General features: G+C 72.7%; 160 protein-coding genes, 1 tRNA gene and 4 pseudogenes (1 of these 165 running past the window's edge). 96 read left to right on the top strand and 69 right to left on the bottom strand.

Going from position 1 to position 187,166, the window contains the following annotated elements; translation table 11 throughout:
• Positions 1-1,409: 1,409 nt before the first annotated feature.
• Positions 1,410-2,504 (bottom strand): DUF5925 domain-containing protein, encoded by a 1,095-nt coding sequence (locus ABZX40_RS01805; protein ID WP_355748262.1) that lies wholly within the window; start codon positions 2,502-2,504, stop codon positions 1,410-1,412.
• Positions 2,505-2,580: 76 nt separating this feature from the next.
• Here ABZX40_RS01805 and ABZX40_RS01800 point away from each other — a divergent pair, with 76 nt between their 5' ends.
• The gene (locus tag ABZX40_RS01800) at positions 2,581-3,987 is read left to right on the top strand and encodes a xylan 1,4-beta-xylosidase (RefSeq protein WP_355748259.1); all 1,407 of its coding nucleotides are present in this window, start codon (positions 2,581-2,583) and stop codon (positions 3,985-3,987) included.
• 28 nt (positions 3,988-4,015) lie between these two features.
• On the opposite strand, the gene ABZX40_RS01795 is transcribed toward ABZX40_RS01800, so the two are convergent.
• The 7 genes from ABZX40_RS01795 to ABZX40_RS01765 all read right to left on the bottom strand — a co-directional run bounded on the left by ABZX40_RS01795 (position 4,016) and on the right by ABZX40_RS01765 (position 14,228).
• On the bottom strand, positions 4,016-7,888 hold the full coding sequence (locus ABZX40_RS01795) for a polysaccharide biosynthesis C-terminal domain-containing protein (protein WP_356162401.1): 3,873 nt from the start codon (positions 7,886-7,888) through the stop codon (positions 4,016-4,018).
• Between the two features lie 145 nt (positions 7,889-8,033).
• Complete coding sequence (locus ABZX40_RS01790) at positions 8,034-8,807, bottom strand: polysaccharide deacetylase family protein (protein ID WP_355745866.1); 774 nt, start codon at positions 8,805-8,807, stop codon at positions 8,034-8,036.
• A 19-nt stretch (positions 8,808-8,826) separates the two neighbouring features.
• Positions 8,827-9,993: a glycosyltransferase family 2 protein gene (locus tag ABZX40_RS01785; protein ID WP_355745845.1), complete on the bottom strand. Its 1,167-nt coding sequence runs from the start codon at positions 9,991-9,993 to the stop codon at positions 8,827-8,829.
• A complete protein-coding gene (locus ABZX40_RS01780) occupies positions 9,990-10,931 on the bottom strand; it encodes a glycosyltransferase family 2 protein (protein ID WP_355745842.1) in 942 nt (313 codons plus the stop codon). The genes ABZX40_RS01785 and ABZX40_RS01780 overlap by 4 nt, the downstream gene beginning before the upstream one ends.
• A gap of 364 nt (positions 10,932-11,295) precedes the next feature.
• Positions 11,296-12,387, bottom strand: coding sequence for a GNAT family N-acetyltransferase (locus tag ABZX40_RS01775; protein WP_355745839.1), 1,092 nt, complete (start codon positions 12,385-12,387; stop codon positions 11,296-11,298).
• 1 nt (position 12,388) lies between these two features.
• Complete coding sequence (locus ABZX40_RS01770; protein ID WP_355745836.1) at positions 12,389-12,769, bottom strand: hypothetical protein; 381 nt, start codon at positions 12,767-12,769, stop codon at positions 12,389-12,391.
• 253 nt (positions 12,770-13,022) lie between these two features.
• Positions 13,023-14,228: a S8 family peptidase gene (locus tag ABZX40_RS01765; protein ID WP_355745834.1), complete on the bottom strand. Its 1,206-nt coding sequence runs from the start codon at positions 14,226-14,228 to the stop codon at positions 13,023-13,025.
• 329 nt (positions 14,229-14,557) lie between these two features.
• Between ABZX40_RS01765 and ABZX40_RS01760 the strand changes: the two genes are divergently transcribed.
• Positions 14,558-15,361 carry an SGNH/GDSL hydrolase family protein gene (locus ABZX40_RS01760; RefSeq protein ID WP_355745831.1) on the top strand — a complete coding sequence of 268 codons (804 nt, stop codon included), beginning with the start codon at positions 14,558-14,560 and terminating at the stop codon, positions 15,359-15,361.
• Between the two features lie 19 nt (positions 15,362-15,380).
• On the opposite strand, the gene ABZX40_RS01755 is transcribed toward ABZX40_RS01760, so the two are convergent.
• Positions 15,381-17,009, bottom strand: coding sequence for a serine/threonine-protein kinase (locus ABZX40_RS01755; RefSeq protein WP_355745828.1), 1,629 nt, complete (start codon positions 17,007-17,009; stop codon positions 15,381-15,383).
• A 232-nt stretch (positions 17,010-17,241) separates the two neighbouring features.
• On the opposite strand from ABZX40_RS01755, the gene sigK reads away from it, so the two are divergent.
• From sigK to ABZX40_RS01740, 3 genes are all read left to right on the top strand, one after another.
• On the top strand, positions 17,242-17,790 hold the full coding sequence (gene sigK, locus ABZX40_RS01750; protein ID WP_355745863.1) for an ECF RNA polymerase sigma factor SigK: 549 nt from the start codon (positions 17,242-17,244) through the stop codon (positions 17,788-17,790).
• Positions 17,787-18,581: an anti-sigma factor gene (locus tag ABZX40_RS01745; RefSeq protein ID WP_355745825.1), complete on the top strand. Its 795-nt coding sequence runs from the start codon at positions 17,787-17,789 to the stop codon at positions 18,579-18,581. The genes sigK and ABZX40_RS01745 overlap by 4 nt, the downstream gene beginning before the upstream one ends.
• Before the next feature lie 126 nt (positions 18,582-18,707).
• Positions 18,708-18,977 carry a hypothetical protein gene (locus ABZX40_RS01740; RefSeq protein WP_355745822.1) on the top strand — a complete coding sequence of 90 codons (270 nt, stop codon included), beginning with the start codon at positions 18,708-18,710 and terminating at the stop codon, positions 18,975-18,977.
• 627 nt (positions 18,978-19,604) lie between these two features.
• Here ABZX40_RS01740 and ABZX40_RS01735 read toward each other — a convergent pair.
• The 3 genes from ABZX40_RS01735 to hmgA form a co-directional block, all read right to left on the bottom strand.
• Positions 19,605-20,786 (bottom strand): type ISP restriction/modification enzyme, encoded by a 1,182-nt coding sequence (locus ABZX40_RS01735; protein WP_355745819.1) that lies wholly within the window; start codon positions 20,784-20,786, stop codon positions 19,605-19,607.
• A 415-nt stretch (positions 20,787-21,201) separates the two neighbouring features.
• Positions 21,202-21,948: a GntR family transcriptional regulator gene (locus tag ABZX40_RS01730; RefSeq protein WP_355745816.1), complete on the bottom strand. Its 747-nt coding sequence runs from the start codon at positions 21,946-21,948 to the stop codon at positions 21,202-21,204.
• A gap of 27 nt (positions 21,949-21,975) precedes the next feature.
• Complete coding sequence (gene hmgA / locus ABZX40_RS01725; protein ID WP_355745813.1) at positions 21,976-23,292, bottom strand: homogentisate 1,2-dioxygenase; 1,317 nt, start codon at positions 23,290-23,292, stop codon at positions 21,976-21,978.
• Between the two features lie 341 nt (positions 23,293-23,633).
• On the opposite strand from hmgA, the gene ABZX40_RS01720 reads away from it, so the two are divergent.
• The 7 genes from ABZX40_RS01720 to ABZX40_RS01690 all read left to right on the top strand — a co-directional run bounded on the left by ABZX40_RS01720 (position 23,634) and on the right by ABZX40_RS01690 (position 31,372).
• On the top strand, positions 23,634-24,164 hold the full coding sequence (locus ABZX40_RS01720) for a hypothetical protein (RefSeq protein ID WP_355745810.1): 531 nt from the start codon (positions 23,634-23,636) through the stop codon (positions 24,162-24,164).
• A gap of 216 nt (positions 24,165-24,380) precedes the next feature.
• Positions 24,381-25,010 (top strand): TetR/AcrR family transcriptional regulator, encoded by a 630-nt coding sequence (locus tag ABZX40_RS01715; RefSeq protein ID WP_355745807.1) that lies wholly within the window; start codon positions 24,381-24,383, stop codon positions 25,008-25,010.
• A 220-nt stretch (positions 25,011-25,230) separates the two neighbouring features.
• Positions 25,231-26,667 carry a citrate:proton symporter gene (locus tag ABZX40_RS01710; RefSeq protein WP_355745804.1) on the top strand — a complete coding sequence of 479 codons (1,437 nt, stop codon included), beginning with the start codon at positions 25,231-25,233 and terminating at the stop codon, positions 26,665-26,667.
• A gap of 46 nt (positions 26,668-26,713) precedes the next feature.
• On the top strand, positions 26,714-27,991 hold the full coding sequence (locus tag ABZX40_RS01705) for an MFS transporter (RefSeq protein ID WP_355745860.1): 1,278 nt from the start codon (positions 26,714-26,716) through the stop codon (positions 27,989-27,991).
• A gap of 46 nt (positions 27,992-28,037) precedes the next feature.
• The gene (locus ABZX40_RS01700; protein WP_355745801.1) at positions 28,038-28,562 is read left to right on the top strand and encodes a DUF3574 domain-containing protein; all 525 of its coding nucleotides are present in this window, start codon (positions 28,038-28,040) and stop codon (positions 28,560-28,562) included.
• A 216-nt stretch (positions 28,563-28,778) separates the two neighbouring features.
• Positions 28,779-30,167: an aldehyde dehydrogenase family protein gene (locus tag ABZX40_RS01695; protein ID WP_355745857.1), complete on the top strand. Its 1,389-nt coding sequence runs from the start codon at positions 28,779-28,781 to the stop codon at positions 30,165-30,167.
• Between the two features lie 113 nt (positions 30,168-30,280).
• Positions 30,281-31,372 (top strand): Zn-dependent alcohol dehydrogenase, encoded by a 1,092-nt coding sequence (locus ABZX40_RS01690; protein WP_355745798.1) that lies wholly within the window; start codon positions 30,281-30,283, stop codon positions 31,370-31,372.
• 34 nt (positions 31,373-31,406) lie between these two features.
• On the opposite strand, the gene ABZX40_RS01685 is transcribed toward ABZX40_RS01690, so the two are convergent.
• The 3 genes and pseudogenes from ABZX40_RS01685 to ABZX40_RS01675 form a co-directional block, all read right to left on the bottom strand.
• Positions 31,407-32,453: a DMT family transporter gene (locus tag ABZX40_RS01685; RefSeq protein ID WP_355745795.1), complete on the bottom strand. Its 1,047-nt coding sequence runs from the start codon at positions 32,451-32,453 to the stop codon at positions 31,407-31,409.
• 102 nt (positions 32,454-32,555) lie between these two features.
• Positions 32,556-33,108, bottom strand: a pseudogene (locus tag ABZX40_RS01680) (metalloregulator ArsR/SmtB family transcription factor).
• A gap of 89 nt (positions 33,109-33,197) precedes the next feature.
• The gene (locus ABZX40_RS01675; protein WP_355745792.1) at positions 33,198-33,938 is read right to left on the bottom strand and encodes a TetR/AcrR family transcriptional regulator; all 741 of its coding nucleotides are present in this window, start codon (positions 33,936-33,938) and stop codon (positions 33,198-33,200) included.
• 111 nt (positions 33,939-34,049) lie between these two features.
• Here ABZX40_RS01675 and ABZX40_RS01670 point away from each other — a divergent pair, with 111 nt between their 5' ends.
• Positions 34,050-34,337: a YiaA/YiaB family inner membrane protein gene (locus ABZX40_RS01670; RefSeq protein WP_355745790.1), complete on the top strand. Its 288-nt coding sequence runs from the start codon at positions 34,050-34,052 to the stop codon at positions 34,335-34,337.
• Between the two features lie 85 nt (positions 34,338-34,422).
• Entirely contained in the window at positions 34,423-35,064 is a 642-nt protein-coding gene (locus tag ABZX40_RS01665; RefSeq protein ID WP_355745787.1) for a TetR/AcrR family transcriptional regulator, read from the top strand.
• A 101-nt stretch (positions 35,065-35,165) separates the two neighbouring features.
• Here the strand turns inward: ABZX40_RS01665 and ABZX40_RS01660 are convergent, their stop codons facing one another.
• The gene (locus ABZX40_RS01660; RefSeq protein WP_355745784.1) at positions 35,166-35,627 is read right to left on the bottom strand and encodes a MaoC family dehydratase; all 462 of its coding nucleotides are present in this window, start codon (positions 35,625-35,627) and stop codon (positions 35,166-35,168) included.
• A 107-nt stretch (positions 35,628-35,734) separates the two neighbouring features.
• Between ABZX40_RS01660 and soxR the strand changes: the two genes are divergently transcribed.
• Positions 35,735-36,196 (top strand): redox-sensitive transcriptional activator SoxR, encoded by a 462-nt coding sequence (gene soxR, locus ABZX40_RS01655; RefSeq protein WP_355745782.1) that lies wholly within the window; start codon positions 35,735-35,737, stop codon positions 36,194-36,196.
• Positions 36,197-36,448: 252 nt separating this feature from the next.
• Here soxR and ABZX40_RS01650 read toward each other — a convergent pair whose 3' ends face one another.
• Positions 36,449-37,180, bottom strand: a complete 732-nt coding sequence (locus tag ABZX40_RS01650) for a 3-keto-5-aminohexanoate cleavage protein (protein ID WP_355745779.1) — start codon at positions 37,178-37,180, stop codon at positions 36,449-36,451.
• A 35-nt stretch (positions 37,181-37,215) separates the two neighbouring features.
• On the bottom strand, positions 37,216-37,818 hold the full coding sequence (locus ABZX40_RS01645) for a hypothetical protein (protein ID WP_355745776.1): 603 nt from the start codon (positions 37,816-37,818) through the stop codon (positions 37,216-37,218).
• A gap of 248 nt (positions 37,819-38,066) precedes the next feature.
• Between ABZX40_RS01645 and ABZX40_RS01640 the strand changes: the two genes are divergently transcribed.
• Complete coding sequence (locus tag ABZX40_RS01640; RefSeq protein WP_355745773.1) at positions 38,067-40,865, top strand: penicillin acylase family protein; 2,799 nt, start codon at positions 38,067-38,069, stop codon at positions 40,863-40,865.
• 91 nt (positions 40,866-40,956) lie between these two features.
• Here the strand turns inward: ABZX40_RS01640 and ABZX40_RS01635 are convergent, their stop codons facing one another.
• Entirely contained in the window at positions 40,957-42,192 is a 1,236-nt protein-coding gene (locus tag ABZX40_RS01635; RefSeq protein WP_355745770.1) for a DUF1343 domain-containing protein, read from the bottom strand.
• 380 nt (positions 42,193-42,572) lie between these two features.
• Here ABZX40_RS01635 and ABZX40_RS01630 point away from each other — a divergent pair, with 380 nt between their 5' ends.
• Both ABZX40_RS01630 and ABZX40_RS01625 read left to right on the top strand, forming a co-directional pair.
• A complete protein-coding gene (locus ABZX40_RS01630; RefSeq protein ID WP_355745767.1) occupies positions 42,573-43,337 on the top strand; it encodes an SDR family oxidoreductase in 765 nt (254 codons plus the stop codon).
• Positions 43,338-43,449: 112 nt separating this feature from the next.
• Entirely contained in the window at positions 43,450-44,043 is a 594-nt protein-coding gene (locus ABZX40_RS01625) for a TetR/AcrR family transcriptional regulator (protein ID WP_355745764.1), read from the top strand.
• 15 nt (positions 44,044-44,058) lie between these two features.
• Here the strand turns inward: ABZX40_RS01625 and ABZX40_RS01620 are convergent, their stop codons facing one another.
• The 7 genes from ABZX40_RS01620 to ABZX40_RS01590 all read right to left on the bottom strand — a co-directional run bounded on the left by ABZX40_RS01620 (position 44,059) and on the right by ABZX40_RS01590 (position 49,275).
• Positions 44,059-45,273, bottom strand: coding sequence for an acyl-CoA dehydrogenase family protein (locus ABZX40_RS01620; protein ID WP_355745761.1), 1,215 nt, complete (start codon positions 45,271-45,273; stop codon positions 44,059-44,061).
• A 6-nt stretch (positions 45,274-45,279) separates the two neighbouring features.
• Entirely contained in the window at positions 45,280-46,311 is a 1,032-nt protein-coding gene (locus ABZX40_RS01615) for a phosphotransferase family protein (RefSeq protein WP_355745758.1), read from the bottom strand.
• A 196-nt stretch (positions 46,312-46,507) separates the two neighbouring features.
• Positions 46,508-46,804 carry a hypothetical protein gene (locus ABZX40_RS01610; protein WP_355745755.1) on the bottom strand — a complete coding sequence of 99 codons (297 nt, stop codon included), beginning with the start codon at positions 46,802-46,804 and terminating at the stop codon, positions 46,508-46,510.
• Between the two features lie 181 nt (positions 46,805-46,985).
• Complete coding sequence (locus ABZX40_RS01605) at positions 46,986-47,312, bottom strand: DUF202 domain-containing protein (protein WP_355745752.1); 327 nt, start codon at positions 47,310-47,312, stop codon at positions 46,986-46,988.
• A gap of 7 nt (positions 47,313-47,319) precedes the next feature.
• Positions 47,320-47,712 (bottom strand): DUF202 domain-containing protein, encoded by a 393-nt coding sequence (locus tag ABZX40_RS01600; RefSeq protein ID WP_355745749.1) that lies wholly within the window; start codon positions 47,710-47,712, stop codon positions 47,320-47,322.
• A gap of 38 nt (positions 47,713-47,750) precedes the next feature.
• Positions 47,751-48,320, bottom strand: a complete 570-nt coding sequence (locus ABZX40_RS01595) for an NUDIX domain-containing protein (protein ID WP_355745746.1) — start codon at positions 48,318-48,320, stop codon at positions 47,751-47,753.
• A gap of 46 nt (positions 48,321-48,366) precedes the next feature.
• On the bottom strand, positions 48,367-49,275 hold the full coding sequence (locus ABZX40_RS01590; protein WP_355745743.1) for a DMT family transporter: 909 nt from the start codon (positions 49,273-49,275) through the stop codon (positions 48,367-48,369).
• A gap of 507 nt (positions 49,276-49,782) precedes the next feature.
• Between ABZX40_RS01590 and ABZX40_RS01585 the strand changes: the two genes are divergently transcribed.
• The 5 genes and pseudogenes from ABZX40_RS01585 (at position 49,783) to ABZX40_RS01565 (ending at position 53,618) form a co-directional block, all read left to right on the top strand.
• Positions 49,783-50,733: a hypothetical protein gene (locus ABZX40_RS01585; RefSeq protein ID WP_355745740.1), complete on the top strand. Its 951-nt coding sequence runs from the start codon at positions 49,783-49,785 to the stop codon at positions 50,731-50,733.
• Positions 50,730-50,861 (top strand): hypothetical protein, encoded by a 132-nt coding sequence (locus ABZX40_RS01580; RefSeq protein WP_355745737.1) that lies wholly within the window; start codon positions 50,730-50,732, stop codon positions 50,859-50,861. Before ABZX40_RS01585 ends, ABZX40_RS01580 begins: the two co-directional genes overlap by 4 nt.
• 47 nt (positions 50,862-50,908) lie before the next feature.
• Positions 50,909-52,459: an APC family permease gene (locus tag ABZX40_RS01575; RefSeq protein WP_355745734.1), complete on the top strand. Its 1,551-nt coding sequence runs from the start codon at positions 50,909-50,911 to the stop codon at positions 52,457-52,459.
• 86 nt (positions 52,460-52,545) lie between these two features.
• Positions 52,546-53,136 (top strand): annotated as a pseudogene (locus ABZX40_RS01570) (molybdopterin-dependent oxidoreductase).
• Positions 53,120-53,618: pseudogene (locus ABZX40_RS01565) on the top strand (formate dehydrogenase). Before ABZX40_RS01570 ends, ABZX40_RS01565 begins: the two co-directional pseudogenes overlap by 17 nt.
• A gap of 70 nt (positions 53,619-53,688) precedes the next feature.
• Here the strand turns inward: ABZX40_RS01565 and ABZX40_RS01560 are convergent.
• Complete coding sequence (locus ABZX40_RS01560) at positions 53,689-55,044, bottom strand: hypothetical protein (protein WP_355745731.1); 1,356 nt, start codon at positions 55,042-55,044, stop codon at positions 53,689-53,691.
• A 150-nt stretch (positions 55,045-55,194) separates the two neighbouring features.
• On the opposite strand from ABZX40_RS01560, the gene ABZX40_RS01555 reads away from it, so the two are divergent.
• Entirely contained in the window at positions 55,195-55,530 is a 336-nt protein-coding gene (locus tag ABZX40_RS01555; protein ID WP_355745728.1) for a hypothetical protein, read from the top strand.
• A gap of 257 nt (positions 55,531-55,787) precedes the next feature.
• On the opposite strand, the gene ABZX40_RS01550 is transcribed toward ABZX40_RS01555, so the two are convergent.
• Together ABZX40_RS01550 and ABZX40_RS01545 are read right to left on the bottom strand one after the other, a co-directional pair.
• On the bottom strand, positions 55,788-57,185 hold the full coding sequence (locus tag ABZX40_RS01550; protein WP_355745725.1) for a gluconate:H+ symporter: 1,398 nt from the start codon (positions 57,183-57,185) through the stop codon (positions 55,788-55,790).
• Positions 57,186-57,260: 75 nt separating this feature from the next.
• Entirely contained in the window at positions 57,261-57,788 is a 528-nt protein-coding gene (locus tag ABZX40_RS01545; RefSeq protein WP_355745723.1) for a gluconokinase, read from the bottom strand.
• A gap of 120 nt (positions 57,789-57,908) precedes the next feature.
• Here ABZX40_RS01545 and ABZX40_RS01540 point away from each other — a divergent pair, with 120 nt between their 5' ends.
• Positions 57,909-58,610 (top strand): FadR/GntR family transcriptional regulator, encoded by a 702-nt coding sequence (locus ABZX40_RS01540; protein ID WP_355745720.1) that lies wholly within the window; start codon positions 57,909-57,911, stop codon positions 58,608-58,610.
• Between the two features lie 355 nt (positions 58,611-58,965).
• On the opposite strand, the gene ABZX40_RS01535 is transcribed toward ABZX40_RS01540, so the two are convergent.
• The 4 genes from ABZX40_RS01535 to ABZX40_RS01520 all read right to left on the bottom strand — a co-directional run bounded on the left by ABZX40_RS01535 (position 58,966) and on the right by ABZX40_RS01520 (position 65,348).
• The gene (locus ABZX40_RS01535; RefSeq protein ID WP_355745854.1) at positions 58,966-59,406 is read right to left on the bottom strand and encodes a YchJ family protein; all 441 of its coding nucleotides are present in this window, start codon (positions 59,404-59,406) and stop codon (positions 58,966-58,968) included.
• A 214-nt stretch (positions 59,407-59,620) separates the two neighbouring features.
• Positions 59,621-61,003 (bottom strand): M1 family metallopeptidase, encoded by a 1,383-nt coding sequence (locus tag ABZX40_RS01530; protein WP_355745717.1) that lies wholly within the window; start codon positions 61,001-61,003, stop codon positions 59,621-59,623.
• An 88-nt stretch (positions 61,004-61,091) separates the two neighbouring features.
• Positions 61,092-64,958: a Pls/PosA family non-ribosomal peptide synthetase gene (locus tag ABZX40_RS01525; protein WP_355745714.1), complete on the bottom strand. Its 3,867-nt coding sequence runs from the start codon at positions 64,956-64,958 to the stop codon at positions 61,092-61,094.
• Positions 64,959-65,260: 302 nt separating this feature from the next.
• Positions 65,261-65,348 (bottom strand) — tRNA-Leu (locus tag ABZX40_RS01520).
• 194 nt (positions 65,349-65,542) lie between these two features.
• Between ABZX40_RS01520 and ABZX40_RS01515 the strand changes: the two genes are divergently transcribed.
• From ABZX40_RS01515 to ABZX40_RS01505, 3 genes are all read left to right on the top strand, one after another.
• Entirely contained in the window at positions 65,543-66,868 is a 1,326-nt protein-coding gene (locus tag ABZX40_RS01515; protein WP_355745711.1) for a M20/M25/M40 family metallo-hydrolase, read from the top strand.
• A gap of 150 nt (positions 66,869-67,018) precedes the next feature.
• A complete protein-coding gene (chpH, locus tag ABZX40_RS01510; RefSeq protein WP_355745708.1) occupies positions 67,019-67,252 on the top strand; it encodes a chaplin ChpH in 234 nt (77 codons plus the stop codon).
• Positions 67,253-67,376: 124 nt separating this feature from the next.
• Complete coding sequence (locus ABZX40_RS01505; protein WP_355745705.1) at positions 67,377-68,315, top strand: chaplin; 939 nt, start codon at positions 67,377-67,379, stop codon at positions 68,313-68,315.
• Between the two features lie 67 nt (positions 68,316-68,382).
• Here the strand turns inward: ABZX40_RS01505 and ABZX40_RS01500 are convergent, their stop codons facing one another.
• Positions 68,383-68,571 carry a DUF5703 family protein gene (locus ABZX40_RS01500; RefSeq protein WP_355745702.1) on the bottom strand — a complete coding sequence of 63 codons (189 nt, stop codon included), beginning with the start codon at positions 68,569-68,571 and terminating at the stop codon, positions 68,383-68,385.
• Between the two features lie 47 nt (positions 68,572-68,618).
• Between ABZX40_RS01500 and ABZX40_RS01495 the strand changes: the two genes are divergently transcribed.
• Complete coding sequence (locus ABZX40_RS01495) at positions 68,619-69,341, top strand: hypothetical protein (protein WP_355745700.1); 723 nt, start codon at positions 68,619-68,621, stop codon at positions 69,339-69,341.
• Between the two features lie 77 nt (positions 69,342-69,418).
• Here the strand turns inward: ABZX40_RS01495 and ABZX40_RS01490 are convergent, their stop codons facing one another.
• Complete coding sequence (locus tag ABZX40_RS01490) at positions 69,419-71,830, bottom strand: helix-hairpin-helix domain-containing protein (RefSeq protein WP_355745851.1); 2,412 nt, start codon at positions 71,828-71,830, stop codon at positions 69,419-69,421.
• Positions 71,831-72,033: 203 nt separating this feature from the next.
• Positions 72,034-73,017 (bottom strand): aldo/keto reductase, encoded by a 984-nt coding sequence (locus ABZX40_RS01485; protein ID WP_355745697.1) that lies wholly within the window; start codon positions 73,015-73,017, stop codon positions 72,034-72,036.
• Positions 73,018-73,200: 183 nt separating this feature from the next.
• Between ABZX40_RS01485 and ABZX40_RS01480 the strand changes: the two genes are divergently transcribed.
• Together ABZX40_RS01480 and ABZX40_RS01475 are read left to right on the top strand one after the other, a co-directional pair.
• Positions 73,201-74,256: an LLM class F420-dependent oxidoreductase gene (locus ABZX40_RS01480; RefSeq protein WP_355745695.1), complete on the top strand. Its 1,056-nt coding sequence runs from the start codon at positions 73,201-73,203 to the stop codon at positions 74,254-74,256.
• 229 nt (positions 74,257-74,485) lie between these two features.
• Positions 74,486-75,274 (top strand): ferritin-like domain-containing protein, encoded by a 789-nt coding sequence (locus ABZX40_RS01475; RefSeq protein WP_355745692.1) that lies wholly within the window; start codon positions 74,486-74,488, stop codon positions 75,272-75,274.
• An 82-nt stretch (positions 75,275-75,356) separates the two neighbouring features.
• On the opposite strand, the gene corA is transcribed toward ABZX40_RS01475, so the two are convergent.
• On the bottom strand, positions 75,357-76,352 hold the full coding sequence (gene corA, locus ABZX40_RS01470; protein ID WP_355745689.1) for a magnesium/cobalt transporter CorA: 996 nt from the start codon (positions 76,350-76,352) through the stop codon (positions 75,357-75,359).
• Between the two features lie 61 nt (positions 76,353-76,413).
• On the opposite strand from corA, the gene ABZX40_RS01465 reads away from it, so the two are divergent.
• The 4 genes from ABZX40_RS01465 to mshC all read left to right on the top strand — a co-directional run bounded on the left by ABZX40_RS01465 (position 76,414) and on the right by mshC (position 80,054).
• The gene (locus ABZX40_RS01465) at positions 76,414-77,100 is read left to right on the top strand and encodes a histidine phosphatase family protein (RefSeq protein ID WP_355745686.1); all 687 of its coding nucleotides are present in this window, start codon (positions 76,414-76,416) and stop codon (positions 77,098-77,100) included.
• Between the two features lie 109 nt (positions 77,101-77,209).
• Positions 77,210-77,800, top strand: a complete 591-nt coding sequence (locus ABZX40_RS01460) for a DUF3090 domain-containing protein (RefSeq protein ID WP_355745683.1) — start codon at positions 77,210-77,212, stop codon at positions 77,798-77,800.
• Positions 77,764-78,582, top strand: a complete 819-nt coding sequence (locus tag ABZX40_RS01455) for an SCO1664 family protein (RefSeq protein WP_355745680.1) — start codon at positions 77,764-77,766, stop codon at positions 78,580-78,582. Before ABZX40_RS01460 ends, ABZX40_RS01455 begins: the two co-directional genes overlap by 37 nt.
• Before the next feature lie 242 nt (positions 78,583-78,824).
• Positions 78,825-80,054 carry a cysteine--1-D-myo-inosityl 2-amino-2-deoxy-alpha-D-glucopyranoside ligase gene (gene mshC, locus ABZX40_RS01450; RefSeq protein WP_355745677.1) on the top strand — a complete coding sequence of 410 codons (1,230 nt, stop codon included), beginning with the start codon at positions 78,825-78,827 and terminating at the stop codon, positions 80,052-80,054.
• Between the two features lie 79 nt (positions 80,055-80,133).
• Here mshC and ABZX40_RS01445 read toward each other — a convergent pair whose 3' ends face one another.
• From ABZX40_RS01445 to ABZX40_RS01410, 8 genes are all read right to left on the bottom strand, one after another.
• Positions 80,134-81,063, bottom strand: a complete 930-nt coding sequence (locus tag ABZX40_RS01445; RefSeq protein WP_355745674.1) for a PAC2 family protein — start codon at positions 81,061-81,063, stop codon at positions 80,134-80,136.
• Between the two features lie 178 nt (positions 81,064-81,241).
• Positions 81,242-81,913 carry a FadR/GntR family transcriptional regulator gene (locus tag ABZX40_RS01440; RefSeq protein WP_355745672.1) on the bottom strand — a complete coding sequence of 224 codons (672 nt, stop codon included), beginning with the start codon at positions 81,911-81,913 and terminating at the stop codon, positions 81,242-81,244.
• Positions 81,914-82,055: 142 nt separating this feature from the next.
• A complete protein-coding gene (locus ABZX40_RS01435; RefSeq protein WP_355745669.1) occupies positions 82,056-82,814 on the bottom strand; it encodes a purine-nucleoside phosphorylase in 759 nt (252 codons plus the stop codon).
• 93 nt (positions 82,815-82,907) lie between these two features.
• The gene (locus ABZX40_RS01430) at positions 82,908-83,360 is read right to left on the bottom strand and encodes a phospholipase (RefSeq protein ID WP_355745666.1); all 453 of its coding nucleotides are present in this window, start codon (positions 83,358-83,360) and stop codon (positions 82,908-82,910) included.
• Between the two features lie 363 nt (positions 83,361-83,723).
• On the bottom strand, positions 83,724-85,349 hold the full coding sequence (locus tag ABZX40_RS01425) for a glycerol-3-phosphate dehydrogenase/oxidase (RefSeq protein ID WP_355745848.1): 1,626 nt from the start codon (positions 85,347-85,349) through the stop codon (positions 83,724-83,726).
• A 304-nt stretch (positions 85,350-85,653) separates the two neighbouring features.
• On the bottom strand, positions 85,654-87,192 hold the full coding sequence (glpK, locus tag ABZX40_RS01420; protein ID WP_355745663.1) for a glycerol kinase GlpK: 1,539 nt from the start codon (positions 87,190-87,192) through the stop codon (positions 85,654-85,656).
• Between the two features lie 197 nt (positions 87,193-87,389).
• On the bottom strand, positions 87,390-88,181 hold the full coding sequence (locus tag ABZX40_RS01415; RefSeq protein WP_355745660.1) for an MIP/aquaporin family protein: 792 nt from the start codon (positions 88,179-88,181) through the stop codon (positions 87,390-87,392).
• A 339-nt stretch (positions 88,182-88,520) separates the two neighbouring features.
• Positions 88,521-89,285, bottom strand: a complete 765-nt coding sequence (locus ABZX40_RS01410) for an IclR family transcriptional regulator (protein ID WP_355745657.1) — start codon at positions 89,283-89,285, stop codon at positions 88,521-88,523.
• Positions 89,286-89,883: 598 nt separating this feature from the next.
• Here ABZX40_RS01410 and metH point away from each other — a divergent pair.
• From metH to ABZX40_RS01390, 4 genes are all read left to right on the top strand, one after another.
• Positions 89,884-93,396: a methionine synthase gene (gene metH / locus ABZX40_RS01405; protein WP_355745654.1), complete on the top strand. Its 3,513-nt coding sequence runs from the start codon at positions 89,884-89,886 to the stop codon at positions 93,394-93,396.
• A 128-nt stretch (positions 93,397-93,524) separates the two neighbouring features.
• Positions 93,525-94,220, top strand: coding sequence for an HAD family phosphatase (locus ABZX40_RS01400; RefSeq protein WP_355745651.1), 696 nt, complete (start codon positions 93,525-93,527; stop codon positions 94,218-94,220).
• 504 nt (positions 94,221-94,724) lie between these two features.
• Positions 94,725-96,329: an ABC transporter substrate-binding protein gene (locus ABZX40_RS01395; protein ID WP_355745648.1), complete on the top strand. Its 1,605-nt coding sequence runs from the start codon at positions 94,725-94,727 to the stop codon at positions 96,327-96,329.
• 67 nt (positions 96,330-96,396) lie between these two features.
• Positions 96,397-97,977 carry an ABC transporter substrate-binding protein gene (locus ABZX40_RS01390; RefSeq protein WP_355745645.1) on the top strand — a complete coding sequence of 527 codons (1,581 nt, stop codon included), beginning with the start codon at positions 96,397-96,399 and terminating at the stop codon, positions 97,975-97,977.
• Positions 97,978-98,098: 121 nt separating this feature from the next.
• On the opposite strand, the gene ABZX40_RS01385 is transcribed toward ABZX40_RS01390, so the two are convergent.
• Positions 98,099-98,770 (bottom strand): response regulator transcription factor, encoded by a 672-nt coding sequence (locus tag ABZX40_RS01385; protein ID WP_189560445.1) that lies wholly within the window; start codon positions 98,768-98,770, stop codon positions 98,099-98,101.
• 129 nt (positions 98,771-98,899) lie between these two features.
• Positions 98,900-99,859 carry a RecB family exonuclease gene (locus ABZX40_RS01380; RefSeq protein ID WP_355745642.1) on the bottom strand — a complete coding sequence of 320 codons (960 nt, stop codon included), beginning with the start codon at positions 99,857-99,859 and terminating at the stop codon, positions 98,900-98,902.
• Positions 99,860-100,042: 183 nt separating this feature from the next.
• Here ABZX40_RS01380 and ABZX40_RS01375 point away from each other — a divergent pair, with 183 nt between their 5' ends.
• From ABZX40_RS01375 to prcA, 9 genes and pseudogenes are all read left to right on the top strand, one after another.
• The gene (locus ABZX40_RS01375) at positions 100,043-101,953 is read left to right on the top strand and encodes a site-2 protease family protein (RefSeq protein WP_355745639.1); all 1,911 of its coding nucleotides are present in this window, start codon (positions 100,043-100,045) and stop codon (positions 101,951-101,953) included.
• 82 nt (positions 101,954-102,035) lie between these two features.
• Positions 102,036-102,941 carry a tRNA (adenine-N1)-methyltransferase gene (locus ABZX40_RS01370; protein WP_355745637.1) on the top strand — a complete coding sequence of 302 codons (906 nt, stop codon included), beginning with the start codon at positions 102,036-102,038 and terminating at the stop codon, positions 102,939-102,941.
• Between the two features lie 282 nt (positions 102,942-103,223).
• Entirely contained in the window at positions 103,224-103,805 is a 582-nt protein-coding gene (locus ABZX40_RS01365; RefSeq protein ID WP_355745634.1) for a hypothetical protein, read from the top strand.
• 512 nt (positions 103,806-104,317) lie between these two features.
• On the top strand, positions 104,318-106,084 hold the full coding sequence (gene arc, locus ABZX40_RS01360; RefSeq protein ID WP_355745631.1) for a proteasome ATPase: 1,767 nt from the start codon (positions 104,318-104,320) through the stop codon (positions 106,082-106,084).
• A 233-nt stretch (positions 106,085-106,317) separates the two neighbouring features.
• The gene (gene dop / locus ABZX40_RS01355; RefSeq protein WP_355745628.1) at positions 106,318-107,829 is read left to right on the top strand and encodes a depupylase/deamidase Dop; all 1,512 of its coding nucleotides are present in this window, start codon (positions 106,318-106,320) and stop codon (positions 107,827-107,829) included.
• Between the two features lie 189 nt (positions 107,830-108,018).
• Positions 108,019-108,237, top strand: a complete 219-nt coding sequence (locus ABZX40_RS01350) for a ubiquitin-like protein Pup (RefSeq protein WP_355745625.1) — start codon at positions 108,019-108,021, stop codon at positions 108,235-108,237.
• A gap of 154 nt (positions 108,238-108,391) precedes the next feature.
• Positions 108,392-108,586 (top strand): annotated as a pseudogene (locus ABZX40_RS01345) (endonuclease VII domain-containing protein); the annotation flags it as partial.
• A complete protein-coding gene (gene prcB, locus ABZX40_RS01340) occupies positions 108,538-109,383 on the top strand; it encodes a proteasome subunit beta (protein WP_355745622.1) in 846 nt (281 codons plus the stop codon). The pseudogene ABZX40_RS01345 and the gene prcB, both read left to right, overlap by 49 nt.
• Positions 109,384-109,443: 60 nt before the next feature.
• Entirely contained in the window at positions 109,444-110,223 is a 780-nt protein-coding gene (prcA, locus tag ABZX40_RS01335; protein ID WP_355745619.1) for a proteasome subunit alpha, read from the top strand.
• Between the two features lie 69 nt (positions 110,224-110,292).
• On the opposite strand, the gene ABZX40_RS01330 is transcribed toward prcA, so the two are convergent.
• A complete protein-coding gene (locus ABZX40_RS01330; protein WP_355745616.1) occupies positions 110,293-111,321 on the bottom strand; it encodes a LacI family DNA-binding transcriptional regulator in 1,029 nt (342 codons plus the stop codon).
• Positions 111,322-111,432: 111 nt separating this feature from the next.
• Between ABZX40_RS01330 and ABZX40_RS01325 the strand changes: the two genes are divergently transcribed.
• The 12 genes from ABZX40_RS01325 to ABZX40_RS01270 all read left to right on the top strand — a co-directional run bounded on the left by ABZX40_RS01325 (position 111,433) and on the right by ABZX40_RS01270 (position 124,073).
• Complete coding sequence (locus ABZX40_RS01325; protein WP_355745613.1) at positions 111,433-112,692, top strand: MFS transporter; 1,260 nt, start codon at positions 111,433-111,435, stop codon at positions 112,690-112,692.
• A 9-nt stretch (positions 112,693-112,701) separates the two neighbouring features.
• Complete coding sequence (pafA, locus tag ABZX40_RS01320) at positions 112,702-114,063, top strand: Pup--protein ligase (protein ID WP_135334215.1); 1,362 nt, start codon at positions 112,702-112,704, stop codon at positions 114,061-114,063.
• A gap of 218 nt (positions 114,064-114,281) precedes the next feature.
• Positions 114,282-115,283: an FKBP-type peptidyl-prolyl cis-trans isomerase gene (locus tag ABZX40_RS01315; protein ID WP_355745610.1), complete on the top strand. Its 1,002-nt coding sequence runs from the start codon at positions 114,282-114,284 to the stop codon at positions 115,281-115,283.
• 113 nt (positions 115,284-115,396) lie between these two features.
• On the top strand, positions 115,397-115,768 hold the full coding sequence (locus ABZX40_RS01310) for an FKBP-type peptidyl-prolyl cis-trans isomerase (RefSeq protein ID WP_355745607.1): 372 nt from the start codon (positions 115,397-115,399) through the stop codon (positions 115,766-115,768).
• Between the two features lie 169 nt (positions 115,769-115,937).
• Positions 115,938-116,891: a WYL domain-containing protein gene (locus ABZX40_RS01305; protein ID WP_355745604.1), complete on the top strand. Its 954-nt coding sequence runs from the start codon at positions 115,938-115,940 to the stop codon at positions 116,889-116,891.
• A 27-nt stretch (positions 116,892-116,918) separates the two neighbouring features.
• Positions 116,919-117,920, top strand: coding sequence for a WYL domain-containing protein (locus ABZX40_RS01300; RefSeq protein WP_356008897.1), 1,002 nt, complete (start codon positions 116,919-116,921; stop codon positions 117,918-117,920).
• A 226-nt stretch (positions 117,921-118,146) separates the two neighbouring features.
• A complete protein-coding gene (locus ABZX40_RS01295) occupies positions 118,147-118,440 on the top strand; it encodes a hypothetical protein (protein WP_355732745.1) in 294 nt (97 codons plus the stop codon).
• A 47-nt stretch (positions 118,441-118,487) separates the two neighbouring features.
• On the top strand, positions 118,488-118,682 hold the full coding sequence (locus ABZX40_RS01290; RefSeq protein ID WP_355732748.1) for a hypothetical protein: 195 nt from the start codon (positions 118,488-118,490) through the stop codon (positions 118,680-118,682).
• Between the two features lie 291 nt (positions 118,683-118,973).
• The gene (gene tatA, locus ABZX40_RS01285; RefSeq protein WP_355732751.1) at positions 118,974-119,261 is read left to right on the top strand and encodes a Sec-independent protein translocase subunit TatA; all 288 of its coding nucleotides are present in this window, start codon (positions 118,974-118,976) and stop codon (positions 119,259-119,261) included.
• A 47-nt stretch (positions 119,262-119,308) separates the two neighbouring features.
• Positions 119,309-120,253 carry a twin-arginine translocase subunit TatC gene (gene tatC / locus ABZX40_RS01280; RefSeq protein WP_355732753.1) on the top strand — a complete coding sequence of 315 codons (945 nt, stop codon included), beginning with the start codon at positions 119,309-119,311 and terminating at the stop codon, positions 120,251-120,253.
• 31 nt (positions 120,254-120,284) lie between these two features.
• A complete protein-coding gene (locus tag ABZX40_RS01275) occupies positions 120,285-121,175 on the top strand; it encodes a diacylglycerol kinase (RefSeq protein ID WP_355732756.1) in 891 nt (296 codons plus the stop codon).
• Between the two features lie 48 nt (positions 121,176-121,223).
• A complete protein-coding gene (locus ABZX40_RS01270) occupies positions 121,224-124,073 on the top strand; it encodes a DEAD/DEAH box helicase (protein WP_355732759.1) in 2,850 nt (949 codons plus the stop codon).
• A 266-nt stretch (positions 124,074-124,339) separates the two neighbouring features.
• On the opposite strand, the gene atzF is transcribed toward ABZX40_RS01270, so the two are convergent.
• Genes atzF through ABZX40_RS01250 form a run of 4 tightly spaced genes read right to left on the bottom strand, consistent with a single transcriptional unit; the run spans position 124,340 to position 131,119 of the window.
• Positions 124,340-126,025 carry an allophanate hydrolase gene (gene atzF, locus ABZX40_RS01265; protein ID WP_355732762.1) on the bottom strand — a complete coding sequence of 562 codons (1,686 nt, stop codon included), beginning with the start codon at positions 126,023-126,025 and terminating at the stop codon, positions 124,340-124,342.
• Between the two features lie 32 nt (positions 126,026-126,057).
• A complete protein-coding gene (locus tag ABZX40_RS01260; RefSeq protein WP_355732764.1) occupies positions 126,058-129,630 on the bottom strand; it encodes a 5-oxoprolinase/urea amidolyase family protein in 3,573 nt (1,190 codons plus the stop codon).
• Positions 129,627-130,298, bottom strand: a complete 672-nt coding sequence (locus ABZX40_RS01255; RefSeq protein ID WP_355732766.1) for an urea amidolyase associated protein UAAP2 — start codon at positions 130,296-130,298, stop codon at positions 129,627-129,629. Before ABZX40_RS01255 ends, ABZX40_RS01260 begins: the two co-directional genes overlap by 4 nt.
• Positions 130,295-131,119, bottom strand: a complete 825-nt coding sequence (locus ABZX40_RS01250) for an urea amidolyase associated protein UAAP1 (RefSeq protein WP_355732768.1) — start codon at positions 131,117-131,119, stop codon at positions 130,295-130,297. Before ABZX40_RS01250 ends, ABZX40_RS01255 begins: the two co-directional genes overlap by 4 nt.
• A gap of 443 nt (positions 131,120-131,562) precedes the next feature.
• Here ABZX40_RS01250 and ABZX40_RS01245 point away from each other — a divergent pair, with 443 nt between their 5' ends.
• The 6 genes from ABZX40_RS01245 (at position 131,563) to ABZX40_RS01220 (ending at position 137,220) form a co-directional block, all read left to right on the top strand.
• Positions 131,563-132,192 (top strand): TetR/AcrR family transcriptional regulator, encoded by a 630-nt coding sequence (locus tag ABZX40_RS01245; RefSeq protein ID WP_355732771.1) that lies wholly within the window; start codon positions 131,563-131,565, stop codon positions 132,190-132,192.
• Positions 132,193-132,539: 347 nt separating this feature from the next.
• The gene (locus tag ABZX40_RS01240; protein ID WP_355732774.1) at positions 132,540-134,189 is read left to right on the top strand and encodes an ATP-binding protein; all 1,650 of its coding nucleotides are present in this window, start codon (positions 132,540-132,542) and stop codon (positions 134,187-134,189) included.
• Positions 134,186-134,593 (top strand): roadblock/LC7 domain-containing protein, encoded by a 408-nt coding sequence (locus tag ABZX40_RS01235; protein WP_355732777.1) that lies wholly within the window; start codon positions 134,186-134,188, stop codon positions 134,591-134,593. Before ABZX40_RS01240 ends, ABZX40_RS01235 begins: the two co-directional genes overlap by 4 nt.
• Positions 134,590-135,084 carry a DUF742 domain-containing protein gene (locus ABZX40_RS01230; protein WP_355732780.1) on the top strand — a complete coding sequence of 165 codons (495 nt, stop codon included), beginning with the start codon at positions 134,590-134,592 and terminating at the stop codon, positions 135,082-135,084. The genes ABZX40_RS01235 and ABZX40_RS01230 overlap by 4 nt, the downstream gene beginning before the upstream one ends.
• Positions 135,065-135,685 (top strand): ATP/GTP-binding protein, encoded by a 621-nt coding sequence (locus ABZX40_RS01225; RefSeq protein ID WP_355732783.1) that lies wholly within the window; start codon positions 135,065-135,067, stop codon positions 135,683-135,685. Before ABZX40_RS01230 ends, ABZX40_RS01225 begins: the two co-directional genes overlap by 20 nt.
• Before the next feature lie 29 nt (positions 135,686-135,714).
• Positions 135,715-137,220, top strand: a complete 1,506-nt coding sequence (locus tag ABZX40_RS01220) for a cytochrome P450 (protein ID WP_355732785.1) — start codon at positions 135,715-135,717, stop codon at positions 137,218-137,220.
• Here the strand turns inward: ABZX40_RS01220 and ABZX40_RS01215 are convergent.
• The 4 genes from ABZX40_RS01215 to ABZX40_RS01200 form a co-directional block, all read right to left on the bottom strand.
• Complete coding sequence (locus ABZX40_RS01215) at positions 137,217-138,167, bottom strand: pseudouridine synthase (RefSeq protein ID WP_355732788.1); 951 nt, start codon at positions 138,165-138,167, stop codon at positions 137,217-137,219. The genes ABZX40_RS01220 and ABZX40_RS01215 overlap by 4 nt on opposite strands.
• A gap of 6 nt (positions 138,168-138,173) precedes the next feature.
• Complete coding sequence (locus ABZX40_RS01210) at positions 138,174-139,733, bottom strand: amino acid permease (protein WP_355732790.1); 1,560 nt, start codon at positions 139,731-139,733, stop codon at positions 138,174-138,176.
• A gap of 284 nt (positions 139,734-140,017) precedes the next feature.
• Positions 140,018-140,878: a siderophore-interacting protein gene (locus ABZX40_RS01205; RefSeq protein ID WP_355732792.1), complete on the bottom strand. Its 861-nt coding sequence runs from the start codon at positions 140,876-140,878 to the stop codon at positions 140,018-140,020.
• A 200-nt stretch (positions 140,879-141,078) separates the two neighbouring features.
• Positions 141,079-142,014 carry a 5'-3' exonuclease gene (locus ABZX40_RS01200; RefSeq protein ID WP_355733323.1) on the bottom strand — a complete coding sequence of 312 codons (936 nt, stop codon included), beginning with the start codon at positions 142,012-142,014 and terminating at the stop codon, positions 141,079-141,081.
• A 357-nt stretch (positions 142,015-142,371) separates the two neighbouring features.
• On the opposite strand from ABZX40_RS01200, the gene ABZX40_RS01195 reads away from it, so the two are divergent.
• The 4 genes from ABZX40_RS01195 to ABZX40_RS01180 all read left to right on the top strand — a co-directional run bounded on the left by ABZX40_RS01195 (position 142,372) and on the right by ABZX40_RS01180 (position 147,854).
• Complete coding sequence (locus ABZX40_RS01195; protein WP_355732794.1) at positions 142,372-143,466, top strand: glycine betaine/L-proline ABC transporter ATP-binding protein; 1,095 nt, start codon at positions 142,372-142,374, stop codon at positions 143,464-143,466.
• Positions 143,459-146,086, top strand: a complete 2,628-nt coding sequence (locus ABZX40_RS01190) for an ABC transporter permease/substrate binding protein (protein ID WP_355732797.1) — start codon at positions 143,459-143,461, stop codon at positions 146,084-146,086. The genes ABZX40_RS01195 and ABZX40_RS01190 overlap by 8 nt, the downstream gene beginning before the upstream one ends.
• Before the next feature lie 461 nt (positions 146,087-146,547).
• Positions 146,548-147,111 (top strand): XRE family transcriptional regulator, encoded by a 564-nt coding sequence (locus ABZX40_RS01185; RefSeq protein WP_355732799.1) that lies wholly within the window; start codon positions 146,548-146,550, stop codon positions 147,109-147,111.
• Between the two features lie 23 nt (positions 147,112-147,134).
• Complete coding sequence (locus ABZX40_RS01180) at positions 147,135-147,854, top strand: helical backbone metal receptor (protein ID WP_355733325.1); 720 nt, start codon at positions 147,135-147,137, stop codon at positions 147,852-147,854.
• Positions 147,855-147,932: 78 nt separating this feature from the next.
• Here the strand turns inward: ABZX40_RS01180 and ABZX40_RS01175 are convergent, their stop codons facing one another.
• Positions 147,933-149,045, bottom strand: coding sequence for a TDT family transporter (locus ABZX40_RS01175; protein ID WP_355732802.1), 1,113 nt, complete (start codon positions 149,043-149,045; stop codon positions 147,933-147,935).
• A gap of 71 nt (positions 149,046-149,116) precedes the next feature.
• On the opposite strand from ABZX40_RS01175, the gene ABZX40_RS01170 reads away from it, so the two are divergent.
• Positions 149,117-150,133 (top strand): LysR family transcriptional regulator, encoded by a 1,017-nt coding sequence (locus ABZX40_RS01170; RefSeq protein WP_355732805.1) that lies wholly within the window; start codon positions 149,117-149,119, stop codon positions 150,131-150,133.
• Positions 150,134-150,171: 38 nt separating this feature from the next.
• Here ABZX40_RS01170 and ABZX40_RS01165 read toward each other — a convergent pair whose 3' ends face one another.
• Together ABZX40_RS01165 and ABZX40_RS01160 are read right to left on the bottom strand one after the other, a co-directional pair.
• The gene (locus tag ABZX40_RS01165) at positions 150,172-150,897 is read right to left on the bottom strand and encodes a gamma-glutamyl-gamma-aminobutyrate hydrolase family protein (RefSeq protein WP_355732808.1); all 726 of its coding nucleotides are present in this window, start codon (positions 150,895-150,897) and stop codon (positions 150,172-150,174) included.
• 101 nt (positions 150,898-150,998) lie between these two features.
• Positions 150,999-151,733 carry an FCD domain-containing protein gene (locus tag ABZX40_RS01160; protein WP_355732810.1) on the bottom strand — a complete coding sequence of 245 codons (735 nt, stop codon included), beginning with the start codon at positions 151,731-151,733 and terminating at the stop codon, positions 150,999-151,001.
• A 245-nt stretch (positions 151,734-151,978) separates the two neighbouring features.
• Here ABZX40_RS01160 and ABZX40_RS01155 point away from each other — a divergent pair, with 245 nt between their 5' ends.
• From ABZX40_RS01155 to ABZX40_RS01140, 4 genes are read left to right on the top strand one after another with little or no spacing between them, the layout of a single operon-like run.
• On the top strand, positions 151,979-153,349 hold the full coding sequence (locus tag ABZX40_RS01155) for a glutamine synthetase family protein (RefSeq protein WP_355732812.1): 1,371 nt from the start codon (positions 151,979-151,981) through the stop codon (positions 153,347-153,349).
• Positions 153,350-153,356: 7 nt separating this feature from the next.
• The gene (locus ABZX40_RS01150; RefSeq protein WP_355732814.1) at positions 153,357-154,745 is read left to right on the top strand and encodes an aldehyde dehydrogenase family protein; all 1,389 of its coding nucleotides are present in this window, start codon (positions 153,357-153,359) and stop codon (positions 154,743-154,745) included.
• Entirely contained in the window at positions 154,742-155,560 is an 819-nt protein-coding gene (locus ABZX40_RS01145; RefSeq protein ID WP_355732817.1) for a 3-oxoacyl-ACP reductase, read from the top strand. Before ABZX40_RS01150 ends, ABZX40_RS01145 begins: the two co-directional genes overlap by 4 nt.
• A 37-nt stretch (positions 155,561-155,597) precedes the next feature.
• Positions 155,598-156,530 carry a DUF2510 domain-containing protein gene (locus tag ABZX40_RS01140; protein WP_355733327.1) on the top strand — a complete coding sequence of 311 codons (933 nt, stop codon included), beginning with the start codon at positions 155,598-155,600 and terminating at the stop codon, positions 156,528-156,530.
• A 5-nt stretch (positions 156,531-156,535) separates the two neighbouring features.
• On the opposite strand, the gene ABZX40_RS01135 is transcribed toward ABZX40_RS01140, so the two are convergent.
• Complete coding sequence (locus ABZX40_RS01135; RefSeq protein WP_355732820.1) at positions 156,536-157,738, bottom strand: amino acid deaminase/aldolase; 1,203 nt, start codon at positions 157,736-157,738, stop codon at positions 156,536-156,538.
• A 135-nt stretch (positions 157,739-157,873) separates the two neighbouring features.
• Here ABZX40_RS01135 and ABZX40_RS01130 point away from each other — a divergent pair, with 135 nt between their 5' ends.
• A complete protein-coding gene (locus ABZX40_RS01130) occupies positions 157,874-159,298 on the top strand; it encodes a hypothetical protein (RefSeq protein WP_355732823.1) in 1,425 nt (474 codons plus the stop codon).
• Positions 159,295-160,470 (top strand): type VII secretion-associated serine protease mycosin, encoded by a 1,176-nt coding sequence (gene mycP / locus ABZX40_RS01125; protein ID WP_355732826.1) that lies wholly within the window; start codon positions 159,295-159,297, stop codon positions 160,468-160,470. The genes ABZX40_RS01130 and mycP overlap by 4 nt, the downstream gene beginning before the upstream one ends.
• Before the next feature lie 28 nt (positions 160,471-160,498).
• On the opposite strand, the gene ABZX40_RS01120 is transcribed toward mycP, so the two are convergent.
• A complete protein-coding gene (locus tag ABZX40_RS01120) occupies positions 160,499-161,431 on the bottom strand; it encodes a serine hydrolase (RefSeq protein WP_355732829.1) in 933 nt (310 codons plus the stop codon).
• 162 nt (positions 161,432-161,593) lie between these two features.
• Between ABZX40_RS01120 and ABZX40_RS01115 the strand changes: the two genes are divergently transcribed.
• The gene (locus tag ABZX40_RS01115) at positions 161,594-162,376 is read left to right on the top strand and encodes an SseB family protein (protein ID WP_355732832.1); all 783 of its coding nucleotides are present in this window, start codon (positions 161,594-161,596) and stop codon (positions 162,374-162,376) included.
• Here the strand turns inward: ABZX40_RS01115 and ABZX40_RS01110 are convergent.
• Positions 162,367-162,714, bottom strand: coding sequence for a DUF1844 domain-containing protein (locus ABZX40_RS01110; RefSeq protein WP_355732834.1), 348 nt, complete (start codon positions 162,712-162,714; stop codon positions 162,367-162,369). The genes ABZX40_RS01115 and ABZX40_RS01110 overlap by 10 nt on opposite strands.
• A gap of 384 nt (positions 162,715-163,098) precedes the next feature.
• On the opposite strand from ABZX40_RS01110, the gene infC reads away from it, so the two are divergent.
• The 10 genes from infC to ABZX40_RS01060 all read left to right on the top strand — a co-directional run bounded on the left by infC (position 163,099) and on the right by ABZX40_RS01060 (position 174,324).
• The gene (gene infC / locus ABZX40_RS01105; protein WP_355733330.1) at positions 163,099-163,758 is read left to right on the top strand and encodes a translation initiation factor IF-3; all 660 of its coding nucleotides are present in this window, start codon (positions 163,099-163,101) and stop codon (positions 163,756-163,758) included.
• Between the two features lie 108 nt (positions 163,759-163,866).
• On the top strand, positions 163,867-164,061 hold the full coding sequence (gene rpmI, locus ABZX40_RS01100) for a 50S ribosomal protein L35 (RefSeq protein ID WP_055574739.1): 195 nt from the start codon (positions 163,867-163,869) through the stop codon (positions 164,059-164,061).
• Positions 164,062-164,161: 100 nt separating this feature from the next.
• Positions 164,162-164,545, top strand: coding sequence for a 50S ribosomal protein L20 (rplT, locus tag ABZX40_RS01095; RefSeq protein WP_355732837.1), 384 nt, complete (start codon positions 164,162-164,164; stop codon positions 164,543-164,545).
• 279 nt (positions 164,546-164,824) lie between these two features.
• The gene (locus ABZX40_RS01090) at positions 164,825-165,679 is read left to right on the top strand and encodes an RNA methyltransferase (RefSeq protein WP_355732839.1); all 855 of its coding nucleotides are present in this window, start codon (positions 164,825-164,827) and stop codon (positions 165,677-165,679) included.
• Between the two features lie 53 nt (positions 165,680-165,732).
• Complete coding sequence (locus ABZX40_RS01085) at positions 165,733-166,872, top strand: PAS domain-containing sensor histidine kinase (protein WP_355732842.1); 1,140 nt, start codon at positions 165,733-165,735, stop codon at positions 166,870-166,872.
• Between the two features lie 137 nt (positions 166,873-167,009).
• Positions 167,010-168,131 (top strand): phenylalanine--tRNA ligase subunit alpha, encoded by a 1,122-nt coding sequence (pheS, locus tag ABZX40_RS01080; RefSeq protein ID WP_355732845.1) that lies wholly within the window; start codon positions 167,010-167,012, stop codon positions 168,129-168,131.
• Positions 168,131-170,671 carry a phenylalanine--tRNA ligase subunit beta gene (gene pheT / locus ABZX40_RS01075; protein ID WP_355732848.1) on the top strand — a complete coding sequence of 847 codons (2,541 nt, stop codon included), beginning with the start codon at positions 168,131-168,133 and terminating at the stop codon, positions 170,669-170,671. The genes pheS and pheT overlap by 1 nt, the downstream gene beginning before the upstream one ends.
• Positions 170,672-170,918: 247 nt before the next feature.
• The gene (locus ABZX40_RS01070; protein WP_355732850.1) at positions 170,919-171,944 is read left to right on the top strand and encodes a PP2C family protein-serine/threonine phosphatase; all 1,026 of its coding nucleotides are present in this window, start codon (positions 170,919-170,921) and stop codon (positions 171,942-171,944) included.
• A gap of 327 nt (positions 171,945-172,271) precedes the next feature.
• Positions 172,272-173,612: a transcriptional regulator gene (locus ABZX40_RS01065; protein ID WP_355732853.1), complete on the top strand. Its 1,341-nt coding sequence runs from the start codon at positions 172,272-172,274 to the stop codon at positions 173,610-173,612.
• A gap of 166 nt (positions 173,613-173,778) precedes the next feature.
• The gene (locus tag ABZX40_RS01060) at positions 173,779-174,324 is read left to right on the top strand and encodes an NUDIX domain-containing protein (RefSeq protein ID WP_355732854.1); all 546 of its coding nucleotides are present in this window, start codon (positions 173,779-173,781) and stop codon (positions 174,322-174,324) included.
• Positions 174,325-174,441: 117 nt separating this feature from the next.
• Here ABZX40_RS01060 and ABZX40_RS01055 read toward each other — a convergent pair whose 3' ends face one another.
• Positions 174,442-175,302 (bottom strand): 3-hydroxybutyryl-CoA dehydrogenase, encoded by an 861-nt coding sequence (locus tag ABZX40_RS01055; protein WP_355732856.1) that lies wholly within the window; start codon positions 175,300-175,302, stop codon positions 174,442-174,444.
• Positions 175,303-175,499: 197 nt separating this feature from the next.
• Here ABZX40_RS01055 and ABZX40_RS01050 point away from each other — a divergent pair, with 197 nt between their 5' ends.
• Positions 175,500-176,738 (top strand): family 10 glycosylhydrolase, encoded by a 1,239-nt coding sequence (locus ABZX40_RS01050; protein ID WP_355732859.1) that lies wholly within the window; start codon positions 175,500-175,502, stop codon positions 176,736-176,738.
• A 636-nt stretch (positions 176,739-177,374) separates the two neighbouring features.
• On the opposite strand, the gene ABZX40_RS01045 is transcribed toward ABZX40_RS01050, so the two are convergent.
• A complete protein-coding gene (locus ABZX40_RS01045; protein ID WP_355732862.1) occupies positions 177,375-177,575 on the bottom strand; it encodes a DUF1918 domain-containing protein in 201 nt (66 codons plus the stop codon).
• A 155-nt stretch (positions 177,576-177,730) separates the two neighbouring features.
• Positions 177,731-178,645 carry a DMT family transporter gene (locus ABZX40_RS01040; protein ID WP_355732864.1) on the bottom strand — a complete coding sequence of 305 codons (915 nt, stop codon included), beginning with the start codon at positions 178,643-178,645 and terminating at the stop codon, positions 177,731-177,733.
• Here ABZX40_RS01040 and ABZX40_RS01035 point away from each other — a divergent pair.
• From ABZX40_RS01035 to ABZX40_RS01025, 3 genes are all read left to right on the top strand, one after another.
• Positions 178,644-180,125, top strand: coding sequence for a PLP-dependent aminotransferase family protein (locus tag ABZX40_RS01035; RefSeq protein ID WP_355732866.1), 1,482 nt, complete (start codon positions 178,644-178,646; stop codon positions 180,123-180,125). The genes ABZX40_RS01040 and ABZX40_RS01035 overlap by 2 nt on opposite strands.
• A gap of 10 nt (positions 180,126-180,135) precedes the next feature.
• Complete coding sequence (locus tag ABZX40_RS01030; protein ID WP_355732869.1) at positions 180,136-180,579, top strand: GNAT family N-acetyltransferase; 444 nt, start codon at positions 180,136-180,138, stop codon at positions 180,577-180,579.
• A 219-nt stretch (positions 180,580-180,798) separates the two neighbouring features.
• On the top strand, positions 180,799-181,392 hold the full coding sequence (locus tag ABZX40_RS01025) for a histidine phosphatase family protein (protein WP_355732872.1): 594 nt from the start codon (positions 180,799-180,801) through the stop codon (positions 181,390-181,392).
• Here the strand turns inward: ABZX40_RS01025 and ABZX40_RS01020 are convergent.
• The 4 genes from ABZX40_RS01020 to ABZX40_RS01005 all read right to left on the bottom strand — a co-directional run bounded on the left by ABZX40_RS01020 (position 181,389) and on the right by ABZX40_RS01005 (position 183,448).
• On the bottom strand, positions 181,389-181,850 hold the full coding sequence (locus ABZX40_RS01020; protein WP_355732874.1) for a DUF6314 family protein: 462 nt from the start codon (positions 181,848-181,850) through the stop codon (positions 181,389-181,391). The genes ABZX40_RS01025 and ABZX40_RS01020 overlap by 4 nt on opposite strands.
• A gap of 17 nt (positions 181,851-181,867) precedes the next feature.
• Complete coding sequence (locus ABZX40_RS01015) at positions 181,868-182,242, bottom strand: DUF1801 domain-containing protein (RefSeq protein ID WP_355732876.1); 375 nt, start codon at positions 182,240-182,242, stop codon at positions 181,868-181,870.
• 85 nt (positions 182,243-182,327) lie between these two features.
• Positions 182,328-182,705 carry an SRPBCC domain-containing protein gene (locus tag ABZX40_RS01010; protein WP_355732878.1) on the bottom strand — a complete coding sequence of 126 codons (378 nt, stop codon included), beginning with the start codon at positions 182,703-182,705 and terminating at the stop codon, positions 182,328-182,330.
• Positions 182,706-182,746: 41 nt separating this feature from the next.
• Positions 182,747-183,448, bottom strand: a complete 702-nt coding sequence (locus tag ABZX40_RS01005; protein WP_355732881.1) for an SMI1/KNR4 family protein — start codon at positions 183,446-183,448, stop codon at positions 182,747-182,749.
• Between the two features lie 216 nt (positions 183,449-183,664).
• Between ABZX40_RS01005 and argC the strand changes: the two genes are divergently transcribed.
• The 4 genes from argC to ABZX40_RS00985 all read left to right on the top strand — a co-directional run.
• Positions 183,665-184,693 (top strand): N-acetyl-gamma-glutamyl-phosphate reductase, encoded by a 1,029-nt coding sequence (gene argC / locus ABZX40_RS01000; RefSeq protein ID WP_355732884.1) that lies wholly within the window; start codon positions 183,665-183,667, stop codon positions 184,691-184,693.
• Between the two features lie 88 nt (positions 184,694-184,781).
• A complete protein-coding gene (gene argJ, locus ABZX40_RS00995) occupies positions 184,782-185,933 on the top strand; it encodes a bifunctional glutamate N-acetyltransferase/amino-acid acetyltransferase ArgJ (RefSeq protein ID WP_355732887.1) in 1,152 nt (383 codons plus the stop codon).
• Positions 185,930-186,838, top strand: coding sequence for an acetylglutamate kinase (argB, locus tag ABZX40_RS00990; RefSeq protein ID WP_355732889.1), 909 nt, complete (start codon positions 185,930-185,932; stop codon positions 186,836-186,838). The genes argJ and argB overlap by 4 nt, the downstream gene beginning before the upstream one ends.
• Positions 186,835-187,166 carry the 5' end (the start) of an acetylornithine transaminase gene (locus tag ABZX40_RS00985; protein ID WP_355732892.1) on the top strand. The gene runs 868 nt beyond the window's last position, so the window shows 332 of its 1,200 coding nt (coding positions 1-332); it begins with the start codon at positions 186,835-186,837; its stop codon lies off the right edge, out of view. Before argB ends, ABZX40_RS00985 begins: the two co-directional genes overlap by 4 nt.

Below are 187,166 nucleotides of genomic sequence, written 5' to 3'. Positions count from 1 at the left end.
TTTCGCCTCACCTGGGGTGCCCGGATCCGGCGGGGGTGATCCGCCCGGCCTGGGGTGACCGGCGCTGTCGGGGGTGATCCGCCCCGGTTGATCCGCGCTGGCGGGGATGGCTCCTCGGCCTGGGGTGTTTCGCCTCACCTGGGGTGCCCGGATCCGGCGGGGGTGATCCGCCCGGCCTGGGGTGACCGGCGCTGTCGGGGGTGATCCGCCCCGGTTGATCCGCTCTGGCGGGGATGGCTCCTCGGCCTGGGGTGCTTCGCCTCGCCTGGGGGTGCCTGGACCCGGCGGGGGGATCCGCCCGGCCTGGGGTGACCGGCGCTGCCGGGGGTGATCCGCCCCGGTTGATCCGCGCTGGCGGGGATGGCTCCTCGACCTGGGGCGTTTCGCCTCACCTGGGGGTGCCCGGATCCGGCGGGGGTGATCCGCCCGGCCTGGGGTGGCCCGCGCTGTCGGGGGTGATCCGCGCTGTCGGGGGTGATCCGCCCCGGTTGATCCGCCCTGGCGGGGGTGCCTCCTCGACCTGGGGTGCTTCGCCTCACTGGGGTTCCCCGACCCGGCGGGGTGATCCGCCCTGGAGGGGGGTGCCTCCCCGACCCGGGGTGCTTCGCCTCACCTGAGATGCCACGACCCGGCCGGGGGCGATCCGCCCCGCCAGGGGATGAACCGCCCCGGCCCGGGTGCCTCCCCGCCCCGAGCTGATCCGCCGCACCTGGGTTCCCCCACTCGGGGCGACCCGTCCCACCCGGGGTGCCCCGTCCATGCTGGGGTGCCCCGCCCTGTCACGGCCGCCCCGCCCCGCCCCACCCCGGCTGATCCGACCCACCCGGAGTCCCTCGACCCGGGATGACCCGCCCCACTCTGGGCGACCCGCTTCACCTCGGCCGATCTACCCCACCCAGGGTGGCTCGACGCGGGGCGCCCCCACCCGGCGTGACCCACCCCGGGGCGACTGCCCCACCCGGGGTGACTCGCCCCGGGGCGCCCCCACTCGGCGTGACCCAACTCCGCGTGCCCCGCCCCGCCTGAGTCGATCCGCCCCCCACGGGTGATCCGCCTGGCCCGAAACGCCCCACCCTGCCCGGGGTGCCTCACCCCGGCTGATCCGCCCTCAGGCCGCCCCTACCCTGGCTGATCCGCCCTCAGGCCGCCCCTACCCTGGCTGATCCGCCCCCGGGCCGCCCCCACCCGGCGTGACCAAACCCGGGGCGACCGCCCCACCCCACGTGCTCCACCCCGCCTGCCCACCCCGAGTGTCCGCCCGGCTGTCCCACCCCGCCTGCCCCCGCGGAGCGACTCGCGCAGCGACTCGCCCCCCGCAGGGCGCCCCCGCAGGGCCCCCCGCAGGGCGCCCCCCCGCAGGCCCCCCCCGCGAAGCACCCCGCCCCGCCCCCGCCCCCCGGAGCACCCCCCTACAAATACAACCCCGCCTCCGTCCCACCCCGAGGTTCCGGCAAGGACGTCGGAGACGTGCCCCGGCGCAGGGCGTACAGCTCTGCCAGGGTCGCGCCCTCGCGGCCTACGCCCTCCTCCGTGCCCAGCCAGGTGACCGCCTCCGGGCGGGTCAGCGCGCCGACCTCGATGCGGGCGAGGCAGCGGCCGGGGCGGACCACGGCGGGGTGGAGCCGTTCCAGGTCCTCGTTGGTGGTGACGCCGACCAGGACATTGCGGCCCTGGCCGAGCAGGCCGTCCGTGAGGTTCAGCAGGCGGGACAGGGCCTGGCCCGCCGTGTGCTTGGCCTCGCCGCGGATCAGTTCGTCGCAGTCCTCCAGGAGCAGCAGCCGCCAGCGGCCCTTGCCCGTGGAGTCGTCCTCGCCGATCGCGATGTCCATCAGATAGCCGACGTCGGAGAAGAGCCGCTCCGGGTCCAGTACGCAGTCCACCTGGCACCAGTCCCGCCAGGACCGGGCCAGCGTGCGCAGCGCGGAGGTCTTGCCGGTGCCCGGCGGGCCGTGCAGCAGGAGCAGCCGCCCGGCGATGTCCTCGGGGGTGGTCTTCATCAGCGTGCCCATCGCGTCCGCGACCGGCGCGGTGTAGTTGGCCCGCACCTCGTCCCAGGTGCCGGCCGCGATCTGCCGGGTCGTGCGGTACGGGCCGCGCCGGGGCGACATGTACCAGAAGCCCATCGTCACGTTCTCCGGCTGCGGCTCGGGCTCGTCGGCCGCCCCGTCCGTGGCCTCCTCCAGCACCTTCGCGGCGAGTTCGGCGGTGGTCGCGGTCACCGTGACATCGGCGCCCCGGTTCCAGCGGGAGATCAGCAGCGTCCAGCCGTCGCCCTCGGCGAGGGTCGCGCTGCGGTCGTCGTCGCGGGACAGGCGCAGCACCCGCGCGCCCGGGGGCAGCAGGGTCGCGCCGGCGCGTACGCGCTCGATGTTCGCCGCGTGCGCGTACGGCTGCTCGCCGGTCGCGAAACGACCGAGGAACAGCAGGTCGACGACGTCGGACGGGGAGTCGGAGTCGTCGACGTTGAGCCGGAGCGGCGGGACGTCGTGCGGGAGGTCGGACATGCCGCCATGATCGGGCACGCGCGCCCCGAGTGCACCCCGTTTCCACCGGGTGGTCGCACGGCTACTGTTGCCCTCGATGGCACGTCATGGGGGGAATCCGGGGGTACGGCGGTGGCGGCTCGCCGCACTGCTCGGCGTCGGCGCCGCGACGCTCGCCCTGGTGCTCACCCTGGTCAACACCCTGTCCGGCGGCGGTGGTTCACCGTCCGGCACCACCCCCGACGGCGACCAGGTGCACGGCACCCCCGCCACCCCCGACGACAGCGGACCGGATGTCGGCTGGGGCTTCACCCACACGCAGTTCAGCGCCGACGAGGGCGACCCGGCCGCCGTGTCCCGGGTCACCGAGCGGCTCACCGGCACCGCGCTGCCGCAGAACCAGCACATCATGGGCTGGGGCGCCGACAACCCCGAGCCGTCCAAGGGCCGGTACGACTTCGCCGCCCTGGACCGCCGGATCGACTTCGCCCGGGAGAGCGGCGCCACCCCCGTGATCACCCTGTGCTGCGCGCCCGACTGGATGAAGGGCGGCGAGTCCGGCACCACCGACTGGACCGCCCTGGAGACCGCCCCCGAACCCGGGCACTTCGCCGACTTCGCCGCCCTCGCCGCGACCGTCGCCGAGCGCTACCCCGATGTACGCCACTTCATCGTCTGGAACGAGTTCAAGGGCTTCTGGAACGACACCGCGGCCCGCTGGGACTACGAGGGCTACACCCGGCTCTACAACCTGGTGTACGCGGCGCTCAAACAGGTCAACGAGGACATCCTGGTCGGCGGGCCCTATCTCGTCATGGACAGCGTCGACCCCCGCCAGACCGAGCTGGCCTCACCCACCCTCAAGGGCCCCTGGGGCGCCGCCGACCAGCGGGTCCTGGACGCCTTCGACTACTGGAACGAGCACCGGGCGGGCGCCGACTTCGTGGTCGTCGACGGCTCCAGCTACACCCGGGACGACGAGCTGCTGCCGGACGAGTTCGCCGCCACCGACAAGTTCACCGCCGTCAGCCGGTGGGTGCGCGACCGCACCGGGGAGCTGCCGCTGTGGTGGGCCGAGTACTACGTCGAGCCCGCCGACTCCCACGACGACCGCGAGGGCTGGTCCGAGCCCCACCGGACGGCCGTCCACGCCAGTGGTCTGATCGCGCTCGCCCGGGGCGGCACCACCACCGGCTTCTACTGGAACCCGCAGCGCCGCACCGGCCCCGACTGCCCCGGCTGCCTCTGGACCCCCACCGACACCGCCGACGGCGGCGCGGCCCTGCCGATGTACGGCCTGCTGGCCCGCTTCTCCGCCGCCTTCCCGCCCGGCACCCGCTACGAGGACGTCCCCGTCACCGCCGGTGATCCGGCCGGGGTCCGGGTGCTCGCCTCCGCGGACACCCTCCTCGTCGTCAACACCCGCGACCGCCGGACCACCGCCGAGGTCGACGGCGCACGGCTCGGCCTGGCAGCGTACGAGGTGCGCTGGCTGGAGCGCTGAGCCCCACCCGGCGCACACCGCCCTCACCTCACCTCATCGTCAGGAACCGCTGCACCAGCGACGCGAAGAACACCGCCAGCAGCGGCAGCGAGAACCAGAAGCTGCCCTGGAGCAGCCGCAGCTGCCGCACACTCGGCCGCATCGCCACCCGCGCCACCTCACGCCCCGCGAGCAGCACGATCAGCGCCACCGCGGCCAGCGCCCCGACCACCGACCACGGCGTCCAGGTCACCCGCGGCCCGGCCGGGCCGGGATCGGCGCGCGGCACCGGATCGGACGGCTGCTCCCGCAGCGCGTAGAGGGTGACGTCCCCGTTCACGAACGGCTTGGTCAGCTCCGGCCGCCGGTCCAGGTTCTCGATCAGCCGCGCCTCCCACGCCACCGGATAGCCCGAGTCCATCGTCAGATAGGTGACCTGACCCCGGTTCACCATCAGATACGCGTTCGGCCCCGCGTCCCTGAGCGCCTTGACCAGGCCGGACACCAGCACCGGATCGGGCGGCGCGAGCGTCGGCACATACTCCACCTTCTCCATGTCCCGCGCCCCCCACGGCATCGCGGGCGTGACATTGTCGACCACGTCGTTGCTCAGCCACAGCAGCCGCAGCGTCGGATCGTCGTGCGCGTAGACGTACTCCATCGCGGCGACCTCGCCCGGCCGGATCCGTTCGAACGGCTCATTGCCCCAGCGGGCCACCAGGAAGCCGCCCATCAGCACCAGCCCGGCCAGCAGCGCGGCCAGCGGCGCCAGACTCACCCCGTCCGCCGCCCGCTCCTTCGCGGTCGCGCCGGTGCGCGGGAACAGGGCGAGCGCGGCGAGCAGGGCCGCGCCGGGCAGCGCGAACATGAACACCCGCAGTGCCATCTCCCCGCCGTAGGACTGCATGCCGAAGCCGAGGAACGGGACGAAGGTGAGGACCGGCAGGACGCGTTCGCGGTAGCGGTGGAAGCGGCGCCGCCACCAGCCCCAGCAGGCGACCGCCATCACCCCGCCGGCCAGCAGCACCCGTACGTACAGCACCAGGGTGTGGGTGGAGGAGCCGCCCTCGATCCGGCCGGAGACCGACGAGGAGACATTGCCGCCGACCCCGCCGATCCCGCCGAAGAGTTCCTCGAAGTGCCCCGACCAGTACGGCTCGGCCAGGAAGCCGATCCAGGCCGCGACCATCACCGTGCACAGCACCGGCAGCCCGCGCAGCTCCGACCGGCCGATCAACACCAGCACCGCCAGCACCCCGAGCATCACGAACGGGGTCAGCTGATGCGCCGGGACACTCGCCGCGAACAGGCCGATCACCACCAGCAGCAGCACCGTGCGCTGTCGCCGGTCCGCCGGTTCCACCTCCGTCTCGCCCGGCCGCACCCGGCCCCAGATGACATGCGGGGCCCGGAACCACACCAGCAGCAGCGCCACGAACACCAGATAGAGCAGATAGGTGAAGCCCTGCGGCGAGAAGTAGTCCTGGCCGACCCAGCCGCTCAAGCCGAACACCCAGATCCCGGTCCAGCGCGCCCTCCAGCCCGCCCGCAGCGCCCGGGTCAGCAGGAACATCGGCGCCAGGTACAGCAGTTGCATCGTCAGCGGCCACCAGCGGATCACCTCGGTGAGGTCGTCCACCCCGCACGCCTGCGCCACGAACGCCGCCGCCGCGAAGAACCCCGGCCAGCTCCATCGCGCGTCCAGATCGGGTACGGCCGTACCGGTCCGGTCGATGTAGTCCAGGAAGCCGAGATGCTGCCACGCCGTCGCGAACCGCGGCTCGGTCTCGATCACCGCGGGCAGCGCGTGCAGCGACACGACGGTGGCCAGCAGCGTCACCAGCAGCAGCGCCCGGTGCTCCCGGTGCAGCCAGAGCAGCGAGGTGAACACCACGACCAGCAGGGCCGCGCCCACCAGGGTGGGCACCGGCAGCACCGAGATCAGCCCCAGCCCGCCCATCGCGTCGAGATCGCTCTCGCCCAGCCGCGCGGCCGGCACCCAGTACAGCAGCAGGGCGGCGGCCAGCAGAGCGCCGAGGGCCGCGCCGACGCGGGTGGGGAGCAGCGGGCGGGGACGCCGACGCCGGGGCGGGCCCTTCTCGGCCGACGCGGACGCCCCGGGTGTCTCCGGCGCCCCGGACGGGACAGAAGCCCCCGGTGCCCCCGGCGTCTCCACCGCCCCGGACGGGACACGAGCCCCCGGCGTCTCCGCCGCCCCGGCCGCCACAGCCGCCCCCACCGCCCACGCCGGTCTCCGCACCACCGGCACCCCCGCCGACGCCGCCCCCGGCCCCGGCCGCACCACCGGCACCCCCGCCGACGCCCCCACCGACCCCGCCCCCGACCCCGGCCGCACCACCGGCACCCCCGCCGACCCCGCCCCCGGCCCCGACCGCACCACCGGCACCCCCGCCGCCGCCCTCACCGACCCCGACCCCGGCCGCACCACCGGCACCCCCGCCGACGCCGCCCCCGGCCGCACCACCGGCACCCCCGCCGACGCCGCCCCCGGCCCCGGCCGGACGTCCGGCCGTCGCTCCACATGGTCGAAGTCGGCCGGGATGCCCAGCGCGAGCGTGTCGGCGTCCCGCGCCCAGGCGGGGCCCCGCCGCCGGTCACGCGGCCCCGCCCGCCCGGCGCCCAGGTCGGCGAGGTCGCCGTCGGACGCCACCGCGTCCCCCGCCCCGCTGCCACTGCCGCCGCTGCCGCCGCCGTCGCCCGGCGTCGCCCGGATCGTCCGGTACAGCCGGGGCGCGGCGAGGGCGACGATCACCGCGAGGCTGCTGATCTCGGCGACCCCGGCGCCCACCAGACCCATCCTCGGCAGCAGCACCAGCGTCAGCCCCAGCACCAACGCGCACAGCAGCCCCTGGAGCCAGGCCAGCCCGGCGGTCCGGCTCTGCGCCCGCAGCACCGCGAAGTAGGTCTCCATCACCACCCGCAGCACCGCACCCACCGCGAACCAGCGCAGCAGCCCGGTCGCCGCGTCCGCGTACCCGGCGCCGAACACCGACAGGATCCAGGGCGCCCCGGCGAACAGCACGGCGGCGACCGGCAGCATGATCCGGGCCATCCGCCGCAGCGCCGCCCGGGTGTTGGCGGCGAGCCGCGCCGGGTCGTGCGAGCCCTCCACGGTGAGCGAGGCGCCCATGTTGATGGCGAGCAGATTGACCGTGCCGCCGATGGTGGTGGTGATGTAGAAGTACGCGTTGTCGGCCGAGGCGACCTGCGCGGCGACGATCACCGGCACCAGATAGACCACGGCCAGCGAGAACAGCGACCCGGTGTAGTCCCCGGCCAGGAAGCGGCCCACCTCCCGCAGGGACGGCGGCCCCTGCCGTCCCTCGGTGGCCCGCACATGGCGCGGCACCAGCCGCCGGAACACCAGCCAGCCCAGCGGCAGCACCGAGAACGCGGTGGCCACCACCCAGGACACGAACACCCCGGCGGTGGGCACCGCCACCGCGAACGCCACCAGCAGCCCCAGCTTCACCGCCGAGAACACGGTGTTGCCGACCGGCACCCAGGTCGCGCTGCGCAGCCCGGTCAGCACCCCGTCCTGAAGGGTGAGCAGATTCCAGGCGACGACCGCCACCACGAAGAACAGCGCGGGCAGCGGCCCGTCCAGAAAGCGGTACGACGGACCCCACAGGTCCAGCGTCAGCAGGAACCCCCCGGCCGCCACCGCCACGATCAGCGAACTGCCCGCGTAGGTGCGGAAGATCAGCCGCCCGGTGCTGCCCCCGGCGATCGGGATGAACCGGGCCAGCGCCCCGGTGAGGGTCACCGCGGTCAGCCCGGCCAGCAGCTTCATCGCGGCGATGGCGGCCGAGCCCTGCCCGACCGAGGACTCGTCGTAGTAGCGGGCCGCGGCCAGCCAGAAGCTCAGGCCCAGCACCGCGGAGATCCCGGTGTTGAGCATCAGGGCGTAGGCGTTGCGCAGCAGCGGGCTGCCGCCCCCGGAGCGGCCGAGACCGGGCAGCCGCAGCCGGCGCGGCGGTGTTCCCGTCGCCGTCCCGGCGGTGCCGCCGGTCCCGGTGCTCTCGGTGGTGGTCGTCGTGGTCGTGTCAGACACGGATTCGGGTGGCCTTCCGGCGGACCTGGCGGGCGCGGCGGACCAGGGCGTACCCCTTGGTCAGGGCGCGGTCCCGGGCGAAGGTGCGGGCGATGGCACGGCCGCTGAGCAGCCGCTCGAACTCCTCGGCCCCGGTCCCGCGCCGCACGGTCACCCGGTGCAGCGCGTACGGGCCCTGCCGCCGGGCGGCGAGCGCGTTGCCGACGGCGAGCGCCTGGGCGTACCCGGAGGCCCGCACCTCCTCGCGCACCCGCCGGTCGGAGTAGCCGTACGGGTAGGCGAAGGAGGCGGGCCGGGCGCCGAGTTCGACGGCGACGACCTCCCGGCAGCGGGTCAGTTCGGCGCGCAGGGCGTCGTCGTCGAGCTGGTCGAGCTGGGGGTGGCTGTGGCTGTGGCCGCCGATCTCGACCCCGGCGGCGGCCAGCGCCCGGACCTGCTTCCAGTCGAGCATGGTGTCCGGCCCGCCCCCGGTGTCGTAGGGGCCGCGCAGCCAGCCGGTGGAGACGAACAGGGTGGCGGCGAAGCCGTGCCGGACGAGCACCGGCAGGGCGTGCCGGTGCACCCCCTCGTAGCCGTCGTCGAAGGTGATCAGCACCGGCCGGGGCGGCAGCGGGCGGCCCTCGCGCCACCGGCCGGCGAGTTCGGCGGTGGTCAGCGGGGTCATGCCCAGCCCGGCCACCAGCCCCATCTGCGCGGCGAACGCCTCCGGCGCCACCGACAGCGCGTGGGTGCTCTCGCTGGGCTCGGCGGCGACGGAGTGGTACATGAGGATCGGGACGCGCACCTCAGCCACGACAGCCGCCCCCCTCGGCCTCGGGTCTCTCCTTCGGGCTCCCGGCCGTGCCTATCGCGTCCGTCCCGTTCATCGGGCCCCCCTCGGCCTCGGGTCTCTCCTCTGGGCTCCCGGCCGTGCCCATCGCGTCCGTCCCGTTCATCGGGCCCCCCTCGATCCGCCCCGCCTCGAACGCCGTCCCCCCGCGCCGGGCGCGGACGCTGCCGACGACGTACCCACCGGCCGCGGTCAGCACGCCCGCGACGATCGCGCCCGCGCGCCCGGCGCCGCCCGGCCGGGCCAGCACCGCGTCCCGCAGCCCGCGCGCCACCCCGGACGGCAGCACCCGGGTGGCGTACCGGCGTTCGGACTCCAGCCCCTTGGCGGCGCCGACACTGCGCGCCACCAGCGCCTTCGACAGGCCCTCGGCGTAGGTGCGGGTGCGGAAGTAGCCGAACCGCTCGCGCACCCCGGGCACCCGGTGGTGGATCACCGCCCGGTCGTCCAGGAGCAGCACCGCCTCCGGCACGGCGTGCGCCAGCCGGATGCACAGTTCCGTCTCCTCGCAGCCCAGCGGGCGTCTGTCGCCGTCGCGGCCGATGCCGGTGGCGAAGCCGCCCGCCGCGTCGAACGCGGTACGGCGGAACGAGGCGTTGCCGCCGAGGACATTGCGCACCCGGGCGACCCCGCCGGGCTGGCCCCGGTAGGTGCAGCCCACCACCCAGTCGAACTCCTCCGGGAACCAGACCGGGCGCCGCCCGGACGCCCAGAGCGGCTCGGTGCGCCCGCCGACCGCCATCACCCGGGGGTCGGCGTAGTGCGCGGCGAAGCTGGCCAGCCAGTCCCGCTCGGCGACGGCGTCGTCGTCCAGGAAGGCGATCACCTCGCCCCGGGCGGCGGCGATCCCGGTGTTGCGGCCCGCCGACAGCCCGCGCGGACCGGCGTTGGCGAGCACCCGCACCCCACCGGCCTCCCGGTGCTCCCGGGCCAGCCGCTCCAGGAGCCCCGGGTTGTGGTCCACGACCAGCAGCGTCTCCAGCGCGGGCCGGGACTGCGCCCGTACCGAGGCGACCGCCGCGCGGATGTCCTCCCAGCGGTCCTCGGTGTAGACGCAGATCACCACGGAGATCACGACGGGAGCCGGGTCCACGACCGCGCCGGGGCCGCCGGGACCGCTCAAGACGCCTCTCCCCGGATCGCGTCGAGCATCGGCGAGGGGCGGCGGACGGCCCGGCGGCGCAGCGCCCGCCGGTTGGAGCGCTCCGCCAGGATCACTCTGAGCACCCGCAGCCCGTCCCGGACGGCCCGCAGATTGCTGGTGCCGTGGATGCGCAGATACTCGTGGCTGGGGATCTCCTGGACCTTCAGACCCGCCTTGACCACCCGGATGTTCATCAGGGTCTCCACCTCGAAGCCGGTGCAGTCGAGGTCGATCCGGTCGAGGCAGTGCCGCCAGAACGCGTTGTATCCGTAGCAGAGATCGGTGTAGCGGGCGCCGAACTTCCCGTTGACGACCGCGCACAGCGCGCGGTTGCCGAGGCGGCGGACAAAGGTCATGTCGTCGGTGCCGCCGCCGTTGGCGAACCGGGAGCCCTTGGCGAAGTCGGCGCCGGAGACCAGCGCGGAGACATACGAGACGATCTCGCCGCCGTCGGCCGAGCCGTCCGCGTCGACCATCACGATGATGTCGCCGGTGCACGCCTCGAACCCGCTGATCAGCGCGTCCCCCTTGCCCTTGCCGCGCTGCTCGACCACCCGCACCCCGGGCCACAGCTCCCGGGCCACGTCGACGGTGGCGTCGGTGGAGTTGCCGTCGACCAGGACCACCTCATGGATCCAGCCGGGCAGGGACTTGAAGACATAGGGGAGGTTCTCCGCCTCGTTCATGGCGGGGATCACCACACTCACCGGTGGGGTGATCGCCAGATGGGAGGAGATCGGCCGGTAGGCGCGAGCGGCGGAGACGCCCTGCGCGGCGGCGGTCGCGGTGGCGTGCGGGGTGGCGGTCGTGGTGGTGTGCGCGGTGGCGGTCGTGGTGGCGTGCGGGACGGCCGTGGTGGTGGCCCTCGTTATGGATGGATCGTCACCCGTGCTCAGCGGGTGCAGTACAGAACTCATGGGTCCGGTCCCTCTCGTCCGGTGGACCGCCCGCCCCCGGGCAGCCCGGCTCTGTATCCGGTTCGAAAGGGGGGTTCTCACCCAGGGCACAGCGCGGCTGACGCTCCGTGACCCCGGGTGAGCTGGCGGAACGCCGGATGCCCCATGGATGAACAGCATGGCCGCAGCCGGTCGCGCGGCTCGGCCCGGTGACCGTGACGGCCCCCGGACACGGCACCCCCCTGCCGCGCTCCCGCTCCGGTATCTCCCGGGGGCCCTGAGCCCTCCCCTGGATCCCGGGGTGATGGTCCGGTGCGGGTGAGTTGTACGACGGTATTGGTGATTGAGTATTTATGGAAGACCTACACCAGGTCTCACCTTTGGCTTACTTTGACCTGATCTTTCCCAGCCGCTTCAGCAGACGATCGGCGGGTTCGAACAGCTCCGGCCGGGTCACCACCGCGTTGCGCAGTGCCCGCACCGGCGCACGCCGGGCCCGATGTCCGACCGCCACCGGGTGACGCCGGGTCACCCACCCCTCCGACACCTGGATGTCCCGGGTCTTCAGGGAGTCCTTGTACTGCTTCTGGCCCCGGCCGAGGTCCAGCTGGGCGATCCCCTCGGCCGCCGCCCCTTCCGCCATCCGCAGATGCAGCACCAGCCCCGGCGAGTACCTCGCGAACGCCGGGTCGTACGCCGGGAACCAGCAGGCCAGCACCTGCCCGGTCCGCGGCCCGAAGTGCGCGGCGACCGGCCGGTCCCCGGCGTAGAGCACCGAGAGGAGCCCGCCGAAGGGCGCCGAGCGGGTGTGGAAGAGCTGCTGCACCAGCCGGATGATCCACTCCTGGGTGAACCGGTCGCTGCGGCCGGTCCTGCGGTACTGCGCCGACTTCCACGCCATCAGCGTGCGCAGCACCGCCGGATCGCGCTCGTCATGGACGTACTGCACCCCGCCCGCCTCCCGCCCGAGCTTGCGCTCCTTGGCGAGGGTGGAGCGGGTGAACTTCGGCGACCGGTCCCTCAGCCCCGCCAGATACGCGTCGAAGCCCTGGTCCAGATCGATGACCGGGGACGGGTGGACGCCGGAGACCTGGGTCTCGAACGGCCGCTGGCCCGCCACCAGATGGTCGTACTCGAACACCGCGAGCCCGCAGGCCCGCAGCAGTTCCCGGGCGTCCCAGGTGAACCCCGGCCGGTGCACCACGCCCTGCGCGTCGGACACCCCGAGCCCGATGGCCCGGCCGACGCCCGCCGCCGTGCGCTGGAACGGGAAGTAGGCGACCGGCTCGCCGCCGTCGCGGACCACCGCGATGCGCACCCCCCGTCTGCACCGGCCGACCGCGAGCGCGAACTCGGGGGCGAGGAACGGATTGGCCAGCTCCACCGAGCCGTGCAGCGGCGCCTGCGCCTGGAGCGCGGTCCAGGCCGCGCGGTCGGCGGCGGTCAGCTCACCCGGGCGGTACACATCGATGTCCACGTCAGGATTCCCGTCCTCTCACCGCGCGGATCCGTCTGCGCCGGACCATCAGCACCAGCAGCAGGGTGCCGGCGCCGAACGCCGAGACGGCCGCGGTCCCCCCGGCCGCCGACCAGCGGTGCAGGGCCAGCATCGTCTGGGCGATCAGCATGTCGACGACGACCGCGCCCGCCAGCGAGGCGACCACCCGGGCGAACGGATCGAGCCCGGACAGCGCGGCGCCGATCGCCGCGGCCGGGGCGGCGAGCAGGAAGAACAGCGTGAACGGCGCGCGCAGGGGGGAATCGGAGCCGGTGAGCGCCAGTGCGGCACCGATCACCGCGACGGCGGTGGCGGCACCGGCGAGCAGCGGCGACAGGTCCCTCCCCGGCCCTGATGCCACGGTTGCGGCCGATGCGTCTGCTGTATCTGCTATGTCTGTTGCGGTCGTCTCGCTGTGTAAGCCCTGCATTGGCGACTTTGCCCCCCGAAGCGCCGGATGCCGGGCTTCAATGTCGCGCAGCGCTCGGGCGGCCGTCAAGATGCGGAGCCCGGTCACCGGGGCGTGCGGGAGCGGGCTCCCCGAGGCGGCGTGAGCCGCTCCGGGGAACCCGCCGGTCATACCGGGCGCACGGGGCGCATCGCCCCGGCCCCGCTTACGGGACGATCTTCAGCAGCCGGTTCGGGGACCCGGTGCCGGGGTTGGTCACCGTGCTCGGGGTGGAGCCGTTCACCAGCGCCGTGGCCACCTGGGCGGGCGTGGAGCCGGGGTGGCCGGCGAGGTAGATCGCCGCGGCGCCCGCCACATGCGGGGTCGCCATCGACGTACCGGAGATGGTGCTGGTCGCCGTGTCGCTGGTGTGCCAGCCGGCCGTGATGGCGGAGCCGGGGGCGAAGAGGTCCAGCACCGTGCCGTAGTTGGAGTAGCTGGCGCGGGCGTCGGTGCTGGTGGTGGCGCCGACCGTGATGCCCTCGGTGACCCGCGCGGGCGAGTAGGACCCGGCGTTGAGGTTGCTGTTGCCCGCCGCGATGGCGTAGGTGACGCCGGACGCGATGGAGTTGCGCACGGCGGTGTCCAGGGTGGTGGAGGCGCCGCCGCCCAGCGACAGGTTGGCGACCGAGGGGCCGGAGTGGTTCCGGGTCACCCAGTCGACGCCCGCGATGACCCCGGCGGTGGTGCCGGAGCCGCCGTTGTCCAGCACCCGCACCGCGACGATCCGGGCGGCCTTGGCCACGCCGTAGGTGGTGCCCGCGATGGTGGTCGCCACATGAGTGCCGTGGCCGTTGCCGTCCGCGGCGACGGTGTCGCCGTCGATCGCGTCGTAGCCATAGCTGGCCCGCCCGGCGATCTGCTGGTGGGTGATCCGCACACCGGTGTCGATGACGTACGCGGTGACACCGCCGCCCGCGCTGTCCGGGTAGGTGTAGGTGCCGTTCAGCGGCAGCGAGGTCTGGTCGATCCGGTCCAGGCCCCAGGGGGCGTTGGTCTGGGTGGCGTCGACCTTCACGGTCTGGTTCTGCTCGACGGCGGCCACCGACGGGTCGGCGGCGAGTCTGGCGGCCTCGTCGGCGGAGAGGGTGGCGGTGTAGCCGTTCAGCGCGGAGCCGAACGTCTTGTCGACCTTGCCGCCGTACTCGCCGATCAGGCCCTTGCCGGTGCTGGAGGACGCCTTGAAGCCCGCGTCCTTCTTCAGGGTGACGATGTAGCTGTCCTTGACGGCGGTGGGGGAGCCGGCCGCGAGGACCGTGCCCTTGGCCGGGGCGGCCTGGGCCGGTATCGCGGTGAGCCCGCCGACGAGGGCCGCGGTGGTCATGGTGGTGATCGCGGCGAGCTTCACCTTGGTGCTGCGCAGGTGTGCCATGACGAGGGTGTCCTCCTGTTGGCGGCGCGCGCGCCCCTGTTGGGGGCGCACGGCTGTGGGGGGCGCGCGCGTCTTCGCGCGCACAACCCTGGAACGTTGCGTTCCGCTCCGGGGGCTGCGGTACAGCCTGTGCCAACCATCCCCGTAGATCAAGGGTGTTGAGTACCCGTCAACAAACGTGACATGAGCACGTAATCAAGCGGTGAAGAGCTGTCAGGAGTTGTGGTGGATCTCGGGTGAATGTCTGGAATTCTTGGCATGCACACTTCCAGTCAACGCGCGTAGTTGGTATGCCTGTTGCAGCAGAGATCCTGCTAAAGGGAGGTTCCATGAGACGTTCCCGACTTGTCGTACTCGTCAGCTCGTTCCTCCTCGCCGTCGGCGCCGCCCTCACCGGGGCGACCGCGGCGCAGGGCGCCGAAGCAGCCGCGACCGGCTATGTGGCGCTCGGCGACTCCTACTCCTCCGGGGTCGGCGCCGGCAGCTACATCGGCTCCAGCGGCGACTGCAAGCGCAGCACCAAGGCGTACCCGTCCCTGTGGGCCGCCGCCAACTCACCCTCGTCGTTCAACTTCACCGCCTGCTCGGGCGCCCGAACGGATGAAGTTCTGGCGAGTCAGCTCACCCCGCTCAGCGCCTCCACCGGCCTCGTCACGCTCAGCGTCGGCGGCAACGACGCCGGCTTCGCCGATGTCATGACGACCTGTGTGCTCCAGTCCGACAGCGCCTGCATCTCCCGGATCAACACCGCGCGGGCGTACGTCACCTCCACCCTCCCCGGCAAGCTCGACACCGTGTACTCCACGATCCGCTCCAAGGCCCCCGCCGCCCAGGTCGTGGTCCTCGGCTACCCCCGCTTCTATCTGCTCGGCCAGTCCTGCCTGGGCCTGTCGGAGACCAAGCGCAAGGCCGTCAACGACGCCTCCGACCTCCTCAACAGCACCATCGCCAAGCGCGTCGCCGATCACGGCTTCACCTGGGCCGATGTCCGCACCACCTTCACCGGCCACGAGATCTGCTCCGGCAACTCCTGGCTGCACAGCGTCAACTGGCTCAATGTCGGCGAGTCCTACCACCCCACCGCGGCCGGCCAGTCCGGCGGCTACCTCCCGGTCCTGAACAGCGCGACCTGACCCTCCGCCACGTCCTCCCTCAGGACGTCGGTGCGGCAGTGGCGGAGGCCCCGTCCGACGGGGTCTCCGCCCCACAGGTCACCGAGAACTCCACCGCGTTCGAGGTCACCTCCACCGGCTCCCGCACCTGAACCCCCAGCGCGTTGCGATACGTCCCGCTCTCGTCGTACGTCGTCACCGTCACGCCCGCCCGCAGGGTGCGCTCCCCGCCCGCCGGGAACGACAGCGTCCGCCAGCCCTCGTCGGTGACCTCGCCGTCCCGCGCCACCCACCGGTACTCCACCTCGGCCGGCAGCCGCCCCACGGTGAACTCCGCCGTGAACACCGGCGCCGCGTCCCGCCCCGGCGGACAGGCACCCGCGTAGTCGGTGTGCGCCCCGCTCACCGTCACGGCCACCGACTGCGGCGGCGCCGAACTGCCCGACCCGCTCGCGGACTCCTCCTCCGGCGGCGGCGCACCCCCGCCGGACGGCTCGTCCTCCTCGCTCGGCGTGTCCGACGCCCGCGCCGAGGCCGCCGGGCTGTCCCCACCGGTACCGCCCGAGCCGCCCCCGCTCCCGCCCCCGTCCAGCAGGGCGTACATCAGCCCGCCGACGGCCAGCGCGAGCACGGCGATCCCGGCGACCAGGAAGGCGAGCGCACGGCGGTCCCGGGTGGGGCCGGGGCCGGCGGTGGCGGAGGTGGGGCCGATGTGCGTGGGCCCGGTCGGCGTCGGATCCGGGAGCGGCGGCACGGCGGCGACCGTCGGTGCCGTGGACGACGACCGGACGGGGTCCGCCCGGGGCGTGCCGCCCGCGCCCACCAGCCGCAGATCCCGCTCCGCGCGCTCCGCCGTCAGCCGCTCGGCCGGGTCCTTGCGCAGCAGCCCCTCGATCACCGGCGCCAGCGCACCCGCCCGGCGCGGCGGCGGCAACTCCTCGTCCACGACCGCCCGCAGCGTGCTCAGCGGGGTGTCCTGACGGAACGGCGTGACCCCCTCCACCGCCGCGTACAGCAGCACCCCCAGCGACCACAGGTCCGACTCCGGCCCCGGCGTGCGGCCCAGCGCCCGCTCCGGCGCCAGGAACTCCGGCGACCCCACGACCTCACCGGTCATGGTCAGCGCCGAACTGCCCTCCACCGTCGCGATCCCGAAGTCCGTCAGCACCACCCGGCCGTCGTTGGACAGCAGCACATTGCCGGGCTTCACATCCCGGTGCAGCACCCCCGCCCCGTGCGCCGCGCGCAGCGCCGCCAGCACCTCCGCCCCGATCAGCGCGGCCCGCTGCGGCGGTATCGGCCCCTCCGCCTGAAGCGTCTCGGCCAGCGACACCCCGCGGACCAGCTCCATCACGATCCACGGGCGGCCCTCCTCGGTGGCGACGTCGTACACCGTCACCACATTCCGGTGCGCCACCCGGGCCGCCGCCCACGCCTCGCGCTCCAGCCGGGCGTACATCCGCCCCACGTCCGGGGCCGGCAGCCCCGCCGGGGCCCGTACCTCCTTGACGGCGACCTCCCGGTGCAGCACCTCGTCCCGGGCCCGCCACACCGTCCCCATGCCGCCCTCACCCAGCGGTGACAGCAGCCGGTACCGGTCCGCGACCACCCGCTCACCGCCCGGCTGTCCGGACACCGGCGCACCCCCTTCGGTCGTCCGCCGTGCCATGCCAGATTTCTCCCCAAAATTAGCTCAGCCCACCGCGGATGAGGCCCCCCTGAACACCGGTCCGCCACCCCGCACCGCCCCCGCGCTCCCGATTGCCCCCGCCTCCGCCCGCGTTTTCGCCCCGCCGATCCGTATCCGTCTCCGGAGGTGCGCGGTGCGGAAACCGGATGTACGCGGACGACGACGGCCCGAGGGCTGCGGCCGGGCGGAGCCGAGGACGAGGGGGGACGGGCTGGCGGCGGACACCTTGCTCCTCAAGGTGGCGGCCGGTGACCAGCGCGCCTTCGAGGACCTGTACCACCTGGTGTCCGGACCGGTGTACGGCCTGGTGAAACGGGTGGTACGGGACGCCGCGCAGGCGGAGGAGGTGGCCCAGGAGGTGCTGCTCGAACTCTGGTGCTCCGCCGCCCGGTTCGACCCCTCGCGCGGCTCCGCCCTGTCCTGGATCCTCACCGTCGCCCACCGCCGGGCCGTCGACCGGGTGCGCAGCGCCCGCGCCGCCGGGGAGCGCGAGCGGCGCGACGCCCAGCGCTCGGCGGCGGCACCCGCCTTCGACCAGGTCGCCGAGGAGGTCGAGGCCGGACTGGAACGGGAACTCGTGCGCCGCTGCCTGGACCGGCTCACCGACCTCCAGCGCCAGTCCGTCACCCTCGCCTACTACGACGGCCACACCTACCGCGAGGTCGCCGAACGGCTGTCGCTACCGCTCGGCACCGTCAAGACCCGGATGCGCGACGGCCTGACCCGGCTGCGCCAGTGCCTCGGGGACGGTACCCCGTGAGCGCGCTGGACCGGCTGCCGCGCCGCACGGCCCCCCACTCGCTCGCCGCGCCCTACGCCCTGGACGCCCTCGACCCCGGCGAACGCCGCCGCTTCGAGCGGCATCTGAACGGCTGCGCCCGCTGCGCCGCCGAGGTGCGGGCGCTCACCGAGGCCACCGTCCGGCTCGCCCGGACCACCACCGAACCGGCGCCCGAGGCGCTGCGCGCCCGCGTCCTGGCCGCCGTACGAAGCACTCCGCAGGAGCCCGCACCGGCGCACACCCCGTCGCTGCCGTCCTACGTCTGGGGGACCCGGCCACCCCCGGAGCGATCCCGCCGCCCGCTGCTGATGCCCTTCACCACGGCGACCGCCGCCGCGACCCTGATCGTCGCCGGGCTGTTCGCGGTGCAGGCCGGACGCGCCCAGGACCGGCTGGACGCCGAGCGGGCGCAGACACGTGAGATCGCCCACGTTCTGGCCGCCCCGGACGCCCGCGCCGCCGTCGGCCGGGACGCCGGGGGCCGGGGGATCGGGGTGATCGCCTCCGCCACCGAGGGGCGCGCGGTGGTGACCTTGAGCGGTTACGGCGCTCCCCTCAGCGGGCGAGTGCATCAACTGTGGCTGATGCGCCCCGACGCACCACCACGCTCCCTGGGCCTGTTCAGCGCCGACACGCCCCTCACCGCCTCCGGCCTGGACCCCACCGCCTCGTCACTCGCCGTGACCGTCGAACCGGACGGCGGCTCTCCGCACCCCACCGGCCAGCCCATTGTCCAACTCGCCCTGAAATCGGTTGGATTCGGAGAGTAATCAGAGCGTGTACGTCAACACCCTTATGGGAAAGGTGAATCCTGTGACCGCGATACACGAGTGCCCCGAGGGGGCGATAGGGTTAGCCTGCCTGGGCCGGGTGGACTCGTACGGGTGGGGAGTGACATGGATCAGATAACAGTGCGCAGCAGGGCAAGGGTCCCTGCGATCACCTGCGGGAGCAGCGCGACCAGTTCGCGCCTCGACCGCCACCTGTCGGTGCTGGCGGGTCCCGCCGTGCCACAGCGAGAGACAGCCGAGGCCACCTCGCTGATGCGGGAGCTGACCGCGCGTGACACCACGCAGGACCAGACCTCCCGGGGCGCCCGTGTCCGGCGCGTCTCGCTCTTCGCACCTCTGCGCCGACTGCGCCGCTCCCTGTTCGGCGGACGCTGAGCACCCCCGGCGTCCGCCCGGACGTCCCCCGCTCGCCCTCGTCCCTTCCGGTCTGACGCCCCCCGACTCCCCACGGGCGGCGTCAGCGGCGTATCACCCTCCCTCTTCCGGCTTCCCTCCCTGTTCAGCAGAGATCGTGCAGTGCTGTGGTCAGCGATCAGCGGTCCGCGATCAGCGCGCTGGCTGAGCTGAACAGACCCAGCGTCTCCTTGTACTCCCCGTACTCCTCGTCCTCCGTGTGCTCCTCGTCATGGGTGAGCAGTCCCGGCAGCATCCCCGCCCGGGTGGCCGCGGGACGACGGAACGGCGGCAGCGGTCCGATCCAGCCCCCAGGGCCATCCCCTACCCGGTCACGGCCGAGCCGGAGTCGCCATGTCCACCCGGGTGGTCGGCATCTGCGCCGGGAACGAGACCGCCGCTGCCGAGCGCACCTGGGCGATGCCCTGGACGCAGGATGAGGAGAGCGACGCCGGGCGGATGGCCCACCGGGGTGGGCAGATGGCCCCGTCGGTGCCTGTGCCCGGCTCGTGCGGCGGCGTGCGCCGGGCGGAGCGGGCCGGTCGGCCCGGAGGCGGTGTTTCGAGCAGGCCCTCGCTCGCCGGGCGTTGCGGGTGGTCCTGAGGCCGCTCAGATCAGGGCGAGCTGCCCCTGGGGGCCCTCCTCGGGGGTGTCCAGGACCGTTGCCGGGCGGCGGGCCGACGCCGGGACCGGCAGGACGCCCGCCGCGCGCAGTTCGGCGGCCGTGACGGGGGAGGACGCGGGTGCGTCGGGCAGCGGCGGGAGTTCGGCGAGAAGTGCCAGGACCGTGATCAGTTCCAGCAGCTCCGATGTCCAGGTCTGCGGCCAGGTCGCGGGGCGGATCGCGGCCAGGGTGCCCGGCTCCGGTTCACCCGTCCGGGCGAGGAACCACTCCTCCAGCACCCGCACCCCGCCCGCCTCGAAGTCCCAGGCGTCCACCGGTACCGGCGAGATCCGGCCCTCCCCGAGGTACAGCGCCTCCTCCTCGCGGTCGTAGCGCAGCTCACCGGGGCGGTCGGGCAGCGGGGCGCGGACGTACGGGCGGCGTCCGCCGGGGAGTTTGGGGCGCTCGCCGTCCCGGCGCATCAGCCACAGCGCGCGGCGGCCCGACGCCACGCCGAGCGCCCAGCGCGCGGGGTCCGCGGTGAGCGGGACGGTGAGATCGGCGCGGACCGCGCTCAGGATCCAGGCCAGCACGTCCAGCGGCTCCGGGGCCTGCGCCGCGCCGCCGAGCCGTGCACCCAGATACTCCGTCAGGCCCGGCGCCAGATTGGGCTCCCGGCCGCCGGGGCGGCGGAAGAGGGGGCGCACCCGGCCGGGGCGGAGCAAGGGGAACAGGGTGGTCGCCAGCAGCCGCGGGCCGGGGCCGCCGGGAGTCTCGGTGACGAAGACCTGGCGGTCGTCGGCGACCCGCCACAGCTCCGGGCGGGCCGCGTCGAGCAGTCGCTGATCCGGGATCAGCCACTGCTCGTCGAAGGGCGCGGCCAGGGCGCGGACGGGTTCCGGGCAGGGGCCCTCGGCGCGGGCGAGGGGCTCGGTGCCGGTGGCTCCGCCGGGGTGGCCGGGGAGCTGTCCCACCGCGGAGTGCGGGGTGCGGGCGCGGGTGGGCTCGAACAGGGCCTCGCGGTCCGGGCCCCGCGCCTTGAGCAGCGCGTCCCAACGGGCCTTGAGGGATGCCGGGTCGGGGGCCGCCGGCCAGCCCCGCCCCAGGCGCGGCGGTGCGACGGACCACGGCATGAGGTCCGCGAGCGGCGGAGCGTCGTCGGCGGCGTCGTGCGGCACGCTCCGCATCGTACGACGGGGGGAGGGGTGGGGGTGGGGCGGTTCGGGGTGGGGGTGGTTGGGGGTGGTGGGGTGTGGTGGGGTGCGGGGCGGTGGTCGCTTTTTGCGCAGTTCCCCGCGCCCCTGGAGGGTGGGGGAGGGCTGGGGCTGGGGGTTGGGTGCGGGTGTGTGGGGGTTGATCGCGCAGTTCCCCGCGCCCCTGACTCGGCACCCTGGGCCCCCGCCGAAGCCTGCGCCCCACCGAACCTGGCACCCACGGATCCGGGTACGCACCGAACCCTGCGCCCCGCGCGAACCTGGCGCCCCGCGCGAACCTGGCGCCCCGCGCGAACCTGGCGCCCCGCGCGAACCTGGCGCCCCGCGCGAACCTGGCGCCCCGCGCGAACCCGGCGCCCCGCGCGAACCCGGCTGACCCCCGTAGGGGCTACGTGGCGTCGAGGGTTACCGAGAAGGAGAAGCGGTCGCCCCGGTAGTGGATGACGGCTACGTCCAGGGGGCGGCCGGTGGTGTCGTAGGTGATGCCGGTGTAGTGCAGGATCGGGCTGAGGAGGGGGACGCGGAGGAGGCGGGCCGTCTCCGGGTCCGCCAGCCGGGCCTGGACGGTGTCGGTGATGCGGCTGATGTCCGCGCCGACCGCATCCCGCAGCACCTTGGTCATGGGCTGGCGGATCAGTTCCTCGGGGTCGATCCGGGCGGCGATCTCGGGGCGGACGTAGTTGCGGGCGTGGTTGGTGGGCTCGCCGGTCTTCTCGTCGCTGCGCAGCCGGTGGTACGTCATCGCCTCCGGCAGACCGGGGAAGTACTCGGCGAACTCGGCCGGCACCGGCACCGGCCCGTGCTCCAGCAGTTCCGCCGTCATCCCGGACTGCTGGGCCACGATGGCGTCCACCGAGCCCAGCAGCCGGACCGGGGCACGGGTCGCGTCCGGTTCGATGAAGGTGCCCCGGCGCCGGTGCCGGGTGATCAGGCCCTCGTCCTCCAGTTCCTTCAGCGCCTGCCGCATGGTGAGCACGCTGACGCCGTAGTGCTCGGCCAGTTGCTCCTCGGTGGGCAGCCGCAGCGGGTCCCGGGCCGAGCGGCCGAGTATGGAGGCGCGCAGCGACTGCGACACCTGGTACCACAGCGGCAGCTTGCGGTTGAGGACGATCGAGTCTGGGGCGAAGGAACTCACGGGCCTATCCGTACCGGTCGTACGCGATCAGTGCAACGGGCGGAAGTGGCGTTCGAGGCCCTGCCACACCTCGTCGTAGCCCTGCTGGAGGTGGTCGGCGCCCGCGGCCTGCGGGGTGAGGGTCACCGGCCAGCGGGTCTCGAACATGAACGCCAGCCCGTCATCGATCTTCTGCGGCCTCAGCTCGGCCGCGCTCGCCCGGTCGAAGGTCTCCCGGTCCGGGCCGTGCGCCGACATCATGTTGTGCAGCGAGCCGCCGCCCGGCACGAACCCCTCCGCCTTGGCGTCGTAGGCGCCGTCGATCAGGCCCATGTACTCGCTCATCACATTGCGGTGGAAGTACGGCGGCCGGAAGGTGTCCTCGCCGACCAGCCAGCGCGGCGCGAAGACCACGAAGTCGACCCCCGCGAGTCCCGGGGTGTCGGACGGCGAGGTCAGCACCGTGAAGATCGACGGGTCCGGGTGGTCGTACGAGATGGAGCCGATGACATTGAAGCGGCGCAGATCGTATACGTACGGGGTGAGGTTGCCGTGCCAGGCGACGACATCGAGGGGGGAGTGGTCGTAGGTCGCGGTCCAGAGGTTGCCGCAGTACTTGTTGACCACCTCCACCGGGCCCTCGACATCCTCGTACGCGGCGACCGGGGCCAGGAAGTCGCGGGCGTTCGCCAGGCCGTTGGCGCCGATCGGGCCCAGGTCGGGGAGGATGAACGGGGAGCCGTAGTTCTCGCAGATGTAGCCGCGCGCCGAGTCGTCCAGCAGTTCCACCCGGAAGCGGACCCCGCGCGGGATCAGCGCGACCTGGCCCGGCTCGGCGTGCAGCAGCCCGAACTCGGTGCGCAGCAGCAGCCCGCCGTGCTCGGGGACGATCAGCAGCTCGCCGTCCGCATCGCTGAACACCCGCTCCATCGATGCGGTGGCGTGGTAGAGGTGCACGGCCATACCGGTGCGCTGGGTGACATCGCCGTTGCCGCCCAGCGTCCACAGTCCGGCCACGAAGTCCGTCCCGGCCTCCGGCGCGGGCAGCGGGTTCCAGCGCAGCCGGTTGGGGTCGGGCGGGGTCTGGGTGAAGGGGGCGGTGCGCAGCGCCCCGTTGCGGGTGCGGGTGAAGGCGGGGTGGGCGGCCGACGGGCGGATCCGGTACAGCCAGGAGCGGCGGTTGTGGGCCCGGGGCTCGGTGAAGGCGGTGCCGCTGAGCTGCTCCGGGTAGAGCCCGAGCGGGGCCCGCTGGGGCGAGTTGCGGCCGACGGGCAGCGCGCCGGGCGCCGCCTCCGAACTGTGCTCGTTCCCGAACCCGGAGAGATAGGCCAGCGATTCGGCCGTCTTGCGCGCGTCCGCACTCATGTTCCCAGCTCCTTGGCAGCCCTGCGTTCCTGATGCGAGCATCTATTCCTATAGTGAAGCATAGGAATAGATCTCACCATAGGAAGAAGGGGTGGGTGGGCGCAAGAGGCAGGAGGGGGAGGGAGGGGGGAGGAGAGGGGGGACGGGGAGGGGGAGGGAGGTTGGGGGCGTGGTGGCGTTCGGGGGTTCCTTCGGGCGGATGTCGCCGGTGCCTACCGGGGGGCTACGCCTGCCGTAGGGGGGTGGCGGGCCGGATGTCCTCTGAAGGGACTACGGCCGGGCGGGGGAACCCGCCCACAGGTGGATTCAAGGTGTCGCACCGCTGTTCTACGCTCGCCCGTATGACGTGGAGACGGGGGGCTTGCGCGGTGCTCGCGGTCGGTGTCCTGCTGCTGGCCGGAGCCGCCGGCTGCGACTCCGGCGGTGGCTCCGGCGGTGACCAGGAGCGCGCCACCGACCGGACGTATCCGGTGGGCAAGGTGCTGGAGGACACCGACGAGGACGGCTCGCATCTGCGGGAGATCGACCGGGGCGACGCCCCCGAGGTCGGCATCGAGGTGCAGCCGGTCGGCGAGGGACAGGGCTGGGAGGTTCGGCTGACCGTCACCGGCTTCACCTTCTCGCCGGTCGGCACGGAGCCGGAGGCCGTCGCCGGGCGCGGGGTGGCCCGGCTGTTCATCGACGGCCGCCCGGTCGTCGATCTGCGCACCCCCCGCCACCGTCTGGCCGCCGGTCTGATGGACCGCGGCACCCACCACATCACCGTCCGGCTCTACGCCGACGACGGCACCGCCTGGGCCGACGACGGCGACCCGGTGGAGTCCACCGCCGATGTCACGGTCTCCGAACCTGGGCCCGGAGTGTCGCCGTAGGGGCGGGGGCGGGGGCGGCGAGGTTCTGCCGGGCCGGGTGGTGTCCGGTTCCGGGGGCAGGCCATGGCGGATGGCGGGCGGCTCCGGGCCCGTGGTGCCGGGTGCCAGGTGCCGGGAGTCAGGAATCAGGTGCCGGGAGTCAGGAGTGTGGCCCCGGGGGCGTCCGGTCCGGCTCCGGAGGAGGCCCGCTTCACCCCGGACCGGTGGGGAGGCATCATGATGCCCGTGCCTGATGCGACGACCACGCTCCGCCGCGCCCCCGTGCAGCGGCGCAGCGCCGAGCGGCTGACCCGGATCCTCGACGCCTGCGCCGCTCTCCTCGACGAGGTGGGCTACGACGCCCTGAGCACCCGGGCCGTCGCCCAGCGCGCCGGAGTCCCCATCGGGTCGGTCTACCGCTTCTTCGGCAACAAGCGCGCGATGGCCGACGCCCTCGCCCAGCGCAATCTGGAGCGGTACACCGAGCGGGTGCGCAGACGGCTCGACGCCCTGGACGGCGGCGGCTGGCGGCGGGCGCTGGACGCCGTACTGGACGAGTACCTCGCCATGAAGCGCACCGCGCCCGGGTTCTCCCTGGTGGACTTCGGCAATCAGATCCCCGTCGGCTCCCGCCACGACGAACCCAACCACCGGGTCGCCGACCGGCTCACCGAACTCCTCGCCGGTCACCTCGGCCGCCGCCCCGACGACCGCCTCCGCCGTACCTTCCTGGTCGCCGTCGAGACCGCCGACACCCTGGTCCATCTGGCCTTCCGCGTCGACCCCAAGGGCGACGCCGGGATCATCGAGGAGATGCGGGAACTGCTGCGGGCGTATCTGGGGCGGGTGCTCGACGGATCCGAGTGACCCGGGACCGCCCCGGCTGACCCGAGGCCGACCTGGCTGAACTGAGACCGTCCCGGTTGCTCCGAGACCGCCCCGGCTGACCTGAGCAAAGCTGTGACCTGGAGTTTTGCGCTTATTGCTCGCACGTCAACATCTTGTTAACGCGGATCGGGCGGACCTAACGTCATCGCACCGCCGGCCCTGGTGGGAGTTCAAGGGCGAACGTTAGGTATCCACACATATGCTGACCATCCTCGGCTTCGCCATGATCGCGACCTTCCTGGTCCTGATCATGCTGAAGAAGATGTCGCCCATCGCGGCGCTCGTGCTGATCCCCGCGCTCTTCTGCGTGTTCGTCGGCAAGGGCGCCGAACTGGGCGACTACGTCATCGACGGTGTCTCCAGTCTCGCGCCCACGGCGGCGATGCTGATGTTCGCCATCGTCTACTTCGGACTGATGATCGACGTCGGGCTCTTCGACCCGGTCGTCAAGGCCATCCTGAAGTTCGCCAAGGCCGACCCCATGCGGATCGTCGTCGGTACGGCCCTGCTCGCCGCGATCGTGTCGCTGGACGGCGACGGCTCCACCACCTTCATGATCACCGTCTCGGCGATGTACCCGCTCTACAAGCGGCTGAAGATGAGCCTGGTCGTGATGACCGGTGTCGCCGCCACCGCCAACGGCGTGATGAACACCCTCCCCTGGGGCGGCCCCACCGCCCGCGCCGCCACCGCGCTCAAGCTGGACGCCAGCGACATCTTCGTCCCGATGATCCCGGCCCTCGCCGTCGGCCTGCTCTTCGTGATCGTCCTCTCGTACTTCCTCGGACTGCGCGAGCGCAAGCGGCTCGGGGTGCTCACCCTGGACGAGGTCCTCCAGGACCCGGTGGACGAGAAGGAGACGGTGCTCGTGGGCTCCGGTGCCGGTGCCGGTGCCGGCAGTGGCTCCGGCTCTGGGTCCGGGTCCGGGAAGGCCGATCTCCGCAAGGCCGGGAGCGCGGGCGCCGCCGATGCCGATGCCGACGATGACGACGACTTCCAAGGGCTCGACCCCAACCGCCCCACCCTGCGTCCCAAGCTCCTCTGGTTCAACGTGCTGCTCACCGCGACGCTGCTGACCGCCATGATCATGGAGCTGCTGCCGATCCCGGTGCTGTTCCTGCTCGGCGCCGCGCTCGCGCTCACCGTGAACTTCCCCCGCATCCCCGACCAGAGGGCGCGGCTCGCCGCCCACGCCGACAACGTCCTCAACGTCTCCGGCATGGTCTTCGCCGCGGCCGTCTTCACCGGCGTCCTCCAGGGCACCGGCATGGTCGACTCCATGGCGAACTGGCTGGTCGACATCATCCCCGCCGGCATGGGCCCGCACATGGGCATCGTCGCCGGACTGCTCAGCCTGCCGCTCACCTACTTCATGTCCAACGACGGCTTCTACTTCGGTGTCCTGCCGGTCCTCGCCGAGGCGGGCGCGGCCCATGGCGTCAGCCCGGTCGAGATGGCCCGCGCCTCCCTCGTCGGTCAGCCCCTGCACATGTCCAGCCCGCTGGTCCCGGCCGTCTACGTGCTCGTCGGCATGGCGAAGGTCGACTTCGGCGACCACACCCGGTTCGTGGTGAAGTGGGCGGCCCTCACCTCCCTGGTGGTGCTCGGATCCGCCATCCTGTTCGGCATCATCTGAGCCGCCCCGGCGCCCCGGCGCCCCGGAGGAGGACCGTTCCGTGCGTGTGAGGCCCGGCGGTAACCGCGGCTGGCTGCTTCGGCTCGTCATCGCCTTCACCTTCGCCCAGGCGGCGGTGTCGATGGCCCGGCCCGCCGTCTCCTACCGGGCCCTCGCCCTCGGCGCCGACGAACGGGCCGTCGGGATCATCGCCGGGGCCTACGCCCTGCTCCCGCTGTTCGCCGCCGTCCCCCTGGGCCGCCGTACCGATCACGGGCGGTGCGCCCCGCTGCTGCCCGCCGGGGTCGTCCTGATCGCGGCGGGCTGTGTGCTCGGCGGACGCGCGGACTCCCTGGCGGCGATGGCGGTGTGGAGCGGGGTCATGGGCCTCGGCCATCTCGCCTTCGTCATCGGCGCCCAGTCCCTGGTGGCCCGCCGGTCCGCCCCGCACGAACAGGACCGCAACTTCGGCCACTTCACCATCGGCGCCTCCCTCGGCCAACTCATCGGCCCGATCGCCGCGGGCGCGCTGATCGGCGGCCACGGCGACCTGGCCGCCACCAGCGCCCTCGCCCTGCTGGTCGCGGGCGCGGGCGCCGCCGCGGCCTTCACCTCCCTGTGGCGGATAGAGGACCGTACGGTCCTCGGGGCCCGCGCCCGGAGCGGCGACCGGGTGCCGGTGCGGCGCATCCTGGGCGCCCGGGGCGTCCCGGCGGGCATCCTGATCAGCCTCTCCGTGCTCTCCGCGACCGATGTCCTCACCGCCTACCTCCCGGTGGTCGGCGAGGAGCGGGGCATCGCGCCCTCCGTCGTCGGGCTGCTGCTCAGTCTCCGCGCGGCGGCCACCATCGCCTGCCGCCTCGTCCTCACCCCGCTGCTCCGGCTGGGCCGCACCCTCCTGCTCACCTCCACCTGTCTGCTCGCCGCGCTGCTCTGCGCCGGGATCGCGCTGCCGATGCCGGTGTGGGCGCTGGCCGTGCTGCTGGCCGCGCTGGGCTTCTGCCTCGGCGTCGGACAGCCGCTGTCCATGACGACGGTCGTCCGGGCGGCCCCCGAGGGCGCCCGCTCCACCGCCCTCGCCCTCCGGCTCACCGGCAACCGCCTCGGCCAGGTCGCCGCGCCCGCCGGAGCCGGTCTGGTCGCCGGGGTGGCGGGCGTCGCCGCGCCGTTCGTGCTGCTGGGCGGACTGCTTCTGCTGTCGGCCGGGGTGGCGCTCCGCTCCCCGGCGCGCGAACCGGCCCCCGCCCCCGCCGACCGGACCCGGCGGAGCCTGACCGGGCGGAGCCCGACCCGAGGGAAGCCGACCCTGCGGAAGCCGACCCGGCGGAGGCCGACCGGGCGGTGACGCAGCCCCAACTCCCGTACCTGACCGGTGAGGGTAGGTGAGGGGCATGACACTCCAGCCGACCCGCCCCCGGGCCGCCCTCGTCACCGTCGCCGCGCTGCTCGCGGTGGCCGCCCCCACCGCCGCCACCGCCGCCTACGCCACCCTCGACGGCTCCCCGGGCCCCACGGCCCCGGTGCCCGCCGCGCCGGGTCCCACCGCGCCCGGTTCCACCACCCCTGTGCCCGCCGCCCCGGTGCGCGGTGAACCGTTCGCCGAGACCCGGCTGTACTTCGGCACCGTGCGCTCCGGCGGACCGGCGGTCACCGACCGGCAGTTCCTGGCGTTCATCGACCACGAGGTCACCCCGTCCTTCCCCGACGGCCTCACCGTGCAGAGCGGCCGGGGCCAGTGGCGGGACGTCACCGGCACGATCGTGAAGGAGCGGTCGTACGAGTTGCTGCTGCTGTACCCGGTCACCGCGGCGGTCACCGCCGACCGGGCGATCGAGGAGATCCGCCGCGACTACGAGAAGCGGTTCGGGCAGGAGTCGGTGGGGCGGGTGGACGACCGGGTGACCGCGGACTTCTGAGCCCCCGGAACCCGGGCGCTCCGAGGCATGGGTCACGTGCCGCCGACGGCCCTGGCGTGGCAAAACTATCGCCGCTAGTTTGAGCGGTGGCGCGGCGCCGGGTGACGCCGCCGGTTCGGGAGGCGGAACATGCGCGGCACGGCCCAGGGTGGGACGGACGGGACGGACGGGACGTGCGGGAGGGACGGCAGGGACCAGATGGACGGGATGGACGGGATGGACGGGACGGACGGGCTGTATATCGACGGCGGCTGGCGTCCGGCCGTCGGAACCGGACTCATCGATGTGGTGAACCCGGCCGACGAGCAACTCCTCGCCCGGGTCCCGGCGGGCGGCGTCGAGGATGTCGACACCGCCGTCCGGGCCGCCCGCGCAGCGCTCCCGGTCTGGGCGGCGACCCCGCCCGCCGCGCGCGCCGCCCGGCTCGCCGCGCTGGTCGATGCCCTCACCGCCCGTCAGGACGAGATCGCCGCGACCGTCACCGCCGAACTGGGCGCCCCGCCCGCCTTCGCCCGGTCGGTCCACACCGCCATGCCGATCACGGTCGCCGCCTCGTACGCCGAACTGGCCGCCACCCACTCCTTCGAGGAGAAGGCCGGTACCTCGGTGGTGCATCTGGAGCCGGTCGGGGTGGTCGGCGCGATCACTCCCTGGAACTACCCACTGCACCAGATCGTCGCCAAGGTGGCCCCCGCGCTGGCGGCGGGCTGCACGGTGGTGCTCAAGCCCGCCGAGGACACCCCGCTCACCGCCCGGCTGTTCGCGGCGGCGGTCCACGAGGCGGGGGTACCGGCCGGGGTGTTCAACCTGGTCACCGGGCTCGGCCCGGTCGCCGGGCAGGCGCTGGCCGAGCATCCGGGCGTCGATCTGGTCTCCTTCACCGGCTCCACCGCCGTCGGCCGTACCATCGGCGCCGTCGCGGGCGCGGCGGTCAAGAAGGTGGCGCTGGAACTGGGCGGCAAGTCCGCCAATGTGATCCTGCCGAGCGCCGATCTCGCCCGCGCGGTCAACGTCGGGGTCGCCAACGTCATGGCCAACTCCGGCCAGACGTGCAGCGCCTGGACCCGGATGCTGGTCCACCGCGACCGGTACGACGAGGCCGTCGCTCTCGCCGCCACGGCCGCCGCCAAGTACCCCGAGCGCATCGGCCCGCTGGTCAGCGCCCGGCAGCGGGAGCGGGTGCGCGGCTATATCCGGCAGGGCGTCGCCGAGGGGGCCAGGCTGGTCGCCGGTGGCCCGGAGGCACCCCGCGAGCGCGGCTTCTACGTGAGCCCCACCGTCTTCGCCGAGGTCACCCCGGAGATGACCATCGCCCAGGAGGAGATCTTCGGCCCGGTCCTGTCCATCCTGCGCTACGAGGACGAGGCCGACGCGCTGCGGATCGCCAACGGCACGGTGTACGGGCTGGCCGGTGCCGTCTGGGCGGGCGAGGAGACCGAGGCCGTCGCCTTCGCCCGGCGCATGGACACCGGGCAGGTCGACATCAACGGCGGCCGGTTCAATCCGCTGGCCCCGTTCGGCGGGTACAAGCAGTCCGGGGTGGGGCGGGAACTGGGCGTCCACGGTCTCGCGGAGTACCTCATGACGAAGTCGCTCCAGTTCTGAGCGCCGCCCTCCGACACCGGCCCGATAGCCCCGATAGCCCCGATAGCCCCGATAGCCCCGAGAATCCCGAGAGCCCTGAGAGTCCCGATAGCCCCAAGAGAGAGACACCCCTCATGACCGTACGGACCGTCCGTGCCGCCGTGCTGCCCGCCGTCGGTGCCCCGCTGGAGATCACCGGGGTCGAACTGCCCGAGCCTGGCCCCGGCCGGGTCCGGGTGCGGCTCGCCGCCGCCGGGGTGTGCCACTCGGATCTGTCGCTGTCCGACGGCACCCTGCGCATCCCGGTCCCGGCGATCCTCGGCCATGAGGGCGCCGGCACGGTGGAGTCGGTGGGGGAGGGCGTCACCGACCTCGCCCCCGGTGACCCGGTGGTCCTCAACTGGGCCCCGTCCTGCGGGAGTTGCCCGGCGTGCGGGCGGGGCGAGGTGTGGCTGTGCGGCAACGCGATGAACGGCGCGGCCGGTGTCCACGCCCGCACGCTCTCCGGCACCGCCCTGCATCCCGGCCTGAACGTGGCCGCGTTCGCCGAGGAGACCGTCGTCCCCCGCTCCTGCGTCCTGCCGCTGCCCGAGGGCATCCCCCTCACCGACGCGGCCCTGCTCGGCTGCGCGGTCCTGACCGGCTACGGGGCCGTCCACCACGCGGCGAAGGTGGCGCCCGGCGAGACGGTCGCCGTGTTCGGCGCGGGCGGGGTGGGGCTGGCCGCGCTCCAGGCGGCGCGGATCGCGGGCGCGGCCCGGATCGTCGCGGTGGATGTCTCCCCGGCGAAGGAGGAACTGGCACGGGCGGCGGGCGCGACCGACTACGTGACCGCCTCGGAGCGCACCGCCCGCGAGATCCGCGCCCTGACCGGCGGGGAGGGCGTGGACGTGGCGGTGGAGTGCGTGGGGCGGGCGGTCAGCATCCGCACCGCCTGGGAGTCCACCCGGCGCGGCGGCCGGACCACGGTCGTCGGCATCGGCGGCACCGATGAGCGGGTCACCTTCCACGCCCTGGAACTCTTCCACTGGGGCCGCACCCTCTCCGGCTGCGTCTACGGCAACTGCGATCCCCGTACCGACCTGCCGGTCCTCGCCGACCATGTCCGCGCGGGCCGCCTGGACCTGTCGTCGCTGGTCACCGATCGCATCGGCCTGGAGGACATCCCGGCCGCGTTCGACGCGATGCTGGCGGGCCGGGGCGGGCGGGCGGTGGTGACGTTCTGAGGGGGGCCGGAGCCTCCGGCGGCGGACCGGGCTCTCACGGCCGCAGTGACTCCTTCGCGGCGGCGCCCGGTCCCGTCGCCGTATCGGCTGCGCTTCCCTGGTCTGGTTCCGTCGCCGTATCGGCCGCGCTTCCCCGGCCCGGTCCCGTCGCCGTATCGGCCGCCCTCCCCCCGGCCCCGGCCCGCGACCGCGACACCGCCACCCCCAGCAGACACAGCCCCCCGCCCATCAGCGTGAGCACCCCCGGTACCTCGCCCAGCGTCAGCCACGACATCAGCACCACCAGCGCGGGCACCGCGTACGTCGTCGCGCCCATCCGGCTCGCCGTGGTCCGCGACAGGGCGTACGCCCAGGTGGTGAAGGCCAGCGCGGTCGGGAAGAGACCGAGATACACCATGTTGAGGGTGGCCGACAGCGGGGCGTGCGCGGCCTCCGTCACCAGTTGCCAGGAGAACGGCAGACACAGCACCGTCCCCACCGCGCACCCGAACGCCGTCACCTGGAGCACGCTCGCATGCCCCAGCGCCGGTTTCTGCGCGACCACCCCGCCCGCGTAGGCCACCGCCGCGATCAGGCACAGCGCCACCCCCAGCACCGACGACCCGCCCCCGCCCGACATCGACAGCCCCACGGTCACCGCCCCCGCGAACGACACCGCGAGCCCCGCCACCAGCCGCGGCGGCATCGGATCGCCGAGCAGCCGGGCGCCGAGCAGCGCGATCAGCAGCGGCCCGGTGTTCACCACCAGCGCGGCGGTCCCGGCGTCGACCTGCTGCTCGGCCCAGTTCAGGACGACCATGTAGACCCCGAACCACAGCACCCCGGATATCGCGATGCCGGGCCACGCCGCCCGTGGCGGCCACCCCTCCCGCCGGACGAGGCACCAGGCGCCCAGCGCGAGGGTGCCCGCCGCCAGCCGGCCCAGCGCCAGCGCGCCCGGCGAGTACACCTCGCCCGCGCTGCGGATCGACACGAACGCGGAGGCCCACAGCACGACGGTGACCACGGCGGCGGCGGTGGCGGGCACACCGGCCCGACGGTGGACGGCCCGACCAGGGCTGTCAGGGGTGTGGCTCATCATGCTCCTGAGCGTAGGGACGGGTGCGGGGGAGGCGCTCGCGGTTTTCGGACGGCGGGGCGAGGAAGGGTGGTGGCGGCGTGGGGCCCCTGGTGGCGGCGTGGGTCAGCGCAGGGCGGCCGGGTCGATGCCGAGGAGCCCGGAGAGCGCCCGCGCCCCGCGCGGGGTGACCCGTACGGCCCGGCCCGAGCCGATCCGTTCGCACCAGCCCGTCTCCAGGGCGTGGCCGCACAGCGCGGCGCCCGCGACCCCGCCGAGGTGGGGTCGGCGTTCGGTCCAGTCGAGGCAGGCGCGGGCGAGGGGGCGCCGCCCGGTGCGGGGGAGCGCGATCCCGGCCGCGCCGAACCACTCCACCCCGCACCCGCGCGGCCAGATCCTCCACGACCTGGGCGATCCCGGGGTCGGCCAGCCGCACATACCGGTGCCGCCCCTGCCGCTCCTCGGCCAGCAGTCCGGCGGCCACCAGTTTTCCCAGATGCCCGCTCAGGGTGGAGGCCGCGACCCCGGCGTGCCGGGCCAGTTCCCCGGCGGTCCAGGCCCGCCCGTCGAGCAGCGTGAGCAGCACGCTCGCCCGGGTCTCATCGGCGATCAGCGCGGCGAACGCGGCGAGGCCCGGGGCACGGGGATCCCTGGCGGATCCGGAACGGGTGGTGGACATGACTCCAGGGTGCGGCACGGATGGTTCGGCGCCCACCGAAGTGTCGACGTACCGGCCCGGTCCGGCCCGGTCCGGTCCGGTCCCCGATCTCAGGGACGACCGGGACGACCGGAAGTACCAGGACGATCGGAAGTACCAGGACGACCGGGGCGCCCGGCGACCTGCTCGGGCACCCGATCGCCGTCCCTGCCGCCGCCGCCACCGACCGTCTCGAAGCGCAGCGCCAGCCCGTCCAGCAGGGCGTTCAGGCCCGCCTCGAACGCCCGCTCGTCCACCGTCTCCTGCCGCTCCGCCAGCAGATGCGCCTGCCCCAGATGCGGATAGGCGTCGGGGTCGTACGCGCTCTCCTCGTCCACGAAGCCCCCGGCGAAGGATCCCAGGGCCGCGCCCATGATGAAGTACCGCATCACCGCGCCCACCGAGGTGGCGTGCGCCGGGGGCCAGCCCGCGGCGACCATCGCCCCGTAGACCACGTCCGCCAGGCGCAGCGAGGCCGGGCGGCGGCCGGGGCCCTTGGCCAGCACCGGCACGATGTTGGGGTGGTCCCGCAGGGCGCCCCGGTAGGAGAGCGCCCAGTCGTGCAGCGCGGTCCGCCAGCCGCGGCCGTCCTCGAACATCGACAGATCGACCTGTGCACTGACCGAGTCGGCGACCGCCTCCAGGATCTCGTCCTTGGTGCGGAAGTGGTTGTAGAGGGACGGCCCGCTCACCCCGAGTTCGGCGGCCAGCCGCCGGGTGGAGACCGCCGCGAGCCCCTCCGCGTCCACCAGGTCCCGCGCGGTCGCGACGATCCGTCCGGTGCTCAGCAGAGGCTTACGGGGTCGGGCCATGGCGCACATAGTAGGGCGGGGGCACGCGAGCACGGCGGCGCGCGGACCTGAGTATCCGACTGAGTACGGCGACGGATGTGGCCGGCGCCACATTCGCCGAGTCTGTTCCCCATGAGTGACTCACCCGTCAAGCCGCACAACACGGCGGCGTTCCACGGTCAGGCCGTCGTCTCCTTCGCGCTCGCCCTCGGGGCCACCGCCGTCGGCATCTTCCAGTTGGAGGCCGACCCCTGGGTCCGGGCCTTCCTGGGCATCGCCGTTCTCTATCTCGTCACCTCCGCCTTCACCCTCGCCAAGGTGGTCCGCGACCGCCAGGAGGCCGGGCAGATCGTCAGCCGGGTCGACCAGGCCCGGCTGGAGAAGCTGCTCGCCGAGCACGACCCCTTCGAGAAGCTCTGATCCGGCCGCCTCGCCCACCTGCTAAGCGCTCGCTCACCTTCGGTTGTATGGTGGTGCCCCGGTCGGCGAGAGGGGCGAGGAAGCGATGAGTACGGCGGAGGAGACGGCCGGCGGCGAGCACGAGTCGTGGGCCGAGGTCACGCCCGACGCGGCCCGGCGGCTGCTGATCGCCGCGGTGGACGCCTTCGCCGAGCGCGGCTACCACGCCACCACCACCCGGGACATCGCCGGCCGCGCCGGGATGAGCCCGGCCGCGCTCTACATCCACTACAAGACCAAGGAAGAACTGCTCCACCGGATCAGCCGGATCGGCCATGAGAAGGCCCTCGACATCCTGCGCACCGCCGCGCGCGGCGACGGCACCGCGGGTGACCGGCTGGCCGACGCGGTCGCCTCCTTCGTCCGCTGGCACGCCGGACACCGTACGACGGCACGGGTCGTGCAGTACGAGCTGGACTCCCTCGGGCCGGACGCCCGCGCGGAGATCGTCGCCCTGCGGCGGCAGTGCGACGCCGAGGTCCGCGGGATCATCGAGGACGGCATCGCCTCGGGCGAGTTCGACGTCCTCGACGTCCGGGGCACGACCCTGGCGGTGCTGTCCCTGTGCATCGACGTGGCCCGCTGGTTCAGCGTGCGGGGGCCCTGGACGCCGGACGAGGTGGGGGCGATGTATGCGGGGCTGGTGTTGCGGATGGTGGGGGTCGGGGGGCCCAAGGGGCAGGGGTGAGCGGCGGGGCTCGGAGGGCAGGAGCGGGGCTCGGTGGGGATGGCGTGGGGCTCGGTGGGGATCGCGTCGGGCTCGGTGGTGGTGGCGCGGGTCCAGCGGCCTCAGAGGTAGTAGCGCGACACCGATTCCGCCACGCACACCGGCTTGTCCCCGCCCTCGCGCTCGACCGTGAAGACGATCGCCACCTGGACGCCGCCCGGCACCTCGTCCACCGCCGAGATCGCGGCCGTGGAGCGCAGCCGGGAGCCGACCGGGACGGGGGAGGGGAAACGGACCTTGTTGGTGCCGTAGTTGACGCCCATCGTCACCCCCTCCACGGCTATCAGCTGCGGCGCGAACAGGGGCAGCAGCGCGAGGGTGAGATAGCCGTGCGCGATCGTCGTCCCGAAGGGGCCTGCCGCCGCTTGTGCCGGGTCCACGTGGATCCACTGATGGTCGCCGGTCGCCTCGGCGAACAGATCGATCCGCTGCTGGTCGATCTCGATCCAGTCGGTGTGCCCCAGCCGCTCGCCCACCGCGGCCCTCAGCTCGTCCACGGAGGTGAAGATCCTCGGCTCCGCCATGTCCCGGCCTCCCGTTCGATCGGTCTAAGCAACTGCTTAGCATGGTCGGGTGGGGTGCCGATGTCAACGGGCCGGTGGGCACGGGGCGCATGGGTAGGGTTGCGGTGATGCCGCAGATTCCAGAGAACGTTCATGAACTCACCGTCGGGCAGTTGTCGGCGCGGAGTGGCGCCGCAGTGTCCGCGCTGCACTTCTACGAGTCCAAGGGGCTGATCAGCAGTCGCCGGACATCGGGCAATCAGCGCCGCTACTCACGGGACGCGCTGCGCCGGGTCGCCTTCGTACGGGCCGCGCAGCGGGTCGGCATTCCGCTCGCCACGATCCGGGAGGCGCTGGCGGAGCTGCCGGAGGAGCGGACGCCTACGCGGGAGGACTGGGCGCGGTTGTCCCAGGCGTGGCGGTCGGAGCTGGAGGAGAGGATCCGGCAGTTGAATCGGCTGCGGGATCATCTGGCCGATTGCATCGGGTGCGGGTGTCTTTCGCTGGAGAGCTGTGTGCTGTCCAATCCGGATGATGCGTTCGGGCAGGAGCGGTCGGGGTCGAGGCTGCTGGTGGAGCGGCGGCGGTAGCCTCCGGCGGCGGTGGTTGTCGGGTGCGGGTGGGTGGGCGGCTGGTCGCGCAGTTCCCCGCGCCCCTAAAAAGGATGCGCAGTTCCCCGCGCCCCTATAAGAGATGCGCAGTTCCCCGCGCCCCCAAAAGGATGCGCCGTTCCCCGCGCCCCTGAAAAAGATGCGCAGTTCCCCGCGCCCCCAAAAGGATGCGCAGTTCCCCGCGCCCCTAAGATCATCCGCCGCCGAGCCATTCCCCCTCCCCCCGCGCGACTAAAAGCCCAACGCCCCCCTCACCAGCTCCTCGTTCGACAGCGCCCGCCCCCCGCCCGGCAGGGTCAACGTGTCCTCCAGGCCGATTCGGGAATGGAGGCCCAGTGTTCGGGCCAGGTGGAGGATGGGCCAGGCGCCCTTGTCCTTGCCGTGGAGGAGGATCGGGCGGGTGGGGGTCGGGGCGATGCGGGTGAGCAGGGTGTGCGCGGTGTGTTCCGGGGTGTCCTGGTCCGTCACCTCCGCCAGGATTCTTGAGACCCGGTCACGCAGGGGGGAGCGGGCGAAGCGGGCCGGGCCCTCCGTGTCCGACCGCAGAACCGCCTCCACGCCCACGCCCCGCTCCAGCAGCGCCGTCGCGATCTCCTCCGCGGCCGGTTCGTGCCAGTCGACCGAGGCGTGGTCCGGCAGGACCGTCCAGGAGCGCACCCGGTCCAGGCGCGCGGCGGCGTCGGGCTCCGCCCAGGCGCCCGTGGTCACCCCGACCGGCACCCGCACCCGCGCCCGGATCGCCTCCAGCACCGGTGCCAGCACCCGTGGGGACAGGGAGCCCCGGCCGCACGGTGTCCGGGGATGGACATGGAGGTCCGTCGCCCCGGCCGCCACCGCCGCCGCGGCCGATTCGGCCAGCGCGTCCGGGGTCAGCGGGATCATCGCGCCGTCGGCCGCACCCCGGGTGCCGTTCAGGGCGGCGGAGAGCGGAAGGTCGGCAGTGGTCTTGCGGGGGTGCGGCATCCCCGGCGCACCCCCGAGGTCTCCTCGGCCATCGGTCACGCGGACATGAGCAGGTGTCCGCGTCGCGCGTACGCGATCGCCTCGGCGGTCAGGACCGGGCGCGGGACCAGGATTCCGCAGTCCACGCAGACCGGCCCGGAGGACGGTTCGTGATCGAGTTCGTACTTCCAGATCAGGCGCTCGCCGTCGCAGACCGGGCACTCGGCGCCCGGCTCGCGCTCCAGCGCCGCGATCAGCCGGCGCAGCACCTCCGCCAGGGGCTCATCGGGGTGCACCCGGGGGTCGTCGCACCAGGCGACTCCGAAGCCGCCCCAGGTCAGCCGGTGCCAGTCGTCCACGCTGCCCGGTCGGCGCAGCCCGTCGTACTTCTCCTTCTTGCGGCGCTCGGCGAACCCGGTCTCGTAGGACAGCCAGACCGCGCGCGCCGCCTCCAGTTCCTCCAGCGCGGCCACGAGCCGCACCGGGTCGGGGGAGCGGTCCTCGGGGTCGAACCCGGCCCGCGCGCACAGATGGTCCCAGGTCGCTCTGTGCCCATAAGGGGCGAACCGCTCAAGGCACTTGCGCAGCGAGTAGCGCCGTAGTGCCAGATCGCATCGAGGGTCGCGCACCTGTCTTGCCAGACTCCGGAAACCGGCCATCGCCCTGCACCTCCGTCACATCTGCACCTGTACTTCGGTCACCGCGGCGTCGTCGTCGTACGGACGTCGCCGAATAGACGTATCGCCCCGCGATTCGGCTCCCTTCCGGCTGCCCCCGATTTCCCGGCGGCCACCCAGAGGCCCGGAGGAGCACGAGGAGAGCCCCTGGAACTTGACGCATGTTCACCTTTTAACCGGGCACTAACCGCCGGTAACGTCCGGCCCCATCCCCGTCGGGAGGAGCCGCCATGTCACGGCGCACCCCACGCACCGCGCTCGTCAGACTGAGAACTCCCCACACTCCCCGTGGGTTCCTGAAGACCGCTTCCGTATGCGTCCTGATGGCCGGGCTGCTGGCCCCGCTGTCCCCGGCCGCCTCGGCCGCCACCCCCACGGCGGCCGATGCGGCGGCGGTCGCGGACCACTGCGGATCCCAGTGCTCGGACATCCTGCCGCCCGGCCAGAACGGCAACGCCACCCTCGCCCAGATCCTGCTGAACCAGGCGTTCGGCACCCAGCCGGAACACGCCGAGGACCAGCTCGGGCCCTATGCGAAGCTCGCCACCGGCTATCAGTCGCTGACCGACTCGACGCTCAACACCTTCTTCAACGACGCCTCCTTCGGCGTCCCCGCCGACCAGGTCGCCTCCACCCTCAAGCCCGCCGGGCGCACCGACGTCACCATCGTCCGGGACAAGAAGACCGGTGTGCCGCACATCACGGGCACCACCCGCTACGGCACCGAGTTCGGCGCCGGTTATGCCGCCGCCCAGGACCGTCTCTGGCTGATGGACCTGTTCCGGCATGTCGGCCGGGGCCGGCTCACCCCCTTCGCCGGGGGAGCCCCCGACAACCAGGGCCTGGAGCAGACGTTCTGGCGCAACGCCCCCTACACCGAGGCCGACCTCCAGGCGCAGATCGACCGCGCCGCCGCCACCAACGGCGAACGGGGCCGTCAGGCCCTCGCCGATGTCAACGCCTACGTCGACGGCATCAACGCCTATATCGCCGCCTCCGACAGCGGTCGCTACTTCCCCGGCGAGTACGTCCTCACCGGCCACAAGGACTCGATCACCAACGCCGGCACCATCGAGCGCTTCAAGTCCACCGACCTGGTCGCCCTCGCCTCGGTGATCGGCTCCCTCTTCGGCGCCGGAGGCGGCGGCGAGGTCACCAACGCCCTCTCCCTGCTCGCCGCCCAGCAGAAGTACGGGGTGCAGAAGGGCACCGAGGTCTGGGAGTCCTTCCGGATGCGCAACGACCCCGAGGCCGTCCTCACCGTCCACGACGGCAGCTTCCCCTACGGCACCAGGCCTGCGAACCCGCAGGGCGCCGCCCTCCCCGACCCCGGCTCGGTCACCCGCGAACCCCTGGTCCACGACCGCACCGGCAGCGCCGCCACCGCGGCGGCCACCCGCACCTCCGCCGACGCCGCCGCGACCGCCGTCAGCTCCGCCCGGCGCGGGATGTCCAACGCCCTCGTCGTCAGCGGTGACCACACCGCGAGCGGCCACCCCATCGCCGTCTTCGGGCCGCAGACCGGCTACTTCGCGCCACAGCTGCTGATGCTCCAGGAGATCCAGGGCCCGGGGCTGAGCGCCCGCGGCGCCACCTTCGCCGGGCTCGGCATGTACGTCCTGCTCGGCCGGGGCCAGGACTACGCCTGGAGCGCCACCACCTCCGGCCAGGACATCATCGACACCTACGCCGTCGAACTGTGCCAGGACGACCACCACTACCTCCTCCGGGGCGTCTGCACGCCCATGGAGAAGATCGAGCGGAAGAACGCCTGGAAGCCCACCGTCGCCGACTCCACCGCGGCCGGCTCCTACACCATGCGGGTCTGGCGGACCGCGTACGGTCCCGTCGAGTACCGGGCCACCGTCGGCGGGAAGAAGGTCGCCTACACCACCCTGCGTTCGTCGTTCCTCAACGAGGCCGAGTCGATCATCGGTTTCCAGATGCTGAACGACCCGGGGTACGTGACCGGCCCGGAGACCTTCCAGCAGGCCACCCAGCACATCAACTTCACCTTCAACTGGTTCTACGCCGACTCCGAGCGCACCGCCTACTACAACAGCGGCGACAACCCGGTCCGGGCCACCGGCGTCGACCCCGAGTTCCCGGTCTGGGCCCGGCAGGCGTACGAGTGGCGCGGCTGGGACCCGGCGACCAACGCCGCCGATTACACCCCGCCCGCCCAGCACCCCAACTCCCTCGACCAGGACTACTACATCTCCTGGAACAACAAACAGGCCCAGGACTACGCCGCCGCGCCCTGGGGCAACGGCTCGGTGCACCGCGGGAATCTGCTGGACGACCGGGTGAAACGGCTGGTCCAGCAGGGCGGGGTGACCCGCTCGGCACTGGTGAGGGCGATGGCCGACGCCGGGCTCGCCGATCTGCGCGCCGAGCAGGTCCTCCCCGAACTGCTGAGGGTCCTCACCAGCAGCCCGGTCACCGACCCGGCCGCCGCCTCGGCGGTGACCAGACTCCAGGCGTGGGCCGCGGCGGGCGGCAGACGCACCGAGACCTCGGCGGGCTCCAGGACCTACGCCCACGCCGACGCCATCCGGATCCTCGACGCCTGGTGGCCGCTGCTGGTCAAAGCCCAGTTCGAACCCGGCCTCGGCACCGATCTGTACACCGCGATCACCGCCAACCTCCCCGTCGACGAGTCCCCGTCCGCCGCCCACGGCCCGACCGGCGCCCATGCCGGAAGCGCCTTCCAGTACGGCTGGTGGAGCTATGTCGACAAAGATCTGCGGTCGGTCCTCGGCGACACCGTCCGGGGCCCGCTCGGCGACACATACTGCGGCGGCGGCTCCCTCGGCGCCTGCCGGGACGCCCTGATCACCAGCCTCACCCAGGCCGCCGCCAGGACCCCCGCCCAGGTCTACCCCGGCGACACCCTGTGCGCGGCCGGGGACCAGTGGTGCGCCGACTCGCTCAACCAGCGCGCCCTCGGCGGCATCAAGCACCCCCACATCAGCTGGCAGAACCGGCCCACCTACCAGCAGGTCGTGGAGTTCACCTCCCACCGCTGACGACCGGGTCCCGGCGGGTACCGGCCACACTCGGGCCGGTATCTGCCGGTATCTGCCGGTCACCCACCTCCGCCCCGCCCGCCCCGCCTCCTCACCGATACAGCAGATACCGCGCCCGCGTCCGCCGGAACGCCGCCAGGTCGTCCTGCCAGGCCGCCACCACCTCGCCGGTCCCCGCCCCCGCGTCGATCATCGTGCGGACCAGGGTGGAGCCGGTGAGCGTGTCGATCCAGTTGTTCTCCAGCCAGCGGAAGTCGCTCCAGCTCCGCCGCGCGGTGACCAGCAGCCCGATCCCGGTCCGTACGGGGTCGTAGGCCCGCCGGTCGTGGACATGGACCTGGACCCCGCCGACGGTCTTGTTCGGGAACTTGGAGAAGGTCGGCGTGAAGTACGCCTCCCGGAAGCGGACGCCCGGCAGCCCGAGTTCATTCGCGGCGGCGGCCCAGCGTCCGTCCACGCCCTCCGCGCCGAGCAGTTCGAAGGGCCGGGTGGTGCCGCGCCCCTCGGAGAGGTTCGTGCCCTCGAACAGACAGGTCCCCGCGTAGACCAGCGCGGTGTCCGGCGTCGGCATGTTCGGGCTCGGCGGCACCCAGGGCAGCCCCGAGGCATCGTAGAAGTCCGACCGGCGCCAGCCGCTCATCCGGACGACGTCCAGCGGCACCGGCGCGGGCAGGAACTCCCCGTTGAACAGCCGGGCCAGCTCGCCCACGGTCATCCCGTGCGCCTGCGCGATCGGCTGCCGCCCGACGAAACTCGCGTGCGCCGGCTTCAGCACCGGGCCGTACGCGCCGCGCCCGGTGACCGGGTTCGGCCGGTCCAGCACCACGACCCGCTTCCCGGCCAGGGCCGCCGCCTCCATGCAGTCGAACAGCGTCCAGATATAGGTGTAGAAGCGGGCGCCGACATCCTGGATGTCGAAGACGACCGTGTCCACACCGGACGCGGTGAAGACATCGGCGAGGGGCCGTCCCCGCTTGCCGTAGGTGTCGTACACCGGCAGACCGGTCGCCGGGTCGTCGTGGCGGCCCTCGGAGCCACCGGCCTGGGCGGTGCCGCGGAAGCCGTGCTCCGGGCCGAAGACGGCGACGAGGTCCACCCGTTCATCGGCGTGCATGACATCCACGAGGTGCCGGACGTCCCGGGTCACCCCGGTGGGATTGGTGACGATCCCCACCCGGGCGCCGCCGAGCGGGGCGTACCCGTCGTCGGAGAGGCGCTCGAAACCGGTGCGCAGGGACGGGGTGCGGTGCGCGGCGGACGCGGTGGGGGCGGTGAGGGCGAGAGCGGCGGTCGTTCCGGCCAGGATCGTGCGTCTCGTTGGGGGCATGAGGGGACGGTAGGGGTTTCCCGGGGCGGTGGGGAGGGTGCGGAGGGCGGCGACCGGGTGTGTCGGCGGGGCGGGGGCGGTGGCTGCCCGGTGCCGAGCAGGGTGGCTGCCCGGTGCCGAGGGCGGTTGCTCTCCGATCCGGAGCGAGGTTGTTGTCCGGTCCCGAGCGGGGGTCGTTCCTGGTCCCGAGCGAGGTTGCTGCCCGGTGCCGAGCGCGGTTGCTGTCCGGTCCCGAGCGGGGGTCGTTTCCCGGTCCCGAACGCGGTCGTTCCCCGGTCCCGAGCGAGGGTCGTTCCCCCGCCCGGAGTCCCCTTCCTCCCCCCATACCGACCGGTTAGTCTGGAGCCGTGGGGGCCCGGAGCGGTAGGGACTGGAGGGCGATGGTGGTCAGCGTGCGGGGTGCCGGAGTGGTCGTCACGGGGGCGGGCGGTGGGATCGGGGCCGCGCTCGCCCGGCGGTTCGCCCGGGAGGGAGCCCGGGTCGTCGTCAACGACCTCGACGCCGCGAGGGCCGGGGCCGTGGCCCGGGAGACCGGCGGGACCGTGCTCCTCGGGGACGCCTCCATGATCGCGGACGCCGCCCTGGACGCCCTCGACGGCCGGGTCGACATCTACTGCGCCAACGCAGGTCTCGGCTCCGGCGGCTCCGAGACCGCCGAGGACGAGGTGTGGGACGCCGCCTGGGACGTCAATGTGATGGCCCATGTCCGCGCCGCGCGGGCGCTGCTGCCGGGCTGGCTGGAGCGGGGCGAGGGACGGTTCGTGTCGACCGTGTCCGCCGCCGGGCTGCTCACCATGATCGGCGCCGCCCCCTACAGCGTCACCAAGCACGGCGCCTACGCCTTCGCCGAGTGGCTGTCGCTGACGTACCGGCACCGCGGGGTGAAGGTGCACGCCGTCTGCCCGCAGGGCGTGCGGACCGACATGCTGGACGCGACCGGCAGCGCCGGCGATCTGGTGCTCCGGCCGACCGCGATCGAGCCCGAGGACGTGGCCGACGCGCTGTTCGCGGGCATGGCCGAGGAGCGGTTCCTGATCCTGCCGCACCCCGAGGTCGCCGCCTACTACCGGGCCCGCTCCACCGACCCGGACCACTGGCTGACCGGCATGAACCACCTCCAGCGGAAGTGGGAGGCGGCGGACTGAGCCCGGTCCCGCCCGACACGCCGGACCGGGCGGGTGGGAGGATCCTCCGTCGGGAGGTGTGCTCCTGTTCGCGGGACCGACGGCGAACCCTCATGGAAGGCAGGTGGCGGAAGTGCCCAGAACGACGGACGGGGACGGGGCGCCCGTCCCCCAGCGGCTGCTGGCCGCCGCCACCCGGCTCTTCGCCGAGCAGGGCTACGACCGCACCTCGGTGCAGGAGATCGTGGAGGCCGCGGGCGTCACCAAGGGCGCCCTCTACCACTACTTCGGCTCCAAGGACGATCTGCTGCACGAGGTGTACGCGCGCGTGCTGCGCGTCCAGCAGGAGCGTCTCGACGCCTTCGCCGACGCCGATGAGCCGGTGGCGAAGCGGCTGCGGGACGCGGCGGCGGACGTGGTGGTCACCACCATCGAGAACCTCGACGACGCCATGATCTTCTTCCGCTCCATGCACCATCTCGGCCCGGAGAAGAACAAGCAGGTCCGCGCCGAGCGCCGCCGCTACCACGAACGCTTCCGCGCGCTCATCGAGGAGGGCCAGCGCGAGGGCGTCTTCTCCGACGCGACCCCCGCCGACCTCGTCGTGGACTACCACTTCGGGTCCGTCCACCATCTCTCCACCTGGTACCGCCCCGACGGACCGCTCAGCCCCCAGCAGGTCGCCGACCACCTGGCCGATCTGCTGCTGAGGGCGCTGCGCCCCTGACCCGTACGGGCCGTCTCACAGGTACCGCTTCAGCTCCCGCCGCGCCAGCGACCGCTGGTGCACCTCGTCCGGCCCGTCCGCGATCATCAGCGTGCGCGCGGCGGCGTACAGCTCCGCCAGCGGGAAGTCCTGACTCACCCCGCCCGCCCCGTGCAACTGGATCGCCCGGTCCAGGATCGCGACCACCGCGCGGGGCGTGGCGATCTTGATCGCCTGGATCTCGGTGTGGGCGCCCCGGTTGCCGACGGTGTCCATCAGCCAGGCCGTCTTCAGCACCAGCAGCCGCAGCTGCTCGACGGTCACCCGCGCGTCCGCGATCCAGTTCTGCACCACGCCCTGCTGCCCCAGCGCCTTGCCGAACGCCGTACGGGACACCGCCCGGCGGCACATCAGCTCGATCGCCCGTTCCGCCATGCCGATCAGTCGCATGCAGTGGTGGATCCGGCCGGGGCCGAGCCGGGCCTGCGCGATGGCGAAGCCGCCGCCCTCCTCGCCGATCAGGGCCGACGCCGGGACCCGCACCCGGTCGAGGAGCACCTCGGCATGGCCGCCGTGGGAGTGGTCCTCGTAGCCGAAGACCCGCATCGCGCGGCGGACGGTCACCCCGGGGGTGTCGCGGGGGACCAGGATCATGGACTGCTGGCGGCGGGGGTCCGGGCCGTCGGGGTCGGTCTTGCCCATCACGATGAAGAGGGCGCAGTCCGGGTTCATCGCGCCGGAGATGTACCACTTGCGGCCCGTGATGACGTAGTGGTCGCCCTCGCGTTCGATCCGGGTGGTGATGTTGGTGGCGTCGGCGGAGGCCACCTCCGGTTCGGTCATCGCGAACGCCGAGCGGATCTCCCCGGCGAGCAGCGGCTCCAGCCACCGCTTCCGCTGCTCCTCGGTCCCGAACTGCGCCAGCACCTCCATGTTCCCGGTGTCGGGGGCGGCACAGTTGGTCGCGATCGGCGCGAGATGCGGGGAGCGGCCGGTGATCTCGGCCAGCGGGGCGTACTGGAGGTTGGTCAGCCCGGCGCCCTGGGCGGCGTCCGGCAGGAACAGATTCCACAGGCCCCGCCGCCGGGCCTCCGTCTTCAGCTCCGCCACCACGGCCGGGGTGTCCCAGGGCGAGGCGAGGGCGGCCCGCTGCTCCTCGGCGACCGGCTCGGCCGGGTACACGTACTCGTCCATGAAGGCGAGCAGGGCGGAGCGCAGCTCCTCGGTGCGGGCGTCGAACGCGAAGTCCATGCCGGTTCAGCCTTCCTGGAGGTCACGCAGCGTGGTCAGGCCGTGCTCGATGAAGACAGGGACCAGATCACCGATCCGGTCGAAGCCGGGCCCGACGGTCCGGCCGAGCGTGTAGCGGTAGTGGATGCCCTCCAGGATCACCGCGAGCTTGAACCAGGCGAAGGCCGTGTACCAGGCCACCGCCGACACCTCCCGCCCCGAGCGGGCCGCGTACCGCTCGATCAGCTCGGCGGGCGCGGGATGACCGGCGGCCTCGGCGGTGGTGGAGACCGGCGAGCCGGGGGTGCCGAGCGGGATGCCGTACATCACCAGCAGTCCCAGATCGGTCAGCGGATCGCCGAGGGTGGACATCTCCCAGTCCAGCACGGCCGCGATCCGGTCGGAGTCGTCCAGCAGGACGTTGTCGAGCCGGTAGTCGCCGTGGATCACGGTCGGGGCGGGGGAGCGGGGCAGGGCGCGGCCCAGCGCCGTGTGCAGCTCGTCGATCCCGGCCAGGTCGCGGTTGCGGGAGGCGTCGAGCTGCTTGCCCCAGCGACGCAGCTGCCGGTCCAGGAACCCGTCCGGCCGCCCGAAGTCACCGAGGCCGACCTCCGCCGGATCCACCGCGTGCAGCTCGACCAGCGTGTCGACCAGCCCCAGCACGGCCGCCCGGGTCCGCTCCGGCCCCAGCGGGGCGAGCTGTTCGGCGGTGCGGTACGGGGTGCCGGGCACCTGCTCCATCACATAGAACGGCGCCCCGAGCACCTCCTCGTCCTCGCACAGCAGCAGCGTCCCCGGCACCGGCACGGCGGTCGGGTGCAGGGCGCTGATCACCCGGTGCTCGCGCCGCATGTCGTGCGCGGTGGCCAGGACATGGCCGAGCGGCGGACGCCGGACGACCCAGCGGCCGGTGCCGTCGGTGACGGTGTAGGTGAGGTTGGAACGGCCGCCCTCGATCAGCCGGGCCGTCAGCGGTCCGGCCACCAGACCGGGCCGCTCGCGATCGAGGAGTCCGCGCAGCCGTTCGGGATCGAGACCGGGCGGGTGATCGGCAGCCATCGTCGCTCCTACGGACGCGCGAACAGGACGTGACCATGATGCCGACCGGTCGGTATGCCGTCCAGGCGCCCGGGAGGGATCGTTGTCTGAGCCACCTTAGGGGGTGGGGTTCGATCACGTCAGTGGTCCGATGCCGGGTCGGGTGCCGGGTCCGGTGCCGGGTCGGGTGCCGGGTCCGATATCGGGTCCGGTGCCGTCAGTGGTCGTCCCAGTGGTCGCCGTGGGCGGCGTGCCGGTGGCCGTCGTGGAGGTAGTCGATGTGATCGCCGTGCAGCACCGAGGCATGGCCGCAGTTCGCGCCGTGCCGGTGCTCGTGCCCGGCGTGGGCGGTGTGCCCGGCGGCCTCGCACTCGTCCCAGTGGCCGTCGTGCGCGCGGTGCAGATGCCCGTCGTGCGCGTAGTCGACGTGATCGCCGTGCGGTACGGCGGTGTGGCCGCACTCGGGGCCGTGGGTGTGGGTGTGGGTGGTGTGTTCGAGGTGTGTGGTGCTCATGGAAGCGAGCATATGGGGCATATCTCTCATATGCCTTGCGGTGTCGTGCTGGGAGGCGGCGTGGTCCTTCAGGGCGGGCCCGCAGAACGGGCCTACCGAACGCCCTTTCGGAGCGGCCTTCGGAACGCCCCTTCAGAACGCCCCTTCAGAACGCCCCTTCAGAACGGCCTTCGGAACGCCCTCAGAACACGATCGCCGCCGCCGCGCACACCGCCAGGAACACCGTGCACAGCGTTGCCGCCGCGGCCTGCCGGGGTGGCAGCGCGGCCGGGCGGGCGCTGGCCGTGAGGGCGCGTATCCGCCGGTGGGCGATCAGCAGAAAGCCCAGCCAGAGCAGACAGCATGCGGCGCACACCAGCGCCGACGCGGGCGACAGACCACCCCGTACCGTGGTCCGCACCGCGAGAATGGCGGTGACCGTGCCGGCGAGGGTGGTGCGCCGCCAGGCCAGCCGGGTCCGCTCCGGCTGGAGCCCGGGATCGCGTACGGGCGCGGCCTCGGCGCTCACCGTCGCCTCACCCCTCCCAGCCGAACACCACGACCACCACCATGCCGAGCGCCACCACCGCGATGACCAGGCTCAGCAGCGCCGGGAACCGGGAGACCGGAAGATCCTCGCCGCGCCGCATCGCCCGCTCGCAGCGCACCCAGTGGTTGACCGCCCGCAGCGAGCACAGGACACCGGCCGCGAGCAGCGCCAGCGCCAGCGCGACCCGGACCGCCCAGCGCAGATCGGGCAGGAACTGGTCCACCGCGAACCCGCCGCCGATCAGCGCCAGCGCGGTCCGCAGCCAGGCCAGGAAGGTGCGCTCGTTCGCCAGGGAGAACCGGTAGTCGGGGGTGGCGCCCTCCGCGCTGACCCGCTCGGGGGCGAACCACAACCGGACGTTCCGCACGAAGTCGCTCACCTGACCGACCCTAGCCGTCAGCTGTGATCCCGGTGCGGTCAGCCTCGTCCCGCCGGGCGATCCCGCAGCAGCGTGTACGCGGCGAGGCCGTCCGGCACCCACTCCCAGGCACCGTCCCCGCCGAGCCGCCGCTCGATCTCGCTCTCGGGCAGGAAGGCGTGCCAGGCCACCTCCTCGGCCTGGGGCCGCACCGGCAGCGCGCAGCGCACCTCGTACACCGCCGACCACCAGCTCCGCCCGGCCCCGTCGTCGTAGAGGAACGTGAACAGATACGACGGGTCCGGCAGCCCCGTCACCCCCAGCTCCTCCTCGGCCTCGCGCAGCGCCGCCTCGTCATAGGACTCGCCCGCGCCGACCACCCCGCCGACGAACATGTCGTAGAGGGCGGGGAACACCAGCTTGGTCGCCGTCCGCCGATGCACGAAGATCCGCCCGGAACCATCCCTGACCCGCACGAACACACAGCGATGTCGGAGCCCGCGGGCATAGACCACGCCCCGGGGGGACCGGCCGATCACCCGGTCGTGCTCGTCGACCACATCGAGGATCTCGTCGGCCGGGTCGCCCGGCCGATGGCCCGGGTCGTCGCTGCGGGCTGGGTCGCTCATGGGGGTATCCAAGCAGCCGGGCGGCGCCCCTTCGCTCGGGAGGCGGTCAGCTCGGGCGGACCGGCTGGAGCCGTCCCATCGTCGCCGTCGTGGCCGCCGTCGCCCCCCGGGGCATCGCCGGGTGCATGCCCAGCAGGACGATGCCCGCCACCACCGCGGCCAGGCCCGCCGCCTCCCAGGCCAGGGCGCCGGTGTCGGTGCGCAGCCGGTCGCCCAGGAACCCGACGCCGCAGATGATCCCGGCGATGGGCTGGGCGGCGGTCAGCGCGGGCAGCGAACTGCGCAGGGACCCGGTCTCGAACGCGCTCTGCACCAGGATCAGCCCGGTGATCCCGAGCGCCAGCACGGCGTACGGCTGCCAGCCGGTGAGCACCTCCAGGATCCCGCCCGCACCGAAACGCTGTCCGCTGACCCGGGTCAGCGCGTCCTGCACGCCGTAGAGGAGGCCCGCCGCCAGGGCGAGCAGCATCGGGGCGTAGCCCAGCCGGGAGCGCTTGGCGTACCCGGTGAGCAGGATCGCCAGCCCCACCATCACGCCGATGATCAGCCAGTGCCGTACCGGATCCACCACCGCCGTACCGCCGTGCGGCTGGCCGGCGACGATGAAGGTGGTCACCCCGCCCGCCAGCAGGGCGAGCCCGGCCCAGCCCTGGCGGCCCAGCGGCTGCTTGGTCTGACGCCGGGACAGCGCGAGGGCGAACAGCAGGTTCGTCGCCAGCAGGGGTTCCACCAGGGACAGCTGGCCCTGGCCCAGTGCGATGGCGCCGAGCACCATGCCCGCGGCCATCAGCGCGATACCGCCGAGCCAGCGCGGCACCCGCATCAGATCGAGCAGCAGCCGCGGGGAGAGGAAGTCGCCGAGCGGCGCCCGCTGCGCCGCGTTCTGCTGGAGGACGAAGCCGAAGCCCAGACAGCACGCGGCACTCACGGCGAGAACCAGAACCAGAACCGACACGCTGTACCTCGGGATCATCCGGCCGGAAACACATGGTGCGGTACGGCCGACTGTAGGGGACCGGGGGCGTCGCTGCCCCCGGGGAGCGCCCGAACGCGAGCGGCCGGGGGCAGTGGGGACACTGCGGCGGCGGCCGGCCGCGGGCGCGGGATGCGTACTCGCCATGGTCCGGCGCCGCATCCGTGATCGCTATGACCTACGCCACATTCGAACCCGGTATCCGGAGCGCCACGCTCCGCTACACCGTCGACTGGCGGACACTTCCGCGCACGCATGGCCGAGAATCGCCGGTGTGACTTAACGCACAACATCCGAGGTGCATCACGGCCCGCGTGCGGCGATCTCCACGAAGTCGGCACAACTGTCTCTCTCTTCCCACGAGTTGACGCGTGTCACGGCCGGATCGCACTTGACGCTGAGCGTTGGCTGCCGGTTTGCTGTCCGTGATCGGCCGATAGCACGCCGACCACGCCGACCACCCGCATCGTCGCTGAGGAAGTTCCCGCGGTGTCCCCACCCCCGCCTCCCCTCGGTCGAGGCCGCAGGCGAGCGGCCCAGGCCCACGACGCGGCTCTCGACGACACCGAACTCAGTGCCGCGCGTGCCGCGTTGGCTCAAGGTCGCTGGCAGGCGGTCCGTTCCCTGCTGGTGCGCACCGCCGACGACTGGGACCGCCGGGGCCACCGGGTCACCGTCCTCGGCGCCGAGTCGTACACCGCCGCCTGGGCGGTCGAGTGGCAGCTCGCCGAGCCCGAGTCCGCCGACGCCGCCGTGCTCCTCGCGTTCGCCCAGGTGCACCGGGCGCTGCGAGGCAAGCAGAAGCCGGATCGGGCCCGCGAGGCATGCGCCGCCGCCGCCCGCCGCGCCCCCGCCGACCCCACCCCCTGGCTCGGTCTGCTGCTGCTGGAGCGCTCGCTCGGCGCCGAGGAGGACGTGGTCCGGCTCTTCGACGAGATCCGGCACCGCCACCCCGATCACCACCACGCCCACCATCTGCTGGTGGCGCGGCTCGCCGAGCGGCTGACCGAGGCAGGCGCCGACCCGCTGCACGAGGTGTACGACTTCGCCAACTGGGCCGCCGAGCAGGCCCCCGCCGACTCCCCGCTCGCCATCCTCCCGGTGGTCGCGCACGCCGAGCGGTTCCGGGTGCTGGCCGCCGCGGGCCTGCTGCCGACCGACCCGCCCGCCTCCGGGCACTGGGACGGACGCCGGGCCCGGCAGGTGATGAAGGCCGCGTTCGACTGGTGGCTGGAGTGGGAGCACGAGGAGCATCCGCGCCGTCTGATCGACCTCAACTTCCTCGCCCACGCCAAGTACTGCGAGGGCCGCTCCGCGGAGGCCGCCGCCCTCTTCCACCGCATCGGCGACCGCTTCACACCCCAGCCGTGGTCCTACCCGGACCGCGACCCCTCCACCGCGTTCCGCTCGGCCCGCGACGGCGCGCTCGGCACGACGTGAGCACGCCGAGGCACCCGCACGATCCGCTCCGCACGCTCCGCCTGCACGATCCGCATGATCTGTACCGCCTGCACGACCCGCACGACCTGTACGTCCCGCACCGCCTGCACGACCCGTACTGCCCCTAGAGCACCCAGAGCCCCGCACCTCACCGCGCCGAAAGGACCCGCTCCCCATGAGCACCGGCAGTCCCCGCACGAGCAGACCGGCCGCCTCCTCCGACGGCATCAGCACCTTCAAGGGCCAGGAACGCGCACTGCGCGCCGACCGGCTCGGTACGGGGGGCCTGCTGCTCTCCGTCCTCGCCGCGACCGGCCCCATCATGGTGGTCGCCGGTGTCATGCCCACCACATACGCGGTGATGGGCATCGTCGGACAGCCCCTGCTCTTCGTGCTCCTCGGCGTGGTCCTGGTCCTGTTCGGCATCGGGTACGCCGAGATGAGCCGCCATGTCCACAACGCGGGCGCGTTCTACGCCTATATCTCGCGCGGCCTCGGCGGCACCGCCGGAGCGAGCGCCGCGATGGTCGCCCTGGTCGCCTACAACGCCCTCCAGGCCGGTATCTACGGCATCTTCGGCTTCGAGGTCGCCGGACTGCTCGGCACCTACGCCGACATCACCGTCTCCTGGTGGGTGCCCGCGCTGGCGGCGCTCGCGGTGGTCGGCGTGCTCGGCTGGCTGAAGATCGACGTCAACGCCAAGGTGCTGGGCGTTCTGCTGATCATCGAGGTCGTCCTCGTCGTCATCTTCGACATCGCCGCCCTCGGCGACCCCGGCCCGCAGGGCCTGTCGCTCGGCGCGTTCAACCCCGACACCCTGACCGGCGCGGGCGTCGGCACCGCCCTGTGCTTCTGCATCGCCGCCTTCCTCGGCTTCGAGCAGGCCCCGGTGTACGCGGAGGAGACCAGCAGGCCGCACATCCTGGTGCCCCGGGTGATGATCCTGGCCGTCGCCGGGACCGCCGTCTTCTTCGCCTTCAGCAGCTGGGCCCTCACGGTCGCCACCGGCCCGGACCACATCGTGCCCACCGCCCAGGAGCAGAGCGCCGGACTGCTGTTCTTCCTCACCGAGGCCCGGCTCGGCGAGACCTTCACCGACGTCATGCACATCCTCTTCGTGACCGGTATGTTCGCCGCGCTGCTCAGCTTCCACAATGTCGTCGCCCGGTACGCCTTCGCCATGGGCCGCGAGGGACTGCTGCCGTCCGCCTTCGGCCGCACCACCGGCTCCAGCGGCGCCCCCGGCACCGGCTCGCTGCTCCAGACCGCCATCTCCGCGATCATCGTGATCGCCTTCGCGGTCACCGACGACAAGCCGAACGGCGACCCGACCGCGCCGGTCCTGCACCTGTTCACCTGGTTCGGGAACGTCGGCGCGCTCGGCGTGATCGTGCTGATGGCCGCCGCGTCCCTCTCCGTGGTGGTGTTCTTCGTCCGGCGCGGCGCCGCGGGCACCCAGGGCTGGCGGCTGGTCACCTCCTCCCTCGCGGGCATCGCGCTGGTGGTGATCGCCGGGTACACGGTCAAGGACTTCGACGTCCTGGTCGGCACCGGCCCCGGCTCCTCGCTGAGCTGGGTGCTCCCCGGCGTCATCGGCCTCGCCGTCCTCGGCGGTCTGGTCCAGGGCCTGATCATGCGGGCCCGCAAGCCGGAGGCCCACGCCCGGATCGGCCTGGGCAACGAGGCGTTCCAACTGGAGAAGGCGGCCGAGTCCCGGTCCGAGTGACGGCCCGCGCCGCTCCGCCGCCCCGGATGACGGAAGCCTGACGGCACCCCGCGAACCCTGGCCCGTACGGGTTCGCGGGTGCTCGAATGGCAGCCGCGACCACTCCCGGCTCCCCCCGGCCACCCGTACCCCCACCGGGCCCCCGGGGCGCCCCCGTCGGCCGCCGCGTCCTCCTGGGCACCCTCGGTCCGGGCGCCCTCGGGGTGCTCACCGCCCCTGCGCTCCAGCGGGGCCTGGAGCCCTTCCTCGCGGACGCCTCCGACAAGGACCCCACCTCCCCAACGGCGGCGGCTTCCGCTCCTACTCGGTCGCCGCGCCCGTTCCCCGCCTCACCGTCGACGGCCTGGTCGACCGCCCCACCACCCTCACCCTCGCCGCCCTGCGCGCCCTGCCGCAGACCCGCCTGGTCCGCGACGTCCAGTGCGTCACCGACTGGCGCGTCCCCGCCACCGCCTTCGAGGGCGTACGGCTGTCCCGGCTGCTGGACGCCGTCGGGGTCCGCCCGACCGCCCGCGCGGTCCGCTTCACCTGCTTCGACGGCACGTACACCGAGAAATGGCTCTCCGGCATCACCCTCACCGAGGACGTCGAGCCCGGGTACTGGGAGGGAACGCGGCTACGACATCGACGCCTGGGCGGGCCGCTCCAACGGGCGTGACGATGTCCCCACGAGCTGACGCCCCGCCCGCCCAGGGCCGCGTCCGGCGCTTCACCCGCGCCGAGCGCTGGATCCACCGCGCCACCGCCGCGCTGATGGGCGTCTGCGTACTCACCGCCGCATGCCTGTACCTCCCCGAACTCGCCCAACTCCACGGCCGCCGCGCCCTGGTGGTCCGGCTGCACCAGTGGTCCGGCCTCGCGCTGCCGGTCCCGGCCCTGGCCGGACTCGCCTCCCGCGCCTTCCGCGCCGACCTGGGCCGCCGGAGCGACGCTGGTCATGCTGGGCACGGGGCTGGTGATGTGGTTCACCGGCCTGACACCGCTGCGCCGGCGCACCGCCGCGACCTTCGTCCACGACTGGCTGGCCCTGACCCTCGGCATCGTCCTGGCCGGCCACATCGGCATGGCCCTCGCCGACCCGGAGGCCCGCCGGGGGATGCGGACGGGATCGGTGAGCCGGGAGTGGGCGGAGCGGGAGCATGGGGCGTGGGAGGGGTGAGGCGAGGGGGTGAGATGAGGTGAAGGGGTGAGGTAAACAGGCAGCGGTGCGGAGGGACGGCTCATCGCCCTCACTTCATCACCGGTTCTCCTGCCCAGGCATCGGGTACGTCCGGCGCCGCAAGGATCTCCGGCACTTCAACCCGCCACCGCTCCGGCACCCCCGTCGACCGCAGCGCAGGCAGCGCAGGCAGCGCAGGCAGCGCAGGTAGCCCAGACAGCCCAGGGACCCCAGGCAGCTCCGGCACTCCCGGCGCCTCCGGCCCCGGCACCGCAGGCCCAGGCGCCCCCGGTGCCAACCCCACCGGCGGCTCCCGACCCGGCTCGGGCACCGGCACCTCCCCGGGCGACCCGCCCGGCGATTCACCTGGCGATTCCCCAGGCGATCCGCCCGGCGTCCCACCCGGGTTCTGCGACCCCGGCGTGGACCCAGGCCCCGCCGGTACCACCCCGAACGCGTCCTCCAGCACGGCCTCCTCACCCCCGTACCGCACGGTGACGCTCACCGTCCGGGGGAGGCCCGCCAGTCCCGCCGGCACCGCCACCGACACCCCGGGTGCCGCCCCGCGTCGGCTCTCCGGGATCACGGGGACGGTCTGACCGTCCACCAGCACCTCCCCGCCGACCGCGAGTTCGGCGACGTCGAAGAACACCCCGCGCAGTGCGATCCGCACCCGTTCCCCGGGCCGTGCCGTGGCCGCCGTGGTGCCCGTGTCCACGCCGGTGATGCCGAAGGCGCAGGCGGGGGGCGCCTCGGCGGTGGAGCCGAGCACCGCGCTCTGTCCCGGGTGGCGGTGCTCGAACTCCAGCAGCCCGTCGAGCACGGCGAGGGCGGCCCGCCCCTTGCAACTGCGCGCCTCGTCCCCGACCGCGTCCCGTGCCCGCCGGGCCGCCTCCCAGTGACCGTCCCGCCCCTGCACGGCCAGACACGCCGAGGCGAGTCCGCGCAGCACCTGCCATTCGGGGTCGTCCGTCGCCACGGGCACGGCGGTCAGCGCCTCACCGCAGCGGCCGGGGTCGCGCAGGATGTCGTAGACCCGCGCCGGGTCGGCGGTCCGGTCGGCGTCGGGGGAGTCGGGGCCCGGCGGCAGCCAGCGCAGCCGTACGGTTCCCGGGCGTTCGGTGGGGGAGGGGAGGACGGGGCCGGGGGAGGTGGCCGGGGGCCGGGTGGCCGTCGGCGGGGTTCCGGTGGCGGTGCCGCCGACGCCCCCGGCGGGTGAGGACAGCAGGGGAGGGTGTTCCGGCACCGGCGCCGGGGTGACCGTACCGCCGACCGACCCCGAGGACGGTCCGGCGATCATGGGTCTGCCGGGCTGGTCCGGCGGGCCGAGGGCGTCGCGCCCGCCGCCCGTGAACGCGACGGCGACGATCGCCACCGCCCCCGCTACCAGCCACCCCGAGACACGTGTCCCCAGGGAAACCGTCATGACGCCCCCCGCTGTGATGACCTCCGGCGGCCGATCGGGGCCGACCGAAGCCGTCCCATCATCATCCAGGCCGGGTCATCAGAAAAGCCACGCGGGGATCAAGTCCGTACCGATATCGGTACGAGGCACCGCGGAGGAACCCCGGCGACGATGCCCGAGTCCCGGCCAGCCGCCGAGGTCCAGGAACCCCCACGCCGCGCCGACCCGCGCCGGGTCCCCCGCCCGTACGGGTACGACCGCGCCGCCGATCTCGGTGCCGAGGCGGAACGCGCGCCCCGCAGCTCGATCTTCCGCCCGGCGACGGCATTTCCGGCGCACGCCGACGGCTCGGTGTCCGGTGTCCCGGCGTGCGCCGACGGCCCGGTGTCCAGCTTCCCGTCGTATGCCGACCGCCCGGCGCCCAGTGTCCCGGCGACCGCCGACCACCCCGCGAACGGACTCCCCACGCACGCCAACCACCCGCCTCCGCCGGACCGTCCACCCTGACCCGGGTCTCGCCCCTGCCGACGCGAGCGAACTCCAGTGCCCCGACCGGTACCCCGGCCCCGGATCACCGGCCATCACCCGACCCGCACCCCCGCCCGCCCCGGCGAGAAGACCGACGAACGCGCCCTGCACAGACGGGCGGCGGAAGGGCCTGGCCGATCGCGGGCACGGTCGCCGTCGCGATCGCCCCCGGCGCGAGCCGCCCGCCCCCTCCCCCCTCCCACCCCAGCCTCCGCCGGGTGCCGCCCCGCTACCCGCTACATCAGCAAGGACAGCAGCAGCACGAACGCCCCGGCGACCACCGAGATGATCGTCTCCATCACCGACCAGGTCTTGATGGTCTGGCCGACATCCAGCCCGAAGTACTCCTTGACCAGCCAGAACCCGGCGTCGTTGACATGGCTGAAGAACAGCGACCCGGCGCCGATGGCCAGCACCAGCAGCGCGGTCTCCCCGGTGGACATCCCGGCCGCGAGCGGCGCGACCAGCCCGGCCGCCGAGACGGTCGCCACCGTCGCCGAACCGGTCGCCAGCCGGATCACCACGGCGATCAGCCAGGCCAGCAGCAGCGTCGGGATCGCCCAGTCCTCGGATATCTCCAGGATCATCTGACCGACCCCGGAGTCGATCAGCGTCTGCTTGAACCCGCCGCCCGCGCCGACGATCAGCAGGATGCCCGCGATCGGCGCGAGCCCCTTCTCCACCAGCCCCGACACCCGCTCCCGGGCGAACCCGGCGGGCCGCAGCAGGGTGAAGATGCCCACCAGCACGGCGGCCAGCAGCGCGATCATCGGTGAGCCGACGACGTCGAAGACCCGCTGGGTGGCGTTCTCGGGGTCGTCGATGACGATGTCGACCAGGGCCTTGGACAGCATCAGGATGACCGGCAGCAGGATGGTGATCAGCGTCGCGCCGAAGCCCGGCCGCTTCTCCAGCGTCTCGGACGGCCGGTCGGGGATCATCCGCTCGGGCGCCGGGACATCCACCCAGCGCGCCGCGTACCGGGAGAACAGCGGTCCGGCGATGATCACCGTCGGGATCGCCACCAGCACACCGAGGGCCAGGGTGACGCCCAGATCGGCGTCCACGGCGTCGATCGCGACCAGCGGGCCGGGATGCGGCGGCACCAGGCCGTGCATCACGGAGAGCCCGGCGAGGGCGGGGATGCCGATCCGCATCAGCGAGTAGTTGCCGCGCTTGGCGACCATCAGCACGACCGGGATCAGCAGCACCACACCGACCTCGAAGAACAGCGGCAGCCCGATCACCGAGGCGATCAGCACCATCGTCCAGGGCATCGACCGGCCGCCGGTCCGCGCCAGGATCGTGTCGACGATCTCGTCGGCGCCGCCGGAGTCGGCGAGCATCTTGCCCAGGATCGCGCCGAGCGCGATCAGCACGCCGACGCCCGCGACCGTGGTGCCGAGCCCGGCGGTGAAGGACGCGATGACCTTGTCCAGCGGCGCCCCGGCGAACGCGCCGAGCGCCAGCGAGCCGAGGGTCAGGGCCAGAAAGGCGTGCAGCTTGAACTTGGTGATGAGCAGGACGATGACGGCGATACCGGCCAGCACGGCGATGCCCAGCTGGGCATGGCCGGCCGAGGTGATCGGCTCGACGCTGTCCGCTGCCAGCATCTCGACGCTGAGTCTGGTCACGGGGGATTTCCCTTGCAGAGACGGGGACGGGGGAGAGAGAAGGGGGAGAAAGGAGCGGGAGGAGGAAAGACCAGGTCAGCCGATGGCGTCGGTCACGCCGGTCAGGCCAGCCAGCAGACGTACCGCCCGCCCGGTGATCTCCTCCGGCGTGCCGGAGACATCGACGTCGACCCCGCTCTCGTCCGCCTGGAGCGGTTCGAGCGTGGCGAACTGCGAGTCCAGCAGCGCGGCCGGCATGAAGTGCCCCTGCCGGTGCGCCATCCGGTCCTCGATGAGGGGCCGGGCGCCCGTGAGATGGACGAAGACCAGCCCCGGAGCGGCGGCCCGCAGCCGGTCCCGGTAGACCCGCTTCAGCGCCGAACTGCTCACCACTCCGCCGAGCCCGGTCCGGCCGTCCGCCCAGGCGCCGATCGCGTCGAGCCAGGGCCACCGGTCGTCATCGGTGAGCGGGGTGCCGGCCGACATCTTGGCGATGTTGGCCTCGGGGTGGAACGCGTCGCCCTCGGCGTACGGGACGCCGAGCCGGGCGGCGAGCAGGGGACCGATCGTGGTCTTGCCGGTGCCCGCGACGCCCATGACCACGACGACGTGGGGGGTGTTCATCGCTGCCTCGCTGTCTGTTGATGTCACGACACTGAAACCTATTAGGTAAGACAAATTCAAGAGTCTGTGATGAATAAGTCTGACTTTTTCCGAGGGTGATCCGCCCCGTACGCTGAGTGCATGAGCACAGCGGGCCGGGGGCTGCACGGCCGGGTACTGGACACCCTCGGCCCCGAGATCACAGCGGGCCGATACCCCCCGGGAAGCGTGCTGCGCACGGATGAACTCGCCCAGCGCTTCGATGTCTCGCGCTCGGTGATGCGCGAGGCGGTCCGGGTCCTGGAGTCCATGCACCTGGTCGAGTCCCGCCGCCGCGTCGGCGTCACGGTCCGCCCGGAGGCGGAGTGGAACGTCTACGACCCGCAGGTCATCCGCTGGCGGCTGGCCGGCGCCGGCCGCCCCCGCCAGCTCCGCTCCCTGACCGTGCTGCGCTCGGCCGTGGAGCCGGTCGCCGCCGGGCTCGCCGCCCAGCACGCCACGCCCGAGCAGTGCGCCGAACTCACCGAGTGCGCCCTCGGGATGGTCGCCAACTCACGCGGCCAGCGGCTGGAGCGGTACCTGTTCCACGACGTGGCCTTCCACCGGGTGATCCTCACCGCGTCCGGCAACGAGATGTTCGCCCGGCTCGGCGATGTCGTAGCCGAGGTGCTGACCGGCCGCACGCAGCACGACGTGATGTTCGACGACCCCGACCCCGCCGCCGTCACCCTGCATGTCCAGGTCGCCGAGGCGGTCCGCGAGGGCGACGCCACCCGCGCCGAGCACCTCACCCGCGAGATCACGGTCGGCGCCCTCCAGGAACTGGACATCCTGGCCCCCTGAACGGCACCGGTGCGGCGCGTGCCGGGCCCCTCAGCCCACCCGTGGTGCCGGGCGCAGCCCAGACCACACCTCGCCCCGGACCCCGCGCTCGTGCCCTGCGCCGGGCCAGCCCTTCAGCCCGTGCCCTGTGCTGGGCGCCCTCAGTCGGCGCCTTGTCCCGGGCCCGGAGCCCGTGCCCCGGGCTACCTTCCCCCAGCCCGTTCTCCGGGCTACCTCCGCAGCCCGTGCCCCGAGCCACCCCCTCAGCCCGTGCCCTGTACGGGGCGCCCCCAGCCGGTGCCTTGTGCCGGGCTCGCGCCGCCCGCGCGCTGTGCCAGGCGCCTCAGCCCACGCCCTGAGGCCACCGCGCGCCCCCTCAGCCCGCCGGGAACTCCCCGTCCACGTACACCCACGCCCCGTCCACCCGCTCGAACCGGCTCCGCTCCCGCAGCGCGCCGCCCCGGTACGACGCCCGGAACTCCACGACCCCGGTGCGGTGGAAGGCGCTGCCGTCGGCGGTCGCCAGGATCTCCAGCCCGGTCCAGCGCGTCCCGGCATCGAGGTCCAGGGACGCGGGCCGGGTCCGCGGATGCCAGGTCCGCAGCAGATACCCCGCGTCCCCTCGGACGAAGGCGCAGTACCGCGACCGCATCAGCGCCTCGGCGGTCGGCGCGGCGGCACTCCCCGAGTGGAACCGCCCGCAGCACTCCCCGTACGCCGCCGGAAGCCCGCACGGACACCCCGCGGCCCGCCCGCCCGGCCCCGCACCCGCCGGACTCCTGACCGGCCCCGCACCCCCCGCCGCGCGGCTGCCCACACCCTCCGCCGTACGCCCGCCCGCACCCGGTGCCGCCGTACGCCGCTCCTTGCGCCCGCTCACGAGACCCACCTCCTACGCCCGCTCACATGACCCTCCTCCTGACCCCGCACCCGCAGCGCACCCCCGGTCCCCACGCCCCTCAAGCCGCACCCCTCCCGCCCCCTCAAGCCACACCCCTTCCCACGCCCTCAAGCCGCACCCCCCCGCCCCCTCAAACCCCCGACCCCCCACCCGGCGGATAAGGCGGACGCGCCGGTACCCCTGGTGCCCGGTGGGCCGGCAGCGGTGGCAGAGCCGTCCCGTACACCCACGCCCCGAACAGCTCGTCCAGCGGCTCGCCGGTGAAGCGCGCGGCGTGGGACGCGAACATGGCCGTCGTCGCGGAGCCGTTGCGGTGCTGTGCGGTCCAGCCGCGCAGCATCCGGAAGAACGCCTCGTCGCCCAGCGCGCAGCGCAGCGCGTGCACCGCGAGTCCGCCGCGCTCGTAGAGCCGGTCGTCGAACATCAGCTTGCGGCCCGGATCGGCCAGTCGCAGATCCTGCCGCAGCCCCGCCAGCATCCGGTGCGCGACGGCGGCGAGCTGCTGCGCGGAGCGCCCCCCGGACCGCTCCGACCACAGCCACTCCGCGTATTTGGCGAGGCCCTCGTTCAGCCAGATGTGCCGCCAGTCGGCGATGGAGACGCTGTTGCCGAACCACTGGTGGGCCAGCTCGTGCGCCACCAGCCGCTCCGCGCCCCGCGCCCCGTCGACATGGTTCGCGCCGAACAGCGACAGCCCCTGCGCCTCCACCGGGACGTCCAGCTCCTCCTCCGTCACCACGACCGCGTACTCGTCGAACGGATACGGCCCGAACAGCTCCTGGAACAGCTCCATCATCTGCGGCTGCCGGGCGAAGTCCCGGGAGAAGCGCGGCAGCAGCTGCGCCGGGATGTGCCCGTGCTGCGGCACCCCGCCGGGGCCCGGATCGCCCAGCAGCACCGTCTGGTACTTGCCGATCGACAGCCCCACCAGATAGCTGGAGGTCGGCGCCGCCTGCTCGTACACCCAGGTCGTGGTGGACGCCTTCGCCGTCCGGGTCAGCAGCCGCCCGCCCGCCACCACCGAGTACACCGAGGGCGTGGTGATGGAGATCTGGTACGACGCCTTGTCCGCGGGCCGGTCGTTGCAGGGGTACCAGGACGGCGCCCCCACCGGCTGGCTGGCCACCAGCGCCCCGTCGGTCAGCTCCTCGAACCCGATGCCGCCCCAGGGGCTGTGCACCGGCTTGGGATTGCCCGACCAGTGCACCTCGACGGTGAACGCGGCCCCCGCCCGGATCGCCTTGGGCGGCTTGATCCGCAGCCGCCCGCCGCGATGCGTGTAGTGGGGCTGGCGCCCGTCCACCCGCACCCGCCCGATCTTGAAGTCGGCCAGATTGAGCTGGAAGTCATGGAGCGGCGCCGGGCCCGCTATCGCGTTGATCCGGGCCGTGCCCGCCAGCCGGTTCGGCCCCGGCCGGTAGTCCACGGCGAGTTCGTAGCGGTGCACCCGGAAGCGGGCGTCACCGTTGCCCGGGAAGTACGGATCCGGAACCGCCGCCTGCTGAACTGCCACTGCCCCGCCTGCTCCCTGCCCTGTGCCCGTACCAGTGCCCGTACTGCCCGTACGGCACGACCGCTCGCCGAGACCCGTCCGAAGGACCCTAGCGGCGCCATGCCTCGATCGGGTTGCCCAGCCAGCGGGTGTCGTCGGGGAGGGACTCCGCCGCCATCACCAGCGACGCGGGACCCAGGGTGGTACGGGCCCCGACGATGCTGCCGGGCAGAACGATTCCGCCAGGACCCAGCGTCGCGCCCTCACGGAGAACCACAGTATCCGTCCGCAAGATCCGGTCGTGGAAGAGGTGAGTCTGGAGCACACAGCCCCGATTGACCGTCGAGGCGTCCCCCAGCGTCACCAGATCCGCCTCCGGCAGCCAGTACGACTCCAGCCACACGCCCTTGCCGATCCGCGCCCCCAGCCCGCGCATCCACACCGTCAGCACCGGCGTCCCCGGCACCGACCCCGCCAGCCACGGCACGCCCAGCACCTCCACGAACGTGTCCGCCAGCTCGTTGCGCCACACGAAGGAGCTCCACAGCGGATGCTCCCCGGCCCGGTGCCGCCCCACCAGCAGCCACTTCGCCGCCACCGTCACCGCGCACGCCAGCACCCCGGCTCCCAGCAGCACCGGCCCGGCCAGCAGCCACGCCCAGCCGCCCAGCGCGCTCAGCGCCGCCACGGTCAGCACCGCGAGACCGGCCGAGCACAGCACCGGCAGGATCCGGCACAGCTCCACCAGCCCCCGCGCCCACAGCAGCCCCGCGGACGGGTCATAGGTGCGGCTCTGCTCCCCGTCGGCCGCGCTGCGCGGCAGCTTCACCGGCGGCAGCCCCAGATACGAGGTCCCCTTCTTCGCCTTCTTCGGCGTCGCCGACAGCACCCCCACCAGCCCGCCGTCCGGCACGGTCCGCCCCGGCGCGGTCATCCCCGAGTTCCCCAGGAACGCCCGCCGCCCGATCTCCGCCCGCCCGATCCTGATCCAGCCCCCACCCAGCTCGTACGGGGCGGTCAGGGTGTCGTCGGCCAGGAACGCGCCCTCGCCGACCGTCGTCAGACTCGGCAGCGCCAGCACCGTGGACACCTCGGCGCCCTTGCCGATCCGCATGCCGAGCAGCCGCAGCCACACCGGGGTGACCAGCCCCGCGTACAGCGGGAACAGCGTCTCGCGCGAGCGGTCCATCAGCTGCGTCACGGTCCACGCCTGCCAGCCGATCCGGCTGTGCGTCGGATGGGTGCCCTCCCGCAGGCCCAGGCTCAGCACCCGCACTCCGGCCAGGATCAGCAGCGCGTACGCCGCCCCGAACGCCAGCGTCGCCGGCACCAGCGCCTGCGCCGCCCCCACCAGCGCCGCGCCCAGCCCCGTCCCCGGCGTCACGAACACCCGCGCCACCAGCAGCGCCGCGAGCCCCGCCAGCACCGGCAGCAGCGTCAGCGCCACCCCGGTCACCCCGTACATGACCCGCCAGTACGCGCCCCGCTGCGGGCGCTCCTTCGGCCAGTTCCGCTTGGCCTTGCCCAGCTTCACCGCCGGGGAGCCCGCCCAGCGCTGCCCGGTCGGGACCGTCCCGCCGACCGCGGAGCCGGGCGCCACCTCGGCCCGCTTGCCGACCCGCGCCCCCGGCGACAGCACGCTCCGGGTCCCGACGACCGCGTGCGCCCCGACCTTCACGGTCCCGATCCGCAGCCGGTCGCCGTCCAGCCAGTACCCGGAGAGATCCACCTCGGACTCCACCGCCGCACCCCGGCCCAGCTTCAGCAGCCCGGTCACCGGCGGCAGCGAGTGCAGATCCGCGTCCTCGCCCACCTTCGTGCCCAGCGCCCGCGCGTACCGCAGCAGCCACGCCCCGGTCAGCCCGGTCGCCCCGCTGAACTCGGCCAGCCGCTCCGCCGCCCACAGCCGCAGATGCACACCCCCGCCGCGCGGATACCGCCCCGGCTGCACCCCGCGCAGCAGCAGCCGCGCCCCGCCCGCCGCGACCGCGATCCGCCCCGGCGGCGTGAAGAGCACCAGCACCCCCGCGATCACCGCCCACCAGGGAGCCGTGGGCAGCCAGCCGTACCCGCCCAGCACATTGCCGACCGCCGCCAGCACCACCGTCCAGCGCAGCCCCAGCAGCCCGAACAGCGGCACCAGCGCCAGCGACTGCACGACCTGCGCCCGCACCGGCACCGGTGCGATCTTCCGCGCCGTCGCGTCCTCCTGCGCCGACTCCTCCAGATACCGGGCCAGCTTGCGCAGCACCGGCCGCTGATAGATGTCCAGCACGGCCGCGCTCGGATAGCGGGTGCGCAGCCGGGTGGTGAGCTGGGCGGCGGCCAGACTGCCGCCCCCGATGGCGAAGAAGTCGTCGTCCGCGCCGGTCACCGGCGCCCCCAGCACCGCCGTCCACTGCTCGGCGAGCCATGCCTGCGTCCCGTACAGCTCCTCGGCCGGACCACCGCCCGTCACCCCCTCCAACGGCCACGGCAGCGCGTTCCGGTCCACCTTCCCGGACGTCCGGGTCGGCAGCGCCGCCACCGGCGCCAGCAGCGGCACCAGCGCCGCCGGCAGCGCCGCCCGCAGCTTCTCCACGGCCGCCGCCCGGTCCCACCCGTCCTGGGTGACCACATACCCGACGAGCAGCTGATTCCCGCTCCGCGCGGTCCGTACGGCGGCGGCGCCCCCCGCGACCCCGGGCAGCGCCTGGAGCGCGGCGTCGACCTCCCCCAGCTCGATCCGCCGCCCGCCCAGCTTGATCTGCTCATCGGCCCGCCCGAGGAACACCAGCCCCTCGGCGTCGGCCCGCACCAGATCCCCGCTCCGGTACGCCCGCTCCCAGCCCAGCGACTCCAGCGGCGCGTACTTCTCCGCGTCCTTCCCGGCATCCAGATACCGGGCGAGCCCCACCCCCCCGATCACCAGCTCCCCGCTCCCCCCCATCCCCACGGGCACCCCACCCTCATCCACCACAGCCAGCTCCCACCCCTTGAGCGGCAGCCCGATCCGCACGGGCCCCTCCCCGCTCATCAGCGCCGCACACGCCACCACGGTCGCCTCGGTCGGCCCATAGGTGTTCCAGACCTCCCGCCCCTCCGTCACCAGCCGCTGCGCCAGCTCCGGCGGACACGCCTCCCCACCGAAGATCAGCAGCCGGACGTCGTCCAGCGTCTCCGGCTCCCACAGCGCCGCCAGCGTCGGCACCGTCGACACCACGGTGATGTCCTGCTCGACCAGCCAGGGCCCCAGGTCGGCGCCGCTGCGCACCTGCGCGCGCGGCACCGGCACCAGACAGGCCCCGTACCGCCACGCCAGCCACATCTCCTCGCAGGACGCGTCGAACGCCACCGACAGCCCCGCCATCACCCGGTCCCCGGGCCCGATCGGCTCCTCGGCCAGGAACAGCGCCGCCTCCGCGTCCACGAACGCGGCGGCACTGCGATGGGTGACCGCGACGCCCTTCGGCTTCCCGGTCGACCCGGAGGTGAAGATGATCCAGGCGTCGTCCTCGGTCCCCGGCCGCGCGGCGGGCTCCTCGCTGCGCCCCTCGACGGTCAGCGCGTGCCCCGCGCCGATCACCGCCCGCACCCCGGCCTCCCCGAACACCAGCTCGGCCCGCTCATCGGGATCCTCGGCGTCCACCGGCACATAGGCGGCCCCCACCGCCAGCACCCCCAGAATCGCCACATACAACTCATTCGTCCCGGACGGCACCCGCACCCCGACCCGGTCGCCGTGCCCGACCCCGGCCCGCTCCAGCCCGGCCCGCAGCCGCCCCACCTCCACGGCGAGCGCCCGGTAGCTCAGCCGCACGCTCCCGTCGTCCAGCGCCGGCTCGTCCGGATACGACCGTACGGAGGCGTCGAAGATGTCGACGAGCGTGCGCGGCGGGGCGGGCTGGCCGCCGGAGAATCGTGCCGTGTCGCCGAACCGCTCGCGGATCTCTTCGTCGAGCAGGCCGAGAGCGTCGCTCTCGTGAATGGCTGCCATCGGGTCCTCGCGTCTCGATCCCGGAAGCCTCCGGGGCGCTGGACGGTCCGCAGGTCTGCCTGGGTTGTCCGGCTCCAGCTCCGTAACAAGCCGGAAACTTTAGTACGACGCTAGTTTCGTCATCCCCCACCGGCCACCCGACGAGGCCGTACGGCCCCGGAACCGCCCCCTCACCACACCGGTGACCTCGGGATCTTCCACACAGCGAGAGATCCCCCACACAGCGCGTGAAACCGGACAGAAGCCCCCCGACGCCCCTGCCCGGACATGCAAAAGACCCCTGATCGCTCAGGGGTCTCGACTGGTGTCCGAGGGGGGACTTGAACCCCCACGCCCGATAAAGGGCACTAGCACCTCAAGCTAGCGCGTCTGCCATTCCGCCACCCGGACAAGGTGTTTGTCGCGCGGGTTTTCCCCGTGGCGACGACGTAAACATTACCAGGCTTTCGAGTCCGTCCGATCACCCCCCGGCGGGCTCCGGCTCCCGTGAACGACGGATGACGGACGGGGTCCGCTCTTGGGGCCGGGGCCGGTCGGAGAGAGGATGTGGGGGGACTGCCAGCAGCGACAGCGGGAGGAACAGCGTGAGCCAGACGGGCACCGCGGGCGGCGTCAGGGGCGAGGACGAGGTCGTCGACCTCTGCCGCGACCTGATCCGGATCGACACCAGCAACTACGGCGACCACTCCGGGCCGGGTGAGCGGGCGGCGGCCGAGTATGTCGCCGAGCAGCTCGCCGAGGTCGGGCTCGAACCGAAGATCTTCGAGTCCCACAAGGGGCGGGCCTCCACGGTCGCCCGGATCGAGGGCGAGGACCCGTCCCGGCCCGCGCTGCTGATCCACGGCCACACCGATGTCGTCCCCGCCAACGCGGACGACTGGACCCATGACCCCTTCTCCGGCGAGATCGCCGACGGCTGTGTCTGGGGCCGCGGGGCGGTCGACATGAAGGACATGGACGCGATGACCCTCGCGGTCGTCCGCGACCGGCTGCGCAGCGGCCGCAAACCGCCCCGGGACATCGTGCTCGCCTTCCTCGCCGACGAGGAGGCCGGCGGCACCTACGGCGCCCGCTTCCTGGTCGACAAGCACCCCGACCTCTTCGAGGGCGTCACCGAGGCGATCGGCGAGGTCGGCGGCTTCTCCTTCACCGTCAACGAGAAGCTGCGGCTCTATCTGGTGGAGACCGCCCAGAAGGGCATGCACTGGATGCGCCTGACCGTGGACGGCACCGCCGGGCACGGCTCGATGACCAACGACGACAACGCCATCACCGAGCTGTGCGAGGCCGTCGGCCGTCTCGGCCGCCACACCTGGCCGGTCCGCGTCACCAAGACCGTACGGTCCTTCCTGGACGAGCTGTCCGACGCGCTCGGCACCGAACTCGACCCCGAGAACATGGACGAGACCCTCGCCAAGCTCGGCGGCATCGCCAAGATGGTCGGCGCCACCCTGCGCAACTCGGCGGCCCCCACCATGCTCGGCGCCGGCTACAAGGTGAACGTCATCCCCGGCCAGGCCACCGCCCATGTCGACGGCCGCTTCCTGCCCGGCTACGAGGAGGAGTTCCTCGCCGACCTCGACCGCATCCTCGGCCCACGCGTGCGCCGCGAGGACGTGCACGGCGACAAGGCGCTGGAGACCGACTTCGACGGCAAGCTGGTCGACGCCATGCAGCTCGCCCTCGGCGCCGAGGACCCGATCGCCCGCGCGGTCCCCTACATGCTCTCCGGCGGCACCGACGCCAAGTCCTTCGACGACCTCGGCATCCGCTGCTTCGGCTTCGCCCCGCTGAAGCTGCCCCCGGAGCTGGACTTCGCGGGCATGTTCCACGGTGTGGACGAGCGGGTCCCGGTGGAGGGCCTCAAGTTCGGCGTCCGGGTCCTGGACCGTTTCATCGACGCGTCCTGACCCCGCGCCCGGCCCCCGGATTCGTCCTTGTGTACGGCTCTCACCGGGACGAGTGAATGCGCTCATCAGGTCGTAGCCCTAATGCGCGCCCCTCGTTACTGGTGTTGCGATCCGCGGTACGGGATCGCTTTTTGCCAACAAGGAGGAACAATGATCAAGAAGGTCGTCGCCGCTGCGGCTGCCACCAGTGGGCTGGTTCTCGCGGGCGCGGGCCTGGCCGTCGCCGATTCCGGTGCCCAGGGTGCCGCGGTGCACTCCCCGGGTGTCGTTTCCGGCAACGTGATCCAGGTGCCGGTGCACGTCCCGGTGAACGTCTGCGGCAACACGATCTCGGTGATCGGGCTGCTGAACCCCGCCTTCGGCAACACCTGCATCAACAAGTGACGTCGTGCCTCGCCCGATGAGGGTCTGAGCCTTCGGCCCCGGAGCGCCCGCCGCGCTCCGGGGCCGATCGTTCTTCCACCGCTTCTCAGACGCTTCTCAGATGTCGAAGGCAGGAACTTCAGCAATGCGACAGGTCACCCGCAAGGGTCTGATGACCATGGCCGCCGCGACCGGTGTGATCGCCGCCGCGGGCGGCACGGCCCACGCCGACTCCGGGGCGTACGGCTCCGCGGCCGGCTCACCCGGCGTGCTCTCCGGGAACTCGGTGCAGGCGCCGGTGCACGCGCCGGTCAATGTCTGCGGCAACACGATCTCCGTGATCGGGCTGCTCAACCCGGCGATGGGCAACACCTGCGCCAACGCCGGCCAGGGCGCGGGGCACTCCGCCGGCTCGGGGAAGGCCGGCGGCTCCCACACCCGGGGCACCGCCACCGACTCACCCGGCGTCGCCTCCGGCAACCATGTCGAGGCCCCGGTGCACGCCCCGGTCAACGTCTGCGGCAACACCGTGGACGTCATCGGCATCGCCAACCCCGCGACCGGCAACGACTGCGGCAACGCGGGGGGCGACGGGGACGGGGGGTACGGCGAACAGCCGGGGAATCCGGGCAACCCCGGGAATCCGGGTGAGCCGGGGAATCCGGGTGAGCCCGGTAACCCGGGTGAGCCCGGCAATCCGGGGAACCCCGGTGAGCCTGGTAATCCGGGGAACCCGGGTGAGCCGGGCAACCCCGGTAATCCTGGTAATCCCGGTAACCCGGGCAACCCTGGAAATCCGGGGAACCCCGGAAACCCCGGAAACCCGGGTGAGCCCGGTAACCCCGGTACGCCGGGTACCCCCGGAAACCCGGTGGAGCCGCCCTCCACCCCGGCCGCTCCCGGTGAAGGCCCGCACGGGAACCCCGTGAACTGGCCCGGCACCCGGTCCGCCGTCCAGCCGCACGCCGCCGCCCAGCTCGCCCGGACCGGCGGTTCGCTGCCGCTGGGGGCCGCCACCTCGCTGGCCGCCGGTGCGCTGCTCGCGGGCGCGGTGATCTACCGCCGGGCGCGCAGCTCGGCATAACGAGCCGCCGCAACCCGGCGGCGTGGAGCGGGCCCCGTCTCGGCGGGGCCCGTTCGCCGTTCGTGGGTTACCAGGTCGCGCGGACCTGGCGGATGATCCGGCGCCGCAGCCGCACCCGCCGGCTGCCGTCGCGCAGCAGGCTCAGACGGTACAACTCCCAGTGCCCGTACTCGGCGTGGTCGGTCAGCAGACGTGCCGTTTCCCTGCGGGAGACCCCGCGCGGCACGTACACGTCGACAAATTCGTATTCCGGCATCGCATCTATTGTGCGGGCTGGGGCCCGGTACGGATAGCGTCTGCACTATGTCTGATGCTGCGCAGCCCACCGCTGCCGAGGTACGTGCCGCCGCCGAGGCGGTCAAGACCGCGCTCGACCGCCACCTGGCCGCGGTCGAACGCCGGTCCGAGGAGGACGACCAGGCCGTCTACGAGGCGTTCAACGAGCTGGCCGCGGCGGCGGAGGCGTACGACGAGCTGCTCTATGACCGTTATGACGAGGTCACGCCCTTCGAGATCCCCGGCGCGGAGGACACCCTGCCGCCCTACACCGGCCCCGAGGAGCCGAACGCGCTGAGCGTGCTGATCCGCCGGGACTACGCGGTGGTGGAGCCGCAGCGGCTGCTGGCGCAGGCCCAGCGGATCGAGGCGGTGGACCAGGAGGACGGCGCGGCGGACGACCGGGCGGCGAGCACCCTGCACGGGGCGCTGGGGGTGCTGTTCGGGGAGTACGAACCGGACGAGATCGCCTCCCGGCACAAGGAGTTCGGGCTGGAGGAGGGCGACTCCACGCTGTGGGTGACCGCGGCGGACGAGTCGGCCGACCCGGGGGAGTGGCTGGACGCCCCGTTCGACCAGGTGGATCCGCAGCGGGTGGTGTGCCGCTTCGATGTCAGCTCGGTCTTCGACGAGGCCGACGACGAGGGCGACGACGAGGGCGGCGAGGATCTCGACGACGTCGACGAGGTGGAGCTGCACACCCTGGACGAGGACGAGGATCTGGAGCCTTTGGACGCCGACCGGCGTTAGGCATCGGCGGCCGGTGGGTCCGCGGCGGTGGCGGGGAGGGGTTCCTCCCGGCCACCGCCGTTCTCGTTCGCGAGAGGTCAGTCGGCCGTCGGGATCTGGGGGCGGAGCAGGGCCGGGAGCCGGGTGGTGCGGGGCTTCGCGGTGACTTCCGCGACGGCTCTGGGAAGCGCCTGCTCCACCCCGTGCACCACGGACAGATGGCGGTCGGCGCGGCCGAACGCCGTGTAGATCCAGGGCCTGGTGAGGGTCTGCGCGGCATCGCCGGGGAGGACGACGACCGCCGCCCGCCAGCGGGACCCCACGGCCTGGTGGGCGGTCAGCGCCCAGCCGTGCCGCACCGACCGGGCGACCCGGTCCTGGGGGACGACGATCCGCTCGCCCGCGCAGGACAGATGCAGTCCGGCGCCGTCCGCCGTGACCACCGTGCCCGGTTCCGCCCGGCCGGGGGCGGGGGAGTGGACGATCCGGTCGCCGGGGTCGAAGCCGCCGAAGCGGCCGGGGCCGGGATTGAGCCGCTCCTTGAGGGCGGCGTTGAGCGCCCGGGTACCGGCGGCGCCGCCATGGCCCGGGGTGACGACCACCGTCTCCTCGGCGGGCACGCCGATCGCGCGGGGCACGGAGTCGGCGACCAGCTGGACCGTGCGGTGCACGGCCTCGCCCGCGTCCCGGACCGGCACGATGACGATCTCCTTGCCGGGTGCCTCGACCTGGTTCAGCTCCCCGGCGCCGATGCCCGAGACCAGCTCGCCCAGCGGGCCGGGGTCCGGGCGGCGGGAGGCGATCTGCGGGCAGTGCCGGGCGGCCAGCAGATCGGCGAAGACCCGGCCGGGGCCCGCCGACCACAGCACCGCCGGGTCACCGGCCAGCACCAGCCGGGCCCCGTCCGGCAGCGACTCGGTGAGCAGCGCGGCGCCCTCCACGTCCAGTTGCGGGGCGTCCAGCACGATCAGCAGATCCAGATCGAGCGCGCCGTCCGGGTCGCGCCCGGGACCGTGGGCGCCGGAGAGCAGCGCGGCGACGGTGGTGACGCCCTCGGGGTCACCACCGCCGGACTCCGCCACCCGCGCGGCGAAGCGCTCCCGGCCGACCGGGGTGTGGGCCGCCGCCCAGACGCGCAGGCCGAGGGTGCGCGCGGCGGTCAGCAGCGCGGCCGGTTCGGCGAGGGACGCCTCGGCGCCGGTGTGCAGCACCAGGGCGTGCCCGGCGACCGCGCGGATCAGGTCGGTGGCGGCCCCCTCGGTGGCGACGGCCGCCCGCTCCCAGTCGTCCGCCGAGCCGTCCTGCTTGGGGACCGAGGTGATCAGCCGGGCCAGTCCGTCGGCGAGGCTCTCCTCGGCGAGGGCGTACCGCTCCAGGCCCACCAGCACCCGCACCGGGCGCTCCTCCTCTTCGCCCTCCTCGCCGTCCGGCGCGGGCGGGGGCGGGGGTGCGCCGGGTTCGTCCAGGGCGTCCTGGAAGACCAGGGCCTCGCCCTCGGCGAGGGTGCTCTGCACGGCCTCGTCGGGGTCGGGCACCCCGTACCGGGTCAGGGCGGTGAGCAGGGCGGGCAGGTCCAGGGCGGTGTGCCCGGCGAGCGCCGCCTGCTCCAGCAGCCAGCAGACCACCGCCCGGCCGCGCCGCTCGTCGTCGGGGCGGCCGTCGGCGCCCAGCAGCGCCCGCGCGAAGCCGTCCGCCTGCTCGGGCCGCACCCCGGCGACCCGCAGCAGCCGCCAGGGGTCCTCGCGCAGCAGCGCGGGCGCGTCCTCGCCGAGCGCCTCCGCGGTCTGCGCGGCGAGCGACCCGGGTGCGCCGCCGTCGGCCAGCACCTGTCCGACGGCCGCGACCGCGTCGGGCGTGGGGCCCGCGGGCCGCTCGGCGCGCACGGGTTCGGGGCGGCGGACCGGTGCGGGCGCGGGGGCCCGGCGGCGCGGGGCGGGTTCGGGGTCGGCGAACGCGGTCGCGGTGGGCTTCTGGCCGCTCTCCACCGCCCGGACCGCCGCGAGCAGTTCGGCGGCCGTACCGCTGAGCTTGGCCCCGGCGTCGATGGGCCCGGCCTTCTCGGCCTTGCGCCGCTCGATCCGCTCCCGCTCCAGCTCCTGGGCGGCGAGCTCGGCCGCCGCCTCGGAACGCGCGCGGGTGTCGGTGCCGTCGTCTTGTACGGCGGCGGCCTCCTTGCCGTCCTCAGCGGTGGCGGCTTCCTCGGAGCGTCCGCCACCGTCTCCGCCGTCCTCCGAGGCAGCGGCCCCCTCGGAGTGCCCGCCGGTGGCCTCGTCGTCCTCCGTGATCGCGGCCTTCCCGGAGGGCTCGCTCGTGTCCGTGCCGTGCTTGGCGGCGGCAGCCTCCCCGGTGCGTCCGCCACCGTCCCCGCCGTCCTCCGAGGCAGCGGCCCCCTCGGAGCCCCCGCCGGTGGCCTCGTCGTCCTCCGCGATCGCGGCCTTCCCGGAGCCCCCGCCGGTGGCCTCGCTGTCCTCCGTGATCGCGGCCTCCCCGGAGGGCTCGCTCGTGTCCATGCCGTGCTCGGCGGCGGCAGCCTCCCCGGTGCGCTCGCCACTGTCCCCGCCGTTCTCCGCGGCAGCGGCCCCCTCGGTGCGCCCCCCGGGGTCCCCTCCGGCCCCCGCCGTGGCAGTCTTCCCGGAGCCCCCGCCCGTGTTCTCGCCGGTCTCCGCGGGGGCGGACTTCTCCGGGGTTTCCCGGGTGCTCTCCGGCTCCGTGCTCACAGCGTGCTCCAGTCGTGATCGGGATAGCGGTGCACGGGCGCCGACACATCGTCGAGCGCCCGGCAGATCTCGTCAGGAAGACTAAGCGCCTCCACTGACAACGCGGCGCTGAGCTGCTGCGCGTTGCGCGTGCCGACGATCGGGGCGGTCACCCCGGGCCGGTCCCGGACCCAGGCCAGGGCGATCTGGAGCGGGGTCACCGCGAGCCCGTCCGCGGCCGTGGCCACCGCGTCCACGATCCGGCTCGCGGTGTCGTCGAGATACGGCTCCACGAACGGGGCCAGATGCTCCGACGCGCCCCGCGAGTCCGGGGGCAGGCCGTCGCGGTACTTGCCGGTGAGGACCCCGCGCCCCAGCGGGGAGGACGGCAGCAGGCCGATGCCCAGATCCAGCGCGGCCGGCAGCACCTCGCGCTCGACACCGCGCTGGAGCAGCGAGTACTCCATCTGTGTGCTGGACAGCCGGGTGCGGGTGCCGGTGGCGGCGAGCTGCCAGGTGGCGGCCTTGGCGAGCTGCCAGCCGCAGAAGTTGGAGACCCCGGCGTAGCGGGCGCGTCCGCTGGCCACGGCCAGGTCGAGGGCCTGGAGGGTCTCCTCCAGCGGGGTGTCGGGGTCGTAGGCGTGGATGTGCCAGAGGTCGACGTAGTCCGTGCCGAGGCGGGCGAGGGAGGCGTCGAGCGCGGCGAGCAGATGGCCGCGCGAGCCGTTGAACCGGCGGTCCGGGTCGGGGACGCTGCCCGCCTTGGTGGAGATCACGAAGTCCCGGCGCGGCACGAGCCCTTCCATGAGGCGCCCGAGCAGATATTCGGCCTCCCCGTCGCTGTAGACGTCCGCCGTGTCGACGAGGTTCCCGCCCGCCTCCCAGAAGGTCTTCAAGAGGTCCGCCGCGTCGTGCTCGTCGGTGTCTCTGCCCCAGGTGAGGGTGCCGAGTCCGATGCGGGACACGCGCAGGCCGGTGCGGCCGAGATGCCTCTGCTCCATGAACGCCGAGAGTACTGGCCAGAACTGGTGCCGTGGGTTGCCTGTGGACAACGCGTTCCCCGGCCGCCCCGCTGGTCGGGCGCCCGGGGCGCGAGCCTCGTCACAGCGGTCTCGCCCCCGGCTCCGGCCCGCGCTAGGGTCTGCGGACACAGGGACGTTACTGATCAGTAAGGGGATGCGGTCATGCAGCTCGGGATCAACCTCGGCTACTGGGGCGCGGGAATGGACGCGGACAACCTCGCCGTCGCCCAGGAGGCCGACCGGCTCGGGTACGCGGTGTGCTGGGCGGCGGAAGCGTACGGATCCGACGCGGCGACCGTGCTCGCCTGGGTCGCCGCCCGGACCGAGCGGATCGACATCGGCTCGGCCATCTTCCAGATCCCGGCCCGCCAGCCCGCGATGACGGCCATGACCGCCGCCACCCTCGACTCCCTGTCCGGCGGCCGGTTCCGGCTCGGTCTCGGCGTCTCCGGCCCGCAGGTCTCCGAGGGCTGGTACGGCGTGCGGTTCGACAAGCCCCTGGCCCGCACCCGCGAGTACGTGGAGATCGTCCGCAAGGCCATGACCCGCGAGCGCCTCACCCACGAGGGCGCGCACTGGACGCTGCCGCTGCCCGGCGGCCCCGGCAAGCCCCTCAAGCTCACCGTGCACCCCGAGCGCGAGCACATCCCGCTCTACATCGCCGCGATCGGCCCGAAGAACCTGGAGCAGACCGGCGAGATCGCCGAGGGCGCCCTGCTGATCTTCTCGTCCGCCGAACATCTGGAGGACACCGCGCTGCGGCATCTGCGCGCGGGCCGAGAGAAGGCCGGGAAGACCCTGGACGGCTTCGACGTCTGCCCGACCCTGCCGCTCGCCCTCGGCGACGACAAGGACCTCACCGCCCTCGCCGACACCTTCCGCCCCTACACCGCGCTCTACGTCGGCGGCATGGGCAGCGCCCAGCAGAACTTCTACAACCGGCTCGCCCGCCGCATGGGCTACGAGGAGGCGGCCGGCGAGATCCAGGAGAGGTACCTCTCCGGCGACAAGCAGGGCGCCGCCGCGGCCGTACCGCACGATCTGATCGACTCCACCACCCTGCTCGGCTCCGTGGACCGGATCGCCGACCGGATGACCGCCTACGCGGCGGCCGGGGTCACCACCCTCACGCTCGCCCCGGCCGGTTTCACCCTGGACGAGCGGCTCGCCGCGCTGCGCGCCGGCACCGAGGCCCTGGAGCGCGCCGGACTCGCGTGACACGCCGTCGGGCGCAGGGTGGGGGGAGTTTCCGCGGCCGTGGTGGGGGCTCGGGGGTCTTCCCCGCCACGGCCGTCACGCGTACAACGCGCCGGAGCGTGCCCGGTTACGCCCCGGGGCGGCGCCGGGGGTCCGTCATTTGGCGGAGTTGTCCGACACAACTGTTGCAGCACCTGGGCGCGGGCATTTGACTCGTTCTTTGCGGAGTTCCTCCAGAGAGGTGCCTCAGATGCTTTCGGCCAAGAGCCTGTTCCAGGAGATCCTCGACAACGACGCGTCCTTCCGCCTGTTCTGCTCCATCGCCGCCAGCGGTGAGTCGCAGGGCGGCTGGGAGAACGCCCGCATCGCCGCGCTGGTCCCCGCGAGCGAGCGCGATCTCGCCCCCAAGATCACCCGGCACGGCGCCGACGAGGACAAGCACGGGCGGATCTTCAACGCCCTGATGAAGAAGCGCGGCCTCGAACCCGTCGACGTCCCCCCGGCGACCGACTACACCATGCTCCTGGAGCGCGCCGGGATCGGTCTGGCCCACGAGAAGCTCAAGAGCGACCAGGCCCTCACCCTCCAGGACATCATCACCTACCTCGCCCACAGCCGGGTCACCGAGCAGCGCGCCTCGGAGCAGATGGAGATGCTGCGCACCCGCTTCGGCGACCACCCGGACATCGGCCGCGCGGTACGGATGATCTCCCACGACGAGGACAACCATCTCGCCTACTGCCACGAGGAACTGCTGCGCTACGCCCGCGCGGGGCACGGCCCGGCCATCCAGCGCACCCTGCGCGCGTGCGCCCTCGCCGAGATCCGGATCTACCGGGATGTCAGCCTCGCCGTCATGGCCCATATGGGGCACGTCCTCGGCTGGTCCCGGCCCAAGGCGGCGCTCCTCGCCCTCGGCATCCACGCCGTCCACCTCTACGAGCGGCTCGGCGGCTGGCGGCGCATGGTCTCCCTGCGGATGCCGGAACGCCGGGACGCCCTCGGGGGCCCGGCGGGGGCGACGCCGGAGTTCGCCTGAACCACGCCGGAAGCGCCCCTGGGGGACCGGGAGGCGCCCCACGCGCGCGGGGCGTCCCCAGAGCGCTGCCCGGGGCGTCGCCCTACATCCACCCCCGCCGCTTGAAGCCCCGGTACAGCAGCGTCACCAGCGTGCCCATCAGCGCGATGACCGCCGGGTACGACCAGATCCAGTGCAGCTCGGGCATATGGTCGAAGTTCATGCCGTAGATGCCCGCGATCAGGGTCGGGACCGCCGCCATGGCCGCCCAGGCGGAGATCTTCCGCATGTCGTCGTTCTGCCGCACGCTCATCTGCGCCAGATGCGCCGACAGGATGTCCGACACCAGCCGGTCCAGGCTCTCCACGGCCTCGTTCACCCGCGCCAGATGGTCATTGACGTCCCGGAAGTACGGCCGCGCCTTGTCGTTCACGAACGGCACCGTGCCGCCGAACGGGCCGAGCCCCGCCAGCCGGGTCAGCGGCAGCGCCAGCGGCACCGACGCCCGCCGGAACTCCAGCACCTGCCGCTTGAACGAGTAGATCCGCAGCGCCGAGTTGCGCGAGCCGCCGCCCTCGGGGGAGAAGACGTCCGCCTCCAGCTCCTCCAGATCGGTCTGCAGCTCCCCGGCGACATCCAGATAGTGGTCGACCACGGCGTCCGAGATCGCGTACACCACCGCCGTGGGGCCCTTGCCCAGCAGTTGCGGCTCATGCTCCAGACGGTGCCGGACCGCCGCCAGCGGGGAGCCCTCGCCGTGCCGGACGGTCACCACGAACCCCTCCCCGATGAAGATCATCACCTCACCGGTGGTGACGGTGTCGCCCTCCGGCTCGTACAGCACCGGCTTCAGCACCAGGAACAGCGAGTCGTCGAACACCTCCAGCTTGGGCCGCTGGTGGGCCTTCAGAGCGTCCTCCACGGCCAGCGGATGCAGTCCGAACTCCTCGGTGACCAGGTCGAACTCGCCCGGCGTCGGCTCGTACAGCCCGATCCAGACGAAGCCGCCGCCCGCGCGGGCCTCGGCCAGCGCCGCCGAGAAGTCCTCGGGCGCCTCCTCACGGCGCCCCGCGCGGTAGATGGCGCAGTCCACGATCACCCTGCGTATTCTCCCGCCACCGCCCGGCCACCGCACCCGGGCTGCGCCTACCCTGGGCGGCATGCCCACGCTGATCCTGGTCCGGCACGGACGTTCCACCGCCAACACCGCGGGACTGCTCGCCGGCTGGACGCCCGGCGTCACCCTCGACGAACGGGGCCGTGAGCAGGCCGCGGCCCTGCCCGGACGACTCGCCGCACTGCCCCTCGCCGAGATCGTCACCAGCCCCCTGACCCGCTGCCGGGAGACCGTCCAGCCGCTCCTCGACGCCCGCCCCGGCCTCACCGCCGAGGAGGACGACCGGATCGGCGAGGCCCACTACGGCGACTGGACCGGCCGCAAGCTGGCCGAGCTGAACGACGAACCGATGATGCCGGTCGTCCAGACCCACCCCTCCGCCGTCGCCTTCCCCGGCGGCGAGTCCATGCGCGCCATGGCCACCCGCGCCGCCGAGGCCGTACGGGAGTGGAACGCGCGCGTGGAGCGCGATCACGGGGCCGACGCCCTGTATCTGATGTGCTCGCACGGCGACATCATCAAGTCCCTGGTCGCCGACGCCCTCGGACTGCACCTGGACCTCTTCCAGCGGGTCTCCGTCGAGCCCTGCTCGGTCACCGTCATCCGGTACACCCCGCTGCGGCCCTATCTGGTGCGGCTCGGCGACACCGGCGACTTCGCCTCCCTGGTGCCCCGCGAGGCCACCGGGGAGGGGGACGCCCCGGTCGGAGGCGGTGCGGGCGCACCGTGATCGTCGGTCGCAGTAGGGTTGAGCGGTTGCCGTAGCCGCGCTCCGGCCGGCACCGCCCGCGATCCCCCACGACCGCCCGATTCCCACCACGACTGCTATGGAGCTGGACGTGTCCCGTCAGGTGTTCCTCTACGACCCCCCGGACCGCTTCGTGGCCGGTACGGTCGGGCTGCCCGGACGCCGTACGTTCTTCCTCCAGGCCACCGCCGGATCCCGCGTGACCAGTGTGGCCCTGGAGAAGACCCAGGTCGCGGCCCTCGCCGAACGCATGGACGAACTGCTGGACGAGGTCGTCCGGCGCAGCGGCGGCAGCGCCTCCGTACCGGCCGTGGCGCCCTCGGAGATCTCCGACACCGGCCCCCTGGACACCCCGGTGGAGGAGGAGTTCCGCGTCGGCACCATGGCGCTCGCCTGGGACGGCGAGGAGCAGCGCATGATCGTCGAGGCCCAGGCGCTGGTCGAGCTGGACGCCGACTCCGAGGAGGACCTCGCCGAGGCCGAGGAGCGCCTGCTCCAGGACGAGGAGAACGGGCCCCCGATGCTGCGGGTCCGGCTCACCGGCGCCCAGGCCCGCGCCTTCGCCAAGCGGGCCCTGGACGTCGTCAACGCGGGTCGGCCGCCCTGTCCGCTGTGCAGCCTGCCGCTCGATCCGGAGGGACATGTATGTCCGCGCCAGAACGGATACCGCCGCGGAGCGTGACCGACGTGGACCTGCTCACCGAGGGTGAGCTGACGGTACGCGGTCGCATCCGGGACGCCTCCAACGCCGCCCTGTACTGCACCCTCGCGCACGAGGGCCGCGAGGCCGCCTGCATCTACAAGCCGGTCGCCGGGGAACGCCCGCTGTGGGACTTCCCCGACGGCACCCTCGCCCAGCGCGAGGTCGCCGCCTACGCGGTCTCCGCGGCCACCGGCTGGGACCTCGTCCCGCCGACCGTGCTGCGCGAGGGCCCCTACGGCGAGGGCATGGTCCAGCTGTGGATCGAGGGCACCCGGGACACCGAACTCCTCGCCCTGGTCGACGCCGAGGAGCCCGAGCCGGGCTGGAAGGCGATCGGCCTCGCCGAGGTCGGCGAGGGCCGGACGGCCCTGCTGGTGCACGCCGACGACCCCCGGCTGCGCCGCCTCGCCGTCCTGGACGCCGTCATCAACAACGCCGACCGCAAGGGCGGCCATCTGCTGCCCACCGCCGACGGCCGGCTCCACGGCATCGACCACGGCGTGACCTTCCACACCGAGAACAAACTCCGCACCCTGCTCTGGGGCTGGGCGGGCGAACCGCTGCCCACCGAGGCCACCGACACGCTGTGCCGCCTCGCCGGGGACCTGGAACCCGGCGCGGCCCTCGCCGCCCGCCTTGCCCCCCTGATCACCCCCGCCGAACTCGACGCCACCCGCGCCCGCGTCACCGCCCTGCTCACGGCGGGCGTCCACCCGGCCCCCGGCGGCGAATGGCCGTCCATCCCCTGGCCACTTGTCTGAGGCCGTCTGACACCCGCACGCGTCTGAAGCCTGCACCCGTGCGAAGCCCGCACCCGTCTGAAGCCCGCACCCGTGCGAAGCCGCACCCATCTGACACCCGCACCCATCTGACACCCGCACCCGTCTGATCTGACGCCCGTTCCGGAACCCCGCATATCGGGGCCCAATCCGCAAGACCGCCTTACCGGCCATCCGGCCCGTCCGGTTCGTATGCGGAACTGTCGTCCGGTTAGGCTCACAGCATGCATGCCTGGCCCGCTTCCGAGGTCCCCGCCCTGCCTGGTCAGGGCCGCGACCTGAGGATCCACGACACCGCGACCGGCGGCCTCGTCTCCCTCGACCCCGGTCCCGTCGCCCGTATCTACGTCTGCGGTATCACGCCGTACGACGCGACCCACATGGGGCACGCGGCGACCTACAACGCGTTCGACCTCGTGCAGCGCGTGTGGCTCGACACCAAGCGCCAGGTCCACTACGTCCAGAACGTCACCGATGTCGACGATCCGCTGCTGGAGCGGGCCCAGCGCGACGGCGTCGACTGGACCGCCCTCGCCGAGCGGGAGACCACCCTCTTCCGCGAGGACATGACCGCCCTGCGGATGCTCCCGCCCCGGCACTACATAGGCGCCGTCGAGGCCATACCCGGCATCGTCCCGCTGGTCGAACGGCTGCGCGAGCTGGGCGCCGCCTATGAACTCGACGGCGACCTCTACTTCTCCATCGGGTCCGACCCGCACTTCGGCCAGGTCTCCCACCTCGACACCACCGCCATGCGGCTGCTCTCCGCCGAGCGCGGCGGCGACCCCGACCGCCCCGGCAAGAAGAACCCCCTCGACCCGATGCTCTGGCTCAGGGCCCGCGACGGCGAGCCCAGCTGGGACGGCGGCTCCCTCGGCCGCGGCCGGCCCGGCTGGCACATCGAGTGCGTCGCCATCGCCCTCGACCACCTCGGGATGGGCTTCGACGTCCAGGGCGGCGGCTCCGACCTCGCCTTCCCGCACCACGAGATGGGCGCCTCCCACGCCCAGGTCCTCACCGGCGAGTTCCCCATGGCCAAGGCGTACGTCCACGCCGGGATGGTCGGGCTGAACGGCGAGAAGATGTCGAAGTCCAAGGGCAACCTGGTCTTCGTCTCCCAGCTCCGCCGCGACGGCGTCGACCCGGCCGCCATCCGCCTCGCCCTGCTGGCCCACCACTACCGGGCCGACTGGGAGTGGACCGACCAGGTCCTCGCCGACGCCGAGGCCCGGCTGGAGCGCTGGCGCGCCGCCGTCTCCCGGCCCGACGGCCCGGCCGCCGACGCCCTGGTCGAGGAGATCCGCGAGGCCCTCGCCCAGGATCTCGACGCCCCGGCCGCTCTCGCCGCCGTCGACCGCTGGGCCGCGCTCCAGCGGGAACAGGGCGGCACGGACATCGGCGCCCCCGGCGTCGTCTCCCGCGCGGTGGACGCGCTGCTGGGCGTGGCGCTGTAGGCACGGAGGTATGCGGGTACGGCAGTGGGCGGGACCCCTCACCGGGGGTCCCGCCCACTGCCGTAGCCACGGCCCGCTCTCAGTCCTCCGACGACTCGTCGTCGTCCGTCGCCGCCTTCGGGGGCTTCGGCGGGCGGGTCCGCTCGCCCGGCAGGGGCGGGCCCGTCCCGCCGTCCCGGCGCCGCAGATAGCGTTCGAACTCGCGTGCGATGGCCTCGCCCGACGCCTCGGGTAGCTCCGCGGTGTCCCGCGCCTCCTCCAGCGTCTGCACATACTCGGCGACCTCGCTGTCCTCGGCCGCCAGCTGATCCACCCCGACCTGCCAGGCCCGCGCGTCCTCGGCCAGCTCGCCGAGCGGGATCCGGACGTCGATCAGATCCTCCAGCCGGTTCAGCAGCGCCAGCGTCGCCTTCGGGTTCGGTGGCTGCGAGACGTAGTGCGGCACGGCCGCCCACAGCGACACCGCCGGTACCCCGGCATGGGTGCACGCCTCCTGGAGCACGCCCACGATCCCGGTGGGGCCCTCGTACTTGGTCTCCTCCAGGTCCATCCGCCGGGCCAGGTCCGCGTCGGACGTGGTGCCGCTGATCGGGACCGGGCGGGTGTGCGGGGTGTCGCCGAGCAGCGCGCCCAGGATGACGACCAGCTCGACGCCCAGTTCATGGGCGAAACCGAGCAGCTCGTTGCAGAACGAGCGCCAGCGCATGGACGGCTCGATGCCCCGGACCAGCACCAGATCGCGTGGCTTGTCGCCGCCGACCCGCACCACGGACAGCCGGGTCGTCGGCCATGTGATCTTGCGCACCCCGGCATCCATCCACACCGTGGGGCGGTTCACCTGGAAGTCGTAGTAGTCCTCGGCGTCCAGCGCCGCGAACACCTCGCCCTTCCACTCCCGCTCCAGATGCGCGACCGCGGTGGAAGCGGCGTCGCCGGCATCGTTCCAGCCCTCGAACGCGGCCACCATCACTGGGTCGATCAGCTCGGGAACCCCCTCCAGCTCGATCACCCAGCGCCTCCTTCCGACATGCCCTCGCCTGACCACCCAACCTTACGGCGTGCGGCGGGGGCGCCCGCAGCCCCCTGGCAGGGGGCAGTGAACGGATCACTGCCCCGCCCGCCACCCCGGAACACCCCGCAGAACAGCTCTGCGAATCATCCGAGCACCGGCCCCGCCGCCGGGGCCCTCAGAGGCTGGAGCGCAGCCACTGCTCGACGCTGGCGATGTGCACGGTGGCCCAGGAGCGGGCCGCCTCCGCGTCCCGGTCGCGCAGCGCGGCCAGGATCGCCCGGTGCTCGCGCAGGGTGCGGCCGACCGCGTCCTCCTGGGTCAGCCCGCGCCAGATCCGGGCCCGGGTGGTCGGCCCGGACAGCCCGTCCAGCAGCGAGCACAGCACCGAGTTGCCGGACGCCTGCACGATCCCCCGGTGGAACTCCAGATCGGCGGCGACCAGTTCCTCCACCGACGGGGTCCCGCCGAGCGCGTCCAGCTGCGCGGCCAGCGCGTCGAGCTGCCCGGCGCCGATCCGGGGGGCGGCCAGCGCGGTCGCGGCGGGCTCCAGGATGCGGCGGACGGCGAGGAACTCCAGCACGGTGTCGTCCCGGTGGAAGTCGACGACGAAGCTCAGCGCCTCCAGCAGCAGCTGCGGATCCAGACTGGTGACATAGGTGCCGTCGCCCTGCCGGACGTCCAGGATGCGGATCAGGGACAGGGCGCGGACGGCCTCGCGCAGCGAGTTGCGGGACAGGCCCAGTCCGGCGGCGAGTTCGCTCTCCTTGGGCAGCCGGTCGCCGGGCCGCAGCGCGCCGGAGACGATCATCGCCTTGATCTTCTCGATCGCCTCGTCGGTGACCGCCATCGCCCCGCCTCCCGCTCGCCCAGACATCGGATGTCTCACCGCCCATTATGCGGGTGGCGAAGACCACCGGGCAGGCCGAACGCACAGGTCGGACGGGGGCGCGCGGGCCGCTCCGCCCGCCCCGCCGCAGGCCGTACGAGGCTCAGTCCGCGCCCCGGGATCCCTCCGCCAGCAGCCGCAGCGCCTCCAGCGACACCAGCGCCCCGCGCGCCACGCCCGCCGCGACGACCTCGCGGTGCGGGTCGTACGCCCCGGTGGCCCGCTCGTCGGCGAGTTCATCGGCGTTGACCCCGTCGATCACCAGCACCCCACCGGCCACCAGGCCGCGCAGGGAGGCGGTGACGAGGAGGGCCGAGAGTTCCATCTCGATGGCGGCCAGGCCCGCGCCCTCGTAGCCGGTCAGCGGGATCAGGCCCGGCTGGAACGCGGCCCGGGTCCAGACGATGCCCCGGTGATGCGGCGCCCCCGCCCGACGCGCGGCCCGCTCCAGCGCGAGCACCGCCTCGGGGGTGGCCACCGCCGGGTACTCCGCGGGGAGCAGTTGCCCGGTCACCCCGTCGTCGCGCACGGCGGCCTCGGCGATCACCAGGTCGCCGTCCGCGATACCCGGCCGCATCGCGCCCGCGGTGCCGAACCGGAGGAAGGTGCGCACGCCCGCGTCGGCCATCTCCTGGAAGAGCAGGATGGCGCCGGGCCCGCCGATGCCGTGCGAGGCGACGGCCACCGGCAGCCCCTTCCAGCTCCCGGCGAAGACCCGGTACTCGCGGTGGTACGACACCTCCTCGGCGTCGTCCAGCAGCGCGGCGACGGCCGCGGCGCGCGCCGGGTCGCCGACCACCACGGCATGGGCCGGCAGCCCGGTGCGGGGTATGCGGGTGAGCGGCTGGAGGTCCTGCGGCATACGGCGGCTCCCAGGGACGGGCGGTGGATCGGGCGGCCACGCGATCATACGAACCGCCCGGTCACCGGCCCGCACCCCGGGTCGGCACGGGCGTCAGCCGAAGGCGCGCACGGCCTGGTAGTAGGTCCAGGCGGTGCTGTTGCAGGCGGTCTTGGAGGCGCCGCCGTAGCCGTTGCACACGCGCTTGAGGTCCTCGTAGAAGGCGCTGTCCAGGCGGGCCTTGTTGGCGTTGAAGGCACCGGCCGCCTTGTAGTTGCGGTAGCCGAAGTCGTGGCGGGCACAGGAGTTGGCGAACGGGAAGCCGAAGGGGTTGTCGGGGGAGGAGGAGCAGTAGTCCGTGGACCAGTCGAACTGGTAGGCCGACCAGGCGCTCTGGTTGGCACGGGCGGCGGACCAGGAGTTGTAGCTGGACGCGCTGGTCTGGGTCCAGTTCGACAGGACCTGGGGCTTGTCGGCAGGGGCGGCGGTGGCGCTGGTGGCGGTCACGGCGACGGTGATCACGGCCAGCGCCGACGCGGCGAGACCGGTGGCGAGTCTGCGGTGCATCCCACACCTCCATGAGGCTGCGGCCCGGCCCTCGGACAGCAGGTTCATGACAAGATGATTGACGCCCTGTCACCCTCCTTACACCGCCGGCGCTCCAATACGCCGTGAACTCTCCCGCGCGCCCGGCGATCACAGGGTGAACGCGGGGGTGATCACCGGTGCGACGGGGTGCGCGGGCAGCCGAAAGGGGCGGTTCCGGTGGTGGAACCGCCCCTTGGGCACCGTGTGTTCGGCTTACGCCGGGTCTGTGGCCGCCGGGTCCGCCCCTGTGGCGGCTGAGCCTCTGTTCGTGGCCGCCGGGGCCGCGTCCAGGGCGTCCGCGACTACGCGGGACTACGCGCCACTACTCGGGACTGCGCGGGACTACGAGGGCCTCGCGTCGAGCAGGGCCCGCACCCGCGCGCGGATCTCGTCCGTCGCCAGACCGCGGACGGTCAGCGTGGTGCGGCGGCGCAGGACGTCGTCCGCCGTCTCGGCCCACTCGTGGTCGCGCGCCCACACCACCTGCGCCCAGATCTCCGGGGCGTCCGGGTGGACGCGCCGGGCGAGTTCCGGGTCCTCGTTGGCGAGGCGGGCGATGTCGAAGGCCAGCGAACCGTAGTGCGTCGCCAGATGCCTCGCGGTGTCGGCGGCCATCCGCGGGCCCGGCGCCGGGCCGTCGACCAGGAGCCGGTGGGCGACCGCGCGCGGGTTGGCGACCCCGGGCAGCGGCAGCCCGCGGGGCAGCTGCGCGACGGGCTCGAAGTCCTCGCCGAGCGGGTGGCCCGGCAGCGACTCCAGCTTGCGCATCACGGTCCGGCCGATGTGCCGGAACGTCGTCCACTTGCCGCCCGCCACCGACAGCATCCCGCCCCGGCCCTCGGTCACCACGGTCTCCCGCTTGGCCTTCGAGGTGTCCCCGGGCCCGCCCGGCAGCACCCGCAGCCCGGCGAAGGAGTAGGTGATCAGGTCCCGGCTCAGCTGCCGGTCCCGTACCGAGAACGCGGCCTCGTCCAGGATCTGGGTCACATCCCGGTCGGTGACCGCCACCTCCGCCGGGTCGCCCTCGAACTCCTCGTCGGTGGTGCCCAGCAGCAGCATGTCCTCCCAGGGCAGGGCGAAGGTGATCCGGTACTTGTCGATCGGGGTCGCCAGCGCCGCCTTCCACGGCGAGGTCCGCCGCAGCACCAGATGGGCGCCCTTGGACAGCCGGATCGACGGGGCCGCGGCCGGGTCCTCCATCCGGCGCAGCCGGTCCACCCAGGGCCCGGTGGCGTTCAGCACCAGCCGGGCGTTCACCCCGAACTCCTCGCCGCCCAGCCGGTCCCTCAGCTCCGCACCGGTCACCCGGCCCCGGGTGAACCGCAGCCCGGTGACCTCGGCGTGGTTGAGGACGACCGCCCCCGCCTCGACGGCCGCGCGGACCGTCATCAGCGCCATCCGGGCGTCGTTCATCTGGTCGTCGCCGTACACGGCCACGGCCCTGAGATTCTCGGTCCGCAGCTCCGGCACCTCCCGCGCCGCCTTCGCCGGGGAGAGCAGATGCCCCACGCCGTCGCCGAACGCGGACAGCGCCGAGTAGGCGAGGACCCCCGCGCCCAGCTTCGCCGCGCCGTGCGGTCCGCCCTTGTAGACGGGGAGGTAGAAGGTGAGCGGGTTCGCCAGGTGCGGGGCGACCCGGCGGGAGAGCGCGCGCCGCTCGACATGGTTCTCCGCGACCAGCTTCACCGCGCCGGTCTGGAGGTAGCGCAGCCCGCCGTGCAGCAGCTTGGAGGAGGCGGAGGAGGTGGCACCGGCGAAGTCCCCGGCGTCGACCAGCGCCACCCGGAGCCCGGACTGCGCGGCGTGCCAGGCGGTCGAGATCCCCAGGATGCCGCCGCCGACCACGAGCAGGTCGTACGACGCCCCCGCCAGCCGCTCGCGGGTCTCGGCGCGGCCGGGGTTGGTCCCGGAGGAGGGGCGGGTGCCCAGGGCGGGCACGGACAAAGGGGTGGTGGACGGACGGGTCATGCTGGTCATGCGGGGTTCCAACTCCTCACCGGGGCCCGGGGCGGACCGGGATCGCCGGCCCGCCCCGGGTGTCGTCTGCCGCCGCCGTCGGCTCTTCGAGGGGCGGCCCAGCCGTCACCGGCTGTCGTCGGGCAGCTCTCGTCGCTGTCGCCGGCTGTCACGGTTGTCGTCAGTGCGCGTCAGTGCGCGTCAGTGTTCGTCAGGTCTCAGTGCTCAGTGCTCGTCGGCTGTCGTCGGCTGTCGGCCGGGCTCGGACCGGGCTCGTCAGGGTTCATCGGGGATCGTCAGCGCTCGTCGGTGCTCGTCACTTCTCGTCTTCGAGCCAGCCCATCGTGCGCTCGACCGCCTTGAGCCAGCTCTTGTACTCGCGTTCGCGGACCTCCGCGTCCATCCGGGGGGTCCACTCGGCGGCCCGGCGCCAGTTGGCGCGCAGATCGTCGGTGCTGTTCCAGAAGCCGATGGCGAGACCCGCGGCGTAGGCGGCGCCGAGGCAGGTGGTCTCGGCGACCATGGGGCGCACCACGGGCGCGTCCAGGACGTCCGAGAGGGTCTGCATCAGCAGATTGTTGGAGGTCATACCGCCGTCGACCTTCAGGGTGGTCAGCTCCACCCCGGAGTCCTTCGTCATCGCGTCCGCGATCTCCCGGGTCTGCCAGGCGGTGGCCTCCAGCACCGCGCGGGCCAGATGCGCCTTGGTGACGTACCGGGTCAGCCCGGCGATCACCCCGCGCGCGTCGGAGCGCCAGTAGGGGGCGAACAGACCGGAGAAGGCGGGGACGAAGTAGGCGCCGCCGTTGTCCTCGACGGTGAGCGCGAGGGTCTCGATCTCGGCGGCCGTGGAGATCAGGCCCATCTGGTCGCGCATCCACTGCACCAGCGACCCGGTGACCGCGATCGAGCCCTCCAGGGCGTAGACCGTGTCCTGGTCGCCGATCTTGTAGCCGACGGTGGTCAGCAGCCCGCTGTAGGAGTTGATGATCTTCTCGCCGGTGTTCATCACCATGAACGTGCCGGTGCCGTACGTCGACTTGGTCTCGCCCTCGGCGAAACAGGTCTGGCCGAACAGGGCCGCCTGCTGGTCGCCGAGCGCGGACGCCACCGGGATGCCGCCGAGCAGCTCGCCGAGACGCCCGCCGGTGATCTCGCCGTACACCTCGGAGGAGGAGTGGATCTCCGGCAGCATCGACAGCGGTACGCCGATGGACTCGGCGATCTTGGGGTCCCAGGCCATGGTGTGCAGATTCATCAGCAGGGTGCGGGAGGCATTGGTGACATCGGTGACGTGCTTGCCGCCGTTCACCCCGCCGGTGAGGTTCCAGATGACCCAGGTGTCCATGGTGCCGAACAGGATGTCGCCGGCCTCGGCGCGCTCCTTGAGGCCGGGCACGTTGTCCAGCAGCCAGCGGGCCTTGGGACCGGCGAAGTAGGACGCGAGCGGCAGGCCGGTCTGGCGCCGGAACCGGTCCTGGCCGACATTGCGGCCGAGTTCCTTGCAGAGCGCGTCGGTGCGGGTGTCCTGCCAGACGATCGCGTGGTGGACCGGCTCACCGGTGTTCTTGTCCCACAGCACGGTGGTCTCGCGCTGGTTGGTGATGCCGATGGCCAGGATGTCGTCACGGGTGATGCCGGCCTTCTCGATCGCTCCGGCGACGACCTCCTGGACGTTGGTCCAGATCTCGTTCGCGTTGTGCTCGACCCAGCCGGGCTTGGGGAAGATCTGCTCGTGCTCCTTCTGGTCGACGGAGACGATCCGGCCGTCCCGGTCGAAGACGATGCAGCGCGAGGAGGTGGTGCCCTGGTCGATCGCGGCGATGAAGGGTCCGGCGGTGTGGGCGTCGGTCACGATGTGCTCCTGGGGGTTCCGTGGGGCGGGGCTGCTGCCGCCCGGTGCTGTCGTCTGGTCCTTGCCCGGTCCATGCCCGGTCGTCGTCCGGTCCTTGCCTGGTACGGCGCCGCGCTGTCCGGTCCCTGCCCGGTACGGCGCCGCACTGTCCGGTACTGCCTGGCACTGTCAGGTACTGCCCGGTCGGCCCGGTCGGCTCAGTGCGGGAAGGCGGCGTTGAAGAGACCGGCCGCGGCGGCACCGCCGATGAGCGGGCCGACGATCGGGATCCAGGCGTAGCTCCAGTCGGAGCCGCCCTTGTTGGGCAGCGGCAGCAGGGCGTGCACGATGCGCGGACCCAGGTCACGGGCCGGGTTGATGGCGTATCCGGTCGGGCCGCCCAGCGACAGGCCGATGGAGACCACGACGAACGCGGTGACCAGACCGCCGAGCACGCTGAGGCCGTTGCCGTTGTCGTTGAGACCCTGGGTGAGGATGGCGATGAGCAGCACGAACGTACCGATGATCTCGGTGGCCAGGTTCATCCACACATTGCGGACCTCGGGGCCGGTGGAGAAGATGCCGAGCACCGGGCCCGCGCCCCGCTCCCGGGCCTCCAGGGCCTTGTCGGCCTTCGGCACCGGGTCGCCGACGATCTCGCGGTCGGTCAGATGGGCCTGGAACTGGCCGTAGTACGCCACCCAGGTGAGGGCCGCGCCGATCATGGCGCCGAGCAGCTGACCGCCCCAGTAGATGGGCAGGTCGCTCCACTTGCCGTCCTCGATGGTGAGCGCCAGGGTCACCGCCGGATTGAGGTGGGCGCCGGAGAGCGGCGCGGACACATAGACGGCGACCATGACGGCGAAGCCCCACCCGAAGGTGATGGCGACCCAGCCGGCGCCGCGCGCCTTGGACGCCTTGAGGGTGACGGCGGCGACCACGCCGGCACCGAGCAGGATGAGCAGGGCGGTACCGATGGTCTCGCCGATGAAGATGTCGGAGCTGGACACCCGCGACTCCTTTGTCCTTCGTCCAGGGGAAGCAGAACCCCTTCATCCCTTTCCGGGGTCCGACGGCCCGCGAGGTCACCACACTCTAACGCGTATTGCCGGTAGGTGTTCGACAATGCCGACCGATGGACGCGAGTCTTGCTCTGGGTTACGCGCCAGTCAAGGGTTCTGTTATCGGAAGCGTGATCGTTACTGATCGGCTCCGCTTATCAATCTGCACTCAGTTGGAGCTGAGATCTGACCCCTTTTCGGGGGATTTGTTGACTTCAGGGTAGGGCGAAGCGAGAGAGTCGACCTGTCGACTTCACCACCGGGCGGGCGCGGCGCCCCGCCGGAGCCCTAGAAGCGCCCGGCGCCCAGGTCCCGGGACACCGCCCGCGCGCAGTCCCGTACCGCCGCGATCAGCTCCGGGCGCAGCTCCCCGCCGCGCACCAGCCGCTCCACCGCGCCCGTGATGCCCACCGCGCCGACCGGCATCCGCCGCCGGTCGTGGATCGGCGCGGCGATCGCCGCCACGCCCTCCCAGGTCTCCTCGACATCCGCCGCGTAGCCCCGCGCGCGGGTGAGGTCCAGCAACTCCTCGAAGCCCGCCGCGTCGCACACCGTGCGGTCGGTGAACGGCTTGCGCTCGCTCTCCAGCGCCTCGCTGTGCGCCACCGGGTCGTACGCCGACAGGACCTTGCCCAGGGCCGTGGAGTGCAGTGGCTGCATGGCGCCGATCTCCAGCACCTGGCGGCTGTCGTCGGGCCGGAAGACGTGGTGCACGATCAGCACGCCGTGCTGGTGCAGCACGCCCAGGTGGACGCTCTCGCCGCTGGAGCGGGCCAGGTCGTCCGTCCAGACCAGCGCCCGCGCGCGCAGTTCGTGCACATCCAGGTAGGTGGTGCCCAGCCGCAGCAGCTCGGCGCCCAGCTGATAGCGCCCGGACGCCTCGTCCTGCTCCACGAACCCCTCGTGCTGGAGGGTGCGCAGGATGCCGTGCGCGGTGCCCTTGGCCAGGCCGAGCGAGGAGGCGATGTCGGAGAGGCCGAGCCGCCGCTCGCCGCCCGCGAGCAGCCGCAGCATCGCCGCGGCGCGTTCGAGCGACTGGATGTTCCGTGCCATGGCCGTCCTGCCTCCGTCCGTTCCCCTCGACCCACCGACCTGCCGACCCGCCGAACGACGCGCCGACCCACTGCCCCGCCGTTCGACGCACCGACGCGCCGACGCGCCGAGCCACCGCCCCGCGCGTCGATCGGCCTGCCGGTCAGCAGCCGGTCGACCGCCGGTCAGCCCGCCGGTCGCCCCGCCTCTCGGCCCCGCCGCCGATCCGCTGGCCGATCTGCCGGCCAATCCGCTGGTCAACCCGCCGGTCAACCCGCTGGTCAACCCACCGGTCAGCGCCACCGCCGACCCGTCGGCAGCCACCGACCAGCCACCGCCCGGCCACCACCCACCCACCGTTCGGCATTGTCGAACAGTACCGGTGCATGCCGACCCCCCGCCAACGATCGGCGGGTGCGTGTCGGTACTTCGGTGCATATCAGTACGCAGGCCGGGCACGGTTCGCCGGTCCGTCCCGTGGACGTGCTGACGATAAGCCCTGCCGCCCCGCTACCCTGGGCGACGTGCGTGCCCCGACCGGGAGGCGCCCGGCGCCCGCCGAGCGCATTCTGACCGGGACGCAAAGCCGACAGCCGTCGCATCCGAGGGAGCCCACTCCATGGCCGCAGTGCCGACCCCTTCCGCCGACCCCCGGACCCGTGTGTCCGCGCTCCGCGAGGCGCTCGCCACCCGCGTGGTGGTCGCCGACGGCGCCATGGGCACCATGCTCCAGGCGCAGGACCCCACGCTGGACGACTTCCAGCAGCTCGAAGGCTGCAACGAGGTCCTGAACGTCACCCGCCCGGACATCGTCCGCTCGGTGCACACCGAGTACTTCGCCGCCGGTGTCGACTGCGTCGAGACCAACACCTTCGGCGCCAACCTCTCCGCGCTCGGCGAGTACGACATCCCCGAGCGGGTCTTCGAGCTGTCCGAGGCCGGTGCCCGGATCGCCCGCGAGACCGCCGACGCCTTCGCCGCCGACACCGGCCGCCCGCGCTGGGTGCTCGGCTCCATGGGCCCCGGCACCAAGCTGCCGACGCTGGGCCACACCACCTTCACCGCGATCCGCGACGCCTACCAGCAGAACGCCGAGGGCCTGCTCGCCGGCGGCGCCGACGCCCTGCTGGTCGAGACCACCCAGGACCTGCTCCAGACCAAGGCGTCCGTCATCGCCGCCCGCCGCGCGATGGCCGTCGCCGGCTACGACGTCCCGCTGATCGTCTCCGTCACCGTCGAGACCACCGGCACCATGCTGCTCGGCTCCGAGATCGGTGCCGCGCTCACCGCGCTGGAGCCGCTCGGCATCGACATGATCGGCCTGAACTGCGCCACCGGCCCCGCCGAGATGAGCGAGCATCTGCGCTTCCTCGCCCGCCACTCCCGCATCCCGCTCTCCTGCATGCCGAACGCCGGGCTGCCCGTCCTCACCTCGGACGGCGCCCACTACCCGCTGGGCGCCCCCGAGCTGGCCGACGCCCAGGAGAACTTCGTCCGGGACTACGGGCTGTCCCTGGTCGGCGGGTGCTGTGGGACCACGCCCGAGCATCTGCGCCAGGTCGTGGAGCGGGTCCGGGAGCTGACCCCCACCGAGCGCAGCCCCCGCCCCGAGCCGGGCGCGGCCTCCCTCTACCAGTCGGTGCCGTTCCGGCAGGACACCTCCTATCTGGCGATCGGCGAGCGCACCAACGCCAACGGCTCCAAGAAGTTCCGCGAGGCCATGCTGGAGGCCCGCTGGGACGACTGTGTGGAGATGGCCCGCGAGCAGATCCGCGAGGGCGCCCATCTGCTCGACCTGTGCGTGGACTACGTCGGCCGCGACGGCGTCGCCGACATGGAGGAGCTGGCGGGCCGCTTCGCCACCGCCTCCACCCTGCCGATCGTGCTCGACTCCACCGAGGTCGACGTCATCCGGGCGGGCCTCCAGAAGCTCGGCGGACGCGCGGTCATCAACTCCGTCAACTACGAGGACGGCGACGGCCCCGAGTCCCGGTTCGCCCAGGTCACCGCACTCGCCCAGGAGCACGGCGCCGCGCTGATCGCGCTGACCATCGACGAGGTGGGGCAGGCCCGCACCCCCGAGAAGAAGGTCGAGATCGCCGAACGGCTGATCGACGACCTCACCGGCAACTGGGGCATCCATGAGTCCGACATCCTCATCGACACCCTGACCTTCACCATCTGCACCGGCCAGGAGGAGTCCCGCGGCGACGGCATCGCCACCATCGAGGCCATCCGCGAACTCAAGCGCCGCCACCCCGACGTCCAGACCACCCTGGGCCTGTCCAACATCTCCTTCGGCCTCAACCCGGCCGCCCGCATCCTGCTGAACTCCGTCTTCCTGGACGAATGCGTCAAGGCGGGCCTGGACTCGGCGATCGTGCACGCCTCCAAGATCCTGCCCATCGCCCGCTTCAGCGAGGAAGAGGTCACCACCGCCCTCGACCTCGTCTACGACCGCCGCCGCGAGGGCTACGACCCGCTCCAGAAGCTGATGGCCCTCTTCGAGGGCGCCACCGCCAAGTCCCTGCGGGCCGGCAAGGCGGAGGAACTGGCCGCCCTGCCGCTGGACGAGCGCCTCAAGCGCCGGATCATCGACGGCGAGCGCAACGGCCTGGAGGCCGATCTCGACGAGGCGCTGACCACCACCTCCGCGCTGGACATCGTCAACAAGATCCTGCTCGACGGCATGAAGGTGGTCGGCGAGCTGTTCGGCTCCGGCCAGATGCAGCTGCCGTTCGTGCTCCAGTCCGCCGAGGTGATGAAGACCGCGGTGGCCCATCTGGAGCCGCACATGGAGAAGACCGACGAGGCCGGCAAGGGCACCATCGTCCTCGCCACCGTCCGCGGCGACGTCCACGACATCGGCAAGAACCTCGTGGACATCATCCTCTCCAACAACGGCTACAACGTGGTCAACCTGGGCATCAAACAGCCCGTCGCCGCGATCCTGGACGCCGCCGCCGAGCACCGGGCCGATGTCATCGGGATGTCCGGGCTGCTGGTGAAGTCCACGGTGATCATGAAGGAGAACCTGGAGGAGCTGAACGCCCGCGGCATGGCCGCCGACTACCCGGTCATCCTCGGCGGCGCCGCCCTCACCCGCGCCTATGTCGAGCAGGACCTCCACGAGATCTACCAGGGCGAGGTCCGCTACGCCCGGGACGCCTTCGAGGGCCTGCGTCTGATGGACGCCCTGATCGGCGTCAAGCGCGGTGTCCCCGGCGCCGTGCTGCCCGAGCTGAAGCAGCGCCGGGTGCGGCCCGCCGCGACCGCGGTGGCCGAGGAGCGCCCCGAGGAGGGGCATGTCCGCTCCGATGTCGCCACCGACAACCCGATCCCGGCCACGCCGTTCCGCGGCACCCGGGTCATCAAGGGCATCCAGCTCAAGGAGTACGCCTCCTGGCTGGACGAGGGCGCCCTCTTCAAGGGCCAGTGGGGCCTCAAGCAGGCCCGCACCGGCGAGGGCCCGACCTACGAGGAGCTGGTGGAGACCGAGGGCCGCCCCCGGCTGCGCGGACTCCTGGACCGGCTCCAGACCGAGAACCTCCTCGAAGCCGCCGTCGTCTACGGCTACTTCCCCTGTGTCTCCAAGGACGACGACCTGATCGTCCTGGACGACGACGGCAATGAGCGCACCCGGTTCACCTTCCCCCGCCAGCGCCGGGGCCGCAGGCTGTGCCTGGCCGACTTCTTCCGCCCGGAGGAGTCCGGCGAGATCGACGTGGTCGGCTTCCAGGTCGTCACCGTCGGCTCCCGGATCGGCGAGGAGACCGCCCGGCTCTTCGAGGCCGACGCCTACCGCGACTACCTCGAACTGCACGGCCTCTCCGTCCAGCTCGCCGAGGCCCTCGCCGAGTACTGGCACGCCCGGGTCCGCTCCGAACTCGGCTTCGCCGGGGAGGACCCGGCCGGCATCGAGGACATGTTCGCCCTCAAGTACCGGGGCGCCCGCTTCTCGCTGGGCTACGGGGCCTGTCCCGACCTGGAGGACCGGGCGAAGATCGCCGAGCTGCTGGAGCCCGAGCGGATCGGCGTCCAGCTCTCCGAGGAGTTCCAGCTGCACCCCGAGCAGTCCACCGACGCCATCGTCATCCACCACCCCGAGGCGAAGTACTTCAACGCCCGGTGAGCCCCGGTCAGGGCCCTCTCGGGCCTCATCCGGCACTCTGATCGAAGCCGACGTACACTGGTCGGTCCACGCCAGGCCGGTTCCCCGCGCGGGAACCGGCCTGGTCGTCCCTCAAGGAGGTACGCCGGATGACGACCACCGTCCCCGCGCTCGGCACCCGTACGGCCGAAGGCTCCGGTCTTCAGGCCGTGCTCCTCGACATGGACGGCACCCTGGTGGACACCGAGGGCTTCTGGTGGGACGTCGAGGTCGAGGTCTTCGCCGCCCTCGGTCACACCCTCGACGACTCCTGGCGCCATGTCGTGGTCGGCGGCCCGATGACCCGCAGCGCCGGGTTCCTCATCGAGGCCACCGGCGCCGACATCGCGCTGGCCGAGCTGACCGGGCTGCTCAACCAGGGCTTCGAGGACCGGATCGACCGCGCCCTGCCGCTGATGCCCGGCGCCGCCCGGCTGCTCGCCGAACTGGCCGCCCAGCGCGTCCCCACGGCCCTGGTCTCCGCCTCGCACCGGCGCATCATCGACCGGGTCCTCACCTCGCTCGGCCCCCAGTACTTCGCGCTCACGGTCGCCGGGGACGAGGTCGCCCGCACCAAGCCGTTCCCCGACCCGTATCTCTTCGCCGCCGCCGGGCTCGGGGTGGACCCGGCCCGCTGCGCGGTCGTCGAGGACACCGCGACCGGCGTCGCCGCCGCCGAGGCCGCCGGCTGCCAGGTCATCGCCGTGCCGTCCGTCGCCCCCATCGCCCCGGCCGCCCGGCGCACGGTCGTGAACTCCCTGGAAGAGGTCGACCTCGCTTTTCTGTACGGGCTGATGGCGACCTGATGACATACCCGGTGACATATCCGGTGACCGACCCGATGACAGAAATGCGTCACCTGTTCACCGAGCGTGCGGAGATCCCCCGGACGGGGAATTCAAGAACGTTCTTGCACTAACCGGCCGGGCTCTGGCCGTAGGAATTCTTCTCGCCCCGATGACCGAATTCAGGCGCCCATACCCCCGCTGGGTGATGTGAGGTTCACCACCTCAGCGGGGGTCGACAGGGTCCGGGGCGTGTGCTTTCCGCCCCGGTTTCGGCTGCGTTACGGTCGTGTTGACGCACCGTTGTGTCCCGATTGGCGAAATGCCGCACGAATCCTTCCGCTGGCGGGTTTTCGGTGTGTCCGCACCCGGTTCCACAGCGTGATGGGGACTCAACTCCGCTGACCGTGAACCCCGGTGCGGGCGCCGACTAATCTCGACGCGAGACCCCGATCCCACCCCCGCATCCACCACGACACTCCTGTGTGTGCGATGCACGGACTCGACGCCTGGAGAAACCCGAGCATGAACCGAAAGATTCTCGTGCTGCCGGCCGTGGCCGGTCTGCTCGTCCCGGCGCTCGCCGCGTGCGGAGGATCCGACGGTGCCGGGGACGGCGGCGACACCATCGTCACGGGCACCACCGACCGCTTCATCGCCACCGGGGACGCGCCCGCCCCCGTCGACCCCGCCTACTCCTACGACGTCGGCAGCTGGAACGTACTGCGCCAGACCGTGCAGACCCTGATGGTCCAGCCCCGCGGCGAGGGCGAACCCGTGCCCGAGGCCGCCGAGAGCTGCGCCTTCACCGACAGCGGCAACGAACGCTATGTCTGCACGCTGCGCAAGGATCTGAAGTTCTCCGACGGCGACGCGGTCACCGCCGAGGATGTGAAGTACTCCATCGACCGCGCCCTCGCCATCGAGGCCGACAGCGGTGTCTTCGCCCTGCTGTCCACCATCGACACCGTGGAGACCTCCGGCGACCGCGAGGTGATCTTCCACCTCAGGACCGCCGACGCCACCTTCCCGTACAAGCTGTCCACGCCCGTCGCCGGCATCGTCAACCCCGACGACTACGCCAAGGACAAGCTCCGCGAGGGCTTCGCCATCTCCGGCTCGGGCCCGTACAGCATGGCGCCCAAGGTCGAGGACGGCGAGATGGTCTCCGCCGTGTTCACCCGCAATCCGCACTACAAGGGCTCCCTCACGGTCAACAACGAGAAGGCCGAGATCCGCTCCTTCGCGGACGCCGACGCGATGGGCGCCGCCCTGGAGAAGGGCGACATCGACGTCATGACCCGCTCCATGACGCCCGAGCAGATCCAGAAGCTCTCCGACAGCTCCGGCGGCTCCGTCGAACTCATCGAGGTCCAGGGCCTGGAGATCCGCTACCTCGGCTTCGACACCGACGCCCCGGCCGTCGGCGACAAGGCCGTCCGCCAGGCCATGGCCCAGCTCATCAACCGCACCAGCCTGATCTCCGAGGTCTACGGCACCCAGGCCGAGCCGCTTTACTCGCTCGTCCCGGCCGCCGTCCCCGGCCACTCCAACTCGTTCCTCAACAAATACGGCGAACCGAATGTCGAGAAGGCCAGGAACCTGCTCGCCGAGGCGAGGGTGACCACCCCGGTCCGGCTGACCCTGAACTACACCACCGACCACTACGGCGCCGCCACCCAGCAGGAGTTCGAGGTGCTGCAGAAGCAGCTCAACGCCAGCGGCCTGTTCGACGTCAGCATCAAGGGCACCCCCTGGGACGCCTTCGTCCCCGCCGAGCGCAAGGGCGAGTACGAGGTCTACGGCATGGGCTGGTTCCCCGACTTCCCCGACGCCGACAACTTCCTCGCCCCGTTTCTCGACACGGACAACTTCCTCAAGTCGCCGTACGCCAACCACCGCATCCGGGCCACCCTGATCCCCGACTCCCGCCGTGCGGCCGACCGGATCTCCGCCGCCGACGCGCTCACCGAGATCCAGGACATCGTCGCCGAGGACGTACCGCTGATCCCGCTCTGGCAGGGCAAGCAGTACGTCGCCGCCCGCGACGACATCACCGGCACGGCCTACGCCGTCAACTCCTCCTCCACGCTCCAGCTGTGGGAGCTGAACCGCGGCATCGGCGACTGACAACCGCCCGGCCCGGGTCTGCCTCCCGATCCGTCCTCCTCTCCGAACGACGACAAGGCACTCTCAGGTGAACAAGCGCAACCAGTGGCCCGTGCTGCCGCTCGTGGCCGGACTGGCCGGCGGCCTGCTGGCCGGATGCGGCACCCAGAACGGCGGTTCCGGGGGCGACGGCGGCAATGTCGTCATCGGCATGTCCGACGACGTCCTCGCCACCGACCCCGCCTCCGGCTACGACCCCGGCTCATGGCTGCTGTTCAACAATGTCTTCCAGTCCCTGCTGAGCTTCCCCAAGGGCAGCACCGAGCCCACGCCGGAGGCGGCCGAGAGCTGCGGCTTCACGGACACCTCCACCAAGCTCTACAAGTGCACCCTCAAGCCCGACCTCAAGTTCAGCAACGGTTCCGCGCTCACCTCGGAGGACGTCGAGTTCTCCTTCGACCGGATGCTGAAGATCGACGACCCCGACGGCCCCGCCGTCATGTTCCCGACCCTCGACCGGGTCGAGACCCCGGACGAGCGGAACATCGTCTTCCATCTCAAGACCCCCGACGCCACCTTCCCCAGCAAGATCGCCTCCGGCGCCGGCTCCATCGTCGACCACCGGTCCTACGACTCCGGCGGTCTGCGCGAGGACGGCGAGGCCGTCGGCTCCGGCCCCTACCGGCTGGAGTCCTTCTCGGACAACGAGGCCGTCTTCGCGGTCAACGAGCACTACAAGGGCACCGCCGAGGTCGCCAACGAGGGCGTCACCCTCCGCTTCTACCAGGGCGACCAGAAGAAACTGAAGCAGGCCGTCTCCGCCGGTGAGGTCGACATCGCCTACCGCGGCCTCAGCGCCGGGGACATCGCCGACATCGACCGCGGCTCCGACGGCACCGGCACCGAGGTGGTCGAGGGCAGCAGCGCCGAGGTCCAGCACCTCGTCTTCAACATGGACGACCCGGTCACCGGACAGCTCGGCGTCCGCCGGGCCATCGCCTACCTCCTCGACCGCGAGTCCCTGGTCGAAAAGGTCTACCAGGGCACCGCCACCCCGCTGTACTCGATCATCCCGGCGGGCATCGGCGGCCACAACACCGCCTTCTTCGACACCTACGGCGCCAGCCCCTCCAAGGCCAAGGCCGAGGACGCGCTGCTCGCCGACGGCATCACCGACAAGGTGCGCCTCACCCTCTGGTCCACGCCCTCGCGCTACGGCCCCGCCACCGACCAGGAACTCAAGGCGATAGCCGACCAGCTCAACGCCAGCGGCCTGTTCGACGCCGAGGTCCGCTCGGTCGCCTTCGACCAGTACGAGAAGGACATCGCCGACGGCAAGTACGGCGTCTACGTCAAGGGCTGGGTGCCGGACTACCCGGACCCCGACAACTTCACCGCCCCGTTCTTCGGCGAGGGCAACGTCCTCGGCAACAACTACGCCAACGACACCATCACCGGCACCCTCATCCCGCGCACCGCCGCCCAGAGCGACCGCGCCGCCACCGACGCCGACTACGACCGCCTCCAGGACCTGGTCGCCGAGGAGGTCCCGATGATCCCGGTCTGGCAGGCCAAGCAGTACGCCGTCGTCGGCGACGGGGTCTACGGGCTGGAGTACTGCCTCGACGCGTCGACGGTGTTCCGCTTCTGGGAGATCAGCAAGGGCTGAGCCCACCCGGCCCGGACCGAGAGTGAACGGCGCGGGGCGCCCCTCCCGAGGAGGAGCACCCCGCGCCGATGTCTGTTCCGGCGACCCTCGCCCACCGCGCGCCCGGCCCCTGGATCCGGGCCTACTGCGCGCCCGGTCGCACCAGCCCGCTCTCGTACGCGTACACCGCCGCCTGCACCCGGTCGCGCAGCCCCAGCTTGGTCAGCACATGCCCCACATGGGTCTTGACCGTGGTCTCGCTGACGAACAGATCCGCCGCGATCTCCGCGTTGGACAGCCCGCGCGCCACCAGCTTCAGCACCTCCACCTCACGGTCCGTGAGGGTGTGCAGGGTGTCCGGCACCGGTTCGTCACCCGAGGGCAGATGCGTGGCGTACTTGTCGAGCAGTCTGCGGGTGATGCTCGGCGCGAGCATCGCCTCCCCGGCCGCCACCACCCGGATCGCCTGCACCAGTTCATTGGCCGGGGCGTCCTTCAGCAGAAAGCCGCTGGCCCCCGCCTTCAGCGCCTCCACCACATACTCGTCCAGATCGAACGTGGTCAGCACCAGCACCTTCGCCGGGCCGTCCCGCTCCGGACCGGTGATCTGCCGGGTCGCCTCGACGCCGTCCATCCGCGGCATACGGATGTCCATCAGCACCACATCGGGCTGGAGGGCACGCACCTGGTCGAGCGCCTGGAGGCCGTCCCCGGCCTCGCCGACGACCGCGAGATCCTGCTCGGCCTCCAGAATCATCCGGAAACCCGTGCGCAGCAGCGGCTGGTCATCGACCAGTAGGACACGGATGGCCACGTAACTCTCCTTCGTTCGTCCCGTCCCATTCTGCCCTGCGCGCCCGCCCCGGCCCCGGCCGCCCTCACCGGCGCCGCACCGGCTGCGGCACGGATCACACCCCGGGCGCCGCACGCGCTTCGGATCGGCTCACACCCCGGGCGCGGACGCCTCGGCGCGTGTCACCGGCAGCGGGTAGGGCGGGGGAGTGCCCCCGAACTCCGGGCACACCGCCCGGTGGTCGCACCAGCCGCACAGCTTGGTCTGCCGGGGCCGCCAGTCACCGCTCTCCGTCGCCAGCCGGATCGCCTCCCACAGCGCCAGCAGCTTGCGCTCCACCCGCTCCAGATCGGCCGGCACCGGGTCGTACGTGAGCACATCCCCGCTGCCCAGGTACACCAGCTGGAGCCGGCGCGGCACGATCCCCTTCAGCCGCCACACCACCAGCGCGTAGAACTTCATCTGGAACAGCGCGCCCTCCGCGTACTCCGGGCGGGGCGCCTTGCCGGTCTTGTAGTCGACGATCCGCACCTCGCCCGTCGGCGCCACATCCACCCGGTCGATGATCCCGCGCAGCCGCAGCCCCGACTCCAGCTCGGCCTCCACGAACAGCTCCCGCTCGGCCGGCTCCAGCCGCGTCGGATCCTCCAGCGCGAACCAGCGCTCCACCAGCGTCTCCGCCTCGCCCAGCCAGCGCGCCAGCCGGTCCCCCTCCGGGTCGTCCGTGAACAGCTCGGCCAGCTCCGGACGGCTCTCCCGCAACCGGTCCCACTGCCCCGGCACCAGCGCCTTCGCCCGGGGCGCCGTACGCTCCCCGGCGGGCGCGTCGAACAGCCGCTCAAGCACCGCGTGCACCAGCGTCCCCCGGGTGGCCGCCTCCGACGGCTTCTCCGGCAGCCGGTCGATCACCCGGAACCGGTACAGCAGCGGGCACTGCATGAAGTCACCGGCCCGCGAGGGCGACAGCGAGGCAGGCGCTCTGAAGACCGGCTCCACCGGCACCGCCGCCACCTCGGGCGCACGCTCCGTCACCACGTCCGTCACCGGCGCCACCGCCTCCGCCGTACCGCCCCCGGGCACCAGGCCCTCGCCCCCGCCACTGCTCTCCATGCCACAGACCTTACGGCCCGCCACTGACAGTGACCCACCCGCGTTCGTGACGTGGGCGACTGGAGCGACGGGAGAGGAAACTGGAGGGGTGCCGGGGCGTACGGTGCCCGGACGGCCACATACCATCGATCCCATACCCTTCCGCCCGGCAGGAGCGGAAGACGCGTCGAACGAGGGGACAGCGTGGACGAGAGCGGCGGGAGCCGGCAGCCGCGGTTGGAGCACGACGAGCCGACCGAGAGCCCCACGGCGCCCACGGCCACGCCCGAGGACGGCGCCGCGACGGGCCCCTCCCAGGGCTCAAAGGACCCGGAGGGACCGGGGGACACCCCTGAGACCGAGAAGGCCCCGCCGATCCGATCCGTTCCGGACGCCGGGGATGACGCCGGCGAGGCCGCTGACCCCGGGGGTACCGCAGACGCCGGGGACGACGACAAGGGCGCGGAGGGCACCGAGACGCCCACCGATGCCTCCGGCACTTCTGGCACTTCCGGCCCTTCTGGCTCCTCCGGCTCCTCCGGCTCCTCCGGCACCCCCGAGCCTTCCGATCCTTCCGTGAGGGCCCGGACTCCCGAGTCGCCCCGCACTCCGGAGACCGCCAAGACCGCCCAGGCGGCCGAGCCTCCCAAGCCTCCCCAGTCCTCTGAGGTCCCCCAGTCCTCTGAAGCCCCCGAGCCCTCAGAGGCCCCCACGGCTCCCTCCGAGGCCCCCACGGCTTCCGAGCCCTCTGGAGCCCCCGACACCCCGCGAACCCCCAACCTCTCCAAGCCTCCCCACACCCCCCAGTCCCCCCACACCCCCCAAGCCCCGCACACCCCCCCCACCCCCCACGACTCCCACCCCGACCGTGCCCACGCCCACGCCCACCCCCCCACCCCCCAGGACTCCCGCCCCGGCGAGGTCACCTCACCCCCCTCCGCACGGCCCCCCCGGCGCCCCCGGGAGCCCGGGGGCGGGCTGCTGATGGGGCGGCCCTTCGGCGTGCCCGTGTACGTCGCGCCCAGCTGGTTCGTCGTCGCCGCGCTGATCACCTGGGTGTTCGGCGGACAGCTCGACCGGGTGCTGCCCGAGCTGGGCGGCGCCCGCTATCTGGTCGCCCTCTTCTTCGCCGTCGCGTTCTACGCCTCCGTGCTGGTCCACGAACTGGCCCACACGGTCGCCGCGCTCCGCTTCAAACTGCCCGTGCGCCGGATCCAGCTCCAGTTCTTCGGCGGGGTCTCCGAGATCGAGAAGGAGGCCGAGACACCGGGCCGGGAGTTCGTCCTCGCCTTCGTCGGCCCGCTGCTCTCCCTCGTCCTGGGCGGCGTGTTCTACCTCGCCATGCAACTCGTGGAGCCCGGCACGGTCCCCGGCGTCCTGCTCGCGGGCCTGATGATCTCCAACCTGATCGTGGCCGCGTTCAACCTCCTGCCCGGCCTCCCGCTGGACGGCGGCCGGATGCTCCGCGCCGTCGTCTGGAAGCTCACCGGCCGCCCGATGAGCGGCACGGTCGCCGCCGCCTGGGTCGGCCGCGCGCTCGCCGTCTCCGTCCTGATCGGACTGCCACTGCTCACCCAGTCCGGCGTCCTCGGCACCAGCGCCGCCGACAACGTCGGCATGGACACCGTCATGGACGCCCTGCTCGCCGCGATCCTCGCCGCGATCATCTGGACCGGCGCCGGCAACAGCCTGCGGGTCGCCCGGCTGCGCGAGCACCTGCCCGAGTTGCAGGCCCGCACCCTCACCCGGCGGGCCGTCCCCGTGGAGAGCGACACCCCGCTCTCCGAGGCCCTGCGCCGCGCCAACACCGCGGGCGCCCGCGCGCTGGTCGTGGTCGACGGCGACGGCAGCCCCGTCTCCCTGGTCCGCGAGGCCGCCATCGTCGGCGTACCCGAGCACCGGCGCCCCTGGGTGCCGGTCAGCGGGCTCGCCCAGGACCTCACCGACGGCATGCGGGTCTCCGCCGAACTCGCCGGGGAGGACCTCCTGGAGGTGCTGCGCGCCACCCCGGCCACCGAGTACCTCGTGATCGAGGAGACCGGCGCGATCTACGGCGTCCTGTCCGCCGCCGATGTGGAGCGCGCCTTCGTCAAGGCCATGGCCCGGCCCTCGTAGGCCCGGTGGCCCCACCGGGGGCCTCTTCCCGGCCGCGCCCACCGTGGTCGGCGGCCCCGCCGGGGGCCGGTAGGCTGTTCACATGTCCGAACCGACCGGTGCCGCCCGCAGGCGCGGGCCCTTCAAGGTCGGGGACCAGGTACAGCTGACCGACCCCAAGGGCCGCCACTACACGTTCACGCTCGAAGCCGGGAAGAACTTCCACACCCACAAGGGCTCCTTCCCGCACGACGAACTGATCGGTGCTCCCGAGGGCAGCGTTGTCCGCACCACCGGAAACGTCGCCTACCTCGCGCTGCGCCCCCTGCTCCCCGACTACGTCCTGTCCATGCCCCGAGGGGCAGCCGTCGTCTACCCGAAGGACGCGGGGCAGATCCTCGCCTTCGCCGACATCTTCACCGGCGCGCGGGTGGTAGAGGCCGGCGTTGGCTCCGGCTCGCTCAGCAGCTTCCTGCTGCGCGCCATCGGCGACCAGGGCATGCTGCACTCCTACGAGCGCCGCGCGGACTTCGCCGACATCGCCCGGCAGAACGTCGAGCGCTACTTCGGCGGCCCGCACCCCGCCTGGCAGCTGACCGTCGGCGACCTCCAGGACAATCTGTCCGACACCGAGGTCGACCGCGTCATCCTCGACATGCTGGCCCCCTGGGAGTGCCTGGAGGCCGTCTCCAAGGCCCTGGTCCCCGGCGGCATCCTGTGCTGCTACGTGGCGACCACCACCCAGCTCGCCCGGACCGTCGAGTCCATCCGGGAGATCGGCTCCTTCAACGAGCCCACCGCCTGGGAGTCGATGATCCGCAACTGGCACATCGAGGGTCTCGCCGTCCGCCCCGACCACCGGATGATCGGCCACACCGGCTTCCTCCTCACCGCTCGCCGCCTCGCCGACGGAGTGGAGCCGCCCCTGCGCAGGCGCCGCCCCGCCAAGGGCGCCTACGGCGAGGACTACGCGGGCCCCAACGCCGACGGAGGCATGGGAGGCCGCTGAGCCCGCCCCGCACCACCCGCTCCTGGCACCACCGGCTCCTGCCCATCGAACGCACCGGCGCCGCCGCAGAGTTCCCCGACCCACCGGGCAACTCCACGGCGGCGCCTCCGCGTTGCCCGGCACCCCCCGTGCCCCCCCCTTGAACCCCTCCCGAACCGACCGCCCGTCAGTTCCCGCGTGACAACCACCGACAACTGCCCACCCCCCCGTTCCCCCGGCCTGTGACGTGTGGCACCATGCAGGCCACCCCCACCGGCACAGCCCTCACAGGAGACACTCCTAGTGCAGCAATCCGCCGTTCCGGAACTGGCCCAGGCCCACGCACAGACCCGTCCCATCCACTGGCTCGCCACCGCGACCGCCCTCGCCGGTGTCGTCGCCCTCTCCTCCGTGGCGCAGCCCGACGCCGCGACCGCCGCCCAGCCCGGCGACCGCGCGCCCCGCTCCGCCCCCGCCGCCGCGCCGCCCTCCACCGAGGGGGTCGCCTTCCCGCTGGACTGCGGCCCGGTGGACGCCGTGGTCGAGCGGACCGTCACCGGCGACCTGGACGGCGACGACCGCCCCGAGACGGTCGCCGTCGTGCACTGCGACGCCGCGATGAGCACACCCCCCGACGGGGTGTACGTCCTCACCCAGGGCGCCGGCACCACCGGGCCCCGGCTCGTCGCCACCCTGGTCGACCCCAAGGACCGCACCACGGTGCAGGACCTCGCGATCCGCGACGGCGCCGTCCGGGCCACCCTGCTCGGCTACTCCGCCTCCGATGTCCCCACCTGCTGCCCGGATGTCACCGAGCACCCGGCCTGGCAGTGGAAGGACGGATCGTTCCTGCGCGGGGAGTCCGCCGAGGCTCGCAGCGTCTGAGACGCACCGGGGGCCGGACCCCGTCCCCTTGACGTCCCCCGGGTCATGAAGTGATCACCATCCGTGATCAAAGTTGTTTGACGGCCCCCGCGCGCGTGCCCCCGATCAAGGTCATAGACCCTGCAAGGGAGCCGCGTACGCCCCCGCCCCGACTCCGCGCGTGAACACTCTGAGTGACCGCGCGCCGAGCGGGATCCGGCGCCCGCCCTCACCCGCGCCCACCGGGATCCGGCCCCCGTCCGCGGCATGTCCCGCCGTCTCCGGAGCGCCCCGTCGCAGGCAGTCCCGCCGTCCGTGCGGGCAACTGCTGCCACCCGCGCAGGGTTTTGACAGCGTTCCACTCGGAACAGGCGGCTTCTGAATAGCGTTGAGTGGGTATCCAGACCGCGTGAGGGAGAGCGCAGGGTGACCGACGACACACCTTGACAGTCTTTGTGATCTAGGGGTTTCAATCGACACCCACCCAGGTAGGGTCTGGAAGCGTCCAGCTCCCCTTGGAGGAGGTGAGGACCGTGGCAGCCCACGACGACGACATGAACCGCGGCATCCGCCCGGGACGCGGGTCCGACGACCCGGCAGGGCAGATTGCCTACCTTGAGCAGGAGATCGCCGTCCTGCGACGCAAGCTCGCCGACTCTCCGCGACACACGAGGATTCTCGAAGAGCGGATCGTCGAGCTGCAGACAAACCTGGCCGGCGTGTCCGCCCAGAACGAGCGACTCGCCAACACCCTGCGCGAGGCCCGCGACCAGATCGTGGCCCTCAAGGAGGAGGTCGACCGGCTCGCCCAGCCACCGGCCGGCTTCGGTGTCTTCCTGCAAGCCAATGAGGACGGCACCGCCGACATCTTCACCGGGGGCCGCAAGCTCCGGGTGAACGTCAGCCCCAGCGTCGAACTCGACGCCATGCGGCGCGGCCAGGAAGTCATGCTCAACGAGGCGCTCAACGTGGTCGAGGCCATGGCGTACGAGCGCGTCGGTGACATCGTCACCCTCAAGGAGATCCTTGAGGACGGCGAGCGCGCCCTGGTCACCGGGCACACCGACGAGGAGCGGGTGGTAAGGCTCGCCGAGCCACTGCTGGACGTCACCATCCGCCCCGGTGACGCCCTGCTCCTCGAACCCCGCTCCGGGTACGTCTACGAGGTCGTGCCCAAGAGCGAGGTCGAGGAACTCGTCCTGGAAGAGGTCCCCGACATCGGCTACGAGGCCATCGGCGGCCTCGGCAACCAGATCGAGGCCATCCGCGACGCGGTCGAGCTGCCGTATCTCTACCCCGACCTGTTCCGGGAGCACGAGCTGCGTCCCCCGAAGGGAGTCCTGCTCTACGGGCCTCCCGGATGCGGCAAGACGCTCATCGCCAAGGCCGTCGCCAACTCGCTGGCCAAGAAGGTCGCCGAGGTCACCGGCCAGGCCGCCGGCAAGAGCTTCTTCCTGAACATCAAGGGCCCCGAACTGCTCAACAAGTACGTGGGCGAGACCGAGCGGCAGATCCGCCTGGTCTTCCAGCGGGCCCGGGAGAAGGCCAGCGAGGGCACCCCCGTCATCGTCTTCTTCGACGAGATGGAGTCCCTCTTCCGCACCCGCGGCTCCGGCGTCAGCTCCGATGTCGAGAACACCATCGTCCCCCAGCTCCTCGCCGAGATCGACGGCGTCGAGGGCCTCCAGAACGTGGTCGTGATCGGTGCCTCCAACCGGGAGGACATGATCGACCCGGCCATCCTGCGCCCCGGCCGCCTCGATGTGAAGATCAAGATCGAGCGACCGGACGCCGAAGCGGCCAAGGACATCTTCGGCAAGTACCTCACGGAGCGCCTCCCGCTGCACGGCGACGACCTCGCCGAACACAGCGGCTCCAAGAGCAGCACGGTCGACAGCATGATCCAGACGGCCGTGGAACACATGTACGCGGAAACCGAGGAGAACCGCTTCCTGGAAGTCACCTACGCCAATGGCGACAAGGAAGTCCTCTACTTCAAGGACTTCAATTCCGGCGCCATGATCGAGAACATCGTGGGCCGCGCCAAGAAAATGGCGATCAAGGACTTCCTGGAGCACAACCAGAAGGGCCTTCGCGTCTCCCATCTCCTCCAGGCATGCGTGGACGAGTTCAAGGAGAACGAGGACCTTCCCAACACCACCAACCCGGACGACTGGGCCCGCATCTCCGGAAAGAAGGGCGAGCGGATCGTCTACATCCGCACCCTGATCACCGGAAAGCAGGGCGCCGACACCGGCCGCTCCATCGACACGGTGGCGAACACCGGACAGTACCTGTAAAAGGCAGGGCGGCTGCGGGTCCCCTCACCGGGTACCCGCAGCCGTCTGTTTTTCGGGCCACGGTTGGAGCAGGCAATGACGCAAATGATCTCCCCGTCAGTGCAAAGCCGTTCTAGGCTCTTCCGTACCGCCGGGTCGCGCAGTGCGGGGACGGGCACCGCACGGGCACCGGAGCACCAGCGGTACGTGAGCGGCCCCCACGACCGAGGGTGCCGCCGGGCAAGGAGGGCCGCATGACCGTACGGCGAGTAATGGGCATCGAGACGGAGTACGGGATCTCCGTCCCCGGCCACCCCAATGCCAATGCCATGCTCACCTCGTCCCAGATCGTGAACGCCTACGCAGCCGCGATGCACCGGGCCCGCCGGGCCCGCTGGGACTTCGAGGAGGAGAACCCGCTGCGCGACGCCCGCGGCTTCGACCTCGCCCGCGAGTCCGCCGACGCCAGCCAGCTCACCGACGAGGACATCGGCCTCGCCAACGTCATCCTCACCAATGGGGCCCGGCTCTACGTCGACCACGCCCACCCCGAGTACAGCGCCCCCGAGGTCACCAATCCCCGCGACGCCGTGCTGTGGGACAAGGCGGGCGAGCGCATCATGGCCGAGGCCGCCGAGCGCGCCGCCCAGCTCCCCGGCGCCCAGCCCATCCACCTCTACAAGAACAACACCGACAACAAGGGCGCCTCCTACGGCACGCACGAGAACTATCTGATGAAGCGGGAGACCCCCTTCTCGGACATCGTGCGCCACCTCACGCCCTTCTTCGTCTCCCGCCAGGTCTTCACCGGCGCCGGCCGCGTCGGCATCGGCCAGGACGGCCACGACCACGGCTTCCAGCTCAGCCAGCGGGCCGACTACTTCGAGGTCGAGGTCGGTCTGGAGACCACCCTCAAGCGGCCCATCATCAACACCCGCGACGAGCCCCACGCCGACGCCGAGAAGTACCGCCGGCTCCATGTGATCATCGGCGACGCCAACCTCTCCGAGATCTCCACCTACCTCAAGCTGGGCACCACCGCGCTGGTCCTGTCCATGATCGAGGACGGCTTCATCGCCGTGGACCTCGCCGTCGACCAGCCCGTGCGCACGCTCCACCAGGTCTCCCACGACCCCACCCTCAAGCGCCTGGTCACCCTCCGCAGCGGACGCACCCTGACCGCCGTACAGCTCCAGATGGAGTACTACGAGCTGGCCCGGAAGTATGTCGAGGAGCGGTACGGGGCGGACGCCGACGACCAGACCAAGGACGTCCTCACCCGCTGGGAGGACACCCTCAACCGTCTGGAGCACGACCCCATGAGTCTCTCCGGCGAGCTGGACTGGGTCGCCAAGCGGGAACTCATGGAGGGCTACCGGCGCCGCGACGGCCTCGACTGGGACGCCGCCCGCCTCCATCTGGTCGACCTCCAGTACGCCGACGTACGCCCCGAGAAGGGCCTCTACAACCGTCTCGTGGCCCGGGGGCGCATCAAGCGGCTGTTGGACGAGTCCGAGGTCGAGCGGGCCAAGAGCAAGCCCCCCGAGGACACCCGCGCCTACTTCCGAGGGCGCTGCCTGGAGCAGTACGCCGACGATGTGGCCGCCGCCTCCTGGGACTCCGTGATCTTCGATCTCCCGGGCCGGGACTCCCTCCAGCGGGTCCCAACCCTCGAACCGCTTCGCGGAACGCGTAATCACGTCAAGGAGCTGCTCGACCGCTGCCGGACCGCGGAAGACCTGGTCAGGGTGCTTTCCGGCGGCTGACGAAGCCCCTGGGCGGACTGGTCCGGCCGGGCGTGCCGGGTGGAAATCCCCGCGCCCGGGAATCATCGAGGTGGTCCCCGTACGTTGGAAGAACTGCGGGGCCGTTGTCAGACCCGGCGAGTAGGGTCTGATCATGACCGATCGGCAGCAATGCCGAACATGTCGGGCGAACCGAGCGGGGTGAGGGTGATGGCTACCAAGGACACCGGCGGCGGACAGCAGAAGGCGACACGCTCCACGGAGGAGGTCGACGAGCAGGCAGCGGACACACAGGCTGCCGAGGACCTCAAGGAGCGCCAGGAGAAGCTGAGCGACGATGTGGACTCCGTCCTCGACGAGATCGACGATGTCTTGGAGGAGAACGCAGAGGACTTCGTGCGCTCATTCGTTCAGAAGGGTGGGCAGTAAAGGCTTCTCGCCTTCGGATCGAAGGTCTCGGGGGAGTGATGGCGTGATCGAAGGCCCCAGTGACGAAGGGCTGCCCGCGGCGCGCAGGTCAGGTGCCGTGGGCAGCCCCGTCCGCTCCGGGCGCGGCGCCGCGCGATCCCCGGGATCCGCGCGAAGGGCCCCCGCCGTTCATGTGGATCACCGCCACAAGACGGGTAGGGTCCGTGGCGTACTGTGCTTCAACTGCAATTCGGCCATCGGCAAGTTGGGAGACGATCCCGACGCGGTCCGTCGGGCTGCCGCCTATCTGGAAGGAACCCCGTGGAAGCCAACACTCGTAGCACCGGGCGTCTACCGGCTGCCTTCCTGACACCCGGGTCGGCCTCGTTCGTGGACTTTCTCTCGGACCACCAGCCCGAGCTGCTGCCGGGCGGGCGGTCGCTGCCCCCCGTCAAGGGCGCGATCGAGGCGCCGCACGGCACCACCATCGTGGCCGTGACCTTCCCCGGCGGAGTGGTGCTGGCCGGCGACCGGCGGGCCACGATGGGGAATGTGATCGCCCAGCGGGACATCGAGAAGGTGTTCCCGGCCGACGAGTACTCGGCGGTCGGCATCGCCGGCACGGCGGGTCTGGCCGTGGAGATGGTCAAGCTCTTCCAACTGGAGCTGGAGCACTTCGAGAAGGTCGAGGGCGCCCAGCTGTCCCTGGAGGGCAAGGCGAACCGGCTGTCCACGATGATCCGCTCCAACCTCGGCATGGCGATGCAGGGCCTGGCCGTGGTGCCCCTGTTCGCCGGGTTCGACGTGGACCGCGGCAAGGGCCGGATCTTCTCCTACGACGTCACCGGCGGCCGTTCCGAGGAGCAGGGCTACGCGTCCACCGGTTCCGGCTCGATCTTCGCGCGGGGCGCGATGAAGAAGCTGTTCCGCGAGGACCTCACCGAGGAGCAGGCGACCACCCTGGTGGTCCAGGCCCTGTACGACGCGGCCGACGACGACTCGGCGACCGGCGGTCCCGATGTCGCCCGCCGGATCTACCCGATCGTCACGGTGATCACCGACGACGGTTTCCGCCGGCTGACCGAGGACGAGTCCTCGGTGATCGCCCGGTCGGTGCTGGAGCGCCGCCTGGAGCAGCCCGACGGCCCGCGGGCCGCGCTGCTCTAGCGGCCCCGCCTCTTGTGTCCAGGTGATCGAGTGACTTCCACAGAAAGGGACGGATAACCGGTGTCGACGCCGTTCTATGTCTCACCCCAGCAGGCCATGGCCGACCGGGCGGAATACGCCCGCAAGGGCATCGCCCGGGGCCGCAGCCTGGTGGTGCTCCAGTACGCCGACGGAATCGTCTTCGTCGGCGAGAACCCGTCCCGCGCGCTGCACAAGTTCAGCGAGATCTACGACCGGATCGGCTTCGCCGCGGCCGGCAAGTACAACGAGTACGAGAACCTCCGCATCGGCGGTGTGCGCTACGCCGATCTGCGCGGCTACACCTACGACCGCGACGATGTCACGGCCCGCGGCCTGGCCAACGTCTACGCCCAGACGCTGGGCACGATCTTCTCCAGCACGGCGGAGAAGCCCTACGAGGTCGAGCTGGTGGTCGCGGAGGTCGGGGAGACGCCCGACGGCGACCAGATCTACCGGCTGCCGCACGACGGGTCGATCGTCGACGAGCACGGCTCGGTGGCGGTCGGCGGCAACGCCGAGCTGATCAGCACCTACCTCGATCAGCGGCACGAGGACGGGATGACCCTGTCCGAGGCGCTGAAGCTGGCCGTCCAGGCCCTGTCCCGGGAGTCGAACGGCACCCAGCGGGAGATCCCGGCCGAGCGTCTTGAGGTGGCGGTGCTGGACCGGACGCGTCCCCAGCAGCGCAAGTTCAAGCGGATCACCGGCGGCCAGCTGTCCCGGCTGCTGGAGAACGGCGCGGCGGCGGAGAGCGCGGCGACCGGCGACGACGACGAGGGGTCGTCCGGCCCGGAGGCGGCCGGCTCCGGCGACGAGTGACCCACAGTTTCACCGCTCTGCTGTGCCCCGGTCCGCTGCGGCCGGGGCACAGTTGTGTGCGGCGGGGCCTCAGGCGCCCCCGGGCGGCGCCGTGGAGGCCCGGACCACCAGCTCGACGGGGATGTCCCCGCCGTCCGGCTCGCGGCCGTCCAGGACGGCCAGCAGGGCCCGCATCCCGTGTTCGCCGAAGCGTTCGGCGTCCAGGCGGACGGTGGTGAGTTCCGGGTCCAGGGCGGTGGCGAGGGCGAGGTCGTCCAGGCCCGTGACGGACAGGTCGTCGGGGATGGCCAGGCCGAGGCGGCGGGCGGCCTTGTAGACCCCGGCCGCGAGCTTGTCGTCGTCGCAGACCACCGCGGTGGGGCGGGGGCCGGGCTCGGTGAGGGCCGCGAGAGCGGCGTCGCGGGCGGCGTCGATGTCGATCGGGGCGCGGGCGGTGCGGACGGTGGCGCCGGGGACACCGGCCAGCCGGGCGGCGAGTTCGCGGGCGCGGACGTCGAAGGTCCAGGAGGGGATGTCGGCCGCCAGATGCAGCACGCGGCGGTGGCCGAGGCCGGTGAGATGGTCGGTGAGCTGGCGGACGCCGTCGGCGATGTCGAGGTTGACGGTGGCGGCGCCGAGGCTGCCGTCGGGGTCGCTGTCGAGCATCACCAGGGGCAGCTGGTCGCCCCGGATGGCGCTGAGGGCGTCGGCGGCCATGGAGGAGGCGAGGACGCCGTCCAGGGCGGCCTGCGCGGAGGCGAAGGGGTCGCGGGCCGGGCCGATGCCCTCCGGGGAGGGGTAGAGGACCACCCCGAAGCCATGGCGGGCGGCCACCCGGGCGGCGCCGGTGTAGACCCCGGCGAAGAACTCGGTGGTGAGGGCGGGGACGACGAGCAGGACCGTGCGGGTGCGGCCGAGGCGGAGATTGCGGGCGGCGAGGTTGGGCCGGTAGCCCAGCTCGCGGGCGGCCTCGCGGACCCGCCGGGCGGTGGGCTCGGAGACCCGGCCGCGCCACTTGTCGCCGAGGACCAGGGAGACGGCGGCCTGGGAGACCCCGGCGGCCTGGGCGACGTCCCGGCTGGTGGGGCGGGTACCGCCGGGTGTGCTGCCGTGTGCCACCGTGCGCCAGCTCCTTCCCCGGGACGACGTCCTGTGGACGTCCGGACAGCGCACATGGTACGTATGACGGCGGACGTTATACGTAACACTTGGGCCGAAAGGGCGGGCGCGATGGCCACGGGGTACCTGGAGATCCTCCGGACGAGACACGCCGCCCGGCTGCTCGCCGGGACGCTGGTGGGGCGGCTCCCGAACGCCACCGCGGCCATCGCGATCGTGCTGTTCGTCCGCGCCGAGGGCGGTTCCTACAGCCTGGCGGGCGGACTGGCGGCGGCCTACGGCGTGGCGAACGCGGTGGGGCAGCCGCTGCTGGGCCGGCTGGTGGATCTGCACGGACAGCCCCGGGTGCAATTGCCCGCCGCGCTGGCCTCGGCGCTCGCCATGGCGGTGTTCGCGTTCACCGGGATCGGCCCGCTGCCGGTGGCGTACGCGGCGGTGGCCGCGGCCGGGCTGCTCACCCCGCCCCTGGAGGGCGGTCTGCGGGCCCTGTGGCCCTCCGTGCTGCGCAAGGAGGGGCAGCTCCACACGGCGTACGCGATGGACGCGGTGGCGCAGGAGGTGATGTTCACCGTCGGGCCGCTGCTGGTGACGCTCTGCGTGTCGCTGTGGTCGGCGCAGGCCGCGCTGCTGGTGCTGAACGTGGTGGGGGTGCTGGGCGCGCTGTCGGTGGTGGTGTCGGGGCCCTCGCGCGCGTGGCGGTCGGCACCGAGGGAGGCGCACTGGCTGGGCGCCCTGCGCTCGCGCGGACTGCTGGCCCTGCTGGCGGCGTTCCTGTTCGTGGGGGTGGCGCTGGGGTCCATCACGGTCGCGGCGGTGTCCTACGCGGACAGCCGGGGCGGCGACGTGGTGTACGGGTGGCTGATGGCGGGGCTCGGCCTGGGCGCGCTGATCGGCGGGGCGGTCTACGGGGCGCGGCACTGGAGCGGCGTGCCCGAGCGGCGGCTGCGGGTGCTGGTGGCGCTGCTGGCGCTCTGCTACCTGCCGCTGCTGCTGATACCGGGGCCGGTCGGGATGACGGCGCTCACCGGGGTGGCGGGGGTGTTCCTGGCACCGGCCATCGCCTGTGCGTTCGTGATCGTGGACCGGCACGCGCCGGCCGGGACGGTCACCGAGGCGTTCTCCTGGTTCGTGACGACGTTCACGGTGGGAGCCTCGGTCGGGACCGGGGTCGCGGGGCCGGTCGTGGAGGCGGGCGGAGCGGTGTGGGGGTTCGCGGTGGCGCCGGTGGCGGGGGCGGTGTCCCTGCTGGTCCTGCTGGCCACCGGACGGGTCCTCGCAGCTCCCGTGCGCGAGGCCGTGATCGCCGCCGCATCCGAAAATGATCAGAACCGGACCGTCGAACCCCGTTTCAGTTCTGGTGAACGGGCGTAATGTTCAGTCATGGACCGCCGCATTTTCGGGCTGGAGAACGAGTACGGCGTCACGTGCACGTTCAGGGGACAGCGGCGCCTGTCTCCTGACGAGGTGGCGCGGTACCTCTTCCGCCGTGTCGTGTCATGGGGCCGTAGCAGCAATGTCTTTCTGCGCAACGGCGCCCGGCTCTATCTGGACGTCGGATCACATCCGGAATACGCGACACCCGAATGTGACAACGTGACCGAACTGGTGACCCACGACAAGGCCGGCGAGCGCATTCTCGAAGGTCTGCTGGTGGACGCGGAACGACGCCTGCACGAGGAAGGAATCGCGGGCGACGTCTACCTCTTCAAGAACAACACCGACTCCGCCGGAAACTCCTACGGCTGCCACGAGAACTATCTGGTGGCCCGGCACGGGGAGTTCTCGCGGCTCGCCGACATTCTGATTCCGTTCCTGGTGACCAGGCAGTTGCTGTGCGGTGCGGGCAAGGTGCTCCAGACCCCGCGCGGCGCCGTCTACTGCGTCAGCCAGCGTGCCGAGCACATCTGGGAAGGCGTCTCGTCCGCGACGACCCGTTCCCGCCCCATCATCAACACCCGCGACGAACCGCACGCGGACGCCGAGCGCTACCGGCGGCTGCATGTGATCGTCGGCGACTCCAACATGTCCGAGACGACGATGCTGCTGAAGGTCGGCGCCACCGATCTGGTGCTGCGCATGATCGAGGCGGGCACCGTGATGCGGGACCTCACCCTGGAGAACCCGATCCGGGCGATCCGCGAGGTGAGCCATGACATCACCGGCCGCCGCAAGGTGCGCCTCGCCAGCGGCCGGGAGGCGTCCGCGCTGGAGGTGCAGCGCGAGTACTACGAGAAGGCCGTCGACTTCGTGGAGCGCCGCGGCATCCGCACCGGCACCGTGGAACAGGTGCTGGAGCTGTGGGGCCGTACCCTCGACGCGATCGAGGCCGAGGACCTGGACCGGATCGGTACCGAGATCGACTGGGTGATGAAGTACAAGCTCATCGAGCGGTACCGGGCCAAGAACAACATGACGATGTCGCATCCGCGCGTGGCGCAGATAGACCTCGCCTACCACGACATCCACCGCCGCAGGGGTCTGTACTACCTGCTGGAGCGCAAGGGCCAGGCCGCGCGGATCTGCAACGACCTGAAGATCTTCGAGGGCAAGTCGGTGCCGCCCCAGACCACGCGCGCCCGGCTGCGCGGTGACTTCATCCGGCGGGCGCAGGAGCAGCGCCGGGACTTCACCGTCGACTGGGTGCACCTCAAGCTCAACGACCAGGCGCAGCGCACCGTGTTGTGCAAGGACCCGTTCCGCTCGGTGGACGACCGGGTGGAGAAACTCATCGCCGGAATGTGAGCCACCGGCGACAGCCATCCAGGAGCCCCACTCAGGAGCCCCATTCAGCAGCCCACTCAGAAGAGCCACCGAGGAGAGCCACCGAGGTGAGTCACCCGTTCCGGAAGATCGCCGGAACGCCACACGGGCGCCGTACGTTCTCTCGTACGGCGCCCTTCTCACGCCGTAGAGTTGCGCGCACGCCCACCACAAGATCGATCGATTACGAGGCCCCCACCGTGCGCCGACGCTCCGTTCTCATCGCCGTACCCGCCGGCCTGGCGACCCTCGCCGCCTGCGGGGACGACGGATCCGACTCCGGCAACGCCAGCTCCTCGGCGTCCCCGTCCGCGTCGGACAGCTCCGCGCCGCCGCCGCCGAAGATCGTGGACGGCCCGCTCCCGGCCATCACGGCGGGCACGAAGTTCGACGAGAAGCCGACCGTCGCCAAGGGCACCGGTGAGCCGTCGGACCAGCTCGCGGTGAAGACGGTCATCGCGGGCGGCGGCACCACGGTCGCGGAGAACGACTACATCCAGGCGAACTACCTGGGCCAGATCTGGGACACCGCCAAGGTCTTCGACAACTCCTACGACCGGGGCACCCCGCTGCTGATCCAGCTCGCCGCGGGCTCCATCATCGACGGCTGGCGCTACGCCCTGGCGGGCAAGAAGGCCGGCAGCCGGGTCGAGATGGCCGTCCCGCCGACCTGGGGGTACGGCACGCAGGGCAATGAGCAGGCCGGTATCAAGGGCACCGACACCCTGGTGTTCGTGGTGGACATCCAGTCCGCGTTCAACTCCAAGAGCTCCGCCAAGGGCACCGATGTGGCCCAGGACAACGCGGACCTGCCCAAGGTCGGCACCAACACCGACGGCAAGGCCCCGACGATCACGGTCCCGAAGACGGACCCGCCCAAGGACCTGGTGGCGAACTACGTGATCGAGGGCGACGGCGCCGAGGTGGCCGCCGAGAGCACGGTCCTGGTGCAGTACCAGGGGGTGCTGTGGGACACCGGCAAGGAGTTCGACTCCAGCTACAGCCGCTCCGCGCTGACCTCCTTCTCCCTCCAGCAGGTCGTCCCCGGCTGGGCGCAGGGCCTCACCGGCAAGAAGGTCGGCAGCCGCGTCCTGATCGTCATCCCGCCCGCGCTGGGGTACGGGGACCAGCCGCCGGAGGGCAGCGGCATCTCCAAGGACTCGACCCTGGTCTTCTCGGTGGACATCCTCGCCAAGATGTGAGCGGTGCGACGGATGTGACGCACCTCCCGGTCCCCTCCGTGCCCGCGCCCCGGCTCCGCCGAGGTGAAACACTGGGCACGTTGCACTATCCGTAGAACACGCAGGAGCGAGACGTGAGCATCGACAAGCCCGAGGTGGACTTCCCGGGCGGCGAGCCCCCGAAGGACCTTGAGATCAAGGACATCTGGGAGGGCGACGGCCCGGCGGCGAAGGCGGGCGACACCGTCGCCGTGCACTACGTGGGTGTGGCCTTCTCCAGCGGCGAGGAGTTCGACGCCTCCTGGAACCGCGGCACGCCGCTGCGCTTCCAGCTCGGTGTCGGCCAGGTCATCAGCGGCTGGGACCAGGGTGTGCAGGGCATGAAGGTCGGCGGTCGCCGCCAGCTGGTCATCCCGCCGCACCTGGCGTACGGCGACCGTGGCGCGGGCGGCCGGATCGGGCCGGGCGAGACCCTGATCTTCGTCTGCGACCTCGTCGCGGTCTGAGTCCGCCCGGACAGCGACCGGAGAGCGTCCGGACAGCGCTCGCACAGCGTCCGGACAGCGACCGACCGGGGCCCATGCCCGACCGGGCATGGGCCCTCGGCTTTGGTGACCGCCCCGCGGACCGGTACGGTCATCGGTCTAAGCACCATACGGAAGGCGAAGGGCGTCGATGGCCATTGCCAAGGCCGAGCGGCTGATGAATCTCGCGCTGTGTCTGCTCGGGACCCGGCGCCCGCTCAGCAAGCGTGAGCTTCGGGAGTCCATCGAGGCCTATCTCGAAGCCGGCAGCGACGACTCCTTCAACCGTATGTTCGAGCGCGACAAGGACGATCTGCGCGAACTCGGCCTGGTCATCGAGACCGTGGAGAACCTGGACGCCGAGGTCGGCTATCTCGCCCGCCGGGACAGCAACCGGCTGCCGCCCATCACCCTCGACGCCGAGGAGGCCGCCGCCCTCGGCCTCGCCGCCAAGGTGTGGCAGCAGGCCCGGCTGGCCGGTGCCGCCAGCGGCGCCCTCCAGAAACTGCGCGCCGCGGGCCTGCCCGAGGACGTCGACCCGTACGAGGCCCATGGTGCCCTCGAACCCCGGATCCCGGTGCACGAGGCCGCGTTCGAGCCGCTGATGCTGGCCTGCCGCGACCGCCGCCCGGTCGCCTTCGAGTACCGCAAGGCCACCGCCGCCCACCCCGAGACCCGGACCGTCGAACCCTGGGCGCTGGAGTGCTGGCGCGGCCACTGGTATCTCGCCGGCTTCGACCGCGACCGGTCCGCCGAGCGGGTCTTCCGGCTGTCGCGGATCACCGGCCGGGTCCGCTCGCGCGCCGGGCGGTACACCGCGCCGGTCCCCGATGTGGTCACCGTCCGGGAGACGGTCGCCGGGTGGGCCGGGGAGAGCGCCGACCGCAGCGCCCGGATCCGGCTGCGCACCGGCTCCGGTTACCCCTTGCGGGCGAAGGCCACCGCCGTCCGGGAACTCGGCGACGGCTGGGACGAGTTGGAGGTTCCGTACGGCCATGGCCTGGACGCCTGGCTGGTGGAGTTCGGGCCGGATGTGGTGGTCCTGGAACCGGCGGAGCTGCGGGCCGACGTGGTCGACCGGCTGCGTGCCGTGGCCAAGGACTGAGGGGGAGCGGACGAGGAAGTGGGGACAGTGGCCGGCAAACCGATCAGGCCCGTGAACGCCATCGACCAGACACGGCGGATGCTCTCCCTGGTGACCTATCTGCGGGAGCGGCCCGGCGCGCGCATCGAGGACGTGGCGCGCGCCTTCGGCATCACCGAGGACGAACTGGTCTCGGACCTCGATGTGCTGCCCATGTGCGGGACCAGCTTCCGCGGCGGTGACCTCCTCGACATCGACACCGACGGCGAGCGCATCTGGTGGCACAACCCCGACGACGTGGCCGAGCCGCTGCGGCTGGCCGCCGACGAGGCGACCGCGCTGCTGGTCGCCGCCCGCGCGGTGGCCACCCTGCCCGGACTGCGCGAGGGCGACCGGCAGGCGCTGCTGCGGGCCACCGCCAAGGTGGAGACGGCCGCCGGGGAGACCGCCGGGGCCAGCTCCCGGCTGTCGGTGACGTTCGAGTCCGAGGGCGGGGTCTTCGCCGATGTGGACCGGGCGATCTCCGAGCGGCGCCGGCTGTGGATCCGCTACTACTCACCGGCCCGTGATGAGCTGACCGAGCGCGAGATCGACCCGATCCGCCTGGTCAGCGTCGGGCACACCTATGTCGAGGCGTGGTGCCGCCGCTCCGAGGCCCGGCGCACCTTCCGGCTGGACCGGGTCGCCGAGATCCGGGTCCTGGACGAGCCGTCCGCGCCGCCCGAGGTCGAGCTGCGGGATCTGTCGGAGGGGCTGGTCCAGCCCGCCGCCGAGGACCCGGAGGTGGTGGTGGAGGTCGGCCCCGGCGGACGCTGGGTCGCCGAGTACTACCCCCACGACAGCGCCGATGAACTGCCGGACGGCGGTCTGCGTATCACCCTGCGCACCCCCGACCCGGCCTCCCTCAGACGCCTGGCGCTGCGGCTGGGCGCCGACGGCCGGATCGTGGCCCCCGCCGAGCTGGCCACCAGCGCCCGCCGGGCCGCCCGTCAGGCCCTGGAGGCGTACGACGACATCGAGGCGCCCGGGACCCCCGGCGGGCGGGACTGAGCACCGGCGCATCGGGAGCCCCGCCGCCGGGCAGGGTGTACGGGGCCGCCGCGGTAGGCGCGCGCTCCGGGGCGAGGGAGACGGTGACGCCCCACGCCTGGACGTACGGATGGACGGACGACTGGCGGACCCCGGCAGCCACCGGAACCTGCCGGGGGTGCCCGGCGGGTCCCGGACGAACGACCGAGGGATTCCAAGCGAGACCGAGGGAAGAGGAGCAGGCGCTGTGAGCGAGTCGATACCGTCCGGTGCGGTGGGCATGACGGTCGCCGCCGCGTTCGCCGGGATGCGGAATGTGGCCCCCGTGATGTTCCGGGCGGGCTGCCCGGACTGCCGGGGCCGGTTCGAGCTGGCCGCGAACGCGCTGCGACTGGCGATAGGCGGCAGCAGCCGCACCACGTTCTACTCCTTCACCTGCCCGGACTGCGGCACCCTGGTCCGCAAACCGGCCGGTGAGCGGATCGTGCAACTGCTCGTCGGGGGCGGCGTGCGCACCCTCAGACTCCAGGCGACGAGCTGACGGTCCCGGACGGTCGCCAGTGGTCGCCGACGGTCTAGGCTCGGGCCATGTTCTGGCCGATGTTCGCGGTAGTGGTGGGTTTTGTCGGGATCGCGGTGCTCGGGGTGCTCGCCGTGCGGGTGTTCCTGGCGGCGCAGGGCCTCGGCCGGCAGGTCACGGAGTCGGCCGCGCGGATCAGCCGGGCCGCCGAGGAGCTGGAACGGGCCTCGGTGAGCACCGCGCGATCTGTCGATTCACTGTGAATCCTGCGCCGGGTACCGGGGCCTCCGGGCCGGGAATCCCGGTGCGTGCCTGCCGTGCCGCACGCGATATGGGCCGCTTCGCCCTGTCACCAGGGCGTATCCGGCAGGTACGCTGCTGATCGCGGCCCGGAGACGAGGCGCGGACCGCGGACCGGGAGTAAGGAGTATGCACAGGGATTGCTTCGCGTTCACCCCTGAGCGTTACGATCGCTGACGTACGGCTGATCGGACGGATGTCCGACCGGCTGGTCAGCACCCCACCCAGCCGCCTCGGTGAGAAGGTAAAGACTTATGTTCGGAAGGCTCGGAGCCCCCGAGATCATTCTCATCCTCGTCGTCATCATCCTGCTGTTCGGCGCGAAGAAGCTTCCGGACATGGCCCGTTCGCTCGGCAAGTCCGCGCGCATCCTCAAGAGCGAGGCCAAGGCCATGAAGGACGACGGCACCAAGACCGCCGCTCCCGCCGACCCGCCGAAGACGGACGAGCAGGCCCCGGCCCAGCGCATCATCCAGGCGTCGCCCGGCGATGTGACCAGTTCCCGCCCGGTCACCGAGCCGACCGACTCCACCAAGCGCTGACCGAGGGCCGGTGACCTCCGGCCCGCCGCACGAGATGGGAACGTGGGTTGCTGAAGTCTGCCCGCAAGACGGAGAAGGATCCCGAGGGGCGGATGCCCCTCGCGGAACATCTTCGCGAGCTACGCAACCGGCTCGCGAAGGCGCTGCTGGGCATCGTCGCCGTCACCGTTGTTGCCGCGTTCTTCTACTACGACATCATCAACATCATCACCCGGCCGATCCTGGACTCGGTGGGCTGCGAGCAGTCCTTCGAGGAACTGTCCCGGTCGACGGAAGACCCCTGCGCGCAGATCACCGTCAGTGGTCTGCTGATGCCTTTCACACTGGCGCTGAAGGTGTCGTTGACGGCCGGTATAGTCCTCGCCTCCCCGGTCTGGCTCTACCAGTTGTGGGCGTTCGTCGCGCCGGGTCTGCACCGGCATGAGAAGAAGTACGCCTACTGGTTCGTCGGTATGGGAGCCCCGCTGTTCCTCGGCGGCGCGTACTTCGCCTACCAGGTGCTGCCGACGACGGCCGAGGTACTGATCGGGTTCACTCCCGACGGCACGCTCAACCTGCTTCCGCTGGACGATCTGCTGGACATCGTGATCCGGATGGTCGTGGTCTTCGGAGTCTCCTTCGAGCTTCCGCTCCTGCTGATCATGCTCAACCTCACCGGAGTGCTGACCGGTCGGCGGATGCTCAGCTGGTGGCGGGCCATGATCATGGGCATCACCCTGTTCGCGGCCCTGGCGACGCCGAGCACGGACCCGCTGACGATGATCATGCTGGCCGGGCCGATCTGGGTGCTCTACTTCGGAGCGGTGGCCTTCTCCCTGGTCAACGACCGGCGCCGACGCCGCCGGGAGGCCGCGGGCCCGGCCGACGACGAGGCGTCCGACCTGGACCTCACGCCGGAGCGCATCGACGAGGTCGAGACGGTCTCGGCAAGCCGAGCCGTGCCGGAGCAGACCGGCCGGGACCGGGTGAACGGTTATGACGACGTGACCTGAGGGCCGCCCCGGTCCTCGTAGGGTCAGCTGGATGACCAGCGAGATCACCCTCTTCGTCAACCCCACCGCGGGTCGCGGCCGGGGCGCCCGCGCGGCGCGGCCGGCCGCTTCCGCGTTGCGGGACGCCGGATTCTCGGTGCGGACGGTGCTCGGGACGGACCCCGCCGACGCGCTCGCCCGCGCCCGCGCGGCCGTCGGGGGCGGCACCGGAGCCCTGGTCGCCGTCGGCGGGGACGGGATGGCGCACCTCGCCCTCCAGGCCGTGGCCGGCACCCGCACCCCGCTCGCCCTGGTCGCCGTCGGCACCGGCAACGACCTCGCCCGCGCCCTCGGTCTGCCGGTGCGCGACCCGGCCGCCGCCGGGCGGCTGATCGCCCGGAGCCTCAAGGCCGGGCGGGTGCGGGACATCGACCTGGGCCGGGTGGGGGAGCGCTGGTTCGGCACCGTCCTCGCCACCGGCTTCGACTCCCGGGTCAACGACCGCGGCAACCGCATGCGCCGGCCCGCCGGGCGCCTCAAGTACGACCTGGCGATGATCGCCGAACTCGCCGCGTTCCGCCCGCTGCCGTACCGGATCACCCTCGACGGCGGGGCCGTGCGCGAGATCGAGGCCACTCTCGTCGCGATCGGCAACGGGTCCTCGTACGGCGGTGGGATGCGGATCTGTCCCGGCGCGGATCTGACCGACGGGCTGTTCGACATCACCGTCGTCGGGGATTGCAGCCGCGCCACCCTGGTCCGGGTGTTCCCGCGGGTCTACCGGGGCACCCATGTCGGCCATCCCAAGGTCGCCGTGGTGCGGGCCGCGGCCGTGGAGATCGCCTCCGAGGGGCTCACCGGGTACGCCGACGGGGAGCCGCTCGGGCCGCTGCCGCTGAGCGTGACCTGTGTGCCCGGGGCGGTCCGGGTCGTCGGGCCCTGAGCCCCGGGCACTGCCGTCACCTGCCTGGTCAACGCCCCGATCGGGATAATGATCGTCCTGTTGTCAGTGCGGCCCGGTACGCTCGAAAGCACGATGACAGAGGACCTCTCACCTGCCGAGCGCTACGCGGCGGCCCGCAGGCGCGCTGTGGAGCAGGGCACCGCGCTCGCGTCCTTCCGCGAGATGTACGACTTCGGGCTCGACCCCTTCCAGATCGAAGCCTGTGAGGCGCTGGAGTCCGGCAAGGGCGTGCTGGTCGCCGCGCCCACCGGCTCCGGCAAGACGATCGTGGGCGAGTTCGCCGTCCACCTCGCCCTCACCCAGGGCCGCAAGTGTTTCTACACGACGCCGATCAAGGCGCTCTCCAACCAGAAGTACAACGACCTCTGCCGCCGCTACGGCAGCGAGCAGGTCGGTCTGCTCACCGGCGACAACAGCGTCAACTCCGACGCCCCGGTGGTCGTGATGACCACCGAGGTGCTGCGGAACATGCTGTACGCGGGCTCGCAGACCCTGCTGGGCCTCGGGCATGTGGTCATGGACGAGGTGCACTACCTCTCCGACCGCTTCCGCGGCGCCGTCTGGGAGGAAGTGATCATCCATCTCCCCGAGTCGGTGACACTGGTGTCACTCTCGGCCACGGTCTCCAACGCCGAGGAGTTCGGCGACTGGCTCGACACCGTCCGCGGTGACACCGAGGTGATCGTCTCCGAGCACCGGCCGGTGCCGCTGTTCCAGCATGTGCTGGCCGGGCGGCGGATGTACGACCTCTTCGAGGAGGGCGAGGGCCACCGCAAGGCCGTCAACCCCGATCTGACGCGGATGGCGCGGATGGAGGCCAGCCGCCCCAGCTACCAGGACCGCCGACGCGGACGCGCCATGCGCGAGGCCGACCGTGAGCGCGAGCGCCGCCAGCGCACCCGGATCTGGACGCCCGGCCGCCCCGAGGTCATCGAGCGGCTCGACGCCGAGGGCCTGCTGCCCGCCATCACCTTCATCTTCAGCCGCGCCGCCTGCGAGGCCGCCGTCCAGCAGTGTCTGCACGCCGGGCTCAGACTCAACGACGACGAGGCCCGCGCCGAGGTCCGCGCCCTGGTCGAGGAGCGCACGGCCGCCATCCCCACCGAGGATCTGCACGTCCTCGGCTACTACGAATGGCTGGAGGGCCTGGAGCGCGGCATCGCCGCCCACCACGCGGGCATGCTGCCCACCTTCAAGGAGGTCGTGGAGGAGCTGTTCGTCCGGGGCCTGGTCAAGGCCGTCTTCGCCACCGAGACCCTCGCCCTCGGCATCAACATGCCCGCCCGCTCCGTCGTCCTGGAAAAACTCGTCAAGTGGAACGGCGAGCAGCACGCCGACATCACCCCCGGCGAGTACACCCAGCTCACCGGCCGCGCGGGCCGCCGGGGCATCGACGTCGAGGGCCATGCCGTGGTGCTCTGGCAGCGCGGGATGAACCCCGACCACCTCGCCGGACTCGCCGGGACCCGCACCTATCCGCTGCGCTCCAGCTTCAAGCCGTCGTACAACATGGCGGTCAACCTGGTCGAGCAGTTCGGGCGGCACCGGTCGCGGGAGCTGCTGGAGACCTCGTTCGCGCAGTTCCAGGCCGACCGGTCGGTGGTCGGGATCTCCCGGCAGGTGCAGCGCAACGAGGAAGGGCTCGACGGCTACAAGGCGTCCATGACCTGCCACCTCGGCGACTTCGAGGAGTACGCGCGGCTGCGCCGGGAGCTGAAGGACCGCGAGACCGAGCTGGCCCGGCAGGGCGTCGCCCAGCGGCGCGCCGAGGCCGCGGTCGCCCTGGAGCGGCTCAAGCCCGGCGATGTCATCCATGTGCCGACCGGGAAGTACGCGGGCCTCGCCCTGGTGCTGGACCCGGGACTCCCCGCCGGCCGCTCCAACGGGCACCGGGGCTTCGAGGCGCACGACGGGCCCCGCCCCCTGGTGCTCACCGCCGAGCGGCAGGTCAAGCGGCTCGCCGCGATCGACTTCCCGGTGCCGGTCGAGGCGCTGGAGCGGATGCGCATCCCCAAGTCCTTCAACCCGCGCTCACCGCAGTCCCGCCGCGATCTCGCCTCCGCGCTGCGCACCAAGGCCGGGCACATCCCCGCCGAGCGGCACCGCAAGCAGCGCTCCCAGGCCGCCGACGACCGGGAGATCGCCCGGCTGCGGGCCGCCCTGCGCGCCCACCCCTGCCATGGGTGCACCGACCGGGAGGACCACGCCCGGTGGGCCGAGCGCTACCACCGGCTGCTGCGGGACACCTCGCAGCTGGAGCGGCGGATCGAGGGCCGCACCAACACCATCGCCCGCACCTTCGACCGGATCGTTGCCCTCCTCACCGAGCTGGACTATCTCCGCGAGGACGAGGTCACCGAGCATGGCAAGCGGCTCGCCCGGCTCTACGGCGAGCTGGATCTGCTGGCCAGCGAATGTCTGCGGGCCGGGGTCTGGGAGGGGCTGGCTCCCGCGGAACTTGCGGCGTGTGCGTCGGCGTTGGTGTACGAGGCGCGGGCCGCGGACGACGCGATGGCACCCAAGGTGCCGTCCGGGAAGGCCAAGGCCGCGCTCGGGGAGATGGTGCGGATCTGGGGGCGGCTGGACGCGCTGGAGGAGGACTTCCGGATCAATCAGACCGAGGGCGTCGGGCAGCGTGAGCCGGACCTCGGGTTCGCCTGGGCGGCGTACGAGTGGGCTTCCGGGAAGGGGCTCGACGAGGTGCTGCGGGAGGCGGAGATGCCGGCGGGGGATTTTGTGCGGTGGTGCAAGCAGGTGATCGATGTGCTGGGGCAGGTCGCGGCGGCGGCGCCGGCCGGGTCGACGGTGGGGAAGGCTGCGCGTAAGGCGGTTGATGGGTTGTTGCGGGGGGTTGTGGCGTACTCGTCGGTGGGGTGACGTGTCGGGCGGCGGGGTGCGGGTTGTCTGTGGCTGGTCGCGCAGTTCCCCACGCCCCTGAAGGGGGCTGCTCCTTCGCGTGGTTGGTGGGTGCGGGGCGGTGGGGGGCTGGTCGCGCAGTTCTCCCCCAGAGGGGGTGCCCCCACCCCCAGAGGGGGTACCCCCAGCGCCCCTTGGCAGCGTGGGTCATCCGGACGGTTCGTGGGTGCGGGTGGGTTGTGGCTGGTCGCGCAGTTCCTCCCCCAGAGGGGGTACCCCCAGCGCCCCTAAAAGCCTTGTCTCTCCTCGGCGTTCAGGAATGCTCGCCAGCCGCCGTGTTCCGTGATGTCCTCCGCGTCTGTCAAGGCTGAGGGTTCGCAGAGGAAGCCTGGGGTGTGGGTGCCGTCCGAGAGTTCGATCCTGCCCAGGGTCATCGGGTGGGGGAGGGTTGTCAGCAGGTGGCCCAGGGACGCTGCCGGGAGGTGCCAGATCTCGGTTTCCACCGGCGCGCCGGTCTGTTCGCCCACGTACACCAGGCCCGGTTTCGGTGGGGTCGTGCGCAGGGCGTGCAGGCGGTAGACGGGGGCCGTGGTCGTCGTGTGGGAGAGATGGGCGCCCAGGGAGAGGAGTTGGGGGTTGAGGGGCTGGCCCGTCAGATGGGCGCCCACCACCGCCACCCGGGTCCTCGGTTCCAGTAGGCGGGCCACGGCTGTCAGGCGGTCGTCGGTGAACGCCGGGCCGATCAGCATCACGCCGAACGGCAGGCCGTTCACCTCGGCCGCGGGGACCGCGACCGCGGCCAGGTCGAAGAGGTTGGTGGAGTTGGTGAAGCGGCCCAGCCGGGCGTTGGCGCCGAGCGGGTCCGCCGCCACCTCGGCGAGGGTGGGGTGACCCGGGGTCGTGGGGAGCAGCAGGGCGTCCGTGTCGGCGAGTTCGGTGCGGGCGCGGGTGCGGAGGGTCTCCAGATGGGCCTGGTCGGTGAAGAGGCGGTGGGCCGGGATGTCCCGGGCGCCGCTGATGATCGCGGCGACGGTGGGGTCGAGGTCGGTGGCCCCGGCAGACAGGGATGTGTCGACAAAGGCGCCCACCGCCGTGTAGCGCTCGGCCACGAAGGCGCCCTCGTACAGCATCGCCGCCGCTTCCGTGAACGGTGACAGGTCGATGGTGCGGATCTCGGCGCCTGCGTCGGCCAGACGGTCCACCGTCGCCTCGTACGCCTGTGCCCAGCCCTCGTCCAGGGGGCCGAGTTGTTCGGGTGGGGGGACCGCGATCCGCCAGGGGCCCGGCGGGCGTGGGGGGAGCGGGGGGAGCGGACGGGCGGGTGGGGAGGCGAGATACGACAGGGCCGTCTCCGCTTCCGGGAGGGTGCGGGCGAAGACCGTGACACAGTCCAGCGTCGCGCAGGCCGGGACCACGCCCTCCGCCGGGACCAGGCCCCGGGTCGGCTTCAGGCCGACGATGCCGTTGAAGGCGGCCGGGACCCGGCCCGAGCCCGCCGTGTCCGTACCGAGGGCGAGATCGGCGATCCCCAGGGCCACCGCCACCGCGGAACCCGAGCTGGAACCCCCCGACACCCGCGCCGGATCGATCGCGTTCCGGACCGGACCGTAGGGCGAGCGCGTCCCCACCAGGCCCGTCGCGAACTGGTCCAGATTGGTGGTCCCGAGGACCAGCGCGCCCGCCGCTCGCAGTCGGGCCACCGCCGGGGCGTCGGCCTTCGGCCGGTAGGCGTACGAGGGGCAGCCGGCCGTCGTCGGCAGGCCCGCCACATCGATATTGCCCTTGACGGCCAGCAGCCGCCCCGCGAGGGGGAGGCGGTCACCGGCGGCGACGCGGGCGTCCAGCGCGCGGGCCTCCGCCTCCGCCTCGGCGCGCGGGCGCAGATCGATCCAGATCTCCGGGCGGTCGACGGCCGCGATCCGCTCGTACGCGGCACGGACCCGGTCGAGGACGACCGTGGACGGGGATGTCATGGGCGTTTCCCTCAGGGGTAGGGCAGGTACGGTCACTTCGCCACCGGGCCCAGCACCAGCAGTGCCGTGCCCGCCTCCACCTGGTCGCCGGGGCGGGCCAGGACCTCGGTCACCACCCCGGACACCGGCGCGGACACCCGGGACTCCATCTTCATCGCCTCCAGCGCGAGCAGCGGCTGACCCGCCGTGACGGTGTCGCCCGGCGCGATGTTCACCTGCCAGACCGAGGCCGCGAACTCCGCCTCGATCAGCCGCCCGCCGGGCGGAACCGTCACCTCCGCCGCCGGGGCCACCGGCGCCGCCGCGGCCTCCGCCCGCGCGAACTCACCCGCCGCCTCCCACGCGTCCCGCTCCGCCGCGAACGCCGTCCGCTGCCGGACCCGGAACGCGGCGATGTCCTCGGCGTTGTGGGCCAGGAAGTCCTGGTGGTCGGCGAGGGAGAAGGTGCCCTCCTCGATTCTCGGGGTGAACCGGCCCGAGACCAGGTCGGCGCGCAGCTCCAGCAGTTCGTCCGCCTCCACCGGGTACCACTTGATCCGGTCGAAGAAGCGCAGCAGCCAGGGCTTGCCGGGCTCGAACGCCCCGCGCTGCGCCCAGCCCGACCAGACCTGGGTGGTCCGGCCGACGAACTGGTAGCCGCCCGGCCCCTCCATCCCGTAGATGCAGAGGTAGGCGCCGCCGATGCCGACGGAGTTCTCGGCGGTCCAGGTGCGGGCCGGGTTGTACTTGGTGGTGACCAGCCGGTGCCGGGGGTCCAGCGGGGTGGCGACCGGGGCGCCCAGATAGACATCGCCGAGGCCCAGGACCAGATACTCGGCGTCGAACACCGTCCGGTACACGTCCTCCACCGAGTCCAGGCCGTTGACGCGGCGGATGAACTCGATGTTCCACGGGCACCAGGGGGCGTCGTCGCGGACCCCCGCCATATAGCGGGCGATGGCCTCGCGGGTGGCCGGGTCGTCCCAGGAGAGCGGGAGATGGACCGTGCGGGACGGCACCACCAGTTCGTCGCTGGGCGGCAGCGCGGCCACCAGCCGCCGGACCCGTTCCAGCAGGTCCCGCTGGGGGAGCCGGGCCGGGTCGGTGCGGATCTGGAGGGAGCGGATGCCCGGCGTGAGGTCCAGGACCCCGTCCGGGGTGTCCGCGCCGACCGCCTCCATCAGCGCGTGCACCCGCATCCGCAGCGCCAGATCGAGCTGCATCGGCCCGAACTCGACCAGGAGATTGTCGTCGCCGCTGCGGCGGTAGGTGACATCGCCGTCCCGGGCCAGCACACCCCCGTCGACGATCTCCGGGCGCGGCGAGCCGTCCACCGCGACCGGGGTGAAGCGGACCGTGTCGCCCGGCCGGAGCTGGCCCAGCTTCCAGCGCTCACCGCTCAGCACGGTCGCCGGGCAGACGAACCCGCCGAGCGAGGGCCCGTCGGGGCCCAGCAGCACCGGCATGTCCCCGGTGTAGTCGACGGCGCCGACGGAGTAGGGGGTGTCGTGGATGTTGGACGGGTGCAGCCCCGCCTCACCGCCGTCGGCGCGGGCCCAGCGCGGCCGGGGGCCGACCAGCCGCACCCCGGTGCGGGCCGAGTTGAAGTGGACCTTCCACTCGGCGGCGTAGAAGTCGCGGATGTCGTCCTCGGTGAAGAACTCCGGTGCCGCGTGCGGGCCCTCGACGGCACCGATGTGCCAGACCGAGCCGAAGACGGGCGGGTCGGCGACGGCGACGGCGACGCCGGTGGGGGGTTCTTCCCGGTCGGCTGTCCCCGCCCCTGCCCCGGCGCCGGTGCCGGTGCCGGTTCCTTTCGTGCCGCCGTGCAGGACATCCCCCGTGCGCAGCGCCCGGCCGCCGTGGCCGCCGAAGCGGCCCAGGGTGAAGGTGCTGGCGCTGCCCAGGAAGGCCGGGACGTCGAGACCGCCCGCGAACAGGACATAGGTCCGCAGACCGTGCTCCGCCGGGGCGCCGATCTCCAGGACGGCTCCGGCGGGCACGGTGAACGGCCGCCAGTGGGGGACCGGGACGCCGTCCGCGGTCACCTCGGCGGGGGCGCCGGTGACACAGACGGTGGTGGCGTGGGTGAAGCGCAGGGACGGGCCCTGGAGGGTGCATTCCAGGCCGGGGGCGCCCTCCGGGTTGCCGAGGGCCTCGTTGCCGAGGCGGAAGGAGCGGTCGTCCATCGGGCCGCTGGGCGGGACCCCGATCTGCCAGAGACCGGTGCGGCCCGGCCAGTCCTGGACGGTGGTCAGCGTCCCCGCCGCCACCACCTCGATCCGCGGGGTCGGGTCGGTGACCCGGGCGAGGGTGGCCGTGGAGTGCCCGGCCGCGCGAAAGTCGGGGTCGGTCAGGGCCGCGCGGACCAGCCCGAGATTGGTCTCGATGCCGTCGACCCGGGTGGCGGCCAGCGCCTCGTCCAGCCGGGCGAGCGCGGTCTCCCGGTCCGGGCCGTGCGCGATCACCTTGGCGAGGAGGGGGTCGTACGACGTCGTCACCTCCGTCCCGGCCTCCACCCAGCCGTCCACCCGCACACCCGGCGGGAACTCCACCCGGGTCAGCAGACCGGCGCCCGGCCGGTGGTCGCGGGACGGGTCCTCGGCGTAGAGCCGGGCCTCGACGGCGTGGCCGCGCGGTGGGCCGGGCGCGTGGACGACCCCGCGCTCACCGCGCGCCAGCCGCAGCATCCAGGCGACCAGATCGACGCCGTAGGTCTCCTCGGTGACCGGGTGCTCGACCTGGAGGCGGGTGTTGACCTCCAGGAAGTACGCCTCCTCGCGGGCGGCGTCGTAGACGAACTCGACGGTTCCGGCGGAGCGGTAGCCGACCGAGGCGCACAGTTCGCGGGCGGCGTCGGCCAGTGCGGTGCGGACGCGGTCGGGCAGGCCGGGGGCCGGGGCCTCCTCCAGGACCTTCTGGTTGCGGCGCTGGAGCGAGCAGTCGCGGTCGCCGAAGGTGACGACCCGGCCCTCGCCGTCCCCGAAGACCTGCACCTCGACATGGCGGGCCTGCTCCACGAGCCGCTCCAGGAACACCCCGGGCGTGGCGAAGGAGGCGGCGGCGACCCGCTGCACCCGCTCCCACGCCCCGGCCAGCTCCCCCGCGTCCCGGCACGCCGACATGCCGATGCCGCCGCCCCCGCCGGTCGCCTTCAGCATCACCGGGTAGCCGATGGAGGAGGCGGCGGCGAGGGCCTCGTCCAGGGACTCCAGCAGACCGGTGCCGGGGGCCAGCGGCACCCCGGCGGCCTCGGCGGCGGCCCGCGCGGTGTGCTTGGTGCCGAACAGCTCCAACTGCTCCGGCGTCGGGCCGACGAACACGATCCCGGCGTCCGCGCAGCGCCGGGCGAAGGCCGCGTCCTCGGAGAGGAACCCGTACCCGGGGTGGATCGCGCCCGCCCCGGTGTCCTTGGCCGCCGCGAGCACCAGATCGGCGTCGAGATACGACTCGCGCGCGGGCGCCGGTCCGAGCCGCACCGCCTCGTCCGCGAGCCGGACGTGCGGCGCCGAGCGGTCCGGGTCGGAGTACACGGCGACCGTGCGCAGCCCCAGTTCCCGGGCGGTCCGGATGATCCGTACGGCGATCTCGCCCCGGTTGGCGATCAGGAGGGTGTCGAAGCTCATCGCGCGGCCCCGATCGTCAGTTCGACCGGCGTCGGCTCGAAACCGTTGCACGGGTTGTTGATCTGGGGGCAGTTGGAGACCAGGACCAGGACATCGGTCTCGGCGCGCAGGGTGAGGGAGCGGCCGGGGGCGGAGCGGCCGTCGACGATGCCGAGCGTGCCGTCCTTCTCGACGGGCACGTTCATGAACCAGTTGACGTTGGAGACCAGATCGCGTTTGCCGAGGCCGTGCCGGGCGCCCTCGGCGAGGAAGTTGTCCACGCAGGCGTGCTGGGACCAGGTGTGATGGCCGTAGCGCAGGGTGTTGGACTCCTTGGAGCAGGCGCCGCCGACGGTGTCGTGGCGGCCGACCTCGTCGGCGGTGACCGTCATCAGCGGGGTGTGCTCGCCGGACAGGAGCACGCTGCCGGTGGTGAGGAAGAGGCCGCCCTGGGCGTGGATCGTGTCGGGCGCGCTGTAGCGGACGGCGGTGTCATGGGCGTCGTAGACCAGGAAGTCGACGGCCTGGTTGCCATGCAGATCGGTGAGGGTGAGGGTCTCGCCGGTCCGGACGACGGACGACCAGGCGGCCCGCGCGGGGACGATGCTCCGGGTGACGGCGGTCGTCGTGCCGACGGTCCGGGTGGTGGTCCGGGGGGCGGCCCCGGTGTGCTGCCGGTCGCTGGTCATGCGAGCCCCCTCGCGGCGAGGAATTCGGTGGTGTTGAGGAAGGCGCGGCGGCCCTCGGGAGTGGCGTCCCACAGCGGGTCGCCGGGCCGGGTCGGCGCCGCCCGCCAGGCCAGCACCTCCAGCGCGGTGCAGAGATAGTCCGGGCGCGGATCGACCGGGTGCGGCACATTCGCGAGCAGGACGGTGATGTCCTGCTCGGCGCGCAGGGTGACGCTCGCGCCGGGTCCGGCCGAGCCGGTGAAGTCCAGGGCGCCGTCCTCGCGGACCTCGACGCCCTGGAAGAAGGAGAGCGAGGGCGGCAGATCGCGGGGTTCCAGGCCGTTCTTGGCGGCGGCCAGCTTGAACAGCTCGCGCCCGGCGGGGGAGGCGGACTGCGGGGTGCCGTCGCCGTAGCGGGCGGTGTTGCGGGCCAGCGCGGAGGTGCCGCACAGGGCGTCGTGGCGGCCGGAGGTGTCGGCGGTGACGGAGGCCAGCACCCGGCCCTGGTCGGACAGCAGCAGCACGCCCTCGCCGAGATAGGCGTTCCACTGCACCTTCACCGTGTCGGCCGTGTTCAGCCGCTCCCAGGGGCGGTCGGCGGCGTACAGCAGCAGATGGGCGCAGGCGTCGCCGTGCGGGTCGGTGAGGCGCAGCTCGGTGCCGCGGGCCAGCACCCGGTGGGTGTAGTTGCCGCCCGCGACCGTCTCCGCCCACACCAGATGGCCTGCCTCGCAGGGCGGGGCGGGCCAGTCGGCGGCGGGGACGACGGGCATGGCCTCGGCCCGGGTGCCGTCCTGGGCCCGCGCGTGCGCTCGCGCGCCGTACGGGGTGGCTGTCGCCATGGGGAACCTCCGGCGGGGTGGGTGCGTGGGGTGGATGGGTGGGTGCGTGGGGTGGGGTGGGGCGGGGTGCGGGGTGTGCGGGGTGCGGGGTGCGGGGTGCATCAGGGGGCGGCAGAACGGAGGGAGAGGAGTTTCTGTCGCTTGACAGAAATTAGGTGCGGGCCGGGTCGCGGGCGTTGCCCGGATGTTCCCGGGGGGTTACCGATCCCTCACGGCGGGCGGGAGGCGGTGGGCGGGCAGCGGTGGGCGGGGTGGCGTGACGCGGTCCGGCCCGGCGGGACCGGGTCCGGCGGGATCGGGATCGGGATCGGGATCCGGGGCCAGCGGGATCGGGGTCCGGCGGGACCGGGATCGGGGTCCGGGGGGGGGTCGGGTCCGTGGGGATCCGGATCCGGGTTCGGGTCCGTGATCGTCCCGCCCATCCCTGTGCGACGATCGGACCCATGGGGACCACGGGTGGTGCACGGCGGGTCGGGCGGCCACGGGCCGCGGGGCGCCCGGACAGCGGGCTCGCGCCCCGGGCCGAACTGCTGCGGGCCGCCGCCGAGTTGTTCACCACCCTCGGCTACGCGGCCACCTCCACCCGGGCCGTCGCCGAGCGCGCCGGGATGCGGCAGGCGTCGATGTACCACTACGTCTCCGGCAAGGAGGAACTCCTCGCCGAGCTGCTGGAGTCGACGGTCACCCCGTCCCTCGCCTACGCCCGCGAACTCCTCGCCGATGACACCGGGCCCGCCGAGCACCGGCTCTGGGAGCTGTGCCGGGCGGATGTGGAACTGCTCTGCGGTGGCCCGCACAATCTGGGCGCCCTGTATCTGCTGCCCGAGGTGCGCAGCGAGCGGTTCGCCGGGTTCCGCGCGGTGCGGGCGGAGCTGCGGGACGCCTACCGGCAGTTGCTGGCGGCCACGGCCGCGGGCGGTGTCCTCGGCAAGGGGGACCTGGAGCTGCGGACGGATCTGGTGTTCGGGCTGATCGAGGGTGTGATCCTGGTCCGGCGCTCGGGACCGGACCGGCCGGTGGCGCTGTTCGCGACGGCCACGGCGGACGCGGCGCTGCGGATCGCCGGGGGCTGACTCGGCGTCACCCGTCCGGGCGAAGGGGTTTCGTATGCCCGCGCGCCGTCACGGAATGTGTGCGAACCGGAACTGGGCGTGCAAATGGGCCCGAGGGTACTCCTGTCGCGGGGCCCATTTCAGGGGCTTGCCGAAGATGACCCGGTGATGATCCGCCCGGACTATGCTCGCCCGCAGCGCACCGAGTTGAGTTGAAATCGTGCGTTTGTTCAAGAGATTCCGAAGGTCTCGAACATCCAGAAGAGGTCTTGAACATCCAGAAGACCCCCCTTTTCCAGAATTCCCCCAGCACAGTGCCTCAAGCACGCCCGCCCGAGATCCCCGTCGATTCGCTTCCGAGGGCCCACATGGTGAGTGTTCAACCCCCACCCCGACGCCGCGAAGTTCCCACCGCGCGCCTGCTGTTGCCGCCCGCCGTACTGATGGCCGCGGCGACCGGAGCCGCCGTCGCCCTGGTGGCACCGTCCGCACGGGTCGCGGTCGGTGTCTGCGGTGCCGTGGCCACGCTGCTGGTGACCCTGACCGCCGCCGAGGCGGTGCGCCGGGGCCGGGCCCTGCGGGCGCTGACGGCCGAGCACGCCCGGCACACCGCGCATCTGGAAGGCCGGATCGAGGACAACGACCGGCGCATGCTCTATCTCGCCACCGATATCGTCCCCGGCTCCATCGACCACATGCGCAAGGGCAACTCCATCGGCGAGGTGCTGGGCCAGCTCGACGAGATCGAGGCCGGCTGGAGCACCATCCCCGAGGTCCAGAAGGAACTGGTCCGGCTGATGCTGCGGATCGTCGACCAGGAGGAGAACCTCCGCGACTCCGCCCAGCGCTCCTTCGTCAATGTCGCCCGCCGCGTCCAGGCCATCGTCCACCAGCAGGCCAATGAACTCCGGGAGATGGAGGAGGACCACGGCACCAACCCCGAGGTCTTCGACGATCTGCTGCGGATCGACCACGGCACCGCGCTGATCGGCCGCCTCGCCGACTCCATCTCGGTGCTCGGCGGCGGACGCCCCGGCCGTCAGTGGCCCGAGGCCGTCTCCATGTACTCCACCCTGCGCGGCGCGATGTCCCGGATCCTGGAGTACCGCCGGATCTCGCTGGACAACATCGCCCGGATCAGCGCCAAGGGCATCTACGTCGAGCCGATCATCCACGCCTGCGCCGAACTCTTCGACAACGCCACCCGCTACTCGCCCCCGCACACCAAGGTGCATGTCACCGCCGTCGAGGTGCAGAGCGGACTGGCCATCGAGATCGAGGACGGCGGCATGGGCCTGGGCGAGGAGTCCCGGGCCGGTGCCGAGCAGATGCTCGCCAACGCCATGATGGGCGTCGACATGCAGGAACTCGGCGACAGCCCCCGCCTCGGCCTCGCCGTCGTGGGCCGTCTGTGCGCCCAGTTCAACATGCAGATCTCGCTGCGCACCTCCGCGTACGGCGGGGTCCGCGCGGTCCTGGTCGTCCCGATGACCATGCTCACCCATGAGCGCGGCGTCGGTCTCGCGCACGGCATCGGCGCCACCGGCGTCCCGGTCACCATGGAGGCCCTCGAAGGCCCCGCCCGGCCGCCCAAGACCCGCCGCCCCACCAGCCCGAAGATCCCCGCCGGGGTCTCCCTGGAGGACGACGTCCCGGTCGTCACCGAGTGGACGGCGAACGGCCTGCCCCAGCGCCGCAGCCGCGCCACCGTCCCGATCACCCAGCGCATCAAGGAGCAGTACGCCGCCCAGTACGCCGCCGAGCGGGCCGAGAAGGAGGAGCGCGAGGCCCGTGAGGCCGCCCGCGCCGCCGGGTTCCACCGGCCGGAACCCGAGCCGGAGCAGGAGGAGTTCGTCGCGCCCGGCGCCTGGGTCGAGTCCTTCTGGGAGGGGCTGAAGAAGGACCTGCCGCCCGGCACCCATCCGACCGACTTCACCCGGAACCCGACCAAGTACCTCCATCTGATCGACGACGACCCGGCCCGCGACACGGCCGATGACGAAGGGGACGTCAAGTGACGTACCGGGCCAACTTCGACTGGCTGCTCAAGGATCTGTACGACGGGGTGCCCGGCATCGGGATGATCGTGGTGCTCTCGGCCGACGGACTGCGCCTCGCCCGCTACTCCGGCGACCCCGACGCCGCCGACCGGGTCGCCGCCGCCTGCGCCGGGATGCAGAGCCTCGCCAACGCCGTCGCCCAGGAACTGCCCGGCAGCGACGGGGAGATGAACCTGATCGTCATCGAGATCGACCGCGGCTACTTCTATCTGATGGCGGCCGGCGCCAACGCCTATCTCGCGGTCCTCTCCGACATCACCTGCGAGCCCGGCATGATGAGCAACCGCATGCGCGACCTGGTCGTCCGGATCGGCGCCCATCTCACCAGTCCCGCCCGGCACAGCAACGGGCAGACCGTATGACGCCTCCGAAACGCCGGCGGCGCCACCCCGAGGCGCCGCCCCAGCCACCGCCGGGCCCCGACCGGACCCGGCACCCCGGCGACGCCCCCGCCGCGCCCCCGGCGCACACCGGCCGGCCGCCGGACCCGGCCCCCGACGCCCCGCCCGCGCAGGACGGCCCGAACGGCCAGAACCCCGAGCGGTTCTACGTCATCGGCGGCACCGACGGCGACCGCGCGGGCCTGGATCTCGTCACCCTGGTCGTGGCCCGCGCCGAGGACCCGCCGCCCTCCACCACCCCCGAGCAGGCGGCGGTGCTGCGACTGTGCGCGGCGCCCCTCTCCGTGGCCGAACTCTCGGCCTATCTCAGCCTTCCGTACAGCGCGGTGACCGTCCTGCTCACCGACATGCTGACGGCCGAACTGGTCCAGGCGCGGGCCCCCATCGTCCGGCAGGCGCTGCCCGACCGTTCCCTTCTCGAAGCGGTGATGCATGGACTTCAGCAGCTCTGACACCCTTCCCGGCCCCCGCACCGAGGACCATCTCCCGCACACGGCCCAGGCCGCGGTGAAGATCGTGATCGTGGGCGGGTTCGGGGTCGGCAAGACCACCATGGTCGGCTCCGTCAGCGAGATCACACCGCTGACCACCGAGGAGACCATGACCCAGGCCGGGATCGGCGTCGACGACAACCGGGGCTCCGACACCAAGACGGCCACCACCGTCGCCATGGACTTCGGCCGCATCACCGTCTCCGACCGGCTCGTCCTCTATCTCTTCGGCACCCCCGGCCAGGAACGCTTCTGGTTCCTGTGGAACGGCCTGTTCGAGGGCGCGCTCGGCGCGGTGGTGCTGATCGACACCCGGCGCCTGGAGGTCAGCTTCGACGTCATGGGCCGGCTGGAGGAGCGCGGGGTGCCCTTCATCGTCGCCGTCAACACCTTCCCCGACGCCCCCCACTACGCCGTCGAGGATCTGCGCGCCGCGCTCGACCTCGCCCCGGAGATCCCCATCGTGGAGTGCGACGCCCGCCGCCGCGCCTCCAGCCGGGACACCCTGATGACCCTCATGCGCTTTCTGCACAAGCTCGCCATGGCGGGCGCTCTCACCTGACCCCCCGCCCCTTCCCCGGAGCCCCTCCCGTGACCTCTGACACCCACTCCACCCCCGGCACCGCCCTCCCCGGCGTCCCCCCGCCCGGCTGCCCCGCCCACCGCACCGGCCCCGGCGGACCGCACCGCCTCTACGGCCCCGAGGCCCTCGACCTCAGCGGCCTCTACGAGAAGCTCCGCGCCGAACACGGCCCCGTGGCCCCCGTCCTGCTCCATGACGACGTGCCCATCTGGGTGGTGCTCGGGCACGCCGAGAACCTGCACATGGTGCGCACCCCCTCCCAGTACACCCGCGACAGCCGGATCTGGACCCCGCTCACCGAGGGCCGGGTCAAGCCCGACCATCCGCTGATGCCGCACATCGCCTGGCAGCCCATCGCCTCGCACGCCGAGGGCGACGAGCACCTCCGGCTGCGCGGCGCGGTCACCGGCGCCATGTCCACCATCGACCACCGCTCCCTGCGCCGGCACATCTACCGCCACACCCAGCGGCTCGTGAACCGGTTCTCCGAGCGCGGCACCGCCGACCTGGTCAGCCAGTTCACCGAGCATCTGCCGATGGGCGTGATGTGCGAGATCCTCGGCATGCCCGACGAGTACGGCGACGAACTCGTGGCCGCCGCCCGCGACACCCTCAAGGGCACCGAGACCGCCATCGCCAGCCACGCCAAGCTGATGGAGGCCCTCAGCCGGCTCACCACCCGCCGCCGCGCCGACCCCGGCGAGGACTTCACCAGCTATCTCGTCCGCCACCCCGCCGGACTCAGCGACGACGAGGTCCGCGAACACCTCCGGCTGGTGCTCCTCGCCTCCTACGAGGCCACCGTCAATCTGCTCTCCAGCGTGCTGCGGATGGTCCTCACCGACCCCCGCTTCCGCGCCCAGCTCAACGGCGGCCAGATGACCGTGCCCGAGGCGGTCGAGCAGTCCCTGTGGGACGAACCGCCCTTCAGCACGGTGTTCGCCTACTTCGCCAAACAGGACACCGAACTCGGCGGCAAGCGCATCAAACGCGGCGACGGTCTGCTCTTCGCCCCCGCGCCGGGCAACATCGACCCGCGCGTCAGGCCCGACCTCGCCGCCCATATGCAGGGCAACCGCTCCCATCTCGCCTTCGGCGGCGGCCCGCACGAATGCCCCGGCCAGGACATCGGCCGCGCCATCGCCGATGTCGGCGTCGACGCGCTGCTGATGCGGCTGCCGGACGTGGAACTCGACTGCGCCGAGGAGGAGCTGCGCTGGACCGAGTCCATCGCCTCCCGCCATCTGGTCACCCTGCCGGTCACCTTCGACCCCAGGCCCACCCAGGACATCCAGTCGCCCCCGGCGGTCCGGCACGCGGCACCCCGCCAGAACTGGGAGATCGTCGCCCCGAGGCCCGCCCCGGCGCCCGACCTCCGGTCCCTCACCAGCACCCCGCCCCCGGAGCTCACCGAGCCCCTCGCGCCCCCGGAACCGGCCCCCGCCCCCGCCCCCGAGCCGAGGCCCGGCGCCTGGCGCCGCTTCCTGCGCTGGTGGCGCGGGGACGGAGCCTAGGGCGCCGCCCACTCCCCGGGGTCCGTCCAGGCCGTCAGCTCCCGGTCGCTGCGCAGCCGGTGCTCGACACCGGTCACCGGGTCGGTGAACTCCAGGGAGCGGGCCAGCAGCTGGAGCGGGCGCCGGAAGTCGCCGTCGGGCACCGGCGGGGCCACCTCCGGGTACAGGGGGTCGCCGAGGATCGGGACGCCGAGGGCGGTCATGTGGACCCTCAGCTGATGGGTCTGGCCGGTCGCCGGGGTCAGCAGATACCGGCCCAGCCCGTCGGCCCGGTGCTCGGCGAGGGCGATCCCGCTGACCGCGTTCGGCTCGCCCGGCACCTCCCGCGCGGTCAGCACCCCGCGCTCCTTCACGATCCGGCTGCGCGCGGTCCGGGGCAGTACCAGCCCCGGATCGTAGGGGGCCACCGCCTCGTATCCCTTGAGCACCCGGCGCTCCGCGAACAGCCCCTGATACGCCCCGCGCTCGGACGGCCGTACGGTGAACAGGACCAGGCCCGCGGTCAGCCGGTCCAGGCGGTGGGCGGCGCCCAGCTCCGGCAGCCCCAGCTCCACCCGGAGCCGGGCCAGTGCCGACTGCACCACATGACCGCCGCGCGGGGTGGTCGCCAGGAAGTGCGGCTTGTCGGCGACGACGATGTGCTCGTCCCGGTGGACGATCCGGATCGGGAACGGCACCGGCACCTCGTACGGCAGCTCGCGGTGGAACCAGACATACATCCCCGGCACGAAGTCCGCGTCCGGCTCCACCGGGCGCCCGTCCGCCCCGACGATGAGCCCCGCCTCCAGCATCCGGGCCACCACTCCGGGCCCGGCCCCCGACAGCCGCTCCACCAGATACGCCCCGGCCGACCCCCAGGGCCCTTCGCGCGGCAGCCGCACCCGTACCGGGTCGATCCCGTCGCGCTGGGGCAGCGGGGAGGGCGGGGGCACGGGGCGGCGGCTCATGGTGGTTCAGGGTACGAGGGCGGGGGCCGTGGCCGTGGTCGTGCCGCGGGAGCGCCAGAGGCGGTATCCGGCGCCGAGGGTCACCGTGACAGTGAGGAAGAGGACCGTGAACCACTGGAAGTACCAGTGCCCGCCCGCCGGGTCGTACACCTCCGCGCGGGGCCAGGCCAGGTTGACGGTCATGAACAGGCCGTAGAGCAGGGCCAGGGCGTTCACCGGGACGCCCCAGCGGCCCAGGGAGAAGAGGGGGGCGCCGGTCTCGTCGGTGCCGGTGCGGGGGAGGCGGCCCCGCAGACGGGCGACCAGGAGGGGGCCGGTGACCATCGCGTACGCCAGGTACAGCATCACGATGCAGGTGGTGCCGATGGCGAGGAACGCCTCCGGGGAGGCGAAGTTCAGCAGCAGCAGGGCGGCGGCCAGCAGGCCGACGATCACGGCGGGGGCGTGCGGCATCCCGGTGCGCGGGTTGACCTTGGCCAGACGGCCGGAGAAGGGGAGCTGTCCGTCGCGGGCCATGGAGAACAGCATCCGGCAGGCCGAGGTCTGGATGGCGAGGGTCGCCACCGCGATGGCCACCGCCACATCGGCCAGCAGCAGCCGCCCGACCCCGTCACCGAGGCTGCTGGTCAGGACGTAGCTGAGGCCGTCGACCGCGAGGCGGCCGTCGGTCAGGCTCGGCGCGGCCAGCAGTCCGCCCAGCACGATCAGCCCGCCGAGCAGGCCCGCCGCGGCCAGCGCGGTGAGGATGGTGCGCGGCGCGGTACGCCTCGGGTGGTGCGTCTCCTCGCTCATCTCGCCCGCGCTGTCGAACCCGATCATCACGTACGCGGCCGTGAACGAGCCCACCAGCAGCGCCCCCAGCAGCCCGGACTCGGCGCCGCCGGTCATGTGCAGGGTGATGCCGGGGGAGCGCTCGGCGTGGGTGAGGAGCAGGACGACGATCAGGATGGCGCCGATGATCTCGGCGGTGACCCCGATCCGGTTGACCGCCGAGAGGACCCGGTTGTCCAGGACGTTGACGAGGGTGGTGAGGGCGAGGAGCACCACACCGAGGACGGCGGCGTTCGCGGCGCCGTCGGCGGAGGTGGGGGCGGGGTCGGTGCCGATGATCTGGAAGCCGGACCAGATCGGGGGCAGCACCATCTGGAGGGCGAGCGCCGCCGCCGCGACGACCACGATCTGCCCGATCACCATGATCCAGCCGGCGAACCAGCCGAAGACCGCGTTCGACAGCCGGGTGGACCACTGGTAGATCGCCCCGGATATCGGGTAGCGGGCGGCGAGTTCGGCGAAGCAGGCGGCCACCAGCAGCTGTCCGACCAGCACCACCGGCCAGGTCCAGAAGAAGACCGTGCCGCCGAACGCGTAGCCGATGGTGAAGAACTGGAAGACCGTCGTCAGCACCGAGATGAAGGAGAACCCGGCGGCGAAGGAGGCGTACTTGCCCAGGCTGCGGTGGAGTTCCTGGCGGTAGCCGAACTCGGAGAGGGAGGCGTCGGGGGTGGCGGAGCCATCGGGGGCGTGCGGCGGGTCGGGGCGGACATCGGAGGGAGCGGTGGTGGTCACGGCGGCACCTGCCTCGGGGCACGGAGGGTTCTGGTGGCGACGGAAGCGGCGGACGCGGGGGAACGCGGGGGGAACCGGGATTCCTGTCGAGTGACAGAAATTAGGGACCCGCTGTTTCGGCCGCGTCACACCGGCGTGTCCGCTCCGGGCCCAAGTCCTCACGCCGCCTGCCCGGTGCGGCCATCGCGTTATGTCGTGACAGCGCGAAGCGGCGGTACCCGTCCGGGTACCGCCGCTTCAGAAGGGTGCGGGGGGGGCCTGTGCCGCCCTCTGTTCGCCGGGGGTTATGCCGCCGTCTGCTCGCCGCCGGCCGCCGCCGGCTCCTGCTCCGCCTCGATCCGGGCGTTCCAGTCCCGCTTCGACGCCTGCCAGCCGTCCTCGTCGTGGCCGAGCCGCCAGTAGCCGGAGATGGAGATGTCCTCGCGCGGGATCTGGAGCTCCATCCGCAGCATGCGGCGCAGTTCCTTCACCCAGCCCGCCTCGCCGTGCACGAACGCGTGCATCCGGCCGTCCGGGAAGGACAGTCCGCGCACGGTCTCGATCAGGGCCTCGCCGACCGGACGGGAGCCGCGGTGCAGCCAGACGACCTCCGCGTCCGAGTCGATCTTCTGCTCCTCCTCGGGGCCGGAGATCTCCACGAACGCCCGCACCCGCGCCCCGCCGGGCAGGGCCTCCAGCGCCGCGGCGATGGCCGGCAGCGCGCTCTCGTCGCCGACCAGCAGATGCCAGTCGGCGGTGGGGTCCGGGGCGTAGGCACCACCGGGGCCGAGGAAGCGCACGGTCTCCCCGGGCTGGACCCGCAGCGCCCAGGGGCCGGCCAGGCCCTCGTCGCCATGGATCACGAAGTCCAGGGTGAGCTGGCGCAGCACCGGGTCCCAGGCGCGCACGGTGTAGGTGCGCGTCACCGGCCACTGCTCGCGCGGGAACTCGTCCCGGATGCGCTGGATGTCGAACGGCTCCGGGTAGGTGACGCCCGGGGCCGGGAACAGCAGCTTCACATAGTGATCGGTGCTGGTGCCGGCGGCGAAGTCGGCCAATCCGTCGCCGCCGAGGACCACCCGCTGCATATGAGGAGTCAGCCGCTCGGTGCGGACGACCTGCGCGGAATGCGGCTTCGGCGGCCTACGGGCCGGTCGTGCTGCCATGACAGCCTCCCTGCTGTTCCATGCTTAGGTTTACCTAAGTTAGCACTCCGTTCCGTTTGTCGGCCGCAGTTGAACACGGCCGTGACCATGATTTTGGATAGCGGTCGACTCTCGCACCCGGGTGGAGCAGGGCATTTGCCTATCGTCGGTTTTTTTCCGGGAACGCCGAAGGGAAGCGCGGTGGCGCGCGGCGGCGGGGCTCAGGCGACCGCCTCCAGGGTGAGCAGCAGCCGGCGCAGGGAGCCGCCCAGGTTCCAGCGGTCCCCGAGCCGCTCCAGGGCCGCCGGATCGCGCGGAGCGCGCGGCAGCGCGGTGTCGACCTCGGGCAGCGGTACGTCCCGCGCGACCCGGACCACCGTCGGGGCGACCGCCACATAGGGCCGCGACTCGGCCAGCCGCTTGCGCTGCGACGGCGTCAGCTTCGCCCCGGGGTCGTCGAGGGCCGCCATGATCCCGCCCAGGTCCCCGAACTCGGCGATCAGCTTCGCCGCCGTCTTCTCCCCGATGCCCGGCACGCCCGGCAGACCGTCGCTGGGGTCGCCGCGCAGCAGCGCCAGATCCACATACCCGGGGCCGTCCACGCCGTACTTCTCGCGCAGCACCGCCTCGTCGGTGAGCTGGAGCGTGCCGACGCCCTTGATCGGGTACAGCACCCGGATCCCGCGTCCGTCGTCCACCAGCTGGTAGAGGTCGCGGTCGCCGGTGACGATGTCGACCGGGCCGGTGGCCCGCGCGGTGAACGTGCCGATGACGTCGTCCGCCTCGTAGCCCGCGACGCCCACCCGGGCGATGCCCAGCGCGTCCAGCACCGCCTCGATGACCGGCACCTGGGGGGAGAGGGTGTCGGGCACCTCCTCCTCGTCCGGACCGCTCTCCCGCTCCTCGGCCACCCGGTGCGCCTTGTAGGAGGGGATGAGGTCCACCCGCCACTGCGGGCGCCAGTCGGCGTCCATACAGGCCACGAGGTGGCTCGGGCGGTGGTCCCGGACCAGGCGTTCGATGAATTCCAGCAGTCCGCGCACGGCGTTCACCGGCGTGCCGTCCGGGGCCTTCACGGACTCCGGGACGCCGAAGTAGGCGCGGAAGTAGAGCGAGGCGGTGTCGAGGAGCATCAGCTGTCCGGTCACCCTTCGCATCATGCCGCACGGCACTGACAGCGGCCTCTGGCGGCGGCGCCGGGCGACTCTCGAAGGGTTCCGGCGGCGGCGCCGGGCCGCTCCCGGACGGTCCTGGCGGCGGCGCCCGGCGGTGGTGCCCGACCACGGGGTGGACGCCCCCGCCCGGCGACGGGGTGGACACCCCCGCCCCCCACTCCACCCACCCCCCTCGGATCAAGCCCCCACCCCTGTGACCCCCGCCACTTTCCGTTTGGCCGGAAATGGTCGGGGCAGGCGCCGCCTCGGAGTGATGCCGGTTGCAGATTCAACCGCTCCCACAGGGGCCCGAACCGCCCGGCGTCACTCCTGTCCTTGCCCCCGAGACAAGAGGTTCGCGTGTCATCCAGGCTTGAGGCCGAGCACCTGTTCAAGGTGTTCGGGAGACGACCGGACAGTGCCGTACAACGGCTCCGCGACGGAGCCGACCGGGAGGAGCTGCGCGCCGACGGCACCACGGCCGCCGTGATCGACGCCTCCTTCACCGTGGAACCCGGTGAGATCTTCGTCGTCATGGGCCTGTCCGGATCCGGCAAGTCCACCCTGCTGCGCATGCTCAACGGACTGCTGGAGCCGACCGCGGGCACCGTCCGCTTCGACGGCCAGGACCTGACCGGGCTGGGCCCGCGCGCCCTGCGCGAGGTGCGCTCCCACAAGATCAGCATGGTGTTCCAGCACTTCGCGCTGTTCCCGCACCGCAGCGTGCTGGAGAACGCCGGCTACGGACTGGCCGTGCAGGGCGTGCCCCGGGGGGAGCGGGAGCGGCGTGCCGCCGAGGCCCTCGCCCTCACCGGCCTCGAAGGCTGGGAGAAGTCCTGGCCGGACGAGCTGTCCGGCGGTATGCAGCAGCGCGTCGGCCTGGCCCGCGCGCTGGCCACCGACGCCGATCTGCTGCTGATGGACGAGTCCTTCAGCGCCCTGGACCCGCTGATCCGCCGGGACATGCAGGACCAGTTGCTCACCCTCCAGCGCACCCTGCGCAAGACCATCGTCTTCATCACCCACGACCTCAACGAGGCCATGCGGCTCGGCGACCGGATCGCCGTGATGCGGGACGGCCGGATCGTGCAGAACGGCACCGCCGAGGACATCCTGCTGCGCCCCGCGAACGACTATGTCGCCTCCTTCATCCAGGACGTCGACCGCTCCCGGGTGCTGACCGCCGAGGCCGTGATGGAGACCGGTCTGCGCGGCGACGAGGCCGACTGCGCCTGCCCCACCGCCACCCCGGACACCCCGTTCCACGAACTCTGCGCGCTCAGCGCCCGTACCCGCCACCCCGTCGCCGTCCTGAAGGGCCCCGAACTGGTCGGCGTCGTCCCGCGGCAGCGGCTGCTCGCCCTGGTCGGCGACGAGGACGGGCCGCCCGAACCCTGCCTCCCCAGACCCGGCGGCAACGGCACGGACGGCGAGAAGGTGACCGCCCGTGCCTAGGATCCCCTTCGGCGACTGGGTCAACAGCACCGTCGACTGGCTGCTGGACAACGTTGCCTGGCTCTTCGACTTCCTCAAAACCGTCTTCCTGGGCGTCTACGACGGCATCGACGCCGTCCTCCAGGCCCCCCAGCCCCTGCTGCTCGCGGGCATCTTCGCGGTGATCGCGTTCTGGCTGCGCGGCACCCTCGCCGGGGTGCTCTCCTTCGCGGGGTTCGCGTTCATCGACTCCCTGGGCCTGTGGGAGAACGCGATGATGACCCTCTCGCTGGTCCTCGTCGCCACCCTCATCGCCCTGGTGGTCTCCGTGCCGGTCGGCATCTGGGCCGCCCGCTCGGACCGGGTGAGCGGTCTGGTCCGCCCGGTGCTGGACTTCATGCAGACGCTGCCCGCGATGATCTACCTCATCCCGGCGATCCTGTTCTTCGGCAGCGGCGCCCCGGCAGGCATCGTCGCCACCCTGATCTTCGCCCTCGCCCCGGGTGTCCGGATGACCGAACTCGGCATCCGCCAGGTCGACAAGGACCTGGTCGAGGCCGCCGAGGCGTTCGGCACCAGCCGCCGGGACATCCTGCTGCGGGTCCAGCTCCCGCTGGCCCTGCCCACCGTCATGGCCGGGGTCAACCAGGTCATCATGCTGGGCCTGTCCATGGCCGCCATCGCCGGCATGGTCGGCGCCGCCGGGCTCGGCGCCGATGTCAACGAGGCCCTCGGCCAGCTCAATGTGGGCCTCGGCTCCGAGGCGGGCGTCGCCATCGTCATCCTCGCGATCTACCTCGACCGGATGACCGGCGCCCTCGGCACCCAGGTCTCGCCGATGGCCCGCCGGGCCGCCGCCCGCGCCCGCGCCGCGCACACCTCGTACGCCCTGAAGGTCTGGTCGTACCGGCCGCGGCCGGTCGTCGCCATGGCCGGGGTGCTGGTGCTCGCGCTCGTCGCGGGCGGGCTCGGGGTCTTCGGCGGGGCCAAGGCCACCGACGACACCGCCGACGCGCAGAACGTCGGCAAGGGCCAGAAGCTGACCGTCGGATACATCCCCTGGGACGAGGGGGTCGCCTCCACCTTCCTGTGGAAGGAGATCCTGGAGCAGCGCGGCTACGAGGTCGAGGCCAAGCAGTTGGACGCCGGGCCGATGTATACGTCCCTGGCCGCCGGTGACCTCGATTTCGAGACCAATTCCTGGCTGCCCACCACCCATGAGCAGTACTGGAAGAAGTACGGCGACCGCCTCGAAGACCTCGGTGCCTGGTACGAGGAGACCTCCCTGGAGCTGACCGTCCCCAGCTATATGGAGGACATCGACTCCCTGGCGGACCTCAAGGGCGAGGCCGGGCAGTTCGACGGCAAGATCACCGGCATCGAGGCCAGTGCCGGTGAGATGTCCCTGCTGAAGAGCAAGGTGCTGGGGGAGTACGGCCTGGAGGGCGAGTACCAGGTCGTCGACAGCTCCACCCCGGCGATGCTCGCCCAGCTCAAGCGGGCGTACGCCAAGCAGGAACCCATCGTCGTCACCCTCTGGTCGCCGCACTGGGCGTACAACGACTACGACCTGAAGAAGCTCAAGGACCCCAAGGGTGCCTGGGGTTCGGGCGACGGGGTGCACATGCTCTCCCGCCAGGGCTTCACCGACGACCACCCGGTGGTCAGCGAGTGGCTGCGCGACTTCTCCATGACCGAGGAGCAGCTCACCGGCCTGGAGGCCGAGATCAACACGGCCGGCAAGGGCAAGCAGCAGGACGCGGTCCGCGCCTGGCTGGAGCAGAACCCCGGTGTCGTGGACCAGTGGGCGCCGGTCGGCGACGCCACGGGCGGTGACACCCCCGCCGAGGCCGAGCGGCCGGTGAACGTGGCCTGGTTCCCCTGGGACGAGGACATCGCCATCACCTACCTCTGGAAGAACGCCCTGGAGCGCCGCGGCTACACGCTGAATCTGAAGCAGATGGACGTCGGCCCGGTCTACACCGGCCTCGCCGCCGGGGATCTGGACCTCAACTTCGACGCCTGGCTGCCGTACGCCCAGAAGAACTACTGGGACAAGCACAAGGACAGACTCCACGACCTCGGCACCTGGTACGAGCCGACCTCCCTGGAGATCGCCGTCCCGTCCTATGTGAAGGGCGTCGACTCGCTGGCGGACCTCAAGGGCAAGGCGGATCTCTTCGACGGCCGGATCGTCGGCATCGAGCCCGGCACCGGCGAGATGGACCTGCTGAAGAACAAGGTCATGCCCGGCTACGGCCTGGAGGGCGAGTACCAGGTCGTCGACGGCTCCACCCCGGCGATGCTCGCCGAACTGAAGCGGGCGTACGCCAAGCAGGAGCCGATCGCCGTCACCCTCTGGTCGCCGCACTGGGCGTACAGCGAGTACGAGCTGACCAAGCTCAAGGACCCGCAGAAGGCGTTCGGCGAGGGCAACACCATCCGGACCATCTCCAGCGAGGCGTTCCCGGAGCAGTACCCGCAGCTCACCGAGTGGATCAAGGGCTTCCGGATGACCGAGGACGAGCTGGGCACCCTGGAGGCCGAGATCAAGAACCAGGGGCAGGGCAAGGAGGAGGAAGCCGTCGCCGCCTGGCTGGAGGACCACCCGGACGTCTTGGGGCGGATGACGCCTCCGTAGCTCCCATGGCTGCCCTGGCTCCCCTGGCTGCCTTGGCTCCGCGCGGCACCTGAGGTCGCTCTCCGTGGTGACGGTCGGATTCCGGCCAACCACGGAGAGCGACCTCTTCGCGTCAACCGGCGCACGAATGTCCAGGAATCCGGCGCGCGACCCCGTGTCATGCGCCGGACCGGCCCTTCCGCGCCCTCCGGGGCCCGCCGAGGTGGCGAGAACCGCAGGGCGGGGCCTCGGACAATGTGTCGGCGATATGACGGCCACCGGAAACGGTTTGCCGAACATGCGTAGGGTGCAGAGAACTCAAGAGAACGCGTCAGAGACCGCAGCGGAGAATGCGTCGGAGAACCGGTCGGAGAACTGGTCGGCGGAAGCACCGACGGACTCGTCCGCTGACTCGACTGCGGACTCGTCGCAGGATGGGATCGAAGCACCCGGACCGACGCGCGAAGGAGGGAGCCGGAGCGATGGGTGACCACAAGGAACAGTCCCTGCGGGTGGGCGCGGCCGTGCGGCGCCGCCGCCGGGCCCTGGATCTGACCCTCGCCGTGGTGGCCGAGCGCAGCGGGCTGTCGGTGCCCTTCCTCAGCCAGGTCGAGAACGACCGGGCGCGGCCCAGCCGCGGCTCCCTGGAGAAGGTCGCCGACGCCTTGCGCACCACTGCCGTGGAACTGCTCGCCGCCGCCGACCCCGCCTGCACGGTCGATGTGGTGCGCGCCGACTCGGCCGGCTCCGCCCCGGCCCCCCAGGCGCGCTCCCTGGTGCGCGGCCACCACCAGATGCAGGCGACGGAGTACACCGGCGACCACGAGGCCGGCCGCGAGTTCCAGCACCGCAACGACCAGTTGCTGTACGTGGCCGACGGCGCCGTGGAGATCGAGGCGGAGGGCCGCGCCTACCGGCTGGGCCGCGGCGACTCCCTGTATCTGACCGGTGGCGTACGGCACCGCTGGCGGGCCACCGTGCCGGAGACCCGGGTCCTGGTCGTCGCCGTCGCCGAGCACATCGCGGCCGTCGAGGACCGGCCGTAGGGGGCCGTAGGCTCTCCGGCGTGCTGCGTGTCGTCTCCCTGGTGCCCTCGTTGACCGAGGCCGTCGCCACCACCCTGCCCGGGGTGCTGGTGGGGGCCACCGACTGGTGCACCCATCCGCCCGGACTGGACGTGCCCCGGATCCGGGGCACCAAGAACCCGGACATCGAACGGATCATCGCCCTCGCGCCCGATCTGGTCGTCGCCAACGAGGAGGAGAACCGCGCGCCCGACCTCGCCGCCCTGCGCGCGGCGGGGATCGAGGTCCTGGTCACCGAGGTGCGGGACGTACCGCAGGCGTTCACGGAACTCGACCGGGTCGTGACCGCGTGCGGCGCCCCCTCCCGCCCCCGCTGGCTGGACGACGCCGAGGCCGCCTGGAGCGCCCTGCCCGAGCCGGAGCACCGGACCACCGCGATCGTGCCGGTCTGGCGCCGCCCCTGGATGGTCCTGGGCCGCGGCACCTTCGCCGGGGACGTCCTCGCCCGCCTGGGCGTCGACCATCTCTACGCCGCCCACCCCGAGCGCTACCCGAAGATCCCGCTGCCCGAGCTGCTGGCCGCCCGCCCCGCCCTGGTGGCGATGCCCGACGAGCCCTACCGCTTCACCGCCGACGACGGCCCCGAGGCCTTCCCCGGCGTGCCCTGCGCCCTGCTGAGTGGCCGCCATCTGACCTGGTACGGCCCTTCCCTCGGCGAGGCGCCGGGACGGCTGGGAGCGGCGTTGGCGGCGGCGCTCGGGTGAGGGCGGGGCGGGTCAGCCACGGCCGGGGGCGGGCGCTTCAGCTCGGTGGCGGCGGTCAGCTCTGGAACGCGGGGCGCCTCACCGCAGCAGCGCGCCGCCGATCACCCCGCGCGCGGTCCGCACCGCCGCCGTCAGCCACGCCGCCACCAGCACCCCGTACAGCAGCACCGCCAGCCCCTCGAATGCCGTCAGTCCGGTGTGCCGGGCCAGTGCCGCCGCGCCCGTGACACAGGTGCCGACCGGGAAGGTGAACGCCCACCAGGTCATCGTGAAGCCCATTCCCAGCCGCCGGGCCCGCACCACATGCGCCGCCGCCAGCGCGAACCACAGCAGCGCGAACCCCATGACCGGCACCCCGTACAGCACCGCGAACACCCCGAACCCGGCTGCGTACGGCTCGGGCAGGACCCCCGGGGCCACGTCCGCGAAGGCGCCGGCCGCGGTCGTGGACTGCCCGAGCGGGCCCAGCACCAGGAACAGCGCCGGGGTCAGCGCGGACGGCAGCGGGCCGCCGGTCAGCAGCCGGGCGAAGACCAGCGGCAGCATCAGCAGCGTCGCCAGCAGACTCGCCCCGAACATCGCCGCACACGCCAGCAGCAGCGTCGCGCGCGGCTGCCCCGGCGGCAGATGCGGCACCAGCAGGGGCCCCAGCGCCGCCGACACCATCGGCGCCACCAGCGGCAGCAGCCACACCGGACTGGCCTCGCCCGGCCCGGTCCGCCCGCGCACGGCCAGCAGATACGGGACGGTCACCGCCGCCGCCAGCCCGATCGCCGTACCGGACGTGAACAGCACGGCGTCGAGGGCGACCGCCGCCGTCGTCCCGATCCAGTCCGCCCCGACCGTCACCGCGCCCCCGCCGACCGCCAGGAGGGCCATGGCCAGACAGCCGTAGAACGGGGCCATGCCCGGGTCGCGGAGATGGGCGCGGGCCTGGTCGGCGTGGTGGCGCCAGTGCAGCGCGCGGGCCACCAGGAGGGTCAGGAGCAGCAGCAGGGAGAGCGCCCAGACCGCCGTGCACAGGGTGCGCAGTCCGGGCACCTCGACGGGCAGCGCGGCACCGGCGGTGGCGACGATCGCGGTGCCCATGACGGCGGCGTACCAGTTCGGCCCGAGGTGACGGACGGCCGGTATCCGGGGGCGGCGGCCCGCGGTGACGGGCGCGGCGGGGGAGAGGGCGGCGGTGACCATGCCCCCACCGTCCCGCCGGGACGGCCCCGGCCACCAGAGACCCGCACCCTATGGGGACATAAGCTTGAGTTATGAGCAGCCCGGAGGAACAGCGGCAGGAGCGGACGGGGCGGGAGTCGACGGGGGAGGAGCGGGCGGGGCAGGAGCGGACCGGGTACGGCCTGCCCGGCGACGGTGGGCACCGGGCGCCGGGGCACGGCGGGCTCGCCCATCGGGTGCCGGACCTCGGGGCGCTGGAACTGCTCCTCGCGGTGGCCCGGCTCGGCAGCCTCGGCGCGGCGGCCCGTGAGATCGGCGTCAGCCAGCCCGCCGCCAGCAGCCGGCTGCGCTCCATGGAACGCCAGCTCGGCGTCGCCCTGGTCGACCGCTCACCGCGCGGCTCCCGGCTCACCGACGCGGGCGCGCTGGTCACCGACTGGGCACGCCGGGTGGTGGAGGCGGCGGAGGCGTTCGACGCGGGCGCCCAGGCGCTGCGCGACCGCCGTGACTCCCGGCTCCGGGTCGCCGCCAGCATGACCATCGCCGAGTATCTGCTGCCCGGCTGGCTGCTGGCGCTGCGCACCCAGCGGCCCGACACCGCAGTGTCGCTCCAGGCGGGCAACTCCGCCGCGGTCGCCGCGCTGCTGCTGTCCGACGAGGCCGACCTCGGCTTCGTGGAGGGGCTGACGGTGCCGACCGGCCTGGACTCCGTCGTCATCGCCCATGACCGGCTGATCGTCGTCACGGCACCCGGCCATCCCTGGGCCCGCCGCCGACGCCCCCTGGAGGCCGCCGAACTGGCCGCCACCCCGCTGATCCTGCGCGAACGCGGCTCCGGCACCCGGCAGGTCCTGGACACCGCCCTCGGCGGTCTCGCCCGCCCGCTGATCGAGCTGTCCTCCACCACCGCCGTCAAGGCGGCGGCCGTCGGCGGCGCGGGCCCCTCGGTGCTCAGCGAACTCGCGGTCCGCGACGAACTCGCCCTGCGCCGCCTGGTGAGCGTCCCCGTCGAGGGCGTCCCCCTGACCCGCGACCTCCGCGCGATCTGGCCGACGGGCCACCGCCCGGTGGGCCCGGCGAGGGACCTGCTGACCCTGACGCGGGGGTAGGAGGACGGGGGCGGGAGCCGGGGCCGGAACCCAGTGGGCTACCTGGTCGCCCCTCCCCCCGGCCGGGCGCCGCCACCCCCCGCCGCCTCCACCAGCGCCCCCATCACCCGCACATCCGCGTCCATCTCCGGATGCCACTGCACCCCCAGCACCCAGCCGCCCCCTTCCCCCGGCGGCTCGACGGCCTCGACCGTGCCGTCCTCCGCGTGGGCCGACGCGATCAGTCCCGTGCCCAGCCGGGCCACCGCCTGATGGTGATGGGTGGGGACCTCCGTCCGCTCCGGCACCAGGGACGCGTACCGGGTGCCCGGCACCGGTGTGACCGGATGCGTGCCGAAGACGCCGACCGCCTCCACATGGCCGTCGAGATGCTGGACGAGTGTGCCGCCGAGGGCGATGTTCAGCAGCTGCATGCCCCGGCAGATCCCCAGCAGGGGCACCCCGGCGGCCAGTGCCGCGTCGATCAGCGCCAGTTCCCACGCGTCCCGCTCCGGCGCCGGGGGCCCGGTCCGGGGATCGCGGACGGCGCCGTAGCGGGCGGGGTCGACGTCCGGGCCGCCCGCGATCACCACGCCGTCCAGCCGGGCCACGGCCGCCGCCGCGTGCTCGGGCGCGTCCGGGGGCAGCATCACGGCGAGCCCGCCCGCGCGCTGGACCAACCGCGGATACCCGGCGTGCAGCAGCGCCGCCTCCACCTCCCAGACGCCCCAGCGCACCCCCGGCTCCAGATAGGTGCTGACGCCGATCAACGGCCTCCCGCTCATCCGTCCTCCGCTTCCCCGCGCACCGCTCCCGGCGGCGCTCGCAATGGACCGCCCCGATACCTTTGCCCAGCCTCGCGCCCCGCCGCCCCCGGCGGCAAGGCTCACGCCAGAAACCCCCGCAGCAGCGCCGCCGTCCCCGCGCAGTGTTCCCGCATGATCTCCCGCGCCCCGTCCGTGTCCCCGTCGAGCACGGCGTCGACCAGGGCCGCGTGCTGGCGCTGGGAGTGCTCCAGATTGCGCACCAGCAGCGGGATGCAGTCCAGCAGTTCGTTCACGGTGGCCCGGACCGCCGCGTACTGCGCGGTCAGCGAGGCCGAGCCGGAGAGTTCGGCGAGCGCCAGATGGAAGAGGGTGTCCCGGCGCCGGTACTCGGCCGGTGGCGCGTCCCGGGTGCGGGCCAGCGCCGAGCGCAGCCGCTGGGCGCCCGCCTCCGCCAGCCCGTGCGCGGCGCACAGCTCCGCCGCCCCCACCTCCAGCACCTCCCGGAACCGCAGCACGTCCTCGATGTCCACCTCGGCGACCCGCCGCCGCAGTTCGTCCTCACCGCCGGCGTCCGCGCGCGCCCGGACGAACGTGCCGCCGTAGCGTCCGCGCCGGGACTCGATCAGCCCTTGGTCCTGGAGCACCCGCAGCACCTCGCGCAGGGTCACCCGGCTGATCCCGAGCCGCTCCGACAGCTCCCGCTCCGCCGGCAGCCGCCCCCCGGCCGGCACCAGCCCGAGCCGTACGACCTGGAGGATCTGCTCCAGCGCCTCCTCGAAGCCGTTGCCCGCCCGCACCGGCCGCAGCACCGGCGTCAACCGGTCCGCGAACCCGTCCACCCGATGCACCGGCATACGGCCGTGCCCCCTTCCCAACCAATGGTCTTCAGCAATACCTTATGGCTCGCGACGCGTCACAGCCCAGCGGGCAGCAGCACCGAAAACCGGCAGCCGCACCGAGCCGGCAGCAGCACCGAACCGAGACGCCGAGAGGCCGAAAAGCCTGGAGGCCGAGAGGCCGAAAAGCTTAGAAGCCGAGAGGCCGAGAAGGCCGAGAGGCCGACACGCCGAGAAGGCCGAGACGCCCAAGGAGGCCCCCCGTGGCAGACCGCACCCCCCCGCTCGGCATCGAGGAACTGCACGCCCTCGTCGCCGCGGGTGAAGTCGACACCGTGGTCCTTGCCTTCCCCGATATGCAGGGCCGCCTCCAGGGCAAGCGGTTCGCGGCGCGCTTCTTCCTCGACGAGGTCCTCCACCACGGCACCGAGGGCTGCAACTATCTGCTCGCCGTCGACGCCGACATGAACACCGTCGACGGCTACGCCATGTCGTCCTGGGACCGCGGCTACGGCGACTTCGCGATGTACCCCGACCTGGAGACCCTGCGCCGGGTGCCCTGGAACGAGGGCACCGCCATGGTCACCGCCGATCTCGCCTGGGCCGACGGCACCCCGGTCGTCGCCGCGCCCCGGCAGATCCTGCGCCGCCAGCTCGACCGCCTCGCCGCCCACGGACTGACCGCGCAGGTCGGCACCGAGCTGGAGTTCATCGTCTTCAAGGACACCTACGAGGCCGCCTGGAACGCCGACTACCGCGGGCTGACCCCGGCGAACCAGTACAACATCGACTACTCCGTGCTCGGCACCGGCCGGATCGAGCCCCTGCTGCGCCGCATCCGCAACGAGATGGCCGCCGCCGGGCTGACCGTCGAGTCCGCCAAGGGCGAGTGCAATCCCGGCCAGCACGAGATCGTCTTCCGCTACGACGACGCCCTCGTCACCTGCGACCAGCACACCGTCTACAAGACCGGCGCCAAGGAGATCGCCGCCCAGGAGGGCGTCTCGCTGACCTTCATGGCCAAGTTCAACGAGCGCGAGGGCAACTCCTGCCACATCCATCTCTCCCTCACCGACCCCACCGGCACCACGGTGATGCCCGGGGGACCGGCCGACCCCGGCGGCATGTCCGCGACCATGCGGCACTTCCTCGCCGGACAACTCGCCGCCCTGCGTGAGTTCAGCCTGCTCTACGCGCCGAACATCAACTCGTACAAGCGATTCCAGCCCGGCTCCTTCGCGCCCACCGCCGTCGCCTGGGGGCACGACAACCGGACCTGTGCGCTGCGGGTGGTCGGCCACGGCGGCTCCACCCGGTTCGAGAACCGCCTCCCCGGCGGGGACGTCAACCCCTACCTCGCCGTCGCCGGGATGGTCGCCGCCGGGCTGCACGGCATCGAGGAACGCCTCGAACTCCCCGACGCCTGCCCCGGCAACGCCTACACCGGCGACTACGACCATGTCCCCACCACCCTGCGCGAGGCCGCCGAGCTGTGGCAGCACAGCGCCCTCGCCCGGTCCGCCTTCGGCGACGAGGTCGTCGACCACTACCGCAACATGGCCCGCGTCGAACTCGACGCCTTCGACGCCGCCGTCACCGACTGGGAGCGCCGCCGCTCCTTCGAACGCATGTGAGGCCCCCTTGCCCGACCAGCTCCAGGTCCTGAACCCCGCCACCGAGGCCGTCGTCGCCACGGTCCCCGCCACCTCCCCCGCCGAGGTCCACGAGGCCGTCGTCCGGGCCGCCCGCGCCCAGACCGGGTGGGCCGCGCTCGCCCCCGGCGACCGGGCCCGGCTGCTGCGCCGGTTCGCCACCACCGTGGACGCCCACCTCGAAGAACTCGCCCGGCTGGAGGTCCGCGAGGCCGGACACGTCCTCGGCAACGCCCGCTGGGAGGCGGGCAACGTCCGCGATCTGCTCGACTACGCGGCGGGCGGCGTCGAACGCCTCACCGGCCGCCAGATCCCCGTCCCCGGCGGCCTGGACCTCACGATCCTCGAACCCCTCGGCGTCGTCGGGGTGATCGCCCCCTGGAACTTCCCGATGCCGATCGCCGCCTGGGCCACCGCCCCCGCCCTCGCGGCCGGCAACGCGGTGCTCCTCAAGCCCGCCGAGACCACCCCCCTCACCGCGCTCCGCCTCGCCGCCCTCGCCCTGGAGGCGGGCCTGCCCGAGCACCTCTTCCAGGTCCTCCCCGGCCACGGCCCGGTCACCGGAAACGCCCTGGTCGAACACCCCGGCGTCGCCAAGATCGTCTTCACCGGCTCCACCGCCGTCGGCAGACAGGTCCTCGCCAAGGGCTCCGCGCACCTCAAGCGGGTCACCCTCGAACTCGGCGGCAAGAGCCCCAACATCGTCTTCGCCGACGCCGATCTGGAGGCCGCCGCCACCGCCGCGCCCATGGCGTTCCTCGACAACTCCGGCCAGGACTGCTGCGCCCGCACCCGCATCCTCGTCCAGCGCTCCGTCCACGACCGCTTCCTCGCCCTCCTCGCCCCGGCGATCGAGGCCGTCACGGTCGGCGACCCCGCCGCCCCCGGCACCGACATGGGCCCCCTGATCTCCCGCGCCCAGCTCGACCGGGTCCGCTCCTACGTCACCCCCGGCCTGGACGGCATCCGCGGCAAGGCCCCCGAGGGCCCCGGCTTCTGGTTCCCGCCCACCGTCCTGACCGGGGTCGACCCGGCCGCCCGGGTCGCCGTCGAGGAGGTCTTCGGCCCCGTCGCCGTCGTCCTGCCCTTCGACGACGAGGCCGACGCGATCCGGCTCGCCAACGCCACCGAGTACGGCCTCGCCGGCTCGATCTGGACCCGGGACGTCGGCCGCGCCCTGCGCGTCTCCCAGGCGGTACGGGCCGGGAACCTGTCCGTCAACTCCCACTCCAGCGTCCGCTACTGGACCCCCTTCGGCGGCTTCAAGCAGTCGGGGATCGGCCGCGAACTCGGCCCGGACGCCCTCACCGCCTTCACCGAGACCAAGAACGTCTTCATCAGCACCGCCACCACCAGCACGGAGGGCCCCGCACAGTGACCGAACAGACCGCAGCGACCGCAGCGACCGCCACGCCCGAAGCACCCGTCTGCCGCCGCCTCGTGGGCCGTACCGCCGTGATCACCGGAGCCGGCAGCGGCATCGGCCTCGCCACCGCCCGCCGTCTCGCCGCCGAGGGCGCCCGGGTCGTCTGCGGCGACATCGACGAGACCTCCGGCAAGGCCGCCGCCGAGGCGGTGGGCGGCCTCTTCGTCCCGGTCGACGTCACCGCCGCCGACCAGGTCGAGGCCCTCTTCCAGGCCGCCCACGACACCTACGGCAGCGTCGACATCGCCTTCAACAACGCCGGGATCTCCCCGCCCGACGACGACTCCATCCTGGAGACCGGGCTGGACGCCTGGCGCCGGGTCCAGGAGGTCAACCTCACCTCCGTCTATCTGTGCTGCAAGGCCGCCCTCCCCTATATGCGGCGCCAGGGCAAGGGCTCCATCATCAACACCGCCTCCTTCGTGGCCCGGATGGGCGCCGCGACCTCGCAGATCTCCTACACCGCCTCCAAGGGCGGCGTCCTCGCCATGTCCCGCGAACTGGGCGTGCAGTTCGCCCGCGAGGGCATCCGCGTCAACGCGCTGTGCCCCGGACCGGTCAACACCCCGCTCCTCCAGGAGCTGTTCGCCAAGGACCCCGAGCGGGCCGCGCGCCGCCTGGTGCACATCCCCGTCGGCCGGTTCGCCGAGGCCGAGGAGATCGCCGCCGCGGTCGCCTTCCTGGCCAGCGACGACTCCTCGTTCGTCAACGCCACCGACTTCCTGGTGGACGGCGGGATCTCCGGCGCCTACGTCACGCCCCTCTAGCGCGGTCCGGCCCCCGTCCTACAGTGCCGGGGTGAGCATCTCCCCGCCGCCCGGCTGGTACCACGATCCGTCGGCCCCGCACCTGGAACGGTGGTGGGACGGCACAGCCTGGACCGACCACTGGCGCGGCGCGGCACCCGAGGGGACACCGCCGCCGGAACCGCCCGGACCGGGAGCGGCCGGGCCGTCCGGCGGTGAGTCCCCGCGGGCCAAGGCCATCGCCATGACCGTCGCGGGCGCGGTCCTGGTCGCCGCCGTCGTCACCGGCGCGCTCGTCCTGAGCGACGGCGACGGCGACGACGGCACCGGCGACCCCGGCCGCGACACCCGGGTGCGGCCCGTCCCCGCGCCCACCGCCGCCACGCCCACCCCCACACCGTTCGCCACCCCCACCGGGGACCCGGATGTCGTCGTGGACCACCTCAACGGGCTCACCTTCCCGGTCCTGCCCGGCTGGGAGCCCTCCGACAGCTCGCTCCCCGAGAACTCCGTCCTGCGCACCGACGCCACCTACGACTGCCCCGGCGAGGGCTCGCTCTGCCGCCACGGCTGGGTCGTCTCCCGCACGGTCACCGAGAACGACGAGACCTCCCCGAAGGCCCTCGCCGAGGCCGACATCGAGGCCGCCGCCGACGCCGCCTACGACCGCGACGAACTCGACCGGCTCCCCTACGGCGGCATCGAGTCCCACACCGAGATCGCCGCGGGCCCGGTCGCGGTGGCCGGCCGCGCCGGGTACTACGTGCGCTGGCGGGTCGAGACCGCCCTCGGTCCCGGCGGCTACGTCCAGTCCCTCGCCTTCCCGGCCGGCACCGGCACCCAGGCCCCGGTCGTCGTCCGCTACGCCGTCGACGCGGGCGAGGACGCGCCCCCGCTCGCCGACCTGGACCGCATCACCCGGGGCATCCGCCCGCTCGGCGACCCGGCCACCGGCGGCGGCGTGGGCAGCGGCGTCACCCCGTCCGGGTAGGCGGCCTACAGGAACGTACGGCCCTCACCCCGGTACGTCGGCACCGTCGCCGTCACCCGGTCGCCCGACACCAGGTGCAGCGCGTCGAACCGCTCGCACACCTCACCGGCCTTGGCGTGCCGGAACCACACCCGGTCGCCGATCAGCAGATCGTCCGCCGGGGAGCCCAGCAGCGGGGTCTGCACCTCGCCGGGCCCCTCCTGCCCGTCGTAGCGCAGCCCCGGCGGGAGGTACGGCACCGGGAGCCGGTCGGGGCCGGCCACGCCCGACGCCGGATAGCCGCCGCCGAGGACGGTCACCACCCCGACGCCGGGCCGGCGCACCACCGGCAGCGCGAACAGGGCGGCCGGGCGCCCGCTGAACGAGGTGTAGTGGTCGAACAGCCGCGGTACGTACAGTCCCGACCCGGCCGCGATCTCCGTGACGGCGTCCTCCGCGGCCGTGTGCTGGACGCTGCCGGTGCCGCCGCCGTTGACGAACTCCAGGTCCGGCACCACCGCCCGGACCGCCCGCACCGCCGCCGCCCGCCGCTCGGCCAGTTCCCGGCGCGCGGCGCCCTGCATCAGCCGGATCGCCCGCGACCGCACCGGCCGCCCCGCGACCGCGTCGCCCACCCCGGCGACATGACCCTCGTAGCCCATGATCCCCACCACCCTGAAGCCCGGACGGCGGGTCACCGCGCGGGCCAGGTCGGCGACTTGGGCGGGGGAGTGCAGCGGTGAGCGCAGCGCGCCGATCCGGACCCGGCCGCCGAGCATCCGCAGCGAGGTGTCCAACTCCAGGCAGACCCGCACGACTTCGCGCCCGCCGCCGCGCGCCGCGTCGATTAGCTCGAGCTGCGCGGTGTCGTCCACCATCACCGTCACGGCCGCCGCCAGCTTCGGATCGCCCGCCAGCTCCGCGTACCCGGCCCGGTCCGCCGACGGATACGCCAGCAGCAGATCCTCGAACCCGGACCGGGCCAGCCACAGCGATTCGGCCAGCGTGAACGACATGATCCCGGCGAACCCGTCCCTGGCCAGCGCCCGTTCGAGCAGCGCCCGGCAGCGCACGGACTTGCTGGCCACCCGGACCGGCTTCCCGCCCGCCCGGCGTACCAGATCGTCCGCGTTGGCGTCGAAGGCGTCCAGATCCACGATCGCGAACGGGGCGTCCAGATCTGCGGTGGCCCGGTCGTACCGGGCCCGGTCGGCGGCGCGTGCGGTCATGACCGAAGCCTGCCAGACGTGATTACCGCAGGGTAGGGGGACGTTCCGGGCAGATGCCCCGGGGTCGTGGACTGGTTCCCGTTCGAGCCGGATCAGCCCGTAGAGTGACGCGCAGGCAAAGGAAACGGGGGGTGCATGAGCACGGAAGCGCGACGCCCTCCGCTCCCCCCGCGCCCCACCGCGCCCCCGCCTCCGGCGCATCCCCCGGCCCCGGCCGCGCCCCCGGATTCCGCGCCCGAGGATTCGAACACGCCGGACCCCCACGGCACCGCCGACCGCCCCGCCGCCCCGCCCGGCGCGCGCCCCCTGTCGATCTGGGAACGCCCCGCGCCCCAGGACACCACCGGGACCGACGCGGCCGGCGAGACCGACGAGCCTGACAAGGCCGACAAGACCCATGAGAGCGCTGTGACCGGCGAGCCCGGTGGACCCGGTGGGCCCGGCGAGACCGGGCCGGAGGCCCCCGCCGCACCCCCCGTCACCCCACCCTCGCCCCCACCCCCACCTGTCGCCTCCGCCCGCTTCCCGGACGCCGCGCCGACCGCCGGACACCCCCCGCGCCGCGCCCACTTCCCCGCCGAGGCACCCGGCGAGCACACCCGCCGCCCGCGCCCGTTCCGGCCCGCCGACGACCACCCCGGCCGCCCCGGAATCACCCCCACCGTCCCCCCGCCCCGCCCCGCCCCGCACCCCGGGCCCGACCCCGCCCGGTCCTGGAGCGCCCTGCCCGCCACCGGGCGCCCGCTGGTCAGCTTCGGCCGCCCCGAGGGCTACGACGCCGACGCCCGGCCCCGCCCGCTCGGCCGCCGGCTGCGCGGCCGTACCGTCGCCGTCGCCTCCTGCGTGGTGCTGGGGATCGGGCTGATCGGCGGCGCGGTCACCGGCAGTTGGCTGGCCGGGGACTCCGGCGCCGACCGCGAGCGGGACGCGTTCGTGACCGCCGGGGACATGTGGCACAGCGTCCCCGTCGACCGGCTCTTCCCGCCCGCCGTCGACGGCAAGGGCGCGGGCCCCGGCGGCGCCGACCGCACCTGGACCCGGGTCGCCGTCGCCCCGGACGGCGGCTGCTCCGACGCCTTCGACCCGCTGTTGCAGGGCGCCCTCGCCCCCGTCGGCTGCGAACGCCTCCTGCGCGCCACCTACACCGACGCCACCCAGAGCTTCGTCACCACCGTCGGCCTGCTCTTCACCGACGCCGACGCCACCGCGATGCGCGCCCTGGCCCAGCGGTTCGAGGACGAGAACCTGGCGGCCCGCGGCGACCTCATGCCCCGCCCCTACGCCGCCGAGAACACCGTCGCCGCCGGGTTCGGGGACGACCAGCGCGCCTCCTGGACCGTGCACGTCCTCACCGACGCGCCGGTCGTCGTCTACTCCGTCAGCGGCTGGGCCGACGACCGCCGGGTGGACCGCCCCCAGCCCGCCGCCGACGCCGTCGAGGCCGACGCCGGCACCGACCCCGCCCAGGCGGGCCTGGGCCACGAGGCCAAGGGCCTGGCCGACCGCATCGAACGGACCCTGCGCAAGAACGTCACCTCGCCCTCGGAGCAGCCGTCATGAGCCCCCGTACGACCGGCCGGGCCGCCCTGGTCGCCGTGCTCACCGCCGTCTCGGTCACCCTGGTCCCGCCCACCCTCGCGCACGCCGACGCCATCCGCGCCCAGCAGTGGGCCCTGGACGCCATGCGCACCGACGAGGCATGGCAGACCACCAAGGGCGAGGGCATCACCGTCGCCGTCCTGGACACCGGCGTCGACGCCGACCACCCCGACCTCGTCGGCAATGTCCTGTCCGGCAAGGACATGGTCGGCTTCGGCGCGACGGAGGGCGACCGCGCCTGGGCCCGGCACGGCACCGCCATGGCCGGGATCATCGCCGGACACGGCCACGGCTACCAGGGCGAGGACGGCGTCCTCGGCATCGCGCCCGCCGCGAAGATCCTGCCGGTCCGGGTGATCCTGGAGGACGGCGACTCCTCCCGCGCCGAGGCCCGCGAGACCCGCGGCAACGCCCTCGCCGACGGCATCCGCTGGGCCGCCGACCAGGGCGCCGATGTCATCAACCTCTCCCTCGGCGACGACTCCGACTCCGCCCACCCGGAACCCGCCGAGGACGAGGCCGTCCAGTACGCGCTGAAGAAGGGCGCGGTCGTCGTCGCCTCGGCCGGCAACGGCGGCGAGAAGGGCGACAACATCTCCTACCCGGCCGCCTACCCGGGCGTGATAGCCGCGGCGGCCGTCGACAAGTACGGCACCCGCGCCTCCTTCTCCACCCGCCGCTGGTACGCCACGGTCAGCGCGCCCGGCGTCGATGTCGTCATCGCCGACCCCGACCGCAAGTACTACGAGGGCTGGGGCACCAGCGCCGCCGCGGCCTTCGTCTCCGGCGCGGTCGCCCTGGTCAAGTCGGCCCACCCCGGCCTGACCCCGGCCCAGATCAAGAAGCTCCTGGAGGACACCGCCCGGGACGCCCCGGTCGACGGCCGCGACGACTCCCGCGGCTTCGGCTTCGTCGACCCGGCGGCGGCGATCACCGAGGCGGCCGGCCTCCAGCCCGAGAACCTCAGGGCGGCGGCCTACGGCGACGAGTACTTCGGCCCCGGCCCCGACCGGCCGGACGACACCGACCCCGCGGGCGGCTGGGCCACCCCCCTGGCCGTCGGCACCGGGGCGGCCCTGCTGGGCGCGGCGGTCGTCATCTGGCGCCGGGGCCGCGACTACGACACCTTCTGACGCACCGACGGACCGACGGACGGCGTGGTCAGCCGGTGGCGCTCTCGGTGAACACCGAGACCGCGGCCCGTGCCGCCGCCTCCACCAGGGTGATCCCGGTGTCCTGCGAGACATTCCCGTCCGACAGCGCGGCGACCAGGAACTCCCGCCCGTCCACCGTCACCCGCCCGATGCTGTTGATGTCCCACAGCCCGGTGGCCGTCCGCGGCAGCCAGCCGTTCTTCAGCTCCCAGGCGTTCCCGTCGGCCACCGCCGACACCCCCCAGTGCTGCCCGGCGGCTATGTCCCCCATCAGCCCCCGCACATACGCCTGGGCGTCCGCGCCGAGCAGCGAGTCGCTCCCGAACACCTGCTCAAGCAGCGTGATCTGATCGGCCGACGTGGTCTGCGTCAGGCCCCACGACCCGCCGGTACCGCCCTCGGTCCGGGAGAGCCCGAACCGCTCATTGCCCGCGTCCAGCCCCTCCGCGCCCCCGATGACCTCCCACAGCGCCGAGGCCGAGACATTGTCGCTGTGCTCGATCATCGCGGTCGCCTGCGACTTCTCCGTCGCCGTCAGCTCCCGCCCCGCGTCCTGCGCCTGGAGCAGCAGCACCGCCAGGATGTCCACCTTGACGATGCTCGCGGTGTCGAACGCGGTGCCGCCGCCGTACACCGCGCCGTCCCCGCTCGCGAGGTCCAGCACGGCCACCGACACCCGCGCCCTCTCCCCGACCGGCACCCCGGCCATCGCCTCGCCGAGCAGCGCGTCGTAGTCGATCGCGGACTCCGTCACCACCGGTTCCACCGTCCCCCCACCGGCCGCCGGGAGCGACGGCGCCGCGCCCGAGGCCGAGGATACGGGCCGGGCCGCGGGCGCCGGAGCGGTCAGCGCGTACGCCATGCCCGCCGTACCGGCCGCCACGACGGCCGTGGCGAGGGCGGCGCCGAGGACGGCGCGTCGGTCTCGTCGGGACTTCATGCCCGCGATGCTCGGGGCGCCGACTGTGCGGCCTGTTAAGCCGACATGAGAGAAGCCTCAAGTTTTTCTGAGAATTGCATGAGACCGAACGGAACCTCGCGGTCCACCACCCGGCCGACCCCGCCCCGAGGCCAGGCGCCGCGCGGGAATAGGGTCGGGACCGTGGCGAACAAGAACATTCCCGACCCCGGCTTCTCCGACGACGACGGCTCCGCCGACCCCCGGCTGAGCGCGGCGCTCACCGCCTGGGCCGGGGACCGGACCGCCGTCGGCCCGGTGCTGTCCGCCCTCAAGGACGCCCGGCTGCTGGTCCCGGTGGTCGCCGTGCTCGGCGAGGTCGAGGAGGACGCGAACGGGCTGCGGCGGGAGAAGACCAGCGACATGGCCGTACCGACGCTGAAGGCGGCCGGCCGGACCGCGCTGCCCGCCTTCACCTCCACCGCGTCGCTGGCCCGCTGGGACCCGGCGGCCCGCCCGGTCGCCGTCCCGCTGCACCAGGCGCTCCAGGCGGCGGCGCACGAGAAGGCGGACACGGTGGTGCTGGATCTGGCGGGGCCGGTGCCGTTCGAGCTGACCGGCCCGGCGCTGCTGGCCCTCGCCGAGGGCCGCACCAGCGTCGACCCGCTCGCCGACCCCGCGGTCATCGGCGCGGTCCGGGCCGCGGTCGCCGCCGAGCCGGACGTCGTACGGGCCTACCTGGGTCCCGGGCAGGCCGACGGGACGCTGGCGCTGGTCCTGGACCCGGCCGCCGATCCCGCCGAGGCGGCGCGGTCCGTGGCCGGGCGGCTGGCGAGGGACGAGACCCTGCGGGCCCGGCTGGTCCGGGGTCTGGACCTGGCCCTGCTGCCCGCCGCGACACCGCCGCCGGGCGAACCCCTCTATGTGCGCGGGGGCGAGGGCCGGCCGCGGCGCGGATCGGCGGGCGCGGGACCCGATCAGCCGTAGACCGGGCCGGTGTACTTCTCGCCCGGACCCTGGCCCGGGGCGTCCGGCACCACGGACGCCTCGCGGAAGGCGAGCTGGAGCGACTTCAGCCCGTCGCGCAGCGGGGCCGCGTGGAAGGAGCTGATCTCGGTCGCGCTGCCGTCCATCAGACCCGCCAGGGCATGGATCAGCTTGCGGGCCTCGTCCAGGTCCTTGTGCTTGTCGCCCTCCTCCGTGAGACCGAGCTTCACGGCGGCGGCGCTCATCAGATTGACGGCGACGGTCACGATCACCTCGACCGCGGGGACCTCGGCGATGTCCCGGGTCATCTCATTGAAGTCGGGCGTGTCTGCACTCATGGCGTTCACCTTAGGGGCAGTGCGGGACCCGGCCCCAGTGGGTCTCGGTTCGCCGAAGCCCGGGGGAACTGCTAACCTTGTGTGACGACCGGCCGGACACGTATGCCTCGCGGCTCACGAGCCCGGCCCACAAGTGGAGGCTCCGAACTCCCACCTGACCGCCCCGCCGGGCGGTGGGTCACCGGTCAGACGGTTTCGCCCCTTCGGCGGCGACCCGTCCGAAAGCGCGCCCCGCGATCCTCGCGATGGTGTTCCGGTAGTTCGAGGAGCCCCGCCTGTGATCGTCCGGGGCATTTTTTGTGCTTCGGCGCGGTTAGGTCTGACGCAAAGAGACATACGCGGCCGTCCGCCAGATGGCCGTGTGGTGCTAACCGAGGAGGACAAATCAGCGCCGAGCCCCGCATCAACGACCGGATTCGCGTTCCCGAGGTGCGACTTGTCGGTCCCAGTGGCGAGCAGGTGGGCATCGTCCCGCTGGCCAAGGCACTGGAGCTTGCCCAGGAGTACGACCTCGACCTCGTCGAGGTGGCGGCGAACGCCCGTCCGCCCGTCTGCAAGCTCATGGACTACGGGAAGTTCAAGTACGAGTCGGCCATGAAGGCCCGTGAGGCGCGCAAGAACCAGGCGCACACGGTCATCAAGGAGATGAAGCTCCGGCCGAAGATCGACCCGCACGACTACGACACCAAAAAGGGTCACGTCGTCCGGTTCCTCAAGCAGGGCGACAAGGTCAAGATCACGATCATGTTCCGTGGTCGAGAGCAGTCCCGGCCCGAGCTGGGCTACCGACTGCTCCAGCGGCTCGCGGAGGATGTCCAGGACCTCGGTTTCGTGGAATCGAACCCGAAGCAGGACGGCCGCAACATGATCATGGTCCTCGGTCCGCACAAGAAGAAGACCGAGGCGATGGCCGAGGCCCGCCAGGCCCAGGAGGCCCGCAAGGCGTCCGCCAAGGCGAACCCCGGTCGCTCGCAGAACCCCGCCGACGCGGACGAGGACACCGCCGATGCGGAGATCCCCGCGGAGGAGCACGCCGAGGCGTGACCCCCGGGACACCGTCCCAGGACAGACCGTACGACAGAACGACGCTCCACCCGTGCCCGGTTTACGTGACCGGGCACCGGAGCGCCACAACGAGGAGATAACGGCGCTATGCCGAAGAACAAGACGCACAGCGGTGCCAGCAAGCGCTTCAAGGTCACCGGCTCCGGCAAGGTGCTCCGTGAGCGCGCCGGCAAGCGCCACCTGCTTGAGCACAAGTCGTCCCGTGTGACGCGTCGCCTCACCGGCAACGCCGAGATGGCCCCGGGCGACGCCAAGAAGATCAAGAAGCTTCTCGGCAAGTGACATCCGGCGCGGACGGCTTTCGCGCCTGATCCCGACCGGGACCCATATCGTTTCCGGGCCGCGTGAGTACCGCCGCGGCCCCGCTACAAGGAGTTAACAAGTGGCACGCGTCAAGCGGGCAGTCAACGCCCACAAGAAGCGCCGGGCGATCCTGGAGCAGGCTTCCGGCTACCGCGGTCAGCGCTCGCGCCTGTACCGCAAGGCCAAGGAGCAGGTCACCCACTCGCTGGTCTACAACTACAACGACCGCAAGAAGCGCAAGGGTGACTTCCGCCAGCTGTGGATCCAGCGCATCAACGCCGCTGCCCGCGCCAACGGCATCACGTACAACCGCTTCATCCAGGGCCTGAAGGCCGCGGACGTCGAGGTCGACCGCAAGATCCTCGCGGAGCTGGCCGTCAACGACGCGAACGCGTTCGCGGCGCTGGTCGAGGTCGCGCAGAAGGCGCTGCCGGCGGATGTGAACGCGCCCAAGGCGGCGTGACGCCGGCGCTGGCCTTGGCCGGTGACTTTCGGGACCCGCAGGTCTGATGCCTGCGGGTCCTTTGTGTCCTGGGGTGGGTGCGCGCTGTCGGGTGCGGGTGCGGGTGCGTGGTGGCTGGTCGCGCAGTTCCTCCCCCAGAGGGGGTACCCCCAGCGCCCCTAAAAGCACGGCGCTGCCCTGCCCGGCATGCTGCGACCGCTGTCCCCCGCCTCAGCCGCAGGCAGAAACATCCCGTACACGTCCCGCGTAACAACCTCCCCCCTCACCGAAAGCGAGCCCATGGCAGGTGCCCGTCCCACTCCCGAACTCATCTCGCCCCGGTCCCCGCGGGTGGGTGCCGCGCGGCGGCTGGGGAAGCGGAACTTCCGGGGGAAGGAGCGGCTGTTTCTCGCCGAGGGGCCGCAGGCCGTGCGGGAGGCGGGCGCGCAGCCGGAGACGCTGGTCGAGCTGTTCGTGACGGTCGAGGCCGCGGAGCGGTACGCGGACATCGTCGGGGCCGCCCGCGGCGGCGGGGCCCGGGTGCATCTGGCGTCGGACGAGGTCATCGCCGATATCTCCACCACCGTGACGCCCCAGGGGCTCGTGGGGGTGTGCCGGTTCATCGACACGCCGTTCGCGCAGATCCTCAAGGCCCGGCCCCGGCTGGTCGCCGTGCTCGCGCATGTCCGGGACCCCGGGAACGCGGGGACCGTGCTGCGGTGCGCGGACGCCGCCGGCGCCGAGGCCGTCGTCCTGACCGACGCGTCCGTCGATCTCTACAACCCCAAGGCCGTACGGGCGTCCGTCGGGTCGCTGTTCCATCTGCCGGTGGCGGTCGGGGTGCCGGTGGCGGAGGCCGTCTCGGGGCTCAGGGCGGCCGGTGTGCGGGTGCTCGCCGCGGATGGCGCAGGCGACCGAGATCTGGACGACGAGCTGGACCACGGCACCATGGGCGGGCCCACCGCCTGGGTCTTCGGGAACGAGGCGTGGGGGCTGCCGGAGGAGACCCGGGCGCTCACCGACGCCGTCGTCCGCGTCCCCATCCACGGACGGGCCGAGAGCCTGAACCTGGCGACCGCCGCCGCCGTATGTCTGTACGCGTCCGCCCGTGCGCAGCGCGCGCCCGAAGGCTGCCGGACCGTCAGCGGGACCTAGTAGGGTGACCAGCTCGGGGGCCTCCTGCGCGGTCTGAGAGGTGGGGTACGGGGATGAGTGTCGGTACGAGCAGCGTGCCGGGAGCGCCTCGGGTGCGCCCGTCCGCCGCGTCCCGGCCGTCCGCGCAGCCCGCGGACCTCGGCATCGACCCGGACGAGCTGCCCGACGGACTCGTCGTCGCCGACCAGCACGGCCGGGTCGTCTGTTTCAACCGCGCCGCCGAGCGGATCACCGCCGTCACCGCCGCCGCCGCCCTCGGGCAGCCGCTGGAGAAGGCGCTCCCGCTGGAGGATCTGGAGGGGCGCCGCTGGTGGCAGCTCACCGATCCCTACGGCGGGCTCGCCATCCGGGTGCGGCAGCCGGAGCGGAATCTGCTGCTGCCGGGGGGGCGGGAGGTGCTGGTCTCCGCGACATATGTGCGCGAGCGGCCCACCGGGCCGGTCCGCCGCCTGGTGGTCTCGCTGCGGGACACCGAGGCCCGGCGCCGCACCGAGCGCAGCCACGCCGAGCTGATAGCGACCGTCGCCCATGAGCTGCGCTCGCCGCTGACCTCCGTGAAGGGGTTCACGGCGACCCTGCTGGCGAAGTGGGAACGCTTCACCGACGACCAGAAGCGGCTGATGCTGGAGACCGTCGACGCCGACGCCGACCGGGTCACCCGGCTGATCGCCGAGCTGCTGGACATCTCCCGGATCGACTCCGGGCGGCTGGAGGTGCGCCGCCAGCCCGTCGACATGGGCGCCGCCGTCGGCCGGCACATCCAGGCGTATGTGGCCGCCGGGCAGTCCGCGGAGCGGTTCCTGCTGCGGGTCGGGCAGCCGCTGCCACCGCTGTGGGCGGACCCCGACAAGGTCGACCAGGTGCTCAGCAACCTCATCGAAAATGCCGTGCGGCACGGCGAGGGAACCGTCACCATTGACGTCACGCCCACCGCGTCCCCCCGGGAGGGGGAGGACGCCGGCACATCGGTCACCGTGAGCGACGAGGGCACCGGCATCCCGGAGGAGTCCATGAACCGCGTCTTCACCCGCTTCTGGCGGGGCAGCAAGCGCGGCGGCACCGGGCTCGGGCTCTACATCGTCAAGGGCATCGTCGAGGCCCACGGCGGGACCATCACGGTCGGGCGCGCCCCCGGCGGCGGCGCCGAGTTCCGATTTACGTTGCCCGTGGCCGCTCCGGCGTATCTCGCCTGACGGCCGCGGGCGCATCCGTCTGTCCCCACCCCGTTAGACTCGGCCTTTGGCACCTTTGTGTCCTCACGCGGCCCTGAGCGTCGCCCGCCAGTCGGTGACGGGGATCTCCAGCCAGCCAATCGGAAGTACGGGAAGAGATGTCGGCACCCAATAAGTCGTACGACCCTGTCGAGGTCGAGGCGTTGAAACCGGAAGAGATCGAGCGCATGCGGGACGAGGCGCTCGCCGCCTTCGCCGCCGCCGGCTCCCTCGACGCGCTCCAGGAGGCCAAGGTCGCCCACACCGGCGGCACCTCCCCGCTGGCGCTCGCCAACCGCGAGATCGGCGCCCTGCCCCCGCACGCCAAGGCCGACGCCGGTAAGCGGGTGGGCCAGGCCCGGGGCGCGGTGAACAAGGCCCTCGCCGCCCGCCAGGCCGAGCTGGAGGCCGAGCGGGACGCCCGCGTCCTGGTCGAGGAGGCGGTGGACGTCAGCCTGCCGTACGACCGGATCCCGGCCGGGGCCCGGCATCCGCTGACCACCCTCTCCGAGCGCATCGAGGATGTCTTCGTGGCCATGGGCTACGAGGTCGCCGAGGGGCCCGAGGCCGAGGCCGAGTGGTTCAACTTCGACGCGCTGAACATCGGCCCCGACCACCCCGCCCGCGGCGAGGCCGACACCTTCTTCGTCCGCGGCGAGAGCGGCGGCGCCGAGTCCGGGGTCGTGCTGCGCACCCACACCTCACCGGTGCAGATCCGTTCCCTCATGCAGCGCGAGCTGCCGGTGTACGTGATCTGCCCCGGCCGCGTCTACCGCACCGACGAGCTGGACGCCACCCACACCCCGGTCTTCCACCAGGTCGAGCTGCTCGCCGTCGACGAGGGCCTGACCATGGCCGATCTCAAGGGCACCCTCGACCACATGGTCCAGTCCCTGTTCGGCGCGGACATGAAGACCCGGCTGCGGCCCAACTTCTTCCCCTTCACCGAGCCGTCCGCCGAGATGGACATGGTGTGCTACGTCTGCCGCGGCGCGTCCGTCGGCAACCCCGACCGCCCCTGCCGCACCTGCTCCTCCGAGGGCTGGATCGAGCTGGGCGGCTGCGGGATGGTCAACCCCCGGGTGCTCACCGCCTGCGGGGTCGACCCGGAGAAGTACAGCGGATTCGCCTTCGGGTTCGGCATCGAACGGATGCTGATGTTCCGCCACAACGTCGAAGACATGCGAGACATGGTCGAGGGTGACATCCGGTTCACCCGGCCGTTCGGGATGGAGATCTGATGCGGGTCCCGCTTTCCTGGCTGCGGGAGTACGTCGACCTGCCGGCCACCGAGACCGGTCGCGACGTCCAGGCCAAGCTGATCTCGGCCGGACTTGAGGTCGAGACGGTCGAGCAGCTCGGCGACGGCCTCAAGGGCCCGCTGGTCGTCGGACAGGTCCTCACCATCGAGGAGCTGGAGGGCTTCAAGAAGCCGATCCGCTTCTGCACGGTCGATGTCGGCACCGCCAACGGGACGGGCGCCCCGCAGGAGATCGTCTGCGGCGCCCGCAACTTCGCCGTCGGCGACAAGGTCGTGGTGGTCCTGCCGGGGGCGGTGCTGCCCGGCGGCTTCGCCATCGCCGCCCGCAAGACCTACGGCAGGACCTCGCACGGCATGATCTGCTCCAGCGACGAGCTGGGCATGGGTGACTGGGGGTCCCCCCGGACGGAGTCTGGGGGAGGCAGCAAGGGCATCATCGTGCTGCCGCCCGAGACCGAGATCGGCAAGGACGCCATCGAGCTGCTGGAACTGGTCGACGAGGTGCTCGACATCGCCGTCACCGCCAACCGCGGCGACTGCCTCTCGATCCGCGGTGTCGCCCGCGAGGCCGCCATCGCCTACGGCCTCCCGCTCAGCGACCCGGCCCTGCTCGACGTCCCCGGGCCCAACGCCTTCGGCTACCCGGTCACGGTCGCCGACCCGCTCGGCTGCGACCGCTTCACCGCCCGCACGGTCACCGGACTCCACCCCGAGGCCCGCTCCCCGCTCTGGCTCCAGCGCCGGATCCAGAAGGTCGGCATGCGCCCGATCTCGCTGGCCGTCGATGTCACCAACTACGTGATGATGGAGCTGGGCCAGCCGCTGCACGCCTACGACCGGAGCCTGGTCCAGGGCACCATCGGGGTCCGCCGGGCCGAGGAGGGCGAGAAGATCGTCACCCTCGACGGCGTCGAGCGCTCCCTGCACGCCGAGGACCTGGTGATCACCGACGACCGGGGCCCCATCGGCCTCGCCGGTGTCATGGGCGGCGCAAACACCGAGATCGCCGACCACGAAGGGGCACAGGGCGCCACCAGCGAGGTCGTGATCGAGGCGGCGCACTTCGACGCCGTGTCCATCGCCCGGACCGCCCGGCGCCACAAGCTGTCCTCCGAGGCGTCCCGGCGCTTCGAGCGGGGCGTCGATCCGCAGGCCGCGTCCGCCGCCGCCCAGCGCACGGTCGATCTGCTGGTGCTCCTCGCGGGCGGCACCGCCCAGGCCGGGGTCACCGTGGTCGCCACCCCGTCCGCGCCGCACACCGTCACCACCCCCGCCGACCACCCCGACCAGGTCGCGGGTGTCACCTACGGCCGGGAGATCGTCGTCCGCCGCCTCCAGCAGGTCGGCTGCGATGTGTACGGCCAGGACGAGCTGATCGTGACCGTGCCGTCCTGGCGGCCCGATCTGCTGGAGCGCAACGACCTCGCCGAGGAGGTCATCCGGCTGGAGGGCTACGAGAACCTGCCCTCCACCCTGCCCAAGCCCGACCCCGGGCGCGGGCTGACCGACCGGCAGCGGCTGCACCGCCGGGTGGGCCGCGCGCTGGCCGGCGCGGGCTATGTCGAGGCGCTCAACTACCCGTTCCTCGGCGAGGGCGTCTTCGACCAGCTCGGACTGGCCGCCGACGACCCGGCCCGCCGGGTGGTCACCCTCGCCAACCCGCTCAACGACGAGGAGCCCGCCCTCCGGACGGCCCTGCTGCCGGGTCTCCTCGGCGCGCTGCGCCGCAACGACGGGCGCGGGTCGCACGATCTGGCGCTCTTCGAGACCGGCCTGGTGTTCCTGCCGCGCGCGGAGCGGGTCGCCGTCGCCGCGCTGCCGGTGGACCGGCGGCCCACCGACGAGGAACTGGCCGCGCTGGATCTCACGCTGCCCGAGCAGCCCCGCCATGCCGCCGTCGTCCTCGCGGGCGCCCGTGAGCAGGCCGGCTGGTGGGGCACCGGCCGCCCGGCCGGCTGGGCCGACGCGGTGGAGGCGGCCCGGGTCGTCGCCCGCGAGGCCGGTGCCGAACTCGTCGTCCGCAAGGGGCAGTACGGGCCCTGGCACCCCGGCCGGTGCGCCGAGCTGGCGGTCGTCGTGGACGGCGCCGAGCGGGTCGTCGGCCACGCCGGTGAGCTGCATCCCCGGGTGGTGAAGTCGCTGGGGCTGCCGGAGCGGACCTGTGCGGCGGAGCTGGACCTGGACGCGGTCGCCGCGGCGGGCGGGGGCGTGCTCCAGGCGCCCCGGATCTCGTCGTTCCCCGTCGCCACGCAGGATGTGGCGCTGGTGGTGGACGCCGGGGTCGCCCACGCGGATGTCGAGGCCGCGCTGCGGGAGGGCGCGGGGGAACTGCTGGAGGGGATCCGGCTGTTCGATGTGTATGTGAACGAGGAGCAGTTGGGGGCGGGGAAGAAGTCCCTCGCGTATGCGCTCCGCTTCCGGGCGGGGGATCGGACGTTGACTGTGGATGAGGCGTCTGGGGCTCGGGATGCGGCGGTTGCCCTTGCGGGCGTGCGGGTGGGGGCGGTTCTTCGGGGGTGAGTGGGGGCGCCTAGGGGGGTTGGGGTGTGGGGTTGGGTGGCGGCTGCGGGTGGTGTTGTGGCTGGTCGCGCAGTTCCCCGCGCCCCTAAAAGCAGGGCGTTGCTGCGTCCCCTGTTCAAAGGATCCGGTCACTCGTCTGGGTGAGGAAATGGAGTGAATCGGGTTCTTTGGGGTGGGGGGCGGCAGAATCGGACCGGCCTTTCGGGGCCGGTCCGTGCTGTCTGGGCCTGACTGGGGGGCCATCGGCATGATGCGTTTCGGTGCTGGGCCGGTACGGCGCTCGCTCGCGCTGGGGCTTCCGGCGGCCTGGGGTGCGGTCGCGATCACCTACAAGCTGGTCTGTCCGCTGGCGCAGCAGACCGGACTCGGCGCGCGGATCGCGACCAGCGCGGTGTTCTTCGCGGTCGGGGCCGGACTCGTCCTCCAGGTGCGGCGGGCGCTGCTGAGCGAGCTGCGGCAGGTGTGCGAGGTGGCCGGGGCGGCGCAGGAGGCGCTGATCGGGCCGCTGCCGCCGAAGGTCGACGGGCTCGGGGTGGCCGCCGCCCAGCTCTCCGCCGACCGGGGCGCGTTCCTCGGCGGTGACCTCTACGACGTGATCGCCACCGAGCACGGGGTGCGGGTGGTGATCGGGGACGTCCGCGGGCACGGGCTCGCCGCCATCGGGACCGTCGCCGCCGTGCTGGGCAGCTTCCGTGAGGCCGGGCACGACGAGCGGGACCTCGCGGGCGTGCTGCGCCGACTGGAGCGGGCCCTCGCCCGGCATCTGCGCCAGCGGTCCGGGACCGGCGCCGACACCGGCGGCGAGGACTTCGTCACCGTACTGCTGCTGGAGATCCACCGGGACGGGGACGTGCGGGCGCTGAACTGCGGGCATCCATGGCCGCATCTGCTGCGGGACGGGGAGGTGGTGGCGGCGCAGGGGGCCGAACCGCTGCCGCCGCTCGGGCCGTTTCCGCTGCCGGCCGAGCTGCACCCCGTACCGATCGGGCTGCTGTTGCCCGGGGAGACGCTGTTTCTGCATACGGACGGTGTCGAGGACGCCCGGGATGCGCATGGCCGGTTCTTTGCGCTCGGGGAGGCGCTTCGGGCGGTGGTGGGGGAGGGGCCGTTGCCGCCGCAGGCGGTGCTGGGCGCGGTCTACACCCGGCTGTTGCGGCACGCCGGGGGACGGCCGGCCGACGATGTGGCCATGCTGGCGGTGCGCAACGAGCGGTGCGCGGTGCTGCCGCTGCCCGGGGAGCCGGTCGGTCACCGGGCGCACCACGTGCCATGACGTCGTGGCCGCGAAGCGTCCGCCGGCCCGTGGTGCGCCTGGGTCCTCCTCCCGGTTACCGGTGTGTCCCTCGTCGGCGCGGCGGCGCCGTCCGTCCGGCCACGGAGTGTCGGGCAGACGGCCGGGCGGACGGCGCGAACAAGGGCCGCCGCACTGTACGAGGGGGAGCCGGCGGCCCGGCCGGCCTCTTGACGAGGTGTTTCAGTCAATCCGTCGGGCACTCAGAGCGACAGCGCGCGCACACCCCGGATTCGGGCACTCCGATCACACGGGGTGTGAACGCGGTGGCACTACGCTGTGCGGACCTAGTTTCGGGGGGGACGGGACATGCAGCCCAACACTTTGCTGGACGCGATCCTGGACGAGGCCGGGATGTCGCACGCCGGACTGGCCGCGTACGTCAATCAGGCCGGGCGGTCCCGGGGGCTGGCCCTGCGGTACGAGCACACGGCCGTGGCGCGCTGGCTGAAGGGGCAGCGGCCCCGGGGCCAGGTGCCCGACCTGATCTGCGAGGTGCTCGCGGTCCGGCTGCGCCGGGCGGTCACCCTGGACGACATCGGCCTCGGGGTGCCCGGCGAACCCGCCTCCCCGCACGCCGGTTCGCTGTCCGGGTTCGTGGAGCGGGCGACCGCGCTGTGGCGCTCCGACCAGCAGTGCCGCCCGCATCTCCTGGGCGCCCCCGCGGTCACCGGGACGCCCGCGGTGATGCCGGTGTGGGAGTGGGAGAACCCGCCCGAGGACACCGATGTCTCACGCGGCGGCCGGCACCGGGTCACCCCGGCCGACCTCGACATGCTGCGGGCCGCCCGCACCCACTACGAGCAGCTCTACCGCAAGGCCGGCGGGCTCGTGACCCGGGGCCGGATCGTCGGCTTCCTCACCGCCGAGGCGGCACCGCTGCTGCGCGGCAGCTACACCGACGCCACCGGCCGTCAGCTGCACCGCGCCACGGGCGGGCTGGTGGCCATCGCCGGGATCTGCGCCTACGACTCCGACGCCCATGGCCTCGCCCAGCGCTACTTCCATCAGGCGCTGCGGCTGGCGAAGGCGAGCGGTGACCGGGGCCTGGGCGCCTATGTCATCGCGCTGCTGGTCAACCAGGTGCTGTTCATGCGGGAGTACCGGCAGGCCGTCGCCTTCGCGGAGGCCGCGCTGCGGGCGGCCGGCAAGCACATCACCCCGGCCCTCGCCTCCGATCTGTACGCGATGCAGGCGAAGGCGTACGCCCATCTCGGCGACGGCAGCGAGGCGCTGTCCTGCATCCGGCGGGCGGAGCGGGCCGCCGAACGCATCCGGCCGCCGTACGAGCCCGATGAGACCGGATATGTCCAGCCGGGCCTGGTCAATGTCCAGGTGGCGGAGGCGCTGCTGAGCCTCGGTGAGCTGACGGCGGCCGGGGAGCACGCCACGGCCGCCGTGGACAACCCGGCGCACGACCGCGGCCGGGTGCACCGGCTCGCCATGCTCAGCACCATCGAACTCCGCCAGGGCAACGCCGACAAGGCGGTGGTGACGGCCATCCGGATGGCCGAGCAGGCGCGCGGCATGGAGTCCCACCGCCTCCGGGACCGGCTGCGCGCGGTGCGGGAGCATCTGATCCGCAGCGGCGCCACGGGCACCACCGACGCCGCCGAACTGATCGACGGGGCGCTGCGGGTACCCCTCTAGGGCTTGCCGGTGCATGGGAGCGCGGGGCGGCCGGACGGAGGCGTTCCGGCCGACGGGGCCGGATTCCGCGCGCCCGTCGCTGCATCGTGAGCCGCTCCTTCTGCGCCTGCTGCCGGACCGCCGCTGCTGCGATATTGCCCCTAATTCAGCGGAAGGCGGCAGAACCGTGCAGTGGACAAAACAGACTGAACAAACTGTGTATGAAAATCGCTGGTTCAGCGTCAATCTTGCGGATGTCGAGCTGCCGGACGGCCGACATCTCGATCACTTCCTGATCCGGCTGCGGCCCGTCGCCGTGGCCACGGTGGTCAATGAGGCCAATGAGGTGCTGCTGCTGTGGCGCCATCGCTTCATCACCGACAGCTGGGGGTGGGAACTGGCCGCGGGCGTCGTCGAGGACGGCGAGGACATCGCGGCTGCCGCCGCCCGGGAACTGGAGGAGGAGACGGGCTGGCGGCCGGGGCCCCTGCGGCATCTGATGAGCGTCGAGCCGTCCAACGGGCTCACCGACGCCGTCCACCACATCTACTGGACCGACGCGGGCGAGTACACCGGCCATCCGGTGGACGACTTCGAGTCGGACCGCCGGGAGTGGGTCCCCCTCAAGGTGGTGCCCGATCTGGTCGCCCGGGGCGAGGTCCCGGCCGCGAACATGGCGGCGGCGCTGCTGTTACTGCATCACTTGCGGCTGGGGCAGGACATGGTGGCGTAGGGCCTCCGGCGGCGGGGCAGCTGTGAGGGGCCCGGTACCGGTGCGGCGGTGCCGGGCTCCGGGGCCTCCGGGATTCCGGCACCGCTTCCGGGGGCGGCCGTCGCTTCCCGCGCCGCGTCAGCCGTAGCTGTAGAAGCCCGACCCGGACTTACGGCCCAGGCGGCCCGCGTCGACCATCCGCTGGAGCAGCGGGGGAGCGGCGTAGAGGGGCTCTTTAAACTCGTCGTACATCGAGGAGGCCACCGAGGCCACCGTGTCCAGACCGATCAGGTCGGCCAGCTTCAGCGGGCCCATCGGGTGGGCGCAGCCCAGCTCCATGCCGTTGTCGATGTCCTCCCGCCCGGCGATCCCGGACTCGAACATCCGGATCGCCGAGAGGAGATACGGGATCAGCAGCGCGTTGACCACGAAACCGGAGCGGTCCTGGGCGCGGATGGCGTGCTTGCCGAGCACCTTCTCGGTGAACAGCTGCGCCCGGCCGAGGGTGCCCTCGGAGGTGGTCAGCGCCGGGATCAGCTCCACCAGCTGCTGCACCGGCGCCGGGTTGAAGAAGTGGATGCCGATCACCTGGTCGGGGCGGGAGGTGGCCACCGCGAGCCGGACCAGCGGGATCGAGGAGGTGTTGGAGGCGAGGATCGCGTCCGGACGGCTCACCACCTGGTCCAGGACCTGGAAGATCTCCGTCTTCACCTGCTCGTTCTCGACCACGGCCTCGATCACCAGATCACGGTCGGCGAACTCGCCCAGATCGGTGGTGAAGGTCAGCCGGGCCAGGGTGGCGTCCCGCTCCTCCTCGGTGAGCTTGCCGCGCTCGGCGGCCTTGGTGAGGGAGTTGTGCAGCCGGGTCCGGCCCAGTTCCAGGGCCTCGCCGGTGGTCTCGGCCACCTTCACCTCCAGCCCGGACCGGGCGCACACCTCGGCGATGCCCGCGCCCATCTGCCCACAGCCGACCACTCCGACCCGCTCGATGTCGGTCACATCGTCCCCTTCGTCGTCCTCGTCGTCGCTTCGCGCCGTCCGGCGGTTGGGCCGACGGTTTCGGCACCCTGCTCCGTTCGTGCACGTTACCCGTACGTAGCGATGATCGATCGCCTGGGTGCGGGCATCCTGACCCCCGAAGGCGGCCCGTGCTCGCGCCGAGCCGCAGGGTGATGGACCGGAGAGGTGGGAGTTCCATGGGACGGCTGTCCCGACGGACGTTCGCGCTGGCCGCGCTGTCGGCCCTGGTGCCGACGGGGGCGGCGCAGGCCGTGCCCGGCAGCAGGCCGTGGCACACCGACACCGGTGGGGTGGGGGAGATGCGGGGGGTGTGGCTGGCCACGGTCGTCAACCGCGACTGGCCCTCCCGCACCGGACTGACGGCCGCCCAGCAGCGCGCCGAACTCCTCACCCATCTGGACCGGGCGGTCGCGGCCGGGCTGAACACGGTGATGTTCCAGGTGCGGCCCTGCGCCGACGCGCTGTGGCCGTCGCCGTACGAGCCGTGGTCGCAGTATCTGACCGGCACCCAGGGCAAGGATCCCGGCTGGGACCCGCTGGGCACGGCGGTGACCGAGGCGCACGCGCGCGGGCTGGAACTGCACGCCTGGTTCAATCCGCTGCGGGTGGCCATGCACACCGACCTCACCAGGCTCACCGCCTCGCACCCGGCCCGCCGCAACCCCGGCTGGACGGTCCCCTACGGCGGCAAGCTGTACTACAACCCGGGGCTGCCGGAGGTCCGCTCCTTCGTGCAGGAGGCCATGCTCGACGCGGTCGCCCGCTATCCGGTGGACGCCGTGCACTGGGACGACTACTTCTACCCCTACCCGGTCGCCGGCCAGGTCTTCGACGACGACGCCGCCTACGACGCCCACGGCGGCTCCTTCGCCACCCGGGCCGACTGGCGGCGGGACAACATCAACCGGCTGGTCCGGGACATGGCCGCCGCGGTCCGGCGCACCCGGCCCGGCACGGAGTTCGGCATCAGCCCGTTCGGCGTGTGGCGCAACGCGGGCACCGACCCGCTCGGCTCGGACACCCGCGCCATGCAGTCCTACGACGACATCTACGCCGACACCCGGCGCTGGGTGCGGGAGAACTGGGTCGACTACCTCTGCCCCCAGCTGTACTGGCACATCGGCAACTCCGCGGCGGACTACGCCAAGCTGGTGCCCTGGTGGGCGGAGGTCGCCAAGGGCACCGGCACGCGGCTGTACGTGGGGGAGGCGCTGTACCGGGCGGGCGACCCGGCGCAGGCGGCGGCCTGGCAGGACCCCGCCGAGCTGTCCCGCCATCTGACCCTCGCCGCGAAACACCCCGAGGTGCGGGGGCATGTGTTCTTCGCGGCGAAGGAGGTGGGGACGGATCCGGTGGGCGCGATGAAGCGGGTCACGGCGGATCACTATGGGCGGGTGGCGGTGCCGCCTCGATGAGCGGGGTTGTGTGAGGCGTGGGGGTGGTGGGGTGACGGGGTGGCGGGGTGGCGAGGTGGTGGGGTTAGCGGGGTGGTGGGGTGGCGGGTGGGATGTGTGGCGGGTGTTTGGGCTGATGGCCGCGGGGTGTGGGGCGCGGGTCTGACTCGCCGGGGGGTGCGGCGCGGGTTGGGGTTGGTCGTCGGGGGGTGCGCGAGCGGTCTTGCGGGGTGGCGTTGGCCCGGCTGGGTGGCGTTGGTCCGGCTTGCTTGCCGGGGCATTGGGCATAGGTGCCTGGTTCGGTGGACGGGGGGCCACTGGCCTGGCGGGTGGCGGGGGCGGGGGTGTGCGGCGTTGGCCCGTGTCCGATCCGGCCGGGGTCTTCGGCACGGGTGCCTGGTGCGGCGGTCGGGGCAGGCTTGACCGGTCTTGATGGGTTGCCGGAGGCGGGTGGCGCGGACCCGGGTCGCAGGCCGGAGCTCTCGGTATCGGCGTCCGGCTCGCTGACCGGAACCCTCGACAGGGGCGCCCGGCGCTGTGCCCGGGGTTCGCGGAGGTGTCCGGATCGGCGGCCGGGGTTCGCGGAGGTGTCCGGATCAGCGGCCAGGGTTCGCAGAAGTGTCCGGATCGGCGGCAGGGCCCGCGCCGGGGTCCCGCTCAGCGGCCCGGGGTCATCTCCCGGTGCCGGATCTCGGTGTCGGGGCCCGGGGAGCAGACGCCCTCGTGGCCGTCCTGGAAGCGGACGCGATACGGCGGTTCACCGCCCCGGCCCAGTACTTCGACGATCTCGCCGACCTTGTCGATCTGGCCGACCACCCTGCCGTGCTGGACAAGCCGGTCACCCACGGTTGCACGCATCTGGGGGCCTCCTCACGCTGGTGCGGGAGCAGCGGTTCGTGCTGTCGAGTCTACGGCCGGGGTTCTCGCCGGACCGTCCGTCCGTCGGTCCCGTCCCGTCGGTCCCGTCCCGTCGGTCCCGTCCCGCCGGGCCCGGCCACCGCGGCGGACCCCGGTCAGGCCCGCGCCCGCTGGGTGACCGCGATGCAGATCAGTACCGCCGCGGCCGTCAGCGGAGCCGCCGGGGTCAGGTGTTCGCCGAGCAGCAGGACCGACCACACCAGTGTGAGCAGCGGCTGGGCGAGCTGCAACTGGCTGGCCCGGGGGATGCCGATGGCCGCCATGCCCCGGTACCAGACCAGCAGGCCCAGGAACTGCGAGCCCACCGCCACCCACACCAGCCCGGTCACACTGTGCGCGGTGAGCTGGACCGGCTCCTGGGCCAGCGCGACCGCCGCCGCCGGTATCCCCAGCGGCAGGCACAGCACCAGCGCCCAGCCGATCACCTGCCACCCCGGCATCACCCGCGCCAGCCTGCCCCCCTCGGTGTATCCGGCCGCGCACACCAGCAGCGCCCCGAAGAGATACAGATCGGCCCCGCTCAGCGCCCCGCCGCTCTGCTGGACGGTGAAGGCCAGCACCGCGCCCGCGCCCGCCAGGGCCGCCGCCCAGAAGGTGCGCGAGGGCCGATGGCCCATCCGCAGCGCGGACAGCGCCGCCGTGGTCAGCGGCAGCAGCCCCACCACCACGGCGGCGTGCGCGGTGGTGGAGGTCTCCAGGGCGAGCGTGGTCAGCAGCGGGAAGCCGATCACCACCCCGCCGGCCACCACCAGCAGCCCCGGCCAGTGCGCCCGGTCCGGGACGGGCACCCGCAGGGCCAGCAGACAGCCGCCCGCGACGACCGCCGCGAGCACACCGCGCACCGCCACCAGCGACCAGGGCCCGAACCCCTCCAGACCCCAGGCGGTGGCAGGGAAGGTGAGGGAGAAGGCGGTGACACCGAGGGCCGCCTGGAGGGTGCCGAGACCGGCCCGGTCCGGACTGCTCACCGCTACCGGCTTGGAGGCAATAGCGCTATCCTGTGCTGTCATGCATCAGAGTAGCAGTGTGGATGAGCTGGCGAATCGGCTGCGAGGGGAGCTGAACCGCTACTCTCCCGGTGGAAAGCTGCCGTCCAGTCGGGCGCTCGTCGAGCGGTTCCGGGTGAGCCCGGTGACCGTCACCCGCGCCCTCGCCCAGCTCGCCGCCGAGGGCCTGGTGGTGACCCGGCCCGGCGCCGGTGCCTTCCGCGCCCGGCCACGCACCCCGCTCACCCGGACCGGCGACACCTCCTGGCAGGAGGTCGCCCTCAGCGCCGACGGCGCCGCCGACCTCGTCCCCCGCACGGTCGACGCGTCCGGGGTCACGGTCTGCCTGGCCGCGCCGCCGCCCGGGGTGATCGAGTTCAACGGCGGCTATCCGCATCCCTCGCTCCAGCCCGAGCAGGCCATGGCCGCCGCGCTCTCCCGGGCGGGCCGCCGCCCCGGCGCCTGGGGCAGGCCCCCGCTGGACGGACTGCCCGAACTGCGCGAGTGGTTCGCCCGGGGCATCGGCGACACCGTCACCGCCGCCGACGTACTGATCTCCGCGGGCGGCCAGTCCGCGCTGACCACCGCGCTGCGGGCGCTCGCCCCGCCCGGCGCCCCCGTTCTCGTGGAGTCGCCCACCTACCCCGGCATGCTGGCCATCGCCCGCGCCGCCGGACTGCGCCCGGTCCCGGTGCCCGTCGACGCCGACGGCGTCCGCCCCGGACTGCTCGCCGACGCCTTCCGCGCCACCGGCGCCCGGGTGTTCGTCTGCCAGCCGCTGTTCCAGAACCCCACCGGCTCGGTCCTCGCCGCCGACCGCCGCCCCGAGGTGCTCCGCATCGCCCGCGAGGCCGGTGCCTTCGTCGTGGAGGACGACTTCGTACGGCGTCTGGTGCACGAGGACTCCGGGCCGCTGCCGCGACCGCTGGCCGCGGACGACGCGGACGGGGTCGTGGTCCATGTCTCCTCGCTGACCAAGGCGGCCTCGCCGAGCCTGCGGGTCGGCGCCCTCGCCGCACGCGGTCCGGTGCTGGAGCGGCTGCGCGCCATCCAGGTCGTCGACACCTTCTTCGTGCCCCGCCCCCTCCAGGAGGCCGCGCTCGAACTCGTCGGCTCGCCCGCCTGGGCCCGCCATCTGCGCCGCCTCTCCGCCGAACTGCGGGCCCGCCGCGACGCCATGACCGCCGGACTGCGGCTGCGGCTGCCCCGTCTCGCCCTCCCGCACATCCCCTCCGGCGGCTACCACCTCTGGCTGCGGCTGCCGGAGGGCACCGACGAGTCCCGGTTGCAGGGCGCCGCCCTGCGCGCCGGTGTCGCCTTCACCCCCGGCCGCCCCTACTTCAGCGCCGAACCGCCCGCCGCCCACATCCGGCTGAGCTTCGCCGCGGTCGCCTCCACCGATGAGATCGCCGAAGGGCTGCGGCGGCTGCGCACCGCCTGCGACGAGGTGCTCGGCCCGCCGGGACCCGCCGAAACCGTTCGACAGACCCCGGCCGGGCTGTGAGGATCCCGCCATGACCGACCCCCTCCCCGAACTCGCCCCTGGTTACGAGTTCTCCGCCGACCCCGGCCGGATCGACGCCGCCCGGGTGCACCTCTGGCTCTCCACCGACGCCTACTGGGCCCTCGGCCGCCCCCGCGACACGCAGGACCGGGCCATCGCCGGATCCCTCAACTACGGGGTGTACGACCGCGCCCGCGGCGATCAGGTGGCCTACGCCCGGGTGGTCACCGACCGGGCCACCTTCGCCTGGCTGTGCGATGTGTATGTGGACCCCTCGGTCCGCGGCAAGGGCATCGGCACGGCCTTCGTCGCCGCCGTCCGGGACACCCTGCTGCCGTACGGACTGCGCCGGGTGATGCTCGCCACGCACGACGCCCACGGGGTGTACGAGAAGCTGGGGTTCAGGGGGCTGGAGCAGCCGGAGCGGTGGATGGCACTGATGCCGGGGGAGTAAAGCCCTCCCCGCAGAGATTCCGCAGAGGCCCCGGAGGGACCCCGCAGGAGATCCCGCAGGAGATCCCGCGGAGGTCCCGGAGGGTCCCGCAGGTCGCGTCCGGCGTTTCACGGCATATGCCCGGCTGATTCTTACCATCCGGTAAACCCTTGCGCACCGACCGTAGCTCACCGGCTGTCGCCCCTTGACCTGGGCACACTCCGGGCACACCATCCCCGCATGGCCATCCGGGTCACCTTCGTCGCCGCCGCCCGCAGCTCCCCGCTGCTCGCCGAGACCTTCGAGGACGACCGGCCGCTGGACCGGGCAGGCTGGGCCGAGGTGCAGCGCCTCGCCCCTGAACTCGTGCCGCTCGCCGCCGCCGAGCTGCGCTACTGCTCGCCGACCCCGCGCAGCCGGGCCACCGGCGACGCCCTCGGCTACGCCCCGCTCGTCCAGCCCGCCCTGCGCGACTGCGACATGGGCCGCTGGCGCGGGCTGACGCTCGGCGAGGCCATGGCCCGCGAGCCCGGGGCGGTCGACGCCTGGCTGTCCGACCCGCGCGGCACCCCGCACGGCGGCGAGTCGATGGTCTCCTTCATCAGCCGGGTCGGCGGCTGGCTGGAGACCCGCCCGGTCGAGGACGGCGTCCATGTCGTCGCCGTCGCCGAGCCCTCGGTGATCCGCGCGGCCCTGGTCTACACCCTCAAGGCCCCACCGGCGACCTACTGGAACCTCGACGTCCGGCCCCTGTCGACCACCACGGTCACCGGCCACCGGGGCCGCTGGAACCTCCGCTTCGACGGAGCCCCGCCCTCCTGGCCGGGTCTCTAGCGCGGGCCGCCCTCCCGGGTGTACTCCGTGACCAGCAGCAGATCCTTCGCCGGGCCGCCGACCCGCCACACCGTGCGCCAGTGGTCGGCGCCGGTGACGGTGAACTCGCCCCGGTACAGATCGGCCGCGCAGGGGTGGTCGGCGACATGCCGTCCGGAGGTCAGATCGAGGTCGTGGAAGGGACGGCCGTCCGCGAACCGCACCTCGGCCGTGCCCGGCGCCGCCCCCGGCCGGAATCGCAGGGTCCGCTCCGCCGGGCGGGCCACGCCCTGCCAGACGAACGTCCCCGACTCCCGGTGCAGCAGCCCCTCGCCGTCCCCGGCCGCCTCGAAGACCGTCGACCCGGTGAACCGGCCCTCGCCGTCGCCGCCGAGATCGCGCACGGTCCGCTCCACCCGCCAGCGCCCGGCCAGATAGGCCAGGACGTCCGGCACCGCCCACAACCCGTCGTCGCCCATGGTCGCCACCGGCCCGGTCAGCAGACGGGCCCCGGCGCCGCCGCCGTCGCCCTCAGCAGATCCCGTACGAGGTCGTAGTCGATCCGCTCGGGTCTGCGGAACCGCAGACAGCCCTTGCCCATGTCCTGCCCGGCGAGCCGCTCCGCGAAGGCGTCCCGTACATCGGGCCGCATCAGATAGAGGGAGAGGTACTGCCGCTGCGCCGCGAACGCGATCTCGGCGACCCCGTCCCGCTCATAGGCGGGCATGCCGTACGCCATCACCTCGCGGAACCCGGTCAGCTCGGCGCGGCACAGCGCCCGCAGCCGGGTCAGCGCCGCGCGCCGGTCGTCCCGCGCCTCGTCCAGCCCGTCCAGATAGGCGTCCACCGTCTCCGCCGTGCTCCGCACCATGCGGTGAGCGTACTGCGGGGCCCGCGCGGGCTCACCCCTTGGTGGGCGGGGCGCCGGTCACTCCCCGATCACGCGGGGCCGTCGCTCACTCCCCGCGCGCCAGTGCGCTCAGCAGCGCCAGCGCGTTGCGCCATGCCTGGGCGGAGGTGTCCGCGTCCTCCAGGGCGCCGGACTCGGTGATCCGCACCAGCGTGCCGTCCGCCGCCGGGGTCAGGGTGATCTCGACCAGGTCGCCCGGCTCCGGCAGCCAGCGGAAGGCGAAACGCCGGCCCGGCTCGACCGCCTCCACCCGCGCCGGAAAGACACCGTGCTCGTCCCAGCTCAGCCGGATCGCGCCGCCGGGGACCGGATCGATCTCCGCGCCCCCGAACGCGTACCACCGCTCGACCTCGGGGCCCTCGGTCACCAGCCGCCAGGTCTCCTCCGGACCGGCCGGGACCACCGTCTCCTCGCTGATGCGCATACGGCGACCGTAGCAACCGCCACTGACAGCCCCGCCCGCCCTCAGGCCACCGGAGCGGCGGCGACCGCGCGCTCGGACTCCTCCAGCCAGTCCAGGTACCAGCGGGCGAAGGTCAGCGGGGCGCCGGTCGCGTCGAGGAGGGGTTCGAGGTCGGCCTCGTCGGCCCGGTCGTCGGCCCACATCGTGCCCCGGTGCGGGCCGGAGACCACCAGCCACTGGCGCAGCGCGCAGCCGCGATGGCACAGCGCCACCGCGCCCACCGTGCGCTCCACGGCGAACATCACGTCGCTCCGGCGCTCCTCCCAGGTCTCCATGGCGTCGTCGAAGGCGTCCTCGGCGAACTCGCCGTCGATGGTGAAGTCCTCCTCCTCGGGCCGGGAGGCGGCGAGTCTCTCCAGCACCTCCGGGGCATGCACGCGCCCCGGGAACGGCTCGGCGAGCCGCGCGGTCTCGGTGAGATCGCCCCCGTCCCCGTCCCAGGCCCACCGCCCCTCCTCCCGGCGCACCGGAAACACCCCGTACGAGGGCCCGGCCCCGCCCGCGCCGACCTCCCGCAGAAAGCCCCGGTACTCCTCCGGCAGCCGCACCCCGAGCCAGGACTCCAGCTCCGCCAGCTCGGCCGCGCTCAGTGTCCCGTCCAGTACCCATCCGTGCCCCTGCATGCCGAACACCGTCCCGCTCCCGGGCCGGTCCCGCAGCGCCTCGACCCGGTCCCGGATCCCCACCCACAGCTGATCGCTCATGGGAGCGAAGGTAGTCGGGGGCACTGACAACGGGGTGCCTGTCCGCAGTGATGCAGGTCGCGGAGTGGCCGGGCCTCGCGGTGGACAGTAATCCGGGGTGATGCGGGGTGATGCGGAGCAGCCCGGGGTGGTCCGCGGTGGCCCCGGGGCGCGATCGCACCGATTGCATAAACGTGCAGACCTGCGTATAGTCATGCCATCCCAGAGGAGGGTTCCATGACGGTACGTGCGGCGGTGGCCGGGGCGAGTGGATATGCGGGCGGGGAGCTGCTGCGGCTGCTCCTGGCCCACCCCGAGGTCGAGACAGGCACGCTGACCGCCCACTCCAACGCCGGGCAGCGGCTCGGCGCGGTCCAGCCGCATCTGGCGCCCCTGGCCGACCGGATACTCGTGGAGACCACGCCCGAGGCGCTCGCCGGGCACGACGTGGTCTTCCTCGCGCTGCCGCACGGCCAGTCCGCCGCCGTCGCCGAGCGGCTCGGCCCCGATGTCCTGGTGATCGACATGGGCGCCGACTTCCGGCTGCGGGACGCCGCCGACTGGGAGACCTTCTACGGTTCCGCGCACGCCGGGACCTGGCCCTACGGGCTTCCCGAACTGCCGGGCGCCCGCGCCGCGCTGGAGGGGTCCAAGCGCATCGCGGTGCCCGGTTGCTACCCCACGGCCGTCTCGCTCGCCCTGTTCCCGGCCTACGCCGCCGGGCTGGCCGGGCCCGAGGCCGTGGTCGTCGCCGCCTCCGGCACCTCCGGGGCGGGCAAGGCGCCCAAGCCGCATCTCCTCGGCTCCGAGGTGATGGGCTCCATGACGCCGTACGGCGTCGGCGGCGGCCATCGGCACACCCCCGAGATGACCCAGAACCTCAGCGCGGTCGCCGGGGAGCGGATCGCCGTCTCCTTCACCCCGACCCTCGCGCCGATGCCCCGCGGCATCCTCGCCACCTGCAATGTCAAGGCGCGGGAGGGGGTCACCGGGGAGAGCGTGCGGGCCGCCTACGAGAAGGCGTTCGCCGACGAGCCGTTCGTCCGGCTGCTGCCCGAGGGCCAGTGGCCCGCCACCGCGTCCGTACAGGGTTCCAACGCCGTTCAGGTGCAGGTCGCGTATGACGCGGCCGTCGGACGCATCATCGCGATCAGCGCCATCGACAACCTGACCAAGGGCACCGCGGGCGGCGCCGTGCAGAGCATGAACCTCGCCCTCGGACTCGACGAGACCACGGGTCTGTCCACCATCGGAGTCGCACCGTGAGCCACCCGGGCGTGGCCACCGGGCCGCGGACCACGACGAAAGCCGCACCCCGGCCCCGCACGGCCGGAGCGGCGCACGAGGAGACGCAGTGAGTGTCACGGCAGCACAGGGATTCACGGCGGCGGGCATCACCGCCGGGATCAAGGAGAGCGGCAACCCGGACCTGGCCCTCGTGGTCAACACCGGCCCCCGCCGCTGTGCCGCGGGCGTCTTCACCTCCAACCGGGTGAAGGCCGCGCCGGTGCTCTGGTCGGAGCAGGTCCTCAAGGGCGGCACGGTCAGTGCCGTGGTCCTCAACTCCGGCGGCGCCAACGCCTGTACCGGCCCGAAGGGCTTCCAGGACACCCACGCCACCGCCGAGAAGGCCGCCGAGGTGCTCGGGCACAGCGCGGCCGAGATCGCCGTCTGCTCCACCGGGCTGATCGGTGTGCTCCTGCCCATGGACAAGCTGCTGACCGGCGTCGAGACCGCCGCGGCGGAGCTGTCCGGGCACGGCGGGGAGAAGGCCGCCATCGCCATCAAGACCACCGACACCGTGCACAAGACGTCGGTCGTCACCGGGGACGGCTGGACCGTCGGCGGGATGGCCAAGGGCGCCGGGATGCTCGCGCCCGGCCTCGCCACCATGCTGGTCGTCCTCACCACCGACGCCGACCTCGACAGCCCCGTCCTGGACGAGGCGCTGCGCGCGGCAACCCGGACCACCTTCGACCGGGTCGACTCCGACGGCTGCATGTCCACCAACGACACCGTGCTGCTGCTCGCCTCCGGCGCCTCCGGGACCGTCCCGGACCACGCCGAGTTCGCCGAGGCCGTCCGCGCCGTCTGCGACGACCTCGGGCAGCAGCTCATCCGGGACGCCGAGGGTGCCAGCAAGGACATCAGGATCGAGGTCGTGAACGCGGCAAGCGAGGACGACGCTGTCGAGGTGGGCCGCTCCATCGCCCGCAACAACCTCCTCAAGTGCGCGATCCATGGCGAGGACCCCAACTGGGGCCGGGTGCTCTCCGCCATCGGCACCACCTCCGCCGCCTTCGAGCCCGACCGGCTGAGCGTCGCCATCAACGGCGTGTGGGTGTGCAGGGACGGCGGGGTGGGTGAGGACCGCGACCAGGTCGACATGCGCTTCCGCGAGGTGCACATCGTCGCCGATCTGGCCGCCGGCACCGACACCGCCACCATCTGGACCAACGACCTCACCGCCGACTACGTCCACGAGAACAGCGCGTACTCGTCATGACCGCCACCCGTAAGCACACCGCGCTGCCCAAGGCGCAGATCCTCGTCGAGGCCCTGCCCTGGCTCACCCGGCACCACGGGAAGACCGTCGTCATCAAGTTCGGCGGCAACGCCATGGTGAACGAGGAACTGAAGGCCGCCTTCGCCCAGGACGTCGCCTTCCTGCGGCACGCCGGGCTCAAGCCGGTCGTCGTGCACGGCGGCGGCCCGCAGATCAGCGCCGCCCTCGACCGGCACGGCATCGTCAGCGAGTTCAAGGCCGGCCTCCGGGTCACCACCGAGGACGCCATGGACGTCGTCCGGATGGTGCTCGCCGGGCAGGTGCAGCGGGAGCTGGTCGGGCTGCTCAACCAGCACGGACCGCTGGCCGTCGGGATCACCGGCGAGGACGCCCACACCATGACCGCCGTCAAGCACCGGCCCCGGGTCGACGGCGAACTCGTCGACATCGGGCGGGTCGGCGAGATCACCGGCATCGACACCGGCGCCATCGAGGCCCTGCTCGCCGACGGCCGGATCCCGGTGGTCTCCTCCATCGCCCGCAGCCAGGACGACGGCCATGTCTACAACGTCAACGCCGATACGGCGGCTGCGGCACTCGCCGCGGCGCTGGGCGCCGAGACCCTCATGGTCCTCACGGACGTCGAGGGCCTCTACGAGGACTGGCCGCACAGCGACGAGGTGATCAGCCGGCTCACCGCGCGCCAGCTGGAGAAGCTGCTGCCGGAGCTGTCCGCCGGGATGGTGCCCAAGATGGAGGGCTGTCTGCACGCCGTCCGTAACGGGGTGACCACCGCCCGGGTCATCGACGGCCGGGTCCAGCACTCGATCCTGCTGGAGATCTTCACCGACGAGGGCATCGGCACGATGGTCGTGCCCGACGAGCCGCAGGGGGATACCGCATGACCGCCAACGACGAGCTGACCCAGCGCTGGCAGGGCTCGCTCATGAACAACTACGGCACCCCGCGGCTGCCCCTGGTCCGCGGCGAGGGCGCGAAGCTCTGGGACGCCGACGGCACCCGGTACACCGACTTCGTCGGCGGCATCGCGGTCAACGCGCTCGGCCACGCCCACCCGGCCGTGGTGGAGGCGGTGAGCCGGCAGATCGCGTCCCTCGGGCATGTCTCCAACCTGTTCGTCGCCGAACCGCCCATCGCGCTCGCCGAACGGCTGCTCCAGCTGTTCGGCCGGGACGGCAAGGTCTTCTTCTGCAACTCCGGCGCCGAGGCCAA

The organism is Streptomyces sp. NPDC004610 (assembly GCF_040609715.1).
In the GTDB taxonomy this organism is placed as follows: Bacteria; Actinomycetota; Actinomycetes; order Streptomycetales; family Streptomycetaceae; genus Streptomyces.
This window is presented reverse-complemented; position numbering and strand designations above follow the sequence as displayed.

Bases quoted from the DNA above. Each gene is read 5' to 3' on its own strand.
- mycP (WP_355732826.1), top strand. From the start codon at position 159,295: ATGAGCCCCCGTACGACCGGCCGGGCCGCCCTGGTCGCCGTGCTCACC.
- ABZX40_RS01720 (WP_355745810.1), top strand. From the start codon at position 23,634: ATGACGTGGAGACGGGGGGCTTGCGCGGTGCTCGCGGTCGGTGTCCTG.
- ABZX40_RS01175 (WP_355732802.1), bottom strand. From the start codon at position 149,045: ATGGTCACCGCCGCCCTCTCCCCCGCCGCGCCCGTCACCGCGGGCCGC.
- ABZX40_RS01130 (WP_355732823.1), top strand. From the start codon at position 157,874: ATGAGCACGGAAGCGCGACGCCCTCCGCTCCCCCCGCGCCCCACCGCG.
- ABZX40_RS01250 (WP_355732768.1), bottom strand. From the start codon at position 131,119: ATGGCGACAGCCACCCCGTACGGCGCGCGAGCGCACGCGCGGGCCCAG.
- ABZX40_RS01325 (WP_355745613.1), top strand. From the start codon at position 111,433: ATGGCCACGGGGTACCTGGAGATCCTCCGGACGAGACACGCCGCCCGG.
- ABZX40_RS01525 (WP_355745714.1), bottom strand. From the start codon at position 64,958: ATGGCAGCCATTCACGAGAGCGACGCTCTCGGCCTGCTCGACGAAGAG.
- ABZX40_RS01635 (WP_355745770.1), bottom strand. From the start codon at position 42,192: ATGCCCCCAACGAGACGCACGATCCTGGCCGGAACGACCGCCGCTCTC.
- chpH (WP_355745708.1), top strand. From the start codon at position 67,019: ATGATCAAGAAGGTCGTCGCCGCTGCGGCTGCCACCAGTGGGCTGGTT.
- ABZX40_RS01545 (WP_355745723.1), bottom strand. From the start codon at position 57,788: ATGAACACCCCCCACGTCGTCGTGGTCATGGGCGTCGCGGGCACCGGC.
- ABZX40_RS01215 (WP_355732788.1), bottom strand. From the start codon at position 138,167: ATGAGCCGCCGCCCCGTGCCCCCGCCCTCCCCGCTGCCCCAGCGCGAC.
- ABZX40_RS01200 (WP_355733323.1), bottom strand. From the start codon at position 142,014: ATGCGAAGGGTGACCGGACAGCTGATGCTCCTCGACACCGCCTCGCTC.
- ABZX40_RS01490 (WP_355745851.1), bottom strand. From the start codon at position 71,830: ATGGACACGAGCGAGCCCTCCGGGGAGGCCGCGATCACGGAGGACAGC.
- ABZX40_RS01255 (WP_355732766.1), bottom strand. From the start codon at position 130,298: ATGACCAGCGACCGGCAGCACACCGGGGCCGCCCCCCGGACCACCACC.
- pheT (WP_355732848.1), top strand. From the start codon at position 168,131: ATGCGGGTCCCGCTTTCCTGGCTGCGGGAGTACGTCGACCTGCCGGCC.
- ABZX40_RS01540 (WP_355745720.1), top strand. From the start codon at position 57,909: ATGAGCACAGCGGGCCGGGGGCTGCACGGCCGGGTACTGGACACCCTC.
- ABZX40_RS01575 (WP_355745734.1), top strand. From the start codon at position 50,909: ATGAGCACCGGCAGTCCCCGCACGAGCAGACCGGCCGCCTCCTCCGAC.
- ABZX40_RS01795 (WP_356162401.1), bottom strand. From the start codon at position 7,888: ATGCTCAACACCGGGATCTCCGCGGTGCTGGGCCTGAGCTTCTGGCTG.
- ABZX40_RS01040 (WP_355732864.1), bottom strand. From the start codon at position 178,645: ATGACAGCACAGGATAGCGCTATTGCCTCCAAGCCGGTAGCGGTGAGC.
- ABZX40_RS01685 (WP_355745795.1), bottom strand. From the start codon at position 32,453: ATGATGAGCCACACCCCTGACAGCCCTGGTCGGGCCGTCCACCGTCGG.
- ABZX40_RS01735 (WP_355745819.1), bottom strand. From the start codon at position 20,786: ATGCGGAGCGTGCCGCACGACGCCGCCGACGACGCTCCGCCGCTCGCG.
- pafA (WP_135334215.1), top strand. From the start codon at position 112,702: ATGGACCGCCGCATTTTCGGGCTGGAGAACGAGTACGGCGTCACGTGC.
- ABZX40_RS01645 (WP_355745776.1), bottom strand. From the start codon at position 37,818: ATGGCCGGTTTCCGGAGTCTGGCAAGACAGGTGCGCGACCCTCGATGC.
- soxR (WP_355745782.1), top strand. From the start codon at position 35,735: ATGCCGCAGATTCCAGAGAACGTTCATGAACTCACCGTCGGGCAGTTG.
- ABZX40_RS01740 (WP_355745822.1), top strand. From the start codon at position 18,708: ATGGATCAGATAACAGTGCGCAGCAGGGCAAGGGTCCCTGCGATCACC.
- tatA (WP_355732751.1), top strand. From the start codon at position 118,974: ATGTTCGGAAGGCTCGGAGCCCCCGAGATCATTCTCATCCTCGTCGTC.
- ABZX40_RS01110 (WP_355732834.1), bottom strand. From the start codon at position 162,714: ATGAGTGCAGACACGCCCGACTTCAATGAGATGACCCGGGACATCGCC.
- ABZX40_RS01695 (WP_355745857.1), top strand. From the start codon at position 28,779: ATGGACGGGACGGACGGGCTGTATATCGACGGCGGCTGGCGTCCGGCC.
- ABZX40_RS01135 (WP_355732820.1), bottom strand. From the start codon at position 157,738: ATGACCGCACGCGCCGCCGACCGGGCCCGGTACGACCGGGCCACCGCA.
- ABZX40_RS01715 (WP_355745807.1), top strand. From the start codon at position 24,381: ATGATGCCCGTGCCTGATGCGACGACCACGCTCCGCCGCGCCCCCGTG.
- ABZX40_RS01230 (WP_355732780.1), top strand. From the start codon at position 134,590: ATGACGCCTCCGAAACGCCGGCGGCGCCACCCCGAGGCGCCGCCCCAG.
- ABZX40_RS01395 (WP_355745648.1), top strand. From the start codon at position 94,725: ATGAACCGAAAGATTCTCGTGCTGCCGGCCGTGGCCGGTCTGCTCGTC.
- ABZX40_RS01485 (WP_355745697.1), bottom strand. From the start codon at position 73,017: ATGGAGCAGAGGCATCTCGGCCGCACCGGCCTGCGCGTGTCCCGCATC.
- ABZX40_RS01015 (WP_355732876.1), bottom strand. From the start codon at position 182,242: ATGGTGCGGAGCACGGCGGAGACGGTGGACGCCTATCTGGACGGGCTG.
- ABZX40_RS01560 (WP_355745731.1), bottom strand. From the start codon at position 55,044: ATGACGGTTTCCCTGGGGACACGTGTCTCGGGGTGGCTGGTAGCGGGG.
- ABZX40_RS01225 (WP_355732783.1), top strand. From the start codon at position 135,065: ATGGACTTCAGCAGCTCTGACACCCTTCCCGGCCCCCGCACCGAGGAC.
- ABZX40_RS01675 (WP_355745792.1), bottom strand. From the start codon at position 33,938: ATGGCCCGACCCCGTAAGCCTCTGCTGAGCACCGGACGGATCGTCGCG.
- ABZX40_RS01805 (WP_355748262.1), bottom strand. From the start codon at position 2,504: ATGTCCGACCTCCCGCACGACGTCCCGCCGCTCCGGCTCAACGTCGAC.
- ABZX40_RS01010 (WP_355732878.1), bottom strand. From the start codon at position 182,705: ATGCGCATCAGCGAGGAGACGGTGGTCCCGGCCGGTCCGGAGGAGACC.
- ABZX40_RS01755 (WP_355745828.1), bottom strand. From the start codon at position 17,009: ATGGCACGGCGGACGACCGAAGGGGGTGCGCCGGTGTCCGGACAGCCG.
- ABZX40_RS01120 (WP_355732829.1), bottom strand. From the start codon at position 161,431: ATGAAGTCCCGACGAGACCGACGCGCCGTCCTCGGCGCCGCCCTCGCC.
- ABZX40_RS01160 (WP_355732810.1), bottom strand. From the start codon at position 151,733: ATGCCGGTGCATCGGGTGGACGGGTTCGCGGACCGGTTGACGCCGGTG.
- ABZX40_RS01595 (WP_355745746.1), bottom strand. From the start codon at position 48,320: ATGAGCGACCCAGCCCGCAGCGACGACCCGGGCCATCGGCCGGGCGAC.
- ABZX40_RS01765 (WP_355745834.1), bottom strand. From the start codon at position 14,228: ATGGCACACCTGCGCAGCACCAAGGTGAAGCTCGCCGCGATCACCACC.
- ABZX40_RS01440 (WP_355745672.1), bottom strand. From the start codon at position 81,913: ATGGCGGTCACCGACGAGGCGATCGAGAAGATCAAGGCGATGATCGTC.
- ABZX40_RS01170 (WP_355732805.1), top strand. From the start codon at position 149,117: ATGAGCAGCCCGGAGGAACAGCGGCAGGAGCGGACGGGGCGGGAGTCG.
- ABZX40_RS01005 (WP_355732881.1), bottom strand. From the start codon at position 183,448: ATGAGCGATCAGCTGTGGGTGGGGATCCGGGACCGGGTCGAGGCGCTG.
- ABZX40_RS01505 (WP_355745705.1), top strand. From the start codon at position 67,377: ATGCGACAGGTCACCCGCAAGGGTCTGATGACCATGGCCGCCGCGACC.
- ABZX40_RS01025 (WP_355732872.1), top strand. From the start codon at position 180,799: ATGGCCATCCGGGTCACCTTCGTCGCCGCCGCCCGCAGCTCCCCGCTG.
- ABZX40_RS01305 (WP_355745604.1), top strand. From the start codon at position 115,938: ATGGCCATTGCCAAGGCCGAGCGGCTGATGAATCTCGCGCTGTGTCTG.
- ABZX40_RS01035 (WP_355732866.1), top strand. From the start codon at position 178,644: ATGCATCAGAGTAGCAGTGTGGATGAGCTGGCGAATCGGCTGCGAGGG.
- ABZX40_RS01205 (WP_355732792.1), bottom strand. From the start codon at position 140,878: ATGGCAGCACGACCGGCCCGTAGGCCGCCGAAGCCGCATTCCGCGCAG.
- ABZX40_RS01780 (WP_355745842.1), bottom strand. From the start codon at position 10,931: ATGAGTTCTGTACTGCACCCGCTGAGCACGGGTGACGATCCATCCATA.
- ABZX40_RS01045 (WP_355732862.1), bottom strand. From the start codon at position 177,575: ATGCGTGCAACCGTGGGTGACCGGCTTGTCCAGCACGGCAGGGTGGTC.
- ABZX40_RS01710 (WP_355745804.1), top strand. From the start codon at position 25,231: ATGCTGACCATCCTCGGCTTCGCCATGATCGCGACCTTCCTGGTCCTG.
- ABZX40_RS01290 (WP_355732748.1), top strand. From the start codon at position 118,488: ATGTTCTGGCCGATGTTCGCGGTAGTGGTGGGTTTTGTCGGGATCGCG.
- ABZX40_RS01800 (WP_355748259.1), top strand. From the start codon at position 2,581: ATGGCACGTCATGGGGGGAATCCGGGGGTACGGCGGTGGCGGCTCGCC.
- ABZX40_RS01430 (WP_355745666.1), bottom strand. From the start codon at position 83,360: ATGCACCGCAGACTCGCCACCGGTCTCGCCGCGTCGGCGCTGGCCGTG.
- ABZX40_RS01475 (WP_355745692.1), top strand. From the start codon at position 74,486: ATGCTTTCGGCCAAGAGCCTGTTCCAGGAGATCCTCGACAACGACGCG.
- atzF (WP_355732762.1), bottom strand. From the start codon at position 126,025: ATGACATCCCCGTCCACGGTCGTCCTCGACCGGGTCCGTGCCGCGTAC.
- ABZX40_RS01240 (WP_355732774.1), top strand. From the start codon at position 132,540: ATGGTGAGTGTTCAACCCCCACCCCGACGCCGCGAAGTTCCCACCGCG.
- ABZX40_RS01275 (WP_355732756.1), top strand. From the start codon at position 120,285: ATGACCAGCGAGATCACCCTCTTCGTCAACCCCACCGCGGGTCGCGGC.
- ABZX40_RS01410 (WP_355745657.1), bottom strand. From the start codon at position 89,285: ATGGCACGGAACATCCAGTCGCTCGAACGCGCCGCGGCGATGCTGCGG.
- argB (WP_355732889.1), top strand. From the start codon at position 185,930: ATGACCGCCACCCGTAAGCACACCGCGCTGCCCAAGGCGCAGATCCTC.
- ABZX40_RS01165 (WP_355732808.1), bottom strand. From the start codon at position 150,897: ATGAGCGGGAGGCCGTTGATCGGCGTCAGCACCTATCTGGAGCCGGGG.
- ABZX40_RS01760 (WP_355745831.1), top strand. From the start codon at position 14,558: ATGAGACGTTCCCGACTTGTCGTACTCGTCAGCTCGTTCCTCCTCGCC.
- ABZX40_RS01455 (WP_355745680.1), top strand. From the start codon at position 77,764: ATGTCCGCGCCAGAACGGATACCGCCGCGGAGCGTGACCGACGTGGAC.
- ABZX40_RS01050 (WP_355732859.1), top strand. From the start codon at position 175,500: ATGGGACGGCTGTCCCGACGGACGTTCGCGCTGGCCGCGCTGTCGGCC.
- ABZX40_RS01065 (WP_355732853.1), top strand. From the start codon at position 172,272: ATGCAGCCCAACACTTTGCTGGACGCGATCCTGGACGAGGCCGGGATG.
- ABZX40_RS01690 (WP_355745798.1), top strand. From the start codon at position 30,281: ATGACCGTACGGACCGTCCGTGCCGCCGTGCTGCCCGCCGTCGGTGCC.
- ABZX40_RS01630 (WP_355745767.1), top strand. From the start codon at position 42,573: ATGGTGGTCAGCGTGCGGGGTGCCGGAGTGGTCGTCACGGGGGCGGGC.
- ABZX40_RS01620 (WP_355745761.1), bottom strand. From the start codon at position 45,273: ATGGACTTCGCGTTCGACGCCCGCACCGAGGAGCTGCGCTCCGCCCTG.
- ABZX40_RS01070 (WP_355732850.1), top strand. From the start codon at position 170,919: ATGATGCGTTTCGGTGCTGGGCCGGTACGGCGCTCGCTCGCGCTGGGG.
- ABZX40_RS01650 (WP_355745779.1), bottom strand. From the start codon at position 37,180: ATGCCGCACCCCCGCAAGACCACTGCCGACCTTCCGCTCTCCGCCGCC.
- ABZX40_RS01245 (WP_355732771.1), top strand. From the start codon at position 131,563: ATGGGGACCACGGGTGGTGCACGGCGGGTCGGGCGGCCACGGGCCGCG.
- ABZX40_RS01370 (WP_355745637.1), top strand. From the start codon at position 102,036: ATGTCCGAACCGACCGGTGCCGCCCGCAGGCGCGGGCCCTTCAAGGTC.
- argC (WP_355732884.1), top strand. From the start codon at position 183,665: ATGACGGTACGTGCGGCGGTGGCCGGGGCGAGTGGATATGCGGGCGGG.
- ABZX40_RS01465 (WP_355745686.1), top strand. From the start codon at position 76,414: ATGCCCACGCTGATCCTGGTCCGGCACGGACGTTCCACCGCCAACACC.
- ABZX40_RS01555 (WP_355745728.1), top strand. From the start codon at position 55,195: ATGCCCGAGTCCCGGCCAGCCGCCGAGGTCCAGGAACCCCCACGCCGC.
- ABZX40_RS01700 (WP_355745801.1), top strand. From the start codon at position 28,038: ATGACACTCCAGCCGACCCGCCCCCGGGCCGCCCTCGTCACCGTCGCC.
- ABZX40_RS01020 (WP_355732874.1), bottom strand. From the start codon at position 181,850: ATGGGCGACGACGGGTTGTGGGCGGTGCCGGACGTCCTGGCCTATCTG.
- ABZX40_RS01610 (WP_355745755.1), bottom strand. From the start codon at position 46,804: ATGAGCACCACACACCTCGAACACACCACCCACACCCACACCCACGGC.
- rpmI (WP_055574739.1), top strand. From the start codon at position 163,867: ATGCCGAAGAACAAGACGCACAGCGGTGCCAGCAAGCGCTTCAAGGTC.
- ABZX40_RS01665 (WP_355745787.1), top strand. From the start codon at position 34,423: ATGAGTACGGCGGAGGAGACGGCCGGCGGCGAGCACGAGTCGTGGGCC.
- ABZX40_RS01660 (WP_355745784.1), bottom strand. From the start codon at position 35,627: ATGGCGGAGCCGAGGATCTTCACCTCCGTGGACGAGCTGAGGGCCGCG.
- pheS (WP_355732845.1), top strand. From the start codon at position 167,010: ATGTCGGCACCCAATAAGTCGTACGACCCTGTCGAGGTCGAGGCGTTG.
- ABZX40_RS01480 (WP_355745695.1), top strand. From the start codon at position 73,201: ATGCAGCTCGGGATCAACCTCGGCTACTGGGGCGCGGGAATGGACGCG.
- ABZX40_RS01790 (WP_355745866.1), bottom strand. From the start codon at position 8,807: ATGTACCACTCCGTCGCCGCCGAGCCCAGCGAGAGCACCCACGCGCTG.
- hmgA (WP_355745813.1), bottom strand. From the start codon at position 23,292: ATGAGTGCGGACGCGCGCAAGACGGCCGAATCGCTGGCCTATCTCTCC.
- metH (WP_355745654.1), top strand. From the start codon at position 89,884: ATGGCCGCAGTGCCGACCCCTTCCGCCGACCCCCGGACCCGTGTGTCC.
- ABZX40_RS01640 (WP_355745773.1), top strand. From the start codon at position 38,067: ATGTCACGGCGCACCCCACGCACCGCGCTCGTCAGACTGAGAACTCCC.
- ABZX40_RS01615 (WP_355745758.1), bottom strand. From the start codon at position 46,311: ATGGCTGCCGATCACCCGCCCGGTCTCGATCCCGAACGGCTGCGCGGA.
- ABZX40_RS01380 (WP_355745642.1), bottom strand. From the start codon at position 99,859: ATGGAGAGCAGTGGCGGGGGCGAGGGCCTGGTGCCCGGGGGCGGTACG.
- ABZX40_RS01085 (WP_355732842.1), top strand. From the start codon at position 165,733: ATGAGTGTCGGTACGAGCAGCGTGCCGGGAGCGCCTCGGGTGCGCCCG.
- ABZX40_RS01270 (WP_355732759.1), top strand. From the start codon at position 121,224: ATGATCGTCCTGTTGTCAGTGCGGCCCGGTACGCTCGAAAGCACGATG.
- dop (WP_355745628.1), top strand. From the start codon at position 106,318: ATGACCGTACGGCGAGTAATGGGCATCGAGACGGAGTACGGGATCTCC.
- mshC (WP_355745677.1), top strand. From the start codon at position 78,825: ATGCATGCCTGGCCCGCTTCCGAGGTCCCCGCCCTGCCTGGTCAGGGC.
- ABZX40_RS01350 (WP_355745625.1), top strand. From the start codon at position 108,019: ATGGCTACCAAGGACACCGGCGGCGGACAGCAGAAGGCGACACGCTCC.
- ABZX40_RS01425 (WP_355745848.1), bottom strand. From the start codon at position 85,349: ATGACCCGTCCGTCCACCACCCCTTTGTCCGTGCCCGCCCTGGGCACC.
- ABZX40_RS01400 (WP_355745651.1), top strand. From the start codon at position 93,525: ATGACGACCACCGTCCCCGCGCTCGGCACCCGTACGGCCGAAGGCTCC.
- ABZX40_RS01435 (WP_355745669.1), bottom strand. From the start codon at position 82,814: ATGCCGCAGGACCTCCAGCCGCTCACCCGCATACCCCGCACCGGGCTG.
- ABZX40_RS01090 (WP_355732839.1), top strand. From the start codon at position 164,825: ATGGCAGGTGCCCGTCCCACTCCCGAACTCATCTCGCCCCGGTCCCCG.
- ABZX40_RS01260 (WP_355732764.1), bottom strand. From the start codon at position 129,630: ATGAGCTTCGACACCCTCCTGATCGCCAACCGGGGCGAGATCGCCGTA.
- ABZX40_RS01030 (WP_355732869.1), top strand. From the start codon at position 180,136: ATGACCGACCCCCTCCCCGAACTCGCCCCTGGTTACGAGTTCTCCGCC.
- ABZX40_RS01495 (WP_355745700.1), top strand. From the start codon at position 68,619: ATGTCTGATGCTGCGCAGCCCACCGCTGCCGAGGTACGTGCCGCCGCC.
- ABZX40_RS01185 (WP_355732799.1), top strand. From the start codon at position 146,548: ATGGGTGACCACAAGGAACAGTCCCTGCGGGTGGGCGCGGCCGTGCGG.
- ABZX40_RS01670 (WP_355745790.1), top strand. From the start codon at position 34,050: ATGAGTGACTCACCCGTCAAGCCGCACAACACGGCGGCGTTCCACGGT.
- ABZX40_RS01500 (WP_355745702.1), bottom strand. From the start codon at position 68,571: ATGCCGGAATACGAATTTGTCGACGTGTACGTGCCGCGCGGGGTCTCC.